This is a genomic window from Chryseobacterium gallinarum (genome assembly GCF_001021975.1).
Classification (GTDB): Bacteria; Bacteroidota; Bacteroidia; order Flavobacteriales; family Weeksellaceae; genus Chryseobacterium; species Chryseobacterium gallinarum.
The window spans coordinates 865,073-1,095,758 of the sequence record NZ_CP009928.1; the positions used below are offsets into that span (position 1 = coordinate 865,073).

General features: G+C 37.4%; 198 protein-coding genes, 2 tRNA genes, 2 pseudogenes and 1 riboswitch (2 of these 203 cut by a window edge). Of the genes and pseudogenes, 97 read left to right on the forward strand and 105 right to left on the reverse strand.

All coding sequences use genetic code 11. From position 1 onward, the window contains the following. The 16 genes from OK18_RS03965 to OK18_RS04040 all read right to left on the reverse strand — a co-directional run. Positions 1-178: the 5' portion of a cation transporter gene (locus OK18_RS03965; protein ID WP_053327163.1), read on the reverse strand. The gene continues 617 nt to the left of window position 1, outside the view; only the first 178 of its 795 coding nucleotides appear in the window; it begins with the start codon at positions 176-178; the stop codon falls past the left edge of the window. A gap of 3 nt (positions 179-181) precedes the next feature. Next, complete coding sequence (locus tag OK18_RS03970) at positions 182-2,353, reverse strand: TonB-dependent receptor (protein ID WP_053327164.1); 2,172 nt, start codon at positions 2,351-2,353, stop codon at positions 182-184. An 86-nt stretch (positions 2,354-2,439) separates the two neighbouring features. Beyond that, complete coding sequence (locus tag OK18_RS03975) at positions 2,440-2,748, reverse strand: hypothetical protein (RefSeq protein WP_053327165.1); 309 nt, start codon at positions 2,746-2,748, stop codon at positions 2,440-2,442. A 72-nt stretch (positions 2,749-2,820) separates the two neighbouring features. Beyond that, on the reverse strand, positions 2,821-3,102 hold the full coding sequence (locus OK18_RS03980; RefSeq protein ID WP_053327166.1) for a molybdenum ABC transporter permease: 282 nt from the start codon (positions 3,100-3,102) through the stop codon (positions 2,821-2,823). Between the two features lie 110 nt (positions 3,103-3,212). Beyond that, complete coding sequence (locus OK18_RS03985; RefSeq protein ID WP_053327167.1) at positions 3,213-3,662, reverse strand: DUF3872 domain-containing protein; 450 nt, start codon at positions 3,660-3,662, stop codon at positions 3,213-3,215. Between the two features lie 11 nt (positions 3,663-3,673). Further along, positions 3,674-4,234: a conjugal transfer protein TraO gene (locus OK18_RS03990; RefSeq protein ID WP_053327168.1), complete on the reverse strand. Its 561-nt coding sequence runs from the start codon at positions 4,232-4,234 to the stop codon at positions 3,674-3,676. Positions 4,235-4,255: 21 nt separating this feature from the next. Then, complete coding sequence (traN, locus tag OK18_RS03995; RefSeq protein WP_053327169.1) at positions 4,256-5,149, reverse strand: conjugative transposon protein TraN; 894 nt, start codon at positions 5,147-5,149, stop codon at positions 4,256-4,258. A gap of 24 nt (positions 5,150-5,173) precedes the next feature. Continuing rightward, positions 5,174-6,511 (reverse strand): conjugative transposon protein TraM, encoded by a 1,338-nt coding sequence (gene traM, locus OK18_RS04000; protein WP_049038325.1) that lies wholly within the window; start codon positions 6,509-6,511, stop codon positions 5,174-5,176. Further along, entirely contained in the window at positions 6,501-6,785 is a 285-nt protein-coding gene (locus OK18_RS04005; protein WP_049038324.1) for a hypothetical protein, read from the reverse strand. Before OK18_RS04005 ends, traM begins: the two co-directional genes overlap by 11 nt. Before the next feature lie 20 nt (positions 6,786-6,805). Beyond that, positions 6,806-7,237, reverse strand: a complete 432-nt coding sequence (locus tag OK18_RS04010) for a hypothetical protein (RefSeq protein ID WP_049038323.1) — start codon at positions 7,235-7,237, stop codon at positions 6,806-6,808. 10 nt (positions 7,238-7,247) lie between these two features. Then, on the reverse strand, positions 7,248-7,871 hold the full coding sequence (traK, locus tag OK18_RS04015; RefSeq protein WP_053327170.1) for a conjugative transposon protein TraK: 624 nt from the start codon (positions 7,869-7,871) through the stop codon (positions 7,248-7,250). Positions 7,872-7,892: 21 nt separating this feature from the next. After that, entirely contained in the window at positions 7,893-8,888 is a 996-nt protein-coding gene (gene traJ, locus OK18_RS04020) for a conjugative transposon protein TraJ (protein ID WP_053327171.1), read from the reverse strand. Positions 8,889-8,890: 2 nt separating this feature from the next. Continuing rightward, positions 8,891-9,523 carry a DUF4141 domain-containing protein gene (locus OK18_RS04025; RefSeq protein ID WP_053327172.1) on the reverse strand — a complete coding sequence of 211 codons (633 nt, stop codon included), beginning with the start codon at positions 9,521-9,523 and terminating at the stop codon, positions 8,891-8,893. Between the two features lie 27 nt (positions 9,524-9,550). Then, complete coding sequence (locus tag OK18_RS04030) at positions 9,551-12,055, reverse strand: TraG family conjugative transposon ATPase (RefSeq protein WP_053327173.1); 2,505 nt, start codon at positions 12,053-12,055, stop codon at positions 9,551-9,553. Continuing rightward, positions 12,052-12,381, reverse strand: coding sequence for a DUF4133 domain-containing protein (locus OK18_RS04035; protein WP_053327174.1), 330 nt, complete (start codon positions 12,379-12,381; stop codon positions 12,052-12,054). Before OK18_RS04035 ends, OK18_RS04030 begins: the two co-directional genes overlap by 4 nt. An 11-nt stretch (positions 12,382-12,392) precedes the next feature. Next, the gene (locus OK18_RS04040; RefSeq protein WP_053327175.1) at positions 12,393-12,698 is read right to left on the reverse strand and encodes a DUF4134 domain-containing protein; all 306 of its coding nucleotides are present in this window, start codon (positions 12,696-12,698) and stop codon (positions 12,393-12,395) included. Between the two features lie 181 nt (positions 12,699-12,879). On the opposite strand from OK18_RS04040, the gene OK18_RS04045 reads away from it, so the two are divergent. Together OK18_RS04045 and OK18_RS04050 are read left to right on the forward strand one after the other, a co-directional pair. Beyond that, positions 12,880-13,788 carry a HamA C-terminal domain-containing protein gene (locus tag OK18_RS04045; protein ID WP_053327176.1) on the forward strand — a complete coding sequence of 303 codons (909 nt, stop codon included), beginning with the start codon at positions 12,880-12,882 and terminating at the stop codon, positions 13,786-13,788. Further along, on the forward strand, positions 13,788-16,367 hold the full coding sequence (locus OK18_RS04050) for a DEAD/DEAH box helicase (protein ID WP_053327177.1): 2,580 nt from the start codon (positions 13,788-13,790) through the stop codon (positions 16,365-16,367). Before OK18_RS04045 ends, OK18_RS04050 begins: the two co-directional genes overlap by 1 nt. Before the next feature lie 8 nt (positions 16,368-16,375). On the opposite strand, the gene OK18_RS04055 is transcribed toward OK18_RS04050, so the two are convergent. From OK18_RS04055 to OK18_RS04070, 4 genes are read right to left on the reverse strand one after another with little or no spacing between them, the layout of a single operon-like run. After that, entirely contained in the window at positions 16,376-17,011 is a 636-nt protein-coding gene (locus tag OK18_RS04055) for a hypothetical protein (RefSeq protein WP_053327178.1), read from the reverse strand. Positions 17,012-17,014: 3 nt separating this feature from the next. Beyond that, the gene (locus OK18_RS04060) at positions 17,015-17,287 is read right to left on the reverse strand and encodes a DUF3408 domain-containing protein (protein ID WP_082129130.1); all 273 of its coding nucleotides are present in this window, start codon (positions 17,285-17,287) and stop codon (positions 17,015-17,017) included. A gap of 11 nt (positions 17,288-17,298) precedes the next feature. Continuing rightward, positions 17,299-17,709, reverse strand: coding sequence for a DUF3408 domain-containing protein (locus OK18_RS04065; RefSeq protein WP_053327180.1), 411 nt, complete (start codon positions 17,707-17,709; stop codon positions 17,299-17,301). Positions 17,710-17,720: 11 nt separating this feature from the next. After that, a complete protein-coding gene (locus OK18_RS04070; RefSeq protein WP_053327181.1) occupies positions 17,721-18,488 on the reverse strand; it encodes a ParA family protein in 768 nt (255 codons plus the stop codon). A 698-nt stretch (positions 18,489-19,186) separates the two neighbouring features. Here OK18_RS04070 and mobA point away from each other — a divergent pair. The 3 genes from mobA (at position 19,187) to mobC (ending at position 23,022) form a co-directional block, all read left to right on the forward strand. Further along, positions 19,187-19,624, forward strand: a complete 438-nt coding sequence (gene mobA / locus OK18_RS04085) for a conjugal transfer protein MobA (RefSeq protein WP_053327184.1) — start codon at positions 19,187-19,189, stop codon at positions 19,622-19,624. A 2-nt stretch (positions 19,625-19,626) separates the two neighbouring features. Continuing rightward, the gene (gene mobB, locus OK18_RS04090) at positions 19,627-20,919 is read left to right on the forward strand and encodes a conjugal transfer protein MobB (RefSeq protein WP_053327185.1); all 1,293 of its coding nucleotides are present in this window, start codon (positions 19,627-19,629) and stop codon (positions 20,917-20,919) included. 102 nt (positions 20,920-21,021) lie between these two features. Then, a complete protein-coding gene (gene mobC / locus OK18_RS04095; protein ID WP_053327186.1) occupies positions 21,022-23,022 on the forward strand; it encodes a conjugal transfer protein MobC in 2,001 nt (666 codons plus the stop codon). Positions 23,023-23,186: 164 nt separating this feature from the next. Here the strand turns inward: mobC and OK18_RS04100 are convergent, their stop codons facing one another. Beyond that, positions 23,187-23,606: a winged helix-turn-helix transcriptional regulator gene (locus OK18_RS04100; RefSeq protein ID WP_049038296.1), complete on the reverse strand. Its 420-nt coding sequence runs from the start codon at positions 23,604-23,606 to the stop codon at positions 23,187-23,189. A 109-nt stretch (positions 23,607-23,715) separates the two neighbouring features. Between OK18_RS04100 and OK18_RS04105 the strand changes: the two genes are divergently transcribed. Continuing rightward, a complete protein-coding gene (locus OK18_RS04105) occupies positions 23,716-24,507 on the forward strand; it encodes an alpha/beta hydrolase (RefSeq protein ID WP_082129131.1) in 792 nt (263 codons plus the stop codon). Positions 24,508-24,919: 412 nt separating this feature from the next. Here OK18_RS04105 and OK18_RS04110 read toward each other — a convergent pair whose 3' ends face one another. Further along, positions 24,920-25,774, reverse strand: a complete 855-nt coding sequence (locus OK18_RS04110) for an AraC family transcriptional regulator (RefSeq protein ID WP_053327188.1) — start codon at positions 25,772-25,774, stop codon at positions 24,920-24,922. A 102-nt stretch (positions 25,775-25,876) separates the two neighbouring features. Here OK18_RS04110 and OK18_RS04115 point away from each other — a divergent pair, with 102 nt between their 5' ends. The 4 genes from OK18_RS04115 (at position 25,877) to OK18_RS04125 (ending at position 28,786) form a co-directional block, all read left to right on the forward strand. Continuing rightward, on the forward strand, positions 25,877-26,713 hold the full coding sequence (locus tag OK18_RS04115) for an alpha/beta fold hydrolase (protein WP_053327189.1): 837 nt from the start codon (positions 25,877-25,879) through the stop codon (positions 26,711-26,713). 75 nt (positions 26,714-26,788) lie between these two features. Further along, positions 26,789-26,926: a hypothetical protein gene (locus OK18_RS21075; RefSeq protein WP_156173219.1), complete on the forward strand. Its 138-nt coding sequence runs from the start codon at positions 26,789-26,791 to the stop codon at positions 26,924-26,926. Positions 26,927-27,104: 178 nt separating this feature from the next. Next, positions 27,105-27,932, forward strand: coding sequence for a helix-turn-helix domain-containing protein (locus OK18_RS04120; RefSeq protein ID WP_167336349.1), 828 nt, complete (start codon positions 27,105-27,107; stop codon positions 27,930-27,932). Positions 27,933-28,015: 83 nt separating this feature from the next. Beyond that, positions 28,016-28,786: an alpha/beta fold hydrolase gene (locus tag OK18_RS04125; protein WP_049038291.1), complete on the forward strand. Its 771-nt coding sequence runs from the start codon at positions 28,016-28,018 to the stop codon at positions 28,784-28,786. A gap of 316 nt (positions 28,787-29,102) precedes the next feature. Here OK18_RS04125 and OK18_RS04130 read toward each other — a convergent pair whose 3' ends face one another. Continuing rightward, a complete protein-coding gene (locus tag OK18_RS04130; protein WP_053329287.1) occupies positions 29,103-30,014 on the reverse strand; it encodes an NAD(P)/FAD-dependent oxidoreductase in 912 nt (303 codons plus the stop codon). A 219-nt stretch (positions 30,015-30,233) separates the two neighbouring features. On the opposite strand from OK18_RS04130, the gene OK18_RS04135 reads away from it, so the two are divergent. After that, complete coding sequence (locus OK18_RS04135) at positions 30,234-30,617, forward strand: Fur family transcriptional regulator (RefSeq protein WP_053327191.1); 384 nt, start codon at positions 30,234-30,236, stop codon at positions 30,615-30,617. Between the two features lie 146 nt (positions 30,618-30,763). Here OK18_RS04135 and OK18_RS04140 read toward each other — a convergent pair whose 3' ends face one another. Continuing rightward, the gene (locus OK18_RS04140; RefSeq protein WP_053327192.1) at positions 30,764-31,141 is read right to left on the reverse strand and encodes a DoxX family protein; all 378 of its coding nucleotides are present in this window, start codon (positions 31,139-31,141) and stop codon (positions 30,764-30,766) included. A 118-nt stretch (positions 31,142-31,259) separates the two neighbouring features. Here OK18_RS04140 and OK18_RS04145 point away from each other — a divergent pair, with 118 nt between their 5' ends. The 23 genes and pseudogenes from OK18_RS04145 to OK18_RS04255 all read left to right on the forward strand — a co-directional run bounded on the left by OK18_RS04145 (position 31,260) and on the right by OK18_RS04255 (position 48,602). Beyond that, entirely contained in the window at positions 31,260-31,604 is a 345-nt protein-coding gene (locus tag OK18_RS04145; RefSeq protein WP_228377692.1) for a winged helix-turn-helix transcriptional regulator, read from the forward strand. A 289-nt stretch (positions 31,605-31,893) separates the two neighbouring features. Continuing rightward, positions 31,894-32,820: a helix-turn-helix domain-containing protein gene (locus OK18_RS04150; protein WP_053327193.1), complete on the forward strand. Its 927-nt coding sequence runs from the start codon at positions 31,894-31,896 to the stop codon at positions 32,818-32,820. A gap of 86 nt (positions 32,821-32,906) precedes the next feature. Continuing rightward, entirely contained in the window at positions 32,907-34,103 is a 1,197-nt protein-coding gene (locus OK18_RS04155; RefSeq protein ID WP_053327194.1) for an MFS transporter, read from the forward strand. Between the two features lie 280 nt (positions 34,104-34,383). Then, positions 34,384-34,974, forward strand: a complete 591-nt coding sequence (locus tag OK18_RS04160; protein ID WP_013667836.1) for a TetR/AcrR family transcriptional regulator — start codon at positions 34,384-34,386, stop codon at positions 34,972-34,974. A 252-nt stretch (positions 34,975-35,226) separates the two neighbouring features. Then, positions 35,227-36,084 (forward strand): AraC family transcriptional regulator, encoded by an 858-nt coding sequence (locus tag OK18_RS04165; RefSeq protein ID WP_082129133.1) that lies wholly within the window; start codon positions 35,227-35,229, stop codon positions 36,082-36,084. A gap of 78 nt (positions 36,085-36,162) precedes the next feature. Further along, on the forward strand, positions 36,163-36,879 hold the full coding sequence (locus OK18_RS04170; protein WP_053327196.1) for an FAD-binding oxidoreductase: 717 nt from the start codon (positions 36,163-36,165) through the stop codon (positions 36,877-36,879). A gap of 50 nt (positions 36,880-36,929) precedes the next feature. Beyond that, entirely contained in the window at positions 36,930-37,694 is a 765-nt protein-coding gene (gene map, locus OK18_RS04175) for a type I methionyl aminopeptidase (protein ID WP_053327197.1), read from the forward strand. Positions 37,695-37,785: 91 nt separating this feature from the next. Then, on the forward strand, positions 37,786-38,595 hold the full coding sequence (locus tag OK18_RS04180; RefSeq protein WP_156173220.1) for a helix-turn-helix transcriptional regulator: 810 nt from the start codon (positions 37,786-37,788) through the stop codon (positions 38,593-38,595). 73 nt (positions 38,596-38,668) lie between these two features. Next, entirely contained in the window at positions 38,669-39,052 is a 384-nt protein-coding gene (locus tag OK18_RS04185; RefSeq protein ID WP_013632704.1) for a VOC family protein, read from the forward strand. Between the two features lie 42 nt (positions 39,053-39,094). Beyond that, positions 39,095-39,943, forward strand: coding sequence for a class I SAM-dependent methyltransferase (locus tag OK18_RS04190; RefSeq protein ID WP_053327199.1), 849 nt, complete (start codon positions 39,095-39,097; stop codon positions 39,941-39,943). Positions 39,944-40,002: 59 nt separating this feature from the next. Beyond that, positions 40,003-40,500: pseudogene (locus OK18_RS04195) on the forward strand (conjugal transfer protein TraG); the annotation flags it as partial. An 82-nt stretch (positions 40,501-40,582) separates the two neighbouring features. Next, entirely contained in the window at positions 40,583-40,849 is a 267-nt protein-coding gene (locus tag OK18_RS04200; protein ID WP_053327201.1) for an ArsR/SmtB family transcription factor, read from the forward strand. 180 nt (positions 40,850-41,029) lie between these two features. Beyond that, positions 41,030-41,593 carry a GrpB family protein gene (locus OK18_RS04205; RefSeq protein WP_053327202.1) on the forward strand — a complete coding sequence of 188 codons (564 nt, stop codon included), beginning with the start codon at positions 41,030-41,032 and terminating at the stop codon, positions 41,591-41,593. 29 nt (positions 41,594-41,622) lie between these two features. After that, positions 41,623-42,225, forward strand: a complete 603-nt coding sequence (locus tag OK18_RS04210) for a class I SAM-dependent methyltransferase (RefSeq protein ID WP_228377693.1) — start codon at positions 41,623-41,625, stop codon at positions 42,223-42,225. Between the two features lie 233 nt (positions 42,226-42,458). Then, positions 42,459-42,926 (forward strand): MarR family winged helix-turn-helix transcriptional regulator, encoded by a 468-nt coding sequence (locus OK18_RS04215; RefSeq protein ID WP_013632702.1) that lies wholly within the window; start codon positions 42,459-42,461, stop codon positions 42,924-42,926. A 10-nt stretch (positions 42,927-42,936) separates the two neighbouring features. Then, positions 42,937-43,440, forward strand: coding sequence for a hypothetical protein (locus tag OK18_RS04220; protein WP_041537358.1), 504 nt, complete (start codon positions 42,937-42,939; stop codon positions 43,438-43,440). Positions 43,441-43,585: 145 nt separating this feature from the next. Next, positions 43,586-44,152 (forward strand): Crp/Fnr family transcriptional regulator, encoded by a 567-nt coding sequence (locus OK18_RS04225; protein ID WP_013632699.1) that lies wholly within the window; start codon positions 43,586-43,588, stop codon positions 44,150-44,152. 110 nt (positions 44,153-44,262) lie between these two features. Next, positions 44,263-44,844: a peptide deformylase gene (gene def, locus OK18_RS04230; protein ID WP_053327203.1), complete on the forward strand. Its 582-nt coding sequence runs from the start codon at positions 44,263-44,265 to the stop codon at positions 44,842-44,844. A gap of 255 nt (positions 44,845-45,099) precedes the next feature. Continuing rightward, positions 45,100-46,125: pseudogene (locus OK18_RS04235) on the forward strand (IS481 family transposase); the annotation flags it as partial. Positions 46,126-46,439: 314 nt separating this feature from the next. Next, the gene (locus OK18_RS04240) at positions 46,440-46,877 is read left to right on the forward strand and encodes a DUF6010 family protein (RefSeq protein WP_053327204.1); all 438 of its coding nucleotides are present in this window, start codon (positions 46,440-46,442) and stop codon (positions 46,875-46,877) included. Between the two features lies 1 nt (position 46,878). Further along, a complete protein-coding gene (locus OK18_RS04245; RefSeq protein WP_053327205.1) occupies positions 46,879-47,343 on the forward strand; it encodes a hypothetical protein in 465 nt (154 codons plus the stop codon). Positions 47,344-47,434: 91 nt separating this feature from the next. Further along, positions 47,435-47,746, forward strand: a complete 312-nt coding sequence (locus tag OK18_RS04250; RefSeq protein WP_053327206.1) for a DUF3817 domain-containing protein — start codon at positions 47,435-47,437, stop codon at positions 47,744-47,746. Positions 47,747-47,777: 31 nt separating this feature from the next. Beyond that, positions 47,778-48,602 (forward strand): RteC domain-containing protein, encoded by an 825-nt coding sequence (locus OK18_RS04255; RefSeq protein ID WP_053327207.1) that lies wholly within the window; start codon positions 47,778-47,780, stop codon positions 48,600-48,602. Positions 48,603-48,611: 9 nt separating this feature from the next. Here OK18_RS04255 and OK18_RS04260 read toward each other — a convergent pair whose 3' ends face one another. Together OK18_RS04260 and OK18_RS04265 are read right to left on the reverse strand one after the other, a co-directional pair. After that, positions 48,612-54,050: an N-6 DNA methylase gene (locus tag OK18_RS04260; RefSeq protein WP_053327208.1), complete on the reverse strand. Its 5,439-nt coding sequence runs from the start codon at positions 54,048-54,050 to the stop codon at positions 48,612-48,614. Then, the gene (locus OK18_RS04265; RefSeq protein ID WP_053327209.1) at positions 54,037-54,474 is read right to left on the reverse strand and encodes a DUF1896 domain-containing protein; all 438 of its coding nucleotides are present in this window, start codon (positions 54,472-54,474) and stop codon (positions 54,037-54,039) included. The genes OK18_RS04260 and OK18_RS04265 overlap by 14 nt, the downstream gene beginning before the upstream one ends. A gap of 169 nt (positions 54,475-54,643) precedes the next feature. Between OK18_RS04265 and OK18_RS04270 the strand changes: the two genes are divergently transcribed. From OK18_RS04270 to OK18_RS04295, 6 genes are all read left to right on the forward strand, one after another. Continuing rightward, positions 54,644-55,093: a GyrI-like domain-containing protein gene (locus OK18_RS04270; protein WP_053327210.1), complete on the forward strand. Its 450-nt coding sequence runs from the start codon at positions 54,644-54,646 to the stop codon at positions 55,091-55,093. 22 nt (positions 55,094-55,115) lie between these two features. Then, positions 55,116-55,523: a hypothetical protein gene (locus tag OK18_RS04275; protein ID WP_053327211.1), complete on the forward strand. Its 408-nt coding sequence runs from the start codon at positions 55,116-55,118 to the stop codon at positions 55,521-55,523. Positions 55,524-55,621: 98 nt separating this feature from the next. Continuing rightward, complete coding sequence (locus tag OK18_RS04280; RefSeq protein WP_049038278.1) at positions 55,622-56,188, forward strand: Crp/Fnr family transcriptional regulator; 567 nt, start codon at positions 55,622-55,624, stop codon at positions 56,186-56,188. A gap of 66 nt (positions 56,189-56,254) precedes the next feature. Beyond that, the gene (locus OK18_RS04285; protein WP_053327212.1) at positions 56,255-56,656 is read left to right on the forward strand and encodes an alpha/beta fold hydrolase; all 402 of its coding nucleotides are present in this window, start codon (positions 56,255-56,257) and stop codon (positions 56,654-56,656) included. A 48-nt stretch (positions 56,657-56,704) separates the two neighbouring features. Then, positions 56,705-57,115 carry an alpha/beta fold hydrolase gene (locus tag OK18_RS04290; RefSeq protein ID WP_167336350.1) on the forward strand — a complete coding sequence of 137 codons (411 nt, stop codon included), beginning with the start codon at positions 56,705-56,707 and terminating at the stop codon, positions 57,113-57,115. 101 nt (positions 57,116-57,216) lie between these two features. Then, positions 57,217-57,393, forward strand: a complete 177-nt coding sequence (locus OK18_RS04295) for a histone H1 (RefSeq protein ID WP_049038275.1) — start codon at positions 57,217-57,219, stop codon at positions 57,391-57,393. Between the two features lie 34 nt (positions 57,394-57,427). On the opposite strand, the gene OK18_RS04300 is transcribed toward OK18_RS04295, so the two are convergent. The 7 genes from OK18_RS04300 to OK18_RS04330 all read right to left on the reverse strand — a co-directional run bounded on the left by OK18_RS04300 (position 57,428) and on the right by OK18_RS04330 (position 67,110). Next, positions 57,428-58,312, reverse strand: coding sequence for an ORF6N domain-containing protein (locus tag OK18_RS04300; RefSeq protein WP_053327214.1), 885 nt, complete (start codon positions 58,310-58,312; stop codon positions 57,428-57,430). Continuing rightward, positions 58,302-60,398 carry a type IA DNA topoisomerase gene (locus tag OK18_RS04305; protein WP_053327215.1) on the reverse strand — a complete coding sequence of 699 codons (2,097 nt, stop codon included), beginning with the start codon at positions 60,396-60,398 and terminating at the stop codon, positions 58,302-58,304. The genes OK18_RS04300 and OK18_RS04305 overlap by 11 nt, the downstream gene beginning before the upstream one ends. Positions 60,399-60,401: 3 nt before the next feature. Beyond that, entirely contained in the window at positions 60,402-61,865 is a 1,464-nt protein-coding gene (locus tag OK18_RS04310; protein WP_053327216.1) for a DUF3945 domain-containing protein, read from the reverse strand. A gap of 98 nt (positions 61,866-61,963) precedes the next feature. After that, positions 61,964-62,257: a helix-turn-helix domain-containing protein gene (locus tag OK18_RS04315; RefSeq protein ID WP_049038271.1), complete on the reverse strand. Its 294-nt coding sequence runs from the start codon at positions 62,255-62,257 to the stop codon at positions 61,964-61,966. Then, positions 62,254-62,622 carry a helix-turn-helix domain-containing protein gene (locus OK18_RS04320; protein WP_053327217.1) on the reverse strand — a complete coding sequence of 123 codons (369 nt, stop codon included), beginning with the start codon at positions 62,620-62,622 and terminating at the stop codon, positions 62,254-62,256. The genes OK18_RS04315 and OK18_RS04320 overlap by 4 nt, the downstream gene beginning before the upstream one ends. 247 nt (positions 62,623-62,869) lie before the next feature. After that, on the reverse strand, positions 62,870-63,721 hold the full coding sequence (locus OK18_RS04325; protein ID WP_053329288.1) for an RteC domain-containing protein: 852 nt from the start codon (positions 63,719-63,721) through the stop codon (positions 62,870-62,872). A gap of 497 nt (positions 63,722-64,218) precedes the next feature. Continuing rightward, the gene (locus OK18_RS04330) at positions 64,219-67,110 is read right to left on the reverse strand and encodes an alpha/beta hydrolase family protein (RefSeq protein WP_053327218.1); all 2,892 of its coding nucleotides are present in this window, start codon (positions 67,108-67,110) and stop codon (positions 64,219-64,221) included. Positions 67,111-67,266: 156 nt separating this feature from the next. Here OK18_RS04330 and htpG point away from each other — a divergent pair, with 156 nt between their 5' ends. Together htpG and OK18_RS04340 are read left to right on the forward strand one after the other, a co-directional pair. Then, positions 67,267-69,159 carry a molecular chaperone HtpG gene (gene htpG, locus OK18_RS04335; RefSeq protein WP_053327219.1) on the forward strand — a complete coding sequence of 631 codons (1,893 nt, stop codon included), beginning with the start codon at positions 67,267-67,269 and terminating at the stop codon, positions 69,157-69,159. Between the two features lie 278 nt (positions 69,160-69,437). Continuing rightward, the gene (locus tag OK18_RS04340; RefSeq protein WP_053327220.1) at positions 69,438-69,833 is read left to right on the forward strand and encodes a helix-turn-helix domain-containing protein; all 396 of its coding nucleotides are present in this window, start codon (positions 69,438-69,440) and stop codon (positions 69,831-69,833) included. Positions 69,834-70,002: 169 nt separating this feature from the next. Here OK18_RS04340 and OK18_RS04345 read toward each other — a convergent pair whose 3' ends face one another. Then, a complete protein-coding gene (locus OK18_RS04345) occupies positions 70,003-70,299 on the reverse strand; it encodes an MGMT family protein (protein WP_050022154.1) in 297 nt (98 codons plus the stop codon). Between the two features lie 94 nt (positions 70,300-70,393). Here OK18_RS04345 and OK18_RS21430 point away from each other — a divergent pair, with 94 nt between their 5' ends. After that, a complete protein-coding gene (locus OK18_RS21430) occupies positions 70,394-70,540 on the forward strand; it encodes a hypothetical protein (protein WP_167336351.1) in 147 nt (48 codons plus the stop codon). A gap of 434 nt (positions 70,541-70,974) precedes the next feature. Here the strand turns inward: OK18_RS21430 and OK18_RS04350 are convergent, their stop codons facing one another. From OK18_RS04350 to OK18_RS04370, 5 genes are all read right to left on the reverse strand, one after another. Further along, positions 70,975-71,949 (reverse strand): deoxyhypusine synthase family protein, encoded by a 975-nt coding sequence (locus OK18_RS04350; RefSeq protein WP_050022155.1) that lies wholly within the window; start codon positions 71,947-71,949, stop codon positions 70,975-70,977. A 355-nt stretch (positions 71,950-72,304) separates the two neighbouring features. After that, positions 72,305-72,685 (reverse strand): GreA/GreB family elongation factor, encoded by a 381-nt coding sequence (locus OK18_RS04355; protein ID WP_053327221.1) that lies wholly within the window; start codon positions 72,683-72,685, stop codon positions 72,305-72,307. A gap of 290 nt (positions 72,686-72,975) precedes the next feature. Further along, positions 72,976-73,620 (reverse strand): porin family protein, encoded by a 645-nt coding sequence (locus OK18_RS04360; RefSeq protein ID WP_053327222.1) that lies wholly within the window; start codon positions 73,618-73,620, stop codon positions 72,976-72,978. A 43-nt stretch (positions 73,621-73,663) separates the two neighbouring features. After that, positions 73,664-74,056 carry an alternative ribosome rescue aminoacyl-tRNA hydrolase ArfB gene (gene arfB / locus OK18_RS04365; protein ID WP_053327223.1) on the reverse strand — a complete coding sequence of 131 codons (393 nt, stop codon included), beginning with the start codon at positions 74,054-74,056 and terminating at the stop codon, positions 73,664-73,666. Positions 74,057-74,091: 35 nt separating this feature from the next. Next, positions 74,092-75,120 carry an AMP-binding protein gene (locus OK18_RS04370; protein WP_053329289.1) on the reverse strand — a complete coding sequence of 343 codons (1,029 nt, stop codon included), beginning with the start codon at positions 75,118-75,120 and terminating at the stop codon, positions 74,092-74,094. 100 nt (positions 75,121-75,220) lie between these two features. Between OK18_RS04370 and OK18_RS04375 the strand changes: the two genes are divergently transcribed. Then, a tRNA-Gln gene (locus tag OK18_RS04375) sits at positions 75,221-75,291 on the forward strand. Positions 75,292-75,853: 562 nt separating this feature from the next. Here OK18_RS04375 and OK18_RS04380 read toward each other — a convergent pair. From OK18_RS04380 to OK18_RS04455, 16 genes are all read right to left on the reverse strand, one after another. Next, positions 75,854-76,405 (reverse strand): hypothetical protein, encoded by a 552-nt coding sequence (locus OK18_RS04380; protein WP_053327224.1) that lies wholly within the window; start codon positions 76,403-76,405, stop codon positions 75,854-75,856. Beyond that, positions 76,395-83,474, reverse strand: a complete 7,080-nt coding sequence (locus OK18_RS04385; RefSeq protein WP_053327225.1) for an RHS repeat-associated core domain-containing protein — start codon at positions 83,472-83,474, stop codon at positions 76,395-76,397. Before OK18_RS04385 ends, OK18_RS04380 begins: the two co-directional genes overlap by 11 nt. Positions 83,475-83,566: 92 nt before the next feature. After that, positions 83,567-84,052, reverse strand: coding sequence for a hypothetical protein (locus OK18_RS04390; RefSeq protein ID WP_050022162.1), 486 nt, complete (start codon positions 84,050-84,052; stop codon positions 83,567-83,569). A gap of 2 nt (positions 84,053-84,054) precedes the next feature. After that, a complete protein-coding gene (locus tag OK18_RS04395) occupies positions 84,055-84,891 on the reverse strand; it encodes a hypothetical protein (RefSeq protein WP_082129135.1) in 837 nt (278 codons plus the stop codon). Between the two features lie 450 nt (positions 84,892-85,341). Continuing rightward, on the reverse strand, positions 85,342-86,013 hold the full coding sequence (locus OK18_RS04400; protein WP_053327227.1) for a hypothetical protein: 672 nt from the start codon (positions 86,011-86,013) through the stop codon (positions 85,342-85,344). Position 86,014: 1 nt separating this feature from the next. After that, positions 86,015-92,932 (reverse strand): RHS repeat-associated core domain-containing protein, encoded by a 6,918-nt coding sequence (locus OK18_RS04405; protein ID WP_082129136.1) that lies wholly within the window; start codon positions 92,930-92,932, stop codon positions 86,015-86,017. A 100-nt stretch (positions 92,933-93,032) separates the two neighbouring features. Continuing rightward, positions 93,033-93,518, reverse strand: coding sequence for a hypothetical protein (locus OK18_RS04410; RefSeq protein ID WP_053327229.1), 486 nt, complete (start codon positions 93,516-93,518; stop codon positions 93,033-93,035). A gap of 6 nt (positions 93,519-93,524) precedes the next feature. Beyond that, on the reverse strand, positions 93,525-94,511 hold the full coding sequence (locus OK18_RS04415; RefSeq protein WP_053327230.1) for a hypothetical protein: 987 nt from the start codon (positions 94,509-94,511) through the stop codon (positions 93,525-93,527). Positions 94,512-94,600: 89 nt separating this feature from the next. Next, entirely contained in the window at positions 94,601-95,473 is an 873-nt protein-coding gene (locus OK18_RS21650) for a hypothetical protein (protein WP_053327231.1), read from the reverse strand. Between the two features lie 249 nt (positions 95,474-95,722). Further along, positions 95,723-96,682: a hypothetical protein gene (locus tag OK18_RS04425; protein WP_228377694.1), complete on the reverse strand. Its 960-nt coding sequence runs from the start codon at positions 96,680-96,682 to the stop codon at positions 95,723-95,725. Between the two features lie 175 nt (positions 96,683-96,857). After that, the gene (locus tag OK18_RS04430; RefSeq protein ID WP_053327232.1) at positions 96,858-97,490 is read right to left on the reverse strand and encodes an HdeD family acid-resistance protein; all 633 of its coding nucleotides are present in this window, start codon (positions 97,488-97,490) and stop codon (positions 96,858-96,860) included. A 262-nt stretch (positions 97,491-97,752) separates the two neighbouring features. Next, positions 97,753-99,171 (reverse strand): amino acid permease, encoded by a 1,419-nt coding sequence (locus OK18_RS04435; protein WP_053327233.1) that lies wholly within the window; start codon positions 99,169-99,171, stop codon positions 97,753-97,755. 240 nt (positions 99,172-99,411) lie between these two features. After that, positions 99,412-100,341 carry a hypothetical protein gene (locus OK18_RS04440; RefSeq protein WP_156173222.1) on the reverse strand — a complete coding sequence of 310 codons (930 nt, stop codon included), beginning with the start codon at positions 100,339-100,341 and terminating at the stop codon, positions 99,412-99,414. A 176-nt stretch (positions 100,342-100,517) separates the two neighbouring features. Continuing rightward, positions 100,518-101,132: a response regulator transcription factor gene (locus OK18_RS04445; RefSeq protein WP_050022174.1), complete on the reverse strand. Its 615-nt coding sequence runs from the start codon at positions 101,130-101,132 to the stop codon at positions 100,518-100,520. Continuing rightward, positions 101,104-104,097, reverse strand: coding sequence for a sensor histidine kinase (locus tag OK18_RS04450; RefSeq protein ID WP_053327235.1), 2,994 nt, complete (start codon positions 104,095-104,097; stop codon positions 101,104-101,106). Before OK18_RS04450 ends, OK18_RS04445 begins: the two co-directional genes overlap by 29 nt. Positions 104,098-104,377: 280 nt before the next feature. Then, on the reverse strand, positions 104,378-104,671 hold the full coding sequence (locus OK18_RS04455) for a helix-turn-helix domain-containing protein (protein ID WP_050022178.1): 294 nt from the start codon (positions 104,669-104,671) through the stop codon (positions 104,378-104,380). Positions 104,672-104,853: 182 nt separating this feature from the next. On the opposite strand from OK18_RS04455, the gene ccoN reads away from it, so the two are divergent. The 5 genes from ccoN to OK18_RS04480 all read left to right on the forward strand — a co-directional run bounded on the left by ccoN (position 104,854) and on the right by OK18_RS04480 (position 116,638). After that, positions 104,854-107,133, forward strand: a complete 2,280-nt coding sequence (ccoN, locus tag OK18_RS04460; protein ID WP_050022366.1) for a cytochrome-c oxidase, cbb3-type subunit I — start codon at positions 104,854-104,856, stop codon at positions 107,131-107,133. A 19-nt stretch (positions 107,134-107,152) separates the two neighbouring features. Further along, a complete protein-coding gene (locus OK18_RS04465) occupies positions 107,153-108,040 on the forward strand; it encodes a cbb3-type cytochrome c oxidase N-terminal domain-containing protein (RefSeq protein ID WP_053327236.1) in 888 nt (295 codons plus the stop codon). A 287-nt stretch (positions 108,041-108,327) separates the two neighbouring features. After that, positions 108,328-113,349 carry a translocation/assembly module TamB domain-containing protein gene (locus OK18_RS04470; RefSeq protein WP_053327237.1) on the forward strand — a complete coding sequence of 1,674 codons (5,022 nt, stop codon included), beginning with the start codon at positions 108,328-108,330 and terminating at the stop codon, positions 113,347-113,349. Beyond that, entirely contained in the window at positions 113,349-115,676 is a 2,328-nt protein-coding gene (gene tamL, locus OK18_RS04475) for a translocation and assembly module lipoprotein TamL (RefSeq protein ID WP_053327238.1), read from the forward strand. Before OK18_RS04470 ends, tamL begins: the two co-directional genes overlap by 1 nt. Positions 115,677-115,687: 11 nt before the next feature. Further along, on the forward strand, positions 115,688-116,638 hold the full coding sequence (locus OK18_RS04480) for a YihY/virulence factor BrkB family protein (protein WP_053327239.1): 951 nt from the start codon (positions 115,688-115,690) through the stop codon (positions 116,636-116,638). Between the two features lie 86 nt (positions 116,639-116,724). Here OK18_RS04480 and argS read toward each other — a convergent pair whose 3' ends face one another. The 9 genes from argS to OK18_RS04525 form a co-directional block, all read right to left on the reverse strand. Beyond that, positions 116,725-118,485, reverse strand: coding sequence for an arginine--tRNA ligase (argS, locus tag OK18_RS04485; protein WP_053329290.1), 1,761 nt, complete (start codon positions 118,483-118,485; stop codon positions 116,725-116,727). Positions 118,486-118,618: 133 nt separating this feature from the next. Then, on the reverse strand, positions 118,619-120,190 hold the full coding sequence (locus OK18_RS04490; protein ID WP_157837466.1) for a SusD/RagB family nutrient-binding outer membrane lipoprotein: 1,572 nt from the start codon (positions 120,188-120,190) through the stop codon (positions 118,619-118,621). Between the two features lie 10 nt (positions 120,191-120,200). Continuing rightward, entirely contained in the window at positions 120,201-123,260 is a 3,060-nt protein-coding gene (locus OK18_RS04495) for a SusC/RagA family TonB-linked outer membrane protein (protein ID WP_053327240.1), read from the reverse strand. Between the two features lie 323 nt (positions 123,261-123,583). After that, positions 123,584-125,008 carry a SusD/RagB family nutrient-binding outer membrane lipoprotein gene (locus tag OK18_RS04500; RefSeq protein ID WP_053327241.1) on the reverse strand — a complete coding sequence of 475 codons (1,425 nt, stop codon included), beginning with the start codon at positions 125,006-125,008 and terminating at the stop codon, positions 123,584-123,586. An 11-nt stretch (positions 125,009-125,019) separates the two neighbouring features. Beyond that, positions 125,020-128,019, reverse strand: coding sequence for a SusC/RagA family TonB-linked outer membrane protein (locus OK18_RS04505; RefSeq protein ID WP_053327242.1), 3,000 nt, complete (start codon positions 128,017-128,019; stop codon positions 125,020-125,022). Positions 128,020-128,437: 418 nt separating this feature from the next. Next, positions 128,438-130,030 (reverse strand): SusD/RagB family nutrient-binding outer membrane lipoprotein, encoded by a 1,593-nt coding sequence (locus OK18_RS04510; protein ID WP_053327243.1) that lies wholly within the window; start codon positions 130,028-130,030, stop codon positions 128,438-128,440. A 6-nt stretch (positions 130,031-130,036) separates the two neighbouring features. Beyond that, positions 130,037-132,964 (reverse strand): SusC/RagA family TonB-linked outer membrane protein, encoded by a 2,928-nt coding sequence (locus tag OK18_RS04515; protein ID WP_050022188.1) that lies wholly within the window; start codon positions 132,962-132,964, stop codon positions 130,037-130,039. Between the two features lie 406 nt (positions 132,965-133,370). Further along, a complete protein-coding gene (locus OK18_RS04520; protein WP_082129138.1) occupies positions 133,371-134,975 on the reverse strand; it encodes a SusD/RagB family nutrient-binding outer membrane lipoprotein in 1,605 nt (534 codons plus the stop codon). 13 nt (positions 134,976-134,988) lie between these two features. Then, positions 134,989-138,018: a SusC/RagA family TonB-linked outer membrane protein gene (locus OK18_RS04525; RefSeq protein WP_053327245.1), complete on the reverse strand. Its 3,030-nt coding sequence runs from the start codon at positions 138,016-138,018 to the stop codon at positions 134,989-134,991. A 303-nt stretch (positions 138,019-138,321) separates the two neighbouring features. On the opposite strand from OK18_RS04525, the gene OK18_RS04530 reads away from it, so the two are divergent. Next, complete coding sequence (locus tag OK18_RS04530) at positions 138,322-138,906, forward strand: ribonuclease HII (RefSeq protein ID WP_050022190.1); 585 nt, start codon at positions 138,322-138,324, stop codon at positions 138,904-138,906. 101 nt (positions 138,907-139,007) lie between these two features. On the opposite strand, the gene yidC is transcribed toward OK18_RS04530, so the two are convergent. From yidC to OK18_RS04545, 3 genes are all read right to left on the reverse strand, one after another. Beyond that, positions 139,008-140,807 carry a membrane protein insertase YidC gene (gene yidC, locus OK18_RS04535; RefSeq protein WP_053327246.1) on the reverse strand — a complete coding sequence of 600 codons (1,800 nt, stop codon included), beginning with the start codon at positions 140,805-140,807 and terminating at the stop codon, positions 139,008-139,010. A gap of 178 nt (positions 140,808-140,985) precedes the next feature. Continuing rightward, on the reverse strand, positions 140,986-142,593 hold the full coding sequence (locus OK18_RS04540) for a CTP synthase (RefSeq protein ID WP_050022192.1): 1,608 nt from the start codon (positions 142,591-142,593) through the stop codon (positions 140,986-140,988). 220 nt (positions 142,594-142,813) lie between these two features. After that, positions 142,814-143,383 (reverse strand): YceI family protein, encoded by a 570-nt coding sequence (locus OK18_RS04545; protein WP_053327247.1) that lies wholly within the window; start codon positions 143,381-143,383, stop codon positions 142,814-142,816. A 141-nt stretch (positions 143,384-143,524) separates the two neighbouring features. Here OK18_RS04545 and radA point away from each other — a divergent pair, with 141 nt between their 5' ends. Beyond that, a complete protein-coding gene (gene radA, locus OK18_RS04550; RefSeq protein ID WP_050022194.1) occupies positions 143,525-144,874 on the forward strand; it encodes a DNA repair protein RadA in 1,350 nt (449 codons plus the stop codon). Between the two features lie 84 nt (positions 144,875-144,958). After that, entirely contained in the window at positions 144,959-145,558 is a 600-nt protein-coding gene (locus OK18_RS04555) for an acyl carrier protein phosphodiesterase (protein WP_053327248.1), read from the forward strand. Positions 145,559-145,565: 7 nt separating this feature from the next. Here OK18_RS04555 and OK18_RS04560 read toward each other — a convergent pair whose 3' ends face one another. Continuing rightward, complete coding sequence (locus OK18_RS04560) at positions 145,566-146,078, reverse strand: DUF6702 family protein (protein ID WP_228377695.1); 513 nt, start codon at positions 146,076-146,078, stop codon at positions 145,566-145,568. Positions 146,079-146,138: 60 nt separating this feature from the next. Between OK18_RS04560 and OK18_RS04565 the strand changes: the two genes are divergently transcribed. The 3 genes from OK18_RS04565 to OK18_RS04575 all read left to right on the forward strand — a co-directional run bounded on the left by OK18_RS04565 (position 146,139) and on the right by OK18_RS04575 (position 151,138). Then, on the forward strand, positions 146,139-146,717 hold the full coding sequence (locus OK18_RS04565) for a HupE/UreJ family protein (RefSeq protein ID WP_050022196.1): 579 nt from the start codon (positions 146,139-146,141) through the stop codon (positions 146,715-146,717). Between the two features lie 67 nt (positions 146,718-146,784). Beyond that, complete coding sequence (locus OK18_RS04570) at positions 146,785-149,172, forward strand: M1 family metallopeptidase (protein ID WP_053327249.1); 2,388 nt, start codon at positions 146,785-146,787, stop codon at positions 149,170-149,172. Positions 149,173-149,260: 88 nt separating this feature from the next. Next, entirely contained in the window at positions 149,261-151,138 is a 1,878-nt protein-coding gene (locus tag OK18_RS04575; protein WP_053327250.1) for an acyltransferase family protein, read from the forward strand. 35 nt (positions 151,139-151,173) lie between these two features. Here the strand turns inward: OK18_RS04575 and OK18_RS04580 are convergent, their stop codons facing one another. Continuing rightward, the gene (locus OK18_RS04580; RefSeq protein ID WP_053327251.1) at positions 151,174-151,872 is read right to left on the reverse strand and encodes a LytR/AlgR family response regulator transcription factor; all 699 of its coding nucleotides are present in this window, start codon (positions 151,870-151,872) and stop codon (positions 151,174-151,176) included. Then, entirely contained in the window at positions 151,865-152,899 is a 1,035-nt protein-coding gene (locus OK18_RS04585; RefSeq protein WP_053329291.1) for a sensor histidine kinase, read from the reverse strand. The genes OK18_RS04580 and OK18_RS04585 overlap by 8 nt, the downstream gene beginning before the upstream one ends. A 229-nt stretch (positions 152,900-153,128) precedes the next feature. Between OK18_RS04585 and OK18_RS04590 the strand changes: the two genes are divergently transcribed. From OK18_RS04590 to ribB, 28 genes are all read left to right on the forward strand, one after another. After that, positions 153,129-153,821 (forward strand): DUF2490 domain-containing protein, encoded by a 693-nt coding sequence (locus tag OK18_RS04590; protein WP_053327252.1) that lies wholly within the window; start codon positions 153,129-153,131, stop codon positions 153,819-153,821. A gap of 17 nt (positions 153,822-153,838) precedes the next feature. Continuing rightward, positions 153,839-155,125: a CitMHS family transporter gene (locus tag OK18_RS04595; RefSeq protein WP_053327253.1), complete on the forward strand. Its 1,287-nt coding sequence runs from the start codon at positions 153,839-153,841 to the stop codon at positions 155,123-155,125. Positions 155,126-155,203: 78 nt separating this feature from the next. Further along, positions 155,204-156,421 (forward strand): cation:dicarboxylate symporter family transporter, encoded by a 1,218-nt coding sequence (locus tag OK18_RS04600; RefSeq protein ID WP_053327254.1) that lies wholly within the window; start codon positions 155,204-155,206, stop codon positions 156,419-156,421. Positions 156,422-156,681: 260 nt separating this feature from the next. Then, positions 156,682-156,909 carry a hypothetical protein gene (locus tag OK18_RS21435; RefSeq protein ID WP_053327255.1) on the forward strand — a complete coding sequence of 76 codons (228 nt, stop codon included), beginning with the start codon at positions 156,682-156,684 and terminating at the stop codon, positions 156,907-156,909. A gap of 205 nt (positions 156,910-157,114) precedes the next feature. Next, positions 157,115-157,249 carry a hypothetical protein gene (locus OK18_RS21840; RefSeq protein WP_262483571.1) on the forward strand — a complete coding sequence of 45 codons (135 nt, stop codon included), beginning with the start codon at positions 157,115-157,117 and terminating at the stop codon, positions 157,247-157,249. Between the two features lie 174 nt (positions 157,250-157,423). Next, the gene (locus tag OK18_RS04615; protein ID WP_002976538.1) at positions 157,424-157,702 is read left to right on the forward strand and encodes a co-chaperone GroES; all 279 of its coding nucleotides are present in this window, start codon (positions 157,424-157,426) and stop codon (positions 157,700-157,702) included. 57 nt (positions 157,703-157,759) lie between these two features. Next, a complete protein-coding gene (locus OK18_RS04620) occupies positions 157,760-158,116 on the forward strand; it encodes a four helix bundle protein (RefSeq protein WP_050022204.1) in 357 nt (118 codons plus the stop codon). 71 nt (positions 158,117-158,187) lie between these two features. After that, positions 158,188-159,813 carry a chaperonin GroEL gene (gene groL / locus OK18_RS04625; protein ID WP_053327256.1) on the forward strand — a complete coding sequence of 542 codons (1,626 nt, stop codon included), beginning with the start codon at positions 158,188-158,190 and terminating at the stop codon, positions 159,811-159,813. 186 nt (positions 159,814-159,999) lie between these two features. Further along, the gene (locus OK18_RS04630) at positions 160,000-160,485 is read left to right on the forward strand and encodes a hypothetical protein (protein ID WP_050022206.1); all 486 of its coding nucleotides are present in this window, start codon (positions 160,000-160,002) and stop codon (positions 160,483-160,485) included. 425 nt (positions 160,486-160,910) lie between these two features. Then, the gene (locus OK18_RS04635; protein ID WP_053327257.1) at positions 160,911-162,428 is read left to right on the forward strand and encodes an ATP-binding protein; all 1,518 of its coding nucleotides are present in this window, start codon (positions 160,911-160,913) and stop codon (positions 162,426-162,428) included. A 265-nt stretch (positions 162,429-162,693) separates the two neighbouring features. Then, positions 162,694-163,101, forward strand: a complete 408-nt coding sequence (locus OK18_RS04640; protein WP_053327258.1) for a helix-turn-helix transcriptional regulator — start codon at positions 162,694-162,696, stop codon at positions 163,099-163,101. A 27-nt stretch (positions 163,102-163,128) separates the two neighbouring features. Continuing rightward, positions 163,129-163,578 (forward strand): hypothetical protein, encoded by a 450-nt coding sequence (locus tag OK18_RS04645; protein ID WP_053327259.1) that lies wholly within the window; start codon positions 163,129-163,131, stop codon positions 163,576-163,578. Positions 163,579-163,599: 21 nt separating this feature from the next. Then, a complete protein-coding gene (locus OK18_RS04650; RefSeq protein ID WP_050022214.1) occupies positions 163,600-164,181 on the forward strand; it encodes a hypothetical protein in 582 nt (193 codons plus the stop codon). 351 nt (positions 164,182-164,532) lie between these two features. Beyond that, complete coding sequence (locus OK18_RS04655) at positions 164,533-165,708, forward strand: T9SS C-terminal target domain-containing protein (RefSeq protein ID WP_156173223.1); 1,176 nt, start codon at positions 164,533-164,535, stop codon at positions 165,706-165,708. A gap of 248 nt (positions 165,709-165,956) precedes the next feature. Further along, complete coding sequence (locus OK18_RS04660) at positions 165,957-166,616, forward strand: DUF2461 domain-containing protein (RefSeq protein ID WP_053327261.1); 660 nt, start codon at positions 165,957-165,959, stop codon at positions 166,614-166,616. Positions 166,617-166,710: 94 nt separating this feature from the next. Next, entirely contained in the window at positions 166,711-167,256 is a 546-nt protein-coding gene (locus tag OK18_RS04665) for a dihydrofolate reductase family protein (protein WP_053327262.1), read from the forward strand. A 13-nt stretch (positions 167,257-167,269) separates the two neighbouring features. After that, the gene (locus OK18_RS04670) at positions 167,270-167,644 is read left to right on the forward strand and encodes a VOC family protein (RefSeq protein WP_053327263.1); all 375 of its coding nucleotides are present in this window, start codon (positions 167,270-167,272) and stop codon (positions 167,642-167,644) included. Between the two features lie 178 nt (positions 167,645-167,822). Continuing rightward, positions 167,823-169,388, forward strand: a complete 1,566-nt coding sequence (locus OK18_RS04675) for a rhomboid family intramembrane serine protease (RefSeq protein ID WP_053327264.1) — start codon at positions 167,823-167,825, stop codon at positions 169,386-169,388. Between the two features lie 109 nt (positions 169,389-169,497). After that, complete coding sequence (locus OK18_RS04680) at positions 169,498-170,193, forward strand: hypothetical protein (RefSeq protein ID WP_053327265.1); 696 nt, start codon at positions 169,498-169,500, stop codon at positions 170,191-170,193. Positions 170,194-170,472: 279 nt separating this feature from the next. Continuing rightward, the gene (locus OK18_RS04685) at positions 170,473-171,411 is read left to right on the forward strand and encodes an alpha/beta hydrolase (RefSeq protein WP_053327266.1); all 939 of its coding nucleotides are present in this window, start codon (positions 170,473-170,475) and stop codon (positions 171,409-171,411) included. Next, on the forward strand, positions 171,408-171,923 hold the full coding sequence (locus OK18_RS04690) for a hypothetical protein (protein ID WP_053327267.1): 516 nt from the start codon (positions 171,408-171,410) through the stop codon (positions 171,921-171,923). Before OK18_RS04685 ends, OK18_RS04690 begins: the two co-directional genes overlap by 4 nt. A 359-nt stretch (positions 171,924-172,282) precedes the next feature. After that, positions 172,283-174,334 carry a M48 family metalloprotease gene (locus OK18_RS04695; RefSeq protein ID WP_053327268.1) on the forward strand — a complete coding sequence of 684 codons (2,052 nt, stop codon included), beginning with the start codon at positions 172,283-172,285 and terminating at the stop codon, positions 174,332-174,334. Between the two features lie 165 nt (positions 174,335-174,499). Further along, positions 174,500-175,888 (forward strand): serine hydrolase, encoded by a 1,389-nt coding sequence (locus OK18_RS04700; RefSeq protein ID WP_053327269.1) that lies wholly within the window; start codon positions 174,500-174,502, stop codon positions 175,886-175,888. Between the two features lie 116 nt (positions 175,889-176,004). After that, positions 176,005-176,388 carry a 5-carboxymethyl-2-hydroxymuconate Delta-isomerase gene (locus OK18_RS04705; protein WP_053327270.1) on the forward strand — a complete coding sequence of 128 codons (384 nt, stop codon included), beginning with the start codon at positions 176,005-176,007 and terminating at the stop codon, positions 176,386-176,388. Between the two features lie 36 nt (positions 176,389-176,424). Continuing rightward, positions 176,425-176,928: a DinB family protein gene (locus tag OK18_RS04710; RefSeq protein ID WP_050022225.1), complete on the forward strand. Its 504-nt coding sequence runs from the start codon at positions 176,425-176,427 to the stop codon at positions 176,926-176,928. A 710-nt stretch (positions 176,929-177,638) separates the two neighbouring features. Continuing rightward, positions 177,639-178,466 (forward strand): hypothetical protein, encoded by an 828-nt coding sequence (locus tag OK18_RS04715; RefSeq protein WP_053327271.1) that lies wholly within the window; start codon positions 177,639-177,641, stop codon positions 178,464-178,466. Positions 178,467-178,573: 107 nt separating this feature from the next. Further along, a complete protein-coding gene (locus OK18_RS04720; protein ID WP_053327272.1) occupies positions 178,574-178,924 on the forward strand; it encodes a DUF2200 domain-containing protein in 351 nt (116 codons plus the stop codon). A gap of 144 nt (positions 178,925-179,068) precedes the next feature. Continuing rightward, a riboswitch (FMN riboswitch) is annotated at positions 179,069-179,193 on the forward strand. Between the two features lie 92 nt (positions 179,194-179,285). Continuing rightward, entirely contained in the window at positions 179,286-179,933 is a 648-nt protein-coding gene (gene ribB / locus OK18_RS04725; protein ID WP_050022227.1) for a 3,4-dihydroxy-2-butanone-4-phosphate synthase, read from the forward strand. Between the two features lie 64 nt (positions 179,934-179,997). Here ribB and OK18_RS04730 read toward each other — a convergent pair whose 3' ends face one another. Next, the gene (locus tag OK18_RS04730) at positions 179,998-182,082 is read right to left on the reverse strand and encodes a TonB-dependent receptor domain-containing protein (RefSeq protein ID WP_053327273.1); all 2,085 of its coding nucleotides are present in this window, start codon (positions 182,080-182,082) and stop codon (positions 179,998-180,000) included. Between the two features lie 191 nt (positions 182,083-182,273). On the opposite strand from OK18_RS04730, the gene OK18_RS04735 reads away from it, so the two are divergent. Beyond that, on the forward strand, positions 182,274-183,026 hold the full coding sequence (locus OK18_RS04735; RefSeq protein ID WP_053329292.1) for a hypothetical protein: 753 nt from the start codon (positions 182,274-182,276) through the stop codon (positions 183,024-183,026). Between the two features lie 98 nt (positions 183,027-183,124). Next, positions 183,125-184,417, forward strand: a complete 1,293-nt coding sequence (locus OK18_RS04740) for an MFS transporter (RefSeq protein ID WP_053327274.1) — start codon at positions 183,125-183,127, stop codon at positions 184,415-184,417. A 150-nt stretch (positions 184,418-184,567) separates the two neighbouring features. Here OK18_RS04740 and OK18_RS04745 read toward each other — a convergent pair whose 3' ends face one another. Next, positions 184,568-184,783 carry a hypothetical protein gene (locus OK18_RS04745; RefSeq protein ID WP_050022229.1) on the reverse strand — a complete coding sequence of 72 codons (216 nt, stop codon included), beginning with the start codon at positions 184,781-184,783 and terminating at the stop codon, positions 184,568-184,570. Positions 184,784-185,161: 378 nt separating this feature from the next. Here OK18_RS04745 and OK18_RS04750 point away from each other — a divergent pair, with 378 nt between their 5' ends. The 4 genes from OK18_RS04750 to OK18_RS04765 are packed head-to-tail and all read left to right on the forward strand — an operon-like array spanning position 185,162 to position 187,677. Next, positions 185,162-186,013 carry an alpha/beta fold hydrolase gene (locus tag OK18_RS04750; protein WP_053327275.1) on the forward strand — a complete coding sequence of 284 codons (852 nt, stop codon included), beginning with the start codon at positions 185,162-185,164 and terminating at the stop codon, positions 186,011-186,013. Next, a complete protein-coding gene (locus OK18_RS04755; RefSeq protein ID WP_053327276.1) occupies positions 186,013-186,483 on the forward strand; it encodes an RNA polymerase sigma factor in 471 nt (156 codons plus the stop codon). The genes OK18_RS04750 and OK18_RS04755 overlap by 1 nt, the downstream gene beginning before the upstream one ends. Beyond that, complete coding sequence (locus tag OK18_RS04760) at positions 186,473-187,066, forward strand: hypothetical protein (RefSeq protein ID WP_053327277.1); 594 nt, start codon at positions 186,473-186,475, stop codon at positions 187,064-187,066. The genes OK18_RS04755 and OK18_RS04760 overlap by 11 nt, the downstream gene beginning before the upstream one ends. After that, entirely contained in the window at positions 187,063-187,677 is a 615-nt protein-coding gene (locus OK18_RS04765) for a class I SAM-dependent methyltransferase (protein ID WP_053327278.1), read from the forward strand. The genes OK18_RS04760 and OK18_RS04765 overlap by 4 nt, the downstream gene beginning before the upstream one ends. Before the next feature lie 122 nt (positions 187,678-187,799). Here the strand turns inward: OK18_RS04765 and OK18_RS04770 are convergent, their stop codons facing one another. Further along, positions 187,800-189,563: an ABC transporter ATP-binding protein gene (locus OK18_RS04770; protein WP_053327279.1), complete on the reverse strand. Its 1,764-nt coding sequence runs from the start codon at positions 189,561-189,563 to the stop codon at positions 187,800-187,802. A gap of 201 nt (positions 189,564-189,764) precedes the next feature. Next, the gene (gene truA, locus OK18_RS04775) at positions 189,765-190,502 is read right to left on the reverse strand and encodes a tRNA pseudouridine(38-40) synthase TruA (RefSeq protein WP_053327280.1); all 738 of its coding nucleotides are present in this window, start codon (positions 190,500-190,502) and stop codon (positions 189,765-189,767) included. Positions 190,503-190,611: 109 nt separating this feature from the next. Here truA and lpxK point away from each other — a divergent pair, with 109 nt between their 5' ends. The 6 genes from lpxK to OK18_RS04805 all read left to right on the forward strand — a co-directional run bounded on the left by lpxK (position 190,612) and on the right by OK18_RS04805 (position 196,368). Next, positions 190,612-191,637 (forward strand): tetraacyldisaccharide 4'-kinase, encoded by a 1,026-nt coding sequence (gene lpxK, locus OK18_RS04780; protein WP_050022234.1) that lies wholly within the window; start codon positions 190,612-190,614, stop codon positions 191,635-191,637. After that, positions 191,621-192,436, forward strand: a complete 816-nt coding sequence (locus OK18_RS04785) for a purine-nucleoside phosphorylase (RefSeq protein ID WP_053329293.1) — start codon at positions 191,621-191,623, stop codon at positions 192,434-192,436. Before lpxK ends, OK18_RS04785 begins: the two co-directional genes overlap by 17 nt. Positions 192,437-192,583: 147 nt before the next feature. Beyond that, positions 192,584-193,099 carry a TlpA family protein disulfide reductase gene (locus OK18_RS04790; RefSeq protein WP_053327281.1) on the forward strand — a complete coding sequence of 172 codons (516 nt, stop codon included), beginning with the start codon at positions 192,584-192,586 and terminating at the stop codon, positions 193,097-193,099. 21 nt (positions 193,100-193,120) lie between these two features. After that, positions 193,121-193,576 carry a GNAT family N-acetyltransferase gene (locus OK18_RS04795; RefSeq protein WP_050022235.1) on the forward strand — a complete coding sequence of 152 codons (456 nt, stop codon included), beginning with the start codon at positions 193,121-193,123 and terminating at the stop codon, positions 193,574-193,576. Positions 193,577-193,753: 177 nt separating this feature from the next. Continuing rightward, a complete protein-coding gene (gene dinB / locus OK18_RS04800; protein WP_050022236.1) occupies positions 193,754-194,851 on the forward strand; it encodes a DNA polymerase IV in 1,098 nt (365 codons plus the stop codon). A 44-nt stretch (positions 194,852-194,895) separates the two neighbouring features. Further along, the gene (locus OK18_RS04805) at positions 194,896-196,368 is read left to right on the forward strand and encodes an alpha-amylase (protein WP_053327282.1); all 1,473 of its coding nucleotides are present in this window, start codon (positions 194,896-194,898) and stop codon (positions 196,366-196,368) included. Positions 196,369-196,443: 75 nt separating this feature from the next. Here the strand turns inward: OK18_RS04805 and OK18_RS21080 are convergent, their stop codons facing one another. The 3 genes from OK18_RS21080 to OK18_RS04815 form a co-directional block, all read right to left on the reverse strand. Further along, positions 196,444-196,611 (reverse strand): hypothetical protein, encoded by a 168-nt coding sequence (locus OK18_RS21080; protein WP_156173224.1) that lies wholly within the window; start codon positions 196,609-196,611, stop codon positions 196,444-196,446. 145 nt (positions 196,612-196,756) lie between these two features. Then, positions 196,757-198,100 (reverse strand): carboxylesterase family protein, encoded by a 1,344-nt coding sequence (locus OK18_RS04810; protein ID WP_053327283.1) that lies wholly within the window; start codon positions 198,098-198,100, stop codon positions 196,757-196,759. A 142-nt stretch (positions 198,101-198,242) separates the two neighbouring features. Further along, entirely contained in the window at positions 198,243-199,145 is a 903-nt protein-coding gene (locus tag OK18_RS04815; protein WP_053327284.1) for a helix-turn-helix domain-containing protein, read from the reverse strand. Between the two features lie 128 nt (positions 199,146-199,273). On the opposite strand from OK18_RS04815, the gene OK18_RS04820 reads away from it, so the two are divergent. Together OK18_RS04820 and OK18_RS04825 are read left to right on the forward strand one after the other, a co-directional pair. Then, positions 199,274-199,684: a cupin domain-containing protein gene (locus tag OK18_RS04820; RefSeq protein ID WP_053327285.1), complete on the forward strand. Its 411-nt coding sequence runs from the start codon at positions 199,274-199,276 to the stop codon at positions 199,682-199,684. A gap of 26 nt (positions 199,685-199,710) precedes the next feature. Then, positions 199,711-200,763 (forward strand): NAD(P)-dependent alcohol dehydrogenase, encoded by a 1,053-nt coding sequence (locus OK18_RS04825; RefSeq protein WP_082129139.1) that lies wholly within the window; start codon positions 199,711-199,713, stop codon positions 200,761-200,763. 89 nt (positions 200,764-200,852) lie between these two features. Here OK18_RS04825 and OK18_RS04830 read toward each other — a convergent pair whose 3' ends face one another. The 28 genes from OK18_RS04830 to OK18_RS04970 all read right to left on the reverse strand — a co-directional run. Next, positions 200,853-202,136: an alkaline phosphatase family protein gene (locus OK18_RS04830; protein WP_053327286.1), complete on the reverse strand. Its 1,284-nt coding sequence runs from the start codon at positions 202,134-202,136 to the stop codon at positions 200,853-200,855. Positions 202,137-202,223: 87 nt separating this feature from the next. Further along, positions 202,224-203,069: a GNAT family N-acetyltransferase gene (locus tag OK18_RS04835; RefSeq protein WP_053327287.1), complete on the reverse strand. Its 846-nt coding sequence runs from the start codon at positions 203,067-203,069 to the stop codon at positions 202,224-202,226. Between the two features lie 29 nt (positions 203,070-203,098). After that, complete coding sequence (locus OK18_RS04840; RefSeq protein ID WP_053327288.1) at positions 203,099-203,494, reverse strand: cytidine deaminase family protein; 396 nt, start codon at positions 203,492-203,494, stop codon at positions 203,099-203,101. 8 nt (positions 203,495-203,502) lie between these two features. Beyond that, positions 203,503-204,102, reverse strand: coding sequence for a GrpB family protein (locus OK18_RS04845; protein WP_050022242.1), 600 nt, complete (start codon positions 204,100-204,102; stop codon positions 203,503-203,505). 138 nt (positions 204,103-204,240) lie between these two features. After that, entirely contained in the window at positions 204,241-205,005 is a 765-nt protein-coding gene (locus OK18_RS04850) for a T9SS type A sorting domain-containing protein (protein ID WP_050022243.1), read from the reverse strand. Between the two features lies 1 nt (position 205,006). Beyond that, positions 205,007-205,531 carry an ankyrin repeat domain-containing protein gene (locus OK18_RS04855; RefSeq protein WP_053327289.1) on the reverse strand — a complete coding sequence of 175 codons (525 nt, stop codon included), beginning with the start codon at positions 205,529-205,531 and terminating at the stop codon, positions 205,007-205,009. Then, positions 205,528-206,073: a YceI family protein gene (locus OK18_RS04860; RefSeq protein ID WP_050022244.1), complete on the reverse strand. Its 546-nt coding sequence runs from the start codon at positions 206,071-206,073 to the stop codon at positions 205,528-205,530. Before OK18_RS04860 ends, OK18_RS04855 begins: the two co-directional genes overlap by 4 nt. 10 nt (positions 206,074-206,083) lie before the next feature. Further along, on the reverse strand, positions 206,084-206,431 hold the full coding sequence (locus OK18_RS04865) for a hypothetical protein (protein ID WP_228377696.1): 348 nt from the start codon (positions 206,429-206,431) through the stop codon (positions 206,084-206,086). A 1-nt stretch (position 206,432) separates the two neighbouring features. Continuing rightward, complete coding sequence (locus OK18_RS04870) at positions 206,433-207,275, reverse strand: DUF5777 family beta-barrel protein (RefSeq protein WP_050022246.1); 843 nt, start codon at positions 207,273-207,275, stop codon at positions 206,433-206,435. Between the two features lie 132 nt (positions 207,276-207,407). Next, a complete protein-coding gene (locus tag OK18_RS04875; protein ID WP_053327291.1) occupies positions 207,408-208,058 on the reverse strand; it encodes a Crp/Fnr family transcriptional regulator in 651 nt (216 codons plus the stop codon). A gap of 264 nt (positions 208,059-208,322) precedes the next feature. Continuing rightward, positions 208,323-208,628 carry a DUF3467 domain-containing protein gene (locus OK18_RS04880; protein ID WP_002976436.1) on the reverse strand — a complete coding sequence of 102 codons (306 nt, stop codon included), beginning with the start codon at positions 208,626-208,628 and terminating at the stop codon, positions 208,323-208,325. 87 nt (positions 208,629-208,715) lie between these two features. Then, positions 208,716-212,981, reverse strand: a complete 4,266-nt coding sequence (gene rpoC, locus OK18_RS04885) for a DNA-directed RNA polymerase subunit beta' (protein ID WP_053327292.1) — start codon at positions 212,979-212,981, stop codon at positions 208,716-208,718. 122 nt (positions 212,982-213,103) lie between these two features. Beyond that, on the reverse strand, positions 213,104-216,925 hold the full coding sequence (gene rpoB, locus OK18_RS04890) for a DNA-directed RNA polymerase subunit beta (RefSeq protein WP_053327293.1): 3,822 nt from the start codon (positions 216,923-216,925) through the stop codon (positions 213,104-213,106). 443 nt (positions 216,926-217,368) lie between these two features. Next, complete coding sequence (locus tag OK18_RS04895; RefSeq protein ID WP_053327294.1) at positions 217,369-219,966, reverse strand: T9SS type A sorting domain-containing protein; 2,598 nt, start codon at positions 219,964-219,966, stop codon at positions 217,369-217,371. 35 nt (positions 219,967-220,001) lie between these two features. Then, complete coding sequence (locus tag OK18_RS04900; protein WP_156173225.1) at positions 220,002-221,144, reverse strand: hypothetical protein; 1,143 nt, start codon at positions 221,142-221,144, stop codon at positions 220,002-220,004. 115 nt (positions 221,145-221,259) lie between these two features. Beyond that, positions 221,260-221,583 (reverse strand): hypothetical protein, encoded by a 324-nt coding sequence (locus OK18_RS04905; protein ID WP_128572497.1) that lies wholly within the window; start codon positions 221,581-221,583, stop codon positions 221,260-221,262. Between the two features lie 425 nt (positions 221,584-222,008). Then, entirely contained in the window at positions 222,009-222,377 is a 369-nt protein-coding gene (gene rplL / locus OK18_RS04910) for a 50S ribosomal protein L7/L12 (RefSeq protein ID WP_050022251.1), read from the reverse strand. A gap of 46 nt (positions 222,378-222,423) precedes the next feature. Further along, positions 222,424-223,011 carry a 50S ribosomal protein L10 gene (rplJ, locus tag OK18_RS04915; protein WP_050022252.1) on the reverse strand — a complete coding sequence of 196 codons (588 nt, stop codon included), beginning with the start codon at positions 223,009-223,011 and terminating at the stop codon, positions 222,424-222,426. 18 nt (positions 223,012-223,029) lie between these two features. Further along, the gene (gene rplA / locus OK18_RS04920) at positions 223,030-223,722 is read right to left on the reverse strand and encodes a 50S ribosomal protein L1 (protein ID WP_050022253.1); all 693 of its coding nucleotides are present in this window, start codon (positions 223,720-223,722) and stop codon (positions 223,030-223,032) included. Between the two features lie 11 nt (positions 223,723-223,733). Beyond that, complete coding sequence (gene rplK / locus OK18_RS04925; RefSeq protein WP_050022254.1) at positions 223,734-224,177, reverse strand: 50S ribosomal protein L11; 444 nt, start codon at positions 224,175-224,177, stop codon at positions 223,734-223,736. Between the two features lie 326 nt (positions 224,178-224,503). Next, complete coding sequence (locus OK18_RS04930) at positions 224,504-225,175, reverse strand: hypothetical protein (RefSeq protein WP_053327296.1); 672 nt, start codon at positions 225,173-225,175, stop codon at positions 224,504-224,506. 10 nt (positions 225,176-225,185) lie between these two features. Beyond that, positions 225,186-225,827 (reverse strand): hypothetical protein, encoded by a 642-nt coding sequence (locus OK18_RS04935; RefSeq protein ID WP_050022256.1) that lies wholly within the window; start codon positions 225,825-225,827, stop codon positions 225,186-225,188. 19 nt (positions 225,828-225,846) lie between these two features. After that, positions 225,847-226,464 carry a hypothetical protein gene (locus tag OK18_RS04940; protein ID WP_050022257.1) on the reverse strand — a complete coding sequence of 206 codons (618 nt, stop codon included), beginning with the start codon at positions 226,462-226,464 and terminating at the stop codon, positions 225,847-225,849. Positions 226,465-227,098: 634 nt separating this feature from the next. Beyond that, entirely contained in the window at positions 227,099-227,641 is a 543-nt protein-coding gene (gene nusG / locus OK18_RS04945; protein ID WP_047435411.1) for a transcription termination/antitermination protein NusG, read from the reverse strand. Positions 227,642-227,660: 19 nt separating this feature from the next. Continuing rightward, the gene (secE, locus tag OK18_RS04950) at positions 227,661-227,867 is read right to left on the reverse strand and encodes a preprotein translocase subunit SecE (protein WP_002976410.1); all 207 of its coding nucleotides are present in this window, start codon (positions 227,865-227,867) and stop codon (positions 227,661-227,663) included. Between the two features lie 12 nt (positions 227,868-227,879). Next, positions 227,880-227,950: transfer RNA gene (locus OK18_RS04955), tRNA-Trp, on the reverse strand. Positions 227,951-228,006: 56 nt separating this feature from the next. After that, positions 228,007-229,194 (reverse strand): elongation factor Tu, encoded by a 1,188-nt coding sequence (gene tuf, locus OK18_RS04960; protein WP_002976407.1) that lies wholly within the window; start codon positions 229,192-229,194, stop codon positions 228,007-228,009. A 255-nt stretch (positions 229,195-229,449) separates the two neighbouring features. Beyond that, positions 229,450-230,686 carry the 3' portion of an efflux RND transporter permease subunit gene (locus OK18_RS04970; RefSeq protein ID WP_053327297.1) on the reverse strand. It continues 1,862 nt past the right edge of the window, so the window shows 1,237 of its 3,099 coding nt (coding positions 1,863-3,099); the start codon falls outside the window, past its right edge — the gene reads right to left on this strand; its stop codon occupies positions 229,450-229,452.

Sequence of the window (230,686 nt, forward strand, 5' to 3'; positions counted from 1 at the left end):
AGGTTTCCAAAGCCGATAAAATCGGCTCTGGGTTTCCACTGTGATAAACATTCAATTTTCTGTTTGGAATATCAAATTCCAATGATTTTACCGTATCAAAGTTTTGCAACTTCATACGGATTAACTGCTCCTCACTTGGGCAATCCATTTTCGTAATATGGAATATGGTTTTGTTCATCTTTTAAAGTTTAAATTTTATCCCACCGTTAATTATAAATCCGTCTAATGGTGCATAGATGTCTTTAAAAACAGGGTTGGTTATTGTTCCTGTATAAATGTTGTCAAAACGTGTTTGTCTTGTATCAAGGAAGTTTTCAAAGTTGATGTACAAGGAAAACCGTTCCCAAATCTTTTCAGCCATAAAGCCACACATCACATAGTCTTTTCCTGTTGTTCCGTCATTCAGTTTTTGCGGACTGAAATAATAGGCTTCTAAACCAATCTTCCATTTATCCTCTATTTCATACATAAGTACAGAGTTAATGCGGTGTTTTGGGGTCAATGGATTTTCGGTATTTGTTCCGTTTTCAATCAATCGGGTATCGGTAAAGGTGTAGCCCAAAAACAATTTAAAATCATCGTAACCGATTTTGATATTTGTTTCTGTTCCTTTGGTATGAATGTAGCCCGATGAGTTGATGAACTGATAAACGTTTGCAGATGTATTTTGAAGCAATAACGGATTATCCAAATAAGTGTAAAAGAACAAATGATTTATGCTAAATGTCCAATCATCGCCCATATTAGTGCGGTAGTTGATGTCTGCATTTGCTCCGTAGCTTCTTTCTAATTTATTGGTGTTATCATCAATGGGCAGTACGTTTTGATATTGTATGCGTTCGCTTTCTTCCGTAAAAATGGTGGGTGTTTTATACCCAAATCCGCCCCCGATACGTGAAGTCAATCCGTTTGCAATCTGAAACAATGCTGATACTCTTGGTAAAAAAACAGCTCCGTAATCTATCACGTAATCCGTTCTTAAACCTGTTTCTAATTGAAGCCAATCCGTAGCCTTAAAAGAATTTTGAACGAAAGCCCCGAATGTAGTTTGGTTGTAATCTCTTAACGGAAATGCGGTAATCTGTTTTTCTTTAAAATTGTCCGTCCAAACATTAACGCCTGTTACCCATTCTGATTTTTCTTTGCTGTGGGTATAGCTTGCTTCGGTAAAAGTGGCTGTTTGCGTTCCCTCAAACTCGTAATTGGGAATGGCTGTATTGCGGTTAAAATAACTTACGCTGTTCTTTATCTGTACAAAACTGTTTTCGTTTACCGTATGGTCAAAAACAAATTGGGTGGAATATCGTTGTGTTTTGTTTTCTTCAAAATATTGGTGTGTGTTATCGCCTTTGTCTTTGATGTAAAGCATATCGCCACCCAAACGATTTTCAATGGTGGTGTTAATACCGAAGTTCATTTTTGTTTTATCATTGAAGTAAACAAATAATTTAGGGTTCACTACATACCTTTCAAATTTAGGAATGGCAGAAAGCCCGATTTGTGCAGGGTCATAAGCTCCGTTGCGATTATGCGAAGCAAATATTGTTGTTCCGATTTTCTTGAACTTCTGTCCGTAAAATCCGTTGATGTCCAAACCTCTGCCCGATGTTCCGTTTAAGTGAAAACGCAAATCCCTTTCTTCCGTTGGTGTCTTGGAAATCAGATTTACCAAACCTGCTATTGCTCCACCACCGTAGAGCGTAGAAGTTGAACCCTTAATAACTTCAACCTGCTTTAAGTCAAGCGGTGGAATTTGCAACAAGCCTAACCCACTTGAAGCCCCCGAATAAATAGGAAAACCGTCTTTTAAGATTTGCGTATATCGTCCGTCAAGCCCTTGAATACGAATACTTGCGTTGGCACTTGTGGGCGATGTGGTTTGTACGTGAATACCTGTACTCTCACTCAAAAGCATACGAATATCCCCTGCTTTCATATTGCCTTTTTCGTCTAACTCCTCACTTCCTATAAACTCAATGCGTGTAGGGATATTTTGGATAGTTCTTGTGCTTCTCGTAGATGAAATGACGATTTCTTCCAAATCTTCCGATTGTTCAGAAAGTAGGATTTCAATCGTGGTTGTATCTTCTAACGGAAAATTAAAACTGTCGGTATGTTGGGCAAAACCAATAAAACTAAACTGAATTTCCTGCAATCCGTTTGGAATACCTGTTAATATAACTTGTCCGTTTTCATCGGAAGTTGTTCCGATTGTAGTTCCTGTAACGTGTGCAGTTACGCCCATTATAGGTTCTTTTTTTTCGCTGTCCTTAATTACAGCTTTGAATGTATTTTGTGCATATACACAAAGGTTGAGTGCCATAAAAAATGACACAATGAGAATTTTTTTCATTGTAAAAATGATACTTAATGTGAATAAATGAATGATAGTGGTGTGATACACCACTTACAATTAGTCTGTGCTGAAAGCACTACACATTAAGCAAGCTGTGGGGGATGCCAAACGGAAAAAGGAAAATCAGAAACAGGCGTTACAGTAATTATACTTAACTTTTTTTCAGGTTGTTTTACAGTATGGATAATTGAAAAATGAAATGTAGTTACTACAAAACCTGTACAGGTATTGCAACTAAAAAAAGGCGAACAACAATTATCACAATCTTGGTCGTCTTGTCCGTTTTGTCCTTGCTCGGTTGTATGCTCCTGCATACATTTATCTTCAATAAAAGTCGGTACTGCTGATAACAGCAATACATAGACAGCTAATATTAAAGATATAAATTTCATTCTGCAAAGGTAGATAAAAATTAATTGCTTAAACCTCGCAACCAATATTTAAGTCATTGAGGTTGATAATTATTATTTTGGCTTTTGCACCTCCATTTGTTGCTTTTCCTTATCCTTTTTCATTTGGCTGTAAGTCCAGATACAGACCACACCGAGAATAATCAAAGCGTAAGCAATCCATTTGCCGACACGTTCCAAAAAACGCACAAATACGGCAGTAGAATACCTTGAAAACATTTCGACACCTGCCACACTACGTCTGTAAAACTTCCTGCGGTTGATAAAATAGATAAGCCCTATACCAACAACGATAACAATAATACCAAACACTAATTGAGCCGTAACCGTATCCATATTCCTAAAAATTATATCAAGTAAAATTAAACAAAAACATCTTACATCGAAAGCCGAAAAGCAAAAACCGACCTGTTAAAGTCGGTTTTTCAGCTTCATTTATCTTGTTCTTAATCACTACTATTGAATTGAAAACTTATCTGTTTCTCATTGCCAAAGCTATCCGAAATCCAAACCTCAAAGGACTGTGATACGGCAGATGTGGAAGTGTAATACAACCTGAACTGCTCCGTTGGCAGTGGGTACAAATCATTGGGCAGGTACGGCGGTTCATCGAAATACCGCAATGTACCCTGACCGTCAAACTGAAAATACCGGAGATAGTATTGCGTTCCTGTATAATTTCCGATACGCTGTATGGTAATGCGTATCTCTACGGTCTGCCCGTTGGCAATATCTTTGGGTACTGGCATTACATTGACCTCAAAAGGAAAATCGTTCTGTATTTCGAGTTCGTCATCTTTGCTGCAAGATACCAGTGTAACCGAAGTTGTAAGGGTTGCCAAAAGCACATATATAGGCAGTAATCCTATTCTGAATTTATTGAATATTGCTGTCATTGTTTTACGTTTTAAAAGTTAAACCTTAATCCCACACCTGCCGACGGACGGAACTGTTCGAGATCTGTACCCCACAAAACCTTTGTACGCCCTTGCAGAACTAATACAAAACGGTCTGACAGGTAGGTTTCAAATGTGAGCCGTCCGCCAGCACCATAGATGAAATTATCCTCGCTCAGTATCTTCGCCCCGTCATACAACATCGTTTCACCACGGTTGATGGTTTCGTACCCGACCACACCCGTTATTCCGAAATTCAGCGTGATATTCTTTCGGGCATCGCCTAACAGGAAGAAACTGTAGCCGCCCTCTGCGGTATAGGTTTCCTGCGGTATGCGTAAGTCTTTATAGTCGTGGTATTGGTGGGTGTATTCCAATGCCCAAAGCTGGTAATTGCCGTTTTTACCGTTTACAGTCATACCAAGACTGATATAATAATCGTTACCGATTTTATCTTCGGATAATACACCTGCACTTATTTCTAATCCTTTCTGTTTAGGCAGCATTCTTTGTGCCTGTGTAACCGTGATGGCCACAAAGAGTAGCAGCACGGTATAGATATACTTTTTCATTGTAATTGCTTTTAAAGGTTACTAAAATTTCAGGTGCATATCGTTAATCAATCGGGCTTTTATCAAATCCGAATTTTCCACCTGAAGCGTTTGCTGTCTGCCACCATTCTTCTCGAAAATCTCAATCAACAGTACCTTGTCATCGGCAATGGTGAATTGGTCTAACAGAAATACATTCTGTTCGGTGGTTTGTCCTGAAATTTCTGTGAGTGGCTTGTAGGTACGAAGCGGTATCAACGGGCGTTCCTGTACAACAGTGCGTTTGGCTACCTTTTTATCTACCACTTTGAAATTGACAAAATCAATCTGAAAAGGCACATTGCTACGGTTTCTCAATTCCGTATGGAAATAGTATTTACCGTTGTGGATGTAAATGCCTTTCAGGATAAACTGAATACCGAAGCTCTTAGATCCGATATGCTTTACAATACGTTTGTCTTTCTTGTAAATGGTTTCCAGAAGCAAACCCGCCAATGACGGGGAATTGTTGCCCAATTCTTCAAAAAGAACATCATTACTGTTGGCCTTATCCACCGCTTTCTGCATGGTCAAAAGGTCATAGCTCAACGCATCGGGATACCCACTGTAATACACATTGAAGCTGTAAAAACGTCCGTCATTGGTAATGACCGAAAAATTAGTTTCGGGTTCAAAATCCCTTACCGATGCTTTTACACGCAGTACGTTTTCTGCATCTTCCGCCTTACCTGCAATCAGGTATTCGCTTCCCAAATCCACATAGCGTATGGCGGTAGGGAAAATCAAATGCGAAGTTTTATCGTAGGTAACTTCCATGCGGTACGGTTCTATTTTGCCCAGGGCAAGCGGTGCTTTGATGCTGTCCTGTGCGTAGGACTGTACGGCAAAGCCGAGTATCAGGGCCAAAGCCCAAAAGGTTTTAAAATGATTTTTCATTGTTTAAAATATTTGAGTTCAACATCATTGTTTGGAAACAAGGAAGACCTGATGGCCTGCCTTTAGGGTTACTTTGGGTGTGCGCACCTTTTTGGCGAAATAGCCAGAAATGCCCTGTACCACGCCACGGCTAAGGTCTGCGGCAACCTGCTGTCCGGCGGACTGCGTGAGCATCACGCTGGTTCCCGAAGTCTGGCTCATATTGCCTGCCATTTCGGTAAGGGCATTCATTTCGGGCGAATACGGAACATACAAACCTTGCTGTCCGTCTATGTCATAAATGGTTATATCTACCGGTATGATATTGCCCTCCAGTTCTATTGAAGTAATCTTTAGCTGTAATCGCCCTCCCTGAAATTTGGCATTAGCTGTTACAATCGTTCCTTTTGGAATGGTTCGTTGTGGTGTTTGAGCTGGCTCCAATAAACGAAGACGTACACCTGTTTCGCCTACTATCGTTTGTGTTTCGTGTACACTTGCCTTTATACTGTTTTTGGGTTGTACCACCTGCTCAATGGAACCTGCGGTATAAAAGCCACGATTTCTCGTTTCGCTCCAATTGGCTAAGAAAGCACTATCCGTAGGCTCACGGTACAGGGCAGAAACGGTGTTTTTTCTTGCAGGTGTAAACGCCACAAAATGCTCTTTTTGGTTGGCAGACGAAACCGCCGGAGTAACATTGTTATCAAGTGCAGCATTTTCTGTATTCGTATTCTTCGGAAGATATTTTGCCGCCATTTCATAGGATTTCTCCATTAGCTTCAGTTGGTCATCTACGGTGGCGACAGGCGGTACATCTTTCTCGGCCAATTGTTCCTTCAGTTCCTCCAATTGCCTGCGGAGTTCAGTTGTTTCCGCATTATCATCCTGATAGAATGAACCCAATGTGCTTTGCATATTGCGGTAGCTGCTCAATGCAGGATTGCCGTTTCTTCCAGAAGTTCTGCCACCGCCGTATCCGTAGGCTTCTTCCTCTTCGGTAAACGCTTCTTCATTGTCCTGTGTACTGTCTTCCGTGTTCCAATAATCGGAAAGCGTGGTAAGTGCGTTGCGTTTTTCCTGGTCTTTTTGCTGAAGCATTTCCTGCTCGTATGCTTTCCCTTTATCATCGGGTAGCCCTGCATCCGTAGCCTGTGGTACGGCATCGTTCAGCCCGATGTTTTCCATTGCCTTTTTATCTTCGGATGGTTTAAATATGAGGTACATACAACCCACGAAGACAATTCCCATCAAGCCGAATATAAGTGGCTTTTTGAGCTTTTCGGCTTTGCTCTCTGTGCTGTCTTGCAGCACATCAGCGGTTACCGACGGGTTTCCTTCCGTTACCCGGACAACCGATTTTTTGTTCTCCTTATCTTTCATAAATTCTATTTTTTAAAATTGTTGTTATGGTGTCCTGCAAGGTTGCCGGACTTTCTTTCTTTTTGAGGACAGGGTTTTCGATATGCTCGATGTGCATGTCGTTACCGGACTTTGCCGTGTCGTACCATACTTTGAAAATGACCCCTGCGGTCAACAGCAGATACCCCACAAAAAAGTACAGGGTATATTGGTGTTGTTTCCTGATGGGCAAAGTCTGCCAGCGGTCGTCCAGCTTGTCAAAGTACCTGTCCATATTTGCTCTGATTTTTTTCATACCTTAATGATTATCGGTTATTACATTCTGAGCCGTCTGACCTGTGAAGACAGCTTTTGTTTAGGTGGTTCGGACACCAATGCAATGGCTTCTTTTCGGGTCGGCACTGTACCTGTGGATAGGTTTGTCAGTTCCGACTTCTTCATTAAATGCCCGTATTGGTCTTTCCTTGTAATGTCCATTTTCTGTACATCGAATTTGCCGTCTTCGTACCGTACCCGCATATAGCAATCAACTTTGGGTTTGTCATCGCCATTCCATTCGATGTAAGTCCTTAACGAAAAGCTATCGGGCCGCAGAGGTTTGTCCGTACCATTCTTGCAAGCCTCCAAGAACTGGCTGATACTGTCTTTAATTTTATCGGGGTAAGCTCCCTCCGTTTGGAAATACCCATCATATCCTTTATCAGTCAGTGTTTTTGCGAATGTGCTTAAATCAAGTAACTGTTTCATATCCCTAGTTTTAGCGGTTTATAACTTCGATATCCCTGTTTTCTATTACCGCGAACTTTTCGATGTTAAATCCTTGCGGATTGTTGTCCGAACGGACGGAATTCACGAGATAGCAGGAAGTAATCAGATTTCGCCTGGTCACGTTGCTTGACCGGATAATGAACTGTTTGGCATAGGTTCGCACCGAATACGGATAGTTGTCGAAGTTGCACACGACACTATCCACCTCTATGCGTTGCTGCACATTACCGGATATGATACGGTTGTAATAGCCCTTTTCCGACAGGTCTTTGTAATAATCAAAAGCTGATTTGTCGGCAAGGTTAAATGCCCGTTTCATATTGCTTTCAATGGCATTCTTATCGGGAGCAAGCGTAAAAAAAAGCTCGTGAAAACGTCTGACGTGTTCCCTTGCTTCCACAGGTCGGTTGATGCTGGCATCCTGCGATAAGGCAAGCATCAGTGATTTGCCATTATCCAACACATAGATTTTCTGGCGTTGTTCTTCTGCGAAGCGGTAGGATTGCCATACGGCATATCCTACCACGCCGATGCAGAGAACAGCAAACACAATGGCATACAAACGGATCTGCCTAAAGCTGTTTTCGATATTTCTTAGCGTTTTAAATTCCATTTTTAAATCATTTAATTGTTTTTATTTTCCCATTAATTTGCCACCGATGTTTCCGGCTGTTGAGCCAACCCCGGCACTTGCGATGTTTCCGGCTTTCATTGCGGTCTGGTTTACATTACGGGTAAAGTTTCCTGCTCCTCCAGCCTGAATAATCCAGCCCGTTACGGTCGGGATCGTGAAATAACCCACAATACCGATTATCATAAACACGATGTACACGGTGTTGCCCGTATCGGGTATGTAGGTGGGGTCTGCAAGCATTGCTATATCCTTTTCAATAATGAGGGATTGTATTTTGGCGAGCATGGAACTGAACAGATCGGCTACGGGTAGCCATAGGTAAACGCTGACATACCGGGTCAGCCATTGCGTGAGCGTGGACTGAAAACCGTCCCATACACTTATTGCAAAGGCTATCGGCCCCAATATGGAAAGTACGATAAGGAAAAACGTTCGTATAGTATCCACGACGAGTGCCGCAGCCTGAAAAAGTACCTCCAACAGATTGCGGAACCAATTTTTGACCGCCTGCTCCGTTTGGTAGGCGAACCTGTCCATATACATTCCTGACATCGTAATCAGGTCGCTTGGCGACCAGCCCAACTCTTCGAGTTTCTTATCAAATTCCTCATTGGATACGAGGTAGGCAGTTTCCGGATTTCTGAGCATTGCTTCCCGTTCCAGCAGGTCTTTTTTAGCCTGCAAATCGTTAAGGTCAAGTACCTGGTCTTCGAGAATGGCATGTGTACCCTGTACCACCGGACTTAGTACCGCATTGATGGTGCCTAATACGATGGTCGGGAAGAACATAATACAGATACCCAAAGCGAAAGGACGGAGCAAGGGATACATATCAATCGGTTCTGCCCGGCTCAAAGCCTGCCATACTTTTATGGCAACATAGAACAATGCTCCCAAGCCCGCTACCCCTTTAGCCACTGCCGCCATATCAGCGGACAGTGGCATCATCTCATCATATAATGAGCGTAGGACTTCGTGAAGATTACTAAATTCCATAACTACCAGTATTTTTGGTTTGGCGTTCCGTAGAGTTCAAGCACTCTTTTGGTATTGTTCTGTTTTTTTGCCCGCAGGATGCTCACGGAGATGTTTTTATTGGTGTAGTAGCGTACAAGGCTGTGGTATTCCTTTACCTCTTTATATACACGGTCAATAATATCCATACGCTCCTTGTCGTTCAGCGAAAGGCTGGATGAGGTTACAATCTGCTTCAGTTCTTTCAGCAGTTCAGTACTCTCATTTAAGAGTGCCGAGTAACCATTGGCGATTGCCGCCAGTTCCTGCGGGGAGAAATTCGGGTCGTTCATCATCTTGCCGAAATTCTGTACATACATTTCGGACACGTCACCTACCAACAGAACCGTTTGCTGTACTTTACGGGCATCTTTCACAAGGTTATTGACGGCTTTCAGCTTGTCGTAATACTCCTTGCCTTGCTTGTACATCTTTTCTACTTCCTTGAAGTTCTTAATTACATTGCTTACGGTCGAGGAAGTCTGAACGATTTCGTTCGCACTGTTGATAATACCCGATGCAAGGTTTGACGGGTCAACAACCACCCACTGAGCTTTTGCGGACGGTGATACAGCAAATAGCAGTGCCGTACACACCATAAAAAGGATTTTTTTCATTGTTCTGAATTTTTAAATGATTAATAATTATTGATTTGCCTTATCCCGCCTTTGCATTGCGATATGCTTAATGGCGAGTTCGACATTGCCGTCCAGTTCGGATGCGAGCTGCATCACTTCCATTTTTTCGGTTTCTTCGGTTGTGTAGGCGAGGTATTCCTCCAAACTCACTTCGGTGGCATAAACTGCCGAGTGCGTACCACCTAAGCCGATCCAAACCTCTTTGTACAATCGGCTTGGGTCGTTGTTCATATTGATGGAAAGTACTTGTCCTTTCTCCTTGTCGGTCAGCCCCAGCATCGCCTGTATATCATCGAATTTGTTCATATACTTGCGTTGGTCTAAGAGGATTTTGCAGTCGGAATTGTTGATGATTGATTCTTTCACAATGGGCGACTGGATAATATCATCGACTTCTTGCGTTACAACAATGGCTTCTCCGAAGAATTTTCTGACGGTTTTAAACAAATATTTTATGTATTCTGCCATTCCCTCTTTGGCAATCGCTTTCCACGCTTCTTCAATCAGGATGAGCTTTCGGATACCTTTCAGCCTCCGCATCTTGTTGATGAACACCTCCATAATGATGATCGTGACGATGGGAAAGAGGATTTTGTGGTCCTTTATTGCATCAATTTCAAATACAATAAAGCGTTTGGAAAGCAGGTCTAACTGCTTGTCCGAGTTCAACAGGTAATCATATTCGCCACCTTTGTAATAGGGTTCGAGTACGTTGAGAAAATTGGCAATGTCAAAGTCTTTTTCCCTTACCTGTTTTTCTTCGAGTACCTTTCGGTAATCGCCCTGCACATACTCGTAAAAACCGTTGAATGAGGGGAATACATCTTTCGTTTTGATACGTTCGATATAACCACTTACTGCATTGGACAATGCTACTTCTTCCGACCTTGTGGGCGGCTCGTCATCACGTTTCCAAAGCGTGAGTATCAAAGTCTTGATACTTTCCCGCTTTTCGATGTCGAACACGCCGTCGTCCGTATAGAAAGGGTTAAAGGCAATCGGGTTGTCTTCGGTATAAGTGAAATAAACACCGTCTTCGCCTTTGGTTTTCCCTTTAATGAGTTCGCATAATCCCTGATAAGAGTTCCCTGTATCCACGAGCAATACGTGAGCACCTTGTTCATAGTACTGTCGAACCATGTGGTTGGTAAAAAAAGATTTCCCGCTTCCTGACGGACCCAATATGAATTTGTTCCGGTTCGTGATAATCCCACGCTTCATCGGCAAATCCGATATGTCCAAATGAATGGGCTTTCCGGTAAGCCTGTCAGCCATCTTGATACCGAACGGTGAGGGCGAATTGTGGTAGTTGGTTTCTTCCGTGAAGAAGCACAAGGCAGGTTCAATGAATGTGTAAAAACTTTCTTCACTCGGAAAATCGCCCGCATTGCCCGGCATACCTGCCCAATACAATGTGGCTACGTCCGTAGTATTGTGGCGTGGCTTACATTCCATTAGTGCCAAGGCACTACCGCAATCGTTCTTTAGCTGTTTCAGTTCCGCTGGATCCTCTGACCAGGCTATGATGTTGAAGTGTGCCCGTATAGATGAAAGACCTAAAGAATGTGCTTCGTTCAGGTACTTTTCTATCCATTCTTTATTGATTTGGTTGGCACGGCTGTACCTTGCCAAAGAGTGCATATTCCTTGCGGACTTCTCAAACTTTTGCAGGTTGTCCTCGCTGTTATCCAAAAACAAGTACTGATTGTAGATATGGTTACAGCTTAACAACAACCCAACAGGAGCAGCGAACGACAGACGGCAGTCGCTCCGATCCGTGGACAACTTTTCAAAACGGGTATCTGCCGAAACCGTTCCAGGCAAATCGTCCGTATCGGACAAGGTATGCAATGACAACCTTTTGTTTCCGATACGGACTTCTTCAGCTCCCAACCCGATGTCCTGCATTGGTGTTCCGGCTTCACGAGATAGCGTAAGGTATTGCTCCAGCAATCCCTGTTTGCTGTCCGTTCCGATGATGTCATCTTCGGTCAGGCGTTGCAGGCTTACAAAGCCGCTATCGTTCACAATACGCTCAAACTGTGCCACCGCTTCCATAAATCGGTGTATCGTTTCCTTGTTCCTGATTTCCTTTGGTATCAAAGTACCTTTGCAAAGCGAACTGAAATTGCTTTGCATACGCATCCGCTCTTTGGTAGTCTTGGTCAGGAACAGGTAGCAATAGTGGTTCAGAAACGGTCGCTCGTTGAAATGGCGTTGGTAGGACTTAGCCAAAAAGCTCTGATCTTCCTTTGCCAAATCGGGGGCATAGCTTTCCTTGATGTACCAATCTTGCTTATGGATGACCGTAAAATCGGGCAAGGTCTTGATAGCCTTGTGCCAGGCGGAGTGAATGGCTTCGTATTCTGCCGATGCCACTGTGAACAGTTCCGGTAAACGCACTTCAAAACAGGCGGTAATGTCCGCATCTTTGGAAAGGATGCAGTTGTTCTCTACTGCCAGCAATGGAAATTTACTTTCCAGCGTAGTGGTTTTAGATACATTTCTCATAGGGCGTTCTGTTTAGGCGTGAATTTTAAATAGCGGTGTACCGGCTTGCGGCAGATGATGTAGCGGGGATGTCTTTTTCTCGCACCTACTTTCATCAGACCGTATTCGCCGTACTTCCTGTTCAGCGAAAAGGTCTGCCACACAATGAGCGAAGCACCGCCAGCACCGAGCAGCAAGCAGGTGTAAGAGTTCACGCCAGCCATATACAGTATCATCACGAGGATAAGCGTTCCGAGCAGCCCACCAGCGAAAATGAACAGGTATTGTGCTTTCAGCCCCTTGAACTCCACCGTTCTTCCAATGCCTTTATTGATATTGTAATTCATAAGGCAAGGGATTAAAGGAAGAATGAACGCAGGATAGTAGCCGCCACAATCAAGAAGATACACGCCCCAAACCACGAAGCCGCCGTCTTCGATGTATCTGGGTCACCGGAACTGAATTTGTTGTACACCTTAACGCCTCCGATTAACCCCACGACCGCACCGATGGCGTAGATTAATTGGGTAGCAGGGTCGAAGTAGCTTGTTACCATTTGGGTAGCTTCGTTGATACCTGCCGAGCCGTTTCCCTGTGCGAAAGTACCCATTGCCGACAGCATTGCACCTAACGTCAGCAAAACCTTTTTTCTTTGTTTTTCCATAATTGAAACACATTAATTTGTTAAGTCAGCCCACACCTTGCGGGCTTTTCGGAACAAAGGTGTTTCAGAAATAGAGGCAGACTTACAAACTGGCAGTCAAAGGAAGTGTTTGGCTGTCAGTGGCTTTGCGTCTAAGGAAAAAATTGCTAAATTAGCCGTGTTATGATTAATAGAGTAAAAATTGAAATTAGAATCAACTATAAACGAAACATTTTTAGAACTCTTTTACAATGAGATTGAATGTGATGTTCCCGACACGCATTCTAAACTCAATTTGCATATTCTGAAAATTGAGAACAATGAATTTTGTTATCCTGAATTAGTTAACCATTTAAGAAACCACTTTATATCTTTTTCTCTTTCAAGAAAAGAAATTCAAGATTTTGAGAAGGACAAGAGATATGGAGAATTATATGCAAAAGCCGCTTCAAAATTTCGCGATTACAATGTGAATGACGGAGAAGCAGGAGAATTATTACTATTCTGCTTTCTTGAATCTCACTTAAAAGCACCTAAAATTCTGACGAAATTGGAAATAAAGTTATCTTCAAAAGATTACGCAAAAGGTTCTGACGGAGTTCATTTACTGAAAGTTGCGGACAAAGACTATCAGTTGATTTTTGGTGAATCGAAACTGTATCAAAGTCTTACGACTTCCATAACAAAAGCATTTGAATCTATACAGGATTTTCTTACAAGAACAAGCAACAATATTAATGACGAAATTGGTTTAATCAATTCTCAACTTTGTAAAGAAGCATTCGATGAAGACCTTTATCAGTTCCTTAAATCTGTCATAATGCCAAAAGTCAATGCAGAAGAGCCTATCACAAAAAATAATGCTTTTGCGATTTTTGCGGGATTTGAAATTAGTCCAACTGATGATGAAAGGAAATTAAGCAATTCTGATTTTTTAAAAACGATAAAAGAGCAGATTAAGAAGGAAGTTGAAGGAAAAATGGAGCATATTAAAAAGAAAATTGAGGAGTATAGCTTACACGGATATTCCTTTTATGTGTATGTATTTCCTTTTATGAAGTTAGACGAAACACGAAAAGATATTATTAAGAAAATCACATTGGCAGAATAATGATTGAAAGATTAGCAGCAGATGTTTTGCAGGACACATATTTCACAGCTTTATATACTAAAGCTGCGAAACTGTTTGTTAATAACTTTTTTTCAGCAGCTGAATCCGAACAAGATTTTAATGAAAAAGAATTAAACGACTTGCTTCGATTTGCGGATATTCTATCAAATTCAAAAAATCCGACATCAAGAAACAAAGCGTATCAGATAATTACACTATTAAACCAAAAACATAAAACTAATCCTTACTATAAAACTTTCTCTCATTCAGTTTTAGCCAAATTGGGGAACTTTCCAGCAATTGAATACCTGAAAAATGAAGATGAAAATATTTCGGAATTACCATTTGAAAGAGATATTGAAAAGAAAGTAAAAGAATTTATTCAGGCTGTTCCCGATACAGAAGATTTAATTTTTACGGATTCGCAGTTTGAACTTTACACTAAAATCAGCAATTCAAAACATTTTAGTTTTTCGGGACCAACTTCAATGGGAAAATCGTTTATTATCAAATCATTTATCAGAAAAGTCGTTGGTAATAAACCGCCTGAAAACATTGTGATAATGGTTCCGACAAGAGCTTTGATAAATCAGTTTTCTATTGACCTGAATAAAGAACTGAAAGTGATTTTGGAACATTATAATTACAAAGTTGTAACAAATAGTAATGTTCCTGAATCACCCTCAGAAAGCCAGCAACGATATATTTTCGTATTAACACCTGAAAGATTGTTGAGCTACCTGTCTCAAAAAAACAATCCGTCTTTTGCTTATTTATTTGTTGATGAAGCACACAAACTTGCAGCCGACAAAGATACAAGAGCAGTTACTGCATATTCAGCTATTTCAAAGTCATTGAAGCAAAACAAAAATCTCAATTTGTATTTTGCTTCGCCAAACGTTTCTAATCCCGAAGTTTTTTTGAAGCTATTCAAAAAAGACGAAACCCTAAACTATAAAACCAAAGAAACACCTGTATCACAAAACCTTTTTTTTGTTGATATGACACGAAAAAAGGCAATACATTATTTGGACACAGAACAGTATCATTTTGAACCTGATATTGTCAAAAAATCAGAAAGTATTTTTGATATTCTTTCTTCATTAGGTAGTAATACAAATAATATTGTGTATTGTAGTTCAAGGTTTGAAGCGGTTGATAAAGCAGAAAAAATGTTTGACTATTTTAATCAACAAGAAGCGACAAAATCAAGCAATGTAAAAAAGGTTATCCGACAGATTAAAGGGTATATTCATAAAGATTATTATTTAGCCGATTTTCTAAATAAAGGCGTTGCATATCATTTTGGCAATCTTCCACAGATTATCAGAAATAAGGTTGAAGCATTGTTCAAGGAAAGAGAAATTGGTTATGTATTTTGTACTTCCACACTTTTGGAAGGCGTAAATATGCCGGCAAAGAATGTATTCATTCTTAACAATAAGAACGGAAGTAACCCTTTTCAGCCTATTGACTTTTGGAATCTTGCAGGTCGAGCAGGCAGATTGAGATATGAACTATCGGGGAACATAATTTGTCTAAAAGAAAATGACAAGGTTTGGAAAACACCTGAAAATCTTTTGGAAAATAAAACAGATATTTCTTTAAATCCGTCTGTTGAAAATTACATTGACAAAAAGCTAAAAAAGATAGAACAGCTACTGAATGACAACCCTGATATAAAAGGCGAAACTGAAACTATAAAAGAGATATTACGATACATAGCTAATATTATCAGCATTGACACGCTTGAAATTGAAAGGTCAAATTACAAAAGCGAAATCATCAATAAACTTATTCAGGATAACAAACAGGAAATAATTGATTTAGCAAAAAAGAAAAACGGTAAAATTGAAGTTCCGTCATCGGTGCTTAGTACAAACAATTCTATCAAATTAAAAATACAAAACGAAGTATTTATCGCTTTACAAAAGCAAAAAGGCAATCCTGCAACTATAAAATTACCTGCAAAGGTTGATTATGAAGTTTGCAAAGAATGGCTGCATAGACTTTATGATTTATTCAAATGGCATACAGAAGAAAAGAAGTTTAAATCAAAAGCCCAGCTTGATTATTATGCTATGCTAATGAACCAATGGATGAATGGCGTTTCACTGAATCAAATAATTAGTCAGTCTGTTTCATATTATAGTGAACATAAAAGGACAATACAAATTGGTTATGTTAATGGAAAGCCGTATTATCCAACATTTAATGGGAGCAAGCAACATATTAATGTTCTTATTGGAAATATCATTGATGATATTGAGTATGTTTTACGTTTTTTGTTAGAGAAGTATTTCAACAATTATTATGCAATGTTAGTTGCAATTTTAGGAGAAGAGAATGCAGGAGTAAACTGGGCGACATTCCTTGAATATGGGACTCAAAATTCTATTGTAATCGCATTGCAGAATTATGGATTATCCCGACATTCGGCTGATTATCTATTTAAAAATTTCAAAGATTGCTTAAAAATTGAAGGCGATAAATTAATTGACATCAATATCCTAAAGCTAAAACAACGATTGGACAAAGAAGCGATTGAATATGATGAGATAAATTCTATTTTGTTTTAAGAGGAGCCTCACACAAACTCCCCGATATCAAAATCATTCAAATCATTTTTCCGCAAAGTGGAAGAACCGGCTTCCGTTTCAGTAGAGAGTGTGCTGTCCAAAAGCTCGGCAATTTTTCTGGAAGCACCCTCAATGGAATTTTCCAGCAGGCTGAATAATTCGGTTCCCTGTAATCTTTGAACTATGGCTACCGCTGTTTCCTTTTGGGTTGTTTCCAATTTTTCTTTTTGGAGCAACACCCCCACGGAGCTTAGTTCTTCAAAGGTAACCCCCTGGGCAAAACCGTCATCGCCCCCGGATGTTCCGTACCTGTTCCATTCTTCTTCCTCTTCCTCAAAATCAGGCATATTACTGAAAACTTCGTCCAGCTCTTCCTGCGGAATTTGAATACCGACGTTTTCATTTTCGTCGTATTCGATGTCTAAATTAGCGGGGTCGAACGCCTGTTCCTCTATTTGGCGTTCATTGGCAGTGTTTGGCGGCGAAAGTCGTATTACAGGCTTGGGCTGCCCCATAATATCGGGCAGTTTCGGATTGACTTTTTCCTGTTTGGGCTTTTGTTCCGACCTTTTATTAATGACAATCTTGTCCTGCAACAGCAGGGCTATGACTATCAGCAGGCATATCACGATTAGTATTTCCATAGCCTAAAAATTTAGCTTCTCTGAATTGTTATAGACTTCTCTCATTTCAGCCCCGAAATCATCAAAATGATGTTGTAGCAGGTTATGTATATAATCCGCAAGCGTGAGCTTTCTGCCACCGAGCATAAACACGAGCTGGCTTAGTTTCTGATGAAATTCTTTGCTGATATATACTGTTTTTCCGTTCCGTGCTAAAAATGTTGTCGGAGCAAGAAATTTGGATTTGTATTGAGCCGTGCGTAATGCTTTTTCCGGCTTTTGCTTTGCATTTTTCATAATCGGATATTTTATAAAATGGGTTTAAAACGTTCGTTGAAATAATCTGTAATATCATCGCCAAACTCCCTGAAGTGGTGTTCAAGGATGTTATCAATGTATGAGTAGAGGGTTGTTTTTTCCTCCCTTGTCAATTGTACGATGCGGAGCAACCGTTCGTGGTATTCCGGACGAATGTAAACGACCTTGCCACTTCGACCGGACGGAAACCGATTGACCAGAAATGTTTCCTCGTAGTCCGCTTTCTTTGATGTGCTACTTCTGATTTTTTCTTTGGGCTTTGTCTTGGTTTCCTTTGGCTCTGGCTCTTGCTGATTATTTTGGATTGGAACAACAGGCTCATCGCCACTGATGATATTCATTAAATAATCCTCATCGACATCAGGCTTTTTAAAATCGTTGTTCTTGTTATCTGTACTCATAGTTATCGCTTTTATAGATGAGTGATTTTTAAAAATTCCTCCATAAACAAATCCATTTTCGTTGCTTTCAACAATTGCGGTTCGGCTGGCAGCAAACTTGACCTGAACACATAATTTTCGGTATCGTCCGTTTCCTTTCGGAAACGCTTACTATCCATTATCCTGGTTTCCATTATGGGCAGGTTGAGTTGTTTGATGACACTTTGATAAGCCTCATATAATCCCGTTTTTTCCCTGCCGTCCACCTGGTTCCAGAACAGCCATAACTCTTGCTCATCATTACCCTCAATGGTTTTCGGAAGTTCAAGAAAGGCTTTGGTAAAGCCCAATGTGCTTTCCACCACTAAGCGGTCGGCGGTTATGGGCGAAAAGATAAAATCCATCATTTTCAAGGTAGTCAGTACACCTTTGGTATTGGCAGTTCCAGGCAGGTCAAAGAAAATAACATCGGGGACAATAGCCGACTGTCCGATATACTCTGATGCTTTTTCCAAAGCATATTCGGCTTTGCTTTTGATAATCGGGTATGCCTTTTTGTTAATGGTCTGGAACTGCTTCATTGCAGCCTTTTTATGATACTCATTCTGCATTAAGGTCTTCTTATCCCGTTCACGCATATTGGTAAGGCTGTGTTGCGGAAAGTCGCAATCCAATACGAGGACATTAAAGCCTAACCGGTAGTGGAGCACACTTGCCAGCAAGGTAGTCATCGTTGATTTTCCCACACCGCCCTTTTGGGTGGAGAAACTGATTTTTAAGGTTTTCTTTCTTGTTTCCATTATTTAAAAATTTATTGTTACACACTTTATTTGTTTAGCAGGTTTAAATATTCCTGTATTTGAATATTCCTTTGTTCCAATATTCCTGCGTTGTTTTACAGGAATAAGCCTGTATATCTTTTTGCTTTTCTTACAGTCTTGGCAGGTATGTTTTTGGGCAAATGGTAAATTTCACAAAAGGCAAAATGCTTTACCGCTTTTATGCTTTTACACTTTTATAGTTTTATGCTTTTAAAACCTTATGCTTTTATTCCAAACTACCTGCATGCAAATCCTGATTTCTTCTTTGTTTAAATACATTTTTTCCTGCCTGCCCTAAAACCGTAAGGCAAATAAAGCGAATGATTGACCTGATGATTGAAGTATGGCAGTGTTTGGCGTTCAAAGGCAGTGTTTGTCCGGGTATTGCCTTGCAATACTCTCTGGAAGAGGTCATTACTTTGTGTAATGAATTTAATTAACGGATTTATGCAAAAGCATCTTGAGAAAATGGACACGAAACAGGACGGCATCGGGTCGTTTTTCCCTGTTACATTTAATCCGTCCCGCAGGGCGGATTTTTGTGTTCACCGGAACACGGCAAGTTGTGTTTTGAGCATCTCGAAACGATTTCCGATGCTCAAAACAACTTGCCCTTGCAGGGGGCAGAAAACGTCCTCCGAAGTCGGCATTTTGTATAAATTAAAAATGGATTAGTGATGAACGAGAACAGCAAAAAGCAGTTAAAAAAGACAGGTCGTCCGCTAAAAAACGACCCTGCGAAAATTCGGTACACGATTTCCTTTAACGAGGAAGAACACGCCCGTTTTCTTGCCCTGTTTGACCAATCGGGTATGCAGGTAAAGGCACATTTTATAACATCCTGCATCTTCGACAAGACGATAAAATCCGTAAAGATTGACAAAGGAACGGTTGATTTTTATATGCGATTGACTTCGTTTCACAGTCAATTCCGCTCTATCGGGGTTAATTATAATCAGGTGGTAAAGCTGTTGTACAAGAATTTTTCGGAGAAAAAGGCATCGGCTTACCTGTATAAATTGGAAAAGCAGACGGCAGAAATGGTCGGATTGTTCAAAGAAGTGGTACAGATAACGGAGGAATTTGATAAAAAATACCTCAAAAAACAGCCTTAATAATGATTGCAAAAATCGGAAGAAGTGAAAATTTATACGGAGCATTGGCGTACAATAATCTGAAAGTGGAAAAGGAAAACGGGCAAATCCTGTTTGCCAACAAGATAATTGAAACGTCAGACGGGCAATATTCCGTTGCACAATTAGCACAATCTTTTGCACCTTATCTGTTGGCAAATCTCAATACCCAAAAACATACGTTGCATATTTCGCTCAATCCCGACCCGAAAGATAACGTCAGCGATGATAAATATCGGGAAATGGCACAGCAGTATATGCGAGAAATGGGCTACGGCGAACAGCCTTTTGTGGTATTCAAACATACGGACATTGACCGTTCCCATATTCATATCGTATCGGTCTGCGTGGACGAGAACGGTAAAAAAATCTCTGACAAGTTTGAAAAAATGCGGTCGATGAATATTTGCCGTGAACTCGAAAAGCAACACCATTTAATACCAGCTACGGACAAGGAACGTCAGCAGAGCGATAAGATTTTTAAGCCTGTGGATTATAAAGCAGGCGACGTAAAAAGTCAGATTGCTTCCGTAGTTCGGCATTTACCTAACTATTATCAATTTCAGACTTTGGGAGAATACAATGCTTTGCTATCCCTGTTCAATATTACGACAGAGAAAGTGGAGGGCGAATTGCAAGGACAGCACCGTGAGGGATTATTATATATTCCGTTGAATGAACAGGGCGAAAAAGCCGGACACCCGTTCAAGGCTTCTCTGTTCGGGAAAAACGCAGGGCTTCCGGCATTGAAATCGCATATCGAGATATGCGATACGAAGTTAAAAAACCACCCTACCAAACCGACTTTAAAAGCAGCCGTTACCATTGCCCTGCAATCTACTGCTGATGAATTGAGCTTTAAAAAACAGTTGGGCGAGCAAGGTATTAATGTAGTGGTACGGAGGAACGACACCGGACGTATTTACGGTATGACGTTCATCGACCACAATTCCAAAACCGTTTGGAACGGTTCACGTTTAGGCAAGGAGCTTTCCGCAAATGTTTTTAATGATTATTGGAACAATAACATCAAGCCCGACATCAAAGAGCCTGACAAGCCAAAAGAAAAAATATCCCGTTCACAGGACAAGGAAGATTTACCAGCCGAAAAACCGCACCCAATGTTTGAATTTGATAATACCAATAAGAAAGACGACGGTCTGATTGAAGCCTTTGGCGGTTTTTTTATTCCTGAAGCACAGGGCGAGGATTATGAGGAGCAGGACTTTGCTAACAAGATGAAGAAAAAGCGGAAACGCAAAAGAGGTCAGCAGTAGTATTCAGCCAAACACCGCCACCTACTGCCTTTGACTGCCACAATCTTATAGCCACGCTATACAGCCTATAAATTCACGCCCGAACATTTAAAATTTATAGAAATGCAGGGAGAAGACGACATCAGAGGGCTTGCAAAGATTATGGCTTTTATGCGGGCAGTAAGCATCATTATAGTATTGATGCACTTGTATTGGTTCTGTTACGGGTTCTTTATACATCGTGGCTGGACATTGGAAATCATCAATAAGATTTTAGGGAATTTCAACCGAACGGCAGGACTGTTTGAACACACTTTATATACCAAAGTCTTCGCTTTGGTATTGTTGGCTTTGAGCTGTTTGGGTACGAAAGGCGTTAAGGACAAAAAGATTACTTGGGGCAAAATATACTTGGCTTTGGGTATCGGCTTCGCCCTGTTCTTTTTAAACTTTCCATTGCTAAAGCTATCACTAAACACCGCTACATTTCTGTATATCCTAACGACGGGTTTAGGCTATATCGCTTTAATGGTTGCAGGAGTTTGGATGAGCCGTTTGCTTCGTAGCAATTTAATGGACGACGTATTCAACAATGAAAACGAGAGTTTTCAGCAGGAAACCAAATTAATGCAAAATGAATACTCGGTTAATCTGCCCACTAAATTTTACTACAAAAATAAATGGAATGACGGATGGATAAATATTGTAAACCCTTTTCGGGCAACGATTGTACTCGGAACCCCCGGTTCCGGTAAATCCTACGCCATTGTAAACAACTACATCAAGCAGCAGATAGAGAAAGGGTTTAGTATGTATATCTACGATTTTAAGTTTGACGACCTTTCAACGATTGCTTACAACCACTTACTGAAAAACAGGGATAAGTACAAAGTTCAACCGAAATTTTATGTGATAAACTTTGACGACCCACGAAAGAGCCACCGCTGTAATCCGCTCAATCCCGACTTTATGACGGACATTTCTGATGCCTACGAAGCGGCTTATACCATTATGCTAAACCTCAACAGGTCGTGGATACAGAAGCAAGGGGATTTTTTCGTGGAAAGTCCTATTATCTTGTTGGCAGCAATAATTTGGTATCTGAAAATATACGATAACGGTAAATATTGTACATTCCCACACGCTATCGAATTGCTGAATAAAAAGTATTCAGACGTATTTACGATACTTACTTCATATCCCGATTTGGAAAATTACTTGTCGCCTTTTATGGATGCGTGGCAAGGCGGAGCACAAGACCAATTACAGGGACAAATTGCATCGGCTAAAATTCCTTTGTCAAGAATGATTTCGCCGAGCTTGTATTGGGTAATGACCGGAGATGATTTTTCACTCGACATCAACAACCCGAACGAGCCAAAGATTTTGTGCGTGGGTAACAACCCTGACCGCCAAAATATTTATTCGGCTGCATTGGGTTTGTACAATTCAAGAATTGTAAAGCTCATCAACAAAAAAGGGCAATTAAAGAGTTCGGTTATCATAGATGAATTGCCCACAATTTATTTCAGGGGATTGGATAATTTGATTGCAACGGCGAGAAGTAATAAGGTAGCAGTTTGCTTGGGCTTTCAGGATTTCTCACAGCTCATACGTGATTATGGAGATAAAGAAGCCAAGGTTATTCAAAATACGGTAGGTAATATTTTCAGTGGGCAGGTTGTGGGCGAAACGGCAAAAAGCCTTTCGGAACGCTTTGGGAAAGTGTTGCAAAAACGGCAAAGTATGACGATAAACCGTAATGATAAATCAACTTCTATTTCTACCCAATTAGACAGCCTTATTCCGGCTTCCAAAATTTCAACTTTGACACAAGGTATGTTCGTAGGCTCTGTATCGGATAACTTCGATGAACGTATCGACCAAAAGATTTTCCACGCTGAAATTGTGGTGGACAATAAAATGGTTGCAGCCGAAATCAAAGCCTACCAAAAGATACCACAGATTTTATCTTTTGTTGATGAAAACGGAGTTGATTATATGAAACAGGAAATCGAAAGCAACTACCGTCTGATAAAAGCAGACATTGTGCATATTGTTGAAAGCGAAATGGAACGTATCAAAAATGATCCCAATTTGCAGCATTTGATCCAAAAAGATTAAAAAAAAAATAGATAAACGGCTTTTGCAAGCATTGTGGACGAATACCTGAGACAATAAAGTTCACATAGCTAACTCTGTATCTTTTGGATAATGCAAATGAGGGGTTCAATTATCTTCAGTACTCTCTCGAAAACTGATACGTTTTTTATGGATAGCTAAAAACGTCACTTCTCTTTTCTGTCTTCTTCCATCAGTCTTGGCAAATTCATGGTACAATAATTAGTACCTACCATTTTCCATTTGAGTCCCCAATGATGGAGGTCAAGAATAATTTTCAACAATTGTGTGCCTTTCTCGGTTGGGATGTACCTAATCTGTGGTGGTGTGGTGTTTTCAACGGGTTCTGCGATAACCAAAAACTCTTCTTTTAACTCTTTCAACCGGATGCTCAATGTTTGATCCGACATCGTAGGAAAAGCTTTTTTCAAGGTACTGAACTGCGAAATACCTTCGGCTATGCAATACAAAACTTGCATCTTCCAACGTAAGGAAATCTGAGCCAAAACTTCATTAACATCACAAGCTTCAGCTAGTGTTTGCAGGTTTTCGGTATTGGTAGAAGATTCTTTTCTTGGGGTTGCCATGTTGAAATAAATCATTTGCTATCGACTCACTTCAGGATGAGTTATTGCCTTCAAAAAAGCATGTTTTTACTTTTGCCTTGTTTAATTTAATTATACAAATTTATAAAAAATGAAACAATTTAAAGTATTATTCATGCTGCTTTTAATGATAAGCAGCTTTACATTTACGCAAGCACAACCACATAAAAACGAACCCACATTTGTCTTGGTACATGGTGCGTGGCATGGCGGTTGGTGTTGGCAAGAAGTAGAAAAGGAGCTAGCCCAAAAACACTACAATGTGTACTCTCCTTCGCTTACGGGATTGGGTGACAGAAAACATTTGATTAATGATGATATAGATATCAGTACGCATATTCGGGACATCGTGAATTTGATTGAAATGGAGGATCTACACGATGTATATTTGGTGGGGCATAGTTATGCAGGTGCTGTAATTGCAGGTGTGGCAGACCAAATTCCCGAGCGTCTACATAAGTTGATTTTCTTGGATGCGATGATTGTTGAAAATGGTATGAGCCCTATTTCGATGCAGCCCGAACCTGTTCGTGAAATTCAGATGGAAAACATTCGTAATAAAGAACATTTTGAACCTTTTGACGTAGCATTATTTGGCGTTACAGAACCTAATCTGGTTAAATGGGTAGAAGAGCGCATTACACCACAACCTTTTGGGACGTTTGCACAAGTATTGCATTTAGATCATGTTTATGGAAACGGATTGCCTTTGGTTTTTATCGCTTGTACAGATCCGCAATTGCCAATTATGAAAGAGATGAGCGAAAAAGTTTTGGCCGATAAAAATCTAAAATGGCAATATCTGGAAATTGCTACAGGACATGATGCCATGCTAACCGCCCCGAAAAAACTATCTAAAATGTTCATTGGTTTAGTTGATTAATTAAAGCAAATGAAAAACTATAAATAGAGCCAAAGGGAAAGCCTTTGGCTTCCTTTGTTCGTTAAAATTGATATAATAGAGTGAAAAATGATCAATAATGACAATTTGCCGTCATTATTGCATAAATATGTGAAACTTGAGAAAACCAAAAGGGATGAAGTTCCTTGGCATACACAAGAAAAGATCGTGGTTTATTTTACATCATTTCCGCTAAACGCATATATTCTCTTTTATATTGATGTTACAATGAAATCCTTTCTGTAAACTTGGATGATAAAGAGATTGCTATATATACAAAGGCATTCGTGCCTAAAACCAAAGTCAACAAATCAAGGTGATTACAACAGTACTGTGCTTTAGCGACTAATGCCGCTAATGGACTATATATAAAGGTCTGAAATGTTGGTTTTATTTAATCTTTTTGAGTTTGATTAAGTAAAGATTTCTTTCTGAAGTTGATGGGACTGTCGTTTCTCATAGTCTTGTAATATTGGTAAAAATGACTGACATCATGAAATCCGAATTCTTCGGCTATTTTTTTCATGTTGACATTGGAAGTCATTAATCGACTTTCAATCAGATTCAGTTTATAGCGCTGGATATAATCCCTATACGAGTGACCATAGGTTTTCCGAAAATAATTACTAAAGTAGCTTTCTGAAATGTGAAAACGACTTGCTATATTTCTTATATGTAGCATTTTAGGTTGATAAATATGCTCGTGGATATAATCTAAGAGATTATCAATATTACCAGAGAGAGGCTGTCGACCTAATGAATGGTAAATATTAGTACGAAGGATATTCATTATGGATAGAAACTGATGGTATAGCCAAACTGAATTGATTTGTTGTGTTACATTGCTGGCATCTACCATATTCGTAAACGTGCGTTCAATAATCTGATCATAAGGTGGGGTTATTTGAATTTTATTTTCTTTTATCCAAAGATTGTGCATGAGGTGTTTTATTTGGTCAACTACTTTCAAATCACCATTAAAAGCTGGATGCAGCGTGATGTAATTAAGGCTGAATTTCAAAATTGTAAAATGCGTGATCGTTGCCGGTTCAAAGACGTGATGATCGGTCGGCGAAATTAAATAGACATCCCTCGGTTCGTAATACAATCGCTTTTCGTTCAGAATATGGACACCTGTGCCGTTAAAAATATAGACAATTTCATAATAATTATGGCTGTGCTTGGGAAAATGTTGAATGTCATCCTCGTAATCTTCAATAACCAGCGGTAAAAACTGAACAAGTTTCATCTTTAGATAGACTTGAAAAAACAAACCTACAAAAAAAAGAAATAAATCTACAATGATTTATGTTGTTTAACAGCCGACTTTTACATAAAAAAAGAAGAAGCAATGAATATAAAAATGAAGTATTTGGAACTTGAAGGGAAAAGGTTCGCTTATTATTCAGCAGGTCAAAAACATAACCCTGCAATCGTGTTATTACATGGATGGCCTGAAACATCAAAAATATGGGGAAAAATCATTTCAGCATTAGAGGTTAATTATTATGTGCTGGCGATTGATTTGCCCGGACTTGGCGAAAGTGACGGATTAGATAACTATGATACAGATACTGTTGCCAGTTGGATTCGTAAAATCTTAACGTCTTTGGATATTTCGCACTTTAATCTTGTTTCCCATGATATCGGAAGTTGGGTAGCGTCTACCTATGCCCTAAAATATCCGGAAGACCTGATATCTCTGGTTTTAATCGATGCCGGAATTCCCGGTATCCTGCCAGATTCTTTTTTCTCATTCGACAACTATAAAAAATCATGGCATTTTTATTTCCATGCGGTACCCGATTTGCCGGAATTCCTTATCCAAGGACATGTGAAGGAATATATCACCTGGTTTTTCAATAATAAAAGCTTTGTAAAAGCCGCTATAACGGAAGATGATATTACATATTATGCGCAACTATATCAAGACAGGATATCGGAGGGATTAGGCTATTATCGGAGTTATACGGAAAGTGTTAAAACAAATAGAAGTTTGCTGCAAAAACTGTCTTTGCCCGTGCTAGCGATTGGTGGAGAATTTGCGGTGGGTGATAAGATGAAGGATGTTGCTGTTGCCTTATCTGACAGCCCACGGTTTGAGAATGTTAAGGATTGTGGTCATTTCGTTCCGGAAGAACAGCCCGAAGCCTTATTAAATATTCTCCTTTCCTTTTTTAGGGATTGAATAATATTCCGACTGAGGCATCCTGCATTCCTATGAAGAATATAAAATGCCGTAAAGCAAACTGCTGAAAATGATATGAAAGGAATTGTCGGCTATACTGAAGATGATGTTGTTTCCACAAAAAGGTTTTCGAGGTACCTGAGAATTGCATGTTTGATTTTATTCTCCATCGTCCGCCTTATCGAAAAAAAAGATGCTGTTTCGGATTTTTGAGACAGTATCTTTTTATTCCTGTATGTGTCCTCATGGGCAACATATTTTACAAATCCAATTTAAAAGGATCAATTTACTTTATCAAAATTACTATTTTCGGCATATCGTTGTATAGTCTATAGTCATGCTTTCTCAAAAAATAAAGAGTCTTCAATTCGATGATAAAATTTCCATCGGTATGGAAATTATACCGATAGATAGGGACTATGTAGCCAAAAGTGCCAACCTGACAACAGCTCACAGAGCTTCTTTTTACTGCGTCTTGTGGTTTCAGGAAGGAAATCCAACACATCAGGTAGATTTTACGCCGATAAAAGTGCAACCAGAAAGTTTGCTTTTTGTAGGAAAAGACAGCGTACAGTTTTTTGATCAGGGAAAAAACTTCAAGGCTAAAGTGTTACTTTTTACTGATGCATTTTTCTGTAGAAATGATGATGATGTAAAGTATTTGAACAGGACTCCTTTATTCCAGACATTCGGCAGTTCCCAGCACTGCACGTTGAGTGTTTCTGAAGAATTGAAAACACTTTGGACATTCATGGAGCAAGAGGATAAAACTCCACATGACAGATTTAAGCCAATCCTTTTACGAAATTACCTTGAGAGTTTTTTGTTGCAAGCAGAAAGGGCAATTGGAGATGGTATAAGCTCCCCATCAACCAACGAAATTTACAAGGAAATATTCTTTGATTTTAATAAGTTGGTAGAAGAGCACTTTAAAGAGCAAAAGCCAGTTTCTTATTATTCAGAGCAATTATATGTATCTCCAAAGGTTCTCTCCAGAGCTACCCGACAACTCACAGGTAAAACGCCCAAACGTATTTTGGATGAAAGGATGCTACTGGAAGCAAAACGGTTGCTAATGTATGATATAAGTGCAGGAAAAGAAATTGGTTATTCTCTTGGTTTTACAGAACCTACAAATTTTATTAAGTTCTTCAGAAAGCATACAGGTAAGACACCTCTTGCCTTCCGTGCATATTATCGTCAGACAATGGGGATGTAAATTATCATCATACGGCACATTTTCACCTTTCCTAACTTCTGTATAGGGCAGACCTTTGTCTTAAAATTCAAAAACAAAAAATCATGTTTTATCAAGTAAACGACGTTCAATTATTCGTAGCCGATGAGGGAGACAAAACCCCTACATTATTATTTATCCATTTTTGGGGAGGTTCATCAAGAACATGGAAACCGGTAACAGATATACTGTACACAAAATACCGTTGTGTCAGGTTCGACCAACGGGGATGGGGCAGATCTGATAAACCAAAGTCCGGCTATGATATTCGGTCTTTAGCCGAAGATGTATTAGCATTGGTAGCAATCATGGGCCTTGATGATTATATTTTGGTTGGACATTCTATGGGCGGAAAAATTGCACAAGTAATAGCTGGTAGTAACCCTAAAGGACTTAGAAAGTTAATTCTTGTCGCTCCATCGCCTGCTACACCAACAATACTGCCTAAAGAAATGAAACAAAAAATGACAACCGCATATACTTCATTGGAAAACATCACCGAAACCATTGAACAAGTCTTTAAAGCTAATGATTTATCATCAGAGAGCAAACAGCAAGTAACTGAAGATATGCTGCACCATAGTACGGCGTCCAGGCGTAGCTGGCCTGAGTCAGCTTTAGGCGAAGATGTTTCCGAATGTTTACCAAATATTCAAATTCCTACATTGGTGATTGCCGGAGAAAATGACATTGTTGATTCTCCGGATCGTTTAAGACAAGAGGTTTTGCAAAAAATACCAAATGCTGAAATGGTCATTATTCCTAATGTCGGACATCTTATGATGCTTCAGACTCCTGAAAAAGTGGCGGAGCTGATAAGTACTTTCTGTCAGTAGCCTCCTCAAAATGGAATCGCTATTATAGCAATAGCGGTTTTAATTCTTTGTGATGTAAATTCTACGGAATGAAAAATATTTAATTACCATTGTTGCTGAATAAAGAGGGACTATCTAAAAACCCCAAGATAGCCTCTCTTTATATAGTAAATAGGCGCTCGCACAATCAAATATGCAATTCTTCATGCCTTAGGAAAGACATGAAATACAGGCACTTTTATTAAAACAACACTATGAAAAATGTTTTCATATTTACAAACTAATTTTAGGTTTTACAGTCTGTAATTGAGAGCAAGATATAGGTATAAGTTGATTTCTATAAAAATTCTTCTTCGGTCAATTCGTTGTTTATAGCCGCACCTGCAATATTTCCAGTTGAAACCGCATTAGCCACCGAACGCAAAGGATTGGTGTTATCGCCACAAGCATAGATACCCGGAACCGTTGTTTGTTGAAACATATCCACTTTTATATGTCCCGTTTCTGTGACCTCACAACCTAAATCTATCGGAATTTTGCAATGTTGTTCAAACGGAATGGCCGCATAGGCTGCACCAAAGTTTTCTTTCGTTCCGTCTTCAAAAATCAATGCTGTCATATTTCCGTTTTGGTGGCGGATTGCTTTCACGGCTTTTTCAACGATTTTGATTTGATGATTTTTCAGTTTGGCAAATTGTGCATCTTTAAAATCGGCTTTACCTCCGGTAACAATCGTGATTTTATCGGTCAGGTTATGGACTAACGATGCAAGGTGAAAAGCCCTGTCCCCATTAGCGATAATAGCGGTTTGGGTTCCTTTAAATTCATAGCCGTGGCAGTACGGACAATGAATGACGGTCTTGCCCCAACATTCTTCAAAACCTTTTATATCGGGAAAGACATCTTTTATTCCGGTTGCAAAAACTAGCTTTTTCGCAGAAAATTGTTCTCCGGATTGTATAGTGATTTCAAAACCATTTTCAGCTTTCTTGCCTTTCGTAGCATAGCCTTCAGAGAATTTCACGGTATCGTATTGCAATACTTGTTCTTTGGCTTTTGCCGCAATCTCTCCGGGAACAGCCCCGTCCTGTGTAATGAAATTGTGCGAATGCGGCGTATAGCGATTGCAAGGTTTTCCACTGTCAATGATTAACACGTTACGTAACGAACGACCTAAGGCCATTGCCGCAGATAGTCCTGCATAGCTTCCGCCGATGATGATTACATCGAATTGATTATTGTCTGTCATACTGTTAAATTTTGAAAATATTGTTAATGGAAAAGGCAATGCTAATGCGGTTAATGCAAGCCCGCCTTGTTTGATGATTTCACGTCTTGTGAATGTATTGCTCATGTTTTCAGCTCATATTTTTCCCTTTACAAAATTAGATAAATTTCTTTTAATGCGACATTGTCGCATTAATTTTTTGTAATTTTATAGCGATAATTTTTAGAATATTTTTGTACAATGTTTAAACGAAGGAATACAGAGGCAAAAGGTGCTGTTCTATCGGTATTGACAAGAAAAAGAAGGGCAATGAGCCAAGATACTATAATACAACAAATGGGGGTTAAAGCAGATAGAGCAACTGTTTACCGTATATTAAATCGTCTTTGTGAAGACGAAATAGTTCATAAAATAATAGCTGATGATGGCAAACAGTATTTTGCTATGTGCGTGAGCTGTGATAATGATAAGATTCCTGCGAATCATTTTCATTTTCGTTGTGTAAAATGCGAGACTATCGAGTGTCTGCCAACATTAATAGATTTTTCAGTCCCAAATGGTTATACGGTACAACGAATGAACTGTATCATAGTGGGTATTTGTAAAAATTGTTCTATGCATTAAGCAAATGTAGCTTATGTAACGGGAAAGCGATAATCTGAAATAGAGTAAAAGGAAGCTTAAACTAAAGTTACCAGCAAGACTAAACGACCGTACAGTCCGACACTTGAAAAAAACAACGAAAGACTGTTCACTGCGCCGACAGACAATCATTCAGACTTTCCGACAACAGTTTTGGGCAACTTGTGATATGTTACATACGACACAACAAGTATTACCAAAACCACAATAGGTGCAATCGTATGGAAAGCATCATCGCCAACAACGATGTGAGCAATAATTGCCGAAACAAAACTGATTGCCAAGCCGATGTAAGACGCTTCTCGCACCAAACGGAAAGGCAACCAAATGGCAATTGCAGCAAGAAATTTGGCGATAGCCAATTCTATTCTGAAATAATCGGGAAAACCTAAATGCTCAAATGCCCATTTTAGTTGAGGATTTGTCAGGTAGGCGTAGGATGAAAAAAGCATATTGATTGAGATAAGCCCTGTCGTAATGTAATACGTGATTTTTGTTGCTTTCATTTTTTTATTGTTTTGATGTTGCTAATTTACTTACATTTGCTAATAAATTATTAGTAGTAAACTAAAGGTTAGTAGTAATATATAGGTTACTGCAAAGAAAAGTATGGGGCAAAAAATAGTGTATTCGCACACGGCTTGTGCAAAAAATATAGATGCCGTTGAGGACGCTCTATATGTATTGGGCGGAAAATGGAAACTACGGATAGTCATCGCATTGGAAAGCGGACATTGCCGTTTTAATGAACTACAACGGGTAATCAAAGGCATTTCGGCAAGGGTGCTTTCAAACGAATTGAAACAGTTGGAAATGAATGGCTTAGTAAAGAGGGTAGTTCACGCAGATAAAACGCCTGTTGTTGTAGAGTATCGTCCAACAGAATACGCCTCAACACTCAAAGACGTTGTTTCTGCATTAGCCGACTGGGGACAAAAACATAGAAAGAAAATTACGACAAACCGATAATACAAAAGCCCGCGCTGGCAACATCGGTTTTACAAGAGCCGGGAAGAACATCCTCATATGAAAGTTTTCGCTATATCTGTAGCTCCTCCGTGCTTCGCAAGAAAGTACGTGCTAAAAATCCCCGTCTTCGCCCCCCCAAAAAAAAGCCGTTAAATGCACCTTGAAATGTAATAAGCTCTCTTCCTATGTCTAATACTGATAAATTTGAATATTATACTTTATGATGATTTAGTCCCTTAATATCAAATGAATGTTTGTCAGTAGCACATTATATTTGAATTGTGTAAATATGGAAAATATAGAATCATTAAAAGAATATTACCAAATAACGAAGAAAAAAGTACCTGAAGACTTACTAATTCAAAGTAGGTGTCCTATACATTTTAATATTCTGAGGAAGAAAGAAAAATGTTGTGTAGGTGGTTTGCCTTTTGCCCGACGTGATTACTGGAAAATTACCTTATTTGATAACCGTGCAGAGTTAATAACAAAACAAGGAAATGTTATCATCAATAAACCTTGCATTTTCTTTTCCCGACCTAATATGGAATATGGCTGGAAATTATTAGATGAAGAGCAAACAGGATTTATTTGCTTATTTAATGACGAATACCTAACATATGATTTAAAGCCAATCTTCGAACTATTGACTCGTACTTTAAATGCAAGTCAGACCTCTTTCTTGCTTTTAGAACAAGACACTTATCGTTTGCTATTCTTTTATTTTGAACAACTCTACAATGCCTACCACAGTGATTTTGAGTACAGAAAAGAAGTTGTACAAAAGTGGCTTCAGCTCATTGCTTATCAGGTTATTTGGACACAGTCTATAAATAATCCGGTAGAGTTAAAACAAGACGCAAAAAGCAGGATTGTCAATGAGTTTGTCAATGCGTTGCAAAGCCAATTTCCGGTTGACTCTCCTCTGAATCCTATTCGGCTAAAAACGCCCTCCGATTTTGCTAATTTACTCCACGTCCATGTCAATCACTTAAATCACTGTTTGAAGTCGCAAACAGGTAAATCTACTACACAGCTGATAAACGAAAGAATTACTGCTGAGGCTAAAGGTTTGCTACAATATTCTGACTGGAACATTTCTGAAATAGCTGAAGCTTTAGGATTTGAATATGTACAGCATTTTACCCTGTTCTTTAAGAAAAAGATTGGCATTTCTCCCACAGAATTCAGATTGAAAGAAATGAATAATATTTGATTTTCGTAAAACCTTGTTTGAATCTTTTAATAAATCCCCTTCAATCGCTTTCTAATTTTGCTTGTTTAAAAATGAGATAAAGTAAGATGAGAAGACTTAAAAAGAAAAATGAAGGTATCAGTACTGTTTTGGCATTTGCACTTGTCCCACTGTCTGGTTTTGCTATGGACGTTTACATTCCGTCATTTCCTCACATGGCATATGACCTACAGACTAGCGAATCTAATATTAAATTGACATTAACTTTATTTATAGTTAGTTATGGTATATCGCAATTGTTTGTTGGAAGTATTTCTGACAGCTTTGGCAGATACAAGATTAACATCATATCTCTGATTGTTTTGATTTTGTCCTCATTAGGGATAGCACTTAGCAGCGACTTAACCTTTATCCTTGGGATGCGTTTTATACAGGGTATAGCCATTTCTTTTATTGCGGTATGTAAACGTTCTTTTTTTGTGGACGTATATACTGGAGATAAACGAAAGCACTACACTAGTCTGGTAACCGTTGTATGGTCAGCTGCACCAATACTCGCACCATTTCTGGGAGGCTTTTTACAAGAAAGTTTTGGATGGCGTGCCAATTTTTATTTTCTGGCCTTATATGCAAGTATTATGCTTGTTTTGGAATGGATATACAGTGGTGAAACCATCCGTGAAAAACATCCCTTTAAACTGAGGTATATTTTTTCCATGTACGATCGTTTGATGAACGCGACTGATTTCAGTCTTGGAATTATTGTATTGGGATTAAGTTATAGCATGGTAATGGTTTTTGGGATGAGTATTCCATTTATTGTGGAGCATGAATATCATCTTTCTGCATTGTACTCCGGTTATTGTGCTTTAATATCGGGATTGGCTATTTTTGGGGGAGGATTTTTGAGTAAAAAGTTGGTCAACAAACCCCTCTATAACAAGCTACAATTAGCGAACATTTCTCAATTACTCATTGTAGCAGTGATGCTATTTACAGCAAGCATTTTTCACCAATTGTACATTATGATGCTTTTTGTGTTTTTGATTCATTTTTGGCAAGGGTTTACTTATAATACTTATTTCACGTACGCTATCACAAGTCAGCCCAAATTTTCCGCTACCGCAGGTGGGTTAGCCGGAGGTGGGTCTTTTATCGTATTTTCCATAACTAGCTATCTTGTGGTACATCTCATTACGATTAGTGATCAATGGACATTGGGTTTAGCATATTTAATATTTTTGTTAAGCATTCAATTTTTATTATATTTTGTACGTCAGGCGATTCAGAAAACACATGAGTAATGCCAAGCCAGTAGAGCATCCCTATATGAACTCTTAGATTGGCTATAATTCCACTTCGCTTTTTTTAATCGTCAATTTATATGGGTTGGATAACAAAGAAAAAATGAATCAACAAGCAAACGAAATGAGAAATTAAAGAGACACGTATGACTTATTTGATAGAAGAAAAATAAACCCGATTATTCAAAAGTAATTCACCTCAAAATAATAAGAGTTAGAATTCCGAAAATCATCCGATATTTTTTTCGTTCCTTTGCATAAATACTAAGCAGTATCTATTATGAAAAAGGCGGAAGCAACACGGTTGATGATTTTACAGAAAGCGTTTGAACTGATTTATGTTAAAGGTTATCAGACGACAAGCATTGACGACATTATTGCCACGACAAAAGTTACCAAAGGGGCTTTTTACTACCATTTCAAAACCAAAGACGAAATGGGACTTGCCATCATCAACGAAATCCTAAAGCCGACACTTACAAATAGTTTTATTGAGCCACTTCAAACCGAAGAGAATCCATTAGATGCAATTTATAACCTAATGGACAATCTTTTAATGAAAAATGATTTTCTGAAAGTGGAATACGGTTGTCCCGCATCCAATTTTACGCAAGAAATGACCCCGTGGAATTCGGAATTTAATAAGGCTTTGAATGAATTAACTCAAGAATGGACAAAAGCAATAACCGCTACCATCGAAAGAGGCAAGAAAAGCGGTACGATCCGTAAGGACGTAAATGCGAAACAGGTAACTATCTTTGTTATGTCGGGCTATTGGGGCATCCGGAATTTGGGAAAATTAGAGAACAGCAAAAAAGTGTATGTATCTTATTTAAAACAACTTAAAATCTATTTGGATAGTTTGAAATAATTTTTCTCAAAAAACATACCGAATGGTATTTTTAAGATTCAAATTTGCAAGTCAGATAAAATATGCAAACATCATTCTTAAAATACAGTAACCAATACATTGGGTACAGCGTTGATAGGGTTCATATTTCACATCATATTGTATATAAACGAACAGGAGAATTGTCCGAAATGGACAATGCTCTTCGCTACCTAACCACAGCCATTCCCCATATTCAAGTTATAATAACAACAAATAACTCCTGTCAATAAAATGGAAACTCCCATAAGTAACATTCCCACACATTCTTTTAATATGGAGGAGAATTCCGGAATATTTGTAACCAAAATAACTTCGGAAACCTTTGATGAAAATGTTGAATCGGGTCAAGCACATCGGCATAACAGCCATGTTTTGGGATTGCATTTAAAAGGAATATCTCTTGTGGAACTGGATTTTAAACAGTACCAAATAAAACATCCGTCCGTTTTGTATCAGTCTCCCAATCAGGTGCATAGAATACTGAATATCGATGAAATAGAAATGTTCTTATTGGTAATGGAGCAAGAACTTATTGATAAAAACCTCCATAAATATCTCCAGGGAATCATTACGCCACATCCCCTGCACCTAAGATCTGATGAAATGAATATTTTAGAACAGGCTTTCTTATTATGTGCTAATCTTCATGATAAAAAGGAGGATAAATTCTATTTCCATTCATTAAAGAATGCTTCTAATGCCCTCATCGGCCTATATCTTTCTTTTTACCTAAAATCGTTGCAGTCACAAGAACAGCTTTCCAGATTTGAACGAATACACTATGACTTTCTAAAACTGCTGGAAGTACAATTCAAAGTTTGGAAACGCCCTTCCGATTATGCTCAAAAATTAAACATCTCAGTAGCCTACCTTAATGAATGTGTAAAAACAGTAACTGGTTTTACCGTTTCTTATCACATTCAACAGAGGGTTGTCTTAGAAGCCAAGCGCCTGCTGTACTATGCCGACAAATCCGTAAAAGAAATTGCAAACGAATTGGGCTATGATGATTACCCGTATTTTTCGAGATTGTTCTCTAAAGTTGCCGGAATGACTGCTTCGACATTCAAGAACAAAAACCACGTTTAGTCCAATACTTACCTCTATTGTATACTTTCTCGGTTTATCAATTCTTCAGTTATTTGCATAACTAAAATAAATAACATTATGCCAAGAGCTCCCAAATGGTTATTTGATACCGTTGATTTACTTACGACAAAACTTCCCGACGTAACAGTAGATGAAACCGTTTTCTTATCACCATCAGTAAAGAAAATTCGGATGTCCGGAGTCTTTGACAAAGTAAAATTGACTGTTGGTGCATATATTGATTTCAGAGTAACAGAAACCGAAGTTAGACGCTACACTGTTTCAAATTTTGATAAGGAAACACAAAGTATGGAGTTTATCGTTCACCTTCATGGCAAAGGTTGTGGCGCTGATTACATGAACGCCTTGCAACCGGGCGACGTACTATCTTTAAATAAACCCAGTACGATGATAAAATATTATGATTCATCCTTTCAGCAATACATTATTTTTGGAGATGAGTCTTCTTTGGGATTGGCACAATCATTTGCTCCTGTATTAAAGCAAAACAAGCATATATTTCAGTTTATTTTTGAATTAGACGAGGAAAATCTAAAAATTCCTGAAATCTTGGGACTGGAGTCGGTTATTGTTTATCCCAAAACAGGATTATTTAAAAACGAGGATTGGATAAAGCAATTGCCCGTATTTCCTCTTCAAAATGAAGCTCATATCAAGTTTATCCTCACAGGAAATGTAAAATCAGCTCAAACCTTTAGAAAAGTTATAAAAGATACAACGAAGAGCAAAGTATATCTGCATGGCTATTGGTTAGAAGGCAAAAAAGGATTATAAAGGTTAATATTTATTAAATTTGCAATGTAAAAGCAACCATCTAAATAAAGATGTCCATAACAAAACACGAAGAATTAATAGGAATGCAGAAAGTAAGCGAGGCAGTTGCTTACACTTTGAAAGAAATGCGGAACTATGCAAGACCCGGTATCACTACAAAACAACTAGACGACTTTGGTGCGAAAATACTTTCGGATTTCGGTGCAAAATCCGCACCTTATTTGACTTATGGCTTTCCGGGATGGACTTGCATAAGTGTGAACAATGAATTTTGCCACGGCATCCCGTCCGAGAAAAGAATATTAAAAGAGGGCGATTTGGTAAACATTGACGTTTCTGCCGAACTTAACGGCTTTTGGTCGGACAATGGTGGTTCATTTGTACTTGGAGAAGACATCAACCAACATCAAAAATTGGTGGATGCATCCAAAGAAATCCTACAAAAAGCCATCGTTAATATTAAGGGTGGCGTAAAAATTTCAGAAGTCGGGCACATCATGGAAACCGAAGCCAAGAAAAGAGGTTTCAAGGTCGTTAAAAATTTGGGTGGACACGGCATCGGAAGGGGTTTGCACGAACAACCCGATGAAATAATGAACTACAAAAACCGATTTGACCAAAGACGGTTTAGAAAAAATTCAGTGGTTGCCATTGAAACGTTTATTACCACAACTTCAACCTATGCAACAGAATTAAATGATGGTTGGACAATGGTGGGAAACAAAGGCGGTTTTATGGCGCAACACGAACATACCATCGTCGTTACAGACGGTAAACCGATGATTCTAACTGAAATGAATGGAATTTGGAATTGAAAAATTAAATTCGCCAAAAAGAAAATCAACTTGAAATTGTATCTATATAAACACGGAGGGGTTGGGATGATTGTACTTAATTTTGCTAAATTTGTTAGAAAACATCATGATGGATATCAAAATAATACAGCCTGTACCACCCCTCCGAAAACATATTCGTTTTTTCTTTATAATGGAAAATACGAGCACTGCTTTTATTGGAAAATTCAAAATAATTCCCGAGGGCGTACCGGGTATGATTTTTCAGGAAAATCCCACGGTCTTTTACGATAAAGACAAGCAAACATTACCCCAATCTTTCTTATTTGGGCAAGCTACTCAGTACTCACAACTTACGGCAACGGGTAGTTTTCGAAATATTGGTGTCAGTTTCCAACCCGCAGCTTTAAGATCTGTTTTCAGAATCGAAGCAATTGAATTAACGCAACGACACACTGACATCAATGATTTAGTTAAAACCACTATAAATGACCAACTTCTAAATACACAAACATTAGAACAAAAAATAGCGGTTTTAGAACATTTTTTCTTACAACAAACAACAGACTGTAAAGGTGAAAATGATAAAGTAAAATTTGCGTTAAACCAGTTTCAAAAAGGTCAGGAATTAAAACAGGTGCAAGCCGATTTGAGAATATCAGAACGCTCGTTAGAACGTCTGTTTAAATCATATATAGGCATTTCCCCAAAGTTGTATTCAAGAATCTGTCGCTTTCAGTCAGCTTTAAAAACGCTAAGAACGGCTAACTTTAATGCTCTTACGGAAATAGCCTATTTAGAGAATTATTTTGACCAATCTCATTTTATCAGAGATTTTAAATATTTTACAGGCACGACTCCAAAGTCATTTCTTCTTAATGCAAACGAACAATTGCCCAATTTTCCGGAATTGAAGTTTTAGTACTGTCGGTTTTATCCAATTTTCAAAAAACGGGGGACTTTAACTTTGTTGAATTAATCAAAAACAGTTTAAAATGAAAAGAGCAATTGATTGGTTTGAAATTTATACATCCGATTTTGACAGGGCAAAGAAATTTTACACAACAGTATTTGACTGCGGATTTAATGAAACGACAGTGAACAACGAAAGACACAGCCGAATGAGGTATGCCATTTTTGAAAGCAGTGAAAACAAGCAAGAGATTGGCGGTGCGCTTGTTAGAATGGATGAAGCAAAACCCGGTATTGGCGGTGTTTTAATTTATTTTGCAACCGAAGAAATCAATACAGCATTAAACCGTGTTGAAGCTGCCGGCGGAAAAGTTATTCGTCGAAAGTTGAACGTGGGGGATTTTGGTTCTATTGCTTTAATAGAAGATACAGAGGGGAATATGATTGGATTACATGCTAAAAAATAGCTTCATTGTAATTACGTTTGATATTAATTATAAAATAAGGAAATGGGAATAGATAAAGTCATAAAGCCGGATAATACCGCAGTAAGAACCTCATTATGGAGAGCATTACACGTTCAGACAGATGCAAAACCTCATGTATTTGAAGATGAAATAGGATTCAAGTTAATTGCACCTGATGATGATTGGCAAGAACGTCCTGATATGAAATACACCAAACGACTTCGTGCTTCTATCGTTGCTCGTGCCCGATTTGTTGAAGATGTTGCAAAAACAGAAATTGCCAACGGAATAAAACAATACGTTTTACTTGGTGCAGGACTTGACAGTTTTGCTCAACGAAATACAGAAATCAGTTCGCAAGTTGACATTTATGAAATTGACCAACCCGACACGTTGGCTTGGAAAGAAGAAAAATTAATTGAAAACGGCTACAAAATTTCCAACAATTTACATTTCGTTCCCGTGGACTTTGAAACTTCATCTTGGTGGACTGAACTTTTAAACAAAGGTTTTGACACTAACAAAAAAGCCGTTGTTTCCTGCACAGGTGTAACACTTTATTTGACAAAAGAAGCCATTACGGACACATTAAAAAAAATGACTTCGCTTGCACCTGGTTCTACTATTGCAATGGCCTTTTATCTGCCATTGGAATTACTTGATGAAGAAGACAAGCCATTAATGGAAATGTCGATAAAAGGAGCGGCAGCTTCGGGAACGCCATTTGTAAGTTTTTTCAGCGTTGAAGAAATCACAAAACTTGCAGACGAAATAGGCTTGAAAGAAATCCAAACCGTTTCAACAAAAGATATGACAGAAAAATATTTTAAAGACCGAACCGACAATCTTGTTCCTGCAAGTGGAGAATTTTTCTTGGTTGCGAAGACATAAAAACATAAACACTAAAATCGAATGGACGACAGAAAACAACGAACCGCTAACATGAACATTACGGCGACAAAGAGAGCAAAGTAATACAGAACACGGTTGGTAATATATTCAGTGGTCAAGTGGTTGGCGAAACGGCAAAAAGCCTTTCAGAACGTTTTGGTAAGGTATTGCAGAAACGCCAAAGTATGACTATTAACCGAAATGATAAATCAACTTCTATATCTACACAATTAGACAGCCTTATTCCGGCTTCCAAAATCGCAACGCTCACACAGGGTATGTTTGTCGGTTCTGTATCGGATAACTATGATGAGCGTATCGAGCAGAAAATCTTCCACGCTGAAATTGTAGTGGATAATGAAAAGGTAGCCACCGAGGCTCAAGTTTATCAGAAGATACCACAAATCCTTTCTTTTGTTGATGAGCAGGGCGAGGATAAAATGAAGCAGGAAATTGAAAGTAATTATAAACGTATAAAATCCGATATCCTGCATATTGTTGTAAGTGAAATGAAACGCATTCAGAACGACCCCTATTTACGCCATTTGGTGCAATAATGGCATATCAAAAAAATCCAAAAATAATTTGCGCAACAAGTATTTGCATTTATATTTACAATCACTTGGTAGCAAATTAAAAATGGAAACACGTAGAGACATATTTCAAGCTATTGCCGACCCGACAAGGAGAGGGATTATACTCCTGCTAACAACAAGTGCAATGACACCAAACGCCCTTGCAGAACATTTTCATACAAGCCGGCAGGCTGTTTCTAAGCACTTGCAAATTTTGGCTGAATGCGACCTGCTAATTCAGCAACCAAAAGGAAGGGAAATATATTACAACTTAAATACCGATAAAATGAAAGAAATAGAAAAATGGCTTGAAGGTATGTATAATATGTAACCCATCAGGACTTGAAACCATTCTGAAATACGAAGTGTATTGTGGTAGATGACAAGTGGACAAAAGACTACCATTTGATGGATATTGACTCTTATTGAAATTTCGCTTAATAGATGGTATTAATGGTAATACTCAAACAATGCAAAATTCTCGGGTATCGTATAAATAGAAAAATTAATTATGATTGAAATTGTAGCTTATAACGCATTATGGGCAAAGGACTTTTTACAGCAAAAGGAGAAGATACAAAACGCTTTGGAAGGCAACGCACTTGCGGTGCACCATATTGGATCCACAAGTGTTCCTCATTTAGCCGCAAAAAATATAATTGACATTCAAGTTACCGTTGCTGAATTCACTAACGAAATAGAGCGAGGGTTGAATAGAATCGGCTATAAACGATTACATCACATATTATCTGACCATAGACCCCAAGGATATGACCATTTATCGGAAAAACAACTATCAAAATGGTTCTTCATCTCCAACGAGCCTGCTGTAAATTTACATGTAAGACTGCAACATTCCTTCAATCAGCGGTATGCTCTTTTGTGCAGAGATTATTTAAGGGCGCACCCCTATGCTGCGAAAGCCTATGAAGAAATAAAGAAACAACTGGCCAAACATTTTCAAAATGATATTGATGCTTATTACGATATTAAAGACCCAGTCTTTGATGTTATTATGAGTGGTGCAGAATTATGGTCGGAAAAGGTAGGTTGGAAGCCTCAAATGGCGGAATAGTTTGGTCTATCATTCTAAAAATCTTTGGGATGACAATTTACGTTTTACTTGGTGCAGGATTGGATAGTTTTGCCCAACGAAATACGGAAATCAGTTCGCAAGTTGATATTTATGAAATTGACCAACCCGACACATTAACGTGGAAAGAAGAAAAGCTGATTGAAAACGGCTATAAAATCCCCGGCAATCTCCACTTTGTACCTGTCGATTTTGAAATCTCATCTTGGTGGGATGAGCTATTAAATAAAGGTTTTAATGTTAAACAGAGGGCTTTTGTGTCTTGTATCGGTGTTACGCTTTATCTTACCAAAGAAGCGATTACCGACACACTGAAAAAAATGACTTTGCTTGCACCTGGTTCTACTATTGCAATGGCCTTTTATCTGCCATTGGAATTACTTGATGAAGAGGACAAGCCATTAATGGAAATGTCGATAAAAGGAGCGGCAGCTTCAGGTACTCCTTTTGTAAGTTTTTTTTCGGTTGAAGAAACTGTAAAACTCGCTGAAAAAGTAGGTTTAAAAGAAATACAGACAATCTCCACAAAAGATATGACGGAAAAATACTTTAAGAACAGAACCGACGACCTTCTACCAGCAAGCGGAGAATTTTTTTTAGTAGCAAAGACCTGAAAAATACGAAAGAGAATACTTCCTTGCAACCGTGATATAGTGATATAAAATGGCTGAAAGCAATGTTTTTGCTGGTGTTTTACCGTAGATTAACAAAGTTATGTGCAACCTTGATCAACCACCGCACAGACCTTCAACCGACCAACATTTTCCAACATTTCTAAAAAGTCTGTTCAAAACACTTGGATTATTGTTTAGAAACTATTTATCTTTGTAACTAAGATATTTAGAATATGAGAGAAAAGCAACCAAACAGCATAATTGAAAAATTCAGAACTGCAAGCCGACAGTATTCTGATGCTTCCATTTTTATGCACGAAGCCATTGCACGAAAGGCAGGTTTATCAGGAGCAGACCACAAGTATTTAGGACTAATACTTCAACACAAAGAATTAACCGCAGGCGAAATTGCTAAACTGACAGGACTTACAACAGGTGCGGTTACAGGTTTAATTGACCGTTTGGAAAAGAAAAAGTTATTGAAAAGACAGTTTACAAAAGACGACAGGCGAAAGGTAATTATCATTCCGAATGTTGAAAATAGTATGAAACTTTTACAACCGATTTTCAATGAACTGCAACAAAGAACGACAGCTCTTATCAATTCGTTTTCTGAAAAAGAAATCCATATCATTGAACGATACTTTGTAGAAGCAACCACCATAATGAATGAAACAACAGATAATTTAAACAATAAATAAAATGGGAAAAATGGAAAATATAACAGCAACATACTTAACAAGAGCCGAACTATGGCTTTGCATTACGACCCTCATTTATTTTTTAATGAATGGGGCACAGATTTTTGAAACTCTTGTTTTTGTTCCGAAATGGACGGCTTCACCACCCGGTAACTTTAAATTTTTGTTAGACGGACAAGGAGCAAGTTTGAAATTTTTTTGGATAGTTTTCCATTCACTACACGAATTAACTTTCATACTTGCCATTATTTTTTGTTGGAAAATTGACCCTGTAAGAAATTGGTTATTGATTTTGTTTGCCGTTCATTTTGCAGCGAGGGTTTGGACACTTTCCTATTTTGCACCCAACATCATTGACTTTCAAAAAGTAGCAGAAAATCCGTCATTAGCCAAAGACTTAATCAGCAGAACATCACTTTGGCAGACACTCAACTATGTGAGAGTTGCCATTTTCATAGCTGTTTCAATCGGACTTATTCCGTTGTGTATTAAATTGTTTAGTATGCGACACTAAACGACTTGCCAAAAAGGTATGCACATAACACCGTATTGGCAATAGGTGGCACGTTATGAGATATCCACACAAAAAACGGTTTTTTATAAAAACATTAAATTTGTATTTTCTTTTTCAAGAAAGGAACTGAAAAGAGATTATTTTTATGGGGCACATCAGAGAATACTACGAGCGGATACTAAAATTGCAGGAAACAGAATGGGAATTTATAGCTTCCCACTTTGACAGGAGGGTTTTTGCCAAAAACGAAACCATCACACGACAGGGCGAAACAGAAAAATACCTTTCCTTTGTAGAAACAGGCATCGTTCGATTTTATATTCCAGATGATGAAAACGAACTGACTTTTAATTTCTGTTTTGATAAAGAATTTACCTGTGCTTACAATTCATTCCTGACCCAGACACCATCTGAATACGAATTGCAGGCATTGACGGAAACCGTGGTTTGGCAAATATCTTATGATGATTTGCAAAAAGTATATGCAGAGACCAAAGCAGGAAACTATTTAGGGCGTTTTGTGTCGGAGAAACTGTTTTTGCAAAAAAGCAAAAGAGAATTATCGCTTTTAAAACATACGGCAAAAGAAAGGTATCTAAACCTGTTCAATGAACAACCCGATATTTTAAAATTTATTCCATTAAAATACGTTGCTTCCTATATCGGGATAACACCACAGGCTTTGAGCCGGATACGCAGGCAAATTGCATAGCAATCACGAACATCGTTGAAAATCAACGGAATCCGTGCGCAAATACTTAACATAGGTTCATTGCCTACCATGTTTATTCTTTAGAAATTTGTTGAAAAATCCAAAGAATAATGAAACGATCCATCTTAGCATACGGACACCATATCTTAAAACAGAAATGCAACTACATCGAAAAGGATTATCCTGAATTGGATAAATTAATTGCCGATATGTGGGAAACTATGGAAAATGCCAATGGTTGCGGATTGGCATCACCACAGATAGGACTTCCCATAAGACTATTTATCGTGGACAGTAAAACGACTTTTGAAAATCTCGATGAACAAGACCAAGAAATCTATTTTGAGAAAAATGATAGCGGAATAAAGGAAACATTCATCAATGCAAAAATCATTGAACGTTCGGCAGAGCTTTGGGAAGACGAAGAAGGCTGTTTGAGTATTCCGGAATTATCACAAAAAGTAAAAAGGCCTTGGACTATTACGATAGCATATTACAATAAAGATTTTGAACCGCAGAGAAAGACATTCAGCGGAACTACCGCAAGAATGATACAACACGAATACGACCACACAGAAGGGATATTATATCTTGACTACCTGAAACCGCTGACCAAAAAACTGTTGGAAGGGAAACTCAAAAAAATAGCCCGAGGACAAATAAAAACAAGATATCCTATGAAGTTCGTGTAACAATACTGCCGACCTCAACCTATAAAACTCAAACATCACGAAGCTTCATCGTAACTTAGTGCAGCGTTATCACTTACCCAAAGGAAGTCACAAAGGCTTCAACCCCTGTTGACAAATGCGCAGCGGTTGGTTTGCACATATCTATGTACTTTTGATTACTTCTGATAAAAAAAAACATCTATCTCATTAAATGTATTAGCCAAAACTTAATCTGACATAATATGTTAAATTATTAATCTCCAAAAAAGTCAGATTATGAATCAGACACAAAAGTTGATCCAGCCCAAAATGGGACTATTGAAGTTAGCGGAGAAATTGGGTAATGTGAGTGAAGCCTGCAAAGTGATGGGCTACAGCCGTGACAGTTTTTATCGATTTCAGAAGCTTTATGAAGAAGGCGGTGAGTTGGCCTTAAAAGAAATCAGCAGAAGCAAACCTATCCTGAAAAACCGGATAGATCCCTCCTTGGAGAGCGTGGTAGTGGCATATGCGGTTGAGCAACCGGCCCACGGCCAGTTAAGGGCTGCCAATGAGCTTAGCAAAAGAGGAAACAGTATAGCTCCCTCTACCGTACGGCAAGTATGGCTGAGGCATGATCTTGAAACGTTCCAGAAAAGGCTGAAAGCATTGGACGCCAAAGTTGCCCAGGACGGTCTGATCCTGACAGCCAGCCAGGTTGCTGCGATGGAAAGGAAAAAACAGGAAGAGGAAAACCGCGGGGAAATAGAAACATACCATCCCGGTTATCTGGGTTGCCAGGACACCTATTATGTAGGATACATCAAAGGAGTAGGCAAAATCTATCAGCAAACCTTTATAGACACTTACAGCAGAGTGGCATTTGCCAAGCTGTACGACCGGAAAAATGCCCTGGTGGCGGCAGACATGCTCAATGACAAAGTCCTTCCTTTTTATCAGGAACAGAACATAGACCTGCTGCGGATCATGACGGACAGGGGTACGGAATACTGCGGGGCCAGGGAACACCATGAATACCAACTATACCTCAATATCGAAGACATAGACCATACTAGGACGAAGGCCAAAAGTCCCCAGACAAACGGCATATGCGAGCGTTTCCACAGAACCATGCAGGAAGAGTTCTATGCCATTGCTTTCCGTAAGAAAATATACAGGAGCATCGCGGAAATGCAGACAGACGTAGACCTGTGGACCACTTTTTACAATCAGGAAAGAACCCACAGCGGGAGGTACTGCTATGGCAAAACACCCATGCAGACCTGGATGGACAGCAAATCTTTGGCAAAAGAGAAAAACATAGACTTACAGTTCGGACAAAATCCTAACTTTAACGTGTCAGAACAAACGGAAACGGGCTCTGCTGGGGAGCAACCCGTCAGGGATAGTCTGACCGGTGGAAATGAAAAATCGGATGCTAAACCCGCATCCGATTTTATAAATTCATTTTCATTGTAAATGCCTAGGAAAACCCTACCTGTCAGATTAAGTGTTAGTTATTACACATTAAAGGAAAATTACAAATCAACTAAACGCCCTAAAATATTTTTTAATCAAAAAACATACTAATTAGTATGTTTTTTTTATCTTTGTATTCAAACATAAAAACAAGAAATATGCATACACATCATCACATCATTCCGGAATTTACAATCACCAATGCATTCGTTGCAGCGTTGATTGGTTTGGTATTTATCATCATCATGTCGTTTGTGAAAGAACCCTCCCGACAAAAGATCAACGCCATCATCATTGCCGGTGCAGGCGGAGTTTACTGGAGCGGCGGATTAGGCGTCTGGGAATATGTATTTGGTGCAGCCATGCTATTTGTTGCTTTCAAAGCCCTCAAGCATTACTATTTCATAGGTATTGGTTGGCTAATGCATACAGGCTGGGACATTATGCATCATCTATACGGTGATCCCATCATTCACTTTGCACCACTTTCGTCTGCCGGTTGTGCCGTGTGCGACGCTGTTTTAGCCATTTGGTTTTTCTTTGGTGCACCTACCATTTGGAACGTATTCAGAAAACAAAAAACAATTACGGCATAAAATGTATTCAACTTTATTAGTCTTTCACTCTTTAATTCGCTGGCTTGTTGTAGCCTTTTTGTTGTATTCTATTTACAGAGCATTTGTTGGTTATTTGAACGACAAGCCTTTTTCCAAAACGGACAATGCTTTTCGCCACTGGACGGCTACGGTTGCCCATATTCAACTAATGATTGGCATCATCCTTTATACGCAGAGTCCGATAGTCAAATATTTTTGGAAGGAAAAGGAAAGTAGTTTTCAAAACTTAGAGCTGACTTTTTATGGTTTAATTCATATTATTTTAATGCTAACGGCTATTGTGCTGGTAACTATCGGCTCGGCAAAGGCAAAGCGACAGCAAACGGACAAGAAGAAATTTAAGACAATGCTTGTTTGGTTTACCATTGGCTTAATCCTCATTTTCGTAGCCATTCCCTGGCCGTTTTCACCCTTATCAGGCAGACCTAATTTCAGAATATTTTAATGATGAAATGAACCATAAGAATATTTCATACCCAAAGAGATAATTATTTTGGCGAATTCCATCTGACAATAAAAAAATAAGAAATAAACAGATGAAAAAATATTTCACCACACCGATTGGACGATTACGGCTTCTTGCCTTTTTAGAGGGCATTTCGTTACTTGTTTTAGTTTTTATAGCCGCTCCATTAAAACATTATTTCGGCTACCAAACACTGTCAAAAAATCTTGGCCCCATCCACGGCGCCTTATTTTTGTTATTCGTGTTTAACGCTTTGCGTGTAGGCATTGAACAACAATGGAAATTTAGAGAAACAACTTGGAAAGTACTTGTTGCTTGTTTCGTTCCATTCGGGACATTCTATATTGACTACAAAATCCTGCGAAAAATTGATAAACGATAAAATTTAAGTGTATAATAATATTGTCCGCTGAATGAAAAAATATTGCAATGAGATTTTTTTTCAATTGGAGGAAAAATTGAATGAATTATCATTTGAGGTTGACGATTCAATTTATTTGTCTGAAATAGCTATCAAGATGATTCTTGGTTGCCTAGCAGAATTGAAGAAATTTATTTTGGAAAGAGAATTTAAAAGTGATGAAGAAGAAATATATTTTTTTAAACATTTAAAACCCCAAATGGTTTCTAAACTTATTTATTATAATACCATTTTTAAAATTGAAACAAAAAGACCATTTGGAGGTGAGAAAACTCTCAGGAAATACCTGAATAAAGAATTGGAGAAGCTAAAACGTTTTTTTGACAATAATCTAGAATTTTATAAATATTACAGGACAAATAGCACTTATTTAGACCATAAATATTTTGTTCGGGGTAAACACGATATCAAATTGAGCTTAGACACTTTTTATTTTGAAGCTGACCATAGCTTTTCCACTTCTCATGATTACAAAGTAGCAAAGATTCTTGCCAATGATATGATACAAGTCTATCTCGAAGATCAATTAAGTATTAGCAATCAAAAAAAATATGACAATGATTCTTTAAAATGGACTGGGAGTAAAACGGCATTAACCGAACTGATTTATGCATTATATGCAAATGGTGTTTTCAATAATGGAAATGCCGACATAAAAGTTATCGCTAAAGTATTCGAATCCATGTTCAATATTGATTTAGGGGATTTCTACCACATCTTTATGGAACTGAAATTTCGAAAGATAAACCGCACCAAATTCATTGACAGCTTGCGTGATGCACTAATCAGAAAAATGGACGAACAGGATGGGCAATAACTATTGTGATTACAATATACCGCGTGGAAGATGAACACCTTTCGTCTGTACAATACTCTCTGAAATCTGTGGAGCTTCTTCCGGTTTTTCCATTTGTTCCGTAGATTCTTCCTTGGTTTCGAGCGTGATAGATAGTTGTATCTTCCGCTCAACGGAAGCCAATTCCGTTTTCAATTCGCTCAATCTACATTCTTTAGACCACGTACTGTTTACCACTTCCTGTAGAATGGGCAGGTCTTTTTGAATCTCCGCAATTTTCTTTTGTTCCTGCTCGATATAGCCGGGCAACTTTTCTAGTGCATTAAGGAAATTCATAGCAGCCAGCTTTTCGTCTTTGGCAATCAGACCATTGTTATAGGTGTATTTGATATTGCCCTCGCCCTGTGCAAAAAAACGGTTTACCCGAATATCCACGCCCTCTTTTTGCGACATTTCCGTTTTTACCAACAGCTGAAAACCATAGAGGCTACCGATTTCTTCATAATCCCCACCAGTGCTGACTTTGTCCGCAAGCTGATTGAGCTTTGCACCGATTTGTTTTATATCAGCATTGGGCGGCAACCCGTCCAACTGAATAGGATTGGCAATCGTACCGTCAGAACGTTTTTGGATACGCCCTTGCAGGTTGTTCCAATCAAGGCTCATTCGTTCAAATCGGGATTGAGCCTTTTCCAGTTCTGTGGTATAGTCTTCCAATTTATATTTAGCACTGAATTTAGAACGGTTGAAAGCCTGTTTTTCACTTTCCAATCCGGCAATCTGCTTTTCCAATTTCGCTTTGTCCAACAAATCCGCATTTCCCGAAAGAATAGCCACATATTCTGAAAAATTCATTCCCGATTTTTCGTCCATACTGCCCTCGTCAATGGTTCGTTTGCCGAGATTGTTGGTCTTTAACTGGTCTATAAACAGTTGTTTATTATACAACAGGTTGAACTTGTAACTATCCAATGATTTTTCTACGGCATAGATAATCACATCAACTTTATTATCGGCAAAGAATTTGGCTATTTCATTGCCCTTACGGATTGCCCGACCGTCCCGTTGAGCAAGGTCGGACGGTCGCCACGGCGTATCGAGATGATGAACGGCAACGGCTCTTTTTTGTGCATTGACACCTGTACCCAACATACTTGTAGAACCGAACAGCACACGGATTTTACCCTCATTCATTCCCTTGATAAGTTCTTTACGCTTTTTGTCGGTATTTGCTTCCTGAATAAAACGGATTTCATGAGCCGGAATACCGTGATCTTCCACGAGCTTGCGTTTGATTTCGGAGTAAATATTCCATTCGTTCGGCTTGTATGTTCCCAAATCCGAGAAAACGAATTGTGTACCTTTCTGTGCGTTGAACTTATGATAATACTTGGCGATATTATTGGCACAATGCGAAGCCTTGTTGTCGGGGTGGTCCCCGTACCTGCTGCTAACCATACGCATATCGAGCGACATCTTACGGGCGTAATCCGTAGCGATGAGCATTTTTGCTTTTTCTTCGCTTTGCGATAAAGGCTGTCTGCCGAGCAAGGTAGCGTTGCCCGTTCTGGCAAACTCCATTAGTTTTTGGATAAACACTTCTTGGTCGGGCGTAGGCGGTATGTTATAAAGAATTTCGTTTTTATCGGGGCGGTCTATGCCTATGTCTTTCGCAGTGCGGTAATCCGTAATTTCGGAATAGAATTGAGCCAATTCCGGCACTTTGATAAAGTAGCGGAAACGCTCTTTTGCCACGATATTGTTAGCCACCGAAAATTCATAATCGGTTGTTTTCTTCGCATAGATGGCTGCCCAGGCATCAAAAGAATGAATGCCCTGCTTTTCCATTGCCCGTGGTCGCAGGTATTTGAACAGGAGGTACAATTCCGTTAATGAATTACTGATGGTTGTTCCCGAAAGAAAAGTTGCGCCCATATCCGCTTGGGTACGTTCCTGAATGGTACGGATAGCAAACAAAAGGTTTATGGCCTTTTGGCTGCCATCCACATTCCCCAACCCGGCAACCCGTGTATGCCTTGTATTGAACATCAGGTTCTTGAACTGGTGGCTTTCGTCCACAAATAAGTGGTCTATGCCCATCATCTTAAAATCCACGACATCATCCTTGCGGTTCTCAATATCGTGTTGCAGCGTCTTGAGCTTTACTTCAAGGTTTTCTTTCCGCTTGACTACCCCGGCAAGCATTCCCCTGGTCACTTCCTTGCCTTGCGATTGCAGAGCATCGAGATTACGCTCTACGCTGTCCAGTTCTATTTCGAGAATTTCCTTTTGAATTTCGGGACTTTGGGGTATCATTCCGAATTGGTCGTGTGTCAATATCACGCAATCCCAATCGTTGTTTTTAATATCCCCGAAAATCCGCTGGCGTTTTTGTGGCGTAAAATCCTCTTTGCCCGGAAACAGGATTTTTGCGTGTGGGTAGGCGGTGCGATAGGCTTCCGCTATTTCGTGGACATTGCTTTTCAGCCCGATAATCATTGGTTTGTGTGCCAACCCCAAACGTTTCATTTCCTGTGCCGCCGTACACATCACCAAAGTTTTCCCCGCACCCACTTCATGGTCGCAGATTGCACCATTGTTCAGCTTTATCATCCAAACGGCGTCCTTTTGGCTGGAATACAAATCTTCAATGCCCAATGCCTTACGGTCTAAGCCCGGAAATTCCTGGTGCGTTCCGTCATAATTCGGGCGGACGAAGCAGTTAAAGGTATCGTTGTATTGGTCGGTCAGCCTGGTTTTGAACTCGTCGTTTTGGGCATGAAGCCATTCGGTAAAGGCGGTACGGATTTCGTCAATCTTGGTATTCGCCATTTGTATGGCTTCCATATCCCGCACCTTAACTTCCTTATCGTCAATCGTGATTTTCTTGGTAATATCCGGTACGGTATTGACAAGGGCGTGTTTGAGCAGGGCAATCCCGTCAAACGTCCGGCTTTCGGCTTTGACGGCGTATTTGTCCCATATATGCACATTCTTCTGGTCGCATTTAACGGAAAAATCATCGGAGCTTTCTGAATAATGAATGTTTACTTCAGTATCGAAAAGGTACGAAGCAAAACGGGCATAAATACCGGTGGGTATCCACCGTTCGCCCAAATTAAAATCGAGTTCCTCAAATTCGATACGTCTTGGTCGGGCTTCTTCCAATACGGTAAGACTCGCTTTGGCTTCGGCATCATCAGGGTTGTTCTCAATATAGGTTCTTACGTCTTGGGCTTTTTCTACAACGTTCCCCGAAATCCAACGTTCGGATATTTCGTATTCCTTTTGAAGTGGGTTATAAAAAATACGACCGTGTAACGCTTGTTTCAACGCATCATCGGTCATACCGCTGATTTCGGACATATAGCCCAAATCAACGCTTCCGTATTTGTTCAGCGATGCCGCCAATGCCTCTTCGGGATTGTCCGTTGCTATGGTTATGGTAGAGAAACTTACAGGGCGGCTGAATATATCTGCCTTGTGTACCACGCCACCAACCACACGCTCCAGATAAGGCATTTCCTTACCCGCACTATCCGTCTTGATGAGCTTTATATTGTCCGCACCGTTGAGGTTTCCGTACCTTTTGACAAAGGCATCATAAAGGCGGTTAAGTGTTTCCCTTTCTCCTTTGTGTTCGGTGTGTAGTTCCGCTTCTTTGATATAAAGCTGTTGGTAAATATCACGCACCCCGATATACGCTTCGGCTCTTGCTTTTTGCAAGGACGGCAGTTGCAAAGGGTGGAAAACAGCCGTACCGTCTGCGGTATCTACGTCTTGCAGATGACCGACCCAACCGTTATCCACTACAAGGCAGTCGTTACGGTGGAACGGTTGCAGTTCACCACTGTACGGAGCAGGCTCGGGAATGGTGTTGATTGCAATGTCGGGAACGGCTGGCGTTTCCGCTTGGCCATTCCCGTTTGCCTGTGAAAACAAATCGCCAATGACTTCCTGTTTTTTACCGTTTATTTGAGTTGTTCCGTTCGTAGTTCCGTTAGGTTTTGGCGGTGTATAAGGTTGTCGCATCGCACCACCGAACAGGTCAGTTTGACGACCTATTGTACCCCGTCTTTTTTTAGCGGTTTGCCTTTTGGCTTGCGTGGTTCTTTTGGGCGGAGCAACTACCATTACAGGTTCGCCCGCATTTTCAAACAGGTCAAAAATGCTCAACTGTTTTAGTTCCTGCGGGCTTTCCCGATGAATGACCGGAGTTGGTGCAGGTTGAGGTTTCGGTTGAATGGGGATAGGCTCACTAATCGGAGGTGTTACCTTTGGTTCACTTGGAATTTGGAGGACTGGCTCATCGTCCATACCACCGTTGTATAAATCCAAATTCAGGTGCTTTCCAAAATCTTCGGAAAGCATTTGCTTCAAATCTTTGGCAATGCCCTCAGCTCCGTCTTTATGGGTATAGATGATTGCAGGTTTTCCGTATGGGTCTGTATCAATTTTTCGGTCGGTATGGATGACCCTTGTACCGTTCTGAAAAAACGCATTGCTTGGTGTATTGTATTTGGTCTGTTTGCTTTGGCAAAACAGTTCTTCCGTTTCGGTCAAACCTTGTTTTGCCGTATTTTTTTGCAGGATTATCAAATCACTCCCGACTTCTGTACCTGCATATTCCGTAAACAGGTCGTTGGGCAATCGGACAACCGAAACCAAATTATTGCTTTCCATTAACGCCCTACGTATCGGCTCATTCTTCGGACTGTTCAAAACGCCTTGCGAAGTAATGAACGCCTGTAAACCACCCTCACGGAGCATATCATTTCCTTTCAGAAAGAAGTAGTTGTGAATACTTCTCGCAGCCTGAACTTTTGCACTGTCTTTACTTCGGGAAAAAGATAAATCGAATACGGAGGTATCGCCAAACGGAATATTGCTTGCGATAACATCATAGCTGTTCTGTTCTTTTTCGGGAATTTCTTCAAAACCGCTTACACGTATTGTACTTTCGGGATAAAGCTGTTTTAAAACTTTGCCTGTCAGCAAATCCTTTTCATAGGCAGTAACTTTGGCTTGTTGGTTGTCGGAAAAGGATTGAATGAACGAGCCGATACCTGCGGAGGGTTCGAGGAATTTCTGAATATTTACACCGCTTTCACGCAAGGCTGATGAAATGGCATCAATGACCTGTGGCGGAGTATAAAAAGCCGTTAGTACTGAGCTTTTCATACTATCCACATACCTGCGGTATTGCTTATCGTCTTCGGAATTTTCCTTTAATAATTGGTGGAGTTCCTGTGTAATCGGGAATAAATCGTGGTCGTTTTTCCGCCAATGGTTGATGTCTATATCGTCCGCTATGGGGTTCAGCACGAATTTAAGACCGCCAAATCCGCTATATTGCATCAATGACAGTCTTTCGCTTACGGTGGCTTGTCGTTTCTCCTTTTCCAATGTAAAAGCAATCCGTAATGCATCAATATTCTGTTGGAGGTGTTGCTTTTTACTGAAGCCCATTTTCCTCTATCCAAATGGCGATTATTCCAGTCAGTTCGGTGTAGAGCAGGTCAAACTCATAACCGTATGCGAAATCATCAGTTAGCTCATATTGTGCAAAAACAGGCTCACAAACAGGGAACATTGTAAGGGCGAATGGTCGCAGTTCCTCGTCTGCCATTAGGGTATCAAACTCATTGCAGACCACTTGGAAAACCGTGTCAAACTTGGAGAAATGCAAGCCCTCAAATAGTATGTAGTTGGCTATCTCGTTGCATTGCTCAATCGGGTTTCCCGAACGGAACGCACCCTCATAAGCATTGGAAGCCCACGAGGAACGCTGGTCGATAAATTTATGGTCGTGAGCCTTTTCGGGGAAGCTACTGTTTAGCAATTCCTGCAATCGTAACCTGAAATACGATAGGTCTTTCTGCTGTGTACTCATACTATAATTTTGTTTAGAATTTCACTTGAACCCTAAAATTATAGCGGTAGATAAGTGCCTTTGAAAATGTGGCAGGGTTTGGCGTTGAGAGGCAGGATTTGGCGTATTAATAAAAAGACAAGAGGGATTAATTTGTATTTTTGTTCATTAATGAAACAATCTCTGTAAAATGAAATCATTTAAACTTATCGGACTTAAACTGCAAGGAAAAACCAAAAACGAAAACGGGCAATCCGGAAAAGACTGCGGTGAATTGTGGCAAAAATTTGAAACTGAAAAGATAGCAGAACAGGTTCCCAATAAATTATCGGATGCTGTTTATGCGGTTTATTACAATTATGAAAGTGACGAAAAAGGACTGTTTTCTTATTTCATAGGCTGCAAAGTAGAGGACACCACGGTTAAGCCTGCTAACCTGGACGAACTCATCATTCCTGAACAAACCTATCATAAAGAAACAGCCAAAGGCCAGATGACCGGCTGCATTACCGAGGTCTGGGAGAAGATTTGGCGTTCAGAGCTCAACCGGAAATTTGGATTTGATTTTGAGGTTTATGACGAAAGAAGCCATAACTGGGAAAATGCAGAGGTTGATATTTATCTTTCGGTCAAGGATTAGATGTATGTTTAAATAAAAAGCAATGAATTCTAAATACAAATTTCATCACATAGGTATTCCAACATCCGAAGTTGGCAAGAACGAACATTACAGTGAAAATTTTAAAATGTACACTTCGGATAATAATGGCAAATTCCGTATCCAATTTCATCGTTTTGATGACGACAGCCCATTACATCCCATAATAAAAGAAAAACCGCACATTGCTTTCCAGGTTGAATGCCTAACGGAAGCCATTAAAAATGAAAAGGTAATTTTAGGGCCTTACGAACCTATCCCCAATTATAAAGTAGCTGTTATTGATGATGGAGGAATGCCGGTAGAGCTGGTTGAAACCACCCTGACAGATGAAGAACTTTGGGCGAAATCAAGAGAGCAAGATGACCTGAATGTGGACGGATTAAAAAACCATAGAAACGCAGATGTCTGAAAAAGCATTGTAAATATTTAATATCGGAGTGTAGTTTAGAAACAGCCAAAGCCCCGATTTATTACCTATAATTTCCTTAAACGCCCCGCATTAATAGAATGGAACGCCTCGAATACTTCAAACTTTTTCACGACATCGGCACGGCTGACCATGACTTGCTGACCCGAAACCTGAAAACAAAAACCTTTAAAAAAGGCGACTTCATCACCCTTGCAGGGCAAACACAACGAGAACTTTACTTTGTAAAAACCGGTGTTCAAATGTCTTACTTTGACACAGACAGCAAAACGCACGTTATGGCTTTTACTTATCCGCCAAACTTGTGTGCCATTCCCGAATCATTTCAGTTTCAAACTCCGTCAAAATACTTTTTAACTTGCCTTACAGACAGTGAATTGGACTATATTACTTTTGACGAATTGCAAAAACTATTTGACCAATCGCAACAGATTGAGCGACTTTTCAGACGAATGACAGAAGCGGTTTTAGCAGGTATCATTAACCGACACATTGAACTGCACAGTATGACGATTGAAGAACGTTACAAATCCTTCTGCCAACGCAGTTCGCATTTGCTTCAACTTGTGCCACACAAATACATTGCTTCGTATTTGGGAATTGACCCGACCAATTTCAGCAAGCTATTTAACACCGTAAAATTCTAATGTTGGTCTATACCAACATTCGTTTTCCAAACCGTTTAGACCTTTGCCATATAAATTTCAAAAAGTATGGCAAATCATTGGCTTGACAAATCAGCATATCCGTTTATAGCAAACTATTTTGACATCAACGGACAAAAGTTGCACTATATTGACGAAGGAAAAGGCGAAACCATTTTGTTCGTTCACGGAACGCCTTCGTGGAGTTTTGATTATCGCAACGCTATTAAAAAACTGAAGGAAAATTACAGGTGTGTTGCTATTGACCACATAGGATTCGGACTTTCGGACAAACCCGAGGAATACGACTACTCAACGCAAAACCACAGCAAGACACTGGAGAAATTTGTGCTTGAAAAACGGTTGGACAACATTACACTTGTGGTTCACGATTTTGGCGGTCCCATCGGATTGAACTTTGCTATCCAACACCCCGAAAAAATAAAGCGTTTGGTTGTTCTCAATTCCTAGTTGTGGAGCAGCAAAACCGACCCTGACTTTATTAAGTTAAGTAAGATTTTGAAAAGTCCGTTGTTGCCTTTCTTGTATCGCTATCTCAACTTTTCGCCAAAGTTCATTTTGCCGAAATCGTTTGGCGACCACAAAATTTCGAAGCAACTATTAAAGCAATACACCAAACCTTTTGCCGACAAAACCCAACGAAACGGTGCATTGGCATTTGCCAAATCATTGCTTAATGACCAAGATTGGTTTGAAGAGCTTTGGAACAAACGACAAAGCATTTCAAACAAACCTACATTATTCATTTGGGGAATGAAAGACCCCATTATCAAACCGCATTACCTTGATAAGTTTCATAGAGGTTTCACAAATTCCGCGACAGTAAAGTTGGAAACAAGTGGACATTTTCCACAAGAAGAACACCCTGAAACTTTAGCAAAAGAAATAATAGACCTCTTGAAACAATAAAATGTTGGTTATGTTATAGTTGAACTATACGAACAAGATTGTAAAACAATGAAATTATTTTCTCTATTTTTATAGCGTTAAATATTTAATTCACTATCACAATGAAAGAACTAATCGAGAAACTCAACGTTTCTTTTGAAGCTTTAAAAGCGGATGCCGAATTACAGGCAGAAAAAGGAAATAAAACGGCAGGTACAAGAGCCCGCAAATCTTCTCTTGAATTGGAAAAACTTTTAAAAGAGTTTAGAAAAGCATCTTTGGAAGCATCAAAAGGCTAAAATAAAACCCTCCGAATTTTTAGAGGGCTTTGTTTTATGGAGTATTCAATATTTGGAGCATCCTACCGACTTCAATATCCATTCGTGAAAAGGCAAACCATTTTTTGCCCAGGTCTTTGAGTGATGCCCCGATGTGGTAAAGTTCCGTTTGGTCTATGATTAAAAAGCGGTCGTGTGCATCGGAAAAAACCTCAATTTCAATCGGAGGATATTGGCTGTTGTACCGTTGTACATCCAGCCGTAATTGGTTGTTGATGTTTTTGGTAAGGATAGTAGCGGTTACATTGTCTTTGCGTTTCCCCAATAAGGTAAGCACGGTATCATCCACATAATTATCAAGCAGGATAATGGAGCTTTCGGCACTTCGGATAATATCTGCAACAAAGGTATAGGCATCAAATACCTGCCCATTGTAGAAAATGCCTTTTTCAGCGTGGAGCTTGTCGCTTTCCAACGCCTTAAAAATCTCCTCAAATTTTTGGTCGGTTTGTAATTGTTTCAGTTCTATATTGTCCAACCGATGAAACAGCGAAGCATTGCTGATAAGCATTTTTCGCATTTCTACAAAAGCATCCATAATCTCAATACTGACCTTTACGGCTATTTCTGACCGTAGGACAGCCGAGAGCATCGCTATTCCTTGTTCGCCGAAAACGTAGGGAAGATACTTTCGGTGTTGTCCTCTTCCTGTGTTTAAGGTTCCAATTTGGAACCTTAAAGAATACGCTTCCTCATCGGTCAGTTGAAAACAGAATTTTTCGGGAAACCGCTCAATATTCCGTTTTACGGCTTTATTAAGGTTCTTTGTTTCCACTTGGTATAAGGAAGCGAGGTCGCTGTCCAACATCACTTGTTTGCCACGTATGGTATAAATCAGGTTTCTGATTTCTTTGGGTACAATAGTCGGTTTATTTTCCATTGCGTTTGTAGCTTTTGTTTTTCTCAAACTCAAAGGAGCTTTCGGCTTGCTCATTCAATACGATATAAGCATCGAATTTCTTTCCTGCTTTGCTTTTCATTCCTTTGATAAGTGAAGTTTTGCCCTTATTGACAAGATTTTCTATATCGGCTATACCGATTTGAACACCGCACACATTGCGGAACTGTACCCAATTACAAACCTCATCGGGGCATTTGGCAAGTTTATCACGGACTATCAGTTGTTGCTTTTTGCACTTCGGGCAGGTAAGTTTCGGCAGGTTACTCTGGGCAATGGTGGTTTGCAACAGTTCGTTAGTGATTGTTGAAGCATACGTTTCCATTTCCTTTTGAAACGCACCTGCATCAGCTTCGTTATTCTCGATTTTCTGCAAAGCGAGTTCCCATTCGGCAGTCATCGCCACGTCTGCAATTTTTCGGTCTTTGACCAACTCATACACCTGTAAACCTTTTTCGGTTGGGATTAAGGATTTCTTTTCCCTTTTGATATAATTGCGGGTAAAGAGGGTTTCAATGATTGAAGCTCTTGTAGCCGGAGTACCGATGCCGATGTTTTGCAGGACTTTTCGTTCTTCCTCGTTTTCGATTTCCTTTCCGGCGGTTTCCATTGCCGACAAAAGTCCGGCTTCGGTATAAAGCACTGGCGGTTTTGTTTTCTTTTCCAAAACGGCAGCTTCCTTGATTCTGAGTTCATCGCCCTTTTTCAGTTCGGGCAAATCCTGTATAGGTTCGGTATAATCGTCCGTAAAACTGCCTTTAATGGTGCGCCAGCCCGGTTCCATAACCTTACAGCCTTTTGCCGTAAAATCGTAATACAATGCCTGTAACTCCACATCGGTAATCTCTTTGATGCAGGCCCCAGAAAGGGCTTCGAGCAACCGAAAGGCAATCATATCATAAACCGCATTTTCCTTTGCGTTCAGAGCTGAAGGTATTTTATCCGTAATCAACAAACCGTGATGGTCGGTAACTCGTAAATCGTTTATTATACGTTTGTTGAAACGACCCCATTTTATTTTTGATACGGCTTGCTTACAGGTTTCCCTGCCCTGCAAAGCCCTTACAAGGTTCGGAATTTCCGCCCACATATCTTCGGGAATGTATTTGCTCCCGGTGCGTGGATAAGTAATAAATTTCTTTTCATACAGGTTTTGGGCAATGTTGAGCGTTTCTTCAGCGGAAAGGTTGAGCTTTTTGTTGGCTTCTTTTTGTAGTCCTGTCAGGTCAAATAATAAAGGTGGTTGCTCTGTAACGCTTTTGGTTTCTACCGAGGTAACGATAATCGTATTCCCGTTCCTTTCAATACACCTGAGCGCATCTTCTGCCTGCCTTTGGTCGTCCCATTTGGTTTTGGAAAGGCTTTTAAAATCAATGAACTCTTTGTTATGCAATAGCTGTATCTGCCAATATTGTTTTATCGAGAAGTTTTTGTTTTCCAGATAGCGTTTGCAAATCAAAGCGAGTGTAGGTGTTTGTACTCTGCCGAGTGAATAAATACCATTTCCGGCGGCAATGGAGAGTGCCTGTGTAGCATTAATGCCTACGAGCCAATCGGCTCGGCTTCTGCCTTGTGCAGCCTGGTACAATCCGTCAAATTCCTTTCCTTCTTTCAGATTGTCAAATCCCTGCTTGATGGCTTTTTCGGTAAGTGAGCTTATCCAAAGACGTTCAAACGGTTTGCTGCATTTCAGGTGTTCGTAAATGTATCTGAAAATGAGTTCACCCTCACGTCCGGCATCGGTCGCTACAATAATGCTATCGCTTTTATGGAATAGTTCTTTGATGACCTTTAGTTGTTTTAATGCACCTGCATCAGCAGTATAGCCTTTGTCTTTTTTAACCTTGCGGACGGTCAGCAAAAACGGGTTGGGCAATATTGGCAGGGCTGATTTATTAAATCCCGATATGCCGTAATCTTCTGGCATTCCTAATCCGATTAAATGACCAAATGCCCAGGTAACAAAATAGCCGTTGCCCGTCAGGTAGCCGTCCTTTTTATCGGATGCTCCCAACAGGCGGGCTATTTCCCTTGCTACGCTTGGTTTTTCTGCAATGATTGTTTTCATACTTTATCTTTTTACGCCTCTTGATTTTGCAGGGGTTCGGGGCTTTTCCTGTTGTTCCTGCTGCTTTTTGTCTTTCGGGGTTTGCTGACCAGTCTTCAAAGGCTCTTTGATGTTCTTGGTCGCTTCGTTGGTTTTACCCTCCGAATTGACGGCGGTCTGCGTTTTGTTGGCTTCGGTAGGTTTCGCCTGCTCTTTGAGTTTGTTCGGATTTTGAAAGGAGAACTCCGTTCTATTGGTATCCTTGTTGAGCGTGATGTAGCCCTGGTATTTCTGCCCTTTCTTATCTACCAAACCATCAACATAGACGGTTTGCCCGGCTTTGAACTTATCGTATTGTTCATCGTTGAGTTCCTTGCCCCTGAAAGTTCTCGGAATTTCATTGGATTGGCTTTGCTGGTTATTTTTTTGGTTGCTTTGCGACTGCCGATTATTGTTGCTCCTGTCAAACAGGAACTCTACATAGCGTTTATCCGCATTGAATTGTACAGTTGCGGAAAATTCATTTCCTTTCGTGGAAGTCATACCCTTCAAATAGAGCGGTTTACCCTCCATCAAGATCTGCTTTTGCTGGTCATTCAGCTTTATGCCCTTAATCTCATTGGGAATCTTGATGAAATCTGTCTTTAATGCAATCAGCTCATTGGTAAGCCTGTCTACGCTGACAATGGACGGCATCATTTCCCCCGTTTTGGTATTTTTCAAATCGACAACACGTCCCATATTGCCTGTTTGGAGCAGGTTTTTCTTATCCTCATCGGTAAACTTGTGTCCGAAAAATTCCATATTCAGGTTAGGCTCCCTGCGTACACCGTGTATTGCCGCCACGACCTTACCGTCTTCGGCAAGCTGTAATGATAATCGTGCATCGGTACGGACAATGGCAGTGTCAAGGTTTACACCGATAGGCACAAGCTCATTGGTTTTGTACCCCCTCAATAAAGGGTCGAGCAGGTTTCTTTTTTCCAGGTACTCCTTGTTTAACCCAAGATTGTTCATTGTTTCCCAATCAATCTGTTCCGGCCTGAAGCGGTATTCGCTATTTTCCGGTGTGGTCTGTGTTGTTTCCATATCTTTTTTGTTTTCTTGTTTTTTTTCTTGCGGGGTTTCCGGTTTTACCTCGTGTTCTTTCATCACTTTTTCACCTTCGGAAGTAGGATTAGCTACATGCTTCTGAAATTCCTTTGCTTTATTTACGGCTTCGTCAGCCGAAACCTTGAAAAATGAGAACTGCGTGGGATCTTTCAGCTGTCTCCAAAAATTGGATAGAAAATTGGAAATGAAATCACCGTGTTTGTCCACACGCATGAACAGGTTTTCGTTTCTCTTGGTGGGGTCAACGGTTTCCATTTTGCCGTTTTCATCAATGCTTTTTACTGCCTGGATTTTCTTTTTTTCTTTATCCAGCACTAGCAATATGTCCGAAAGCTGTTCGGGCATTTCCTGTTTGTTTGTTGTTTCTTCGCTCATGATCTTAAAAATTTAAAGTTTACCGCCGAAAGTAAAAGAAGCGTTCACCACCCTGTATGATGTGGCACTCAAAGGCAGTGTTTGGCGTTCATTGGCATTCATTTCTTTGGTGGTGGGTTAAAGCTCTCCCTTATGAATTGATGCACGTCGGACAGTTTATAATATAGCTTTCCACTTATTGTATAATAGGGCAGCTTGCCAATAGAGCGATACCGTTGCAGGGAACGGTTGCTGATTTTCAGCATCTGTAACACATCCTGATTGTCCAACAATTCTTCGCCGTCTATACTGTTTCTCTTTTTTCTCATATCGTCTATATTGTCGCTGAGAATATCGAAGCGAGTCATGATACGACCCATCCACGCCAAAAATTCCATTCTGTCTATATTCATAGCGTCCTGTTTTGTGAGTTACGGGAATTAAGCCTTCTGCCTTTCTCGATATAGCTTTTGCCTTTTGCCATTAATTCTTGCAAAAATTCATTATTGCTTTGCACGGCATTGGCATTTAGCATTTCTTTGATGGCCCCGATGGTGTAGAAATATTGTCCGTAAATCTTGGAGTAGGTGATTTCTCCTTTGGTACGCATACGCCACAATGTCTTTTCGCTGATGTGCAGGTACTGGCATACCTCGTGGTTGTTAAGCCACAGGTCATCGTAGCTTGTGTCTTCCAACTTTTTTAGATGGTTGGAAATGGTATTGATACGGCTGTTGAGCTGTTTCCACGCTTCTTCTTCAATTGTGATTATTTTCATCGCATTGCTCCTTTATGTTTACAATGCAAAATTCCCAATGGTAATAGAATTTGTCCGCCAATGCTTACCCATTGGTTCAGCAGTTTTTTGAAAATTTTTACAATTTATATAACCACTTATGAATTAATAGATTTGTTGAACCCACGTTGGAATTTGCATTGTAATGAGCAGCTTTTGCCAATTGGCAGATATGGGCAGAGTATGAAATTTGGGATATGAAAAAGCAGTCCTTACAATTTTAAGGTCTTCAGTAGGATAGGTCTTTGTCCATATATTCTTCCAGTGCGGCTTTAAGCTGGTCCAAAAATGCGGTTCTTGAACCTGCCCTCGTCTTCATACGGTGGAATGCATGGTGAATATCGTTTAGCGGGATTTTGAACAATACCTGGAAAATCAATGCTAATTTTCGTATGCTTATTTCGCCATGGGATACGGATGCGGATGCATAAATTGCATAGATCAATTCTATGAGTGCATTTTGGCTATTTGTCCACGAAATGTCTTTAGTAGCATTTTTGTCTACGATTATTGAATCCGGGCTGTTTTCAGGGTTAATTTTGGTAACGAGATAGGTGTAAAGTAGTTCATTGGCAATAATGCGTGCAATTTTGTTATCATAATAGGTCGAAAAACTAAGGTCTATTTCAAACACCCCGCTCTTTAATCCGTCATGGTAATTGATTTGACCAAGCCTGAAAAAAACCTCGTCGCGGTCAGACCTTCCTGCACGGTAATACCTGTAAAAATCTTCGTGGCATATCGTTTCGATGTATTCTGATTTGAGTTTTCTCAATTGGCTTTCATAGTAGCTATTATACAATTTACCATTACTTACCGGACAGGCAATTTCGATACGAAATACCTTGTTGTAATAGATGAGCTTGCCCATGATCTGCGGCTTGATATTCTTGAAAAAATCAATCTCCTGAGCACCGTTCACAAATCCGGTCTGCAAGACCTTTGTTTTCACGGTATATAATAATTCCTGCAAATACAGGAGCATCTGATAAGCTTCATCAACTGTTTTTAGCATCTTAGAAGATAACTTATCTTCCATTCGCTTGATATCGGATATTATTTTACTCAATACGATTTCCATAGCTTCATCTTTTTGGGGTTTCTCATAATTTGCCTCTGGATAAGAGTACGGTATATAAAACAAAGCTTTGAAATTATTTCAAAACCTTTCCCACAGATGTACCACAGTGTGGAAAGATTTTTTGAAATTTCTGACAGAATAAAAGGATAATAACCATTAACATATTACCCTTTATTTATTAAATTTGTGGTTGTGATTTACAAGGTAATTAAATGAAAGCAAGTGCAGTAAGCACCATTACTAAGTCGTTACCGATAGTATTTCCAAATCTTGTAAACTACTCTTTATGAACCTATTGGGTTTAAAATAATCTTTTTGGTAAAAAAATCAAAGATTCCCATATTGTTATGATAATTGGCGGTAAATATAATAAAAGCGATGAATAGGCCCATCATAAAAAAAATGCCATTGTGTCAGTTGACATTTTCTGATTTTTTTTAAAGAGTTATTTTAAAACAAACCCCGGCGGAGCCATAGGCTCCGCCGGGGTTTTAATATTAAGGTTTATCATCTGTCAGCTCAAATCCCCAGTCTTTTCCTTTTTGGGTGGCCGGAATACCTTTTGTCATCCAGACCGGAGCTTTAGCTCCCTTAAGGTAATAATCAAAAAACTGCTGTTCCCGGATTTGGATATCTTTCCTGTTCTGGCGTTTCATGAGATTGTGATCATCGCCATTATAATTCAAAAGCCATGCGGGTTTTCCGAGGCGGCGCAATGCTGTGAACATTTCAATTCCCTGATACCAGGGCACTGCTCCATCTTTATCGTTACTCATAATGACAACCGGAGTATTTACCTTATCAATCGTAAAAAGTGGTGAATTTTTAATATAAAGATCCGGTGCTTCCCATAAGTTTTTCCCCAGTCTGCTTTGTGATTTTTCATACTGAAATTGTCTGTTCATTCCTGAAGTCCATCGGATTCCTCCATAGGCGGAAGTCATATTGACAACAGGAGCACCACTCCAGGCTGCTGCATACATATTGGTATGGGCAATCAGATAGGCTACCTGGTACCCTCCCCAGCTTTGTCCCTGGATCCCGATTTTAGTACCATCTACCCAGGAATTTTGTTTTAGCTTTTCAACCCCGGAATTGATATATTCCATTGCAGATTCTCCGGGAGAACCGTCTGTATACGAAATATCAGGTGTGAAGACCAGATAACCGTTGCTTACAAAATAAGAAATATTTAATCTTGAGGGCGTGGGAGCCGGTGCTACATAGCGGTTCAGATTATCTGAAAGCTTTTCATAGAAATAGACAATCATAGGATATTTCTTATTGGGGTTGAAATCTTCCGGCTTATATAAAACTCCTGTAGAAGTATTCCCTTTTGGCGTAGTCCAATGCACCAATTCGTTCGTTCCCCAATTGTAAAGCTTTTGTTGTGGATTAGTATCACTCAGCTTTTGTTGTTTTGAAAAATCTGATGTCGAAAAAATATTGGGAGAATCTGTATAGGATTCTTTTATTACCATATATTCTTCTGCATTTTTTGCTTTTTGAATACTGCGGTATCCCCAGACATTTTCCATTTGAATTTTTACAGGATCAGCATTTGAATGAACAGATGTTTTAAAAATCCCGTTCGCCTTGGTTGTATTATCAAACGCTGATAAATAAATAGGAGATTTTCGGTTTAAACTTTTAATATCTTTATCCAGGTCGTAAGTATCGAATGTTATTTTATGTTTACGTCCATAGCCATTCGTGATATTTCTTGTTTTTTTTGAACTGTTCAGGAAAAACTCCCAGAGATCGAAACGGTCTTTAATAATTACTGATTCATCATTATCCGTCCAGGATGCTATACCGTAAGAATTTGGGAAATCCGGCATATCAAACTCTTCGTCCACGAAAGAAACAGGCAGTCCTGTGCTGAGTGGAAATGTTTGCTTCGTTTTAACATTATAACTTAGCCATACTCCTTTTTCCCTGTCGAAAATCACGACAAATTTCCCAAGCGGGGATACAGCAACCGAGCCGTTCAGATTTTTAACGATTTCCGTTCTTTCTCCTGTTTTATTATCGATAAGAAAATAGGTTTTCTTTGTTGAACCTTCCCACTGCGAGGAAATACGGTTGTTCAAACTGGTAATGCCTAATGCAAATCCGGCATTTCCTTCATTCACCAATCGTAAAGTATCCAGGTCTTCCCCATCAATATTTCTAAAGAAATCGGGTTTTTCCGTTTGCATTACTGCCGCATATGATTTTTTCAGATCATTTTTCAATTCCTTTAGTTGTACTGTTTGCAGATAATCATCTTTGTAATTCCAGATATCTAAAACAGCATGATCATTGGCAATCATGGTAGTATCTTTGGCAATCGGTTTGGGAGCAACCCCAAAATACAACTGCTTCCCGTTTTTACTGAACAGAGGTAAACGGTTTTCGGAGATTACCCAATCTTTCTTCATTTGGGCATTTTCATTGGTTATGATTTCCTTTTTGTTCGTTTTACAATTAAAGTAATACAGCTGATATAGCTTTACCAGATCATTCTGTGCAGAAGAAGTTCCCACAAATGCCAACTGATTTCCTTCTTCATCAAAAGACAGCTGTGAAAAATCTCCTTCCATTTCCGAGATTTTAGTTACAGTTCCTTTTTGCAGATCAACCAATTGTACGGTTTGAAGGCTATATTTCTTTGGTTTTGATTTGTCGTTATCTTTTTTATCCGCTGATTTTTCATCGTCAGCATCTTTTTCCGTTTTTTTATCCTTGGCTTTCTCTTCAGGTTTTTTAGTAATAAAAGCAAGCTGCTTTCCATTTTTACTGAATTCATAGCGGATTACATTATCATAGGTTGTACTTTTCCCGTCCAAAAGATTCCGCACAACCAACTGCAATGGCCTTGCATTTTTGTCTTCATCTTTATTTTCTTCTCCATCTTCTTTATCAGAATCGTCTGAAGATTTATCTTTTAGATTTTCCAGAAGATAAGCAACGTAAGATCCTGCTTTTTCAGGAATTTTAAATGTTTTTACATTGGGAATTTTCTCTGTTTGACCATTCAAAAAATCAACGATTGCAAGGCTGTCTTTTGTTAGTTTACTTTTTTTGAGCTTTTTGTCTTTTACTGCTTTTAAATCTTTATACAAAGGACGGATTTGAAAAACAGCAAACCTGGAATCATTCGTAAAATCTACTTTTGTTCCTCTTGCAAATTTCTTTGAAGTTTTATTCTTAACGGAATATAAAAAAAGATTAGAATTTCCTTCCTGAACATCTACAGAATAGGCAATCCATTTCCCATCATTTGAGATTTTTCTTGTGCCTATATTTTGCCAACTGTCATAGACAGAATGGTCTAAAGGCTTTTTCTGCCCATACATCCAGCAGGTTATGATGAGCAGAATAAAAATTGTACATTTCAACTTCATTTCTAAAAAATTTTAAGAATTAAAAGTAAGATATTTCTTTGACAATTTTCATATGATATCCCTGTTTCTCTATACACAAAAAAATGCCATTCTGTCACTTTATTTTCCATGGTATTTTTTTTGAGAAAGATTTGAAAAATAAAAATCTAAAATATTATGACTAAAGGAAATATTAATGTATCTGTGGAAAATATTTTCCCGCTTATTAAAAAATTTCTTTACAGTGACCATGAAATATTCTTAAGAGAATTAATTTCCAATGCTACGGATGCTACTTTAAAATTGAAACATTTAACAAGTATCGGCGAAGCAAAAGTTGAATACGGAAACCCGAAACTTGAAGTTAAAATTGATAAAGAGCAAAAAACATTACGTATCATCGATCAGGGTATCGGGATGACTGGTGAAGAAGTTGAAAAATACATCAACCAGGTTGCTTTCTCCGGGGCTGAAGAATTTTTGGAAAAATATAAAGACTCAGCAAAGGATTCCGGGATTATCGGACACTTTGGACTTGGATTCTACTCTGCATTTATGGTAGCGGAAAAAGTGGAAATCCTGACAAAATCTTATAAAGATGAGCCGGCAGTAAGATGGATCTGCGACGGAAGTCCTGAATTTACTCTTGAAGAAACAACCGACAAAACTGACAGAGGTACGGAAATCATCCTTCACATCGCAGAAGATTCTGTAGAATTCTTAGAAGAAGGAAGAATCCGTGAGTTGCTTTTAAAATATAACAAATTCATGCCTGTTCCAATCAAATTCGGAACAAGAACACATACGTTACCATTACCGGAAGATGCTCCGGAAGGTGCCGTTGCTGAAACTGAGGAAGTAGATAATATTATCAACAATCCGACTCCGGCATGGACTATCGCACCAAGTGAGCTTACGAATGAAGATTATATGAAGTTCTATCACGAACTGTATCCGATGCAGTTTGAAGAGCCTCTATTCCATATTCACCTGAATGTTGATTATCCGTTCAATCTTACCGGAGTTTTATTCTTCCCGAAATTAAGTAACAACTTAAATATTGATAAGGATAAAATCCAGCTTTACCAAAACCAGGTATTTGTAACGGATGAAGTAAAAGGTATCGTTCCTGACTTCTTAATGCTTCTGCGAGGAGTAATTGATTCTCCGGATATCCCGTTGAATGTGTCCCGTTCTTATCTTCAGGCAGATGGTGCTGTAAAAAAGATTTCTTCCTATATCACTAAAAAAGTAGCCGACAAAATGTCTTCTCTGATCAATGAAAACCGTGAAGATTATGAGAAGAAATGGAACGACATCAAAGTAGTTATCGAGTACGGTATTGTAACGGAAGAGAAATTTGCGGAAAAAGCGGATAAGTTCACATTATACCCTACGACAGACGGAAAATATTTCCTTTGGGATGAATTGGTTGAAAAAATCAAGCCTGTACAAACGGATAAAGATAATAAACTGGTTATCCTGTACGCTACGAATGCGGATGAACAACACAGCTACATTCAGTCTGCCAAGGATAAAGGATATGAAGTTTTGTTGTTAGATTCTCCGATTATTTCACACGTTATCCAGAAACTGGAAACTTCAAAGGAAAATATTTCATTTGCAAGAGTAGATGCAGATCATATCAATAACCTGATCAAAAAAGATGAACCGGTTATTTCAAAATTGACTGAAACTGAAAAAGAATCTTTGAAAAAGAATGTGGAAGAAGCCATTAAGGATACTAAATTCACTGTACAACTTGAAGATTTAGACAGTAATGATGCGCCGTTTACCATTACCCAGCCTGAATTTATGAGAAGGATGAAAGAAATGCAGGCAACAGGCGGAGGTGGCATGTTTGGAATGGGAGGTTTCCCGGAGATGTACAATCTTGTGGTGAACTCCAACAGTGAACTTTCCAATCAGATTTTAAAAACTGAAAATGCCGAAGAGAAAGAAAGCCTGATCAAATATGCGCTGGACCTTGCGAAACTTTCTCAGAATCTGTTGAAAGGAAAAGACCTTACTGATTTTATACAGAGAAGTTACAAGCAACTTGAAAAATAATTATTAAAGACTGCCTCATTCGAAGCAGTCTTTTTTTATGGTGAGAAAATTGGAAAACAAATCACATTGTTTATCTGGACTGGGTTATTTATAACTTTGTATGATGCGCTTTTTGGACTGGTGTAAAACGTGGAAAATATTCAATAATATTACATGAAGCATTAATATTATGAATTTTTCCCGTGCATCTATTTAACAGTTAGCCCTATAAAGATATTTTTTCTATTTTTTATTGTATAGATTATGCTTTTTTGCCATTTTTGTATAAAATGTCGGTCATGCAAAAAGAAAAATTACGTTTCATCAGAAAGCAAAAAGGATATACGCAACAGCAGGTTGCTGATTTTATTGCGACAGATGTGTCAAACTACAGCAGAAAAGAAAGTGGTGATGTAAGGATCATCCCTGATGAATGGGAGAAAATTGCCCGTTTTTTGGATGTGCCTCTAGAGGAAATTTATGAAGAAGAGGAACCTAAGGTTGTTGTTAATAATGATCATCCAGTATTTAATGACAGTTCTTCAGGAGGAAATGGAAACTTTAATCAGTTTAATAATATTCCCGGATCAATTATTGAGAACCTTCAGGGCTATATCGCTTTATTAAAAGAAGAAAATGAAAAACTGAAAGAGGAATTGAAAGGTTCTCAAATCCCTTCAAGAACTAAGAAATAATATATTTTCAGACTCTGAAATATTATCACTTATATCAATGGTATGAGTGATTTTTTTATATATTCTTATTGATAATACTAAAGAACTTTGTGTTTACAAAAACACTCCATTTTTGCTACTAGTATACAAATTTATGCCGATATGCTGGCTAATGGTTAATGAAAAAATTTTATAGTTCATTCATCGGATCCCAGAACAGCTTTTTAAAATTCTTAATCCTTAGATTTTCCACAGTGATTCCTTCAGTTTCCAGTCTCTTCTGGAATTCCGGAACAGACAATGTCCCTGAGCTGGAAATGACACGGTGGGCAGGTACATCTTCAGGACAACCGCCCATTGCTTTCCCTACATGCCGTGAATGATTAGGATAACCTACCGCTTTGGCTATAGCGCCATACGTAGAAACCCTGCCCTTGGGAATAAGCCTTGTTACCTCATAAACCTGTTGTTTGAAAATTTCATCCATGCTTTTAGGAATTATATCAAGTTATTGTTAATAAATGTTGCATCATTTTTGGACTCTCATCTATTCAATGATGTTTCATTAAAAGAATAAAGATATGAAAAAATCATTTTTCCGATTGCTTAATGCTGTGAATAAAAAGGTTCTTCCGAAGCTGAGTAAGAAAGATCCCAATAAGCTGACAAAGATAGAAAAAGGAATTCTGGCCTACCGTTATTTTGTACTGGTTAATTCATTGGATTGATTTTATTTTTCCGCCGATGACATAGGTTTTTACAGATCCGAATGACGCTTAAATATTTGCTCGCAGATCTTGCTGATTACACAGATTTGCTGGAAATCATAAAAGCGCAAAGAGCTTCGACCAATATCATGCATATTGACACTAATGCACGAATAACATTTTTTACACACAAATAAACATCTATAATGTATTTGTGTATGCATGGCAATATTATTCAGCGGTATGCAATTTTATCGAAGATAAAATCCTTGCGCCTTAAAACATTATGCATGTAAAAGAATTGGCGCCTTTGCGATTTCCAACCCTCTATACCTTATCACAGAATCTGCCTAATCTGTAAAATTTGCGAGAGATAAAAAACTGAAAGTCTGGAAATAAAAAAGCGCTCCCAGAAATGGAAACGCTATTATTATAGTCTCGCAAAGAGTCTCTTCTTAAGAATTCTCCAGGATGTAAGAGAACATCAATGGAGCACAGATGGTTGCATCACTTTCAACGATAAATTTCGGTGTAGTGATATCCAGTTTACCCCAAGTAATTTTCTCGTTTGGAACCGCCCCTGAGTATGAACCGTAAGATGTTGTAGAATCAGAAATCTGGCAGAAATAAGACCAGAAAGGAATATCATGCATTTCCATATCCTGATATAGCATTGGCACTACACAGATAGGGAAATCTCCTGCGATACCTCCTCCGATTTGGAAGAATCCAACACCTTTACCTCCTGAGTTTTTAGTATACCAATCTGCAAGGTAAGTCATGTACTCAATACCTGATTTCATGGTAGAAGGCTTAAGCTCTCCTTTGATACAGTAAGAAGCGAAAATATTACCCATGGTAGAATCTTCCCATCCCGGAACTACGATTGGTAAATTAGCCTCGGCAGCAGCAATCATCCAGGAGTTTTCTCTCGGAATTTCATAATACTGCTCTAAAACTCCGGAAAGGATCATTTTGTACATATATTCGTGTGGAAAATATCTTTCTCCTTTTGCTTCGGCATCCTTCCAGATTTCAACGATATGTTTTTGTAATCTTCTGAATGCTTCTTCTTCAGGGATACAGGTATCTGTAACTCTGTTTAGTCCTCTTTCCAACAGATCCCATTCTTCTTGCGGAGTAAGGTCTCTGTAATGAGGAACTCTTTCATAATGTGAATGAGCCACAAGGTTCATCAGGTCTTCTTCAAGGTTAGCTCCTGTACAAGAGATAAAGTCTACTTTACCCTGACGGATCATTTCTGCAAGAATTTTACCTAACTCAGCAGTAGACATTGCCCCTGCCAGAGTGATCATCATTTTTCCACCATCTTTAAGGTGTGCTACATATCCTTTTGAAGCATCTACCAACGCTGCTGCATTGAAATGCAGGTAATATTTCTCTATAAATTCAGAAATTGGTTTGTTCATTTTTTTAATTTTTGCAAAGATAAAACTTAAAAATGGATTGCGGCTTATGCACTTGCAGAAAGTCTCACAGAGGAGTTATTTTTTATCATTTGTTAAATGAGACGAGGCTAAGACCAATAAAATGGAACATAACGATATTAATTTATTTTTCCCAGATACAGATTAAACAGATATGATAAAATATATTATGCGCTCAATTTTATCAAGGAGAAAATATTGTGTTCTTAAATGATCTTCATATCTGAAATCTTTACTCATTTTTCAATATTTATACGTATCCCGGAAACAGAAAACGCAGTCCAAATGGACTACGTTTTCTCATAAATTCAACCTATATGTAGCATTCAGGAAAGTTTTATCCTTCCCAGGTTTCTACTTTTACAATTTCAATTTTTCTCTCGCCATCTTTAAAAGGCCAATTGATAATATCCCCTACTTTATATCCCACTACTGCCAGTGCAATATTGGAAAGGATAGAGTGTTTATTTTTCTTAAGCTTTTCTTTGGTAGACGGTACAAAAATATATTCGTGCTCCTGGCCCAGGGTATGGTCTTTTAAAGTTACTTTTCTGTTAACTGTAACGATATCTTCAGGCAGTTCCCTTCTCAGTACCTGCCTGGCTTTCCTTAATTCTTCTGTAAGTCTTTTTTCTTCTTCAATGCTAACTTTTTTCCTTCTTAATGTATCCTTAATAGCATCGTAAATCCCGGTAGTTACAATAATATGATCTGACATTTGTTCAGTTTTTAAATGAGGATGCGAATATTTCCGATGATCCAATGTAGAAGCCAGGCATTAATAACCTCCTTCTCTGGAAAACCGCAAAATGATAAATAAAAAATCCGGAATGATTCCCTGCCTTGGATCCTGACAGGGCTTAATTGATAAAGTCTTTAGAACTTTTCAGGAAAGAATCTGTGTGTAAATAGAGCAATGACAGCAACAACCCCGTTCCTCTGCGTTCTGCCGAAAAAAAGATTGTTGCTGTCATGATATTGTTATTTTAATTCTAACAAATATAGAACTTAAAAATGGAATGTAGCGACTCCGCTTAAGGAAACACGGGTTAATCCCTCTTTTTCCTTATCACCAAAGTTTACGGTTGTCCCGTTAATCGTCATTTTATTTAATGTTCCTGCCGTTACACTCAGTTTTGGTCCTATAAAAATATTTTTTGAAAGTGCATATTGGTAACCAAAACCGGCATCCAGGCCAAGATTAGAGCCAGTACCTTTTACATTTCCGGTTTTTGTAGTATAGGAAATAACCCCTAATGCTACATCAAAAAACAATTTATGATTGGTAGGTTCATTATAGTTGGAATACATGATGGAAGGCCCGAAGAATGTAATATTATCATTTGTACTCACCGGAACAGAAACATAATATCCCTGGGAATTGCGTGCAGATAATATTCCATTGCTTGAAGCACTGTAGTTGGAAAATTTTAATCCGATTCCAATATTTCTAAGGTGATAATAAGCAGAAAGATCAATATGAAGACCACTTTTTAACCCTTTAATATAATTTCTTTCTTCTCTTGAAAGTCCGGAAGGAGTTTCTGCAATTCTCCATCCATATCCTACTGATGGGATGAATGAAAATTTTTGTTGAGCAAAAGAAAATAAAGAAGTCGAAATAGCTCCTGATAGAAGTAGTTTTTTTATCATTTTGAAAATTTCGACAAAAATAAGATTTTCTATTAACAGTTTACTACAATTTAAATCTTCTGTTTTCCTTTTTATCAGAAAGCTTTTTTTTGTTATCCAATCTTTTTTGTTTTTGGGCTTTTGAAGGTTTTGTAGCGGTTCTTTTTTTAGGAATAACCAATGCTTTATTAACCAGTTCGATTATCTTATCAATCGCTTTATTTTTATTCATCAGCTGGGTTCTGCTTTCAGAAACGTTCAGGAATAAAAAGCCTTCTGCATTGATCCTGTTTTTAAGTTTATGCTGAATTAATAGTTTTTCTTCTTCATTGAAAAATTCAGATGCTCCGACATTCCAAAGAACGGTAACAGCGGTCTCCACTTTGTTGACGTTTTGCCCTCCTGCTCCACTGCTTCTGGAAGTTTTAAAACTAAGTTCTTTTGAAAAGTTTTTCATTGTATCAGATTTTGAATTCAGTGGTTTAAATGAAATTATCTGTTTTCATTAATAATTTTATGGAGTTCAATTCTGTTGACTTTCCCATTAGGAGTTCTTGGCATTTCATTGATAAAAATAATTTCTTTTGGCCTATGAAATTTTTTTTCAAATGGAAGTTCAGAAATAATTTTTCTGACAGACTCTGATTCACTTCCTTCTATGACCACCAGCAATTTCTGTCCCAAACTCTCATCTTTTACTCCAACAAAAACAACTTCATTTGAAATTTCTCTTTTTGCCAGAGCTTCAAGTTCTTCCGGAAAAATTTTCGCTCCACCTGAGTTGATCACGTTATCTATTCGTCCTAAAAACCTGAATTGATTATTATTTTTAATTTCAACTAAATCATTAGTATGAAGAACTTCGGCATTTACATTGGGGGCAAATATTTTTAAACAATCTCTTTCATCTAAAGAAACAGATACATTTTCAAAAGCTGTAAAATATTCTTCCGGTTCCGGCATCAATTGTTTTAGAGCAATATGAGAAAGGGTCTCTGACATTCCATACGTTTCAAAAATACGATTGGAGGTGCTAAGCTTCATTTGATGAATTTTATTTTTCAGGCTTTCAGAAACGGCCGCTCCTCCAATAATCAGGTTTTTGACCAGATAGAGCTTGTCCAGGGAATTTTCCACCTGGAGAGGTGTCATGGCACAAAAGTCTATTTCATCTTTCAAGTTTTCCAAAGGCCGTAAAGAGGGTTCTGAAATAAATAATCTTAATTTCCGTTCAATAGATCGCACGATCATCATTTTCCCTGAAATATATTCTACCGGCAAACATAATAATGCTGTATCTTCTTTTTTTAAGTCCAAGAAATTGCAGGTCATCACTGCTGAATTGATCATTTTGTTTTTCTCAATCTCAAAAATTTTAGGAGTTCCGGTAGAGCCTGAGGTCTGTACTTTTACCGTATTTCCATCAGAGTACCATTCTTCCAGGAATGCCTCCACTTTTTTTTCAAATCCGGTATTGAAAGATAATTGATTAATATTGAGATTATTGAAGTCTATCAGCATGTTTTCCATGAATAAATTCTACAGTAAATTTAAAAAAAATTTCAAAAAGTTCTTGTAAATAAAGAAAAAAGCTTTAAATTTGCACCACTAAAACAAACAGAGACCCATGGTGTAGCGGTAACACTACTGATTTTGGTTCAGTCATCTGGGGTTCGAATCCCTGTGGGTCTACAAACCATCCTTTTTTAAGGGTGGTTTTTTTGTTAAATCAGAGTTGCTTAGGATCAGGTAAAAATTTGAGGATTGGAATAGAATAATGGATCAAGCGCAAAAGTTGTGGTCTTATAATATTTAGATCTATTTAATTTTTAAAATTCACGCAAAGGTTTCTTTTTAATTACTCTTATTTTAAAATGAATCGATTTTTAATCGCTTCTGAAGATTTTTATGGAAAGAACATTTTATTTACATGAAAAGTTCCCCACAAATGCGGGGAACTTCTTTAAAGTTTCAAAAATACTGTATTAGATTTTAGTTTTCCTTAAACAATTTTAGTAGATTAAAAAATACAGAACTCTGTGTAAGGACCTAACTTAATTAAGCCTTGATTACTTTTTAAAATAAAAACAAATAGTTTTCATTCGTATTATTTTTAAGCTCAATTTTCACAGAATCAGCAACAGATATTGATCCACTTAACCTCAAAATTATTTTTTTGCAGGAGACGAAAATAGCTGCTATTAAAATTAAAAACAGTTTTTTCATGCTTATTTAATTATGATTCAACCTTCATCTATTTCCTCATTAAACTTATCTGAATAAAAAAAGTATTAGATTCAATAGGGTTTTTCAACCTAACGGAATCACCAATTTTATCAAAATCGTATAAAATGATTTTTGATTTTAATGAAAATAATTTTGATTTTTTTTCTACATGATAAGTTTTCTGTAAATTGAATGAAAATTGTCTCTTTTCATGGGGTTTCAATTTCGTTTTAAATGGTTTTATATAGTTATCCAATTTGATATTTCCATAAAAACCATATCCCCCCGAGCAATCTTGGCAAATACCAATTAATTCATCTGTATAATATTTTTCAGGTAGTTCAACACACAAATTAGGCCTCAGAAAAGTATTTGTCCATATATCTTCTTTGGAGCAGGCAAAATGTATTGCCTCTGTATCTATATATATAACTTTTTCATCTGAAGTAGTATTTATAATGTCTAAATTTACCATGCCTGGTGCTTTTGATTTTGCAAAAATCTTAATACCATTATTTATTTGAGATGGTATTAGCAAAGGAAATAATAACATTATAATAATAACAAACTTAATACCCATAGCTTTTTTTAAAATTTTTAAATACGCTTGTTGGATCTCCCAAATCGTAAATGAACTTATAGGCTCTTTCTTCGAGCTTATATTTCATTAAATTAACACTTGGTAATGCCTTATTATTTTTTCGATAGTTCAAAAAATAACTGGTTGCCCTTCCCGAGTAATAATCAGCAACATGATAGTATTCGTGTAAAATGGCTTTCCCTAAAGCATAATTAGATTGAAATGCTTGTTTGAAAAAAGTTATTCCAACTTTTCCGATCTTTCCTGTATCTGCCCCTATTCCTCCAATAGGTTTGGTTTCCGCTGCAAACTCAGAATTGGTAGTTAAATCTATATCTACAGCAGCCTTACCTTCATATTTTTTCATATCGGAAGTAAACAAGTCATGCACTTCCCCTTTAATGGAATTTACTGAATCCATATTTGCTTCAGGAACGCCATCAGGATCGGATAAGGCATTTCTAATCTTATTGTTTTCCTCTATCTCATGCAATCCATGATTTAATCCTGCAACAATTCCTCCAATCACAGCTCCCTGCCAGAAGTTTCCTCCGGTCAGTTCAGAACCAATACCTCCAGCTACTGCTCCAAAAGCAATTTTTCCTAATGCAGAGTTTGCCACACCTTTTGCAACAGCTCCAAATGCGCTAGCTCCTAAGCTTCCTAATGCCCCAGAAATAAGTGCCTGGTGGAAAGATCCTCCCTGCATCAATGATAATGTTCCCTGTGCAATACCATGGGCAGCAGCCTGTACAAATACGGTACCTACCTTTCCTAGACTATCCGCTAATGCAGTAGCAACCTGCACTCCTTCTTTGACAACGGAGAATATGCTTCCTATTCCAAAAGTTACAGCTCCTGATATGGCTCCAAATATAGTAGATTTAAAAATTCCCAGCAAAGTAATACTTTGACCTGTAATCAAAGAACTTACAATATAAGCCACTGTTCCTATAAACGCACCAATAATCACAGCTGACAATAACGGAACTAACCCGAAAATTTCACCACTAGGATCATTATATAATAAAGGATTGTTCATTACATATCCATACTTATTATAATTTTGAGTATTATAAGGATCCTGAATATTCTCGTCTGCATTTAAAAATCTTCTCAATAAAGGATCATATAACCTTCCATTCATATGGATAATTCCTACTTCCATGAAGTGCTCATGCGAAGTATACCCTCTTTCCAATAATAACCCTCCGGTATTAGCAATCTCTTTAATTCTATTAGCATCGGTCTCTATTGGTCCGTTTCCTATCTGAAGATGAGTGAAGTTCCCCCATGCATCAAAGTGTCTCTGTTCTAACTTATTTCCTGTTTCATCACTGATCGCTAAGATGCTTCCTAAATAATCTTTGTGTAAGAATTTATAAGAGCCATTGCTTTCTGTATAGTTCTTGACAAAAATAATACTACTTTCATAGGGTGTTCCACCAATATAAAGAATATGTTTTTCTTTACCTGTTGCATTATCTCTTACTACTTCAAAACTTCCGTCTTCATTGTAGAATTTGGTGAATTTACCATCTGCATCAGTACTAAAGTTGCCTCCATAAGTAACTCTTTGTCTCATTGATGTTAATCCATACTGAAACGCTACATCTCCTTTTTCTCCATCAATAAATACAGGATCATTATTTTCGTTATAAACAATACTTTGGATCAGATCATTAGTATAATTCTGAATTCCTGCAGCATTAAGGGTCATTCCTGTCGGTTGATATATCTTCGCAGAATTTTCAAATTTAATTTTTCCAACCTGATCGTTTTCAAGGATTCTCCCTTTGGCATCATAAACATTTAGCAATGCATTTTGCGTCTTAACTCCTGTTACAGGATTCGTCCAGTTAACCAGCCTGTTGTTGTCATCATAGTCAAATGATTCTGTAATATTAAAGTCTCCTCCGGTAACCCTGCTTTTTAATTCATTTTTAATAGCATCAAATGAATAGGTTAGTTGTAAAATGTTTTGTTTAACCTGTGAAGAATGATTAACACTTGTTAAGAACCCATTATTATCATACATATTGTTAACGTCTGCCGCTCCCAATCTGGATTGAAGAACCTGCCCTTTTGCATTAGCGCTCTTCAGCTCCCATAATACTTTCCCAGAATTCTTATCTTTTACTTGGTATAAATCTCCACTCCAGGCACTATAAACATTTTCAAGATTTACCTTTGTAAGGACTCCGGAAGAATACAATTGTTTTTCATAAGACATTATTCTTCCTTTATCATCATAAGTTATCCCTTTCTGAATGAAATATTTTTCATTGCTGCTTTCTGATGTTGAAAGAACTCTTCCCTGAGGATCATAAGCTATATTTGAGCTGTATGCTTTGCCTTTGGAGGTTCCTGACTTTGAAATCATCCTTCCTTTGTCATCATAAGTAAAAGCAATTGTTTTATTGGTAGCCTGCCCACCATCTACGGTAGAAATTTCTTTCTGAGAAATAAGCTGACCTAAATTGTTATAAACATACTCTTTGGTTCCTTTAGGACTAATAATTTTTTTAATTTGACCAAAACCATTATATTCATATTTATAAATTCCATTAGATGGATCACTGAATTCTATTTTTCTACCCCAATCATCATACTTTGTCGTTACAATATTTTCTGCATACTGGGCTTTAATCTGCTTTCCGGCTGCATTATAAGTAAAGTTAATAACTCCACCTTTATCAGAGGTCGAAATTACATTTCCTAAAGCATCTAATGTTTTCGTTGTCGCTCTTCCATAACCATTATCTTCTTTAACAGTTGTTGTCAGACCTGCTACAGTACTGATTACCTTTTTACCAGTGAATGAAGTGAGTGTTGTCTTGGCGGGAAATACGGAATCATCGTATTCTATAGTATTCCATTGAGACGGAGACTGATCTTCAAAATAGGGTTCAGTTTCTACTACCTTTCTTCCAAGGATATCATATTGAATATCTTTAGCAACATACTGCCCTTGTCCAAAAGCTTTTGTTACAATCTTAAACTCCTGTCCCAACTTATTGGTAGTCTTCTTTGAGATATTTCCATTAGGATCATATTGAATAACCGTTGCATTTCCATAATCATCCATGGTATACTGATAATTGGTTATCCCATCCAAGTTTGTTTTTGCAGTCAGTATTTTACCCCATTTGTCATAAGTATTTACTGATGTATTTCCAAGTGCGTCTGTTTGGGTAAGGATTTGTCCCCAATCGTTATAAGTAATATTGGTTTCTAAACCTAAGTTGTCTGTTTTCTTTATTACAAATCTTCCTAAAGCATCATATTGGGTTTTGTTAGTCTGAGTTTGGCCGTCATTCGATGTAATCGTTTTTCCTACCACGTTCCCAAAACCATCATAGACATAATCTTCCAGCATATAATTATTGGAATCGTTTCCAACACTTGTCTTTAAAGTCTTCAGCTTATTATCTTCATAAGTATATTGCTCAATATTCTTAGCGGTACTGGAATAAGCTGCATTTTCCTCTGTCTTTTTAGATAAACGGCCAATATAATAGTCTTTTCCTGTTCCATTCGGGTTATGTGCATATTCAATTTGTGTTGTTTTTGTTGCAAAACCGTTATTGATACTCGATACGGTTTGTGAAGCCAGGTAGTAATTTCCATAGGAAATTGTATTGGTAGTCAACACATTGGTTAAAAAGTCTTTAATCTTTGTCGCAACAGGTACAGTAGCCGTTACTACCTTGGATTGATCGGCTGCAGGAATATTAGCAACTACCTGATTATTGATTAGCTTATCCGTTTTATATACTGTAGACTTAAAGCTTAACAATTGGGTATTATTCTCAGAAAGATCATCCGGGAATACTTTTGAATCATCATTAGTTCTTATCGACCATTCTTTTACAGGCACTCCATCGTTAAGCGGATCCATTTCCTGTCCGGTCCAGATTTTTGTATTTTCTTTACCGATCGCGTACAAAGAAGAACGGGCTGACTGTCGGAATCCGACAATTCCTTTTCCTGTAAAATGAGTTAAAAATCCCCTGTATCTGAAATCCTGGATTAATGTTCCTGCATAGGTGTATTGCTTTAACTGGGATACAGCCAAAGATAATGGCATTTGCTCCAATTCATAATAAGGATATAACTCTTTTTTGATAGGTTTATAGAAATTAGCATCAGTTTTTGAATTCAATTCCTGATAAACCAACTCTGTAATGACTCCTCCTTGCTTGATATTTTTAACTCTGGCAAGAGCCGGGACATAAGGATAATTATACTGGATAACATGATTATAAGGACATCCTACTACACCAGCACAGTCATCTGGTCTTCCCATTAAGATAATCTGTTGATTATCCCTGTTTAATGAGAGATTACTAAACGGAATTACTTTTTCATTGAAATTTTTCTTCCAGTCTCTGGTTCTGTAAAAATTAATATTACTGTTTGTTTCAATTATAGCAGTATTCTCTATGTTATCATTAGAAGGAATTGAGTTCCAGGGCCAGCTTGTTCCCACAGGAGGATTATAAACAATTCCCTTGTTGGATGCTCCCGGTAGTTTATTTACTGAATATACTGTGACATGAGTTTTAGTCCATTCCTGGTCATGATGTGCATTCCATTGATGATCATTGATAAGAACGTTAGAAACCAACACTTCAGATTTACCATCTCCATCCAAGTCAGCCGTATTGTATTGGAAGTATCTGTTGACTCCGCTGGTACAGCTTTTCTCAAACCAGGTATTATGCGTATCTTTACTAATTGTTTCTGTTCCTGAATAGTAGAAAATAAAATTATTAATATAAGATTGCTTCAGCTGCTTTCCATCGGAAATAAATAAATTCCAATTGTAGGATTTATTAGCTTGCGGAACCAATATATCCACTTTACTATCCCCGTTGAAGTCTCCATATAAAGCACCATGGAAAAACCCGCTTAATGTCTGACCTGTAAAGTTGGCAACATTGACTGTTGTATAGCCTCCAGTTTCTGTTTTTTGAATATTGAACACCCTGGTCATTTCTCCAGTTGATAAATTTAGCCAGATGATATCCTGTATCCCATCTCCATTAAGATCAGCAAATTGTACTTTTCTATTCGCTGTACCATACCTTTCTTCATACTTATAGATACTTTGATCTGAACTTAAATTCTCATCAAGATCAAATAAAATAGAAGAACCATATTGCGTCGTGGTAATTCCTCCCGGGTTTATGATCTTCACATTTTCAGTATTCTCCGATTGAACACTACCTGTAAATTCTGTATTCGTAGAATCGATAGACGGCTCTAAAATATGAGGAGCCGGTTCTTCTGTTAAAGTACCCCCTGTTTTTAGTGGAACAGTAGGATCTACAGGATTAAGTATATCAGGGTCTGTACATGTTTTTGATCTCGAAAAACTAATCAGTAATTCTGATATTCCATCTCCATTATAATCATAGCTTGTAAATTCAGGCATCATAATTCCTGAATAGGTACACCAATATCCCGGATCATCTTCGTCACCATCATTCATTGTATATTGGTCATAAGAAAGACGCTTGGTATACTCAAGATTGAATTTATAGTTTTGAAGATCCACAGAATACACCTGCAACTCATAATCAGACTTAGCCGCACTTGGAGTATTTAGTTTATGAGGAATTACAATTCCAACACTGTTTTTCACCATATTATTTTTCTTAAAAACAATAGGTGCTCCTTTAGCAAATTCAGCTTCGGTAAAACTTCCCAATGGATACTGTAATGGAACCGGAGGGACAGATTTATATACAGAACTTCTAAAAATCAATGATCCTACCGGTCCTGATGGCGTAGATCCCGGATTGGGTAAAAATTCTAAATAATCAGTAATCCCATCCATATTAAAATCCCCGTATTTTTTTGTATTTGTGGTGGCTACATCACTTTCTCTGCTATTTTCTTCATTTCCAGCAGCTGCCGGTTCATACACAATTTCTACAGGATTAGCAGCTTCATCAGCTGCATTATATTCAGTAATTTTATTAACGAACTGATAGCTTGTACCATTATCAGTATACTCTACTCCATATTTTTTAAATGGGTTTCCATTAGAAGTGACAATAATCTCTTTTAATATCTTATTCTGGTTATATTTATAACCCTGAAGGTAATTCACTTCAGTAAATCCTCTGTCACTATAATTGAATTGAATTCCGTTATAATGAGGTTTATTCAAGATTTCATTTCCTCCCCAAGCAATATAGGATATTCTCGATACGCCGCCTGTTACTTCTCTAAAGCCCCCATTACTACCATTATATTCATAATTATAGGTAATATAATTTCCTTGTGCATCCTTCCATTTGGTAATATTATAATCTAAAGTTGGAGTAGATCCTCCACCTATAAATCCGTCTGAGAATGTTCTTTCGTATTTGGCTTGCGAACCGTCTTCAAAAGTCACTTCCCAATAATCCGGTCCGGATATTCCCAACGTATTTCCTACAGATCTGATTTTAGCATTAGAATATTTTTCTGTATAATATTCTGCTCCATCTTTTCCATATTCACCGGATTTTAAAATTAACCTTTGTCCGTTAAAACTATAAACATCAGAATAATCCAGCTGAATTCCTTTGCTAGCTCCGTCTCTTTCAATATTCTTTGATATTCTTGAAATTGCCGTAATTCCGGAAATATTCCAGCCATACCCCGCAATTCCATTTCCTGAACCACTGGTATATACCAAATTTACTTGCGGAGCCACACTTTTCACTCCCGGCGGTAAGGCAATAGGCAAAGTAAATTCTAATTGTCCTGTTCCGGTAACTTCTATGTTTCCCTTTGTATCATGAAAACTCTTTCCCGCAGGAGCAGATGTTCCGTTTGGATTACCAGATCCTGCATTTGAATTTGTTGGCCCTCCGCCCGGATTTTCCGTGGCTGGACCTATTTTCGCCACAAACGGATTTGAAACATCCGATTTGGCATGAAATCCCTGTGCCATGACCACCGTCTGCGGATCCTGTACCGTCCGCGAGGTAGATTCTGCCTGGTAGAGTATGGTCTGTGAAAAGCCCCATACCGAACACAAAGACAACATCAATGATGAGAAAAATTTCATTGTTATTAGTTTTTATAATTAATTGAAAAATAGTTCGATAACCTTGAAAGAATATTTAATCTTTCAATTTTAATCTGTAAATTATTCTGTTTTTACCTTTTAGTTACGTTTCTTCCAAAGACCCTTCCATCTTTTAAGGTAAAGCGAAGAATATAAACACCCCAATCATACCCGGTCATGTTGATCTTTATCTTACGACCTAAATCCGGTGAATTCTGCTGCTGGAATTTCCAGTGGACCGTACTATGCTGGTAAAGTGAAACAGACTCTATTAATCCATCTACTTCTTCGGTCCAGTCGATGGTTAAGTAATCATTCACCGGAACAGGATAAAGTCTGATCTGTTTCCAGAATGTTTTTTCATCAATAGCAGGCGCTTGCAGGGTAACTGTGGCTACTTTAGCCTCCTCCCGGACTGCAACTTCTTTCGGGGCAATATCCTGAGTCTTTTTTCCCGCCACATCGGTTCCTCTGTACCGTTGGTTTCCCGCTTCATCATACTTGAAATAGACTTCGGTTTGTGAAAACCCCAAAAAGCCTATCAAAAGAGAAGAGAGGGATAGTAATTTCTTTTTCATGGTTATTTTTTTTGAAAGTTCAATAGCTGCTGGACCTGTTTCTCTAATTGATTAATCTTTTCAGACTGAGATTTCAGGGTTTTGTTCTCTTCCTGCAGCTGATTTATTTTTTTATTTTGTTCAATGGAATACAGGGTAAGTTCTTCTATTTTCTGTAATAGTTTAATCTGAAATTCGCCCACATTTACTCCTTCTTTTTCCATTACTTTTGCTGAAGCAATTTCCGGAAGATGTTTCTTTTGTTTAATATGCTTTTCGACATCTTCTAATTTGGGAAGATCATAATTGTCTTCAAATACAAAATCTGCTGTTGGGCTTAGCGTTACTTTAATTTCTTTCACCTCAAATTTTCCATTGAGTAAAGCATTTCCATTCTCTCCGTTCATAACAAAAGATTTCCCCCAATCCCAATCATTATCAGCAGTATTTCTTGGGGCAATATGAAGGGTTCTTCTTGTATCATCAGGCGTATGGAAAATCCAGGAATTACTTCCAGAACTTATAAAATCCGAAAATCTGGCATTACCATTGACATCAAGTCTGGTTAAAGGTGAGGATGTTCCTATTCCAACATCTCCATTCTCATTGACTACCAGTTTGCGATTTTGATGATCTCCTTTAGAAACTATCCATTGAGAACCGTGCAGGTCTCCGAAAAACCACCCGTTATCTCCATTGAGGCTCTGCGTCTGAATACCTCTTGTAAAACCACCTATATCTGTATTTCTTTTTAAATACAATGTAGGTGAATAGCTTTGTACTGTAACTTCAGAAAATGTTGTTTGTGAAAACATCAATGACGAAATCAAGACAGCTATGGCTAATAATTTTTGTTTCATGTTTTTTTTTGATGTTAAAAGTTGTTGTATTTAATAGCTTTCTTTTCTTTCTATTAATTCCGGAGCTTCTTATTAGAAATATATCCATAAGAGAAAGAGCCTTAATCTTTTGAAAAAGGTATATTATGCTGCATTAGTATCTGCTGTTCGCTATAATTTCAGGGGGATTATTAATAATTTTGTTCTCATAGGTTTTTGATTAGTTTTTCAGAGTGCAATTTAATAAAATCATATTAATGGGACTAATACAAATCATTTTTCCTTTAAAAAATAAGGGCCCCATCTCATTATGAGGTGGGTTTGATTATTTCTGATAAGTACCAACATATTTTTTATTTGGTTTTAAATATACAAAGAAGCTATCCCCTTTACGGTGGATAGCTTCTAAGTGTTAAGGTATAAGAAATATTATTTAATTACATAAATTTTATCCATGATTAACATATTGATTTAATGTAAAAACATAGGAATAATAAATAAATATATGACAGCAAAAATGATAATACCAATTGTTGCACTATATATTCTATACTTCATTTGTTTATCAAAAATCTTATCCCATAAAAAACTTATCAATAAAAAATTAATAAGCATTTTAAAGGCTATTTTAAATGTTAATTCCGAGTATCTGTTTTTTGAATAACCACTCAGACTTTCAATAATAAAATTACTTATAAGATCTGAGACGTAAGTATTATACAATAAAATAGCTATAAAAGCGGCAATAAGATATCCGATGGTTAAAAAGATACTTTTTGGCTTTACCTGATTTACTTTGTTCAAATTAACAAAAAATAAAACTCCGCCAACTATCGGGTTAATAACAGTTGAAGCCAATATGATATCATTTTTAGAGAAAAGAATAGGATATTTTTCAGTTTCAGCACTATTCTCCAAAATATTCTGATCTACTTTAAAGTGATCATTTTCCTGACGCTCTTTGTAAGCGATCAGTTCTTCTATTCTTTTTATCTCTTCATCTGAAAACTGCACATTTCTTTCAGTTTTCAATATCTCATAAGCATACTTTACGGCTAGAGACACATACTTACTATCTTTATTTACGTATTGTAATAACCCGGATGTAGGTAATTTTCTTAATACTTCTTTTTTAACTTCCATTTTAAAATCCTCTATACATATTATAAACAGCTTGCCTCTGTATGTAACCACCAAAACGAGTCATAAAGTTATCAAAATATTTAATAGCTCTAAAATACGTTTGATCCATATAAAATCCGATTCCTACTCCAACAGCAAATCCAACCCAGCCTCCTACTGTAGCACCATATTTGGCAGTAGCAGCTGTTGCTGCCAAGCTACCAAAATGTGCTGTAATAAGACCTTTAGAAGTGGTTTTAACAAATCTGAATTTAAGTTCATTTTTAGTGATTCCGTTAAACTGAGACAATTTGTGATCATAAATAATGGTACCACCCATTTCTAAATAATCAAGGACACCTATTTTTAGATTTTTTCCGAGAGGCGTTTTTTCTACCCAGTTATCTAAAATTTTAGCTAATCCTGTTTCTTCAAGTATATCTTTTGTTAATGAAGTACCGGATTTAATTTGTTCTAACTGCTTTCTTTGAGCCGGAGTTAATTTGCTGATAATTTTATCATCATCGTCATCATCGCCAAAGCCAAATGGATTCTGATCATGCATGGTATGATTTAATCCTGCAACAATTCCACCAATTATAGCACCCTGCCAGAAGTTTCCGCCAGCAAGCTCCGATCCTATTCCACCGGAGATGGCTCCAAATAATATCTGACCAGCTGCTTTTTGTGCAAAATCTTTCGCTATAGCTCCAAATGCTGCTGCGCCTAAGCTTCCTAAGAAACCTGATGCTGCTGAAGCCAAGAAGTTTTCTCCCTGTACAGAGCTTAAGATCCCTTGTGCAATAGCGTGCGTTCCCGCCTGAATCATCACAAAACCAATTTGTCCAACAGTTTCTTTGATCATTTGCGCGGCCGCTGTAATACATCCGCCTGCGCCGGAGAATAAACTTCCTATCCCAAATGTAACAGCTCCGGAGACGGCACCTGTAAAGGTGGCTTTAAAGGCTCCTAGTAAGTTCCATTGATCAAAGTTACCTGTTACGGCAAGACTTAATGTATACGCTGCCAGCCCGACAGCTGCTCCAATGATAATAGCTTTTACAATAGCTGCCATAGAGATTGCAAATAGCGTCACAAGCTCTTCTCCTGTAGGATCATTAAACATTAAAGGATTGTTTAATACATATCCATATTTGTTATAGTTCTGTGTATTGGTCGGATCCTGAATATTTTCATCTGCATTTAAGAACCTTCTTAATAACGGATCATATAATCTTCCGTTCATATGAATAATTCCTATCTCTCCAAAATGTTCATGACTAGTGTAGCCTCTTTCTAATAATAAGGAAGCAGCGTTGATAACATTTTTATTAGTGATAATAGCTCCTGATCCTATTTGCAAATGAGTAAAGTTACCCCAAGCGTCGAAATGTCTCTGCTCCAGTTTATTTCCTACCTCATCACTGATGGCTAAGATACTCCCAAGATAATCCTTATGCAAGAATTTATACGAACCTGCGGTTTCATTGTAGTTTTTCAAATAAACAATGTTACTTTCATAAGGTGTTCCCCCAATATAAAGAACATGTTTCTCTTTACCGGTGGTGTTATCTTTTACCACTTCAAAGCTTCCGTCTTCACTGTAGAACTTCGTAAACTTCCCATCGCTGTCTGCATTGAAATTTCCTCCGAAGGTAACTCGTTGTCTCATTTTTGTAAGACCATACTGGAATGCTACATCTCCTTTTTCACCATCAATAAATACAGGATCATTGTTTTCATTGTAAATAACGGTTTGAATCAGGTCATTATTATAATTCTGAGTTCCTGCTGCATTTAATGTCATTCCCGTTGGCTGATAGATCTTGGCAGTATTTCCATATTTTATGGTACCTACCTGATCATTTTCCAGAATTCTTCCTTTAGCGTCATACACATTCCGGTTATTTGGCTTAGCCCCGGTTACGGGATCTGTCCAGCTTACCAGCCTGTTATTATCATCATAATCGAATGATTCTATAATGTTAAAGTCACCTGTGGTCCGTCTGCTTTTCAGCTCATTTTTAACGCCGTCAAAAGTATATCCTATATCAAGAATTCCGGATTTAACTTGTGAAGAATGATTCACTTTTGTTAAGAATCCATTGGTATCATAAGTGTTACTGATAGTGGCTGCCCCCAGTTTAGCACTAAGAATCTGCCCTTTTTCATTGGCATCTTTCAATTCCCATAAGATCTTTCCCGAATTTTTATCCTTAATCTGATACAATTCTCCGTTCCAGTCATTATAAACGTTTTCAACATTTACTTTAGTCAGGACTCCGGAAGAGTATAAGCTTTTTTCGTAAGAAACAATTCTGTCTTTTTCATCATAAGTAATTCCTTTCTGGATAAAATACTTATCATTACTGCTTTCTGATGTAGCCAAAAGTCTCCCTTGTGGGTCATATGTTGCTGTAGAACCATACGCTTTCCCTTTAGAAGTTCCATTTTTGGAAATTACTCTTCCTTTATTATCATAGGTATACGTAATTGTTTTATCGGTAGCCTGACCTCCATCCACGGTAGAGATTTCTTTTTGTGTAATAAGCTGTCCGAAGTTATTGTAAGTAAATTCTTTAGTTCCTTTAGGGCTGATTGTTTTCTTTGTCTGCCCAAATCCGTTGTATTCATATTTATATACTCCGTTTGAAGGATCATTAAGTTCTGACTTACGTCCCCAATTGTCATATTTTATAGTGACAATATTTTCAGCGTATTGTGCTTTTATTTGTTCTCCTACCGCATTGTATGAGAAGATAACAGTTCCACCTTTGTCTGTTGTAGAAACTACTTTTCCTAATGCGTCTATAGTTTTGGTAGTGGTTCTTCCATACCCATTAACTTCTTTTACGGAAGTAATATTTCCGGAGATATAAGACTCCATTTTTTTTCCTGTAAATGAAGTAATAAGCCCCTGGCCATCAATCTTGGCTAATCCTGTAGTGGTAACCTTTGTAGGATAAACAGTATCATCGTAGGTATTAACATTCCATTGAATATTAGCTGGCAATTCTCCTGATTCCTGATCAAAATAAGGTTCTGTTTCGCGGATCTTTCTTCCTAATTTATCATATACGGTATATACTGCAATGTATTTATTGGCCCCAAAAGCTTTTGTTACTTTCTTATATTCCTGCCCCAGTCTGTTGGTATATTTCTTTGAAATATTTCCATCAGCATCATATTGAATAATTGCAATATTGGAATTTGTATCTCTTGTATATTGGTAGGTGGTAGTGCCTCCGATATTGGTTTTAGATTTTAAGAGTTTCCCCCAATTATCATATGTGTTTTCAAGGGTATTTCCAAGAGGATCAGTTTGCAATGTAATTTGTCCCCAATTGTTATAATCAATATTGGTTTCTAATCCCAGGTTATCAGTTTTCTTGATAACGAATCTTCCTTTGGGATCATATGCTGACATTGTAGTCTGTGTGATCGCATCTACACTGTTACCAACAACCTTTTTGACCACATTACCAAAGCCATCATAATCATAGGTATTCAGGACATATTCGGAATTATCCCTGTTCCATGTTTTAGATGATTTTAATAGGTTTCCATTGTATGTATATTCAACTTTTGCTGACTTGATATCTCCATACGCCTGGATCTTATCTGTTTTAGATTTTGAACGACCAATGAAATAATCAGAGCCTGTACCTGATGGATTATGATCATACTCAAAATTCGAAGTTGTTATTCCATAATTATTATTGATGTTAGAAACAACCTGTGCTGGCAGATAATAATCGCCATAAGTAATCGTACTTGAATTGGTTACTCCTGTCAAAAATTCTTTAGTCAATGTAGTTTTAGGAACCCTTGCCGTGACAATTTTGGCTTTGTCTACCCCACTATTGCCTGTAATGACCTGTCCGTTCAACAACTCATCTTTCAGATAGCTTATCGATTTATAATTTAAAAGCTCGTTGTTGTTTTCAGAAATATTTGCCGGGAATATCTTATTATCATCGTTAGTTTTAATAGACCATTCTTTAAGGGTTACCCCTTCATTTAAAGGATCTATTTCTGCTCCAGACCATATTTTGGTATTTTCAAAACCATCTGCATACCAGGTGGAACGCGCTGCCTGTCTGTACCCGATAACTCCTTTGCCATGTAAGTTGATAATCAGATCCCTGTATTTAAAATCTTGTTTTCTACCTTCTTCTTTAAGTTGGGTAACAATAAAGTTCTGTGGCATATGCTCAACCTGTACGTATGGATATGTCTGAATGGTGGTAGGCTTATAGAACTGTGCTGTTGCGGTATCATTGGCATCCAATTCATTATATACGATTTCAGTTTTTATTCCTCCCTGGTTGATGGCATAAATTCTTTCTCTGCTTTTCAGATCATAGTAACTATAGCGGTACAAATGGTTCTCTGCTTTTACAAAAAAGATATTGTCTTCTTTATTGATACGAAGTGATACATTCATCGGGATCCAATGAGAACCAATCTCGGAGTACATTCCCCATAAATCTTCTTCATACTTGGTTTCAAATTTAATATTTCCATTAGCATCAACTCCTGTTGATTCCATAATTTTAAAGCCTCTTCTTGAGTCTATATCCTTACAACATTTGTGTGCTTTAAAGATCTGCGATTCAAAACGAACAAGATCACTTTTACCATCACCATTTAAATCTTTGGCAAAATGCCAGATAGCTGCTTGTCTACTATAAGTTTCATCAACGATCTTAGGATCTTTAGTATAATAGGAGAAATTATTAAAATCCTGTACCCTGAAGGTTGGTGCACTACTTCCGGCAGGAAGTGTTTTTCCCGGATTCATATATAGTTTCCAATTGGATGTTTCAGTACCCTGCGGAACCATAAAGTCCATTTTACCATCCCCATTGAAATCTCCAAAAACCATCCCTGCTTTTTCTCCGTCAAAACCAATATAATTGGTCTGCATCACATATTTATTCTCGTCATTTATTACAAAGAAATTACTATTGACCCAATTCTTTGTAACCTCTACCAGATTTTCTTTACCATCTCCATCAAAATCCATAGCTATACCTTCTTTCAAAAGATCTCGTGGCCCGGAGCCTACCAAATAGGCATCATTTACAGAAGTATTCGGATTGAGGATATAAAAATCAAATTGGCTAGAGGATTGTGGCTGAGTAGTACTCGGATCGGGAAACCCCATTTCACCGGTTACCGGATCTATTATAGGGCCTGTATAAGGGTATATTGTGGTCATATTCTCTACAGAAAACATTACTTCTGAAAGGCCATCTCCATTTACATCTAAATCCCTGAATTCCTTAACATAAGATCTTATCTCATAATAACCGTCCATTGGATTTTCTCTCGGCTGGACATATGTTTTGTCATACAAAGATGAAGGAACAATTTTAGTCTGGTTCAGAACATATTGTCCATTATCAAGCACATATTTATCAAATTTAATCTGATTGGTTTCTTTTTTATGAGTATACAGAGACTTTACAGGTCTCATTTTATTATTTGCTAATGTAGCATTAATAGCTAAAGCACCTGTCAGATTAAGATCAGAAACCCTTACCGGATTGGCTCCAAAGAAATTATTGTAGGTAATATAAGTACCGGCAACAGTGCCCTCTATATAATCACCTTCTCTATCACAATGGCCATAATCATCATAATCCAGACACTCATAATATCCGTCTCGTGCCGGTTGATAAAATAATAGGTCCAGGTTTCCGTCTCCGTCAAAATCAGAAATATTTTTATTATCTAAATTTAAATTATTGGAAATTTCTGCACCCCTAATTGTCGTATTATCGATCTTCCTGTCAAATTTAATAGGATTGGCAGATTCTCCGCTGGCATTGGTTTCTGTAATGGTATCTACAAACTGATAACTGGTGTTATTATTGGTATATGCTATTTTATACGTCTTAAAAACAGTCGCATTGGTTTTAACAACAATATCACTTAAAAGTTTATCCTGATTGTAATAATATCCCTGATGATACGAAAGTTCTCTTACAGTTCTATCAACACCGTAGTTAAATTGAATTTCATTAAAATGAGGCTTGTTTAATTTTTCATTACCACCCCATTTAACAGTTTTAATTTTGGTTACTTCTCCTGATGTTGAAGTCTGCGTAGGTACAGCAGTATTTCTTTCATATTCATAAGTAATATAATTACCCTGGGCATCCATCCATTTTACCAGATTATACTCCATAGTCGTTCTCGCTGCACTTACATGGGCGGGATCGTTAGATACTGTGTCACCATACCAAGCCTGGGAACCATCTTCAAAGGTCACATGGAAAAGCATTGGACCCTGAACCCCATTGCGGGTTCCCTGAGATTTTATTTTAAGATTTGAATATTTTTCAGTGACATATTCTGCTCCATCTTTTCCATATTCCCCTGACTTTAAAATCAATCTCTGGCCATTGAAGCTATAGTAGTCGGAATAATCCATTTTGATCTCTCTAGCTTCTTTGTCTTTATCAATATTTCTTCCCATTCTGGAAATAGAAGTTATTCCCATTAAGGTCCAGCCATATCCCGCCATTCCATTTCCGGAACCACTGGTGTATACAAGATTTAACTGAGGGGCAACTGTTTTCACTCCCGGTGGTAAGGCAATGGGTAAAGTAAATTGTAATTGCCCGCCCCCGTTTACTTCAATTTTTCCTTTGGTATCATGGAAACTTTGACCTGTAGGTGAAGATGTTCCACTAGGATTATTCGCTCCTGCATTTGAATTTGTTGGTCCTCCACCCGGATTTTCCGTGGCTGGACCTATTTTCGCCACAAACGGATTCGAAACATCCGATTTGACATGAAATCCCTGTGCCATGATCACCGTCTGCGGATCCTGTACCGTCCGCGAGGTAGATTCTGCCTGATACAGTATGGTCTGCGAAAAGCCCCATACCGAACACAAGGACAACATCAATGATGAAAAAAACTTCATTGTTTATTAGTTTTTAATAATTTAATAATTGAAATGGTTCTATAATCTTGAAAGAATATTTTAATCCTTCAATGCTTGATCTTTAGATTATTCCTGTTTTTTATCTTTTGGTCACATTTCTTCCAAAGACTCTTCCATCTTTTAAGGTAAAGCGAAGAATATAAACACCCCAGTCATACCCGGTCATATTAATTTTTATCTTACGCCCTAAATCCGGTGAGTTTTGTTGCTGGAATTTCCAGTGGACCGTACTATGCTGGTAAAGTGAAACAGATTCTATTAATCCGTCTACTTCTTCGGTCCAGTCGATGGTTAAGTAATCATTCACCGGAACAGGATAAAGTCTGATCTGTTTCCAGAATGTTTTTTCATCAATAGCAGGCGCTTGCAGGGTAACTGTGGCTACTTTGGCCTCTTCCCGGACTGTAACTTCTTTCAGGGCAATATCCTGGGTCTTTTTTCCCGCCACATCGGTTCCTCTGTATCGCTGGTTTCCGGCTTCATCATACTTGAAGTAAACTTCAGTTTGCGAATAGCCCAGAAAACCAATTAACAGAGAAAACACGGAAAGTATTTTTCTTTTCATGGTTGATTATTTTTGAGTTGATAAAAGTTTCTGAATGTGCTGCTCCAGCTGTTCAATCCTTTCTGATTGATGTTGTAAGACTTTACGATCTTCCTGAAGCTGTTTGTTTTGCTGAATTGAGTAGAGCGTTAACTCTTCAATTTTTTCAAGAAGTTTAGCGTTCATTTCAGCAACATTAATTCCATTTTTCAATACTTCATCAGCTGATGGAATATTAGGCAAATGGCCCTTTTCTGAAATATGTTTTTCTACTTCGTCCAACGATTTCAACTGGTAGTCTTTTTTGAAAACATAATCTGCCCAGACATTAGCTTTTACCTCAACTTCTTTAGCGTGGATTTTACCGTCAAACTTGGCAATTCCATTATTCAGGAATTTGATCCAGATCCCTCTTTTAGCATCCTGGAACCCTACAAAAGTTTTACCATCATCGTTATCATTAGGCTGTGCAATAATAATATTATGGGAGCTTCCAAGATTTCTTAAAACCGTATCACCAGGCATTCCACCATAGCAGCCATTACACCCCGACTTAGCAATCTGGAATGTTCCATATGAATTGGTGACTTCCATCATAACATCGTTAGTATCATACACCCTTAGCAGAGATGCAGAATTGGAACCAGGATCATTATATGCCCCTATTCTCACTTTTCCCTCACTTGATTGGGTTAATAGCCTGCTCCAGCTTCCCCATTGAGGGTCTGCCGACAATGCATTTCTGTAAAAAATACCTCCATCATTAAAGTTCAGCTGGTGGCGCTTATTTCCGGAATTATCAAACCAGGGAGCAATCGTTAACATCCCTGAATAACTACCTTTTCCGGGAACTCCTACCGCATCCCTGAGTTTAAACTCAGCCTTCACTTCATGATTGTAAGCAGAGGGTAAATCGTTGGTATTTCTGGTGTCATGAACGGTTAATCCAGGTGCATTCTGAGCATAGATTAAACCTGAGAATGCCATTGCGGCAATCAATAGTGTTTGTTTCATAGTTATTAAGTTTTAGGCAACAAAAATAGCCTTTACAATAGAAATTTTTTATGTTAAAGCTATAATTCGTAAATTTATATCTATATATTTTATTTTGTTATGGACAGGATGTGGTGCAGTTTTTTATTGATCTCTTCAGATTCGGATTTTAAAGTTTTATTTTCTTCCTGAAGCTGTTTAATCTGTTTATTTTGTTCAATTGAATAGAGAGTGAGTTCTTCTATTTTCTGCAACAGTTTAATTTGGAATTCGCCCACATTTACTCCTTCTTTTTCCATCATTTTTGCAGAAGCAATCTCGGGGAGGTGCTTTTTTTCTTTAATGTGCTTTTCAATATCTTCTAACCTGGGAAGATCATAATTTTCGTCAAAAACAAAATCAGCAGTAGGTGAAGAAGTTACTTTAATTTCTTTTGCTTCAAACTTTCCATTCAATAAGGCATTTCCGTTAGGTTTGATCGCCAGTTGTATTTTCTTATTGGTAATAAAGTTAATAGCTCCAAAACTGGCATTAAACTCATTATCATTTTCAATATTGAAATCTCCATAATCTCCATACCTGAATCCTGAAGATGTGTATCCTGAATTCAATTCCAGGTTAGCAGTATTATGATATCCAATACTGATCATATTACTTCCTCCTGTTGCACCGTAGGCTGAAAATCTGGCCATCACTACATTCTTATTATTACTATTCTCTTTAGCAACTTCGAATCTTGTCTGAGGCTCAATAGTTCCTATTCCTACATTTCCGTTATTCAGCAGCTGTAATATTGAACCTGTTGTCTGGAGCCTTATTCCTCCATACCATTTGATATCTAAACCATCTGAACCCGGTACCGGATAATGAGTCAGATAATAATTGGCAGGATCTGAATTTCCGTATAATTTGTTAAAAGCTATATCCTGGGAGAAAAGCATTCCAAACACAGTTAATCCAATAATGGATAAAGTTTTTTTCATATATCTTTTTTTGTACAAATTTAATCTTTTCCCAATTTTGACACTTTTTGGTGTGTTATTATTTTAATATAGCCTAATATATTTCTGCCTTACGACAAAACTTGACGTATTTTTTTATTATTACATAAAGTAATGGCAAAAAGTTTTACGGGAAATCTGGATCAGAAGAATAAAAAACATTCAATTCTTATTGATGTTCTTTATTAAATTGAAATAGTTATAAATTTTTATTTTCGATTCTCTTATGTACTATTTGTTCCCAGCACCTAAAAGTTGCTGTACCTTCTCTTTCAATTTTTTGATTTCTTCAACCTGTAAAATCAAATCTTTGTTCTCTTCCTGAAGTTGCTTCAGTTGTTCTGATTGAGATTTCAACTGTTTATTTTGTTCAATGGAATAAAGGGTAAGCTCTTCTATTTTCTGTAACAACTTAATCTGAAATTCTCCGACATTCACTCCTTCTTTTTCCATCACTTTTGCTGAGGCAATTTCAGGAAGATGCTTTTTCTCCTTGATGTGCTTTTCAATGTCTTCTAAGGTTGGAAGATTATAGTTTTCTTCGAATACAAAATCTGCTGTGGGTGATGAGGTTACTTTAATTTCTTTCGCCTCAAATTTACCATTAAGTAAAGCATTTCCATTTTCACCGTTAATCGTGAATGATTTCGTCCAATCCCAGTCTGTATTGCCCGCATTTTTTGGCGCAATATACAAAGACTTTCTACCATCATCCGGAGTATGAAAAATCCAGGAATTGCTTCCCCCACTAATAAAATCATTGAACTTAGCATTTCCGTTAACTTCCAGTTTCTCCTGAGGTGCACTTGTATGTATACCTATATTTCCATTATCTGCCAGGAATAAAGGAGCATCACAGATTCCTCCTGCACAACGATTGACAGCGTCATACCTCATAAATGACAGTCCCTTATTAAAGGTATTCCCTTTCCATATACTCCATTCCTTTACCTGCCCGGCCTGGGTATATGAATCATCAATAAACCTCAATCCGGTCGGGATATATCCTCCATTACCTCTAATAATCGGAATATTTTCATTAGCTTTAATATCAAGACTTCCTTCCGGGACATTAGTTCCGATACCTATATTATTATTTGAAGAGCTTTGAACATTACCTCCCGGTGTATACAATTGAGCAGAAGCTAAAGAAGAGGCCAATATGGCTAACGATAGTAATTTTGTTTTCATAATTAATTAGTTTTTTTTAGACCGCAAATTTAATACTTTATTCTCTTATATTAAGTCATATTAACATGATTTAATACTTTTAGCATTGAGCAGCTGACGTAACAAATTATTAATCCTGCTTCAGCAGTGCACAATAAAAAAAGGACTAAAAAGCCCTTTACATTATATAGATTCACTATTTCCTCAGATTATCAATCTCATCCTCTATGGATCTGATTTTGTCTCTTAATTCCTGATTTATCCTGCCTGGGATTTTTTTTACTTTTCTTAAATCAAGTGCCAGAAAAATAGAAGCTATTCCCAAAAAAATAAAGGAAACACCTGTTAATGTAACCAGGGAAATACCAGTAAATACCGGATTGAATATTAACAACAAAGAAAAAATAATTCCCCCGACACTGGCCAGTGCTGCATTTCCCCAGCTCATGACCCTCATACTTTTCAGGTCAAAGGCAAATCCCAATAGTTGAAAAGAACGGAACAATAAAGTAAAACCTACAACAAATGGAAGAATCGTCATAGAAATTTGGGGATAAGCAATCAGATAAATCCCTATTGCAGTTGTCAACAACCCGCTAACTAAGAACCAACCCCAACCCTGCAGCGATTTACTGTTTTGTAAAGAAAAAAATATTTCTGTAATTCCTGAGAATAAAAATGAAACACTGAAAAAAACAGATAGTGTCACATATGTCGCAAGAGGTACGCTAAATACATAGATTCCAAAAATTAAAAAAAGTATTCCAAATATCAATGGAATATACCAATGCTTAACGCTGTTTGTAAAAGTCTGAAATAAACTGGCCATAAGTGTGTGTTTTTTAGTTTTGCCTACTTTGTACAGTGGTGTTCGGCGTGTCCTTAAGAAATAACAACAGGAAAAAATTAAAATTTTCCCTTTTATTGGAAATAATTTTCATTACTAATGTACGAAAAATATCCAAATTTTGTTTCAGAATAGAGTAATAATTCTATTGATGATATCCGGATTTACTTTAAGAAAATAAAAAAGATGAAAACTAATAGCTAGCTTTCATCTTTCAGACATATAATGTACTGTTTATATAATATTATTCAGGTTTATAAAGCTTATACATAACAAATAAAAAGCCTATCCAGACCGGTATTAAAATAACCTGTATTTCCATTCCTGTAATGCTCATCAATCCTAGAATCAAGACTAAAAATACAATACAAATGTAATTGGAAACCGGATAAAATATCGATGGAAATTTCGATTGAACTCCGGATTTGCTGATCGATTTTTTAAATTTTAAATGAGTATAACATATCATCAGCCAGTTAATAATCAAAGTGGAAACCACAAGTGCCATCAGGTATTCAAATGCTTTTTCCGGCACTAATTTATTGATGATAATACAGATCCCTGCAAAGCATGAAGACACTATAATTGCATTAATAGGCACAGAGTTTTTATTTAATTTTTTTAAAAATTTCGGTGCGTTTCCTTGCTGGGCTAATCCGAAAAGCATCCTGCTATTGCTGTAAACACTACTATTATAAACAGATAAAGCAGCCGTTAAAACAATTAAGTTCAAAACATTGGCAATCAACGTATTGAATTGGATTATTTTTCCAAAAAGACTGAATTCCAGACCGTTTAGATTTTGAAAGACCATTACAAACGGGCTTGATCCTTCTGTAATGTCTCTCCATGGGCTTAATGAAAATAAGATTACCAAAGCCCCCACATAGAAAATCAAAATCCTGTAGATTACCTGATTGGTAGCCTGCGGAATTGTTTTTTCCGGATTTTTTGCTTCTGCAGCAGTTATTCCTATCAGTTCCAGCCCACCAAATGAAAACATGATCATGGCCATTGCTGCAAATAATCCGGAATAACCATGTTCTGTTTTATTAAACAGACCTTTCGGAAAAAATCCTCCATCATTCCATAAGTTTGTAATACTCGCCTTTTCTCCTCCCGTCCCACTGATCAGTAAGTACACCCCAAAGACAATCATCGCTATGATGGCAACTACTTTAATAATGGAAAACCAGAATTCGGTTTCACCATAAACTTTTACAGAGGCCAGATTCAGTGCATTGATCACTATAAAAAAGAATAAACTGGAAACCCAGAGAGGTATTTCCGGCCACCAGAAATGAATATAGTGACCAATGGCTGTAAGCTCAGCCATACTTACAAGAATATAGAGGATCCAGTAATTCCATCCGGAAGCAAATCCCGGGAAATTTCCCCAATATTTATAAGCAAAGTAACTAAAACTTCCCGATACCGGTTCCTGCACTACCATTTCTCCCAGTTGGCGCATGATAAAAAAGGCAATTATCCCGGCCAGGGCATACCCCAGAATAACAGAGGGGCCGGCTAATACTGCAGCAGGTCCGATTCCCAGAAATAATCCTGTTCCTATGGCACCCCCAAGGGCAATTAATTGTATATGTCTATTCGTTAATCCTCTAACTAAAGTTTCATTTTTTTCAGTTTTCTTCTCTTTGTCCATAGAATGAATTATTCGGTCGCTAAATATATAAAAACTTTTCAGAGAAATTCACATTCCATGGGGCAAATTGACATTTTGAAATGAATCAAACATAAAAAAACCTAGTAATCTGCTAAGGTTCTATTAATCATTATTTTTTTACCAAACAATTACACTAAAATTTTTCAAATTAAAGGTTTAATGAATAAAAATAAGCCTCAACAATTTGTCAAGGCTTGTGTTATTGAATCCGGCAACCAGCTAATTTGCTATTTTATAGCCATAAATAGAAGTTGCTGTCACCTGGTACTGAGCACCTAAGTTATTCAATTGGGCTGCCGAAGCCATACTTACCGTTTCTCCGGCATTCAGATGAACAACTGCGGAAACGATGCCTGATGCAAAAATTCCCGGATTGGTATGATAGTTTTGTACAAGCTGATTATTCGGAGTTGTAGCAAAATTCTTCACAAGATATAGTACACACCATGCAAAAGCTGGTTGTCCTGCAACCTCTGAATTATCAAACTGAGCAGAGCCATATACCATATAATAGCCTTCCGTAGGAGCAGTAAACCGCCCTGTGGAAAGATCCACTCCGTTTGCTGTATTAATAGACATGCCCTGAGGATATTTGATTTCCGTTTTTACCCATGCACTTCCGGTTGTAGCGATACAATTCTGTTTAACGGCATTCTGCTGTGCTGAAGAGAAAAGGTAAGTTTGTGAAACGGAAGGCATACTGTTTGAACTTGAAAACAATACCAGCTCCCATGTTGTCCCGGAAAGCGTTCCTTTACTTACCAGAAATGCGTAATATCCGGAAGGAATATCTATAGAAGAAACACCGGGACCGTTCTGATTATCTATAAGCTCTCCTCCTGAGGCAGCTATGGTAAGGATACCGGGGCCTGTATTTTTAAAGTGATATGTACGCCCTGCAAAATTACCTGCACCACTTACCGCTGCCGGTAAAGTTAAAGTTCCTATCCCGGTTCCATTATAAGCCATATAATAATCATCAGCCCCTACCGTTCCGCTTGCGGTCACTGTTTTGTACGTTGCCGCAAATGAACCATTCACCGTCAGGGTGCTGGCAGGACTTGGTGTATTAATACCTACATTACCGGTCTGGGCGTTTATACCATATACCCCTGCCAATAAAGCAACAAAAAATAAACTTTTTCTCATAATCAAAAATGTATTTAGAATCTTAAGGAATCTGTAATCATCGATATACCATTCATTTAATTCAACGGTTATTTTCACAGTGCCAACTTACAGCAAAAAAAAATTTTTAAGTTCTGAATTTTGTACGCATTTTTCTACAAACCTGTACTTATATTATGACACGGCCTATAATAATTTTAATGTATTTCGTTGTAAATCTTCAGCAATTCTACCAGATTGGTAATTTTTAATTTTTGGTATACTCTTCTTTTATAGGTTCCGACTGTCGATTCCTGGATATCCAGTACATTTGCAATCTCAAGATTTCCATTTCCTTTAGCCAGAAGATTAAAAACCTGAAGCTCCCTTTCTGATAAAGTTTCTGTCGGCTTTTTCTTTTTCATCCCTGTCACTATTTCATGCATAACTTGAGGGGGATAATAATAACCGTCTTTAAAAATAGCGTTAATTGTTTTCACAAATGTTTCCGAATCACTGAGCTTATTCAAGAAACCATTAGCTCCTTCCTGAATGTATTGTATAGCAATATTTTCTGTATGAGAGGTGAAAATCAGGATCAGTATTTTTTCATCAATTTTTTTAATCTCTTTGACCATTGACTTGAGAATACTTCCCGGAAGCTCAATATCAAGAATGACAAGGTCAAATGTCTCAGTTTTCACCTTTTGTTTTACTTCATGATACGTTTCTGCAAAATCAATCTCAAAATCATCAAAATTTTTCTCCAGAATCATGGCCGTCCCGATTCTTACCACATGATGATCATCTGCAATTAATATTTTTCTTGTCATATTTAATAAGGATTTTAATGATTGTTCCTTTAGGTGTATTTTTATGAAAAGTCATTTTGGAATTAATTTTCATCACCAGCTGAACCACCATATGCAGGCCAAGTCCATAGTTTTTTAATATCAGATGCCCGTGCTCCCTTTTCCTGAAGAGTCCCGAATAATATTCCCTCTGCTCATCAGACATCCCGTTTCCGGTATCAGTAATACAGATTTCAAGATAGGTTCCGGTACAGGCTGATGTGATAATAATATCCCCATCTGAAGTATTTTTTACTGCATTATCTATAATATTGTGGAAAACTACCAGAAGGATATTTTTATTCACCTTTGTTTTTAAATGATGGTCACAAAAATTATAGATGAAAGTATTTTTCTGAGCTGCAATTTCCTCAAACAGCAGTTTTTTGGTTTCAATTAAATCATATATCAGATACTCCTCTTCAGTACTGCTTTCCTGTTTATACAACTCTGTATATTCTTTAAGGCTTAAAGTAAATTTATAGAGTTGTTCAGAAGTCTTATAAATGCTGTCAAAGTATTTTTTCTGTGTTCTGATATCTCCTGATTGAGCAAGTTCCTGTGAAAGAAGAGCAATGAATTTAACGGGTGTTGTAATATCATGGCTGATGCTCTCCACTAGCTTTTTTTGGTAGTCCGATTCATTTTTAAGCTTAGTATTGGTTTCCTGAAGCTCTTTATCTTTATGGATAAGGGTATTTTTTAATACTTTATTTTTTACCCTTAAAAAATTAGTCCTGGCCTGTATAATGATGATAAGAATAAGAATAATTACTCCAACAATCAAAATTTTAAAGATCAGGGTCTGATAAAAATAAGCTTCTACCTCAACAGGAAGACTTTTATAAACAAACTTTCCATTTTCTGAAGATAAAAATCTTACCAGTAAAGTATATTTACCTGGTTCCACATTGGCCAGCCTGAAAATCTTATCACTTTTAATATCAACCCATTGGCTGTATTTTCCGTCTAAAAGTTTTGCCTGAATATAAATATTCTCCCAATCAGCATAGTAAGGGATATCTATATAGAGTTCAGCGTCTTTATATCCGCATTCCAGGAAAAGGTGGTCCTTTAGTTCCACCATCTTTCCTTTTATTTTTGCCCGTTCCAGATATACATCGTGGGCGCCCGGATAATAAGTTCTTACTTTTTCAGGATAAAAGAAAACAAAACCCGCCATAGAAGGAAAAACAAATTGCCCGTCCTCTAATACATGGGCACAAGGATTAGCACTTCCGTTGAACTCATTGTTTAAAAATCCGTTCTTTTTAGAATACCGGTAATAAGTAATTGCTCCTTTAGGGCATTTCATATACTGTAAAAGCATATTTTTATTGATCATGAACAGCCCGTTATCAGAAGAAATCCATAAATTGGAATTACTATCTTCCAGTATATAATGGGCATTGGCTAAAAAATCATTTTTATCAGTAGGGACTTTAACCGCCTTTTGATCTTTCAACAAATAAATACCTCTATTATAGGTAGTAAACCAGATATTTCCATCCTTTGTCCTGATGATCTGTTTCACCGGAAGGTTTTTACCGATCTGCTTTATCATTCTGTTCTGAGTGAAGGAAAAAACATAGATTCCATTACTGCTTCCCAGATAAAGAAGATCTTCATTATACCTTAAAACAGCATCTATATTGTCTTTACAGGGAATAACCTTCTGTATTTCCTCAAACCGGTCATGATTAAAAATATACAGGTAAGCCTGCTTTCCACTTAAAGCGGATGCCATATACAAGCCTCCGCTTTTATACAATCCGTCAATCTCCTTTCTTTTAAAAGTAATGGAATCATATTTTGTAAACCCTGTATTTTTATATCTTATATGGATCGAATTATTTTCTCTGTAAATAAGATTTCCGGAATCATCCTGAACAATGTACCGCTTGTCATAGGATTGAGGGGCTTTGTATATTCTTTTTGATTGATTATGATAATATCTTATCCCTTCCTGGGTTAAAATAGAATTGCTTCCATAAGGAGTTGCAGCATAACAGACTTCATCCTGATAGGGCAGATTCTTCCTGGAAACGGAAAAATCAGACAAGCTCAGAATTTTAAGCCCATTAATAGAACTTCCAATGTATAGTTTATTGGAAGCCTCGTCATAAAACATGGCGCCGGAAATTTCTTTATCAATTTCTTTATATTCCAAAAGATAAGTAAGCTGCAGATTTCCCTCTGAAAAGTGGCTCCTGTATATTTTTCCGTGATTGATTAAAAAAACCTGTCCTGTAATCTGTTGCCAATAGATTTTTGTTTCCGGATCGTTATACATCAACGGAACTTCAACAACCGAAAACTTTCCTTTGTACAATTGCAACATCCTCTTATTTGCGGGATCCCCGATAAAAATGTATTCGCCATGAACAAATAACTTGTTTAACCTGCTCCATGGGAAATCTGTAGCAAGTTTTGTTGTCTTTTTACTTTTCCGGTCAACATACACGATACTGTTATCTTCAAAATAATAAGAACCTGTATCCAGCCTAACAAAATAGGAATCTATATAATGAGAAACATATCTTGTAGTGATATTATTTTTAATAATCCTCTTATACCTTTTTTCCTTTGCGGAACCAGGCGCAAATTCATTATCAGCCGGTATAACCTCTGGCTTCCGGCAGGAAATCAAAAGAACTTTCGTTTCCGAAGTATTGAAAACGGCAATACTGTCTTTCTTTATGTTCCCATAAAAATCACCGAAACTTAAATTTTTAAGCTTAAAATCTTTGTATTGTACAAAATTGCTTCCATCATAACGCAAAATACGTCCCTCCATAGACAACCATATAAAGCCGTATTGATCCTTTACAATATCTTTGATGCTGTTTTGTGGCAGCCCATTATCCATGTTATACCATTGGGTAGTATAGCTTTGTCCGTTGCTGGATAGAAAGAACCACAGTAAAATAAAGGACAGAAGCTTCATTTAATTGATCAGGCATTATTTTCATCACAAATATATCATAGAAAATTAAAATTATTGTAAATATTTATCCACAATCATGTGATTTTTTTTCTACATAATTATTTATTACTATTTTATCTATTATAACAACTTTACCAGATCAATATATGCTCCCTCATTATTACCTTATACTCAGACATATAGCTAGAAACCCAAGGTTTGTAAATATTATCTCCTTTAGTAATGATAGAAGGTCATTATTTTTATTATAACTGAAATGTAGGAAGAAAAGGAATTCAATTTATAGAAGATCTTCCGGAATCGGAATATTGCTGTTTTTCATATATTCCACAAGATTATGGTATTTATCCTGATACTCATCCATTCCGCACTTATGCGAAATACTGCAGATATCTGAAGGCCTGATATCTAAAATGCCGGAGATTTTAGTCAGTATTTCCAGGTTGATTTTTACCTTGGAGTTTTCGATGTCAGAATATGCCTTTTGGGAAATTCCCATTTCGAAAGCCATGTATTCCTGTGTAAGATCCTTGCTCCTACGGATTTTCCTGATATTTTGTCCACATACTTTCATCGTTTCTGTTTTAGTAGTTTTCGGTATATTTTAGAAGATTATCTATTAGCCTCCAACAAAGTTAATAAATACCTTTGGCAAAACATTATACACGTTACATGATATTTATTTTCACTATGGAAAAAGGCAGAAAATAAACCTTTTCAAGGAAAATATCACTTCGGTAAACACTATTGGAATTTATGGAAACGCAAAAATTTAATTATGACAATAATATTGTCAGGGCATTCCTCTATGCTACAATCGTATTCGGACTCGTCGGATTTCTGTTGGGGCTTACTGCCGCACTGATGCTTTTTTACCCTGAATTGCCTGAATTTTTATTCGGGACAGATGATACAACGATTAAAAGTTTAGCTTCGGGCAATATCCAGGGACTGATCAATACCCAGGGAGCTATGGGCTTCGGAAGGATCAGAATGCTTCACACGAGTGCCGTTATTTTTGCTTTTGTTTGTAATTCCTTTTTCTGTGGGGCCTATTACAGTATGCAAAGGTTACTCAAAACAAGAATGTACAGCGATACCCTCTCATGGTTACATTTCTGGTCCTGGCAGTTTATGATTGTTACTGTAGTGATTACTTTCTTAATGGGAATCAATACTTCTAAGGAATATGCCGAACACGAATGGCCTATTGACATCCTGATTGCATTTTCCTGGATTATATTCGGAATTAATATGTTCGGAACCATTGCCAGAAGAAGGGTAAGACATCTATACGTAGCCATCTGGTTCTATATGGCTACCTGGATTGCTGTAGCCATGCTTCACATCTTTAATAACCTGGAAGTTCCTTTATCATTCACAAGCTGGAAATCTTATTCTGTATATGCAGGTGTAAAAGACGCATTGGTACAATGGTGGTACGGTCACAATGCAGTAGCATTTGTATTAACCACCCCTGTACTAGGCCTGATGTACTACTTTATGCCTAAAGCAGCACAACGACCGGTATTCTCATACAAATTATCCATTATTCACTTCTGGTCGCTGATCTTCGTATACCTTTGGGCCGGTCCCCACCACCTGCAATATACAGCATTACCGGCATGGGCCCAGGCTGTGGGAACAGGCTTTTCTATCATGCTTATCGCTCCATCATGGGGAGGAATGCTGAACGGGCTTCTTACCTTAAGAGGGGCCTGGGATAAAGTAAGGGAAAATCCAATTCTTAAATTCTTTGTGGTAGCCGTTACCTGTTATGGGATGGCCACGTTCGAAGGTCCCTTGTTGGCCACCAAATCTTTAAATAAAATCGGGCACTATACCGACTGGGTGATCGGACACGTACACTTGGGGGCTCTGGGATGGAATGGTTTCATGGCGTTCGGGGTCGTATATTACCTGGTTCCGATCATGTGGAGAACCAAACTCTGGTCAAAAAAACTGGCCAACTGGCACTTCTGGTTAGGAACATTAGGAATAATCTTTTATGCTGTTCCGATGTATATTTCCGGATTCACACAAGGATTGATGTGGAAACAGTTCAACCCGGACGGAACCTTATTATGGAAAAACTGGCTGGATACCGTTACAGCGATTATTCCCTATTTTAAAATGAGATTCTTAGGAGGTGTCCTTTATCTGTCAGGAGCTATTTTAATGGTAATCAATGTCATCAGAACCATCAAAGCCGGCTCATTCCAGAAAGAAGTTCCGGCAGAAGCCCCTGCATTAGCTAACATCGGTACCGCCAGAAAAGAAGGTGAAGGAGTACACTTATGGCTGGAAAGAACACCTACCCTGCTTTCAATATTAGCTTTCATTACGGTAGCTATAGGTGGACTTGTAGAAATCATTCCTACCTTATCACTAAAACAAAGTGTTCCTGCCATTACTGCAGTAAAACCATACACTCCTCTGGAACTGGAAGGAAGAGACTTGTATATCCGTGAAGGATGTAACTCCTGTCATTCCCAGATGATCAGACCTTTCCGTGATGAGGTTGTAAGATTTGAAGGAAAAAACGGGCAATATTCTAAAGCAGGCGAGTTTATTTATGACAGGCCTTTCCTATGGGGGTCTAAAAGAACCGGGCCGGATCTTCACAGAGAAGGAGGCAGAAATCCTGATTCCTGGCACTTCAAGCACATGTACAATCCGAGAATTACTTCTGCTGGTTCCATCATGCCACGTTTCCCCTGGTTAATTACCAATAAACTGGATCGTTCCCAAATGGCAGATAAAATGAAGTTAATGAAAAATTCATTTGCTGTACCTTATACAAAAGCTCAGATTGATTCTGCCGGTCAATGGGCAGATAACCAGTCAAAAGCTATTGTAAAAAGGATTTACGAAGAAGCTACTGACGTAAGAGATCAGATGAACAAAGAGAAAACAGCAAAAGGATCATCTTATATTCCTCTTGAGCAAAGAGAAATTGTAGCGATGATTGCCTATCTGCAAAGATTGGGTACAGATATCAAAACAACACAGATACAAACAGCAAGCACAGAGTAATCATTTAAACTGTATTACAATGAAAACGAGAACACCAATTTCAGTATATATCATCACAACGATAGGCTTAACGATCATGGCCTTTGAAATGTTCGCCAGTGATTCGGGTTATTTTTCTTCACCATTTTTCTGGGCATTGATATTGATTGCTATTATCCTTTTGCTCATTATGAATTCTATTGGAGACCTTATTGAAAATGAAAGTTTCAGCAGGTTATCCGAAGAAGAGAAAAAACAATATCTGGCAGAAAAAAATGTTCCCTACTACCTGAAACTATGGAACTCTGCATTCAAAAAACAATCTGCTACGGAAGAAAAAGATATTCTGATCGACCACGGCTTTGATGGAATTACAGAACTTGACAATTCTCTTCCCAAATGGTGGATCGGATTATTCTGGTTCGGATGTATTTTCTGTGCAGTATATCTTACAGCTTTTGCTTTTACCGATTACGCCCATCCTGATGCCGAATACACTAAAGAAACAAAGACTATGCTGGCTTCCATTCAGGAATATGAGAAAACAGCTCCCCAGATCAATCTGGAAAGTGCAAAATATAGTGCAGACAATATAGCTGAAGGCCAGGAGCTTTTTAAAACCAATTGTGTAACCTGCCATGGAGATGGTGGAAAAGGAGGTATAGGTCCCAACCTTACCGATACCCACTGGATCAATATCAAAGAAAAAAGTTTATTTAAGAATGTTTTCTGGATGCTTGAAAACGGTTCTCCCAATAATCCTACCATGAGGCCTTTCATCAAAGAAGGAACCATTACAGGAAGAGATGCCGAAAAAATTGCAGCCTATGTTTACCATATCAACCAGGAAACTCCTCCTGTTACCCAAGCCCAAGGTGGAGCAGCTCCGCAGGGAGAGGAAGTAAAATGGGAAAACGGAAATCAATAAAGCTGATTATCTAATCTTATAAACCATGCCACGCCCCCTTTACATTTACTAACATTTGAATTTTCATTTTTGCTAACTAACCTTTTCAACACTAAAAAATGATACAAAGGGGGCTTTCTAAAACATAAAATCCGCACCTTGGCCTGTCTTCATCAACTATTCACTTGACAACTACAAACTAAATTCCATAATAAGGCAGCCAAGGCAGGATTTTTGCATTCGCAAAAGGGACTACAACAGAGAACGAATAAATTAGTATTATTATCTTTGTTACAAACCCATTCCATTTGAAACTAAGAATCAACAAAAGAAAACTTTTAAGGCGTATTGTAATAACCTTTATTTCAATATTGGTTCTTCTTACCCTGTTGATACTGAGCTTAAGACTTCCTGTGGTTCAGAACTTCATCAAAGACCGACTCATTGTTTACCTTGAAAAAAAGATAAAAACTCCGGTAAGCCTTGAAAGAGTTTACATCGGATTTCCCAACAGTCTTGTAATGGAAAACCTGTATCTCAAAGGTCAGGATGTAGATACTCTTTTAGCGGTCAAAAAGCTGGACGTAGGCTTACATATGCTGAAGCTTATCAACTCTACAGCAGATATTACCTCCGTCAATATGGAGGGTGCCAGGGCCAACGTGGTAAGGAAGCCGGATGGTAAATTCAATTTTGATTATATCATCGATGCCTTTGCTACCAGTGATAAAGAGGAAAGTCCTTCCAAGCCTTTTATTATTTCTCTTGATAAAATTAATTTAAAAGATATCGGAGTTACTTTCAACGACCAGCAATCGCGGAATGATATTAAACTCTATTTTAAGTCTTTTGATACCAGGGTCAAAAAATTTGATCTCAATAAAAACACGTACGCTGTTAATGATATTAACCTGGACGGGTTAAAGTTAAAACTGAAGCAGGATATTGTAGAAGAAGTTTCCAAAAAAGTTGAAAAGAAAGTTGATTCTCTCAACCAAAAAAAACCTATGAGTATTGGACTGAGAGGAATCAAATTAACCAATTTCAACATTGACTATGGTGATGAAAATACCAAAACATTTGCCAAGGTTTTATTCAAAGAATTAAGCACCAGGGTTAACAAGCTGGACCTTGAAAACAACGCTTACAATGTAGATAACCTATTTCTTTCCGGAGCTGATATCAATGCCAATCTTTATCTTCCTGCCCGGAATGCCAATCCTGCCAAAGAACCTGAAGTTTCAAAAGCCTCAGAACAGGACAAGGCTATGAAGCTGCTTTTAGGTAAGCTGGTTCTTAATGATGTACAAGCCACTTATAACAATACTGCGATTGCTCCCACCAGACAGGGGATAGACTTCAACCACCTGAATTTTTCAAAAATGAATGTGGAAGTAAGAAGTTTCAAAATGGAAAACAACACTTTTGCAGGCACGGTTAATTCTGCAGAAATACAAGAAGGAAGAGGACTGGATATCCAAAAGTTCAATACAGATTTTGTATATGCAGAAAAGGAGGCTTACCTCAAAGATCTTTATCTTCAGACACCGAAAACTTTACTGCGTAATGAAGTTATTTTAAATTACAACTCCATAGATCAGCTGAGCTCCAATCCCGGAGCGGTAAAGATTTCAGCCAATATTAAAGATTCCAAAATCAGTTTTTCTGATATTCTCAATCTGGTACCTACTTTAAGGAATACGGTTCCGTTCAACAAATATCCGAATGCAATTCTTAATGTCAACGCCAATGTAAAAGGCAGTGTGAATGATCTGCTCATTCAGGATCTTAAAGTATCAGGTCTGGATCAGCTCAGAGTGCTCGCTTCAGGGAAGGTTAAAAATGCCATGAATCCTGATCAGCTGTACTATGATCTGAGAATCGGGGAGTTTTCTTCTGAGGCTAAGACCATTTTTAACCTTGTTCCTAAAAATACAATCCCTTCCAATATCTCTCTGCCGACCCATTTCAGCATTAAAGGAGATGCGAAAGGAACTACTAAGGTTATCAACACTGATCTTAACCTCTATTCTACTTTGGGCAATGCAGCCGTGATAGCCAAAGTAGATATGCGCAGAAAAAATCATGAGTTGTATGATGTAAAAGCTAATCTTCAGGGTGTCCAGGTAGGAAAGATTATTCAGAATAAGGACATCGGCCCGGTTACAGCACAGATTGCTGCAAAAGGGGAGAGTTTTGATTTTAAAAATGCCCATGCAGATCTGAAAGGACATGTAGCTTCCGCCGTATACAAAGGTTACCGGTATCAGAATATGAATCTGACCGGTACTATAAAAAAAGGAGCTTATCATGTTATATTGGATTCAAAAGATCCTAATGCCAGTTTACAGCTCACGGCTTCGGGGGTGTATAATGAAAAGAACCCTACTGTAAAAATAAATGGAGAGGTCATTAAACTGGATGTCAACAAACTTGGTTTCTATGAAAAGCCGATGATCATTGCCGGCAAGATTGACGGTGATTTTACGAGTCTTGATCCGAATAACTTGAACGGATATTTAAATCTGAAGAATTTTGCATTTTCTGATACCAAAGAGGTTTATCCGGTACAGGAAGTTAACCTTAAAGCTTTATCCACCATAGATTCTACACAGATTATTTTGAATTCTCAGGTCGCTGATCTTGAATTGAAAGGAAAATATAAACTTACCCAGATTTTTGGAGCTTTGACACAGACGGTCAACCAGTATTACCAGTTCCAGAAGCCGAGTAAAAGCCAGAAAATTGATCCGGGACAGCATTTTGCCTTTACCGCAAAAATCAAGAATGATGATATCATCAGAAAATTTGTTCCTGACCTGAAAAGCTTTGAAACCATTAATTTAACCGGAAATTATGACGCCGATTCCCAGAAAATTGAAATTGACGGACAGATTCCACAATTATTGTATGGTGAAAATACCATAGAAACGGGAGTATTAAAAGTAACCAATGAAAATCAGGCACTACAATACAATCTGAATGTAGCTGCTTTAAAAAGCTCAAGCTTTTCCTTAAATAAAATCAGTATCGATGGAGATGTTGCCGACAACACGATTAATTACAACATCACCACGAAAGATGAAAAGAATACAACCCGGTTCCTTGTTGCCGGAAAAGCAAAATCATTGAATGACATTACGGAGGTATCCCTGAATCCTAATGGATTAAAGCTGAACTACACCGATTGGAATGTTGCTGAAAACAATAAAATCCAGATCAGCAGTAAAGGAATTCTCGCGGATAACTTCATCCTGACCAACGGAGGCAGTGAGATTTCTCTCCAGTCGGAAACCAACAGTCCTAATAGCCCTTTAAATGTTTCGTTGAAAGATTTCAAAATTGAAACCATTACTGAACTCATTAAGAAAGATACGGTGCTTGCAAGAGGAACTATCAATGGGACAGCACAGCTGCGGAATATGATGAAGGATATGACCTTCACTTCTGACCTGAATATTTCAGATCTGATTGTCTATGGCAGTCCTGTTGGAAATCTTGCTGTAAAAGTGAATAATTCATCACCTAAAATTTTAAATGCAGATATTGCCCTTTCCGGAAATAATAATGATGTAAAAATCCTTGGGGATTACAATACTTCTTCCGGTACATTCGATCTGAATATGGCAATTAACCAGCTTCAGATGAAAAGTATACAAGGGTTTTCAATGAATGCCATCACCAATACCGAAGGTTATCTCTCCGGAAACTTAAAAATTACAGGAAGTACTGAAAAACCTAATATTCTGGGCAACATTAAATTCAATGATGCCGGGCTGGAAATTGCGAAAACAGGAAGTGATTTCAGAAAGCTGAATGACGGGATTGATTTCACAAGCCGCGGCATTGAATTCAATAAGTTTAAGATTAACGATAAAGACGGAAATGCTCTTGTTGTAGACGGACAGGTCCTTACTCAAACCTATCGTGACTTTGCATTTAATCTGAATGTCAATGCGAAGGATTTCAAGGTGGTGAATTCCGAAAAATCAAATGATGCTATGATGTATGGTATTCTTGCTATTGATGCAGGACTTCGTGTCCGGGGTAATCTGGATTTGCCAAAGGTAGACGGAAGGCTGAGTGTTGCTGATAACACGGATTTCACTTTTGTTCTTCCTCAGTCTACTCCTTCGTTACAGGAAAGAGACGGCATTGTAGAGTTTATCGATCAGGACCAGGTTGTTTTAAACAAAACCATCAAAACGGATTCCCTTAATACACAGAGCCGCATCAAAGGCATGGATGTAAATGTGAATATTGAGGTAAGTAAAGAAGCTAAGCTTTCCCTGATCATAGATAAAGCGAATGGAGATTTTGTGCAACTGCAGGGGGAGGCAGAGCTTACGGGAGGAATTGATCCCTCCGGAAAGACCACTTTAGTAGGCGTGTATGAAGTTGATAAAGGAAGCTATGACCTTACGGTAAGCTTTCTGAAACGGAAATTTGATATCCAGAAAGGAAGCACGATTACCTGGACAGGAGAACCTACCATGGCAATGATGGATATCACCGCCGTGTACAAAACCGAAGCACCTCCTATTGATCTTGTGGAACAGCAGATCAGTGGACAAAGCGCCTCAGAAATGAATCAGTACAAACAGAGAATACCTTTCAATACTTTATTAAAAATGAAAGGTGAGCTGTTAAAACCTCAGCTTAGTTTTGACATTACCACAGAAGAGAAGAACAATTCGATATCAACCAATGTAAAGGATGTGATCGATCAGAAGCTTGCCCAGCTCAGAACCCAGGAGTCTGAAATGAATAAGCAGGTATTTGCTTTGTTGCTCCTGAATCGTTTCATCGGGGAAAATCCATTTGAAAGTGGTGCAGGGATGTCTGCAGAAACCATGGCCAGACAGAGTGTAAGTAAGATATTATCTCAACAGCTGAATAATCTTGCTGCAGGACTGATCAAAGGAGTAGATCTTAATTTTGGACTTGATTCTTCAGAGGACTATTCTACCGGACAGAGAAATACAAGAACCGACCTGAATGTAGATATCAGCAAAAAATTACTGAATGACCGGCTGAAAGTAACTGTAGGGAGTAATTTCGGACTGGAAGGACAAGCCCGTCAGAATGAAAACATGACGAATATCGCAGGAAATGTTTCTGTAGATTACAGTCTTTCTAAAGATGGAAGATATATGCTGCGAGCTTACCGTAAAGATGAATACCAGGTAGCTTTGCAGGGACAGATTATAGAAACCGGCCTTGGATTTATCATTACCCTGGATTACGACAAATTCCGGGAGATTTTCCAAAAAACCAGAGAGAAGAAACCTAAAAAGAATCCAAACAATCAAGTGGTAGAATTTAAATAATGAGTAAAAAATTCCATACATATTGTAAATATCTGTTGGCTTCCGGATTGGTATCAGCAGTAATCTCCTGTAGCAATACAAGATTTTTGAAAGAAGGTCAAATGCTTTATACCGGAGCCGAGGTAAAGATTGAAAATGACACGATTTCGAAAAACGAGAAGAAAGAGCTTCAGTCTGCATTGGAAGCCAATCTTACTCCAAAACCTAATTCTACATTTTTGGGATTGCGTCCAAAGCTGTATTTCTACAATATAGCCAAAGAACCCAAAAAAGATAAAGGTTTTAATTACTGGCTTAAATACAAAATCGGGGAAAAGCCTGTTTTATTAGGTGATGTAGACCGGGAATTCAATAAAGATATCATTGTGAATTATTCTGAAAATAAAGGATATTTCAACGCAAGAGCAACTTATGATACGGTTTCAAAAAATAAAAAAGCTCAGGTCATTTATACGGTAAAGCCAGGCGCCAGATATCTTATCGACGGAGTAAAATTCCAGAAGGATTCTACTCTTGTGAACCAGGAAATTCAGAGCTTAGCCCATAAAACACTTCTTAAAAACGGAAAACCATTTGACCTGGATGTGATCAAAGCAGAAAGGGAAAGAATTGATAATGGCTTAAAGGAAAGAGGTTTTTATTATTTCCATCCGGATAATATCATTGTGCAGGCAGACAGTACTGTAAGCAAAAATCATAAGGTAGAGCTTAATGTAAAGCTTAAAGATAACACTCCTGATCTGGCAACCCAGCAATTCAGTATTGACAAAGTTGTTGTATTTCCCAATTATAATATTCAGGATGTAAAGGACGGGAAATACAGTATCCCGATGGATAAGGATTCGCTTTCAAAATATGCTTTTGATGATATTTATGTCATAGATCCACAACATAAATTTAAACCGAAAATCTTTGACAGAGCATTGTATTTTAAAAAAGGAGATCTTTATAACCGCTCCAATCATAATCTTACCTTAAACCGATTAATCAGCCTTGGCGTTTTCAAGTTTGTAAAAAATGAATTTATCACATCAGATTCTTTAAACCACAAATTTGATGCTTATTATTTACTGACTCCAAGACAAATTCAGTCATTACGGCTTGAAGCTTTGGGGAGAACAAACTCTGCCAATTATGGTGGTGGTGAGCTCAATCTGAACTGGACTCATAGAAACTTCTTCAGGGGAGCCGAGCAATTCAAGGCCGCAATTTACGGAGCTTTTGATTTCCAGATGGGCGGGCCCAAGGATGCTAATAATATTTTCCGTGCCGGTGCCAATGTACAGCTTTCTATTCCCAGAATTGTGGCTCCATTCCGCTTTAACTCCTCCAGTGCCTTTGTTCCGAGGACGAATATTACATTAGGATATGAATTCCAGAACCGTACTCAATATTACACACTTAACAACTTTACAGGTTCATTTGGCTATGTCTGGAAAGAGAATATAAGAAAAGAGCATGAGCTGAAGGTAATTGATATTACATTAGTTTCTCCCGCTAATGTTACTGACACCTATAAAAAATTATATATAAATAATGATGCTATGAGAAGGGTCGTTACCGAACAGCTTATTTTCGGGCCTACTTATTCTTATACTTACACCAATACCATGCTGCCGAGAAAGAATACCTTTTACTACAAAGGGACTCTGGATCTGGCTGGAAATATTACGGGGCTTGTTACGGGAGCCAATGCAAAAAAAGGGAAAGAAAAAGAAATCTTCGGGATACCTTTCAGCCAATATGCGAAGATTGAAAACGACCTCAGGTTCTACCACAAGTTTACAGAGAAAACATCTTTTGCTACAAGACTGATTGCCGGCATTGCTTATCCCTATGGAAATTCAGAGTATGTCCCTTTCTCAAAACAGTTTTTTTCCGGAGGTAGCAACAGTATCAGAGCTTTTCGTGCAAGGACATTAGGCCCTGGAAGCTTTGATCCTAGAACTTTACCGGAAGGAGGTTTTTTTGATCAATCCGGGGATATCAAGCTGGAGTTAAATGCTGAGTATAGGGCTAACCTGTATAAATTTTTAAACGTTGCCGCTTTTGTTGATGCCGGAAATATATGGCTCATTAATAAAGATAAAGAAAGGCCGGGAGCTCAATTTTCAAAAGATTTTTTAAGCGAAGTTGCCGTAGGGGCCGGAGTTGGTCTGAGACTTGATTTTTCTATCCTGATTTTGAGGTTAGACTTGGCCATGCCATTGAGGGTTCCTTATTATGAAAAAGGAGACCGGTGGACCTTTGATAAGATTAATTTCGGGGATCCAGGCTGGCGAAAAGACAACCTCATTCTTAATATTGCTATCGGATATCCGTTTTAATATGATTTGATATGATAAATAATGCTAAATTTTTCTGGGAAGTTCTGAAAGATACATTTACGGAATGGAATAATTCTTCTGCATCAAAAGATTCGGCAAGTTTAGCATATTATGCCATTTTTTCAATCCCCGGATTATTGATTATCATTATCTGGGTACTGGGAAACTTTTTCGGAGAAGAAGCCATCCGCGGGCAGATCAGTACACAGATCAGCGGTATCATGGGGCCTGATGTGGCAAAAAGTATTGAAGGCATGCTTGCCGGAGCACTCATTGACAAAAAAAATATCTTTATGAAAGCTGTAGGTGTGGGCGCATTGGTCTTCGGTTCCACTACCCTTTTCTTTCAGCTTCAGCATTCGTTGAATGCACTATGGGATGTAGAAGCTGCTCCCAAAAAAGCTTTTGTCAAATTTTTATTAGACAGAGCCAATTCCCTTGGAATGATCCTGATTCTTGGATTCCTGCTGATGATTACCATGATCTTATCTTCATTAATCAGTCTTTTTAATACAATCATCACCCAGTATTTTGGATTTGAAACCTATATGCTTGTTGAGGTCGTCAATTTCTCAATCGGATTCGGGCTTGTCATGCTCTTATTTGCCCTGATGTTTAAAGTACTTCCTGATATACAGATTACCTGGAAGTCCGTTTGGCGGGGTGCTTTTTTAACTACAGTGTTATTTACATTGGGAAAATTTTTATTAAGTCTTTATTTCAACCAGGTAAAACCTACTTCAGCGTTCGGGGCTGCCGGAACGGTGATTCTGATTATGATGTGGATTAATTATTCCTGTATGTTGATCTTTTTCGGAGCCAAGTTTACCAAAGTCTATACCTACAAGAAAGGTTACCCGGTTATTCTTTCCAAGCATGCAAGATGGAGTGCTTCCAAGCTGTATGCCGACAGCCTGAAACAGATGCATGGAGATCAGAACAATGATGATTCAAATAAGTGATCAATACTTACGGCAGTTCCGAAGTATTAAATCCTTACATTTGCATAATACAAAAGCGCCCCCTGAGGTTCAGGAGGCACTTTTTTTTACATTCTGTTTACAGTTCCGATTCCCAGTAATTCCAACGATTTTTTAATCGTTTTCCCTGTGAGATCTGATATATTCAGCCGGAATTGTTTTATATTTTCATCATCCTGATTAAGAATTGGATTATTCTGGTAGAAAGAATTGTACGCTTTTACAAGATCATATACATAATTCGCTACTAAAGCGGGGCTTAATGTTTCCGCTGACCTGGCTACTACCGTTTTGAAGTTGGCCAGCTGCATGATCAGTTCTTTTTCAGACTGATTTAAAATTATTGAAGCAGTTTCCTGTTCCTTATATCCTGCTTTAGATAGCAAAGACTGAATACGCGCATATGTATATTGGATGAAAGGTCCTGTATTTCCATTAAAGTCAATACTCTCAGCCGGGTTGAAAAGCATTTTTTTCTTAGGATCTACTTTCAGCATGAAATATTTCAACGCTCCCAATCCTACAGTTTCATAAGATGCTTCTTTATCTTCTTCTGAAAGGCTTTCCAGTTTTCCAAGTTCCTGTGCTTTAGATTTTGCCGTTTCATACATTTCCTGCATCAGGTCATCCGCATCCACTACAGTTCCTTCACGGGATTTCATTTTACCTTCAGGAAGCTCTACCATTCCGTAAGAAAGGTGATACAATTGATCTGCCCACTCATACCCTAGTTTCTTTAAAATTTTAAATAAAACCTGGAAGTGATAATCCTGCTCGTTTCCTACAGTATAAATCAGCTTCTGAATATTATTTTGTTTAAAACGTTCTACAGCTGTTCCCAGGTCCTGAGTCATGTAAACTGAAGTACCGTCTGAACGTAATAATAATTTCTGATCCAGCCCTTCATCAGTCAGATCGCACCAAACAGAACCATCTTCTTTCTGGTACAAAACACCTTTATTCAATCCTTCCTGAATAAGATCTTTTCCTAACAAGTATGTATTACTTTCGTATTGAACCTGGTCAAACTCTACTCCTAATCTTTTATACGTTTCATTAAATCCTTTATAAACCCAGGAATTCATTTCTGACCAAAGATTTCTTACCGTTTCATCTCCGTTTTCCCAGTCTAGAAGCATTTTTTGAGCTTCCTTCATCACCGGGGCTTCTTTTTTTGCCTGCTCTTCTTCCACTCCTTGCTCTACAAGAGCTGCAATTTCTTTTTTGTAGTTTTTATCAAATTCCACATAGTAATTTCCTACAAATTTATCTCCTTTTATATTCGTTGTTTCGGGAGTTGCTCCGTTTCCGAATTTCTCCCACGCCAACATAGATTTACAGATATGGATTCCCCTGTCGTTGATAATCTGCGTTCTGATCACATCATATCCGGCCTCTTTTAAAATCTGAGCTACAGAAAATCCTAATAAATTATTTCTGATATGTCCTAAGTGTAGAGGTTTATTGGTATTCGGTGAAGAGTACTCTACCATTACCGTAGCATTCTTCTTTTCTATGATTGAAAAATCCTTGCTTACAGATCTGAAATTATCTACAAACAACTGATTTTTAACTTTAACATTAAGAAATCCTTTCACTACATTGAAACTTTCGAACAAATCAGTCTGCTCTGTTAAAGCTTCCCCCAGTTCAACGCCAATGCTTTCAGGATTTTTCTTTAATTGCTTTACCAGTGGGAAAGTTACAATCGTAAAATCCCCTTCGAACTCCGTTTTATTTTCCTGAACCTCCAGTGTAATGCCTTTTAACTGATATACATTTAAAATGATTTCTGAAAGTTTTTCTTCAATAATATATTTAATATTCATGTTCTTATAATCAATTTTAATGGTCAGAAATACAATATTTTTCAATACTTTATTCCATAATTTTGAAGTACAAATATACGGAAATAAAAAAACCGCCCGAAGGCGGCCTTTATGAATGTTATTAAAATATGGTCTATTGATCCCACCAAACTTTTGAAGTATTTTTATCCTCAGCCGGCATCAGGCCTTGTACTCCTTTCAGGTAATTGGAATTATTAAAATTAACCTCCTCTATCGGATATCTCAGTCTTCTTGGAATTACTCCTCCATTCACAGCACTTGGTGCGGGTAATAAGGCAGGGTAGCCTGTTCTTCTAAATTCAGCCCATGCATCAAACCCGTTCATAAATAAGGCAATCCATTTTTCTTCACCTATTACTCTTTCTGCACCGAATGTTGCTATATCAGCAGCTCTGGCGCTTGCATATGCTGCGGCATTGGGAGTAATTTTAGTTCCCCCAAAAGGATTGGTGGAACTGTAGGCATCAGTATTTAAAACATAATGGGTATCCAGAGTATTATAATTCAGTATAATTCCTTGTGTCAGCATATTTGTGACTGCTTCACCGGTCCAGCCTTTTGCTGCAGCTTCAGCTCTGTTTAAGTAGGTATATCCTGCTGTCATTAGGTTAATAGCTGAGCTATTACTTCTGAACTTCACGCTAATCGTTGTTACCCCCGCTGTTGAATATCCTGCGGCAGCCAAATCATTAGAATTATAACCATATGGCAATCCAACAGCAGACATGGTCCCGGAATTTGCATATAATGTTAAGCGTGTATCAGGAGTATGATTTGATGTTCTGTTAAAAGCATTACCAGATCCTTTCATAGATTCCACCAATTCTCTGGATATCCGATAATCAGCCGGTCTAAAGTCAGATAAAGGGTTCGGGTATGAGTTTCCGGGAGAAATTGTGAACCATGCTTCATCCGATACTTTCTCTATAACCCCTGCTGAATTGGATAAGGCAGAATTAAATTCAGTAGCAGCATAGCCCGTTGCTGATGGATATTTTTTAGATAACTGCAATGTGGCCTGAAGCAACACTGAATTCGCCAGTTTTTTCCATTTATTTAAGTCTCCATAGTATAGGATATCACCCTCAGGACGTGTTGATGTAGTATTTAACATATCTCTTCCACTTTTCAAATCTGAAATAATACCTTCATATATCGTTTTTTGTGTATCATATTTTGGGAGAAATATATCGGATGTTGCTTTTGTTGCTTCCGAAAAAGGGGCATCTCCATAGGTATCGGTAAGCCTTTTCATGATGATTGCTCTGAAAATTTTAGATACTCCGATCATATTTTCTGCACTTCCCTGAAGCAATATTTCCGGGGAAGGATTATTAGAATATGCAGAAATAATTTCATTCAAATTAATAATTTGATTAGCATAGAATCTTCCCCACGCTCCCGGAGTATCACCATAAGTCTGTTCTGTGGTATAAACAACCTGCGATTGATATTGAGAAAATAGTATAGGCATCATTTGGTAAGCATTGCTACGATCCCCTCCGTTTTGTCCGAAATTCATAATAGCACCAGCTAGTAAAGATTTATAATTCGCTGAGTATATTCCGTATTGATCTTTATTAAAGTCATCACCGTAATTTTCATTGCTGCAAGAAGCAGTAATACCGATTAATAATGAATATAGGGCTATTTTATTTAGTGTATTTAAAAGTTGTTTTTTCATTTTCCTGTTTTTAAAAATTGATTTTAACATTAACCCCAAAACCTCTGGTTGATGGTAATTGTCCATCTTCTCCAAAATTTTGTGAAAGCTCAGAAGGGTCAAGTCTATGTTTATTATCTTTTGAAACAGAAATCAGCCATGGATTTCTTGCTGTTAATCCAATAGACATATTGGAAATTCCTGTATTGGCAAAAAGTGATCTCGGTAACTGATAATTTACAGCAATTTCTCTGAGTTTAATATAACTGGCATTGTGAATAAATGGCTCAGCAATTCTATTGGCGTGAAATTGTTTAAAATAATCACTGGCTTCTACATACATATCTACTGGCGCTCCTGTATTATCTACGCCCGTTACCCGAACTCCTCCTCCATCAGCTACTGCATCTCTTACATTATGTCCCCTGTCATTCATAGCAGCAGTCTCCTCCAGCAAGCCCCCCGAATTTCCCCATTGTTCTGAAAGTGAGAAGAACTTACCTCCTTTTTGGAAATCAATTGTAAAGCCCAAACTTATTCCTTTATAGCTAAATGTATTATAAAATCCTCCTGTAAATTCCGGTAATATACTTCCAAAAGCTTTATTAGGTTCATATTCATAGAGACCTCTGGAATTAATTACGGGATTACCATTTATATCTCTTTTAATTCCCGTTCCATAAAGCTGTCCCCATTCCAATCCTTCTTTCTGAAGTATAGACACGTAATTGAATGCATTGGAATCACCGTACTGGATTGATTCAAGATTTTCATTTACCTTTGAAATTGTTGATTTATTCCTTGCCCAGTTAATTGAGGTTGTCCAGCTAAATCCATTATCACTTCTAAATATGTCCCCTGAGAGGGCTAATTCAACTCCTTTTCTTTTGGCGTTGGCTGAATTTATTAAAACATCCAATTTTCCGCTGGAAGAAGCTAATGTTACCGGTATAGGCTCATTTTTTCTGGTTTCATCATAGTAGGTGGCCCCAAAAGATAATCTGTTTTTTAAAAATTTTAAATCTACTCCTATTTCTTTATTGTCGTTAAGGGCAGGCTTCAATCCTTTACCTATGATCCGGGTAGGAAACCACGCTGTCTGGTACAAATTATTCCCTACAGCTAATGGCTGGTTTCCGTTTCTATACTCAGGATTTGTAAGGGTAGCTGTTAAATCAGCCGGAATTTGAGCAATACCTGCTCTGAGCTTAAAATAGGTTACAATATCATTTTTCGGCAGTAAATTATGCAATAATAAACTGGCTCCCACTGAATAGCTCACAAATGAATTATCACTATTCAAGTATGCGGAATTGATATCATTTCTTACCGATGCTTCAACAAAATAAGTATCTTTAAAACCTACTGAAGCCGATGCATATAAAGATTTGTATTGCTGCTTATAATCATATGGCTTTGCTATAATAGGAATATTGGTATTTTTAAAATTAAAGACGTCCGGGGTTAAAAGCCATTGTGTTGTTCCTGTAACATCCATTACCTGGGAGTTGCCATCCCACCGTCTGTTAGTAATATTAGCACCACCGATAGCTGTAAGATCAATTTCACCGAATTTCTTCTGATATGTTAAACGCCCTTCATACTGATCCTCAGTATACTGATTTTCTCTTACTCCAAAACCATTAAGTAACGTCAGATATCCTCCAGGCGTTAATGACCCTGTTCCTGATCCATTTTTAGCCAATATATTAGGCATAAAATATCTATTTGTAGACTTGTTCTGAGTTCTTGAAAAAGATACCCTGGCTGTCAGTCCGTCAGCAATCCTGTACGATGGAGCGACGGATAATAATAAAGTATTTCTGTCTGTATAATTTCTGAAATGTTTCATCCAGGTATAAGGGTTAATCCAAAATGCGGGTTTGGCTTTATAACCGGTTGGGGAATAATCATCCGGTCCCCACCAGTTCCAGCTGGCAGAATATCCTTCCGGAGTTTGTAAATTTTGTAACTCTTTCAATTTTTTCATATCCAGGTCCCTACCAAACCATTGATTAAAAGAACCTGATGTCTGGTTACTATAGCCATCATTAAAATCCCCTGTCACTCTCCCATCAGAAAAGTTAACAATCGCATCAACAGATAAACGGTCATTAAATTTATAGGTACCATTAAGATTCAGATAGTTTCTTTTTAATGAAGTATAGGGCGTAATACCATTTTGGTTTAAATTAGTAAAAGACAATCTTGCAGTGAAAGCATCACTGCCACCAGAAACAGAGACCGTATTTTTAAACGTAAGAGCTTTATCATAAAAGTCTTTTACGTTATTAGGCTGTGCTTCATATTTTGCAGTTTTTCCAAAATAGGGGCTATCTTTCCACCATGCATACCAGGGAATATAATCCTGTCCATCCATTCTTGGTCCCCAGGATTCATCAGTATAATTATTATCACCGTCCAAATGTCTCTTCCCATTAAATATTTCCCATTCTGCCGGCATTGTTGCAGGATCAAACACAAAGGTTTTAAAAGATGAATTTCCAGCTGCTCCCTGGCCATATAAATTTTGGAATTTCATTGTTCTTGCAACCATATCCACAGTAGTTGTAGAGTTTAATTCTATACTAAGTCTGCTCTTACTTCCTTTTTTTGTAGTCATAACGATGACTCCGTATTGAGCTCTCACCCCGTATAAAGATGTTGCGTTAGGCCCTTTCAGAACATTTACAGACTCAACAATATCCATATCAATAGTATTGGGATCAACAATCACCCCATCCAATACATAAATAGGGTCTGCGTCATTCAGTAAACTTACTGCGCCTCTTAATCTTAGCTTGCCTGTTTCTCCAAGTTTAGAACCTGCCTGGCCGTTTAGTTGTACACCAGCCACTTTTCCTACAATAGAATTTTTAACATCAACATTTTGTGTTAAGTTTAAATCTTTAGCTTTTACTGTTTGATTAGCGTAGGAAAGGGATTTTTCTTCCCTTTTAATTCCGAGTGCAGTCACTACAACCCCCTCAATTTCTTTTGTTTTCATGGTATCTTTCTTCTGTTGCGCATTTGTGACCGCTATAGAAGAAGTCAACACCAAAACAAGAAGACTTGTTTTTAGTTTTTTCATATCAAAATAATTTTTGTATCCGCACAAATTTGTTAAACTTTCTTAACAAGTCAAAGAGAAAAAAGTAAAAAATTATAAAATACTCAATAAAACAAACAATTGAATAGTAAATAATTAAAAAAATATATCGAAAACTAAAATATTATGAAAAAACACAAGTATCTAAAAAATGAAAAACAATAACTTTATAAGTAACTACTTTATATGAGATTAAAACAGTATATATTGTTTGGGCATAAGAAACAAAAAAATATGAAAACTACGGTTGCTGAAATAAAAAAACCGCCCGAAGGCGGTATACATGAATGTTATTAAAATATGTGTTAAAATTTATCCCAGAAAAGTTTTGTTGTTGCTTTATCTCCTCCGATTTTAGCAGCTGCTGCTTTCACATTATCTCCATTTAATACATATTCCTGATCAGAATACGGCATTCTGTACGGAACAGAAGATAAATTGGACTTTGGTGGATTTACAAGAATCGGATAATCCAAACGTCTTGTAAAGTTCCAGCTGGCAAATCCTTTGTTGAACATGGCAATCCATGCTTGTACACCGATAGATTGTTTCCAGTTGGTTATATTAAGTGGATTAGCAGCTAGATAGGTGGCCGTATTAGCAGGGCTTACTCCATTTTCTCTCATAGATTCTGTTACAGCAGCAATATAAAGATCAGCAGCAGTACCTCCTACAGAATATCCTCTTGCAGCAGCTTCAGCTTTTAAGAATGCAACTTCTGCATAGCTCAATAAATTAGATGCAGTAGTTGGAGATCTAAAATAATCCCCTAAATGCGAAAAATCAGAATAAGGATCATTTAATTCTCCAAAAACTCCGCCTTTGTAAACTCCCTTCACTTTTGTAAACCAAACTTCCATTCTCGGATCTGCAAGTGTACTCATTGTTTTAATCGTTAGCTCACTAGGGATAAAGTCATTTCTGTTGGAAGCCACTAAGTTATCAAATACAGGATTTGAGAATGTATTTCCATCATACTTAAATTTGTAGGCTTCATCATCAGAAGAAATAACTCCTCCTGCAATTGCAGATTCAACCGTAGATTGTGCTAATGCAGGATCAGCATCTGCTAAATTCATTCCTAGTCTTAGTTTAATGGAATTAGCAAATTTTTTCCATTTATTCATATTACCTCCGTACACTAAATCAGCATAGCCGGTAACTGAAGGTTTTATCATTGCAGTAGCTGCATCAATTCTTTTGATCAGATCAAGATAAATAGTTTTAGCATCATCATATTTAGGTGTTAAGTTCTCATCAGGCTTAAATGCCTCAGAATAAGGAACATCACCATAGGTATCTACCAGATTTTCCCAAATAAAAATTTCTTCAATCTCTAAAGTTGCCAATTTATTGGTTCGTACATTTTCATCTGTCTCTACCTCATTCTTCAGATTAGCTTTTGCCTGTTTAATATTATTAATACTGTAAACATACATTCTGTTAAAATGATTACGAGGCTGGTTACGGGTTACCAGATTATATTGGGTTTCATCCGGATATTGAGTTTCCGCCCATTGCTGCGTAAAGAACCTGTAGTTATTAAAGTTCACACTAGGATTATCCATATAGTAGGACGACTGATACATAGCCGTGGCTAATAAATTTTCAGACGGAAGAATTGACGGATGTTTAGGATCATCATTAAGGGAAGTCAAATCACTTTGACATGAAGTTAACCCTAGCCCAACACATGCAGCCATCAAACTTATTTTTATAATATTTTTCATTTTTAAAGTAATTAGAATTTAAATGTTACATTGATCCCAAGATCTCTTGTTGTTGGCATCGCACCAATAGACCATCCATAAGAATTAAGTCCTCCACCTACCATAGCTTCCGGATCAGCATATGGTAAATTTTTATGAATAATCCATAAGTTTCTACCTACAATCGAAATTTTGGCATCATAAATTTTGGTCCCTGCCAATAAAGACTTAGGAAGCGTATATCCAATACTTGCTTCTCTTAACTTAATGAATGAACCATCATAGATAAATGCACTTGAAGGCTGTGTTTTATATCCACTAGAGCTGCTATTATCAAATTGGGATAATGCGATGTTATTTGGAGTTCCATTCGGAAGAACACCAGGCAGAACAACATCTTTATCTCTATAGTCGCCTATAGCTGTTTCTTTATAAAGACCTGTAGATAATCCATAATACATATCTGTTGAGAATACATCCCCTCCTTTACGCATATCGATTAAGAAACTTAAAGAAAAACCTTTATAACTGAAACTGTTCCTGATACCTCCAATCCAATCCGGTGTAGTGTTACCAATTACCTGATTAGGATTTTGCAAATATTTTCCGGTGTTTGGATCAATAACTTTTTGTCCGTTTAAATAAGTATAATCAGAACCAACTAATGTTCCCCAAGCTTCACCTTCTCTAGCATTTAAAGAAACTCCTCCTTGAAAACTATTTACTAAAAGATTGGTAATACCCGGATACAGATTTACTACCTGGTTTTTATTTTTAGACCAGTTGACATCGATATTCCATGTAAAATCTTTTGACTTTATCGGCACCAAACCTAATTGCACTTCAACTCCGCTATTATCAATTCTACCTGCATTGAACACTTTACCTGTATAGCCTATAGCTGCTGATGTAGGAAGTGGCGAAAGAATCTGATTAATAGTTTTTGTTTTGTAATAAGCAAAGTCAAGTGTTATTCTATCTCTCAAGAAATGAACTTCAGTACCTATTTCAAATTCTTTTGCTCTTTGAGGTTTTAGATTAAGAAAAGGTTCCGTTAAAATTGAATTATAGATTCCCACTCCATTTAAAATCCCTGCTGCTCTATAGTTATTCACCAACTGATAAGGATCTGCCGTTCCCCCAACTTCTGCGTAGTTCGCTCTTAGTTTCCAGAAATTCATCCAACTTTTAGTATTCAGAATTTCAGACATAATTAATGCTCCTGTTACAGATGGGTAATTATACACATTGTTACCCGCAAATAACGTTGAACTTTGATCTACTCTCCATGTTGCATCTAAATAGAATTTTTTATAGAAATCTAATGAAGCAGTAACATACCCGGAATTGGTTTGTGTTGTATACTCATTTTCATCTGTTGCCAAAGGTGATTTTCTAGAATTTGATAGTGCATAAATACCAGGAACTATTAATCCTCCTTCTGTTGAAGCATACATTGAATTAAAATAATTTCTTCTGATATTTCCTCCTACAACTCCGGAAATATTAATATTATCCGTAATATCGAATTTATAATTCACCATTAAGTCATAGTTCGTCTCCGTTCTTAGTATATCACGTCTTGCATAACCGGAACCAACGGTATTATTTGACTGTCCGAAAGCCTGTGGCAGGGATCCGACAGCCAGTCTGTTCTCAGCCATAAGGTTTGATCTATCATAAGAAACTTTTCCGGTAACTGAGATATTATCTAACAGATCGTAGGTTACCTGAGCATAGGTAAAGTTTCTGAACCTTCTATCTGAAGTATAGTTTTGGTAAGCCTGAAAATATGGGTTGTTCCAATATGCTGCAGCCCCATTGGCAGCAGATTTTCTATTCCATGTAACGTTACCATAATTATTAGCTGCACTGGCAACATTAGGATTAATATTGGCAAGGTATGCCTGCTCAAGATCTTTAAGATCTACATTGGTTTGCCACCATTGTCTGAAACCTGTCATCGGGTTATTGGAATATCCCGTGATGCTTCGGCCTCTTGTGTCCTGCAAAGTCATTGTAGAATAAAAAGTAGAGTGCAACTTAGGGGTCAGATCATAATTAACCTTTAAAGAGAAATTATTTTTATTGAGATGAGAATTAGGGATTAACCCATCAGACATCATATTTTCGTAAGTAAAACTAATATTTTTCCCTTTTTGTCCTTTTTCCAACGTTACACTATTGATATAGCTTGCAGGATTATTGAAAAACTTAATCGGTCCGTTTTTAGCAGCAACCCAAGGAGTTGCTTTTCCATAATTAGGTGAAAAAGGATCAAATGAATCCCATTGATAAACTAATAAATTAGGGTCAAATTTTGGTCCCCAAGATGCATCAGCATTAAAGTTAGCATTGTTTAAGCCGTTAGACGCCTGTGTTCCAAATTTTTGAGAATAACCGGCCCCATATCTAGTCTGGTATTCAGGAAAGGTTGATTTGTCAATAAATCCTACCTGAATGGCAGACGAGAAGGTCACTCCCCAGGACCCGTCATCCTTTCCTTTTCCATTTTTAGTGGTGATTACAATAACCCCATTTAAACCTCTTTCTCCGTATAAGGCAGATGCTGCTGCTCCTTTCAGTACGTTGATAGATTCAATGTCATCCTGATTGATATCAGAAAGGGCATTACCATAATCTATATTTTTTTCTTGAGTATTGGAATTATTGACAGGTGATCCGTCAATAACGATTAACGGGTTTCCTCCTCCTAACGTTTTCATCCCTCTAATCAACAAATTGGAAGAACCTCCAAAATTATTATTAGTCGTAACATTAAGCCCTGCTACCTTACCTGATAATTGTGCGGCAATATTTCCGGTATTTGTCGTCCCATCTGAAAGCGCACCTCCTTTAATTTCCTGGGAAGCATATCCCAAAGATTTTTTCTCTCTCTTGATTCCAAGCGCAGTTACTACTACCCCTTCGATTTCTTTTGTTTTAAGAGTATCTTTCTTTTCCTGGGCATTCGCCACAGCAAGGGAGGAAGACACTACTAAAACAAGAAGACCTGTTGTTAGTTTCTTCATATCTAATCTAAATTAATTTTGTACCGTACAAATTTGTAAAACTTTATCAACAACACAAAGAAAAATTAAGAAAAAATGAAACATATTCAATAATTACGAAAAAATAATATATAAAAAATAACAAATTAAGTTAAAAAAATATTTTTTAACAAAAATAAAGCAAATAAATATTATTTTTTTTCAAGAAATAATAACGATTATTAAAATTGATATTGTCTATATTAAAAAAATAAGTCAACAAAACAATAAACTAATAATCAACACATTGAAATTAAAAAGTATAAAACAGGTTAAAAACAAACTATAAATACAATGCTATGCATATTAATTTTTTTAACAACAGAAAATCCATAAAAAACACCTTATAATAAAAAAACCGCCCGAAGGCGGTATATATGAATGTTATTAAAAATGTGTCTTAGTTTACATCCCAAATTAATTTGGTATTCATCTTATCTCCTCCGATAGCATTTGATGCAGCCTGATAATTAGCTGTATTTAATGTTTGAACACTTGTCGGATAATATAGTCTATTAGGTAAATCAGTTAACCCGGAAATTAATGATGTAAATGTATATGTAGTTTGTCCGCCCGTTGTTGCAACATTCAGATTAGCTGTTTGCCCAGGCTTAAGTAAAGTATTTGGATAACCCGTTCTTCTATATTCCGCCCAGGCCTCATAAGGCTGCATAAACAAAGCAATATATTTTTGCGTAAGAACATTTTCCTTAGAAGCAGCCGGTAAGGCACTAACATATGTATTGATATCCGCGGGAGCTACACCCCATTTTTCCATAGAAGCTTTTACTCCATTTATATAATTTGCTTGCGACCAACCATTTTTTTCACTTAGTAAAAACTCAACTTCGGAATATTCCATTAAGACTTCTGTATATCCTGGTTTTAGGATATTTTTGCTAAAGAAGTTAGCTGTTTCTGTTTGACTCGCTGTTAGTGAGCTAGGAATACCATACGGCATACCATTAAAATCATCAGGGTCTGTAGATTCAACAGATGTTCCGTCTAAAATATCACTTTGAGTGGTTCCCACAGGACTTGCAAATTTAAATAAACGTGGATCCAATGTATAATTTCCTGTCTGCCCTTTTAGAAGCTGTACAAAAGTCTTAGAAATTGCAAAATCAGTTCTAGTACGGAAATTATCAAATAATGGAGATGGATTCACAAGATTGTCTTCATATTTAAGCCCAACATTATCAGCATTAGAAGTCATTACACCAGAATTAATAGCATCAGTTATATGGGCTTCAGCTCCCGGAACTATCCCCTTCACTCTTGTTGCGATTCTCAATCTCAAAGAATTGGCAAATTTCTTAAGCTTAATACCTTTACTTACCCTTACGCCATTTTCTAAATATGAAAATAAATTATCTCCAGAAGTAAATACAGGTGAGTTAACATCTACCATTTCAGATGCTTCTTTTAGCTCTTTTAAAATATCCGCATACACCTTTTGTTGGCTTGCAAATTTTGGCTGTAAAGTTCCATCAATATTCAATGCCTGAAAATCAGCATCTTTATTTCCGTATGAATAATATGGAATATCTCCAAAAGAATCCGCTAGAGTAAGAAATACATATGATAACATGACTCTTGCCGCAGCAATCTGATTATTATTTGGACCAAAGTTAGCCATCTGTACTTTTGTAACAGGATCCGTATTCAAGTCTATAATTTGCTTATAATCCTGAGCTACTCTATAGGAAAAACTCCATAGAGAGACCCCTGTTGATAACCTGTATTGATATCTATCTTCCTCAGTATATCCAGTCTGCGCAGAATACTGCACCCATGGTAATGTTATTCTACCTGATTGCCATTCATCTCGTGTATTATCCATGAGCTCTTTATTAGCACTGTTAAATATTCCATATGTCAGTGGCTTATCTGTCGAGTTTGGATTTATATCAATTTCATCGAATTTATCTGAACAGCTATTTGATACAACAGATATCGTCAGTACAGATAGTATTAAAATTATTTTTTTCATTTCTTATTAAAATTTAAAGTTAACATTGACTCCAAAAGTCCTTGTTGATGGCAACGAACCACCTTCCATACCTTGAATATTACCCGATCCATAAGATGTATTCTCAGGGTCAACACCTTTAAAAGCAAGATTCCAGGCAAATAAGTTTCTAGCAAATGCAGAAATTCTGATCCCTTGGAAAGCATTACCAATAAGCGTCTTAGGTAAATCATAGCCAATAGTAATATCTCTTAATTTAATGTAACTTGCATCGAAAACATTTTGAGCATCAACCGTATTATAATATGTACTACCCCAAGTTTGAGCATCCAGAAGAATATCATTTGGAGTTCCATCTTCTTTTACTCCAGGAAGAATAACTCCAGCTTCTCTATTTCCATTTAATGCAGTTTCTTCCAGCATACCCGAATACATTCCCCACATATGTGTAGTTGAGAAATATTTCCCACCTTGTTGAATGTCAATTAAGAATGATAAACTTAATGATTTATACTTGATAGTATTTCTAAAGCCCATATTATAATCAGGAAGGATAGATCCTAAAGATTTAATTTCAGAAGCCTTATAGAAGCCATTTTCATCTACAACTTTATTTCCATTACTATCATACACATAGTCTGTTCCCAGAATCGTCCCATAAGCTTGTCCAACCTGTGCTACCAACTGAGCTCTAAATGGCGCATTTGTAAGTACATAGTTTTGTAAGTCCTGATACAGGTTCATTAATTTATTTCGGTTTCTAGCAAAGTTCCATGTCAGATCCCATGAAAAGTTTTCATTCTTAATTGGTGTAATATTCACCATAGCTTCAATTCCTTTATTGGTCATCTCCCCTGCATTTATTCTCTTAAATAAAAATCCGGTTGCAGGATCTACAGGAAGTGCAATAATAAGATCTTTTGATTTAGTTTCATAATAGGTAAAATCAACACTCAATCTATTTTTAAAGAAACTTGCCTCAAGTCCGAGTTCTTGTGTTGTTTTAACTTCCGGCTTAATGTTTGGATCATTGGATGTGTTAGGGTTCGAATATTGTGGTGATCCATTGAAAGGCAGTCCGATTTCAGTATAAGTTAACCTGCTATAAGGAGCTGTTCCTGCAGCTATACTTGACCAACCGGCCCTTATTTTACCAAAAGACAACCAATCTGCTTGAAGTACTTTCGAAAAAACAAAACTACCCGTTACAGAAGGATAAAACTGATCATCATTTAGCATTGAGAACCAGTCATTTCTTCCTGTTGCTTCTAAAAATAACATATCTTTATATCCCAAAGAAACTGATCCAAATAAACTTTTTATTGATGAATGTTCAGAATAATTAGTTGCTAAGGAGTTCTCCCTACCATTATTCAAATTATATAAGCCTGGAATAATAAGTCCACCGACCGTTGTACCTCTTAACCAGCTTAATTTATTATCTCTAATGTTAAATCCGGCAAAAGCATTCAAACTAAAATCGCCCCAATTATTATTATAATGTGCCCTACCTTCATAATTGAATTCAGAAACATTCCTTTTCTCAATAGAATAATTTGAAACTGCTTGTGAACCTACTGCCACTCTAGAACTTATATTTTGAGTATAGGTATCACCGTACACTTTTCCAACAATATAAAAATTCTTATTAAAATTATATGTTAACCCTGCATTACCAAAGAATCTATTCCTGCTATCATCTGAAGTATTTTCATTAATTGTCCAATATGGGTTATCTGAATACTTAGGCGCTCCGTTACTCCAGGAGGTTCTGTTCCATGTTCTTTGTGCACCATTTGCTAATTTATAATCTCTTAATTTAGCAAAATCAAGGTTTCTTTGTCCAAATTGATAGAATTTTTGAGCTACAGAGTTATCTCCATATCCAACTTCCGGCCTATTAAATCCTTCTGTATGAACATAATTAATAACAGCTTCAGCCTTTAATTTTTCCGATAATTTTGAATTCAAATTAATACTAAAATTATCTTTTTTAATTTTCGATGTTGGAATAATACCGCTAATATTAGTATTGGTATATGATAATCTAACATTTGTATCCCCAAAAGATTTTGCAACAGACAAGTTATTTGTATAAGTAACTCCTGTATTAAAGAAAGAATCAACATCTTTGTTCGGAGCTACCCATGGAACCGGTTTTAAATAATCATTTGAAAATTCAGGATCAAATGCATACCAAGGAAGATACATCAAGTTTGAATTGTATCGCGGCCCCCATGATCCATCTGTTTGATATTCCTGAATATTATAAGTAACACCATTGATAGTTTGAGTCGGCAATGTAAACTGAGAGCCTCCTCCATACAAATTTTGAAGTCTGGGTCTGATGTATATATTTTCAAAGGAAACTCCTGTATTTAACTGAATATCAGTTCTACCTTTTTTAGCCGATTTTGTAGTATATAATATAGCACCATTTCCTGCTCTTGAACCGTATAGAGCAGCAGCAGGTCCTCCTTTCAATACAGTTACACTCTCAATATCATCAGGGTTAATATCAAAAGAAGCATCTCCATAATCTCTACCTCCAGCTCCTCTTTGGGTATCAATATTGTTAACATTTGAATTATCCAAAGGCACACCATCTACAATAATCAATGGTCGGTTCTCACCAGTAATCGAACTAATACCTCTCATAGTAATTCTGGTAGAACCTCCCATTGTACTTGGCGCTGTAATCTGAACTCCTGCAACATTTCCAGATAATGCACTTACAGCATTAGTTTGGCCAGCATCAGAAAGAATTTCACCTTTTACTTCCTGGGAAGCATATCCAAGAGCTTTCTTTTCTCTCTTAATACCTAGTGCAGTCACCACTACACCCTCAATCTCCTTAGTCTCTGTAACAGTATCACTTTTCTTTTGCTGGGCATTTGCAACAGCTATAGAAGAAGTCAATACTAAAACAAGAAGACCTGTTGTTAGTTTCTTCATAATCAAATTAATTTTGTATTGTTACAAATTTGTAAAACTTTCTTAACAACACAAAGAAAAAAACAAAAAATTTATACTTTTTTTAATAATTACGAACAAAAATTAAGTAAAAAACAATAAATTAAGTTAAAAAAACAATTTTTAACAAAACCAAAATATTAAAACGTTACTTTTTTTTAAGAAACAATAACAATCGTTAACATCGACATTATCTATATTTCTTAAAAAAGAATACATACAACTAGCTAATAATCAACATAAAAAAACTTTTTTTACCCTTACTTAATAAATTAACCACAACAAAAAACAATGCTGCGCATATTATTTTCAATATTAAAAGAAGTAAAAGACACAAAAAAAACCGCCCGAAGGCGGTTAAATATATTAAAGCATAATAAACTCAATGTTAGTTTCTAGCCCAGAATGGAGTATACTGATTTTTTGAAAATACATCAGCATTACTTATTGCAGGAACGTTATTTGCATTGGCGATGTATTCTGAAAGAGGATACATTAATCTATTTGGTTTTGGATTGGTTGCAATGGTTGCAGAAAGTGTAACAGGGAAACCCGTTTTAGTGTAATCAAAGAATGATTGCTCCGGATTGACTCCCGTTAATGCAATCCATTTTTGAGTCATAATAGCTTCCATTTTGTTTGTATCAGTACCTGTCCATCCAAGACCAGGAACACTCTGTATAGCAGCAATATAAGCAGCAGAACCTGTTGCGCCAAAGAATTCATAAGAAGCAGTAATACCTGCAACAAAATTTCCTGCAGCATTTGAGAAAAGGCTTGGATATCTTAGTGCAGCTTCAGCCTGTAAAAACTTAGATTCCGCTTTAGTCATAATAGGACCAGGTTTGGATGATGCCATTTTTACATATTCTGGAATATTCACACTACCATTTGGAAGTGTAGGTGGAGTTTCCTTACCTATAGTAATTCCATAGCTGAATCGGGAAACAGCAGTTCCAGATGGCACTCCTGGCTGCCCTGGTAAATTCCCTTGTCTAATGCCTAATACCTTACCTCCAATAAGAGAGAACATTCTTGATCTTCTACCGTCAACAATTCCATTAAATTTTTGGTATACAGGACGTGTATCTCCCTCTATGTTACCATTCAAAATAATCTGAATATTTTCAGATGCTACATTTTCGGAAAAATTAGCTGCTCTGGTTCCTGAACTAAGATAAACATAATAATTTGTAAATGGGTTTTGTTGAGCATCGTTTGCAGCAGAATATCCAGGATTTTCAAGTACATCTTCATCAATAAATTGGGCACCACTTAAACTTGCTAATTTTTGATCTCTATAAGCTGCCATAGCACCTGTCACATTAGCCATTCTTAACAAATACCTAAGCTCCAATGTATTAGCAAATTTCACCCATTTTTCATTATCTCCATGAAATACAATATCACTTAATGGAGAATCACCTGTACCCGTTTTTAATGCTGCAATAGCTTCTTCTATACTTTCAATAGAAGCTTTATAGATATCTTCTCCTTTATCATATTTAGGAGTAAGGTTATCCTGTCCTTTAAATGCTTCAGAATATGGCATATCTCCGTATAAATCTGTTAATATTTGCACGTAGTTAGCTTTCATAATTTTAGCGATAGCCTTATGCTGAACGTATTTGTTAGTAGGATCGTTAAAAGTGATTACTTTATCCAAATTTGCTACTCCTCGGAATAAACCATCCCAAACATCACTGTAAAATGTATTGGATACATTAGGCTTATAATCATCAATAAATGGAGCTCCATACACCAATGAATTACCTGCTGTTGCATTCATTACAACACTGCTGAATTTATTTAAAGATCTTCCCTGCACAGAATAACAAGATGTAATTCCTACTGGAAGCATTTCTTCCGGTGTAACTTTATCTAATGCAATATTATTAGGATCATCGTTAATATCAAGATACTTATCACATGATACTGCTGTCAGCAACATGGAAAGAGATAAAAATACTGTAGTTACTTTTATAATTTTCATAATTTTTAATTTATTAGAAAGAAGCTTTTAAGTTAATACCAAAAGATCTTTGAGATGGATATTGCCCCGCGATAGCAATACCTGCACCATTACCACTTGTATAAGATGTTTCCGGATCTGCATAATTTCTGTTTTCTTTCGCATATACAAAGAATGGGTTTCTTGCAAAAAGTCCAATAGTAAGACTATTAACAAAAGTTGAAGACAATACCGATTTTGGCACATCATAAGACAATGCAATTTCTCTCACTTTGAAAGCTGTCGCATCCAAAATCATTGGTTCACCTAGTCTTTGTAAAGATTGTGAAGTAAAATAGTTAGCAGCACCAGCATAATCAGCGGTTCCGTTTACCGGAGTATTATTAGCAACATATTGTCCGTTTACAAGCTGAACTGAATTAGGAATTACATATCCCTGAGTCCTGTCAAAGCTTGCAGTCTCCTCTGTAAGACCAGCAAACGTAAGAGTACTCTTAGCTAATGAAGCAAACTTTCCTCCTTTACGGTAATCCATAGTTCCTGAAAGTGTAAAGTTTTTAAACCTGATTGAAGTATTGAAAGTCAGTGTATAGTCAGGAGTTACCCTACCCATATTACTCAAGGTATTATTTTGTAAAGGTACTCCATCAGCCCCAACAATTATTCTGCCTTGATCATCTCTCTGGAAAGTTGTGGCTTTAAGAACTGGGAAATCCGATCCTTTAATTGCAAAAACCCCAAGTCCAACCGTTGTATATGGTACTGCAAGAGCTACTTCATCTAACCCTTCAGGAAGTTCCAATACCTTAGATCTTGAACTTGCATAACCTGCTCTAAAGTTCCATGTGAAGTTCTGAGTTTTAAACGGAGTAACTCCTAAATCAATCTCCAACCCTTTCATTCTAGTTTTTCCTACATTATCTTTCAATCTATTAATACCTGTTGTATTTGAGATACTAGCATTTGTAATAAGGTTTTTTGTATCCGATTGATAGAATGATCCTTCTAAAGTAATACGATCATTTAAGAATCCTAGTTGGATATTCAAATCTGATGTATACATAAATTCAGGCTGAATCGCTCTATTCGTCTGGTTAATGTTAATACCATATCCAAGCAACCCAGGAAAAGGATATCCTGCAGGAGCAATTCCCACATTAGATGTATCATATGGATTGATCGCTGAAGTATTTCCTACTTTAGTGAAACTTGGTGCGATTTTTATATAATTAATAACATCATTTTTTAATCCGGCAAATGCTTTAGTAGGAATAAATGAAAGACCTACTGAATAGTAAGGATAAGATTTATTATGAATTTCTCCATTAAAATAAGTAGACAAAACAGAGCTTTGTTCAACTCTAAGGGTAGAGTTCAAGAATAAATAGTCTTTGTATGATAAATCTAAGTTCGCAAAACCTGCTACTGTTCTTTGTCTTGTTGTAGTATTGTCAAAACCTAAATTATCCAATACGTTAGCTCCATTTGTATTCCCCGGCTGGATTGGATTTTTAACATTTCGGATATCATACCATCCCTGAGCAATCAATCCTGTTCCTCCCATTGCTCTTGCCGTTCTGTAACTATCCTGGATATTATTACCAATATTGAATTTTAAATTAATATCATCTGTAAGATCATAATTAAAGTTCAACATTAAATCTCCATAATAGCTACGTGTGCTCACTGTACGATTGATATAATATGAATCGTAATTGGCATTCTGGGAATAATCCTGGATTGTACCATCATCTAGGACAGTTCCTGTATTTGCATATAATCTTGTGGCAATATAACCATCGTCATGATTATCTTGTCTTACATTGTTCAAAAACACATTTCCTGAATAGCTCAAGCTAATATTTTTATTGAACTCATACTGCAATGACAAAATTCCAGATAGGTAATCATTAATTGTATTTTGTCTTGTATGCTGTATCTGGTAATACGGATTTTTTGTAAAAGCAGAAAGGAATCCGTCGATACCTGAATTACTATATTTTCTAATATCATTCATGGCAGGCATTTGAATAATATCATTGTATAGTTCTGAACTTGTCTGATTAATGACTTTACTGATATAATTTACAGTCCCGTCAATTCTTAATTTATCTAATTTTTTCCCAGCCTTAAGCAAGAAGCTATTTTGTACTAATTTGTCTTGATCAACAACGAAATTATTTTCTACTCTGTTGATTGACAAGGTAGCATAAGAGTCCGAACCCCCTGAGGTTACTGTTAGACCGTTCTGGAAAATAACACCATTTTTAAAGAATTTCGAGAAATGATTTTTTACCGGTGAATATCTCTCATAGATAAATTGATTATTATCTTGTGGAAGACCAGAAGGAACCAATTGTCCTCCTATACGAGGGTCATTATAAGCCGGTCCCCATGAAGTATTTTCCCAAGGTACGTAATTAGTTCCACTATAATCTATGTCACCATCAGGGTACACTTGTTCTCCAGGCACTCCTTTTCCATATACTGTTTGGATTTTAGGAAACATAAAAGCCTGGGTCATTTCGATTGAAGAAGTAAGTGTGAATTGGATTTTTTCACTTTTCGTTCCTCTTTTAGTTGTAACAATAACAACTCCATTTACTCCTTGTTGACCATAAAGTGCGGCTCCTTGTAAACCTTTAATGACGTTTACATTTTCAATCATTTCAGGTGGAATTTGTGCTAAAATACTTGCACTAGAAATAACATTATCAATAACCACCAAAGCCTGGTTATTTCCAGAAATAGATTTATTCCCCCTGATAACAATTCTGCTCGAAGCACCTACACTATTATCTGTCTGTGAAATCTGTAATCCGGAAACCTTTCCTGTTAAAGCTTGTACTGCATTGGGAGATGAAGCTTGATTTAACTCTTTTGTACCAACTACCTGTTGAGCATTGGTGATAGCATCAGCTTTCTTTTTTAGACCTAGTGCACCTGTAACCACAATTTCTTCAATGTTCTTTGTCTTTACTGTATCATTTCCCTGTTGGGCTTTTACAATAAAAAAGGGTGAAGAAAGTGCTACCATAAGTACACTTGCTGTTAGTTTCTTCATGTTTAATTTTGATTATTTTTTATTGGGTACAAATATGTGAAAGTTTCCCAAAATCACCAAGATATTTGTTAAAATATTTAAATATGAAAATTTTAACCTAACAACAATTACATTAAATTAATAATAACTGGAAAAAATCATGAATTTATTGAATAAAAACACAATAGTTAAAACCAACAATCATACAAGCATTTTTTACTTTAGCCATGCATCATACATTATAATACAACAAAAAATCAAAATATAATAATTCTACTTTTTTTGAAATTTTATACTTTTGTAAGATACAGAAGAAATAATTTCATGGAATTAATAAAAAACTGGTCAAATCTTTACATTGAAGCAGGATGTGATGAAGTCGGAAGAGGCTGTTTAAGCGGACCTGTTGTCGCAGCGGCTGTTATTTTAGATGATGGCTTTCAACAAAACCTGGTTAATGATTCAAAGAAATTAACATTCAAAACCAGAATGGAACTGGACAGTTATATCAAAGACAATGTAAAGAATTATGCTATTGCAGAGCTTCCCCCGTCATTCATTGATGAACATAATATATTAAACGCCAGCATTCATGCCATGCACCGTGCTTTGGATCAATTAACAATAAAGCCTGAGCTTATACTGGTAGATGGCAATAAATTCCATCCTTACAACTATATCCCTCATCAATGCATTATTCAGGGAGATTCTAAGGTACTATCCATTGCTGCCGCCTCTATCCTTGCCAAAAACTACAGAGATACATTAATGATTAAACTTCATGAAGAACATCCTGAATATGGCTGGGATACCAATTTCGGATATGCAACCAAAAAGCATCAGGAAGCTCTTATAAAATATGGTCCTACAAGGTACCACAGACAGTCATTCAGACTAAAGTATGATTAAAATTCTAATTTAAATTAATAAAAACAGTATATAAAAATTTATATCAATAAAAAAAGAGAAGCAATTTATTCTATTGCTTCTCTTTTAGGTATATCAAGAAATTACTTCTTTCTGTTTCTCATTTGTTCCTGAGCTTTTTGCTGCTCCTGTGCTTTTTCCATCATCTCTCTCATTCTCTTCTGGAACTTGCCTTCTGCTTTTGGCTTTTCTTTATTAGCCTGGATCTGTGCATGGATTTTCTTCTCATCCAGGATCCAATATTTAATAACAAGGATAATTAAAATATTAATCGCATTGGATACAAAATAATACCAGGAAAGACCAGATGCTGAAGTATTCAGGAAGAACAGGAATGTAATTGGGAAAATATACATCAAGACCTTCATATTTGGCATTCCTTCCTGTTGCGGTTGCTGCATATTCCCTGAAGTCATCACGGTATAAATTAAGATAACAACAGTACATGCCAATGCAAAAATACTCAAGTGGTCTCCTAAAAACGGAATTTTAAATGGTAACTTGATCAAGTCGTCATAAGCTGTCAAATCTTTGGCAAACCAGAATCCCTTTCCTCTTAAATCTATAAAGTTCGGGAAGAACCGGAACAACGCATAGAAAATAGGAATCTGGACCAATGCCGGTAAACAACCCGCCATCTGGTTAACTCCGGCTTTCCTGTAAACCTCCATCGTAGCCTGCTGTTTTTTCATCGGATCCGCATCTTTGAATTTGGCATTCACCTCATCAATCTCAGGACGGATCACTTTCATCATGGCACTTAGCTTATGCTGCTTGTACATGATTGGTGATAAGATCAGCTTTACAATAATGGTTAGTAAGAAAATAGCCCATCCGGCTGTTAATCCCCATGATGCAATAAAATTATACATAGGAATAAAGAACCAGCGGTTCATAGCTCCGATGAACGACCAACCCAGAGGAAGAATCTCATCAAAGTTTTTATCATAAGATTTCAGCAAAGGAAGATCCAATGGCATAAAATACCATGTAAAATCCTGATTCAGCTCACTTCCCGTCATCTGAACGAATCCTTCATAACTGAATTTTTTCAGGTATTCTCCTTCTTCAACGTTTTCCTGATTTCCTTTACTTTGAGTAAAACCATTTTTCGCCTCAATCACAGAAGAGAAAAACTGCTGTTTCACACCAATCCAGTTAAGCGTTTCTTTTTCCTCATCCATAGTAGTTCTTCCGTCATAATCATAATCTTTATAATTATTGAAGGCATATGAGAATTCTGAGTGAGACTGTTCCTGAGCCCTTCCTTTTTCTAAATTTCTTACATTATAATCCCAGATAAAATCGGCTTTGTTGTCTGCCGTAATATTAGCCAGCCCCTGAGTTCTTACTTTAAAATCCAAGGTATATTTCGGAAGTAAGGTGTAAATAAACTGGATAACCGCTCCGTTATAATCAGCCGTTAAGGTTACAGCATTTCCGTTTACTGACGGTGAAAAAACTAAATCTTTGGTATTAATAACCTTACCTGTTTTGTCTTTAAACTGGAAACCGTAATTAGAGTTATTTTTATTGATCAGATAAAGTGGCTGGTCCGCATTATCTGTTTTATGGTTATATGCTTTATACTTTAAAAGTTCTACTTTAGAAAGTTGTCCTCCCAAACTGGAAAATTCCAATTTCAATTCATTATTCCCTAAATTGGCTGTCTGAATAGCATTAGGAGTTACATTTGGATTGATATTGCTTGCCTGAGTTTGTTTTACGGCACTTTTTACCTGTTCAGTTTTCTGCTGCTGAGCTTTTAACTGCTCTTCTTTTGCCTGTTTGTTCTGGAAATAGAACATAAAACCAAAGAGAACCAGGCATAAAACCGCGAAACTAATCATTTGCTTCTTATCGATTCCGTTGTTTTGTTGCATTTTATTTTATATTAAAATTTTAAACTTAGGATGTACAATACATGTACATAATTTTGAGCTGACAAAAATACTGTTTTTTTATCAAAACTCTATGCTTTACTATATTACTATATAATAAACTCAAGCTGAGAATAATCAGCCTGAGTTTATGTTTAGACGCTTATGATAAAAATTTACCTTATTTCTTTTCGCAAGCCTTAATAAAAGCTCTGAATAAAGGATGCGGTGTTGCTACTGTACTTTTATATTCCGGGTGATACTGAACACCCACATAGAATGGATGGCCGGGAAGCTCAAGTGCTTCTACCAATCCTGTTTCAGGGTTTGTACCCGTAGCCAGAAAACCGTTCTTTTCAAATTCCTGCAGGTAGTCACTATTGAATTCATAACGGTGACGGTGTCTTTCAGAAATATTTTTGCTTCCATAAATTTCGGATAATCTGGATCCGTTTTTCAGCGCACATTTCCAGGCTCCAAGACGCATTGTTCCTCCTTTATCTATTACATTTTTCTGCTCTTCCATTAATGAAATAACAGGATCCGGAGTAGCCGTATCAAATTCCATGGAATTGGCTTTGGTATGTCCTAAAACATTTCTCGCAAACTCAATAGTCATGATCTGCATTCCCAAACAGATTCCCAGCATCGGGATCTTGTTTTCCCTTGCATATTTTGCCGTCAGGACCTTTCCTTCTATTCCTCGGTCTCCGAATCCCGGGGCAACAAGGATACCATTCACTCCTTTGAGCGTATCTTTAATATTCTCTTCCGTAATATCTCCGCTGTACACCCATCTTACCTTCACCTCGGTTTCAAGATCTGCCCCTGCATGTTTGAAAGCCTCAGCAATAGAAATATAGGAATCCTGAAGGGAAACATATTTTCCAACAAGAGCTATTTCAACAGTTTTCTTTGGATTCTGGAATTTTTTAAGGAAACTTTTCCAATCTTTCAGATCAGCATCTTTATCACTTTTCAGGTCCAGTTCCTTCAGTACTACATCATCGAAGTTTTGCTTCTGAAGATACATTGGCACTTCATAGATGGTTTCCATATCTTTACATTCAATAACGTTTTCCAAAGGAACGTTACAGAATTGAGCCAGTTTTGCTCTCTGATCTTTAGGAATTTTATGCTCTGTTCTGCAGACCAATACATCCGCCATAATTCCGCTCTCCATCAATTGGCGAACTGAATGTTGCGATGGTTTTGTTTTTAATTCCCCGCTTGAAGCCAGATAAGGCAACAAAGTCAGGTGAATAACCATAGAATTTTTCTCTCCCAGTTCCCATTTTAACTGGCGGACAGTTTCAATGTAGGGTAAAGATTCAATATCCCCTACCGTTCCTCCGATCTCGGTAATAATGATATCGTAGTTTTGTTTTGAAAGGATTTTAATTCTACGTTTGATTTCGTTGGTGATATGAGGAATTACCTGCACTGTTTTCCCTAAAAAATCTCCTTTTCTTTCTTTTTCAATAACAGTCTGGTAAATTTTTCCTGTAGTAACGTTGTTGTTTTGGGAAGTGGGAGCATCAAGGTAACGCTCGTAGTGACCTAAATCCAGATCCGTCTCCGCACCATCTTCAGTCACATAGCATTCTCCATGCTCATAAGGATTCAAAGTTCCCGGGTCAATATTGATATAAGGATCAAGTTTTTGGATCGTTACGTTAAAACCGCGTGATTTTAGCAATAGTCCCAGAGAAGCAGAAACGATTCCTTTTCCCAAAGATGAAGTTACACCTCCTGTCACAAAGATGTATTTTGTATTCTTTTTACTCATTAGATTAGGTTTGTGCAAAGTTAGGGGAAAAAGAAACACAAAGCAATTTTTTAAATTTCTAAAATAGTTAAATTCCCTTCAAACAACTATAAAACCTGATGAAAAAAGTTATAAATAAGCAGTGAGAATCTCCTTTGTTCAGATGACATTTTCCATTTAATCTCATTAAAAAAGGTTTTCCATATATCTGAAAAACCTTTTTTTATTATTGATCCGTTAATTATTGCTTTTGCAGCTCAAAATATAAATTGACATCCACATCCTTCCCTACACCTGCTCCCGTCGGATCATATTTTATTCCGTAGTCCAAACGGTTAATCGTGAACTTAGTCTGAAAGCCCATTACTTCTTTCCCCTTCTGATTTTTTGCAATTCCTCCGAATGTCACCGGGACACTTATTTCTTTGGCTACATCTTTAATTTTTAAAGTTCCTTTCAAAATGTAATTATTGTTTTTATCTTTTGAAATAGAAGCACTCTTGAATGACATATCAGAATATTGCGCAACATCAAAAAAATCAGCGCTTAAAAGATGCTTGTCCCTCATGTCCACTCCTGTGTTGATAGACCCTACCGCCACGCCAAATTCAAAGTCTGCGTTATCCAGATTCTTCTCCTGGGTAGTTACTTTTCCGTAAAACTTATCAAATCTTCCCTGCACAAAACTAATTCCCATGTGTTTAATATTGAAATTAACGGAAGAATGCATAGGATCAACTTCCCAGGTAGTTTGTGCAAAAGTCATACTGCTTAAAAATGCAAATATGAAAGATAAAAGTACTTTTTTCATTGTTATGATATTTTACATTATTATTTTAATTAAACAAAGCTAAGATATAAAAGAATTTCCTAGCATCTTCTATGTTAGCATTTTAATATTTAATCCATTAAAAACGTTCGGAAAAAAATTCATTTTTTATAACTTCGCAGTATGGCAAAACTGAAAACAGCATATTTCTGTCAAAACTGCGGAACCCAGTATCCCCAATGGATGGGGCAATGTAAAAATTGCGGACAATGGAATACTTTAGTTGAGGAGGTGGTGGAAAAACCTTCACACAGCGCACCTCCTTTCTCGAAGTCCAAGCAACATGTCATCAACATTATTGAGGTTGAAACCAGTGAAGAACCCAGAATAAAAACACCTTCCGAAGAACTTAACCGCGTTCTGGGCGGTGGTATTGTTTTAGGCTCTGTTACCCTGATTGGCGGTGAGCCCGGTATTGGGAAATCAACACTGCTGCTTCAGCTTGCCTTGAAAATGAAGAAAAAAATCTTCTATGTCTCCGGCGAGGAAAGTGCTTCTCAGATCAAAATGAGGGCAGATCGCTTAACGGATGTTAAAAATCCCAATTGCTTTCTCTTTACCGAAACTTCATTGGAAAAAATCCTTCATGAAGCCAAAAAGCTGGAGCCGGATTTTGTGATCATCGATTCTATACAAACCCTCCAATCCCAGCTTATTGAAAGCTCTCCCGGAACTGTTTCCCAAATCAGGGAATGCTCCAATGAGATTATCAAATACGCTAAAGAAAACAATGTCCCTGTTTTCCTGGTTGGCCACATTACAAAAGATGGCCAGATTGCCGGCCCCAAAGTACTGGAACATATGGTGGATGTGGTTTTGAATTTCGATGGAGACAGAAACCATCTTTTCAGATTGCTGAGAGCCAATAAAAACAGATTCGGCTCCACTTCTGAAATCGGAATTTATGAAATGATTTCCCAGGGGCTGAAGGAAATTAAAAACCCTTCGGAAATCCTTATCACCAAAAAATTTGAAGAACTTTCCGGAAATTCAGTAGCGGTCACCCTTGAAGGAAACAGGCCTATGCTTCTGGAAATTCAGGCGTTGGTAAGCACCGCCGTATACGGAACTCCACAAAGAAGCTCTACAGGATTTGACTCTAAAAGATTAAACATGCTTCTTGCCGTACTGGAAAAAAGGGCAGGTTTTCAACTGGGAGCCAAAGACGTTTTCCTTAATATTACAGGAGGAATCAAAACAGATGATCCGGCATTGGACCTCGCAGTAGTAGCTTCCATCCTTTCTTCCAATGAAGATATTGCCATTTCCGAGCATTACTGCTTCGCCGGTGAAATTGGATTAAGCGGGGAAATCCGCCCGGTTGCACAGATTGAACAAAGAATCACGGAAGCTGAAAAGCTCGGTTATGAAAAAATATTCGTTTCCAACCTCAACAAAATCCCGAAAAGGAAATTTGGAATCAGGATTGAAGAAGTCAGTAAAGTAGAAGATTTCCATGAGAGACTTTTTTAGTTTTTAAGTTTAAAAACTAAGAACGGAAAATGGAATCAGCACTTAATATGATTTTTTCATCTTTATAATTCATATCTTTATTCTATGAATTACCTGGCTCATTCTTTTCTTTCCTTTACCGACGGGCAAATCGTAGGACAATTCCTGGAAGATTTCATCCGGAATAAAGACCGGTTTTCTTTCCCGAAAGATATTCAGGATGGCATTACCCTTCATAGAGCAATAGATACCTTTACGGATTCACATCCCGCCATCCATGAAGCCAAAAAAGTTTTTTCTCCTTTGGTAAGGCTATACGCCGGTGCTTTCGTGGATGTTTCCATGGATTATTTTGTGGCCAATGACCTTTCCTTACTCTCTTTAGCAGGCTGGAAAGCTCATTCTTTACGAGTGTATAAAGTTCTGAATGAACATGAACAATGGCTTCCTGAAAATCTCAAAAGAATGCTGGTCAAAATGGAACATGACGACTGGCTTTATAACTACCGGGAAGACTGGGGAATAAAGTTCAGTATCCAGAATGTTCTGAACAAAGCCCAATATCTGGGGAAGGATATTCCTGTTTTTGAAGCGTTTTTAGAAAATAAAAATATCCTTCAGGAATATTATCATGATTTCTTCCCGGATCTGCAGTTGCATGTGTCAGGAATCAATTCGCTTCTCCAGCTGGAAAATGATGTCTAAAATATGCTCAGAACTGTTTATACAGGTAACGGTTAGGATATGCCAGCTTTTCACTTTTTCTGTCTCCGTTCACAATAATATGAATGATATTGATCTGATCATCAAACAGATTATACAGAAAACTCACTGCTGCTTCAACTTTTTTAGGAGTTCCGGCCGGCTCAGATTCCAGGAAGACAGTAACAGATTCATGGTCCTCTTCATAGCCGATAAAGTTTACTTTCAAAAATTTATTATCGGATTTTAATTTAAAATATTCCTGACAGTACTTCTGTAAAGCTTCATTAAGCCTGGCTTTATATTTTTCATCATTAAAGTGGAAAGAACCACCGTATTTTTTTCCTAATCCATTTTCCAGATCATCCATGAAAAACCTTCCGGTCACTTCAAATGTTTTTGATTTTGAATTGTAATTGATTTCAACAGCCCCTACATGATACGGATGTTTCGCCTCTGTAAAAGACAGCAAAGAAAACACCGGAATCAGAAACAGCCATAAATTCTTCATAAACCCTGACATAGAAATAAATTTGTCCGAAATTAATCATTATTTTCGTACGCATTATATTTTTACGTTATGATGCAGGATTTTCTTTTTTATTTAAACCTTGGATGGGAACATATTATTTCCCTGGATGCGCTGGATCATCAGCTGTTTGTTCTGGCACTTATTGCCGTTTATTCTTATAGTGACTGGAAAAAGATTCTGATTCTTGTAACGGCATTCACCATTGGCCATTCCATCACACTGGCTCTGAGTATTCTGGATATCTTCCGGGTTCCATCCGATTGGGTAGAGTTTTTAATTCCTTTAACGATTGTAGTTACTTCCCTGGATAATATTCTCATGAAAAATCAAAAACAAACATTAATGCGGGCTAATTATTATCTTGCTCTTATTTTTGGTCTTGTTCATGGGATGGGTTTTGCCAATACAGCAAGGGTGATGATTGCCAAAAGCCAGAGTATTGCTGTTCCCTTACTTGGGTTTAACATAGGACTGGAACTTGGACAGATTGTAATTGTTTTTGCCATTTTAATTCTTCTTTTTATTTTGCTTAATATTTTTAAGGTGAATAAAAAAGACTGGGTGTTGTTTGTTTCATCCGGTGTATTTGCTTTGTCTTTAAAAATGACATTAGAAAGAATTCCTTTTTAAACTTGAAATATTTTCATTATTTCAATCACATATTCCTATCTTTGGTAATTATTAAATCATTTCGGTTATGAAACAAAAAGTTGTCATACTTTCACTTTCCATATTTGCTTATACAGGTCTCACCGCACAAAATATCCAGAATAATCCAGGAAGCAACCACGGAAATAAATTTGAGCAACTAGGCTCTATCCTGCCAACACCCAACATTTACAGAACAGCTTCCGGAGCACCGGGACACGGTTATTGGCAAAACAGGGCTGATTATAATATCACAGCATATCTGGATGAAGACAAACGAAACCTGAAAGGATCGGAAACAGTTACCTATTATAATAATTCACCTGATGATCTGGATTATATCTGGCTTCAACTGGATGAAAATGAACATTCCAGCATCAGAAATGCAGGTTATGACACCTCAACCGTTCTTCCTGCCTCTACTACCGATCAAAAACTCAAGCTAACGGAACTTCCCGTAAAAGATAATGGCTATGGAGTTCATCTTGAAAAAGTAACGGATGCCTCAGGGGTTCCCCTGAAGTATACAGTCAATAAAACAATGATGCGCATTGATCTTCCTAAAATATTAAAAAAGGGGGAAAAATTTATCTTTAAGATAGACTGGAACTACAATATCTCCAACAGAATCAAAATGGGAGGCCGCGGAGGCTACGAAAATTTCCCTGAAGATGGGAATGATCTGTATACGATGACGCAATGGTATCCAAGAATGTGCGTATATAGTGATTTTCAGGGCTGGCAAAACCACCAGTTTACCGGAAGGGGAGAATTTGCGCTGGTCTTCGGTGACTTTAAAGTTTCAATGAATGTACCGGCCGATCATATTGTGGGTGGTACCGGAGAATGCAAAAATTATGAACAGGTTTTAACTCCTGATCAGCTATCAAGATACAAAAAAGCGGAAAATGCATCCGAGCCTGTAGAAATCGTAACCCTGGATGAGGCCAAAAAGGCAGAAAAAAACCGTTCTAAACAAAGAAAGACCTGGGTTTTCGAAGCCAATAATGTAAGAGATTTTGCATGGACTTCTTCCAGGAAGTTTGTATGGGACGGGATGCGTGTAACGATTCCTGAAAACAATAACAAGGTAATGGCCATGAGCTTTTATCCTAAAGAATCTTACGGCCTTTACCGGAAGTTCTCCACCAGGGCAGTAGCACACACCATCAAAACCTATTCAGAATTCACCATCCCTTATCCATATCCTGTGGCCCAATCTGTAGAAGCTGCTAACGGAATGGAATACCCGATGATATGCTTCAATTTCGGAAGAACGGAAAAAGACGGCACTTATTCAGAGGCTACCAAAAACGGAATGATTGGTGTAATCATTCACGAAGTAGGACATAATTTCTTTCCTATGATCATCAATTCGGATGAAAGGCAATGGGCATGGATGGACGAAGGACTGAATACCTTTACCGAATATCTTACGGAAGAAAAATGGGATAATAAGTTCCCTTCGAAAAGAGGCCCGGCCTGGACGATTGTGGATTATATGAAACTTCCGAAGGACCAGCTGGAGCCTATCATGAGCAATTCTGAAAATATTGTTCAATATGGCCCGAATGCCTATTCAAAACCTGCCACAGGATTGAACATCCTCCGTGAAACCATTATGGGCAGAGAACTTTTTGATAAAGCTTTCAAAACCTATTCAAAAAGATGGGCATTCAAACATCCTGAGCCCGCAGATCTTTTCCGTACCATGGAAGATGCCAGTGGTGAAGACCTTGACTGGTTTTGGAGAGGTTGGTTCTATGGAACAGATCCTGTGGATATTGCTATTGATAAAGTAACGGTAGCTACTCCTGATCTGGAAACCAATCCAAAGGCAGCAGCAGAAATCAAATATCAGGTTGAAAAGCCCCTTGCATCCAGCTTTGACGATATTTCAAAAATAAGAAACAGGGAAGATAAGAACATTACCTTCTATGTAGATAAGGATAAAGAAGCCCAGGATTTCTATTACAGGTATGACAGAGGACAGGAAAAAGTGGATCTGAATAAGGAGTATACCCTTAAAACGGAAGCGTCCCTTCCTTTAGATGCCAGGGATAAAGAAAAGTTTAATAATATTACTGCTTACCAAATCGATTTTGTGAATAAAGGGGGTATGATCATGCCTATTATCCTTGAATTTACTTTTGAGGACGGCTCAAAGCTGTACGACAAATCTCCGGCCCAGATCTGGAGACTGAACGAACAAAAGGTTTCAAAAACATATTATTTTGATAAGAAATTAAAGTCAATCCAGCTGGATCCAATGAGGGAAACCGCCGATATTGATACTTCAAACAACCATTGGAGCAACAACGGATCGGGTAATGAAACTTCGAAATTCCAACTCTTTAAACAAAAACAGGAAACAAACTCTGCAAGAGGTAGTTCAAACGGAAAAGTAAACCCGATGCAGGCAGCAGGAAAGAGTTAAAAATTAATTTATAAAAAGTATTCATAATCTGAATACTTTTTTTAGTTTTGCCTATCGCAGCCACAAATTGATGAAATTACCTTAAAAAATGAATACAACCTATCGCCCGGATATACAAGGATTAAGAGCTATTGCATTTTTACTTGTCTTCTTTTTTCATTTGAATAAAGACTGGCTTCCCGGAGGATTCTTGGGGGTTGATTTATTCTTTGTGATTTCTGGATTTTTAATGACCATGATTACCTTGGACGATATAGAAAAAAATAGATTTACATTTATTAATTTCTATATGAAAAGAATAAAGAGGATTACTCCTGCTTATTATGTTATGCTGTTTTTCGCTGCTTTTGTAGGAGCTTATTTATGGCAATATGCAGAAATGAAAGTTTTAAGAGAAACTATTATATCTTCTGGTCTGTTTATATCTAACCTAATATTTTCCAGAGGAAATAATTACTTCGGAGCAAAAACCAGTGAAAACCCATTGCTCCACACCTGGTCACTTTCTATAGAAATGCAATTTTACATTTTTTTACCTTTTATTATTTATTTTTTCAGAAAGCACCTTGTAAAAGTTTTTATAATAATAATTGTATTTTTTACAATTTATGCAACTTATCAGATAGAATTTCAAAACCTTAAAACTGAAATGTATTTTTCACTTTTAAGTAGAATTCCCGAGTTCTTGATCGGTGGAGTTTATGCTTTGATCTTCAAAAAGGGGATTGATATACAACGAAAATATAATACTTTACTTTCTTTTGGAAGTTTAATTATTCTTTTGATTTGCTCGGTTTTCATTACCGAAGAAAGTCATTTTCCTGGGATTTTAGCACTTATTCCTTGTATGGCGAGTGCTAATCTATTAGTTCTTAAAAACAATGCTTTATCCGATTTTTTATCAACAAAAACACTGGTTTACATTGGTGAACTCTCCTATTCTCTTTATTTATGGCATTTTCCAATAATGGCTTTTTTAAGATACAAAAATGAAAGTTATGGATTTAATGGGTTAGAAGTTATTTTCATTTCTGTTACCACATTTGTTCTGGCGTGGCTTTCTTATAACTTTATAGAAAACAAATTTCGAAAAATTACGGATGTTAAATTCTTTAAAGCATTTATTCCTTTGGGATTAATTGTTGCAGGGTTTTCATACTTTCTGTTTAGTATAACAGGATATAAAAAGATTCCGAAAGTCTATTCAATACCTTTTTTTGGATTCCAATCTCATGGTATAGACAACATTGAAAAATTTGGAGATTTAAGTAAAAATGATAGTATTGTTTTAATTGGCGATAGCCATGCTTTGATGTTGAAACCATTTCTTGATTATCTGGGGAAGGAAAATCATTTTTCTTATAAAACATTAACGTGTGATGCATATCCTGCAATAGAAGGGATAAAAGAAAGTGAAATATCTAAGGAAGGGCTTAAACATTATAGAGATGTCATGAAATTAGTGAAGCCAACAAAACAATTAATTGAAAGTGGCAATATCATCCTTATAAATAGTTATTCTTTTGTTAGGAATGAAAATAATAATGAGACCTATAATAAAAGTATTAGCAATATTCCGTCTTTACAATTCGCTTTAGAAAAGCTGATTAATAGTTTAAGAAAAAATCAAAAAATAATTCTTTTAAATACATTCCCTGTTGTTTTGGATAAAAACCCATTAAAATTAAATAATGGATTTATCAAAAATAATGATTATAAATTCAAAAAAACGTGTTTAAATAATAACAATAAAAGTTATTTAGAAAATCTAGCTAATAAATACAAAAATGTTTATTTCTATGACATAAGCAAAAGTAAGATTTTCCAAACGGCACCTTACATTAATGATACGATTGCCTATTATAATGGGGGGCACATTAATACATTTGCTTCAATAAAACTTGCAAAAGATTTAGATAAGGACTTTATGGACTTTTTCAGAAAAGTTGAAAGAGAAAAAAATTGACTTTAATTATAAAAGCCGGAAAATTCCGGCGTTTTTTATCCCAAATGTTCTCTTAAAGTCTTTTTATATGTTCTCCCCAGCGGAAGCTGTTCTCCGTTTTTCAGATAAACACTTCCGGAATCATAAGAGTTGATATGTTCTGATAATACAATATATGATTTATGGATTCTGATAAAACCAAAATCATGAAACTTCTCTTCAAAATTAGACATCCTTTCAAGGATCATATATTTTTTGAGTGGAGTCATCAGCATAATATATTCCCCGAACCCCTGTATCCATAAAATGTCTTTCAGAAAAACCTTGTTCATCACATAATTGGATTTGAACATAATATAATCTTCCTGGTATCGATTATTGACTGAATTCTTAAACTGTAAAAAATCTTTTGCTTTATTAACGGCCTTTTTAAAAGTGTCAAAGTCTACAGGTTTCACCAGGTAATGGACAACATCAAGTTCAAAGGCTTTTACGGCATACTTTGATTCCAATGTAAGAAAAATACATAACGGCCGGTCGGGAAGCTGCTGTAAAAGTTCTACTCCATTTATCCTTGGCATATTGATGTCAAAAATTACCAGATCCACCTGATGGGTTTTAAGAAAATCCAATGCTTCTTCCGGATTCTGAAATGAAGCCAGCAGCTCAACATCTTGAATCTGCTCACAATATTGTTTTACCAACTGTAATGCAGGGTATTCATCGTCAACATTAACGACAGTCAGATTAGCCATTCATATTAATTTTTAAAGCAATTTTATAATAATCATTTCCTTCCGGTCCGGAATGGAAGTCATATCTACCGGAATAGTATTTCTCTAAGATATGGATAATTGCTTCATTTCCCAATCCCTGATACCCTGTTTCAGCAAAATTCGCTCTATATTTCCCTACGGAATTGATAATTTCAAACAATAATTCCGAATGCTCCATTCTACAAGACAATCTGATAAAACTATGCTCCTCTTCCCCTATTGCAGAGTGTTTTAAGGCATTTTCAAATAAGGTGAGAAGTATGGAAGAGGGAATTTCAACAATATCAAAATCTTCCTGATCCTGGATATCAAAGGTAATATCTAGCCGGTTATTATACTTCAACTGGTATAAAGCAGCCAGTGCCTTCAATGAAGAAAACTCCTGTGTGACACCTATTTTTTCTTTTCCGCTATCATAAATAATGTATTGCAAAAGCTTACTCAGTTGTAAAATGGAATCAGAGGTTTTCTCTGAGGAAGTAAAACTATTGGCATACATATTATTAAGGGTATTCAGCAGAAAATGGGGATTCAGTTTCGATTTCAGAAGATCAAGATACAGCTGGTCCTTCTCTTCTCCCAGTTCTTTAAAATCCTGTTCAATCAGGAATTTATCCTTTGTAATCCCAAGAAATGAAGCGACAAGAATTACAATTCCCTGGGCGGTATAGACGTTGTATAAAAATTTTGTGTTGGATAGCGTCTCATTAAATCTCATATTAAATACTGCCGGCTCCAGTAGAATTCTAAAAAGGCTCGACACGAGAAAGCAGATAAAAGCAAATAAAATAAACTCAGGGTATTTATTGGAAAGATAAAAGCGGGGAACGAGATAAAAGTACACCAGATAATAAATCCCGACATTGAAAATGATCACAAATAATACCGACCATATGAGCTCCGGTACATCTAAAAAGTAATTTTCGGTAAAAAAAGTGATGATTAAAAAGAATAAAAAGAACAAAGCGTGCTGAAAGTTCAGCAGAAATCCCCAGTGATATTCCATCAGCCTTTTCAAAATCCTACCGTTAAGTAAAATTCTGAAAACCAACAATATAAATATAATATTGATAATAAAAAACATCTAAAATATCCAATTTTCAATCTTTCAAATATAAGGCCTTTTTTATCCGGGATTGCAGTTCACTGATAAAAACTGTCATTGATTGAAAAATAAATTCACGGCCCCTTCTTATAAATATATTTGAATCAGCAGGATATTAATTCAGTCTTACATGAAAATTAAATTATCGTTAATCACCTTTTTATTACTGGGTTTTGGCCAGATGATCTGTGCCCAAAGCCGCGACAATTACAATATGTGGTTCCAGTATCTTATGTCTGCAAAACTTACGGATAAAAGCACCTTAACCGCACTTTCCCAGTACCGGTCTTTTGATCTTGCCTATGATACAAGACTTTTCCTGGTCTCTGCCTATGTTGATTATGAAGTTGCCAATGAGGTAAAACCTGCCCTGGGAATGATGTTTCTTATTCTGGATTCATATAAGTCTGACAATACCAAAAGAGAAAGATATGAGAAAAGACCTTTCCAGCAAGTAAGTCTGGGGGGCAATATCGGAAGAACCTCCATCTCCCACCGTTTCCGTGTAGAAGAGCGGTTTATAAGCAACCCTGATGAGTTTATTGTAAGGCTGCGATACCTTATTTCTTTAAGAATTCCATTCAATAAAGCCGGGGAAAAAGAAAAATTCTATGGGATTCTGAAAAATGAAATAAGGATGAACGTTGTGAAAGATGAACCATTTGACAGCAACCGTTTAACAGCCGGTGTCGGGATAAAAACCGGAAAAAATTCAGCTGTGGAAATCGCTTTTATTAACCAGCTGGAAACAGGATCCACAAGTAATTATGCCTATATCGGCTACAGAAATAGTTTCGACTGGAGAAAAAATAAAAATAAATAACCTCAATACATCCACTTATGCTTACACTCCTTGGATTTCTGATGATCATCATTTTTATGGTGCTTATCATGAACAAAAAAATGACTCCGCTTACTGCCTTAGTGATTATTCCCGTAGCTATAGCATTAGTTGCAGGCTTTGGTCCTCATCTGGGAGAAATGATGAAAAACGGAGTAAAGGAAATTGCCCTTACCGGGGTTATGCTCATCTTTGCTATTCTTTATTTCAGCTTAATGATAGATACCGGGCTTTTTGAGCCCCTGGTAAATCTCATCTTAAAGGCTGTAGGCGACAACCCTGTAAAAACGACTATCGGAACCGCTATTCTCACCACTTTGGTCTCCCTGGATGGTGACGGTTCCTCTACTTATATTATTGTTGTGGCTGCCATGCTTCCCCTATATAAAAAACAGGGCATGAACCCGCTTACCCTTACCTGTATTATCATGCTGGCCGGGGGGATTATGAATATATTGCCCTGGGGCGGCCCTACCGCGCGGGTAATGAGCTCTCTGAAACTGGGTCACACAGAGATTTTCGTCCCTATGATTCCTATTATGGCATTAGGAATTGCGTGGGTGATATTCGTTGCTTATATCTTAGGAAGAAAAGAAAAAAAAAGGATTGCCAAATATGGGAAATACACCCAATACAGCGCGAGCGATATTGCCGGAGAATCGGATCCGAAACTTTTGCGTCCAAAGCTGATCTGGATCAATCTTATTTTGACACTCATCCTCCTGACCGTCATGATACTTGATATCGTTCCTTTGGGAATCGCGTTTATGATTGCATTTTGTATCGCATCTGTTATCAACTATCCCAAGCTGAAAGATCAGCAAAAAATCATTTCAAAACATGCCGGAAACGCCCTTTCCGTGGCGGGGATGATTTTCGGAGCCGGAATTTTTACGGGAATACTCAACGGCACAGGTATCATGCAGGCTATGGGAAATAGTATGATCGAAGTTGTACCGAAGAGCTGGGGTGGCTATCTTAATATCATTACAGCTGTTTTCAGTGTTCCGCTTACGTTTTTTCTTACCAATGATGCTTATTATTTTGGAATATTGCCCATCATCGAAGCCACGGGCCATCAATTGGGTATTGCCCCGGAAATATTGGGAAGAGCAAGTCTTGTAGGGCAGGCTTCACATTTGCTGAGCCCACTCGTTCCTTCTACTTATCTTTTGGTATCACTGGCCGGTGTGGAATATTCAGATCATTTGAAATATACGTTGAAGTGGGCAATAGGGTCATCCATTATTATGCTTGCCGGAGCATTGCTTCTTGGAACGATATGATAATTTGAGGAATAATTATTATCTTCAACTAAAAATATAATCAGCCTAATTTTTTGTAAAGACAGCTTATTCTTCCAGATGAATTTCTTACCTCAGAAAACATTCACCGGCAAATATCTGAAAAATCTTACATTGTATGTGTTTACAGCAATCGTAGGCGGGGTATTGGCAGGACATTACGCTCCTGGAGAAAGTATAAAACTCGGAGTGGTGAGCCGGTATTTCTTTATGATTCTGGAAGCTTTTATCCTGCCTGTCATTTTTATGGCGATCATATACGGAATCTGCCAGCTTTCTGAGATTAAAAACGCAAGTAATATTGTGTGGCAGACCATCCTGTATTTTTTAACAGTAGGTTCCATCGCCATCATCCTGGGCATTGTTTTTGGCTCCATTATGCAGCCTGGCTCTGATACAGGCATTGATATTTCCTATATAAACACTACCCTTCCAAAAAACTTTGAAATCGAAAACGGTGATTTATCCACTCTCCTGTATCTCAACAGGCATGGCATCTTTCTTTTAATTTCTATCCTGACAGGTATTATCATGAACCTTTCTTCCAAAAAAGAAAAATTTCTGAATCTATTGGAACGGGGCACCAGTATTTTTTATACGGTCATTAAATACCTCTATTTCATTCTTCCTCTTATCATTTTCTGTAACATTGCCTATGGAATTGCCGTATATGGCATCAATACTCTTTTACCTTTGAGCAAAGTGGTCGCTACGGTCTATCTTGCAGACATTGTCTTTATTTTTGGAATTCTAGGCCTTATCTCTTATGGATTTGGATTTAATCTCTGGACATTTTTACTGGGGATCAAGGAAGAAATCATTCTTGTTATTACTACTTCATCTTCCAAAACGGCTTTCCCTTTAATTTTTGAAAAAATGGAATCTGAGGGGTATAGCAGAAAGATTTTAAGGTTTATTATTCCGTTAGGGTATAACTTTAATCTTGCAGGAGCCTGTATCTATATTTCAGTAACCTGTTGTTTTCTTATTCAGTTTTATAATATTTCTTTGGGCTTTAATGATTACCTGTGGCTTTTTATTATTATTTCCGTTACTTCAAAAACGGCTTCCGGTGTACCGGGCTCAGGATTTTTAGCTCTGATATTTACATTGAACAGGTTCGGAAAGATCCCGTTAACGGATATTGCACTCCTTTATAGCGTAGACCGCTTTATGAATGAGGCCAGATCGGTAACCAATTTTATTGGTATTGCAGTTTCAGGAGCTATTATTTCTAAAATAAACCAGCATCAGAAAGACGAAATTCCCTCTGCTTAATTGAGTTTCACTTTTATTCAATTCCTCCTGTTTAATAATGTCACTTTTTAAAGTAATAAAGCCTCTGCTACAATATATTAATACCGAAACAAGAAGAAATTGTCAGGTTAATTATGGATATTGCTGAAAAAAATGTTTCCGGAAATCTCTTCATAAAAAGCAGATCTTCAAAAATACCAATACCCTATGCCTGTCTACAAACAACATAACATCCTGGAGTTAAAACACTTACTTTTAAACAACAATAAAAAGTATTACATATGAAAAATGCAAAACTATTAAACAGGGAGCCATCTGTGGAGGAATTGTTACAGCCAGAATCAAATGTTGCGAAAAGGACAGAAATGGCAATTGTATTTTATGGATCGGACCGGGGCAATATTGTCCATAGCCCGGCTTATATAACAGTAATAAAGTCGGACATTTCCGGCTTATTCTTTTCATACTGGAATTATATTAAAATACAAATTATAAAGAAAGAAATATAAAACCAGCACAATCCTCTCCACAAAACGCTTTCAAAAAAAAGCACCTATCACTTAACAACCAGTAAATTACATTTAAAAAAAACAGTTAAAATATATCACATTTAAAGGAAAAAATATTATCTTTGATTTACTTTTAAACACCAAATGTCAAAAACCTGATTGACTTATCATGCTCAGGATGTAGAACAAACTAAAATGATTACCTATGAAAAACGCTAAATTATTAAGCAGAGATGCCCAGAAATCAATCAACGGCGGGGCCGCAGGACGCTATTGCTGTGAGTACAATTACAAAGGACAATGCATCCTTTGGATCGGGCCGGGACAATATTGCCCATAGTAAGAGACAACTCATACAGTTAGATAAAAAGCCGGAAAAATTTCCGGCTTTGTTTTTTATTTTTCTGCCAAATTTTCACATCCCCAATAAAAAATCTGCCATTTCATCCATTGGCAGCTGATGGCATACATTTAGAGAATTACAAGACAGAAATAATTAAAAAATAAATATATTATGTCAGTAAACTTTAAACCATTGGCAGACAGAGTTCTGGTAGAGCCAATCGCAGCAGAAACTAAAACAGCTTCAGGTATTATTATCCCGGATACTGCAAAGGAAAAGCCGCAAGAAGGTACTGTAGTGGCAGTAGGTCCTGGAAAAAAAGATGAGCCTACAACTGTTCAGGTAGGTGACAAAGTTCTTTATGGAAAATACTCAGGTTCTGAATTGAAGTTAGAAGGGAAAGATTATTTAATCGTAAGAGAAGCTGACTTATTGGGAATCATCGGGTAAAAGCTTCTGGCTATTGGCTTCTGGCAAATGGCTTTTTTTCTACATAGAAATTAATTGATGAGAGATTTTAAAAAATTCGAAGTTTGGCAATTAAGTCATCAACTGACTTTAAAAATTTATACTTCAACCAAAAATTTTCCGAAAGAAGAAATTTTTGGGCTTACCTCTCAAATCAGAAGATCATTTGCATCTATTGGATATAATATTTCAGAAGGAAGTGGTAGAAATTCAGATAAAGAATTTGCCAATTTCATTAATATTGCTCTGGGATCATCCAATGAAGCTGAGAACCAATTAATTCTTGCGAAAGACTTAGGATACATTCATGAAATTGATTACCAAAATCTTTTGGAAGAGTTGACCATACTAAAAAAGAAGCTTGTAACTCTATGGAACAAGCTCAATGGAAATTAAAAAAATAAAATTAAACTAACGACTTGTAAAAGCCAAAAGCTAACAGCAAGTCGCCAAAAGCTTAAAAAATTATGGCAAAAGAAATAAAATTCGATATTGAATCAAGAGACGCTCTAAAAAGAGGTGTAGATGCATTGGCTAATGCAGTAAAAGTAACTTTAGGTCCTAAGGGAAGAAATGTGGTAATCGAAAAATCTTTCGGTGCTCCGCACGTAACTAAGGATGGTGTTTCTGTAGCTAAAGAAATCGAACTTGAAGATAAGGTAGAAAACATGGGAGCTCAGATGGTAAAAGAAGTAGCTTCCAAAACCAACGATATCGCAGGAGACGGTACTACTACCGCTACTGTATTGGCACAGGCTATCGTAAGAGAAGGTCTTAAAAACGTAGCAGCAGGTGCTAACCCGATGGATCTTAAAAGAGGGATCGACAAAGCGGTAACTGCTGTTGTGGAAAACCTTAAATCCCAGTCTCAGGAGGTTGGGGATTCTTCAGAAAAAATCAAGCAGGTTGCTTCTATCTCTGCTAATAATGACGATACGATCGGTTCTTTAATCGCTGAGGCTTTCGGAAAAGTTGGTAAAGAAGGAGTAATCACTGTAGAAGAAGCTAAAGGTACTGATACAACAGTAGATGTTGTAGAAGGTATGCAGTTCGACAGAGGATACCAGTCACCTTACTTCGTGACAAACCCTGAAAAAATGTTAGCTGAGCTTGAAAACCCATATATCCTTTTAGTAGAGAAGAAAATCTCTTCAATGAAAGAATTGTTACCGGTTCTTGAGCCAATTGCACAAGGTGGTAAGTCTTTATTAATCATCTCTGAAGAAGTTGAAGGGGAAGCTTTAGCTACTTTAGTAGTAAACAAACTTAGAGGTTCTCTTAAAATTGCTGCTGTGAAAGCTCCTGGATTTGGAGACAGAAGAAAAGCAATGTTAGAAGATATCGCAATCCTTACAGGTGGACAGGTGATCTCTGAAGAGCAAGGTTTCACTATGGAAAACATCTCTTTGGATATGCTTGGAACTGCTGAGAAAGTAACCATCGACAAAGACAACACAACAATCGTAAACGGTGGTGGTGATGAAGCGAAAATCAAAGGAAGAGTAGCTCAGATCAAAGCCCAGATGGAAACTACAACTTCTGATTACGACAGAGAGAAACTTCAGGAAAGATTAGCTAAGTTAGCGGGTGGTGTTGCTGTATTGTACGTAGGTGCTGCTTCTGAAGTAGAAATGAAAGAGAAAAAAGACAGAGTTGATGATGCATTACACGCTACAAGAGCTGCCGTTGAAGAAGGTATCGTAGCAGGTGGTGGTGTTGCTTTAGTAAGAGCCATCTCTTCATTAAACGAGCTTTCAGGGGCTAACGCTGACGAAACTACAGGGATCAAAATCGTGAAAAGAGCCATCGAAGAGCCATTAAGACAAATCGTTGCCAACGCAGGTGGTGAAGGTTCTGTAATCGTTGCTAAAGTAGCAGAAGGAAACGGAGACTTCGGATACAACGCTAAAACAGACGAGTACGTTCACATGCTTGAAGCTGGTATCATTGACCCAACTAAAGTAACAAGAGTTGCCCTTGAAAATGCAGCTTCTGTATCTGGAATGCTTTTAACCACTGAATGTGTTATCACTGAAGTGAAAAAAGACGAACCAACTATGCCAATGGGTGGTGGAATGCCAGGAATGATGTAACAGCGTAAGCTAAGACAAATTAATATACTAACCGTTCTGCTTTTGTGGGACGGTTTTTTTTTATAATATCTCCTCAGATTTATAATTTTTATATGTCTACCCAAATGTTAATAATAAAACAAATATTGGTAATTTATATGAGTGTAATGAGTAAATTTGGACATTAGGAAACATTGTAATAAGCATATGGGATTTCAATCAATTGTACACGGAAGAATAGTTATAGAAAATAATCTTGACAAAGTAAGAGAAATTATTCAAAATCTAGGAAATGATGAATGGATGCTTAGGACTGAAATGTTCGGGCTTGGTATCTCAGATCAAACTTACTACGAAGATCCTGTCATTTCATTTGGAGCAACATATAAACAAATCGAGTATTATTGGGCAGAATTTATTTTAGAATTTGAAAATATTTTACGCCAAATTGACTTTGATACAGCAAAAATTCAATTGGAAACCGAAATAATGGGAACTTATAATTTTTTTTGGAAGTCAAAAAAAGATAAAACAAGTTACGAAAAAGAGGCTAAAATGATTGAGACTGAAGAATGGTTTTTTGGATTTGGAAACCGAGATAGATGGGGTCTTTTGGAAACTGATTTACTTGAAGAAGAAATTTTTACAATAGATGATTTTAAATATCCAATTATAGACAATAGCTCTCAATAAGTATTCCTCCCCTTCCAAAAACAATTCTTGCTTAATGATATAAGGAAAGACCATTCGAAGATAAGGTTTATTTTCATAATAGATCAACAGTGAAATATTTGGAGATAAAATGATGAATGCATTATCACTGAAGCGAAAAAAGACGAACCAGCTATGCCAATGGGTGGCGGAATGCCGGGAATGATGTAACAACGTTTCATTGAGACAAATTAATATATAAACCGTTCTGCTTTTGTAGGGCGGTTTTTTTGTGAAATATGGTTTTCCGTAAGGGAATACTTTTTTTATATTTTAACTTAGCAAAGTAACAAATCTTTTTTCAAGAAGCAGATTATTATAAATAAATGTATAATTCTTCATTTGTTTTATAGTAAAGTTTCGTAAATTTATAAATTAGCAAAATCACTATAACCATACTAAATTAAATGGAAATCTTAACATTAAAAGAAAGAGTTAAAAATATATTAAGCTTAGGAGAGTCACATTTTAGAGAATTTAAATCAGCCTATCAAGGTCCAAATGGTAATAAAGTAGCAGGATCTATTAAAGAACTAAATAAATATATTGCTGAAGCATTGGTAGCTTTTGCAAATGCGGATGGTGGCGTTATATTAATTGGTGTAGAAGATAATGGTTATGTAACTGGATTGCCTTTTAATGAAAAGGAAGTAAGTGCATTATTAAATGGTTACAAATCTTATATACATAGAGATTCAAAATTACCAATCGAAAATGAAGTAAAGCTGGATAATATTCATGGAAAGACTATATTATTTTTTTCTGTATCAAAGGGTATGGATGATATTTTTCAATTATCCGATGGAAGATGTGTTTGTAGAAAAGATAAAGAAACTATACCTATTAGTTTTAATAAAATTCAGTTTGAAAGAAATGAGGTAAAATCAAGAGCTTATGATAGGGAGTTCTGTTATGATGCAACTGTCAATGATCTCGATGTAACACTTATTCAAAGTATTTCTAATTCATACATTGCTGGTCTTAGCGTTGAATATTATCTCCAACAAACAGGTTTGGCAGAATTTGAAGTTAGCTCATTAAAACTACGTAGAGCAGCACTGCTATTATTTGCAAAAGATATAACAAAATGGCACACTAGATGTCAAATAAGAATTTTACAAATCGCAGGTAATGACTTAAAAAGTGGAAAAGACTACAATGTTGTCAATGATGAGATTGTTACGGGAAATATTTTTTATTTGTTAACTACTGCTTGGGAAAAATTGAGACCTTTTCTTGCTTACAAAACAGAATTTGGAGCAGAAGCAAAATTTGAACAAAAATTTATTTATCCTGAGGAAGCCGTTCGTGAAGCCTTAGTAAATGCAATTACTCATAGAGATTATACAATTCAAAATGGAATTGATATTTTTATTTTTAATGACAGATTAGAAATTAAGAGCCCGGGATTATTGCTTTCAACAATAAACATTGAAGATTTAAAAAAACTTCAAGGACATCACGAGTCAAGAAATACTTTAACAGCTAGAGTTCTTCGCGAAAATAAAATTGTACGAGAATTAGGAGAAGGGATGAAGAGAATATTTACCTTACTGCATTCTCAAGAAATGGATAAGCCTGAACTATTAAATCAAAACAGTTCATTTTCTATAATTTTAAATAATAAATCTATTTTTAGTGCATCAGAAGAAGCATACCTTAATATGTTTAAGAATTATGAGATAAGCCCCTTACAAAAAAGAATAATTATTTTAGGAATAAAATCAACCGAAATAAGTCCTTCTGATATTTATAAAGCTATGAATACTACAGATAGAGATACATATGATAAAGAAGTAACTTCTTTACGAAGACTAGGAATTTTGAAAGAAATTAGAACAAATAGTACTGCTACAATTTTATCTAGAAAAACTAAAATAAGTAAACAAAAAATTGGTAGATATAAAATACAAAACCCTAAGTAATTACTAACTCTTCAAAGTTAGACTAGCTCTTTAAAACAAGCTCCGAAGTCATTAAACTTCGGAGCTTATTTATTTATCTAGTTCAGAATAATATTCTTCAAAACAATATCAAATACCCCGCCGCAAATTCTTCCGACTTTAGAACAAAACAAAATCCGAAGTTCCCACTTCGGATTCTTTATATCCCACCATCTAAAATACCCCCACTCTCCCATTTCCTATCCCCCAACTTTTACTTATATTTGTTTCTATAACGTACACAAATATGCAAAACAAAAAAATACATCAGGGGAGAAATATCAAGCGTTTTCGTGAAATGCTGGGTATAAAGCAGGAAGCTTTAGCTTTTGATCTTGGTGAAGACTGGAACCAGAAGAAAGTTTCACTTTTGGAGCAGAAAGAAACTATTGAAGATCCTTTGTTGAAAAAGATTTCCGAAGTGTTGAAAATTCCGGTGGAAGCTTTCCAGAATTTTGATGAAGAACAGGCTATCAATATTATATCTAATACTTTCGATAACTGTCAGCAACCGGCATCTATTTTCTATAATTCTACACTTAATCCTGTAGATCAATTAATCAAGGTACACGAAGAAAAAATTGCGCTGTACGAAAGAATGCTGAAAGAAAAAGAGGAAATGATGGCCAGGCTGGAGCAGCTGATTCAGAAATAAAAAAACAAAACTAATAACCAACCCTTCATGAAACTCTATACTTTCATAGCAGTACTCCTTTTGCTATCCTTCAGTTGTGCAAAAAAAGACCAATACAGTGTTGGCCAGCAATGGAACTACAAAACCCGTCCTACCGAAAAAAGCTCTACCCTTACCATATTGAAGGTTGAAGAATATCCTGAAACCGGAAAAGTGATTCATATTTCTGTCAGCGGTTTGAAAATGAAAAACCCCGCCAGCCCTACTGGGTATGCAGAAAACCTCAGCCACCTTCCCCTATCAGAAGAAGCTTTGAACAAAAGTGTCACCACCCTGAAAAACGAAACCAGTAAAAAGCCGGATTCTCTTGAACTCGATGGATATTCTTACTGGAAAAAAGAGTTTGATAAAGGAAATGCCGGAATATTTACCATTCCCGTTTCTGAGATTATAAGCTCCATGGAAAAATCTATTGTTGCAGGGGATTATACCAAGTAAAAACATTGTATATTTTCATCTATGAAGAACTTTAAATTGCTATTATTTTGTCTTGTACTTTTATTTTCCTGTAGTAAGAAAAATAGTGATAACACAACTGAAAAACCTAAACCCGTTCTGATAAAAATAGGATACTATCCTACGTTTCATCTTCCTGCTGAAACCATCTTAAATTTCACTGACGAGTATTTGATTTTTTACAGCCCTGTTTCTTATAATCCACCTCTGCCTCCATCACAGGAAAATGGAGAAAAATGGAGTGAAGAAGAAGAAAAACAACATCTGGAATACCTCAATGAAAGGCCGGAACTGCAACCTTTTAAAATTAAGCTGTCAAAAAATGATATTGAAAGAATTCAAAGAATATCAGACTCCTTTACATCAGAAGATTTTAATGATAAAGATTTAAAACCCGCAATGGATGGGATGTCAACAAACATTATTATTGTATACTCCAATGGAAAATTAGTTCAAATCAACCCTATGAACGCTCCCAATGAAAAGCAAAGAGCATTATATGGAGAGATTTTAGATGTCCTCATTGAAAAGAATACCAATAAGAATGATGCTGTTATTTTACAGAAAATAAAAGGATATCACTGATTGTTAGCTCCATTCTCCCAATTTCCCTGCTGCGTAAAGTCTCCTGACTTTGAGCTAATAAATAATCCAAAGTCAGGAGTCTTCGGATAGCAAAATTACCCTTGTTTACCCAACTACCACCACAAATGATTCAATAAACAAAAGCCAGAAAATTAGCATATTAGTAAAATACAGAGGATGAATGAAGCGGTCTTGTTTTTAGAAAAAAAACTTTATCATCTGGTAAAAGCAGAGAATCCTCTCCAACTTTTTCCTATCTTTAAACCATGATATTCAATTAAAGTCCGGTATTAAAAATAAACCTGAATCACTGAAAGAATAAGATAAAACCAAACACTAAAGTCCCTACCATTGAAAACAAAATTATTATTCCTTTCATTTTTGAGTTCACTGCTGGCTCATGCGCAAACCCTTAATTTTAAAAGTCTCGCTAACATGTCGGTAGGCAGAGGTGCCATAACCAGTGTAATCGTGGATGATAATATATATGTGAGCAATGGATATCAGGAAAGCGGAGGCAATGCCAACTATATTGAAAAATATAATATTACTGATAACAAATGGAGTGTTCTCAATTCTATTCTAAGTCCCAAAAGATTTGCTAATTCGGAGACGTATGATAATAAAATTTATATATTTAACGGTTGGGGAAACAGCCATCTTGAAATTGTAGACCTTGCAACCCAGAAAGTAACGAAGGGGGCTGTTAACCGTTCCTATACAGGAAATGCAGGTTCTGCCATCCATAATGGAAAAATATATGTGTTCGGCGGCAGCGGACTCAATGGCGCTGCAACCACTAAATTTTCTAACAGATTCCAATATTATGATATTGCTTCCAATACGTGGCATCCATTACCGGATATGCCCACAGCCAGGGAAACAAAGGGTAAAATTGTGAATGATAAATTGTATGTCATTGGTGGTTTTAACGGCACCTCATCCCGGCTGATCAATGTTTACGACCTTAACACAAATCGTTGGACCGATCAGTTTACGATGCCCGCCGGGATATCCGGACATTCATTAGCCGTATCCGGTAATAAGATTTTTATTGCAGGAGGCTATAATAATCAGACGTTTCTGGCCTATTTTGATACGGCAACCAATAAATTCCATCAGCTATCTTCCAATATGATTCCAAGAAGACATGCTGCAGCGGAAATATACAACAATAAATTATACATCATCGGCGGAAGTACAACATCTGTAACCAAATCAGCTATTAAAAGCTTACAAGCAGCTGATATTTCTGAGGATGCACTCTCTTCAAATGCAGCCGGTGAAGACCGTGAAACTAAAACAAGAGTCTATACCAATGCATCCAGAGACGGTTTCATCATCAGCAATAAAAATAACAGCAATCAATTTGAATTTACCGTTTACTCTTTAGATGGAGAGGTAGTCAGCAGGGGCTTTGCCTATTATAACAGAAATATAGATTTATCAAGAGTAAAACCGGGAACTTATATTTTCAGTTTTAAAGATGAGAAAGGGGTTTTGCAACAGATTAAAATTGTAAGATAACAAGCTTCAATTTAATTGACCATACCTTGTTAAAGAAAAGCCTCTTGGCCAGCTATTTTTCAAACGCAGCGGAAATCTGTACAGAGCCTATACAGACAACGGCATCATCAAAATTGAGTACGACAAATATGACGAAGAAGATTACGAAGTATTTGAAGGGAATATTTATGACTTTTTAATCAAAGAAATTGACAAATTAGAAGAAGATTATAAAGAATATATCAACGAAGGAAAGTCCTGATCTGAATATGAAAAAAACATTTGAATTTCTCACCCATCTGAAAGAAAATAACAACCGGGAATGGTTCGTGAGGCACAAATCCGAATATGATGCCATTGTAAAGGAAAATAAAGTTTTATTTACTCAGATCTATCATGAACTTCAGGAGCATGATCAGCTTAAAGGAATCCATATTTTCAGGATTTACAATGACGTCCGTTTTTCCAAAAACAAAACACCCTATAAAACTAATTTTGGAGTGGGATATTCCCGATCAAAACCTATGTTGAGAGGCGGATATTATATTCAGCTGGAACCGGGAAACAGTTTTGTAGGAGGTGGATTTTGGGGACCGGAGGCCAAAGATTTGCTCCGTATCCGCAAAGAATTTGAAATCAGCAGTACAGAAATTGAAAAAATTACTTCCGACAAAACTTTCATCAAATATTTTGGAGAACTTAAAGGTGATGCTGTAAAAACAGCACCGCGGGGTTTTGATAAAAACCATCCGGCTATAGACCTGATCAGAAAAAAACAATTGCTGGTGATACGGAAATTTACCAATAAGGAGGTTTTATCAGATACCTTTCAGAAAGAAGCAGTTCTTACCTTGTTGGCAATGCGACCCTTTTTCGATTACATGAGCGAAGTGCTTACGACGGATTTGAATGGTGAACCTTTGTTCTAAAAATTTATGTATAAACTGAATATCTGTTTTTATTCTATTCCTCTTATTTGTAATTTAGGCCCTCGGAAAAGAAACCTAATCACTTACTATTAAAATGAAAAAAATAATTTTAGACCTTGCCACTACCTTAGACGGTTTTATTGAAGGCCCCAATGGAGAGACCGATTGGTGTATCATGGATGATGATATGGATTTTGATGGATTTCTTGCAGGAATAGACACTATTTTTTACGGAAGAGTGAGCTATGACGCATGGGGAAATTATCAGCCGGAAGAAAATGCAGGTCCTGAGGAGCAAAAACTTTGGGAAGCAGTTCATTCAAAAAATAAATTTGTTTTTTCCAGCCAGAACAGAGAAGATGAAAATGCGGTTTTTATCAATTCTGATCTTGTGGAAAAAGTTTCAGAGATAAAAAAACAGGGCGGGAAAGATATCTGGTTGTATGGAGGAGCAAGTCTTATCAAGACATTCATTCAGGAGAATCTTATTGATACCTACAGAATATCTGTTCACCCGGTTGCTTTGGGAAAAGGGAAGCCGCTTTTTGAAGATGTAAAGGAACGGCTCAATTTAAAGTTGGTTAAAACCAATGTTTTCAAATCAGGCGTCGTACAGCTTATTTATGAAAGTTTAAGTTAAATTTGATAAGATCATGAATGCCAGGCTTGCCACCATTATTCTGTTTGTACAAGACCTTCAGCTGCTGAGAAATTTCTATGTGGAAAACTTTAACCTGAAAATAATAGAAGAAGATCCGGTCTGGATTTTACTTGATGCAGGAAGCGCTCATATGGGATTACATAAAATCGGAGATCAGTATATTGAGAAAACAGAAGCGGATCAAACCTTTAGCAACAATATCAAAATCGTTTTTGACATTGATACCGATATTGAGTCTGCCAGGGATGAACTGATCTCAAAAAAAGTTGCGATGAGGGAAATCAAAACTTTTGAAAACTACCCTTTCCGGCTTTGTGACGGAACAGATCCGGAAGGGAATGTATTTCAACTGAAAAGCAAAAAATAGACTTATCAGAAGAAAATTAATGAAATAAAAAGCAATATTCTAACAAGCCTACCAAGAAGAGTTGATAATTTTTATTCATGATATCCGATCCGGAAAAAATAGATGTAGACTACTAAAGCAATATTACTACTTCTGATGGAAAAATTACAAATGCTCCGTAAAAGCAAATCACTTAAATATGGCTGGATTTACAAATAAGCTGAAGTTTATTTACAAACCTTTCGTCATTATAGCAACAGGGTTTATTATAACGTATACATTTTTACATTGGCTATTATTTATAAAAGCAGGAATTCCGCTCAAAGAGGAAATACTCAACTTCTGGCTTCCCTTTGGATTACCCTGGATACCTGTTTTTATCTGGCTGAGACCCCGAATAAAATTATTACAATTCAAAAATGATAACGGTTCTTTCTTTTATCAGCTTATAGCCTGTATTGCTATCGCTATCCCAACCATAATTGCGCAGGAGTATTTAATTACAGCCACAGGTAAATTAACCCAACTTGATAATATTTCGCAAATTTTACAACACGATAAAACAAAGTATTATTCAATAAAAAATTATTATATAGACAAAGAACATATCGTTGTACAAAACACGGCTACGGTAACAGGAAAAAATAATCAGAATTTTAATATGCTTATTTACGTTGCCATCCCAATTTTGGAAAACGATACCCAGGTGGGAAGCCATAATAATAAGTTCTGGCTGGGGAAAAAGTACCATGAACAGATTAGCAACAGCCTTTCTGATCAGGAAAAGGAAGCGAAATACAAAATATTTACGGAAAAATCACAAAAAGAATTTGAAAATACTGATTTCAGGAAATTCACTTACTTGGAAGTTATCGGAAATACAGAGGATCATGATGAATTTAATAATGCTTTAAAGCAACTAAAACAAAATTCAACAGAAGAGAATCTGGTTTTTGTGGCGAAAACAGAGCCTTTCGAAGCAAGAAACGGAAAAAAACTTCCGTGGATTTTGGGAACCTTTGGAATGGGCCTTCTTGTCTATTTCATCCTTTTATTATTTCCAAAATTTCAGGAAAACAAGTTGAAAAAATTCAAGAAAGGAGAAACGACAAAAAATACTGATGTAAAAGAAATACTGGATTTATTCATCCCGAAAGAAGGCTTTTATATAACCCCTATTATTATCAATTTAAATCTGTTAATTTATATTATAATGGTTTTCTCTGGATTAGGGTTGCTATCATTTAAAGGACAAAACCTGTTGAACTGGGGAGCTAATTTTAAACCATTAACAACAAATGGACAATGGTGGCGTCTATTGACCAGCACATTTCTTCATGGCGGGTTTATGCACATTGTAGCCAATATGTATGGTCTTTTATTTGTTGGAATTTTTCTTGAGCCCCTTTTAGGAAAGGTTAAATATGCACTCATCTATTTAACTACAGGAATTTTAGCAAGTTTTACAAGTATCTTATGGTATGATGCTACGATAAGTGTGGGAGCGTCCGGAGCCATATTCGGATTATATGGGTTTTTCTTAGCCTGTCTGGTTTTAACAGTATTTCCGCCAGATTTTGGAAAAGCGTTTTTGATAAGTACTCTGGTATTTGTTGGAGTCAATCTGTTGATGGGTCTTGCGGGTGGCATTGATAATGCAGCCCATATCGGCGGACTGATTAGCGGGTTTATCATAGGGGTTATCATGTCAGGGCAAATAAAAAAACAAATCAAATTGAGCACTGAATATGAAAACGAAGAATAATTTTATACAAATAAAAATTAAATAAACGCTAACCCTTATCCAACCATTTTTCATACTTTTTTTTAATTAATTTTAAAAAATAATTAAATTCACTTAAAAATAAACACCTATGAAGTTGTATATTTTCGTCTTTATTTTTTTTATTTTCAATATTGCGAACGGACAGTCAGATACTATGGGCCAATTTGCCATATGGAAGCCCAAGGACGGACAACTAAAAAAGTTTGAAGACGGCTATAAACAGCATCTGGGCTGGCATAAAAACAATAAAGATCCCTGGAGTTGGTATGGCTGGTTTATTATCTCAGGACAAAGGTACGGACAGTTTGTTGATGCTACTTTTAATCTGCAATGGGCCGATTTCGATAAAGCAGTAAAGCCTTCCGAAGATATGGCAGATAACAGGATCAATGTTTTTCCTTACGCAGATGTACAGACAATTTTTAAAGTAACTCATCTCAGTGAGTTCAGTACCGGGAAATCCTTTTCCGATAAATTAAAATTATCCCGCCTTTTAACGCTTCAGGTTGATGATATAGATAAAACATATGATTTATTAAAAAAACTTCAGACTTTTTACGAATCAAAAAAAATAAAATCAGCACATACGTTTAAAATTGCGGATGGAGGGAATCTGAATGAGCTCATTATTATTTTAGGATTTGCCAATTGGGAAGATTATGCCATTTCAGAAGATATTCTACATGAAATCCGGAATATTGATAGTAAGTTAAATAATAAGATTATTAAATCTATACAGTCTGAAACTTTGGTGCTGAGAGAAGATCTAAGCTATTTTCCTTAATAATATCGGGGCAATTCTAAAGATGAGGACGTTCTCTCCATTTTAACCGGAGCGAGAAATTAAATGGGGACCTTGACCTCATACCCCAACCGGAATGAAAACATACAAATCATACCGTTGGGGTATCTGATCATACGGAAGCCAAAGAAAACTTGTAACCATTTGGAAGGGAATTAACGTCGGAGAATTCTTTGAACTGATCTGAAACAGTATTTTACATTCAATTATTACTATATTTGGGGGGCATTAGAAATAATTTCAGCCCTTAATCGTACAAACATGGCCGCATTTTTAAAATTCACCTTACTTTTCTTGTTTATTTTCAATACAAACATCAAAGCTCAGGATAACAAAGACTATCCTGTATTGACCGGTGATCACGTAAAACTATTTACAAAAAAGTCAGGCAAAGGCCCGGTATGTATTTTCATTCATGGCGGACCGGGTGCATGGAGCGAATCCTTTGAAAGCCTCGGTGGCAATAAACTGGAATCCCAACTTGCCATGATCTATTATGATCAGCGGGGAAGCGGGCGATCCGGAAATGCTCCGGAAGAAAATTACTCATTGGACAGGATGGTTGAGGATATTGAAGAAATCAGAAAACAGTCCGGAACAGAAAAGGTTTATCTGCTGGCCCATTCATTCGGTGGAATATTAGCCACCAATTATGCACAGAAATATCCTGAACGCGTTAAAGGAATTATCCTGGCCAACTGCACTTTGAACCTGAAATATTCACTTCAACAGCAAATCCGTTATATGAATCAGCTGATGAACACTGATTTCACCCTTTCAGATGCTTCCTTATTACCGGACTTTATCAAAACCAGAAATGAATTAGGTAAACAAGGACTGGATTATAAAATGCTCTCCGGGAATAAAAGTAATGTAGAATTATTAAATAAAATAGACAGTAAAAACCCAAGTACTTTTGATTTTGCCCAAAAAGCTTTCTCCATACAGGAATATTGGAAGGATTATACTCCCTTTACCCAATCTATAAAGACACCTGTACTTGTCATCACAGGAACAAAAGATCATTCTATCGGTGAAGATCATTACGCTTCTTTTTTGTTTCCCAACCAGCAGATTATAAAAATAGATGGCGGGCACATACTCTATTACGAAAAAAATAAGGAATTTGTGAAGGCTGTTTCTGACTTTGTTCATAAAACAGAAAACCAGTCCGGCAAAATTATTTCAAATAGAAAATGAAACAATTATTAAATTTTATCCTGATTATTATTATTTCCATTCTATTCGCTGGAACCTATGGAATATTGCATGATCAAATTACATTTACCCTTTCACCTGAATATTATACTCTTCTTAAATTTCCGCAATTTGGAATTGAAAATTTAGATTTAAACATCAGGATAAAAGCGGGTATCGTCGGATTTCTGGCTACCTGGTGGGTCGGATTATTTCTGGGAATAGCCTATGCTTCTGTCTCAATATTCCTCGACAGCAGGAAAGTACTTAAAGTGACTTTACAATCAATATTGATCAATCTCTGCATTACTGTTGTACTGGGAATTTCAGGATATTTTTTTGCTGTTTACTTCCTGACACCTGAAAATACTGACTGGTATATTCCTTTGGAGACTGTAGATATCCGGAATTTTATCAATGTAGGTTCCATTCATAACTTTGGATATATAGGAGGAGTGGCAGGACTTATCGTGGGAATAATTTACCAGATTAAAAAAGCTAAAGCTATCCTTTGATTGTTAATTATAACCTGAGTTCGGATTAAGAAATTAAGGATAAAGGATGGAAGATGGAAGAGAGAAGAGAGAAGAGAGAAGAGAGAAGCTGGAAGTTACTTCAGTTATAATGACTATCAGTCAACAACACCATTAATTTAATTTTACTTTAAAGAAGATAAAGCAGATAAATGGTTATTTTTATGGCCTCCATGACTTCCATCTTCCATCCTCCAACTTCAAATTTGACTCCATCAGAAAAATCCTTATCCCGAACTGACGTTATTTATAACCAAAATACAATCAGCACCACTTCACAAATTTGAAAAGTTGCTTGTTTTCTTAGCAATATCAATGTAATATTGTAAAAAACTATTTCCATGTATATTCAAGTTTCGGAGGATTTTAAAAAGAAAAGTAAATCTGCTATTCTGGCCATTGGCATTTTTGTCATGGTGTATATTCTTTTATTCCTGTTTACCGTCTTATTAACGGCGGCCTGCATAGGTGGAGGAATTTTGCTGATCATTGCCAAACCCATGTTTTTAACTTTAATGCTCGGCATAGGCGCTGCAGGAACAGGTGTTTTCATATTCTTTTTTATCATTAAATTCTTATTCAAAAAACACATTAATGACAGAAGCCATCTTACGGAAATAACCAGAACCCAGGAGCCTGCACTTTTTAAAATGATTGACGAAATTGTAGAAGAAGCCGGAACTGATTTTCCGAAAAAAGTATATCTATCCTATGATGTTAATGCCAGTGTTTTTTATGATTCAAGTTTCTGGAGTATGTTTCTGCCCATCAAAAAGAATCTGACAATTGGGGCGGGATTGATCAATACGACAACAAAACAGGAATTGAAAGCCATCCTATCCCATGAATTCGGGCATTTTTCTCAACGGTCTATGAAAGTGGGAAGCTATGTCTACAATGTAAACCAGATTATTTTTAACCTGGTCAACGATGATCAGTCCTATCGTAATTCTGTGGAAAGCTGGGCGAACATAAGCGGGTACTTTTCTATTTTTGCTGCAATTTCTATGTTTATTACTCAGAAAATCCAATGGGTGCTTACCAAAATGTATTCTTTTGTAAACATCCGCCATTTGGCACTCTCCAGGGAAATGGAGTTTCATGCCGATGAAGTGGCCGCCCATATTGCTGGCTCACTCTCATTGGAAGAATCTCTTTTAAGAATAGAATTAGCCAGCAATTCATATAACAATGTGCTTACTTTTTATGAATCCAGAATTTCAAAAAACCAAGCAAGCAAAAATATTTATGCCGAACAATCTTTTGTGATGAACTTTTTTGCCCAATTGAATGAAGTTGAAATAAAACACAACTTTCCTAATATAAAGCTGTCTGAATCAGGTCTTTTTAACAAATCTAAACTGGTTATAGAGAATCAATGGGCCTCGCATCCTTCCCATGAGGAACGTATCACAAGACTCAGGGCCCTCAATATTATAAAAGAGGCAAACCACGAGCCTGCCAGAAATTTATTCAGAGATTTCGAACAGACAGAAGAAAAGCTTACTGCAAAATTATTTTCAAGGGTAAAATACCAAAAGGAAAAAATTAACCTGGAATTGAATACTTTTAAAGCAGAATTCGAAGAACAGTATACGAACGATTCATTTGACAGGGTTTTCAACAGCTATTACAATAACAAAAACCCTGATTTTACAGTTGATAAAAATCAGATACCCAAAAAACTTTCTTTTGATGATCTTTTCAGCAAAGAAAAGGTAGAGCTGGTCTATGCCCTTATTGCCCTGGAAAACGATAAAAATACCATCGAGGCTATTGTTAATAAAGAATTGGCTTTGAAAACATTTGATTATGACGGTCAAAAATATAGTGCCAGCGAAGCTCATAAGCTGCTTCCTATGTTAAATAACGCTATCACAGATGTAAAGTCCCAGATTCAGCAGAACGATTCTGATATCTACAATTACTTTTCAACAGGAGAACACGGCAGAAAGAATGAATTTATACAAGCTTACCAACGTCTTGCAGAATTTGACCACCAATATGAAGAAAAGCTGAGTGTTTATACTGATATGAGTAATGCAACCGTATTCATGAGTACCCAAACACCATTTGATCAGATTAAACATAAATTCAGTCTTATGATACCTTTTGAGGAAAAGTTAAAAAACGAAATACGGGCTTATCTGGAGGATGGCACAGCATCAGTGGATTTGAATGAGCAGGATATAAAAGACATGGATTATTATATTCAAAATGATTTGATATACTTTAATAATAACCAATACCTCGAATCAAACATACAGCTTCTGATCAATGCTATGAATATTTATCCATACCTTCTCAGCAGAAAATATTTCAGGATGAAAAAGAACCTGTTAGACATCATGAAGGAATGGAAAATATCTCCGGAAATGGAAAAAGTAAATTAAAATTTAAAGATCTGCTTTTCAGAAATAATTTTTTCAAAATATCTTAAGGCTTGATCATCTGTATGTAAAATTTCAGATGAAGAGTTCCGGAACCTTTCTATCTTTACCTGGCTGTTACTGAATAAATATGTAAATTAGCCCTTAACTAATATCTATAAAACTACCATGAAAAAGCTGTTTTGCTTCCTAATATTTATTTTTACAATTCATCATTTATCGGCTCAGACTGAAAATTATACCACTGCCATTGATCATTTTCAAAAAAACTATAATACCGGGAAGTATGAAGAAATTTTCAATAGCTTTTCAACCGGAATGAAGCAGGCTCTGCCTCTTGAGAATACGAAACAGTTCTTGGCAGGCCTGAAAGCTCAGGCAGGTGATATCAAAAGTAAAGAATTCACAGGCTATCAACAAGGGACTTATGCTACTTATAAGACACAGTTTGAAAAAACGGTATTAGCTGTTAATATTTCTCTCGACAAACAAAATACAATAAACGGGCTATTCATCAAACCATATGAAGAGATAAAAGAATCTCAGAGTAAAACCGTTAATGCACTGACTATTTACCCAAAGGAAATTGCAGAAATCATTTATTCGAAATCAAAAGATTTTCCGGATAACACTCAGCTATCCATTGCCCTTATTCAAAACGGTAAGACAAATTATTATGGAATCTTAAAAGAAAACGGCGCTATAAAACCTATTGAAAATCAAAATAAAATTTTCGAGATCGGCTCCATTACAAAAGTATTTACTTCAACTGTACTTGCGTCTCTGGCAGAAGCCAACAAAATAAAGCTGACCGATAATATCAATCCATACTACCCTTTTGCTTTTAAAAATAATATCACATTAAATTTTGAGAGTTTAGCCAACCATACCTCGGGACTGCCCCGCTTACCAGACAACCTGGACCTGTCTAATGAAGCTAATCCTTATAAAGCTTATCATCTAAAAGAGCTTGAAGAATACCTTAAAAATTTTCTTATCCATGGCAATAAAACCTACAGCTATTCAAATTTAGGAGCGGGATTGTTAGGATATACCCTGGGACTGTCTCAAAAAACGACTTTTCAGAAATTAGTACAAAAAAATATTTTTGATAAATATCACATGAATAGTTCATTTACCAGTTCGGAAGGCCTGGGAGGCAGGCTCATTAAAGGATACCGTAAAAATGGTGAGATAGCCTCCAACTGGGATTTTGATGTTTTATTCGGAGCTGGTGGAATATTATCCACAACGGAAGATTTAGCCAAATTTGCCAATGCGCAATTTGATCCTGAAAATAAAGAGCTGGCCTTAACCAGAAAACCAACTTTCACCATAAACGGCACCATGAAAATCGGTTTGGGGTGGCATATTCTTATATCAAAGGAAGGAAAAGAATTCGTGTGGCACAACGGAGGCACAGGAGGATATTCTTCTTCAATGGCTGTAAATGCCAATGATAAGACTGCAGTAATTATTCTTTCAAATGTTTCTGAAATCAATGATCCTATTGATAAAATCTGTTTTGAATTATTAAACAGTACAAATCAGAAATAAAAAAATAATATCAATCATGAAAATATACCATTCTTATCATAGAGTGGTTTTTTTATAAAAACCCATTGCTATTTTTCTTATTTTTAACTAACTAAAAGTCAATCAATAAAACAACCATGCCGCACTTTATCATAGACTGTTCACAAGATATTCTTCAGCAAAAAACACCTGATGAGATCATGGATGCGGTTTATGAAACTGCTGATTCCACAGGATTATTTGCCCCCAATGACATAAAAGTCAGGCTGCAGCCTTATTCCCATTACCGGCTGGGAAATAATAAGAAAAACTTTCTACATGTTTTCGGATATATCATGGAAGGACGGAGTACAGAACAAAAAGCCGGCTTATCAAGACAGATCAGCATAAAACTTACAGAATTGCTTCCCGACATCTCCTTCCTATCTGTCAACATCAGTGAGTTCGAAGCAGCCACCTACAGCAACAAAGCCCTTATCAACCCTGAAAACATACATAAAGACCGCTATTTCGGACTTTAAATACTTACCATACAAATCCACTAAATATTAATCATTATGAGTTTAAAAACATTAATCGACAAAAGTGTTCAGTACAACAACTGGGTAGTCAATAAATACATCGACTGGTTGTCCACAAAGTCTGACGAACAGCTTAACCGGGAAACCATTTCAAGCTTTCCTACTATTTTAAAGACTTTACATCACATCTGGCAAACTCAGGAATACTGGTGGAGCTTCATTGCCGAGAATAATGATTTTGATTTTGAGAAAACAGCAGCCATAACCGGTAAAGAAGATATTTTCAATGCTATAAAAAATAATTCGCAAAAGCTGGTAGATTATGTAGAAAGTTTATCGGAAGAAGATTTATCCAGAAATGTAAAAATTGAATCCCAATGGTTCCAATGTGATTTCTCCAAATATGAATATATCCAACATATTATTCTTCATGGCACGTATCACAGGGGTCAGATTGTAACAATGGGGAGAAATGTAGGAATTACCGATGCACCGATGACCGATTTTAACTTCTGGAATATTTATAAAGAACAGAAGTAAGATTCAGGTAAGAAAATTCACTGCATTTATTAAAATACATTTATCTGGGATTATCCTGGATGGCTTTACTATGGGATAAACACATCTGAAAACATATAGAAAATTCATAGTTTCCACAATATCATATTTTATTCAGAAAATTTTTTTTATCTATTGCTCCAAACATTTCAAAACAGATTTCAATTTCTACAACACCATAAAATGTGGATAACTTTTTAAATACTCAACATTTATTGTGGATAAAATATGGATATCTTGTTGAATACGGGAAATAAAAATATATATAATATACTGATATATAATTTTTTACCTACTTTAAAATCAATATATTTCTTTTCCACAAAATCAGGAGTTGTGGATAACTTATACTGCCAACTTTTCCACAATGATTTACTTTGGCAATCGAAGCATAAAATTATAAATATTTATTCATAATCATTTATTATTATTTTTTAGTAAATTGCAATACATAAAATCACCAAATAAAGAAATATTATTATGAAATCACCTCCAATATGAAAACAGAAAGTCCACCTTATAGTAAAAAATGATCTCAGCTTTTATCAACAATTCCCATCAGAAAGCTGAATTTCAGGTATAGATTCGAGAAACACAATGAAAATTCCAACAGTTTAATTTTTTACAGCAACATCACGCTGTGGGAAATAACCTGCACATCAATGAATTAAATAAAAAAATCCCTCATTCAAATGAAAACACTTGACCTAAAAGAAACAATTATCCCTTACATTGGGGAAACGGCACCTTACATCTCTATTCCTGAACACATCATTGTCAATGGAAATACCATAGAGACGGAAATTACAGATTGGAACTTTAATAATGAAAATTTCACCCATTTATTAAAAACCCTTGCTTCACTGGGAAGCTGTAGCTTATATAAGCTTCTGAATGACTCGTCCAAAGAAAAAATTTATTTTCTGGGCGAAAAGTTAAGGATCAGGAAACTGTCTTATAAAACCCCTGAATCGGTATCTATCACAAGTGAAAGTTTTCTGGAGTCCCAAAGAAAAGGCAAATCTCATCTTATTGTAAAAGATATCCATTCCAAAGAGCCCTTATATTCTTTTGAACTCGATTACTATATTATTACACAAAATGCATTTCAGCTTTTTTATAAAGATTATTTCAATGATGTTCCTGTGGAATACCACGATGAGAAACTTCCTGAAGCGAGCATAGAATATTCCGGGGATCAGCACCAGTTCACCATTTCGATAATGCCTTTTACCCCCAACCAGTGCAAGGGACATTTTGAAAACTACCCCATTGTACCATTTGTTTATCTCGGTAACTGTGTGCTGAGGGAAATTTTCAAACTCCTGGGAGGCGAAGGGTCTCATGAGATAGACAGCCTTGAAGGTTACGCTTCCAAAGCCATGCCTACCGGAGTAGAATTCAGGGTTGAAGTATTCCAACAGAAATTTTTAAAAAACCTTACGTATTTTAAATGTGAAATAAAAGATACTACAGGAGTCTTATACGCAGTCCTCATTATCAGCATGCTATCAAAATAAAACCAAACAATAAATCCCGGCATTACTATGATGCCGAGATTTATTATCTAAAAATACGATTTCCAATCTTTTTGTAAATTGCTCATTAGTATCAATGAAAAAAATATATGCAAAACACTAAAATTTATACTACGGCCTTTGCCAGTGTTTATCCTCATTATATTCAGAAAGCCGAAAAAAAAGGACGTACGAAAGAAGAAGTGCACGAAATTATATCATGGCTCACCGGATATGATGAAAAAAATTTGCAGGAGATATTAGACAACAGAACGGATTTTAAAACTTTTTTTGAAAACGCTCCTCAAATGAATCCTAATACCTCATTGATAAAAGGAGTTATCTGCGGATATCGCATAGAAGATATTGAGGATGATCTGATGAGAAATATCCGGTATCTGGACAAGCTGATTGATGAGTTGGCAAAAGGGAAATCAATGGAAAAGATACTGAGGAAATAATATACTTCCAATTGCCACATCCCCTGAAAATCTTATAAAAAACTTCTCTAATTCGAAAAACTTCCCGAAATTAGCAGTCTGTGCATTAAATAGAATTCTATGAAATAAAAATGTAAATTATAACATACAGCAAAACTTAGTATAAGTTTTCTTCGGGGCGGGGTGAAATTCCCTACCGGCGGTTATAGTCCGCGACTCCTTTCTTTGAAGGGACTGATCTGGTGAAATTCCGGAACCGACAGTTAAAGTCTGGATGGGAGAAGAAAATGAGACGGCCAATAAGATTTCCTAGGAACTCTTACTGTGTCGTATTTCATTTCCATGTACCGAAGACTATTTTAACTTTTAAAAGTAAAATAACATGGAAAAATTATTAGAACAATTCGGAGCAACCTCCGCAGAACGTGTAGAAAAAGCACTTCAAACATTACAACGGGGAAAAGGTATTCTTTTAGTAGATGATGAAAACCGAGAAAATGAAGGTGATATCATCTTTCCCGCCTCCACCATTACAGAACAGGATATGGCTCTTCTGATCCGCGAGTGCAGCGGAATTGTGTGCCTATGCATTTCTGAAGAAAAAAGCAGACACCTCAACCTGCGACCGATGGTAGAAAACAATAATTCAAAAAATCAGACCGCATTTACCATTACAATTGAAGCTAAAGAAGGAGTAGAATCAGGAGTTTCCGCGAAAGACCGTGTAACGACCATCAGGACAGCCGTAGCCCCGGATGCACAAGCCGAGCACATCGCTAGCCCAGGGCACGTTTTCCCATTGATCGCCAGAAAAGGAGGAGTTTTTGAAAGACGCGGCCACACTGAAGGCAGCGTAGATCTTGTAAAAATGGCCAATCTGGGGGACGATGCCGTTTTATGTGAATTAACCAATGAGGACGGCTCCATGGCAAGACTTCCGGAAATCGTAGACTTTGCTCTTAAAAAAGATATGAGCGTGGTTACTATTGAAGATATTTATGCTTACCGCAAAATGATTATCAGCAACTAAACTTTATTTTATTTAATGCATAGGAAAGCCGCTCTGTAATCAGAGCGGTTTTTCTATACTATCATTAAAAAGTAGCTGCCGGAGCTGTTTCATTATTAAGCTTTCTCTGAATTTCCGTTTTCTTTCCTTTTGAAAAATCATAGCTCAACCCCAATACAAACATAGATTTATTATTCATAATCTGTGTATGTACCCTATAATCTACTGCACTTTCGGAAAGGCTCTTCGTTTTATACTCTGAAGGCATACCGATCCAATACATTCCTGTTGAGAATGTCCAGTTTTTATGTTTATAGCTTACAAAAACATTATTCTGGTTTTCATTGGTATTAAGAAATGCTCCGCTGAGGCTATAAACAGGGATATTAAACTGGTACTGCAGCGAAAAGGATTTATACTCTGATGACAGTACAAAATAATTACCTATAAGATCATTCTTAATAAGTGCTCCCTGGCTGTTTCTCACTAATTCCGAGGTAGGGGTAAGTACTGCTTTTACTACAAGAAGACTGTTTCCGAACGGCTTATAGGAACCGGTTAGCTGCACTCCGTACCTCTGGGCATTTTTTCCATTTTCGTATGTCAATGCATATCCTCCGAATTCATTATCCAAAACATAATACTGATTGATGATCCGGTCTGTATACCGGTAAAACAAGGTGGCATTAAAATCAAAGTATTTATTGTTAAAAGAATACGTCAGATTATTGGAAAAAACCTGCTGAGATTTCAGGAAAGGATTACCTCTCTGTATTATATTGGGAGCCAGCTGTACCACATTGCTGCTCAACGCACTACTCCACGGGCTTACCGGGCTATAACTTCCTGTATACCGTAGATTCTGATTATTCTTCAACTGGTAACCTAAAATAACCTTGGGAGTAAAGCTCCATTCGTCAAAAGTGTTTTCAGCACTTTTGTTATGGATATTAGTAAGGCCGGCACCAATACGGTAACTGAACTGGTCGGCTTTTCCTGAAAATTCGGTATAAAAATACTGTTCAAGGTAATTTACTTTATACTGCGAATATCCCGCAAGATTGTTGAGATCATTCGAAATGGAAGAACTGGAAATACGATATCCGGAGGATAATTTCCCGGTCGTAAAATCGTGAACATGCGCAAGCTCTCCTACTACACTTGTCTGTTTTGCTTTAAGCATCATGTCATTATCGTAGACTGACAGCCCCGAACCTGTAATCCATTCTTTGGCCGTCTCCGAGGTATTGGTTGTATAGTGAGAACCTACCACATTAATGCTCACCTCATCTTTTTCACCTATTTTTTTAGAATAATATACATCCAATTTGGGAATTACATAATCCGAACCGTTATTTTTAAACATGGCATGCTCTTCATTGGAATTGTCTGCAGTGAAGATACTTTGCCCGGTTCCTTTTGAAAACCTGCTGAAAATGTCCGTATTCAGTTTTACCTGTAAGGCATAATTATCGGGGACAAGACGGGTATACCGTAATGCTACACTCTGAAAAGTGTATCCGAAATGATCGGCCCTGTCTTCGTCAGAACGATAATGTTTTCCGTCCAGCTGGTAGTCATAAATACTATTGACTCTTCTGTCATTATAATCTCTCAGATTAAGGGAATATTCAAGGCCAAAATTATTTTTCCCTTTTGTATAATTGGCATAGGCAGAGCTATTCAGAAAACCTGTATTCAGTGCAAAAAAGGAATCTGCCCCGAAAACATAACCGGTTTCGGTAGATCTTGTCAGGATATTAATCACTGTATCAGCTCTTGTTGACCATCTTGCCGGTGGAATGTCGTAATATTCCACTTTTACCACTTCAGCGGGAGCAATACTCCGGATGTGAAGATCGGTTGCTTCAATACCATTAATAAGAAATAGAGTGGTTCCTCCTTTGGTACTTGTAATCGTGTTGGAAACAGGATCAAGCTGCAATTCGGGAAGCGTCTGAAGCAGATCTTTTGCATAACGGGCTTTTTCCAGCGCTTCTTTATCAAAAGTATAAACGGCTTTATCTGCAAATTGTTTTTTACGCTGTGATTTTAAAATAACTGCCTGAATCTCTTTCGTTTTCGTTCCTTCCACCGTGTCATTTTGCTTCTCTTGTGAAAAAACAAAAATTCCACTAAGTAAAAATAAGGTATATATAGTTTTTTTCATGTTCCGCATAGAATAGTACAGTACTGATAAGACAAATCTAACTGCCAATTCGTTACATTTCAGTTTGAATCAGATAAAAAAAATACCTAAGTAATTGAAACTTATAAGTATTTTTTTCTAATAACAACTACAATACATTAAATTCAGCCCGTTTTTTGCTGTGACAATAGTATACCATAAAATATATGATTATGAAAAAGGCCAGTTTACTCTTTCTCAGTATTCTGTTTTCAAAAGCGGAAGCACAGGAAAGCCAGAATATCCGGACAGATAAAATGAATATCATAAAGACTAATGTTACAGCCTATACTTTCAGAAATATCAATTTATCTTATGAAAGAGTCATTAATCAATGGTTTTCTTTAAATATAGGCTTCGGAACCATGCCTGAAGGGAAAGTTCCGTTCATCAACGCCTTTCTGAAAGATGAAGATGAAAAAAGATTCCAAAATCTCAGGGTAAAAGCAACTCAATTTACAGTAGAGCCCAGATTTTATCTTGGAAAAGGATATGGAAAAGGCTTCTACCTTGCCCCTTACTACCGCTATTCCAATGTTTCATCCAATACTTTCGACTTTTACTATGATTATAACGGACCCAACGGAATTACTTACCCCATCCCCATTAAAGGACAAGGAAGCACTAACGGGAATAGTGGCGGACTGATGGCCGGAGTACAATTTTTTCTTACCCGAAGTCGCAATCTCGTCCTTGATTTCTGGATTGCCGGTGCTCACTACGGAAGCGGAAAAGGCGATTTTACCATGACCTCTGACTACGTGCTTACCCCGGACATGCAGGCACAGCTTAAAAGAGAAATAGAAAAACTGGATATCCCTTTTGTAAAATATACCGTAGAAACAAATGCCAACGGTGCCAGAATAAAAATAGACGGTCCATGGGCAGGTTTTAGAAGCGGGCTTTCTTTAGGATACAGATTTTAAAAACAATATCATTTACTGTAAAACCGTTCTTCCCGGTACGGTTTATTTTTAGATGAAATTTGTATATTGCCTTCCATTATCAGAATTCCCCGGAAAATATGAACTCTTCCTCAATCACCACTGCCCAGAGAATCAAAGCGATTGTGGGCGGATCAATCGGAAATCTTGTAGAATGGTATGATTGGTATGCGTATGCAGCCTTTGCAATTTATTTTTCTCATTCTTTTTTTCCGGATTCCGACCTGAATGCCCAGTTGATGAACACCGCAGGAATTTTTGCTGTTGGCTTTTTGATGCGCCCCATCGGAGGATGGCTGTTCGGAAGCATTGCCGATAAAATAGGAAGAAAAAAAGCCATGACCTTCTCCGTATTGCTTATGTCCTTCGGATCACTTCTTATCGCCCTTACTCCAACCTATACAACCATAGGAATTCTGGCGCCACTCCTGCTTTTAACAGCCCGGTTATTACAGGGGCTGAGTGTTGGCGGTGAATATGGGGTATCTGCCACCTATCTTAGTGAAATGGCTACCCAGGACCGAAGAGGATTTTATTCCAGCTTTCAATATGTAACATTAATCGGCGGACAGCTTATAGCGCTGGGAATTCAGCTTATTTTACAAAAGTTACTGTTAACGGAAGCCCAACTTGAAGACTGGGGATGGAGAATTCCGTTTGTTATCGGAGCAATGCTTTCCATTATTGCTTTATATTTACGTGCCAATCTGCATGAAACCGAAGCTTTTGAAAACCAAAAAAAAGTCAGTGGAAAGAAAAAAGGAACCGTTAAAGAGCTTCTCAAACATCCCAGAGCCCTGCTTACTGTAGTTGGGCTGACCTTGGGCGGCACACTGGCATTCTATACTTACACAACGTATATGCAGAAATTCCTGGTGAACACCGTTCATCTGACTAAGGAAGAATCTACATTAATCTCTTTTATTTCCTTATTTATTTTTGCGTGTCTCCAGCCTGTATTCGGGGGCTTATCTGATAAAATAGGAAGACGGCCTCTTCTGTTAAGCTTCGGTGTTCTGGGAACTTTGTGTACAGTACCGCTTCTTACCGCCCTGAGCAATACGACTTCCATGTGGACAGCTTTTTTGTTGATTATGGTATCCCTGATTATTGTGAGCGGATATACTTCTATTAATGCTGTGGTAAAGGCAGAGCTATTTCCTTCCGAGATCAGAGCTCTTGGAGTAGGCCTTCCGTATGCACTCACGGTGGCTGTTTTTGGAGGAACGGCAGAATATATTGCGCTTTGGTTTAAAAAAACCGGAACAGAAGAATATTTTTACTGGTATATCACAGCCTGTATTTTCTTCTCACTCATCGTCTATATAAGAATGAGGGACACTAAAAAGACATCAGCACTGGATCAGGATTAACCGCTGAAATCGGGAATTTATGACAATAAAATAGATCATTCGACCCATAATAGGCTTGAAGTTATTCTGATAATTCTTGTCTGAACTTACGTTAAATAAATTGCCCTCAAGAAACCGGCGGCGCAGATTCTCTGCGCCGCCGGTTGTATTTTAATGATAGGCTTGTTTAAATTTTTCAATAATACTGTCCAGATTATGTCGCTGGACATACACACTTTTTACCTCTTCATACCTTGGCGATTTGTAAAAAACTTCATGGAAATCCATACTTCCGTTTCCTACTTTCACAACTTTCTGTACTTCGATATTCAGCTTCTTTAATTCGTCTTTAAAGACTTTAAATTCATCTTGGATACTACTGCTCATTTATATTTTATAGATTTTAGTTAAAAATTCCAACTTAATGCCATACCCCTCTAATATTCCGGGTAAAGGTTTAAATATTTAATAAATTTAAAAACTTTTCTCAATATAAACACCATACATCCATTATTTTTTTGTTTTATCTAACAAAATCAACAAAATGATGTTTATTTTTACAATCAATACTTCTTACGTTATATACAATAGCAAAACAAAATACCTAATTGCCGTTTATGATCTGCAGCAAGTCCCTGGCAAAAACCATTTAAAACAGTCCCTGCAGATATTCGAAATATTTTTGAAAAAAAATTAAAAAATAAATGTAACATTTTAAAAAGGTTGGTCTCTAAAAGGCAAATAAACCTTTAAACTTTGGAAATCATGAAAAAAATCAAATTCCTTCTTATCCTGATGTTATTTTTCGCTGCTTTATGTAATGTATTTGGTCAGGAAAAATCATATCCGTTCGAAGTCAGGAAAACCGGAAATGGCAGCCGGGCTTTAATCTTTATTCCGGGCTTTGCCTCTTCAGGTGAGGTATGGAACGAAACCATTGCAAAATTTGAAAACAAGTATACTTGTTATGTTCTCACTATGGCAGGATTTGCCGGCGTGAAAGCTAATGCTGATGCCAGTTTTACAGATTGGGAAAAAGAAATTGCAGCCTATATAAAAAATAATAAGATTGAAAAGCCGGTTATTATCGGACATAGCATGGGTGGCGGACTGGCCCTGGCCATTGCAGCAGACTATCCTGAACTCCCAGGTAAAATAGTAATCGTAGATACACTTCCTTGTCTGGCAGCGTTGTCTGATCCGGATTTTACATCCAAAGAAAACAATGACTGCACTTCTACCATTAATAAATTATCTGCAATGACAGATGAACAATTCCGTCAAATGCAAAACCAATCCATCCCTCGTCTTTTAGCAGATACTTCTATGCAGGAAACCGTTATTGGCTGGAGTATGAAATCAGACAGAAAAACATTTGCCAAAATGTATTGTGATTTTTCCAATACAGATCTCAGGGAAAAGATAAAATCCATACAATGTCCATCTCTTATTTTACTGGAATCTTTTTTTATAAACCTTAAACCCAGTATTGAAGGGCAATATAAAAACCTGAAAAATGCTAACTTTCAATATGCCTCAAAAGGGCTCCATTTTATTATGTATGATGATAAAGAATGGTACTTTAATCAGCTGAATAACTTCTTATCTGCACATTAATGATATTTGAAGATATATATGAGCTCTACTGGCAAAGGATATTCCGTTTGTGTATGGGATATGTTAATGATGCTGAACTCGCGCAGGATCTGGCCCAGGAAACATTTATCATTGTCTGGCAGCAGCTCCCGAAATTCAGGAATGAATCCGCTATCGGTACATGGATTTTCAGAATTGCCTCCAACAATTGCCTGCGTCAGATTGAAAAAGAAAAAAAATTTTCTAAAACCGGCCTTCCTGCTCATCTGGAGGAAAAAAAGCAGGAATCTATGGAGCCTCAGATACAGCTGCTGTACCAGTTTATCTCTGAGCTGCCTGAAACAGACAGGATTATTATTTCTTTGGAACTGGAAGAAGTAAAACAAGCAGAAATAGCCCTTATCACAGGACTGTCAGAAGCCAACATACGGGTGAAAATCTACCGGATCAAGGAAAAATTAACTAAAAAATTCAAAGAAAATGGATACTAATATTGATTTCAAAAATATATGGAAACAACAAACTTCCCATCAACCAAGCATTGAAGAACTGCTTGGCAAACTGAAACAATTCAGGCTTGAAAATCTGCGCAAACTTATTCTTATCAACATCATGTTGATCATAACCTCTTTAGGTATTGCTTTTATCTGGTATCGTTATCAGCCTCAGCTTGTCACTACGAAAATCGGGATTGTGCTCGTTATCCTGGCAATGTTGATTTTTCTGTGTGCTTATAACAGGCTATTTATGGTTTTTTACAAGATTGACAATACCCAAACCAATCAGGAGTACCTGCAAAGCCTTTATATTGTAAAGGGTAAACAAAAATTTATGCAGACTACCATGCTGAATATATATTTTATGATACTGTTTCTGGGATTATGCTTTTATATGTACGAATACACTTTGAAAATGTCAGTTATACCGGCCATTATTGCTTACACTGCCGTCTTATTCTGGATAGGTTTCAACTGGTTTTATATAAGGCCGAGAACAATCAGGAAGCAACAGGCTAAAATTGATGGATTAATTAATAAATTTGAAGAAATAAATAATCAGTTTAAAGAATTATGAACACACCTGATCCTAAAAGCCACTGGGAAAATGTTTACGAAACCAAAAATCCGGACCAGGTAAGCTGGACTCAGAAAAAACCTCAGACTTCTCTTGCCTTCATCCATTCTTCTGGATTAGGAAAAGATGCCAAAATCATCGATATTGGAGGCGGCGACAGCAATCTTGTAGATTTCCTCCTTGAGGAAGGCTACGAAAATATCACCGTTCTTGATATTTCTTCCAAAGCCTTAGAGAAAGCCAGACAACGCCTGGGAAAAGCTGCTGACAAAGTAAAATGGATCACTGCGGATATTACTGCATTTGAACCTGCTGAAACCTATGACATCTGGCATGACAGAGCAGCATTCCATTTTCTGACCACTGCAGAACAGATATCCCAATATGTCAGCATTGCCGGAAAAAATACCAGCCATTTTATGATTTTGGGAACTTTTTCCACGAAAGGACCCACCCAATGCAGCGGGCTGGATATTCAGCAATATGATGAACACTCTTTATCTCAGCAGTTTGAGCAAGATTTTGAAAAAATAAAGTGCATTACTGAAGAGCATATAACCCCCTTCGGTACGACCCAACATTTTGTTTTTTGTAGTTTTAAGAAGGTCTGAGCTTTTTAAAAAGGTAAGCCTGATGCATCAGACTTGTGTAGCAAGCCGGAAATCTCAAAACCATTGCAAAAAAAGTCCCGGATCAATAGGCTGATGCCTGGAAAAAAACTTCGGAATAACCCCTATGAATTATGATTTTTCTCTTCTTCCATTTCTACTTCATGGCGCAGCTGGGCTTTGTAAAGGGTAGCATAATATCCGTTTTTATCTAAAAGCTCCAGATGCTTCCCTTCTTCCACAATTTTACCATGCTCCATAACAATAATCTTATCTGCTTTTTCAATGGTTGAAAGCCTGTGTGCTATAATAATTGATGTCCTGTTTTTGGTAATCTTTTCTGTAGCCCTCTGGATCAGTTTTTCACTTTCATGGTCGATAGAAGAGGTAGCTTCATCCAATATCAGGATTTTGGGATCGGATAAATATGCTCTAAGGAAGGACAACAATTGCCTCTGGCCTAAAGAAATGGAAGAGCCTCTTTCACTTACTACATAATCGTATCCGCCTGGCAGCTGTTCGATGAACTGGTCTACTTCAATTTCCCTGGCTCCGGCTTTTATTTTATCCAGGGTAATGCTGTCATCACCGAAAGAAAGATTTTCAAAAATACTTCCATGGAAAAGGAAAACATCCTGCAAGACAACCCCGATATGACTTCTCAGGTTATAAAGCTCGTAATCTTTTAAATCTACATCATCAATGAGAATACTCCCCGAATTAATATCGTAAAGCCTTGTAATCAGGCTGATGATCGTAGATTTTCCTGCACCGGTAGCTCCTACAATCGCTACAGTTTCTCCCGGATTTACTTTAAAATCAATTCCTTTAAGAACTTCCTGCTTTTCATCATACGCAAAATGCACTTTCCGGAATTCTATTTTTCCGGCAAAATGATCTTTTTTTACCGTTCCGGTATTAGGCATTGAATTTTCTTCGTCCATGAGTCCCAATACCCTTTCTGCCCCTACAATACCTCTCTGAATGTTATTGAAACGATCGGCAATCTGTCTGAGCGGACGGATCAGCATTGAAATATACTGAATAAAAGCAATAACCACTCCCGCGCTGATGGTAATATATCCTCCATAAAACAGGATAAAACCGATGAACAATGAAGAAATAAGTTCCACTACGGGAAAGAATAAAGAAAAGATGAAAACTGTTCTCAGCAGAGCTCCTTTCAGGGTAATGTTAATATCATCAAATTTTTTATATTCGGCTTCCTGTCTGTTGAACACCTGGATAATCGGCATTCCTGCAAGCCTTTCCTGTACAAATGAATTTTGAGTTGCCGTCCAGTTTCTTTCATCCCCGAATGCCTTTTTGAGCCTTTTCTGAAAAAACCTTGTAATAACTACCATCAAAGGCAGAATAGCCAAGGTAATATAACTTAAATGGACATTGGTACTGAACATCATGATCAATACAAATATAATTCTCAGAATATCTCCAAAAACCATCAGAAACCCGTCTGTATACACAGTCGCAATTGTTTCCACATCTCCTACGGCACGGGTTACCAGTTGCCCGATCGGTGTTTTATCAAAAAATGAAGTTCTGAAATAAATCAGCTTGGCATATAATCGTTCTCTGATATCACGGATAACATTCTGTGAAATGAAATTGGAAAAATAAACCAGGAAAAAGTTTAGAATAGTTTCTGCAAATACCAATCCTACTAAAATATAGATATGTTTCATCATCAAAGCCTTATCTTTCAGCTTTGTAATATCATTATCCACTACTTCCATGGTAAGATAAGGCCTGTAGGTAGAAACGATTGAAAGTATGACAGAAATTATCAAAGTGAGGATAAACCAAGAACGAAATTTCATTCCGATAAAGAACAACCTCTTTATAATTCCCCAGGTATCTTGTTTTTTCATTGTTCGGATCGAAGAAAAGAATTAAAGTCTATGCAAAAATAATACTTTATAACGGGACTGCCTTTACAAGTTTTGCAAATCGTCATAGAAAATTCCGGATACCTGTTATTTACAGAATGAATGGAGCGGATGATTAGAAGGTAGAGAGACTGCAAAGGTTTATCGGTCTAATATCATTTATCATCTGATATCTGCTCTCCATCATTCATCAAACTCATACCCTACATCCACCAGGTACAGTCCATGCGCGGGTGCAGAGGTTCCTGCGGCATTACGGTTTTTATCTTCAATGACTTTACGGAGATCTTCAGGCTTCATTTTTCCGCTTCCAATTTCCACCATTGTTCCTACGATAGCACGAACCATATTTCTCAGGAAACGGTTTGCGGAAACAGTGAATTTCAATTCTGTTCCGTTCTGTTCCCATTCTGCTTTATACATTTTGCAGATATTGGTTTTGCTGTCTGTTTTTAATTTGGCAAAACTTGTAAAATCTTCATATTCAAATAAAATCTTACAGGCTTCGTTCATTGTATGGATGTCCAGTGACCTTTTCCAGTGCTGCCATGCAGATTCCTGGGTAAACGGATTTTTAGACAAGGAAATATAATATTCATACGTTCTGTAAGTAGCATCAAAGCGGGCATGAAAATCATCCTTCACCTTAAAAATCCTCTGGATGGAAATATCCGGAGGAAGAAAACTGTTTAATCTTCTCGGAAGATCATCATTCAACTCCTGCCCTGTATCAAAATGGGCAAATATTTTTTTAGCATGAACACCGGTATCGGTTCTTCCAGCTCCGGTTGTTTTAATCTCTTCCCGTAAAATAGTGGAAAGCGCTTTTTCCAGTTCTTCCTGTACAGAAATAGCATCCGGCTGTATCTGATAGCCGAAATAATTCTTTCCGTTGTAAGAAAATTCTATAAAGTATCTCAAGGTATTATAATAACTCCACAAAAATACTTTAATTTAACGAAATATTTGTTGAAAAGTCTTTGAGAATATTATATCAAATGCTTATGAAAATTCCTATTTTTGCAATCGTATGAAAAGATGGTACCTTTATCCTTTTTCCCTCGGTTATCATTTGGTAACGGGTATCCGGAACACATTGTATGATCTGGGTATTTTTAAGTCGACAAAATTCAAGACACCGATAATCAATGTCGGGAACCTTTCTGTGGGCGGAAGCGGAAAATCGCCGATGGTGATGTACCTTGCCCAGTATCTGTCCAAACATTACAGGACCGGAGTTCTTTCACGAGGCTACGGAAGGCTCACCAAAGGTTATGAGGTGACCAATTATGACAGCAACTACAAAATAGTAGGAGATGAAGCCATGCAGCTTTTTGAACGTTTCAAAAACCGTTTTGTCATTGCTGTTTCCGAAGACCGTGTACCCGGAGCTAAAAAAGTAATCAGCGATATGGATCTTGAGGTTTTGGTGCTGGATGATGCTATGCAGCATAGGGCTATTAAGGCAGGCTTCAATATCCTGATGACTGATTTTAATGATCCCTATTTCAAAGATTATCTTCTTCCTGCCGGAGATCTCAGAGAGTCGAGATCCGGTGCCAGAAGAGCCAATATCATCATGGTAAGCAAATGTCCTGATGAGCTGACAGAAGAAACCAAAAGGTATTATATTTCCAGGATAAACCCGTCTCATAACCAAAAAGTATTCTTTTCATCCATCGGTTATGATGAAAATGTATATGGAAAGGATAAAATGCTTCCGGATAACAATCTGAACTATTACGATATTTTATTGATTACAGGAATCGCCAACCCGAAGCCTCTTTTGGAGCACCTGGCGAAATTTTCGAAACGGGTTAAACATTTAAAGTTCAGGGATCATCATAATTTTACGGATGATGATATTAAGAAAATCCTTGAAGAATATAAAAAATTAGGTGAATATAAGCTGATATTGACCACGGAGAAAGATTACGTCCGTCTGAAAACTTTTGACTATCTTAGAGAAATTGTTTACTACTGGCCTATCAATGTCATTATTGATAAAAAGGAAGAATTCAATCAAATCATCCTGGATTATGTTAGAAAAAATTAACGAGACAGCAGATTTCATCAGAAGTATTATTCATGAAACCCCGGATTTTGCGGTTGTTTTAGGATCCGGACTTGGAAAGCTGCAGCATGAAGTAGAGCCTATCCATATTTTGGAATATAAGGATATTCCTAACTTCCCGCAAACGACAGTAGTGGGACATACCGGGAAACTCATCTATGGAATACTGGAAGGTAAAAAAGTCCTGATGATGAGCGGCCGTTTCCATTATTACGAAGGCCACTCTATGGAAACCGTTACATTTCCCATAAGAGTTTTTCACTTATTAGGCATCCAGAATCTGATTCTTTCCAACGCCTGTGGTGGAGTAAATCCTGCTTATAGTGTTGCAGATATCGTTATCTTAAAAGATCATATCAATATGATGCCTGAACACCCGCTTCGTGGCAGAAATATTGATGGGCTTGGACCACGTTTTGTGGATATGAGCGAGCCCTACAACAAAAAAATGATTGCCATAGCAGAACAGGTTGCCTCAGAACATCACATTAAAATCCACCAGGGAGTATATGTTGCCCTGCAAGGGCCAACTTTTGAGACACCCGCTGAATATGGCATGATAAAGGCTATTGGAGGCGATATGGTAGGGATGAGCACCGTTCCTGAAGTAATTGTCGCAAAACATATGGGAATGGATGTATTCTGTATGTCTGTAATTACCGATCTTGGAGGGCCGGATGTCGCTTTTGCCGTTTCTCATGAAGAAGTTTTAAATGCTGCCAATAAAGCCATGCCGAACGTAATCACGGTAGTAAAGGGATTAATTCAAAATTATCCGTAGCCTGCTTCGGGCCAATTAGATTTATACGACGGCTCATCCATTTCCTTTTATAGAATTTTTCAATATTATAAATTTTTCCTAATTCGTGAAAAATCAATCTTCAATTGCAATTCATTGTTTAGATTTGTATAAATGAAATTGTAAGAAATGAGAAAGTTGTTATTAATTTTTGCAATAGCCCTTTTTGGACTGAATTATGCTCAAAAGGCTCCTGCCATCCTGAAAAAAGGTTTTTCCAAAGAAGCACTCAGCCAGAAACTGGAAGATGAAGAGGGAAAAACAATTACCATCCAACAAATCCTTGATCAGCATAAGGGTAAGGTTTTGGTGATAGACTTCTGGGCCGGATGGTGCAGGGATTGTTTACAGGCCCTTCCTAAAGCTGAAGAGTTAGAAAAAAATAATCCGAACGTAGACTTCGTATTTTTATCATTAGAAAGATCAAAAGAAGGGTTTGAAAAAAGTCTCGTAAGGTTCAATATGAAAGACAAAGATAATTATTGGTTTGCATCAGGATGGAAAAATGATTTCAACAATTATATAGACCTGAACTGGATTCCGAGATATATGGTGATCGATCAGAAATCAGCGATTGCAAAATATTATGCTATATCTCCGGAAGATCCTGAAATCCAGAAAACAATCGACAGTCTTTTACAATAATAACACAATCACATAAACACCATGACCACACGAGAAGCAAGGGAAGAAGATTTAAAAATTCTTTTAGAATTTGAACAGGGAATTGTTTCAGCAGAAAGGCCATTCAACATTACACTTATTGACGGGGAGATTCATTATTATGATCTGAGCCATTTTATACAATCTCCGGATGCCACTTTGATTATTGCTGAAGAAAATAATGAGATCATCGGATCCGGCTATGCTCTGATTAAAAAGGCAGAAAAGTCTTACTACACGTTTGAAAAGTATGCGTATCTGGGCTTTATGTATGTAAAGCCTGAATACAGGGGGAAAGGCGTTAATAAAGTGATCACTGATGAATTGATTGGCTGGGCAAAATCCAGAGGTATTTCAGAGGTCAGGCTGGATGTATATGCACAGAATGAATCTGCTATAAAAGCTTATGAAAAGGCAGGCTTTGAGCCTCACCTTCTTACCATGAGACTGAAAGCTTAAAAGGCGGATACCGGGAGATGGAAGGGATTAACGTATTATTAATTACTACTTCGTCTTTCATTATATTTAGTAAGCAGGTTTTAATTTCCTTATCGGGTATATTAACTTCCCACTTCTAGCTTCTAGCTTCTAACTTCCCTTCTATAAAATAAATACAGGAATCCATATCTTTGTGTTATGGATTTTTCTTTGCCGCTTCGTAAAATTATTCATGTAGATATGGATGCATTTTATGCTTCCGTGGAGCAGCATGATAACCCCACCCTCAAAGGAAAGGCTATTGCTGTTGGCGGCCAGCATAGAGGCGTAGTGGCTGCCGCCAGTTATGAAGCAAGAAAATATGGAGTACGTTCTGCCATGCCTAGCAAGACGGCAAAGGAAAAATGCCCGCATCTCATTTTTGTTCCTCCCCGCTTTCCCCGCTATAAAGAAATTTCAAAACAGATACGTGAAATTTTCTATGAATATACAGACCTGGTAGAACCATTATCTTTGGATGAGGCTTACCTGGATGTCACTGAAAATAAAAAAGGAATAGAATCTGCCAACCAGATTGCCCGGGAAATCCGACAAAAAATTTTTGAACAAACCGGCCTCACCGCTTCCGCAGGTATTTCTGTAAATAAGTTCCTTGCAAAGGTGGCTTCTGATATCAATAAACCTAACGGGCAGAAGACCATTCATCCTGATAAAGTAGAGACTTTTCTGGAAGAATTACCTGTTGAAAAATTTTATGGAGTAGGGAAAGTTACGGCTAACAAAATGTTCAGTCTGGGAATTTATAAAGGAAAAGATTTAAAAAAAAGAACACTTGAGGAACTTGTCAGAATTTTCGGAAAGTCCGGTAAACATTATTACAATGTGGTCAGAGGCATTCATACTTCGGAAGTGAAACCTCATCGGATTCAGAAAAGTGTAGCAGTGGAACGTACATTTTTTGAAGATCTTTTTGATGAGCAGCAGATTAATGAAAAGCTGGAGAGCTTAAGCCAGGAACTTCATCAACGATTACAGAAAAACAATATTCTGGGAAGGACTTTAACCTTAAAAATCAAATACAAGGATTTTTCTCTTTTCACAAGAAGCATTACAAAAGAAAACTATTTTACTTCGCCTGAACAATATTTCGACACCGGAAAAAAACTCTGGGAACTTCGTCCCTACGACAAGGCAGTACGGCTACTGGGACTGTCGCTTTCTCAGCTTAATACGGAAGAAAAAAAGCAGGTTTCCGTTCAACTAAAAATCCCGTTTAAGGAATTTGAAAATGAATAATTCCTATTTTTTTGCTAACTTGTATCGACCAAATCGATAAATATATGAACCCAACCATGATTCAATTTTTCCACTGGTATTCTGAAGGGAATGGAATGTTATGGAAAAAAGCAGAAAAGCAAGCTAGCTACCTGGCAAAACTAGGAATTACTTCCGCCTGGCTCCCTCCGGCTTATAAGGGGACTCATGGCAGTCTTTCTGTAGGATATGACGCTTACGACCTCTATGATCTCGGCGAATTCGATCAAAAAGGATCTATTCCTACAAAATATGGTACCAAAAATGATTATCTCAAAGCTATTAAAGCATTAAAGAAACAGAATATTGAAGTTATTGTAGATATTGTTCTCGGCCATAAAGCCGGCGGTGATGAGCTTGAAAAATTCAAAGTAGTAAAAGTAGATGAAAACAACAGGGAGAAAGTAATCTCTGATGTTATCGAAATAGAATCATATACTAAATTTACCTTTCCGGGAAGAGGAAAAAAATATTCTGATTTTGAATGGAATTTTACCTGCTTCAGTGGAGTGGATTATGCAGAGGGAATGGATCCCCATATTTTTAAAATACAATCTGAATATGGAAATGACTGGGAAGAAATGATCCATGATGAAAAGGGCAACTATGATTTTCTGATGTATAATGACATTGAGCATAGAAATCCTTTTGTACGTGAAGAACTCAACAAATGGGCAAAATGGTATTTTGACCAGACGGATTTTGACGGGGTAAGGCTTGATGCCCTGAAACATATTTCTTTTGACTTTTATAAAGAATGGCTTACGCTGCTCCGTTCCAATTCAGGAAAAAATATATTTGCCGTAGGAGAATACTGGGCTCCCGGACATCTTCATCTTCTTCAAAAATATATTGAGGTAACAGAAGGGTGTATGAGCCTTTTTGACAGCTCATTACAAAATAATTTCCACAATGCTTCAAAAGAAGGGAGCAGTTATGACCTCCGGAAAATTTTTGAAGGAACTCTTACTCAGGCTGACCCGTTACACTCCGTGAGCCTTGTGGCCAACCATGATACACAGCCTCTTCAGGATCTGGAAGCTCCCGTGGAATCCTGGTTTAAGCCTCTTGCCTATGCTTTAATTTTATTAAGAAAGGATGGCTATCCATGTGTTTTTTATCCTGACTTGTATGGAGCTCATTATGTGGATAAAGATTCGGGGGGACATGATCAGGAAATTTTCATGCCTAAAGTGGATGGTATTGAAGAACTTCTTAAAGCCAGGAAAGATCATGCTTACGGGGCACAACGGGATTATTTTGAAGATGCCAATTGCCTGGGATGGGTTCGTGAAGGTGATGAGGAACATACAGGCTGCGCCGTAGTTCTGAGCAATAAAGATGCCTATAATAAGCCTATGGAAATAGGTAAACGCTATGCCGGAAAAAAATGTAAGGATCTATTAAAAAGGTTCAAAGGCCAGGTAACCATTGATGAAAACGGATGGGGGGATTTTCCTGTACCGGCCGGGAATGTCAGCGTATGGGTGCCTGAATAAATAAGAATATAACTGTCTATCAACAACAAAGCGTACCTAAATGAAGTACGCTTTGTTTTCTTATTATGTCGTATCCTAACATTTGATACCCCTGCAGCTCCATAAGTCGGGAGCCCACTCACAACAATAATTATCTTCATTATAAAAACAGCAGATTCTGTCTCTGATGATAATTCCTCCTTTTAAATTTTTAAGTTCCTGCCGATCAATTTTTCGGGCATTGGGAATTTTTTTTGTTTTCATAATTATTATTTTTTGATTAGTAATCAAATATAAGTAAAAAACAACAATGGATCTTCAACAAATCTTCCAACTCCACCATTGCATCTACTTAAAGTTCAAATCATAATGCCCGGAAAATATTGGAATTGTAATTTCCATCCAGTAACTAGGCTCCGACTTTCCGGATGTCCAGAATTTCCGGTCTTTCCGAATGATCATTTATTTTTCCCGTTCTGGCAAACTCTGCCCAAAGTGCTCTTAATTTTCTTCCATTCTCATGAATATACTTCCAGGGAATATTTTTCACCATTTCAGAAGATTTCCAGGCAGCCTCATTCCCAAAAATCAAAGGGAGATCAATACAATGAGGCGCTCCTATATGATTGTATTCCGACCGCGAAATGATTCTGAATAGATAGACATTTCCTCCAGCCCCGGCATAATTTTCTGCAAATATTCTGGCAGGAGTTCCATAGATGAGATTGGTAGTTTTTTCTACCGTCTTATCCATAATCTTCAAGCCTAAGCCCTTCCCGAAATACTTATTCAATGCCCCGGATGTTTTAAGGTAAAATGCTGTTTCATCATTATTCAGGCCAATCAGGACATCATATTTTTTTGCATTCTGTTTCCACTTTTCCACAGATTCTTCTTCTGTACATAAAGGGGGATATCCATATTGGATTCCGAAAGGCATTGCTGCTTTTAGTCCGTATTTTATAACAGAAGGTACATATTTTCCATACTCCTCCATCATTTTAAAGACATCGGTTTCATCTTTAAGGATCTCTGTTTTTTGCAAAAACTCAGCTGACATTTTCTGTCTTTTATACCGCAATCCTAAAGGAGCACTCTGGATAATGACCCGATGAAACAATCCTTCTACCCCCTCCGATATCATTAAATGCGCAATAGCGTCTCCTCCCGATGACTGCCCCAGCAACGTAATATTTTCCGGATCGCCACCAAAATCTGCAATGTAAGACTTTACCCACTTCAAAGCTTCAATGATATCGAATAGCCCAAGATTCGGGGGCCTGCTTTCACTCCCTCCTAAAAATCCAAACAGACCTAAACGATAGGAAACCGTAACGACAATAATATGCTGCTCTTTTATCCATTCCGCCGGATCGGAAGTCGGCAGATCCCCACAACCTATTTCATGAGATCCTCCGTGAATCCATACAACAACCGGAAGTTTTTCATTTTCTTTACTATTTTCGGGACAGCTTACTGAAAGGTATTGGGTAGATTCGTCGGGCTCAAAATTTTCAACCGGCGTTGCGCCGATCATTTTTTCCACTAAAGCACTTAATTTCTGCGGGCAAACCGGGGTTTTATCCGGAAAAACAATATCTGATGCAGAAGCTTCTGCAGGAACAGGCCTCTGAAACCTTTTGGAATGGGCATAACGAATACTTTTGGCCTTGATGATACCATTTTCTTTTAAGGCGATAATCCTTCCGAAACCGGTTTCAAAAACATGGATTCCTTTATGATTTGATGTCATTTTAAACGCTAAAATTCTTATCCTTAAAATTAATCTTGTTTTTTGACAACAGGAAATAATTAAAATACAAATATCACATAACACAAATATTCACTGAGAAAGGTTCTATCTGTCAAAAAAATATGCTATCCATTTTCAAAACTTAGTTCAGAGTTTTGTATTCACTCGGGGAAATACCTACCTTGGTTTTGAACAATCTTGTAAAGTGCTGCGGATATTTGAAGCCCAAATCATAAGAAATTTCACTGATTGATTTTCCATGCTCCAGAATCTGTTCTTTGGCGACATCGATTAATTTATTGTGAATGAATTCCTGCGGGGAAATACCCAATTCTTTTTTTATGAGATCTCCGAAGTAATTGGCCGAGAGGTTCAGCTTTTCCGCGAAATAATTTACCATGGGAAAACCAATACTTTTAGGTTTTTCAGATTTGAGATAATCATCCACCAGACTTTCAAATTTACCGATAAGCCCCTGATTGATATGATCTCTTGTAATAAACTGACGGTCGTAAAAACGCATACAGTAATTCAAAAACAATTCAATATTATTGACCATTAATGATTTACTATGTTTATCAATAGGCTGTCCGAGTTCATGCTTTATATTTTTAAAACATTCCAGGATAATTTCTCTTTCTTTTTCTGAAAGGTGTAAGGCTTCATGAACATCATACGAAAAGAAATTATAATCTTTAATGTTTTTCCCAAGATTTGTTCCTTTCAGCAGATCAGGATGAAAAATCAGAGCGTAGCCTGCCGGTTGAACATATTTTCCTTTGTTATAGATACCATAGGTCTGTCCGGGAGCAATAAACACCAATGTACCTTCCTGGTAATCGTAGCTATGTTTCCCATACAGCATGTCACCACACATTACATCTTTCAGGAAAACGGTATAAAAACCGAATTTCCTTTTGTGCTGGCAAACGGGATCTGATTGGGAAAAGTCAATTACACTTACCAACGGGTGAAGTGTTTCATGATTAGCCATTTTGTTGTATTCCGAGATGCTGTTATAGATTTCAACCTCCTGATCTTCCATGAAGTATATTTTTATTATTCAAAATTACCAATTTCCGGATGAACTGGCAGGCTGCCTGTAAAATTGGTAAGTAATCCGGTAATCTGTATAAGCAGTTTTTCTATGAAAGTATCGAATTTTGTATCATTATGGAAACTTTTAATACAACCATTTTTCCGAGAGGAGAAAAAGCTCCGTCAGAATATTTTTCAGGAGGAACTGCCTGGGTCCAGATTATTAAACTCAACGAAAACCAGCTCAACTGCCAGATCGGAAACGTCACTTTTGAACCGGGATGCAGAAATAACTGGCATTCTCATGCTGGCGGACAAATCTTGATTGTTACTGCAGGAACCGGTTTCTATCAGGAAAAAGGTAAACCTGTCCAGGTTTTACACCCGGGAGATGTTGTTACTATTCTTCCGGAAGTTATCCACTGGCATGGGGCCGCTCCGGACAGTGGGTTCACCCATATTGCAATCAATCCCAATACCCAGAATGGAATGGTTGAATGGCTGGAGCCTGTACCGGATGAGCACTATCACAATGTATCAATCTAATATATAACATAAATCAAAGTAAACCAATGAACACATTTACAGTAAAAGCTTATGGCGCTGAATCCACCACTGCAGACCTGAAAGAAATGAATATTGAAAGAAGAGAAGTCACTCCTAAAGATGTAGAAATAGAAATCCTGTATTGCGGGGTATGTCATTCTGATCTTCATACCGCAAGAAATGACTGGGGTGGAACTATCTACCCTGCTGTTCCGGGTCACGAAATTATCGGGAGAATAACAAAAATTGGAAGTGAGGTTTCCAAGTTTAAAGTGGGTGACCTTGCCGGGGTAGGATGTATTGTTGATTCCTGTGGGCATTGTGAAAGCTGTCAGCATGATCTTGAGCAATATTGCCTAAACGGGTTTACGGGAACGTATAACGGACATGATAAACATTCCGGAGGACATACTTTCGGTGGATATTCTCAAAAAGTAGTGGTAGATGCCCACCATGTCTTAAAGGTTCCTGAAAATCTTGACCCTGCTGCTGTAGCACCACTCCTTTGTGCCGGTATTACAACATGGTCTCCTTTGAGACACTGGAATGTAGGTCCAAACTCCAAAGTAGCTGTCGTAGGGTTAGGCGGATTAGGCCATATGGCCATTAAACTGGCTAAAGGACTTGGAGCTGAGGTAACTTTATTCTCAAGAACTCCCGGGAAAACGGAAGATGCCAAACAACTGGGAGCTGATCATGTAATCATTTCCACGGATGAGGAACAAATGAAATCGGTAACAGGGAAATTTGATGTGATTATTGATACCGTTCCTTATGTTCATGATGTTAATCCGTATGTAGCTACCCTGAATATTAACGGAACCCATGTTCTTGTCGGATATCTGGGTGGTCTGGAGCCAATACTTAATACAGTTCCCATGATTATGGGCAGAAAATCTGTAGCAGGCTCTGTCATCGGAGGTATTGCCGAGACTCAGGAATTACTGGATTTCTGTGGTGAGCACAATATTGTTTCGGAAATTGAAATGATCAGAATGCAGGAAATCAATGAAGCATACGAAAGAATGCTGAAAAGCGATGTAAGGTATCGTTTTGTGATAGATATGAAGTCTTTATAAGAGTAGGTCTTGTTATCCGTAAAAAAGTTTCGGCGCACCTTTGGTGCGCCGAAACTTTTTACAAATTTACCTTAATTTTATCCTTAAGGTTACTTCTTTTCTTTTAGTATCCCTTTCAGAACCTTTAGCTTTCCATCAACAGGCTGTTCGATTTTCAAACCTAAAATTTCAGCAACAAGCGGATAGACATTCACGTTTTCAAATTCACTGATGATCTGATTATTTTTAAACTCAGGTCCCCAGGCATAGAAAGTAGCTTTCATTTCAGGAACTACCCGGGGATTGTATCCATGTTTTCCTACAGATGTTTTCTTTCCTTTCTCTAAAAATATCTTTGGAGCTTTTGGAAGCAGGAGGATCTGTCCTATTCTGTTATATTGATCATCTCTCGTTGCAAAATGCAGATACCGGGGCAACCTTTTATCCAGATAAACATCATAGTCATTTGTTTTATGTGCTTTTAATTCTTTATAAACGGTTTTTACCTCATCCGGATTTTTAACATATACTCTTAATAACGTTTGGGAATTATAAAAATCGAATCTGTTTTTATCAAAAAGAAGGGCCGGAATTTCCAATGGCGTTCCGCCATCTACTTTGATCATTCCATGATCTGAAACGAATATAAAATTGACATTCTTCAAACCTAATGCATTTACTTTCTGTACAAGGTCTCCAATTGCGTGGTCAATCAAGTGGACAGCATTTTCAGTTTCTTTTGAATCCGGTCCATAATGATGACCGCTCCCGTCCACTTCCGGGAAATATAAAGAAATAAAGTGTGGTCTTTGATCGTCTGGTAATTTTAGCCAGTTCACTACTTTTTCCACTTTTTCAGAAGGAGTGAATTTTTCATGATAGGGATAATAGTAAGATGGCCTTATTCCACCGGCATCACTGGCAGATCCTACCCACATTAAAGAAGCAGAAACCATCCCATTCTTTTCAGCCAGCCCCCAAAGCGGTATCCCTCCATACCAGCTTCCGTCTTCTGCATTTTTTTTATTGCTCATGGCATATACTTCTTTCCTTTTGTAATCGTAGAAAAAATTATCAATTAACCCATGATGAGAAGGATAAAGCCCGGTAATCAGGCTCCAGTGATTCGGAAATGTAATACTCGGATAGCTTGGGATCATTGCTTCAGCCTTTACTCCCTGATCAGAAAATTTCAAAAGGTTTTCAGCATTGTATTTATGGGCATAATCATAACGGAAACCATCCGTGGAAATCATGATTACGTAAGGTTTTGACTGGGCTTCAGCTGTGTTATGACGACCTGATATTACTACCTGAGCCGTATCAATATTTACCTGCTGTGCAAAAACCGTAAAGGAGACAAGCAGCAGTAAAAAATGTATTCCTCGCTTCATTATTTAATTTTTTTGGCAAAGGTACATTCTATACTGCTCCCTGAAAAGTTTAAAGGATTAAAAGTATATTAAACCTTACATTTTATTTCAAATTGTCTTTTTCATCTCAAACTGAGATAACCAGTTTGTAAGTCCTATTTTTTCGCTAAGGAACTGACTCGTACTTACGGAGATCTCATCTACATTATTCAAAGAAACCGGCTGCCCTTCATTCCTTTTTCTGACCGCGTTAAATAATTGTGTCCCGATTCCTTGCCTACGGTGCTCCGGGTCAACGGCAATCTGATGCACTTTTTTTGCTGAAGGATTATAAATAACATACCCTGCCAGGTTTTCTCCCGGATACGCCCCCAAAGTGACAAACCCTTCCGGAACGGGATCCAGCACATAAGCAGAACCTTGCCAGGAAGGTTCAATATCCCAGAACGAACGGAACTTTTCACATTGGAAATCTTCCAGCTCCCGTATACAAATTGAAGCCTGCTCTTCCTCCGGATGTATAATTCCATTAAAGCAAAGAAGCCTTCGCATAATCTTAAAGCCAAGATTTTCATAGGCCCTGATTGCTTTTTGATTTCCTTCAATAACTTCCAGAAGCAGTACACTTGCGTTCCTTTCTTTCAAAACCGGAATAATGAAATCATACATTTTTCTTACCAATCCTTTACCTCTGCCTTCCGGAACCACTCCTGTTCCTCCGTTATAGATAACTTTCTCACCATTTTCAGTCTTTTCAGCCTGAAGGATAAAACCTATAAGCTGTCCGTTTTCAAACGCACCGACTGACAAATCCATATCTAATTTTTCCGCTGCCATTTTTGAGATGAGCATTTCTTTTGTCAGATGGAAAGGAACAATATAATCTGAAAATGAAAGATTAAAGACCGTTAAAAGCTCATCTATCGTAGTATGGGTTAAAGTTTTAAATTCCATTACTGTTTATTTTTAATTTCATTAAAAGCCTACCATGTTCTGTCAAGATCTTCTTTCCAGTCGTATGGCATCAGTTCTTTTAAAGTGACAAAGACCCCGTTTTTTACTTCTACTACAGCATTAAGATTTTCTTTGGATAATTGACTCATCAGTTCCCTGCATCTTCCACAAGGAGGAACTGCATTCCCGTCATTACCTACGGCTACTACTGCTTTAATACGATGTTCACCATTTTTCAACATTTCAGCCACAGCACTGTGCTCTGCACAAAACCCCATTGAACAGGCAGTATCTATACTGATTCCTGTATATACATTACCTTCTGCAGTTTCAATGGCAGCCGCTACTCCTCCATATTCTATAAAATCATTCAGCATCCTGGATTTTGCAAACTGACCGGCTATTTCCTTTAAATCCTTTCTCATAGATAAATTTATTTGTGATGTTCCATATACCACTGTACCGCATTACGTTCTTCTCTTTTAATAAACGGATCCTTGCCTGCATTATAATCATTACCGTCATACCATTCTTTTTTGCTCAGAACTTCTTTAAGCTGTTGATATTCCTGCTTTACACGGGCATGGGTACACAAATAATCTCTAAAGGCAATATGACGAAGCCAATGTTCAGAAGATACAGGAATTGCATGAATATGGGCCACACGAAGACTATGGTCATGAAGCTTCTCAGGAATATCCTCTTCCTTGAAAATGGTTTCAGGAAATCCTAAGTTTTTGGGACGGTTTATAAGTTTAATAAAAAAGCGGCGATAAGGCATATCTTTATTATATTTTTCATAATAAACATAATCCTGTCCTTGTAATAAATGTGGAATTTTATCCAGATCTTCCGCATCTTTTACCCCGATCATAATATCTATGATAGGTTTTGCAGATAAGCCTTCTACGGATGTGCTTCCGATATGTTCAATTTCGGGATTCAAAAAACCGATGCTTTCTTCCAATTCATTTTTAATGGATTCAAATTGTATTTTCCAGGAAGGGTTGTATTTTTCAAACGTAACTTTCATCGGTAACGGTTTATACAAATATATGAAAATTCGCTCAAAGCCTTTAAACCGGGCATTTTAAGATTTTTGATTCTAAAAATAAAACGCCTCCGAAAAATCAGAGGCATTTTTTAAAAATATTAGGATGTGTTTTTTTAATTATTCTTTAATCAGTTTTTCATAAGACAGACTTCCGTCTTTCAGCAAAACCTCAAAATAATAAGTTCCTGACTTCAGATCTTCAATATTAATATGCTCTTTGTCTGGTCTTATTGATTTTACTTTTCTTCCGGTAGCATCAAAAACATCAACGGATCTTATTTTATCAAAATTTTTAAAGCCAATCGTTTCTTTTGCCGGGTTAGGATAAAGAAGTACTTTTTTGTTTCCGGCAGCTGCTTCATTTGTGGATAAAGTACTGGCTGCCATTGTTAATGTTGCATATCCTCTATTAGCTGGTCCATGATATCCTAAAGCCTGATTTCCAAGCCTGCGTGCATAAAAGATATTAATGGTTCCTGCCGAATTGGGAATCGCAAAGTCTCCCGCCCCACCGGAAAGAGATCTTGTGGCCACAATAGTCCTTGTAGTTCCTGATATAGTATTGGATACTTCTGTCCAGTCTTGTGAAACATCAGCATTGGGCGTTGTAGTTCCTATAAAGGAATAATCTCTGGTGGTTGCAGAATTATAAATAAACCCATCTGCTCCCGGAGCCATTCCTCCGCTGTCCACTCCATTTCCTCCAAACCCGATTCCCAACATAGAATTGCTGTCGCCGGTTACTGTAAGGGTCACTCCTGTAGGAGTGGTATCCAATTTCACCGTCATGGAAGTAACCGGAAGGCTTACTGTTCCAGACGAAAACTGAGCCCAGGCAAGGGTAGCGAGGGCCATACTGATGGTGAGTAAAATTTTTTTCATATCAATTTTTTAAGAGGTTAATGATTTCTTTGTTATTGGTTTGCAATGCATATTCAAAAGGAGTCATTCCCATTGAATCTTTTTTAGATTTATCTGCTTTATATGAAAGCAGTAGTTCCACCAATTCTTTGTTTCCAAATTTCACGGCCCAGAATAAAGGAGTATAACCGGTAGCATCTGCAATATTAGGGTCGGCATTTTTTCTTAGCAAAGCTTCTGTAAGCTCTTTATTGTATTTTACCGAAAGTCCTGCCAGTGCAGTTCCTTCTTTACTTTGATAATTCACATCTTTTACATGGTCAATCAAAAATTTTGCAACCTCTGTATTGCCTCTGTAACAAGCCAGGATAAGAGGTGAAAAACCATTCTCATTTGGTTGATTGATAATATCCGGATTCTGTTTCATCAATCCTTTTACTTCATCAACCGTTCCGTTTCTGGCAACATCAAAAATTGTTTTTGTTTGTTCCTGAGCATATAACAACGAAGTCAGAAACATACTCAGCAGTAAGATCAGGTTTTTCATTGTTTTGTCAGGATATAGTTATATTCCACATTTACATTTTCAGCAATTTTTTTAGTTACCATTTTAGGAATCGTTACTTTGTAATCTGCAGGCTTCACAACAAATCCTCCCTGCATATAAACTTTCCCGTCTTTGGCATAAACAGAAGCTGTAGAAGTGACCGCTTTATCCACACCATGAAAATTGAGGGTTCCCTGAATTGTATATTTCTGAGGGTTCGCAGTAAGTTTTGTGGAATCAAAATTGACGATTTTTCCTTTAAAGGTGGTTTTTGGATATTTTGCTGTTTCGGCATAACTTTCATTAAAATGTTCTTCCATCAGTTTTGTTTTAAAGTGAAAGTTTTTAACGGATGAAACGGATGCCATTTCCCCGTTATCTGCGTTGAAGACCACAATATTATTGTCATCCCGGGCATAAATATCTTCAAATAATGGCACAGAGGCCTCAAAGGTGACTTTTCCGGTTTTTGAACTGTATTTCTGAGCTGAGGTGTAACCTGCCATAAACAGAAAAACACCTGTTATTATTAATTTTTTCATATCAGATATTTTAATTTTCAGCTAATCCGTCGGCTTTCCATTTAATGAAAATGTTGATTTGTGTTGCAGATAAAGAACCTCCCTTAGGCATTTTCCCGGGGTCGTTATCAGGTCTTTGAATCCGGTCAAGAATTCCGTCTATATTATTTTTTACCTGATCATAGGTTGCCAAAGGTTTAAAACTGGTTGCCGAGTGGCACGCGTTACAGTTATTATCCATAATTGGCTTTACATCGGTTATATATTTTACCGGTAATGTAATGGGGGTATTATCAGAAATTTCTTCATAGGTTCTGCTTTCACAGGATATCAGTATACTTCCCGCCGATATTGTCAATAGGTACGCTAACTTTCTCATATCAAAAAACTCTGTAAAGATTAAACCCAAAGAAAATTTGTCCTTTTCCCCATCTGCCGGTGGCGTTGGTAAGATACCCGATATCCGAATTGATCTGGGAATTCGTAAATAAAAGCTGGAAAACATGTCCCCCTGTTTCTATATCTACTCCTAAAGAAAGAGGATTTTTATAGAAACTATGATCATCAAAATTCACAAAATATTCTGCATTTACAGAGACTCTTTTGGAAATTTTATATCGACCGCCTATTCCGGCCAAAAACTGGTTTTTATCTTCGGTTGCCGGTTCGTATAAATTTTTATGAACAAAAGACGGAGTAAGCTGCAATGAAAACTGTTCGTTAAACCTTCTGGAAATCAAAGCCTGTGTCAGGTAGGAAAGCCGATCGTTGAATGTAAGATAGGGATAGGTATCTTTATTCAAGGCGGTATTTAAACCCATTACATGATATCCTACAATATCTACCGGAAAATTCTCATTCTGCTTTACCAGCCTGTATTTTACAGCGCCTTCAAAGGTTTTCATATGGGTCTCCCTCGACAAGCTTACAGAAACGGCATCCGTAATGCCATAAATAACCCCGAGCTTGGTAGAAGCATTGTCCAGACCAAAAAAGTCTTTAAAGCCTGTGCTAATATCTCCGAAACGATGGGCAACAACAATATACCATTCTTTTTTTGCAGATAGTTTTGTAGATTGCCCTGTAACGATCTGCAAGGCTTTGAATGCGGGTTGTGAAGTTTCTGTGTTGGTTTTAATAGTGTCGATATCTTTCAGCAAATCCTCCTGTGCAAAGGCAAAAACTGATGAAAATACCGACAAAAATAAGAGAGTTTTTGTCATATGATAACTATATTTTACATTTAATTATGATATAACAAACTTATAGAGTTATCAATTCAAAAACAGGTGATAAAAGTCACCGAGGAGATTGTTTTTATCAATCAGAAAGCAAAAATTTTTAAACAAAATATATTAGATCAGTCTAACATTTTCATTTACAGCCAGTTTTATTCCTTCTTTTGTTTGCTGAATTTCCCCATCGCTTTCAATTTTTTTTAAAACCCTGCTTACAACTTCTCTTGAAGTCCCAAGATTGTTGGCAATTTCGCGATGGGTTATTCTGATCGGATGATTTCCGGTAAGTGCAATTTGTTGTTTAATATAATTCAGAACCCTTTTATCCAGTTTGTGGAAAACGGCATCATTTACCATATTCATGACTTCGGAAAAGCGCCTGTCATATTCATGATAAAATAATTTATTGATTTCCGGAAATTGTATCAGCCATTCATGCATTACAGAAACAGGGATCAACAGGGCTTCTGAGTCTTCTTCTGCTACAGCATATACCCTGCTCACATAATCTGTGAAAATAGAAGAAAAGGTCATAAGACAGCTGTCACTCGGTTTGATATAATAATAAATAAGCTCGCGGCCGTCATTAAGGGTAAAAACTTTAATAGAACCTTTCGTGAGGAAGGGCACATATTTATTTTTCTGTCCTTCCCTTATAATTTCTGTTTTGGCCTTTATATTGACTATTACCGCATGTTTTTCAAGTTCAGCTGAAAAACCGCTGCCTAAAAAACCAAATTTCTGTACAATAAACGGATCACTCATCATATCTTTTTTGTCAAGTATTTGAAACAAATATATAAAATCATGCAATAAATATGTCAGATAAATAAAAACTTTTCATTATTACAATAAGATATCAATGATTACTTCATTCCAACCCTCTTCAAACACAATGAAATAAGATAATATTAAGAATATGTGAATTTATATAGGTGTATTTAAAACTGTCCTGAAACATGTTAGCCTGGGCTATTGATAAAAAATGCCCCGGTAAAAACCGGGGCATTCTATTTTATTGTAAAAGAAATCTTAAGCTTGTACGTTGTTTCCACCTAATACGAAAGGTTCAACTTCTTTGATTTCTCCGAACTGCTGCTCGTAGTTAGCGATGTTCTGCTGAAGAGCGTTTAATACTCTTTTCGCGTGAAGTGGAGCAAGAATAACTCTTGATCTTACTTTAGCTTGCTGAACACCCGGCATCAACTGAATAAAGTCTACTACAAATTCAGATGGAGAGTGGTTTACTAATGCTAAGTTAGCATAGATACCAGCAGCTACCATTTCGTTTAATTCGATGTTGATGTTTCCGTCTTGTGGATTTTGATTGTTGTCCATTGTTATAAATTATGTTTTTAAAATTCGAAATTTGAGATTGTGAAAATATAAAAATAATTTCAAATCCCAAATTTCAAATCATTAATTTTAATTAAGGTCTTCGAATTCTTTCTTAGAACCTACAATAACATTCTGATACTCTTTAAGACCTGTACCTGCAGGGATTCTGTGTCCTACAATTACATTTTCTTTAAGACCATTCAGATCATCTATTTTACCAGCCACTGCGGCCTCGTTAAGAACTTTAGTTGTTTCCTGGAACGATGCTGCAGACATGAATGACTTAGTCTGAAGTGCTGCTCTTGTAATACCTTGTAATACCGGAGTTGCTGTAGCAGGAAGAGCTTCTCTTACTTCTACCAATGCTAAATCTTCACGTTTCAACTTCGAGTTTTCGTCTCTTAATTCTCTTGCAGTAATCATCTGACCTGGCTTGAATTCCTTAGAATCACCGGCATCTACTACTACTTTAAGACCGAATACCCTGTTGTTTTCTTCCAGGAAGTCATATTTGTGCTCAAGAGCTCCTTCAAGGAACTGAGTATCACCTCCATCTACGATAGATACTTTTGTCATCATCTGTCTTACGATGATTTCGAAGTGCTTATCATCGATTTTTACCCCCTGTAGACGGTAAACTTCCTGAATTTCATTTACTAAGTATTCCTGAACGGCTGTCGGACCTTTAATTCTTAGGATATCTTCCGGTGTAATAGAACCGTCAGAAAGCGGAGAACCTGCTCTTACGAAGTCATTCTCCTGTACAAGAATCTGGTTGGAAAGTTTTACCAGGTAAATCTTTCTTTCTCCAGTTTTAGCCTCAACGATAAGTTCACGGTTACCTCTCTTGATTTTTCCGTAAGAAACTACCCCGTCGATTTCAGTAACAACCGCTGGGTTTGAAGGGTTTCTTGCTTCGAATAATTCAGTAACTCTCGGAAGACCTCCGGTGATATCCCCTGCTTTTGCAGATTTTCTCGGGATTTTGATCAAGACTTTACCAGCCTTAATTTTCTCACCATCATTAACCATCAAGTGGGCTCCTACCGGTAAGTTGTAAGCTTTTTGCTCAACTCCCTTAGAGTCTACCACTTTTAAGGTAGGTACAGCTTTCTTATTTCTGGATTCAGAGATTACTTTCTCCTCGAATCCTGTCTGTTCGTCAATTTCAAGCTGGAATGAAATACCCTGGATGATATCCTCGTATTCTACCTTACCTGAAGTTTCAGCAATGATAACCGCGTTATACGGATCCCATCTACAGATCACATCTCCTTTCTTCACTTTATCACCTGGTTTTACAGATAATATTGATCCATAAGGTACGTTAGCTACCATTAATGGTGTTCTGGAATCGTTATCAGCAACTAATCTGAATTCCGTTGAACGAGAAACTACAACCTCAGCTGTATTACCGTTTTCATCTTCAGAAGTAATGGTTCTTACTTCATCCATTTCAACGATACCGTCTCTTCTTGCAACGATAGATGGGTTTTCTGATACGTTTCCTGCAGTACCCCCCTGGTGGAAGGTTCTCAACGTAAGCTGAGTACCCGGTTCCCCGATGGATTGTGCTGCAATTACCCCTACTGCTTCACCCATGTGGATCATCTTACCAGTTGCTAAGTTTCTACCGTAACATTTCGCACAGATACCTTTCTTAGCTTCACAAGTAAGCGGAGAACGTACTTCTACGGCTTCTAATCCTGCTTCTTCAATTCTCTTAGCTAGTTGCTCAGTGATTACCTGATCTGCTTCAGCAATTAATTCATCACTTTCAGGATCGTAAATATTATGAAGAGATACTCTACCTAAGATTCTTTCAGAAATCTTTTCAACGATCTCGTCATTTTTCTTAAGTGCAGTAACTTCTGTTCCTCTTAAAGTTCCACAGTCATCTTCTGTAACGATAACATCCTGTGCAACGTCTACCAATCTTCTGGTTAGATAACCCGCATCGGCAGTTTTAAGAGCGGTATCCGCAAGACCTTTACGGGCACCGTGGGTAGAGATAAAGTATTCCAAGATGGAAAGACCTTCTTTAAAGTTAGCAAGGATCGGGTTTTCGATGATCTCCGCACCGGTAGAACCAGCTTTTTGCGGTTTCGCCATCAAACCTCTCATCCCTGATAACTGACGGATCTGTTCCTTAGAACCCCTCGCCCCAGAGTCAAGCATCATGTACACAGAGTTGAAACCACCTTGGTCAGTTTTCATTCTGCTCATGATCATTTCAGTTAATCCTGCGTTCGTGTTTGTCCAAACGTCGATTACCTGGTTATAACGTTCTGTATCGGTAATCAGACCCATGTTATAGTTAGCTCTAATTTCGTCTACAGTTTCAATTGATTGTGCAATCATCTGTTTTTTCTCCACAGGTACTACGATATCTCCAAGAGAGAACGACAGACCTCCTTTGAATGCGTTTGAATACCCTAGATCTTTCATTGCATCCAGGAACTTCACAGTTGTAGGGAAATCTGTATCAGCAAGGATCTTACCGATAACGTTTCTCAATGATTTCTTCGTAAGAAGTTCATTGATATATCCTACCTGCTTAGGTACGATCTGGTTGAATAAAATTCTACCTACAGTAGTTTCGATCAGTCTTGTTACGATTTCTCCATTTTCTTTAACAGGTAATTTACATCTTACCTTAGCGTTCAGAGAAACTTTTCCTTCTGCATAAGCGATTTCCGCCTCTTCAGGAGAATAGAATGCAAGACCTTCTCCTTTTACTTTCATATCTTCTGTAGAGCTTAATTCTTTAGTCATGAAATAAAGACCAAGAACCATGTCCTGAGAAGGTACCGTAATTGGAGAACCGTTTGCAGGGTTCAGGATGTTCTGAGAACCTAACATCAGTAACTGAGCTTCAAGGATCGCTTCCGGTCCTAACGGTAAGTGTACCGCCATCTGGTCACCATCAAAGTCGGCATTGAAGGCCGTAGTTACTAACGGGTGCAGCTGGATTGCTTTACCTTCGATCATCTTAGGCTGGAAGGCCTGAATACCCAATCTGTGAAGAGTAGGTGCCCTGTTCAATAGTACCGGGTGACCTTTCATCACGTTTTCAAGGATATCATACACTACAGGTTCTTTTCTGTCGATAATTCTTTTTGCAGATTTTACTGTTTTTACAATACCTCTCTCAATTAGTTTTCTAATGATAAACGGTTTGTAAAGCTCAGCGGCCATATCTTTAGGAATACCACATTCGTGAAGCTGTAGGTTCGGACCTACAACAATTACCGAACGCGCAGAGTAGTCTACCCTTTTCCCTAGTAAGTTCTGACGGAAACGACCTTGTTTACCTTTCAATGAATCAGAAAGTGATTTTAATGGTCTGTTTGATTCAGATTTTACTGCAGAAGATTTTCTTGTGTTATCGAATAATGAATCTACTGATTCCTGAAGCATACGCTTCTCGTTTCTCAAGATTACTTCAGGAGCTTTGATCTCCAATAATCTCTTTAAACGGTTATTTCTGATAATAACTCTTCTATAAAGGTCATTTAAGTCAGAAGTAGCGAAACGTCCTCCATCCAACGGAACCAATGGTCTTAGTTCTGGCGGGATAACAGGAAGTACACGCATGATCATCCACTCAGGTTTGTTGATCATTCTTGTATTAGCACCTCTTAATGCTTCTACAACATTTAATCTTTTTAATGCCTCAGTTCTTCTCTGCTTGGAACCTTCGTTGTGAGCTTTGTGTCTTAAATCGAAAGACAATGCATCAAGATCGATTCTCTTTAATAAATCTTCAACAGCTTCAGCACCCATTCTGGCGATGAATTTGTTTGGATCAGAATCATCAAGATACTGGTTTTCTACAGGAAGGGTTTCCATGATATCAAGATACTCTTCTTCTGTAAGGAATTCCATATGCTCAAAATCAGAACCATCCAGCTTTTTAGCAATACCCTGCTGGATCACTACATATCTTTCGTAGTAGATGATCATATCCAATTTCTTGGAAGGAATTCCTAAAAGGTATCCGATTTTGTTTGGTAATGAACGGAAATACCAGATGTGTGCAATAGGAACTACAAGGTTGATGTGCCCGATTCTCTCTCTTCTTACTTTTTTCTCAGTAACTTCTACTCCACAACGGTCACAAACGATCCCTTTGTAACGAATTCTCTTGTATTTACCACAAGCACATTCGTAATCCTTTACAGGACCAAAAATTTTCTCACAGAATAGCCCGTCTCTTTCAGGCTTGTGAGTTCTGTAGTTAATAGTTTCCGGCTTTAAAACCTCCCCTCTTGAGTCCTGTAAAATAGACTCCGGTGAAGCTAAACCGATGGTTATTTTATTAAATCTACTTGATTTATTTTTATTTGACATAATTTTTTTTAGATTTTAGATTTCAGATTTCAGATTTCAGACGAAATCATCATTCCAAATTCAAGGATTATAAAATTCTTAGAGTGCCATAGTCTGACATCTTGTGTCTGACATCTGATATCTTACTCCTCCAATCTTACGTCTAATCCAAGACCTTGTAACTCGTGAAGTAATACGTTGAATGATTCCGGAATACCTGGTTCAGGCATAGATTCACCCTTAGCAATTGCTTCATAAGTTTTTGCTCTACCAATCACGTCATCCGACTTCACAGTAAGGATCTCTCTCAGGATGTTAGATGCACCGAATGCTTCAAGTGCCCAAACCTCCATCTCTCCGAATCTCTGACCCCCGAACTGAGCTTTACCTCCTAACGGTTGCTGAGTAATCAATGAGTAAGGACCGATAGAACGTGCATGCATCTTATCATCAACCATGTGTCCAAGTTTCAGCATGTAGATAACACCCACTGTAGCAGCCTGTGTAAATCTTTCTCCGGTACCACCATCATAAAGGTAAGTGTGACCGAATTTAGGAAGACCTGCTTTATCTGTATATTCAGTGATTTGATCAAGACTAGCTCCGTCGAAGATTGGCGTAGCGAATTTTAATCCTAATTTCTGACCAGCCCATCCAAGAACAGTTTCATAGATCTGTCCGATGTTCATACGGGAAGGTACCCCTAGTGGATTCAATACGATATCTACCGGTGTTCCATCCTCAAGGAACGGCATATCTTCTTCACGAACGATTCTTGATACGATACCTTTGTTACCGTGACGTCCTGCCATTTTATCTCCTACATTCAGTTTACGTTTCTTAGCGATGTAAACTTTAGCCAGCTTCATAATACCTGCAGGAAGCTCATCTCCGATTGAAATGGCAAATTTCTCACGGTTTTTAACTCCTTGAATGTCGTTATATTTGATTTTGTAATTGTGAATCAATTGTTTGATCAATTCATTCTTGTCAGCGTCTACTGTCCAGTCTGAACCGCTAACGTTTACATAATCTTCAACTGAAGTTAATAGCTTATGAGTAAATTTCACCCCTTTACCGATGATTTCTTCATCAAGGTCGTTATGTACTCCCTGAGAAGTTTTACCGCTAACCAGTGTATTTAATTTTTCAATTAAAGTATTTCTCAATTCGTCAAACTTAGCCTTGTAAGTGTTTTCAATTTCTTCAAGCTTAAGTTTTTCTTCAGTTCTTTTCTTTTTGTCTTTAATGTTTCTGGAGAACAATTTCTTGTTGATAACCACCCCTCTTAATGAAGAGTCAGCTTTTAATGATGCGTCTTTTACATCACCGGCTTTATCACCGAAGATTGCTCTAAGAAGTTTTTCTTCAGGAGTCGGGTCAGATTCACCTTTTGGAGTAATTTTACCAATCATGATATCTCCAGGCTTCACTTCAGCACCGATTCTGATCATACCGTTTTCGTCAAGATCTTTGGTAGCTTCTTCAGATACGTTTGGAATATCAGCAGTAAGTTCTTCCATACCTAATTTAGTATCACGAACTTCCAGTGAGTATTCATCCACGTGGATTGAAGTAAACCAGTCTTCACGTACTACTTTTTCGTTGATTACGATCGCATCCTCGAAGTTGTATCCTTTCCAAGGCATGAATGCTACTACTAAGTTTCTACCAAGAGCCAATTCTCCTTTTTCAGTAGCATAACCGTCGCAAAGTACCTGTCCTTTTTCCACTACATCACCTACTCTTACGTTTGGTCTCAGGGTAATGGTAGTACTCTGGTTCGTTTTTCTGAACTTGGTAAGGTTATATGTTTTAGTAGCAGACTCGAATGATACAAGATCTTCATCTTCACTTCTTTCGTATTTAATAACGATTTTATCAGCATCTACATACTCTACTGTACCTGTACCTTCAGCGTTGATCAAAATTCTTGAATCTCTTGCAACCTGTTGCTCAAGCCCTGTACCTACGATCGGAGCCTGTGGCTTCAATAGAGGAACGGCCTGACGCATCATGTTAGATCCCATCAATGCACGGTTCGCATCATCATGCTCCAGGAACGGAATCAATGAAGCGGAAATACCGGAAATCTGGTTAGGTGCAACGTCGATAAGGTCAACCTGGTTTGGCTCTACTACCGGGTAGTCACCATCCAGTCTTGCAATAATCCTGTCTGTTTCGAATTCACCATTATCGTTCAATTCAACGTTTGCCTGAGCAATTACTTTGGATTCTTCGTCTTCAGCATTTAAGTAGATAGGATCTGCATTAAGTTCAACCTTACTATTTTCTACTTTTCTATATGGAGTTTCAATGAAACCTAATCTGTTGATTTTTGCATAAATCCCTAAAGATGAAATCAAACCGATGTTTGGTCCTTCCGGAGTTTCAATCGGACAGATTCTTCCGTAGTGCGTATGGTGAACGTCACGAACCTCAAACCCTGCTCTTTCTCTTGATAAACCACCAGGCCCTAGTGCAGATAATCTTCTCTTGTGAGTGATCTCTGACAGTGGGTTGGTTTGGTCCATGAACTGAGATAGCTGGTTGGTACCAAAGAATGAATTGATTACAGAAGTTAAAGTCTTAGCATTAACAAGATCAAGTGGAGTAAAGATTTCGTTATCTCTAACGTTCATTCTCTCCTTGATTGTTCTTGCAATTCTTGAAAGACCTACGCCAAACTGTCCTGCTAATTGCTCACCAACAGTTTTAATTCTCCTGTTTGATAAGTGGTCGATGTCATCCACCTCCGCTTTAGAGTTGACAAGTTCAATCAAATGTCTTACAATAGCAATGATATCTTCTTTTGTAAGAACCTCAGTGGTAGTTGGGATATTAAGACCTAACTTCTTGTTTAGTCTGTAACGTCCTACTTCACCTAATGAATATCTCTGCTCAGAGAAGAATAATTTTTCAATGATTCCTCTTGCGGTTTCCTCATCTGGCGGATCTGCGTTTCTTAACTGACGATAGATGTACTCTACTGCTTCTTTTTCAGAGTTGGTAGGGTCTTTTTGTAATGTATTCTGGATAATAGAGAACTCGTTGCTGTTTTCTTTGTGAATCAGGATTGATTTCACACCAGCATCCAGGATAAGGTCCAAATGTTCCTTTTCAAGGATTGTTTCTCTGTCCAGGATGATTTCGTTTCTTTCGATAGAAACTACCTCACCTGTATCTTCATCTACGAAATCTTCGAACCATGTGTTCAAAACTCTCGCAGCCAATGTTCTTCCTTCTACTTTTTTAAGGGCAGCCTTAGAAACTTTCACTTCTTCAGCAAGGTCGAAAATTTGAAGGATGTCTTTATCAGATTCATAACCGATAGCTCTTAATAAAGTTGTTAATGGTAACTTTTTCTTACGGTCGATATACGCGTACATTACGCTGTTGATATCAGTTGTAAATTCCATCCAAGATCCTTTGAAAGGAATAATTCTTGAATAGTATAGTTTGGTTCCGTTAGCGTGGTAAGTCTGTCCGAAGAATACCCCGGGTGAACGGTGTAACTGCGTAACAATAACTCTTTCTGCACCGTTGATGATGAAAGATCCACTAGGTGTCATATAAGGAACCGGACCTAAATATACATCCTGCACTACTGTCTGGAAATCTTCATGTTCCGGGTCAGTACAGTACAATTTAAGTCTTGCTTTCAGAGGAACTGAATACGTCAGACCTCTTTCCACACACTCATCGATTGAATAACGTGGAGAATCTACCAGATAATCTAAGAATTCCAATACGAATTGGTTTCTAGAATCCGTAATAGGGAAATTTTCCTGGAAAGTCTTGTAAAGAGCTTCAGTTTTTCTGGCTTCAGGAAGTGTATCAAGCTGGAAAAATTCTTTAAAAGACTCAATTTGGATATCCAAAAAGTCCGGAGTAATGATTTTTCCTTTCGCTGATGAGAAATTAATTCTCGGATTTCCCTGAGTTGTTGATTTTGTTTTACTCATAAAACTTGTAAGAAAGGGTTAAAAAATATTTTGTTTTATTAAAAAATATCAGGAAGAGAAAGGAGAGAAAAGAAAAAAAGATAAAAGACATGGAGATGTTTGGCGCTATCAGAAATAGTCTTTATTCTTTGTTCTTTATTCTTACAATCCGATTCCTAACTGCAACACTGGTATATCTTTTCACAGCGTAATGCAAAATATTTTTATTACTTTTGTGCGTAATTACCGCGATATCTATAAACACGAAATCCCTTTCATATTTTTACAATGAAAGAGCTGATTTTCAGTATTTTATAAATTTACAAACAATTTTCCGCGCCAAAAGAGGGGCAAAGATACAAAAAAACTTCCATTAATACAAATAAATGATCTCATTTTGAGACCATTAAAAGAAAAGTGCCGCCTGTTGTCCGGCGGCACAGCATTCTATAAGTTTTCTGTAATTATTTTACAATCACTTTATAAGACTTCACATTGGTTTTGGTTTCTATATTAACAATATAAATTCCTGCTGGTAATGAAGTGGTATCAATTCCGGTATTTACGGTAAACCTGCCTGCTTTAATCACCTTTCCTTCTGCAGAGAACAGCGTATAAGCTCCTTCTTCTCCTGCGGTAATGGTAAGATTTTCTCCTGCTTTTACAGGGTTAGGATATATTTTAATATCATTGGCTGCATTAATTACTTCCGATGCACCGGCAATCCTTGCACTTTCAGAAGAATTTTTCAATACTGAAGTGTATGGAGAAAGTGGAGAATCCGGTGCTCCTCTCTTAATAAGATCAGTATCTACAACCGCCTGAATACCATCTTTATCTTTGTCATCAATTGTAGAAATGAATCCTCCTCCTAAAGTATCCAGGTTACCTTTTCCGATCTGGTACAGATCAAGATCTGAACCGTTGGATGTAAGATCCAGGAAGTCCGGTTTATCATCACCATCTGTATTTTTAATGGCATATTTCAGGATGCCTGAATCTGGAAAAGTTTCAAGAATATCGGCAATACCGTTCTTACCTACTGCAACATTACTATCAATGATTCCGTTACGATCCGTGTCGATCTGGCTGATCACCGATGCCGGAATTCCTGACTCAAACAAATCTAACACCCCGTCATTATCAGAGTCAAGGTCTAGATAATTCGGAACAGAATCTCCCAATACAGGTGTCAATACCAGGTCTCCCTCAGTATCATCGTCCTGGAATTTACCATTTTTATCAAAGTCTTCAGCAGTATCAGGAATACCATCGTTATCAGAATCCAGGTCACAAGCATCCACAATCCCGTCACCGTCTGTATCCAGTGTAGGAGATTTATCATTTACAGCATTACAGCCTTCTGCACAGTCCGGGATACCATTACCATTATTATCAATACTGTCATCCCCTCCCGGACAGCGGTCAAAGCAATTCGGAACTGCGTCGTTATCATCATCCCTGCTTGCGAAGGCATTATAAATATAATAGTTTTGAGGAATGCGAACCGCCGTACCACTGTTAAACGTAATTTTTATACGGTTAAAGGGTTTTGTCGCCTTACCCCCGACATAGAATTTGTTTGAATTTGTTGTAAAGAAATTACCACTGATGAGACTTCCTGAACTTGTGAAGCTATCCGTTAGCGTATTACCATTATATAATGTCACCGTAATATTCTCAAGAACACTTACCCCAAGAAGGTTTCCTGCTTTTTCCACCGTAAATCCGGCCATTGTATTAGCCGGCAGGGTTGCATTACTGCTTACCGTCGCATAAGCCGAAAATATACTAAACAAAGAGGCTGCCGGCACAGTGGCAGTGGCATAATTTGATGGGTTGTTATCTACAATAGCGCCCGGATTTGTCATTTTTGCTAAAATAAGCCCCAGAAAACCAGGTCCTGATGTCCAGCTGCTTCCCGTTACCAGATTTCCGGGCACCGAAGAGCCACTGGTCTGGATTTTATCATCACATTCGCAAGATACCGGTTCTTCAAAGGCATAATATACTTTCAAAGCTCCTAAATTAAACCCTATGGTTTGTGTCACCTTCAGGCGAATCTCATTAAATGGTTTAGAGGTTGTAAGGGTTACTTTCTGCTTTCCTGAACCATATCCAAGAACTTTAATATTAATAAGACCTCCCCCGTCAGACAATTGTTTTGAATCCTGAAGTTGTCCGAACAGATAGGTTTCTATTGTAATATTTTTCAAAAATTCAGCACTAAGAAGCTTTCCCTGGTCATCAGGCTCAATCACAAATCCGGCCCTGTTCCCTGCAGGATATACCTGATTTTTATCCAATACTCCTACTGAATAAGATCCTAATAACCCGATTGGAAGAACTATCGTCCCGAAAGAGTTCTTATTCCCATCCCCGATCCTTTCCTTATTCTGAACATATGAAAGCGGAGCCAGAATAGTACTGCTCCCCGATACATTTCCATCTACACCACTTCCCGCAATAATATCATCACAGATGCCATTATTATCAACAGGCACCCTGGCCGGATCAAAAGCAAATGCATAATACACATTCATAGCACTGAATACGGAAAGAACGTTTGTCTGATACAGCCTTACTTCATCAAATTCTTTAGAAGTTTTGAAATGTAAAAATATCCTGTTTTTGTTTCCTCCAAATGCCGGCACTGATAAAAGCGTACTACTGGAAGTTGACTCCTGGAGAACCCCATTTTTATATGTACTGATTCTCATTGAGCTTAGCAGATCAATCGTGATAAAGCTGGTTCCAAGATCCACATTAAACCCTGTAATATAGCCGGCAGGATATGTTGTATTCTTATTTTTAACCGATATACCATTTCCACTAACCAGGGAAGCAAAATTCCCCATATTTACACTGTTATCCAGATTGGCGTCAATTACCGGGTTCATGCTTCCGTTGTAACATGCCAAACAAATTCCTGAGTTATTTACAGGTTTTGCTTCTACTCCCATCCCACGGATAGGTTCATAGCCTTGTTGTGCAAATGCTACAGACGACATTACTGTTACCATGAGCATTACAATCAGTTTCTCGAATAATTTTTTGGTCATTTTTTATTTTTTATAAGGTTTGTGTTTATTCTCAATTAGTATAAAGGCTTCCAGTTACTGCCATTACATCCTTCATGTGTTTTTGTTGTTGTGTTGTAGCGGATAGCTCCTTCATCCACAGTGGCACAGGCAGCATTGGCCGGAGAAGCTACACCTCTGATCTGGATGGCCTTACTGACTTCCAGATCCGCAAAATTAGCCGCACTGGGAGTCATATTGATACCCACATCAGTAACAGCTCCATTTTTTCCTGTAAAAACATGTGCTGTATTCCCGTAAGCTGTCTGTCCGGCTGCGGCCTGAGTGGAGACTCCGATAGCTATTGCTTCAATTCCCGAAGCCGTATTTCCTGAGCCAATAGCTATATTATTTGAAGAAGCCGTATTTCCGGTCCCGAAAATAATTCCTCCGTTATTGGTATTAGAATTCCCTACAGTGACTCCGATAATACCTGTAATAGTATTAGAATTTCCCAACACCAAATTATTAGCTCCACTCGCCGTATTGGAGTTTCCTATTATTTTGGCTCCGTTTGTAGCTTTATTCCCCAGCCCGATAGCTACAGCCGGAAAGTTCCCCTGCGCAGATACGGTGTTGTCTTTTCCTAATGCTATATTGGAAGAGGTGCTGTTGGCAAGCACATTATTAGATCCCCAGGTAAAGGAAGCAAAAGGTCCTGTTGCGCTATTGGCGTTTCCTCCCTGTAAAGTTCCATTGACATCTAAAATCCCCTTCACATTCTTTTGAGTCACCAATACTATATTTTGTCCGTCATTTGTTCCCAAATAGTTTCCGGAAGTAACATCTGATCCCAGAGGAGCCGTGGTAGCTATAGTACCGGTATTTCCAAGGATACGCCAATCTGCGCTTAAGCTCCCCCATTTGGTTCCATCAAAATAATAATAGCCGGGGGCGACAACATCAACTGTTTGTCCTGCAGGTGCTGATTCAGCTAAAGTAACATATACAATGGCTCCAGTTTGGGCAGATGTGTAGGTTTTGGCTCTCAGTTCTGCTCCTGTAAGTCGCGGAGCAATGATTCCATCCAGTTTACTTGACATTGCAGGAAATCCGGTCACATCCAAAGTTGCTGATGGCAAACCGGTATTAATCCCAACCTGTGCTAAGCTTAATGAACTCGCAGATAAAAGTGCGAAGGTGAATAATTTGTTTTTCATTTTAATGATATTTGTTGTTTTTTTATGTAATAACAATCCTCTAGCTGTTTCACTTAACTATTAAATGAAAAAGACAGCTATTCTGGTAAGGTTCAGAGTTTTTCAGAAATTGTACTTATTCAGAAGCACTGAATATTTTGTCGGGAATTTTAATAATGAATTGAAAACCATCGACCAACGTAGAGGAAGGCGTATTAAATTTGTGAGTTCTCTGTAATGGCAATACAGCTGCCAGGGATTCAGGATATAATGTATACATCCGTTCATGCCAGTTTCGGATCTCATTGATATTTTTCTGAAATAAAACAGAAAAATTATCATTTACAACCGGGAAGCGTTTTAGCTTTATATCACGTTTAGAATTGATGCCTGTAAAAAGCCCGCCAGTTTTGTAATCCGGATCTGTATGAATAGTCTGCATGACAAAATTCTTTGTCATAGGTGTTTGCAGATTGTAGTTATGTATATCAGTACAATGCAATACTTCCGGGAATCCGTCCATTGTGTTTGATATAGCCTTAGTGTTTAGTTTTCCTATAACCGGCAAAAGCAGCAGAAGAGCTATGATACGGCTATAAGAAAGAAAATAATTTCTATCCAACTTATTTGTGTGTTTTCTCAATGCAAATATAATAATTTTTCAATAAAAACAACATTTCATTTAAAAAAATATTATAAAACACTAAATAAAAATAATATAATTCAATTAAATAAGTTTTAAATTATAAATAACTCAATGATAATAAAATATTTCACAAATCCATATAAAAATATTTGAATACTCTTATTAAAAAAAGCATCATTATAGGCATAAAAAAAGCCCGGGCAAATTGCCCGGGCTCCTTATTTATAAGAATAATTGAATTATTTCAATTCTACTTCAGCACCAGCTTCTTCTAATTGCTTCTTAAGAGCTTCAGCTTCGTCTTTAGATACACCAGTCTTGATTGGAGCTGGAGCACCGTCTACGATATCTTTAGCTTCTTTAAGACCAGCACCAGTTAAATCTTTTACCAATTTAACGATAGCTAATTTAGAAGCACCTGCAGACTTAAGGATTACGTCGAATTCAGTTTTTTCTTCAGCAGCTTCACCTGCACCTCCACCTGCAACAACTACTGCAGCAGCAGCTGGCTCAATTCCGTACTCATCCTTAAGGATAGTAGCTAATTCGTTTACGTCTTTTACTGTTAAGTTTACTAGCGTTTCAGCTAAATTTTTTAAATCTGACATTGTTGTAATGTTTTTGTTGATTATTTATTTAATTTTTTGAGTGTAATTATTCAGCACTTGTTTCCTCAGTGCTATCTGCAGCAGCTTCCGGAGCTTCAGCAGCAGGAGTTTCTTCTACCGCAGGAGCAGCTTCTTCAGCTTTAGCTTCTACTGTTTCAGGTTTGTTTTGAAGAGCAGAAACAACTCTCTGGATTGGAGACTGAAGTAATCCGATGATTTCACCGATCATTTCTTCTCTAGACTTGATGTTAGCCAACATATCTAGATTGTTGTCACCGATATAGAAAGTTTCCTGAACAAAAGCAGATTTTAAAGCCGGCTTCTCTTCTTTCTTTCTGAATCCCTGGATTAATTTCGCAGGAGCATTAGCTGTATCAGCAATCATCAACGCTGTGTTTCCTTTGAAAGATGGGAACATTTCAGAGTAATCTACTCCTTCAATCTGCTCCATTGCTTTTTGTAAAAGTGTATTTTTTACCACTTTTACTTTGATATTTTGTTTGAAAGCCTGTCTTCTGAAATCTGAAGATTTACCAGCGTTCAATCCTTCTAGATCTGCTACGTATACTACTTTTGCATCCTGAAGCAAGTCTTTGATCTCTTGTATCGCTACAACTTTTTGGTCTTTTGTCATTGTCTTAAGGATTTAATATTAGTTAACAGATTTAGTATCGATTGCAATACCCGGGCTCATTGTAGAAGACAAATAGATAGACTTCACATAAGTTCCTTTAGCAGCAGTCGGTTTCATTTTGATCAATGTCTGGATAAGTTCCTGAGCATTTTCTTTGATTTTGGCAGCATCAAAAGATACTTTACCAATACCCGCATGGATGATACCATACTTGTCTACTTTGAAATCAATTTTACCTGCTTTTACTTCAGTTACTGCTTTACCAATTTCCATTGTTACAGTTCCTGATTTAGGGTTTGGCATTAAACCTCTTGGACCTAATACTCTACCTAATGGACCTAGTTTACCCATTACAGCTGGCATTGTAACGATAACGTCAACATCTGTCCAACCATCTTTGATTTTTTGTAAATATTCGTCAAGACCTACATAGTCAGCACCAGCAGCTTTAGCTTCTGCTTCTTTATCCGGAGTTACAAGAGCTAATACTTTAACATCTTTACCGGTTCCGTGAGGAAGAGATACAACACCTCTTACCATCTGGTTTGCTTTTCTAGGGTCTACTCCTAATCTTACTGCGATATCTACAGAAGCATCAAACTTTGCAGTGTTCACTTCCTTTACAAGAGCTGAACCTTCTTCAAGGTTATAGATTCTTCCTTTTTCTACTTTGCTTAAAGCTTCCTTTTGCTTTTTTGTTAATTTTGCCATTTCTCTAAGTTTTAAGCGTTAGTTGGTTTAGTTCCTGTTACTCTTAATCCCATAGATCTAGCAGTACCTGCAACCATAGAAAGAGCAGAGTCCATTGTAAAGCAGTTAAGGTCTGCCATTTTATCTTCAGCGATTTTCTTTACCTGATCCCAAGTTACAGAACCTACTTTGTTTCTGTTTGGTTCACCGGATCCTCCTTTGATCTTAGCCGCATCCATTAATTGGATTGCTGCAGGCGGAGTTTTAATAACGAATTCAAAAGATTTGTCTTCGTATACTGTAATTACTACAGGTAAAACTTGACCTGGCTTGTCCTGGGTTCTTCCGTTAAATTGCTTACAAAACTCCATGATGTTCACACCTGCAGAACCCAAAGCTGGACCTACTGGTGGAGAAGGGTTAGCTGCGCCACCTTTCACCTGAAGCTTTACCATTTTAAAGACTTTTTTAGCCATTGTTTGTTTTTTAAATTTGAATAATTAATGAGTTTGGAAGCATTTATTATTCAGCAGGTTATCGTACTCACCTATAATAAACCTACTTTTTGGACTGCAAAAGTATAAAATATTTTTGAAATAGCAAACGGATAGTGTTGATTTTTAGTAATATTTATTCAAAATCATCCATTTCTTTTTCTGAAGGAAGATCTTGAATCTCATTTTAAGTCCATTAAAACGACCGCTTCCATTTATCCAATAATGAATAGATCAAAAACTTAATGACTATAAAAACAAAAAGCCGGCTCCATGAGTCGGCTTTGGCTTTTTGGTATTAATAATCTTTAGAATCCTGAAGGCTTGGTAAGAGTTTGTGTGGAACCATCAGTTCCTCCTAAGTTGGTATTGATATCACTAAAATTCTGTTTAGTGATGAGTCTTTTGTAAGCCATCAGGTAAAATTCTACGGTAAAGTTATTATATGTTCTCGAAGGATTGGAAGAGGTAAAGGCAATAAGCCTGCTGTTATTGGTAAATCCTGCTTTAAGATGCCAGGTTCCGTTACTTTTAAATGCAGTAACATCCGGAGAGCCCTGTTGGTTATCATTTACTCCGTTATCTCCGAAATCCAAAGCTACACTTGTAGTACCATCATTAAGCTTGAAAGCATAGTTATGTACTACAACCAGAAAATTATTCGCATCAATTTTAGTATCAAAATCAGTGATTCCTGCACCAGATACTCCTGTCAGCGTAAGCTTAATATAGTTAAACAGGCCACTGCTTTCCAATGCAGGGTCATATAGCTGAAGAGAATTCTGGGAGGTAGCCAGGAAGCTTCCCCCTGTCATCGTAGGTTCCCCCGGATTTCTTAAATACAGGGCATTGGTACGTGTATTACCATTCACATCAAGTGTTTCTGTAGGGTTTGTAGTATTGATCCCTACTTTCCCCGTTTGTGCATTCAGGAAAATTCCCAGACACATTATGATGATTATATAAATTTTTCTTTTCATAATTGTTGTTTTATTGAAGTCCTAGCGGAGTATTGGTTGAAACTCCTGAATAACCGGATGCTGCAGTGACAGAGCCATTGAATGTTCCCCAGTCTTTTACCAGAGATCTTTCAAAAACATTCAGGGTGATAGTCCAGGTACCATTTGTTGAAGAAACTGTTCCTGCCCCTTTGAAACTTAGATTAATAGCATGATAACTTTTTCCATTGCTTGTTACCGGGGTAACTTCTGTAGAATAAGCACCATAGGATTTTGGGGTAGTCGACATATTCGCTGCAGAAACAGCATTGGTAAAGACAGCTCCGGTAATAGCAACTACATATTTATTAGTTTCTAATCCTGTATTCAGGCTTACTACTTCATCCTGCTTAACATTGGTTAAAACTACTTTATATGAATTCACCGGGGCTACATTCCTAAGGGCAATGTCCAGGAGTTTTACTTTCCCCACAGGGGTAGTATCTTTAGAACGTGTCAGCAGAAGATAATTTCCGCTTGCAGGTGAATTTACCGTATCAATGAGGTAAGACTCCACCAAAGTTTCTCCTTCTACATCCAGAGTGGATTGCGGGGTTTTAGTATTAATGCCAACTTGAGATTGTGCAATTAGAAAAGTACCAACCGCAAGGATGAATGTGGTTATTTTTCTCATTATAGTATGTTTTTTTATGTTATTGAATCAAAGGAGCTGCAGCTGTTCCGGTTGTTGAAGTCCCCATTGCCTGTGTCGGATTAAACTCCTTTGCATAGGCACGGTCATAAACCAGTAAATTAAGTGTCCATACTCCTGTTGGAAGAGAACTATCGGGTGCAAACCCCTGGTAATCTGCTTTTAGCTTCCATGTCCCTCCTGAAGAATAGGCAAAAATCTGTGGTACCGGCGTTAGCCAGTCCGGAGAAGCTGCTTTTACCGGTTGAGTAAATCCAAATGAGGAGATTACCACCAGAAATTTGCTGGAGTTTATTTTAGTATCAAACTGATTTACCCAATCTTTATCTGTGGGGTCACAGGTAATTTTATACTGAATAAGATTGATAGGTGCCGGAGAATTAGGCACAAAAGAATCATTATAAGCAGTAATCTTGTTTTCAGGTGCCGGGGATTTAATGATGAAGGTATAATTTTCATTAGTTCCCAACTTTTCCAAAGGAGTTTTGAAAGCTATCCCGGATGTTTTCATAGTTCCATTTACGGATAGGGTCTTCTCAGGAGTATTGGTATTTATACCAACTTGTGCATTAGTAAATACAGCACTTGCAAGAAGTACTGTCGAAATAATCTTCGTCATTGTTTTGTGTGTTTATGTGGCTAACTCATCTTACTCCATAGCTTTTATATTTACAACAGACACACAAACATATGTACATATGCTTTGCACTGTATCTGAATAAAATATGAAAAGTTCTATGGATTAATTAGCTAACAGTTTGCAATAAGCATGCCACGAAATAAAATATATTTATTTATTTCAATAAAAAATAAGCAAATTATTTCTAATTCCTAAATTTCAGATTAAAAAGAATCTTGAGTATTAAAATGGAATCAATCCATGATTCTGGATCAGGAGCAAAAGTTGGGGACATAATAAATTGGGTCTGAATGTAAAAAATTCTGTTTATTATTGATTAACGTCAAAATTATTGAGATCGTTTTTCACGCAAAGTTTAAAAAAAATAATGTTCTATTTCAAGTAGGCAAAGAAGCAGCATAGCTGCTGGCTAAGCGCATGCAAAGTCTTCGCTTCATTTCTCAGCTTACTTAAAATAAAGAGTAATCAAAACGTGAATTTTAAAAATTAAATAGATCTAAATATTATAAGACCACAATTTTTGCGCTTGATCCATGATTCTTTCGGATAGTATAGATGATGGAAATAAAAAAAAACCGCTTAACAGCGGTTTTATATATTTATTATAATATTCTTATACTTTTTCTACCTGCATGTAACTAAGTTCCATTGGGGTTTTTCTACCGAAGATCAGTACAGAAACTTCAATTTTCTTTTTATCTTCCAGAATCTTTTCAACAGTACCGTTGAATCCGTTGAAAGGTCCATCGATTACTTTAACGTTCTCACCTACAATGTAAGGAATTTCAACATCACTTGCAAATTCTGAAAGTTCATCCATTCTTCCTAACATTCTGTTTACTTCAGACTTTCTCATAGGAACAGGATCACCTCCTTTTGTTAAACTTAAGAAAGAAATAACTCCGGGAATATTCTTGATAACGTGAGGAATCTCTCCCATCAGGTCAGCTTCAATCATCAGGTAGCCAGGATAGTAAGGTCTTTCTTTAGGAACTTTTTTACCGTTTCTAATTTGGATTACCTTTTCCATAGGAATAACCACTTGAGTAACGTACTGCTCAAACCCTAGACGTTTGATTTCTGTCTCAATATAGTTTTTCACTTTATTTTCCTGTCCGCTGATAGCTTTCAGCACATACCATTTCAATTCGCTCATTATGGAAAATACTTAATTATTAATTGAACAAGTTGATTAGCATTCCTATTATGTTGCTGATTGCTTTGGAAAACAATTCATCAACTCCAAATGTAAATAATGCCAGAATCACTGTCGCAATAGTCACTACGATTGTGGAAGACTGAAGATCAGCCCATTTTGGCCATTCTACTTTGTGTCTAAATTCGTTATAAGAACCTTTTAAAAAATCGACAAATGAACTCATAATTTATATTTGCACGGGCACAAGGATTCGAACCCTGATCAACGGTTTTGGAGACCGGTATCCTACCATTGGACGATGCCCGTAGTTTAAAAAGCTCCGTAAAGAAGTTCCTTACGGAAGCTTTTTATATTTTAAGATATTAATCTAAGATTTCAGTAACCTGACCAGCACCAACTGTTCTACCTCCTTCTCTGATCGCAAATCTAAGACCTTCGTTAAGAGCGATTGGTTGTAACAATTCTACAGTGATTGTTAAGTTATCACCAGGCATTACCATTTCTACACCTTCTGGTAAGAAGATCTCACCTGTAACGTCAGTAGTTCTTACGTAGAACTGAGGACGGTATTTGTTGTGGAATGGAGTGTGACGTCCACCTTCTTCTTTAGAAAGGATATAAACCTCAGCTTTGAATTTTTTGTGTGGTTTAACAGAATCTTTCTTAGCGATAACCATACCTCTCTTGATGTCAGTTTTTTCAATACCTCTCAACAATAGACCTACGTTATCACCAGCTTCACCTCTGTCTAGGATTTTTCTGAACATCTCAACCCCTGTAATAGTAGAAGTTAATTTTTCATCACCCATACCAACGATATCAACAGGATCACCAGTGTTAATAACACCAGACTCGATTCTACCTGTTGCTACAGTACCTCTACCTGTAATAGAGAATACGTCTTCGATTGGCATCAAGAATGGCTTATCCTGATCTCTTACCGGCTGCTCGATCCAAGTATCAACAGCATCCATTAATTCTTCTACAGTTTTAACCCACTTCTCGTCTCCGTTAAGAGCACCAAGAGCAGATCCCTGGATTACTGGAGAGTTATCTCCGTCATATTCGTAAGTAGATAATAAATCTCTAAGTTCAAGTTCAACAAGCTCTAAAAGCTCAGCATCATCCACCATATCAACCTTGTTCATGAAAACAACGATTCTTGGTACGTTTACCTGACGGCAAAGAAGGATGTGCTCTCTAGTTTGAGGCATTGGTCCATCAGTTGCAGCACATACTAAGATAGCTCCATCCATCTGAGCAGCACCAGTTACCATGTTCTTAACATAGTCGGCGTGACCTGGACAGTCAACGTGTGCATAGTGTCTGTTTTCAGTTTCGTACTCGATGTGAGCTGTATTAATAGTGATACCTCTTTCTTTTTCTTCTGGAGCAGAGTCAATCGCAGAGAAGTCTTTTTTCTCAGCAAGACCTTTGTTAGCTAATACACTACTGATAGCTGCAGTAAGTGTAGTTTTACCATGGTCAACGTGACCAATAGTACCAATGTTCAAGTGTGGTTTGTTACGATTAAACGTTTCCTTTGCCATGATTTAAAATTATTTATTTATTGTTTTTCAAATTTTCGGTGTGCAAATATAATGAATTTTTAGATACCAAAAACTTTTTGTTAAAAAAACTTTCAATATTCTTATTCAATGAAGGGCAAACCTTATATTTCAACGTATTGAGACTGCAAATTTACATAATTTTCCTGATTGAAAAAAACTTTCTGAAAACCTTTTATGAAAAAGCCTGAAATACAGATTATTTCAGGCTCAGTTATGATATAAAATGAAAGATAATCAAACTTGACGAAGCTTTTTTGTCCTGTTGAAAATCCAGAAAATAATCGGAAAAATAAGTAATGTCAATACAGTAGCGGTGATAAGTCCTCCGATAATGACAATAGCCAGAGGCTTTTGAGATTCCGATCCGATCCCTGTAGACAAAGCCGCCGGCATCAATCCGATAGAGGCCATCAATGCCGTCATGATGACTGGTCTCGTTCTGGATTTTACTCCATTCAATATAGCGGTATCTATATCCAATCCGTTTTTAACATTCTGGTGAAATTCTGTGATAAGGATGACCCCGTTTTGTATACAAATCCCCAAAAGGGCAATCATTCCTACTCCTGCCGAAATACCAAAATTGATCCCCGTAACATGCAATGCAATGATACCGCCAATCAGTGCAAAAGGTACATTGGCCAATACAAGCAGAGAGTCTTTGATGTTTCCGAACAAAATAAACAACAGAAAGAAAATCATTAAAAGGCTTACAGGAACCACCTGGGCTAAACGGTGTGAAGCACGCTGCTGGTTTTCAAACTGTCCTGTCCAGCCTACAGAATAACCATCCGGAAGCTCTATAGTTTCCACTTCCTTCTGGGCATCGGCAATAGTACTTCCCAGATCCCTGTCGCGGATTGAAAATTTAACCCCTATATATCTTTTAATATTATCCCTGTAGATAAAGGCAGCACCGTTGTCCTTAACGATATTACTAATTTCTTTTAAAGGAATTTTTGTACCCTCCTGCGTAGGTACCATCAGTGAAGCTATATCCTTCTCATCTGTTCTGTACTCCTGGGAATAGCGGAGACGAATAGGAAATTTCCGTTCTCCATCAAACATTTCAGAAGCTGTTTTTCCTCCAAACGCCATTTCCAAAACAGCCTGTGCATCCGCCGGCATGACACCGTAAGCCGCCATTTTATCTCTATCAAGTATCACACTTACTTCCGGCTGTCCAATATTTTTAATGATTCCCGGATCTTTAACTCCCTGTACATCTTTTATTTTTGTCAAAACTTCATGAGCCAGCTTATCCAGGGTTTCCAGGTTGTCTCCATAAATTTTGATTCCGTTTTCTGCTTTAAAGCCTGCCACTGCCTCTGCTACATTATCTGAAATCGGCTGGGAATAATTGAATGTAATCCCCTGGTAGCTCCTCAGCTTTTTATCAATTTCGTTAATCAATTCATCATAAGTAATCTTCCGCTTCCATTCTTCCCTGGGTTTAAGGTTTACCGCAAAC

Excerpts from the sequence above, each read along its gene's own strand:
- OK18_RS03970 (WP_053327164.1), bottom strand. The coding sequence starts at position 2,353 with ATGAAAAAAATTCTCATTGTGTCATTTTTTATGGCACTCAACCTTTGT.
- OK18_RS03975 (WP_053327165.1), bottom strand. The coding sequence starts at position 2,748 with ATGAAATTTATATCTTTAATATTAGCTGTCTATGTATTGCTGTTATCA.
- OK18_RS03980 (WP_053327166.1), bottom strand. The coding sequence starts at position 3,102 with ATGGATACGGTTACGGCTCAATTAGTGTTTGGTATTATTGTTATCGTT.
- OK18_RS03985 (WP_053327167.1), bottom strand. The coding sequence starts at position 3,662 with ATGACAGCAATATTCAATAAATTCAGAATAGGATTACTGCCTATATAT.
- OK18_RS03990 (WP_053327168.1), bottom strand. The coding sequence starts at position 4,234 with ATGAAAAAGTATATCTATACCGTGCTGCTACTCTTTGTGGCCATCACG.
- traN (WP_053327169.1), bottom strand. The coding sequence starts at position 5,149 with ATGAAAAATCATTTTAAAACCTTTTGGGCTTTGGCCCTGATACTCGGC.
- traM (WP_049038325.1), bottom strand. The coding sequence starts at position 6,511 with ATGAAAGATAAGGAGAACAAAAAATCGGTTGTCCGGGTAACGGAAGGA.
- OK18_RS04005 (WP_049038324.1), bottom strand. The coding sequence starts at position 6,785 with ATGAAAAAAATCAGAGCAAATATGGACAGGTACTTTGACAAGCTGGAC.
- OK18_RS04010 (WP_049038323.1), bottom strand. The coding sequence starts at position 7,237 with ATGAAACAGTTACTTGATTTAAGCACATTCGCAAAAACACTGACTGAT.
- traK (WP_053327170.1), bottom strand. The coding sequence starts at position 7,871 with ATGGAATTTAAAACGCTAAGAAATATCGAAAACAGCTTTAGGCAGATC.
- traJ (WP_053327171.1), bottom strand. The coding sequence starts at position 8,888 with ATGGAATTTAGTAATCTTCACGAAGTCCTACGCTCATTATATGATGAG.
- OK18_RS04025 (WP_053327172.1), bottom strand. The coding sequence starts at position 9,523 with ATGAAAAAAATCCTTTTTATGGTGTGTACGGCACTGCTATTTGCTGTA.
- OK18_RS04030 (WP_053327173.1), bottom strand. The coding sequence starts at position 12,055 with ATGAGAAATGTATCTAAAACCACTACGCTGGAAAGTAAATTTCCATTG.
- OK18_RS04035 (WP_053327174.1), bottom strand. The coding sequence starts at position 12,381 with ATGAATTACAATATCAATAAAGGCATTGGAAGAACGGTGGAGTTCAAG.
- OK18_RS04040 (WP_053327175.1), bottom strand. The coding sequence starts at position 12,698 with ATGGAAAAACAAAGAAAAAAGGTTTTGCTGACGTTAGGTGCAATGCTG.
- OK18_RS04050 (WP_053327177.1), top strand. The coding sequence starts at position 13,788 with ATGATTGAAAGATTAGCAGCAGATGTTTTGCAGGACACATATTTCACA.
- OK18_RS04055 (WP_053327178.1), bottom strand. The coding sequence starts at position 17,011 with ATGGAAATACTAATCGTGATATGCCTGCTGATAGTCATAGCCCTGCTG.
- OK18_RS04060 (WP_082129130.1), bottom strand. The coding sequence starts at position 17,287 with ATGAAAAATGCAAAGCAAAAGCCGGAAAAAGCATTACGCACGGCTCAA.
- OK18_RS04065 (WP_053327180.1), bottom strand. The coding sequence starts at position 17,709 with ATGAGTACAGATAACAAGAACAACGATTTTAAAAAGCCTGATGTCGAT.
- OK18_RS04070 (WP_053327181.1), bottom strand. The coding sequence starts at position 18,488 with ATGGAAACAAGAAAGAAAACCTTAAAAATCAGTTTCTCCACCCAAAAG.
- mobA (WP_053327184.1), top strand. The coding sequence starts at position 19,187 with ATGAACGAGAACAGCAAAAAGCAGTTAAAAAAGACAGGTCGTCCGCTA.
- mobB (WP_053327185.1), top strand. The coding sequence starts at position 19,627 with ATGATTGCAAAAATCGGAAGAAGTGAAAATTTATACGGAGCATTGGCG.
- mobC (WP_053327186.1), top strand. The coding sequence starts at position 21,022 with ATGCAGGGAGAAGACGACATCAGAGGGCTTGCAAAGATTATGGCTTTT.
- OK18_RS04100 (WP_049038296.1), bottom strand. The coding sequence starts at position 23,606 with ATGGCAACCCCAAGAAAAGAATCTTCTACCAATACCGAAAACCTGCAA.
- OK18_RS04105 (WP_082129131.1), top strand. The coding sequence starts at position 23,716 with ATGAAACAATTTAAAGTATTATTCATGCTGCTTTTAATGATAAGCAGC.
- OK18_RS04110 (WP_053327188.1), bottom strand. The coding sequence starts at position 25,774 with ATGAAACTTGTTCAGTTTTTACCGCTGGTTATTGAAGATTACGAGGAT.
- OK18_RS04115 (WP_053327189.1), top strand. The coding sequence starts at position 25,877 with ATGAATATAAAAATGAAGTATTTGGAACTTGAAGGGAAAAGGTTCGCT.
- OK18_RS21075 (WP_156173219.1), top strand. The coding sequence starts at position 26,789 with ATGAAAGGAATTGTCGGCTATACTGAAGATGATGTTGTTTCCACAAAA.
- OK18_RS04120 (WP_167336349.1), top strand. The coding sequence starts at position 27,105 with ATGGAAATTATACCGATAGATAGGGACTATGTAGCCAAAAGTGCCAAC.
- OK18_RS04125 (WP_049038291.1), top strand. The coding sequence starts at position 28,016 with ATGTTTTATCAAGTAAACGACGTTCAATTATTCGTAGCCGATGAGGGA.
- OK18_RS04130 (WP_053329287.1), bottom strand. The coding sequence starts at position 30,014 with ATGACAGACAATAATCAATTCGATGTAATCATCATCGGCGGAAGCTAT.
- OK18_RS04135 (WP_053327191.1), top strand. The coding sequence starts at position 30,234 with ATGTTTAAACGAAGGAATACAGAGGCAAAAGGTGCTGTTCTATCGGTA.
- OK18_RS04140 (WP_053327192.1), bottom strand. The coding sequence starts at position 31,141 with ATGAAAGCAACAAAAATCACGTATTACATTACGACAGGGCTTATCTCA.
- OK18_RS04150 (WP_053327193.1), top strand. The coding sequence starts at position 31,894 with ATGGAAAATATAGAATCATTAAAAGAATATTACCAAATAACGAAGAAA.
- OK18_RS04155 (WP_053327194.1), top strand. The coding sequence starts at position 32,907 with ATGAGAAGACTTAAAAAGAAAAATGAAGGTATCAGTACTGTTTTGGCA.
- OK18_RS04160 (WP_013667836.1), top strand. The coding sequence starts at position 34,384 with ATGAAAAAGGCGGAAGCAACACGGTTGATGATTTTACAGAAAGCGTTT.
- OK18_RS04165 (WP_082129133.1), top strand. The coding sequence starts at position 35,227 with ATGGAAACTCCCATAAGTAACATTCCCACACATTCTTTTAATATGGAG.
- OK18_RS04170 (WP_053327196.1), top strand. The coding sequence starts at position 36,163 with ATGCCAAGAGCTCCCAAATGGTTATTTGATACCGTTGATTTACTTACG.
- map (WP_053327197.1), top strand. The coding sequence starts at position 36,930 with ATGTCCATAACAAAACACGAAGAATTAATAGGAATGCAGAAAGTAAGC.
- OK18_RS04185 (WP_013632704.1), top strand. The coding sequence starts at position 38,669 with ATGAAAAGAGCAATTGATTGGTTTGAAATTTATACATCCGATTTTGAC.
- OK18_RS04190 (WP_053327199.1), top strand. The coding sequence starts at position 39,095 with ATGGGAATAGATAAAGTCATAAAGCCGGATAATACCGCAGTAAGAACC.
- OK18_RS04200 (WP_053327201.1), top strand. The coding sequence starts at position 40,583 with ATGGAAACACGTAGAGACATATTTCAAGCTATTGCCGACCCGACAAGG.
- OK18_RS04205 (WP_053327202.1), top strand. The coding sequence starts at position 41,030 with ATGATTGAAATTGTAGCTTATAACGCATTATGGGCAAAGGACTTTTTA.
- OK18_RS04210 (WP_228377693.1), top strand. The coding sequence starts at position 41,623 with ATGACAATTTACGTTTTACTTGGTGCAGGATTGGATAGTTTTGCCCAA.
- OK18_RS04215 (WP_013632702.1), top strand. The coding sequence starts at position 42,459 with ATGAGAGAAAAGCAACCAAACAGCATAATTGAAAAATTCAGAACTGCA.
- OK18_RS04220 (WP_041537358.1), top strand. The coding sequence starts at position 42,937 with ATGGAAAATATAACAGCAACATACTTAACAAGAGCCGAACTATGGCTT.
- OK18_RS04225 (WP_013632699.1), top strand. The coding sequence starts at position 43,586 with ATGGGGCACATCAGAGAATACTACGAGCGGATACTAAAATTGCAGGAA.
- def (WP_053327203.1), top strand. The coding sequence starts at position 44,263 with ATGAAACGATCCATCTTAGCATACGGACACCATATCTTAAAACAGAAA.
- OK18_RS04240 (WP_053327204.1), top strand. The coding sequence starts at position 46,440 with ATGCATACACATCATCACATCATTCCGGAATTTACAATCACCAATGCA.
- OK18_RS04245 (WP_053327205.1), top strand. The coding sequence starts at position 46,879 with ATGTATTCAACTTTATTAGTCTTTCACTCTTTAATTCGCTGGCTTGTT.
- OK18_RS04250 (WP_053327206.1), top strand. The coding sequence starts at position 47,435 with ATGAAAAAATATTTCACCACACCGATTGGACGATTACGGCTTCTTGCC.
- OK18_RS04255 (WP_053327207.1), top strand. The coding sequence starts at position 47,778 with ATGAAAAAATATTGCAATGAGATTTTTTTTCAATTGGAGGAAAAATTG.
- OK18_RS04260 (WP_053327208.1), bottom strand. The coding sequence starts at position 54,050 with ATGGGCTTCAGTAAAAAGCAACACCTCCAACAGAATATTGATGCATTA.
- OK18_RS04265 (WP_053327209.1), bottom strand. The coding sequence starts at position 54,474 with ATGAGTACACAGCAGAAAGACCTATCGTATTTCAGGTTACGATTGCAG.
- OK18_RS04270 (WP_053327210.1), top strand. The coding sequence starts at position 54,644 with ATGAAATCATTTAAACTTATCGGACTTAAACTGCAAGGAAAAACCAAA.
- OK18_RS04275 (WP_053327211.1), top strand. The coding sequence starts at position 55,116 with ATGAATTCTAAATACAAATTTCATCACATAGGTATTCCAACATCCGAA.
- OK18_RS04280 (WP_049038278.1), top strand. The coding sequence starts at position 55,622 with ATGGAACGCCTCGAATACTTCAAACTTTTTCACGACATCGGCACGGCT.
- OK18_RS04285 (WP_053327212.1), top strand. The coding sequence starts at position 56,255 with ATGGCAAATCATTGGCTTGACAAATCAGCATATCCGTTTATAGCAAAC.
- OK18_RS04295 (WP_049038275.1), top strand. The coding sequence starts at position 57,217 with ATGAAAGAACTAATCGAGAAACTCAACGTTTCTTTTGAAGCTTTAAAA.
- OK18_RS04300 (WP_053327214.1), bottom strand. The coding sequence starts at position 58,312 with ATGGAAAATAAACCGACTATTGTACCCAAAGAAATCAGAAACCTGATT.
- OK18_RS04305 (WP_053327215.1), bottom strand. The coding sequence starts at position 60,398 with ATGAAAACAATCATTGCAGAAAAACCAAGCGTAGCAAGGGAAATAGCC.
- OK18_RS04310 (WP_053327216.1), bottom strand. The coding sequence starts at position 61,865 with ATGAGCGAAGAAACAACAAACAAACAGGAAATGCCCGAACAGCTTTCG.
- OK18_RS04315 (WP_049038271.1), bottom strand. The coding sequence starts at position 62,257 with ATGAATATAGACAGAATGGAATTTTTGGCGTGGATGGGTCGTATCATG.
- OK18_RS04320 (WP_053327217.1), bottom strand. The coding sequence starts at position 62,622 with ATGAAAATAATCACAATTGAAGAAGAAGCGTGGAAACAGCTCAACAGC.
- OK18_RS04325 (WP_053329288.1), bottom strand. The coding sequence starts at position 63,721 with ATGGAAATCGTATTGAGTAAAATAATATCCGATATCAAGCGAATGGAA.
- OK18_RS04330 (WP_053327218.1), bottom strand. The coding sequence starts at position 67,110 with ATGAAGTTGAAATGTACAATTTTTATTCTGCTCATCATAACCTGCTGG.
- htpG (WP_053327219.1), top strand. The coding sequence starts at position 67,267 with ATGACTAAAGGAAATATTAATGTATCTGTGGAAAATATTTTCCCGCTT.
- OK18_RS04340 (WP_053327220.1), top strand. The coding sequence starts at position 69,438 with ATGCAAAAAGAAAAATTACGTTTCATCAGAAAGCAAAAAGGATATACG.
- OK18_RS04345 (WP_050022154.1), bottom strand. The coding sequence starts at position 70,299 with ATGGATGAAATTTTCAAACAACAGGTTTATGAGGTAACAAGGCTTATT.
- OK18_RS21430 (WP_167336351.1), top strand. The coding sequence starts at position 70,394 with ATGAAAAAATCATTTTTCCGATTGCTTAATGCTGTGAATAAAAAGGTT.
- OK18_RS04350 (WP_050022155.1), bottom strand. The coding sequence starts at position 71,949 with ATGAACAAACCAATTTCTGAATTTATAGAGAAATATTACCTGCATTTC.
- OK18_RS04355 (WP_053327221.1), bottom strand. The coding sequence starts at position 72,685 with ATGTCAGATCATATTATTGTAACTACCGGGATTTACGATGCTATTAAG.
- OK18_RS04360 (WP_053327222.1), bottom strand. The coding sequence starts at position 73,620 with ATGATAAAAAAACTACTTCTATCAGGAGCTATTTCGACTTCTTTATTT.
- arfB (WP_053327223.1), bottom strand. The coding sequence starts at position 74,056 with ATGAAAAACTTTTCAAAAGAACTTAGTTTTAAAACTTCCAGAAGCAGT.
- OK18_RS04370 (WP_053329289.1), bottom strand. The coding sequence starts at position 75,120 with ATGCTGATAGACTTCAATAATCTCAATATTAATCAATTATCTTTCAAT.
- OK18_RS04380 (WP_053327224.1), bottom strand. The coding sequence starts at position 76,405 with ATGGGTATTAAGTTTGTTATTATTATAATGTTATTATTTCCTTTGCTA.
- OK18_RS04385 (WP_053327225.1), bottom strand. The coding sequence starts at position 83,474 with ATGAAATTTTTCTCATCATTGATGTTGTCTTTGTGTTCGGTATGGGGC.
- OK18_RS04390 (WP_050022162.1), bottom strand. The coding sequence starts at position 84,052 with ATGAAAAAGAAATTACTATCCCTCTCTTCTCTTTTGATAGGCTTTTTG.
- OK18_RS04395 (WP_082129135.1), bottom strand. The coding sequence starts at position 84,891 with ATGAAACAAAAATTATTAGCCATAGCTGTCTTGATTTCGTCATTGATG.
- OK18_RS04400 (WP_053327227.1), bottom strand. The coding sequence starts at position 86,013 with ATGGAAGTTAAAAAAGAAGTATTAAGAAAATTACCTACATCCGGGTTA.
- OK18_RS04405 (WP_082129136.1), bottom strand. The coding sequence starts at position 92,932 with ATGAAGTTTTTTTCATCATTGATGTTGTCCTTGTGTTCGGTATGGGGC.
- OK18_RS04410 (WP_053327229.1), bottom strand. The coding sequence starts at position 93,518 with ATGAAAAGAAAAATACTTTCCGTGTTTTCTCTGTTAATTGGTTTTCTG.
- OK18_RS04415 (WP_053327230.1), bottom strand. The coding sequence starts at position 94,511 with ATGAAACAAACACTATTGATTGCCGCAATGGCATTCTCAGGTTTAATC.
- OK18_RS21650 (WP_053327231.1), bottom strand. The coding sequence starts at position 95,473 with ATGAAAAAAACTTTATCCATTATTGGATTAACTGTGTTTGGAATGCTT.
- OK18_RS04425 (WP_228377694.1), bottom strand. The coding sequence starts at position 96,682 with ATGAAAACAAAATTACTATCGTTAGCCATATTGGCCTCTTCTTTAGCT.
- OK18_RS04430 (WP_053327232.1), bottom strand. The coding sequence starts at position 97,490 with ATGGCCAGTTTATTTCAGACTTTTACAAACAGCGTTAAGCATTGGTAT.
- OK18_RS04435 (WP_053327233.1), bottom strand. The coding sequence starts at position 99,171 with ATGGACAAAGAGAAGAAAACTGAAAAAAATGAAACTTTAGTTAGAGGA.
- OK18_RS04440 (WP_156173222.1), bottom strand. The coding sequence starts at position 100,341 with ATGAGAAAAAGTTTATTTTTTGTTGCTTTATTGGCAGGGGTATATGGT.
- OK18_RS04445 (WP_050022174.1), bottom strand. The coding sequence starts at position 101,132 with ATGACAAGAAAAATATTAATTGCAGATGATCATCATGTGGTAAGAATC.
- OK18_RS04450 (WP_053327235.1), bottom strand. The coding sequence starts at position 104,097 with ATGAAGCTTCTGTCCTTTATTTTACTGTGGTTCTTTCTATCCAGCAAC.
- OK18_RS04455 (WP_050022178.1), bottom strand. The coding sequence starts at position 104,671 with ATGAAAGTATGTGGACAAAATATCAGGAAAATCCGTAGGAGCAAGGAT.
- ccoN (WP_050022366.1), top strand. The coding sequence starts at position 104,854 with ATGGAAACGCAAAAATTTAATTATGACAATAATATTGTCAGGGCATTC.
- OK18_RS04465 (WP_053327236.1), top strand. The coding sequence starts at position 107,153 with ATGAAAACGAGAACACCAATTTCAGTATATATCATCACAACGATAGGC.
- tamL (WP_053327238.1), top strand. The coding sequence starts at position 113,349 with ATGAGTAAAAAATTCCATACATATTGTAAATATCTGTTGGCTTCCGGA.
- OK18_RS04480 (WP_053327239.1), top strand. The coding sequence starts at position 115,688 with ATGATAAATAATGCTAAATTTTTCTGGGAAGTTCTGAAAGATACATTT.
- argS (WP_053329290.1), bottom strand. The coding sequence starts at position 118,485 with ATGAATATTAAATATATTATTGAAGAAAAACTTTCAGAAATCATTTTA.
- OK18_RS04490 (WP_157837466.1), bottom strand. The coding sequence starts at position 120,190 with ATGAAAAAACAACTTTTAAATACACTAAATAAAATAGCCCTATATTCA.
- OK18_RS04495 (WP_053327240.1), bottom strand. The coding sequence starts at position 123,260 with ATGAAAAAACTAAAAACAAGTCTTCTTGTTTTGGTGTTGACTTCTTCT.
- OK18_RS04500 (WP_053327241.1), bottom strand. The coding sequence starts at position 125,008 with ATGAAAAATATTATAAAAATAAGTTTGATGGCTGCATGTGTTGGGCTA.
- OK18_RS04505 (WP_053327242.1), bottom strand. The coding sequence starts at position 128,019 with ATGAAGAAACTAACAACAGGTCTTCTTGTTTTAGTAGTGTCTTCCTCC.
- OK18_RS04510 (WP_053327243.1), bottom strand. The coding sequence starts at position 130,030 with ATGAAAAAAATAATTTTAATACTATCTGTACTGACGATATCTGTTGTA.
- OK18_RS04515 (WP_050022188.1), bottom strand. The coding sequence starts at position 132,964 with ATGAAGAAACTAACAACAGGTCTTCTTGTTTTAGTATTGACTTCTTCT.
- OK18_RS04520 (WP_082129138.1), bottom strand. The coding sequence starts at position 134,975 with ATGAAAATTATAAAAGTAACTACAGTATTTTTATCTCTTTCCATGTTG.
- OK18_RS04525 (WP_053327245.1), bottom strand. The coding sequence starts at position 138,018 with ATGAAGAAACTAACAGCAAGTGTACTTATGGTAGCACTTTCTTCACCC.
- OK18_RS04530 (WP_050022190.1), top strand. The coding sequence starts at position 138,322 with ATGGAATTAATAAAAAACTGGTCAAATCTTTACATTGAAGCAGGATGT.
- yidC (WP_053327246.1), bottom strand. The coding sequence starts at position 140,807 with ATGCAACAAAACAACGGAATCGATAAGAAGCAAATGATTAGTTTCGCG.
- OK18_RS04540 (WP_050022192.1), bottom strand. The coding sequence starts at position 142,593 with ATGAGTAAAAAGAATACAAAATACATCTTTGTGACAGGAGGTGTAACT.
- OK18_RS04545 (WP_053327247.1), bottom strand. The coding sequence starts at position 143,383 with ATGAAAAAAGTACTTTTATCTTTCATATTTGCATTTTTAAGCAGTATG.
- radA (WP_050022194.1), top strand. The coding sequence starts at position 143,525 with ATGGCAAAACTGAAAACAGCATATTTCTGTCAAAACTGCGGAACCCAG.
- OK18_RS04555 (WP_053327248.1), top strand. The coding sequence starts at position 144,959 with ATGAATTACCTGGCTCATTCTTTTCTTTCCTTTACCGACGGGCAAATC.
- OK18_RS04560 (WP_228377695.1), bottom strand. The coding sequence starts at position 146,078 with ATGTCAGGGTTTATGAAGAATTTATGGCTGTTTCTGATTCCGGTGTTT.
- OK18_RS04565 (WP_050022196.1), top strand. The coding sequence starts at position 146,139 with ATGCAGGATTTTCTTTTTTATTTAAACCTTGGATGGGAACATATTATT.
- OK18_RS04570 (WP_053327249.1), top strand. The coding sequence starts at position 146,785 with ATGAAACAAAAAGTTGTCATACTTTCACTTTCCATATTTGCTTATACA.
- OK18_RS04575 (WP_053327250.1), top strand. The coding sequence starts at position 149,261 with ATGAATACAACCTATCGCCCGGATATACAAGGATTAAGAGCTATTGCA.
- OK18_RS04580 (WP_053327251.1), bottom strand. The coding sequence starts at position 151,872 with ATGGCTAATCTGACTGTCGTTAATGTTGACGATGAATACCCTGCATTA.
- OK18_RS04585 (WP_053329291.1), bottom strand. The coding sequence starts at position 152,899 with ATGGAATATCACTGGGGATTTCTGCTGAACTTTCAGCACGCTTTGTTC.
- OK18_RS04590 (WP_053327252.1), top strand. The coding sequence starts at position 153,129 with ATGAAAATTAAATTATCGTTAATCACCTTTTTATTACTGGGTTTTGGC.
- OK18_RS04595 (WP_053327253.1), top strand. The coding sequence starts at position 153,839 with ATGCTTACACTCCTTGGATTTCTGATGATCATCATTTTTATGGTGCTT.
- OK18_RS04600 (WP_053327254.1), top strand. The coding sequence starts at position 155,204 with ATGAATTTCTTACCTCAGAAAACATTCACCGGCAAATATCTGAAAAAT.
- OK18_RS21435 (WP_053327255.1), top strand. The coding sequence starts at position 156,682 with ATGAAAAATGCAAAACTATTAAACAGGGAGCCATCTGTGGAGGAATTG.
- OK18_RS21840 (WP_262483571.1), top strand. The coding sequence starts at position 157,115 with ATGAAAAACGCTAAATTATTAAGCAGAGATGCCCAGAAATCAATCAAC.
- OK18_RS04615 (WP_002976538.1), top strand. The coding sequence starts at position 157,424 with ATGTCAGTAAACTTTAAACCATTGGCAGACAGAGTTCTGGTAGAGCCA.
- OK18_RS04620 (WP_050022204.1), top strand. The coding sequence starts at position 157,760 with ATGAGAGATTTTAAAAAATTCGAAGTTTGGCAATTAAGTCATCAACTG.
- groL (WP_053327256.1), top strand. The coding sequence starts at position 158,188 with ATGGCAAAAGAAATAAAATTCGATATTGAATCAAGAGACGCTCTAAAA.
- OK18_RS04630 (WP_050022206.1), top strand. The coding sequence starts at position 160,000 with ATGGGATTTCAATCAATTGTACACGGAAGAATAGTTATAGAAAATAAT.
- OK18_RS04635 (WP_053327257.1), top strand. The coding sequence starts at position 160,911 with ATGGAAATCTTAACATTAAAAGAAAGAGTTAAAAATATATTAAGCTTA.
- OK18_RS04640 (WP_053327258.1), top strand. The coding sequence starts at position 162,694 with ATGCAAAACAAAAAAATACATCAGGGGAGAAATATCAAGCGTTTTCGT.
- OK18_RS04645 (WP_053327259.1), top strand. The coding sequence starts at position 163,129 with ATGAAACTCTATACTTTCATAGCAGTACTCCTTTTGCTATCCTTCAGT.
- OK18_RS04650 (WP_050022214.1), top strand. The coding sequence starts at position 163,600 with ATGAAGAACTTTAAATTGCTATTATTTTGTCTTGTACTTTTATTTTCC.
- OK18_RS04660 (WP_053327261.1), top strand. The coding sequence starts at position 165,957 with ATGAAAAAAACATTTGAATTTCTCACCCATCTGAAAGAAAATAACAAC.
- OK18_RS04665 (WP_053327262.1), top strand. The coding sequence starts at position 166,711 with ATGAAAAAAATAATTTTAGACCTTGCCACTACCTTAGACGGTTTTATT.
- OK18_RS04670 (WP_053327263.1), top strand. The coding sequence starts at position 167,270 with ATGAATGCCAGGCTTGCCACCATTATTCTGTTTGTACAAGACCTTCAG.
- OK18_RS04675 (WP_053327264.1), top strand. The coding sequence starts at position 167,823 with ATGGCTGGATTTACAAATAAGCTGAAGTTTATTTACAAACCTTTCGTC.
- OK18_RS04680 (WP_053327265.1), top strand. The coding sequence starts at position 169,498 with ATGAAGTTGTATATTTTCGTCTTTATTTTTTTTATTTTCAATATTGCG.
- OK18_RS04685 (WP_053327266.1), top strand. The coding sequence starts at position 170,473 with ATGGCCGCATTTTTAAAATTCACCTTACTTTTCTTGTTTATTTTCAAT.
- OK18_RS04690 (WP_053327267.1), top strand. The coding sequence starts at position 171,408 with ATGAAACAATTATTAAATTTTATCCTGATTATTATTATTTCCATTCTA.
- OK18_RS04695 (WP_053327268.1), top strand. The coding sequence starts at position 172,283 with ATGTATATTCAAGTTTCGGAGGATTTTAAAAAGAAAAGTAAATCTGCT.
- OK18_RS04700 (WP_053327269.1), top strand. The coding sequence starts at position 174,500 with ATGAAAAAGCTGTTTTGCTTCCTAATATTTATTTTTACAATTCATCAT.
- OK18_RS04705 (WP_053327270.1), top strand. The coding sequence starts at position 176,005 with ATGCCGCACTTTATCATAGACTGTTCACAAGATATTCTTCAGCAAAAA.
- OK18_RS04710 (WP_050022225.1), top strand. The coding sequence starts at position 176,425 with ATGAGTTTAAAAACATTAATCGACAAAAGTGTTCAGTACAACAACTGG.
- OK18_RS04715 (WP_053327271.1), top strand. The coding sequence starts at position 177,639 with ATGAAAACACTTGACCTAAAAGAAACAATTATCCCTTACATTGGGGAA.
- OK18_RS04720 (WP_053327272.1), top strand. The coding sequence starts at position 178,574 with ATGCAAAACACTAAAATTTATACTACGGCCTTTGCCAGTGTTTATCCT.
- ribB (WP_050022227.1), top strand. The coding sequence starts at position 179,286 with ATGGAAAAATTATTAGAACAATTCGGAGCAACCTCCGCAGAACGTGTA.
- OK18_RS04730 (WP_053327273.1), bottom strand. The coding sequence starts at position 182,082 with ATGAAAAAAACTATATATACCTTATTTTTACTTAGTGGAATTTTTGTT.
- OK18_RS04735 (WP_053329292.1), top strand. The coding sequence starts at position 182,274 with ATGAAAAAGGCCAGTTTACTCTTTCTCAGTATTCTGTTTTCAAAAGCG.
- OK18_RS04740 (WP_053327274.1), top strand. The coding sequence starts at position 183,125 with ATGAACTCTTCCTCAATCACCACTGCCCAGAGAATCAAAGCGATTGTG.
- OK18_RS04745 (WP_050022229.1), bottom strand. The coding sequence starts at position 184,783 with ATGAGCAGTAGTATCCAAGATGAATTTAAAGTCTTTAAAGACGAATTA.
- OK18_RS04750 (WP_053327275.1), top strand. The coding sequence starts at position 185,162 with ATGAAAAAAATCAAATTCCTTCTTATCCTGATGTTATTTTTCGCTGCT.
- OK18_RS04755 (WP_053327276.1), top strand. The coding sequence starts at position 186,013 with ATGATATTTGAAGATATATATGAGCTCTACTGGCAAAGGATATTCCGT.
- OK18_RS04760 (WP_053327277.1), top strand. The coding sequence starts at position 186,473 with ATGGATACTAATATTGATTTCAAAAATATATGGAAACAACAAACTTCC.
- OK18_RS04765 (WP_053327278.1), top strand. The coding sequence starts at position 187,063 with ATGAACACACCTGATCCTAAAAGCCACTGGGAAAATGTTTACGAAACC.
- OK18_RS04770 (WP_053327279.1), bottom strand. The coding sequence starts at position 189,563 with ATGAAAAAACAAGATACCTGGGGAATTATAAAGAGGTTGTTCTTTATC.
- lpxK (WP_050022234.1), top strand. The coding sequence starts at position 190,612 with ATGAAAAGATGGTACCTTTATCCTTTTTCCCTCGGTTATCATTTGGTA.
- OK18_RS04785 (WP_053329293.1), top strand. The coding sequence starts at position 191,621 with ATGTTAGAAAAAATTAACGAGACAGCAGATTTCATCAGAAGTATTATT.
- OK18_RS04790 (WP_053327281.1), top strand. The coding sequence starts at position 192,584 with ATGAGAAAGTTGTTATTAATTTTTGCAATAGCCCTTTTTGGACTGAAT.
- OK18_RS04795 (WP_050022235.1), top strand. The coding sequence starts at position 193,121 with ATGACCACACGAGAAGCAAGGGAAGAAGATTTAAAAATTCTTTTAGAA.
- dinB (WP_050022236.1), top strand. The coding sequence starts at position 193,754 with ATGGATTTTTCTTTGCCGCTTCGTAAAATTATTCATGTAGATATGGAT.
- OK18_RS04805 (WP_053327282.1), top strand. The coding sequence starts at position 194,896 with ATGAACCCAACCATGATTCAATTTTTCCACTGGTATTCTGAAGGGAAT.
- OK18_RS21080 (WP_156173224.1), bottom strand. The coding sequence starts at position 196,611 with ATGAAAACAAAAAAAATTCCCAATGCCCGAAAAATTGATCGGCAGGAA.
- OK18_RS04810 (WP_053327283.1), bottom strand. The coding sequence starts at position 198,100 with ATGACATCAAATCATAAAGGAATCCATGTTTTTGAAACCGGTTTCGGA.
- OK18_RS04815 (WP_053327284.1), bottom strand. The coding sequence starts at position 199,145 with ATGGAAGATCAGGAGGTTGAAATCTATAACAGCATCTCGGAATACAAC.
- OK18_RS04820 (WP_053327285.1), top strand. The coding sequence starts at position 199,274 with ATGGAAACTTTTAATACAACCATTTTTCCGAGAGGAGAAAAAGCTCCG.
- OK18_RS04825 (WP_082129139.1), top strand. The coding sequence starts at position 199,711 with ATGAACACATTTACAGTAAAAGCTTATGGCGCTGAATCCACCACTGCA.
- OK18_RS04830 (WP_053327286.1), bottom strand. The coding sequence starts at position 202,136 with ATGAAGCGAGGAATACATTTTTTACTGCTGCTTGTCTCCTTTACGGTT.
- OK18_RS04835 (WP_053327287.1), bottom strand. The coding sequence starts at position 203,069 with ATGGAATTTAAAACTTTAACCCATACTACGATAGATGAGCTTTTAACG.
- OK18_RS04840 (WP_053327288.1), bottom strand. The coding sequence starts at position 203,494 with ATGAGAAAGGATTTAAAGGAAATAGCCGGTCAGTTTGCAAAATCCAGG.
- OK18_RS04845 (WP_050022242.1), bottom strand. The coding sequence starts at position 204,102 with ATGAAAGTTACGTTTGAAAAATACAACCCTTCCTGGAAAATACAATTT.
- OK18_RS04850 (WP_050022243.1), bottom strand. The coding sequence starts at position 205,005 with ATGAAAAAAATTTTACTCACCATCAGTATGGCCCTCGCTACCCTTGCC.
- OK18_RS04855 (WP_053327289.1), bottom strand. The coding sequence starts at position 205,531 with ATGAAAAACCTGATCTTACTGCTGAGTATGTTTCTGACTTCGTTGTTA.
- OK18_RS04860 (WP_050022244.1), bottom strand. The coding sequence starts at position 206,073 with ATGAAAAAATTAATAATAACAGGTGTTTTTCTGTTTATGGCAGGTTAC.
- OK18_RS04865 (WP_228377696.1), bottom strand. The coding sequence starts at position 206,431 with ATGAGAAAGTTAGCGTACCTATTGACAATATCGGCGGGAAGTATACTG.
- OK18_RS04870 (WP_050022246.1), bottom strand. The coding sequence starts at position 207,275 with ATGACAAAAACTCTCTTATTTTTGTCGGTATTTTCATCAGTTTTTGCC.
- OK18_RS04875 (WP_053327291.1), bottom strand. The coding sequence starts at position 208,058 with ATGATGAGTGATCCGTTTATTGTACAGAAATTTGGTTTTTTAGGCAGC.
- OK18_RS04880 (WP_002976436.1), bottom strand. The coding sequence starts at position 208,628 with ATGGACAACAATCAAAATCCACAAGACGGAAACATCAACATCGAATTA.
- rpoC (WP_053327292.1), bottom strand. The coding sequence starts at position 212,981 with ATGTCAAATAAAAATAAATCAAGTAGATTTAATAAAATAACCATCGGT.
- rpoB (WP_053327293.1), bottom strand. The coding sequence starts at position 216,925 with ATGAGTAAAACAAAATCAACAACTCAGGGAAATCCGAGAATTAATTTC.
- OK18_RS04895 (WP_053327294.1), bottom strand. The coding sequence starts at position 219,966 with ATGACCAAAAAATTATTCGAGAAACTGATTGTAATGCTCATGGTAACA.
- OK18_RS04900 (WP_156173225.1), bottom strand. The coding sequence starts at position 221,144 with ATGAAAAACAAATTATTCACCTTCGCACTTTTATCTGCGAGTTCATTA.
- OK18_RS04905 (WP_128572497.1), bottom strand. The coding sequence starts at position 221,583 with ATGACAAAGAATTTTGTCATGCAGACTATTCATACAGATCCGGATTAC.
- rplL (WP_050022251.1), bottom strand. The coding sequence starts at position 222,377 with ATGTCAGATTTAAAAAATTTAGCTGAAACGCTAGTAAACTTAACAGTA.
- rplJ (WP_050022252.1), bottom strand. The coding sequence starts at position 223,011 with ATGACAAAAGACCAAAAAGTTGTAGCGATACAAGAGATCAAAGACTTG.
- rplA (WP_050022253.1), bottom strand. The coding sequence starts at position 223,722 with ATGGCAAAATTAACAAAAAAGCAAAAGGAAGCTTTAAGCAAAGTAGAA.
- rplK (WP_050022254.1), bottom strand. The coding sequence starts at position 224,177 with ATGGCTAAAAAAGTCTTTAAAATGGTAAAGCTTCAGGTGAAAGGTGGC.
- OK18_RS04930 (WP_053327296.1), bottom strand. The coding sequence starts at position 225,175 with ATGAAAAGAAAAATTTATATAATCATCATAATGTGTCTGGGAATTTTC.
- OK18_RS04935 (WP_050022256.1), bottom strand. The coding sequence starts at position 225,827 with ATGAGAAAAATAACCACATTCATCCTTGCGGTTGGTACTTTTCTAATT.
- OK18_RS04940 (WP_050022257.1), bottom strand. The coding sequence starts at position 226,464 with ATGACGAAGATTATTTCGACAGTACTTCTTGCAAGTGCTGTATTTACT.
- nusG (WP_047435411.1), bottom strand. The coding sequence starts at position 227,641 with ATGAGCGAATTGAAATGGTATGTGCTGAAAGCTATCAGCGGACAGGAA.
- secE (WP_002976410.1), bottom strand. The coding sequence starts at position 227,867 with ATGAGTTCATTTGTCGATTTTTTAAAAGGTTCTTATAACGAATTTAGA.
- tuf (WP_002976407.1), bottom strand. The coding sequence starts at position 229,194 with ATGGCAAAGGAAACGTTTAATCGTAACAAACCACACTTGAACATTGGT.